Raw genomic sequence first — 220,793 nt, 5'->3', positions numbered from 1 at the left:
GGGCACGCCAACCGTGGCCGCGGAAACGACGCCGGGTGCGGCTGCGACGCCGACGCAGACGCCGACGACGGCGCCGACGCCGACTGTTGCACCGACTGCCACGCCGACGCCGTTCGTCCCGACGCCGACGCCCACGCCGCTGCCGCCGCGGCCGAGCACGTTGAGCGCGTGCAATCTGAACCTCGAACTGGGGAAGTGCGGGCCTTCGCCGGCGCGGGTGATTTGCTTCCCGCCGTTCCCGGCGGACCTCGGTGTTGGCTCGAACTCGAACTGGTTCGTGGACGTGAGCGGGACGTATCCGCTGCAGCCGGGATGGCGCGAGGTGTACGTGGAGTACACGGTGAGCGTCGGGCCGCTCATCGCCGCCGGGCAGCGGGGCTGCCAGTGAACGGGCGGTAGCACTCAGCAACCCGGGAGCAACTCAGGAGCCTTAGGGGAATTTCCCGAGGGGACACCCGGTGACGGCGCCCCCAAGCCGTTACCGGGGTGACCTCTCCGTGTCCATGCGGGCCGCGGAGGGCGCCGTCGAACCCCCAACTGAGACCCGGCGGGCAACCGCCAGAGACATGGGTCGGCGGCGGGGTTCAGATGGCAGGGTTCGAGCTTGCGCGCCCGGGAACGTTCGGCGGCTGGCTGCGCGAGTGGCGGCCAGGGCGGTTTCTGCCGCTCTATGCGGCGGCGCTGCTGGCCGGCGCGGGACTGGGGATCGGCTTCTCGGTGTTCGCGGCGGATGCGGAGCGGGTGGCGCCGCGGGGCATCGTGGAGGGACAGGCGGCTTCCGTCCCGTTGCGGCCCGTCGCGCCGTCCCCGGAGGAAATCGCACCGGCGCAGCTCCCGGAGCCGGCGGTTGAGGATGGCATGGCCTTCGACCCGGGCCCCGGGGCGCTGCCGATGGAGTTCGCGCGGGCGCTGGGGGCATTCGGGCCGTGGAGCGAGGCGGCGCCGGCGACGGAGGAGTCAGCGCCCCAGCCGGCTGCACCTGCTGCGCCGGTCCGGCCCGCTGCTGCCGCACCTGCGCCGAAGCCGGCAGCCGGGAACCCGCCTGCTGCGCCCGCGGCCGCGCCGGCTGCGCCGGCCGCCCCAGCGGCGCCGCCCGCAAAGCCGAACTTTTACGTACCGCAGGTTTCGGGCGGGCCGGCGACGGCGCTGGAACTGCAGCTGTTCGAGCTGATCAATGCGGAGCGGGTGAAGGCCGGGCTGGCGCCGTATGTGCTCGATGCAGGCCTGACGCGGATTGCGCGGACCCGCTCGCAGCAGCTGATCGACCAGGGGTACTTCGGGCACGTGGACCCGTACGGGTATTCGATGTACGTGGAGCTGCTGGCGTACTTCGGCTACACGAGCTACGCGTGGGCAGGAGAGAACCTGGCGATGAACAACTACCCGGCCGGGCAGGCGGCAGCGGTGGCGCTGGAGGGGCTGATGAACAGCCCGACGCACCGGGCGAATCTGCTCGCGGGGGATTTCACGCGGGTGGGCATTGGTGAGATCACGGACGCGCAGGGGCGCCACTACTTCACGATGATCTTCCTCGGCTAGCGGGTCGGCCGGCCCGGCCGGGACGCGAGATTACTCGAGGGCGTCGGGCGGGCCGAAGTCGTCACCGTCGGCGGCGGACTGGCGGTTTCGGGCGAGCATCCAGCCGGCGCCGCCGCCCACCGCAGCGATAGCCCCGAGAACGAGGACGATGACGCCCCAGATTGGGAAGCCGCTCTCATCGCCGCCGGCGGCATTCTGCTGGCCGGGCGTGGCGCTGGTGACGCCCCCGCCAGTGACGGGTGAGCCGGCGCCGGGGGAGCCGGCGGGGATGGTCGCAACGGAGCCGCCCTGGCCGCCGTCGGAGCCGCCCTGGCCGCCGCTGCCGGGAGTGGGCTGGCCTGGCGCCGGGGTGCCGGTCGCCGCTGGCACGGGCGTCCGGGTTGGGGTGGGGGTGAAGGTGGGGATAGGAGCGGGGGTGGCGTTGCCGAAGGTGATATCGAGCTGGACGGGGCCGGGCTGCCAGCGGGCAGTTTGCGGGGCGAACCGGTCGCCGATTTTGATGCGGACCTCGGCGCCGGAGCGGCCGCAGCCTTTGATTTGCGAATCGGCGACGACGTCGATGGCGTAGACGGTGACGCGGGCACTGCCCTCGCCGGTGTATTCGGTCCTGCCGTCTTTGCCGCAGAGGGTATCGCCGATGTAGGCCTCGACGGGGAGCCCTTCGGGCACGGGACCGGCGGAATCGGTGACCGAGCCGAACACGGTGGACGGGGGGTCGAACTGCGCGCTCGCGGGGGCGGCGGTGAGGAGGGCGACGGTGCCGGCGGCGGCTGCCGCTGCAGCCACGAGGGCGCCACGGAAGTGGGTCATGGTCTCATCCTGGATGCGGGACTTGACGGCCATCCCCAAGGTACGGCAGGTGTGCGACAGGGTCATCAGCGCGGGAGCACGAGGGTAAACGGCTCGTTGACGTAGACCCAGACGGCGCGGCCGCCGCCGAGTTCGGTGAGCGTGTTAACGGCATCGGGCGCGCCCGGGATGTAGCGGAGCCATTCCTGCTTCTCGGCGTCCCAGGCGTAGATGACGGCGACCTTTGCGGCGTTATCGCCGAGGGCGCTGCCGACCGCGATGGTACTCTGGCCGGTGGGGACGAGGTTCCAGCCGGCGGTGAGGGGCACCTCGACCTCGTCGCCGAAGGGAACGATGACGTCGAGGACGAGTTCGCCTTCGGGGTCGAGCGGGAGGACGGGCGGGATGAACGGTTCGACGACCTGGCCGGTGCTGCAGAAGGCGGTGGCGAGGACGACGTCGTTCCAGGTGAGGGCGACGTAATCGCCGGGGCCGAGGATGCGGTCGCCGGTGTTGCCGATCCAGCCGCGGGCGGCGGCGCCGGGGCCGCCGAAGAAGGTGGCGCTCTGGCCGGGCTGGAGGAGGCCGGACAGGTCGAGGTGCTCGGCGATGCCGACCTGTCCGCCGGGGCTCTGGAGGCCGAAGCCGGCGAGGTTAACGGGCGCGGTGCCGCGGTTGGTGATGGTGATGGACTCCTGACCGGTGCAGGTGAAGGCAGAGATGGTGACGTTGCCCGGGATGGGGGCCGGGAGCGCCGGGAAGGTGACGATGACGTTGGCGGGCTTCATGAGGCTGTTGCTGATGCGGATCCAGGCCTGGCATTCGTCGTCCTGGATGACGGGCTTCGCGATCGCGACGTTGATTGGGTTGCCGAGCGGGTCGACGGTGTCGAAGGTGGTGGCGGTGGCGAAGCGGCGGGTGCCGTTGATGGTCACGGGCTGGTCGGCGGCATCGAGGATGACGCCGGAGCCGGCATCGATTTCGAAGCGGATGGGGATGCCGAGGACGTTGTTGTAGTTGGCGGCGTCGCAGAAGCCGTCGCGGTCTTTGAGGTGGGCGACGACGTACTTGAACTGGGGCGATTCGCCGTTGACGACGGTGACGCGCTTGTAGCCGGCCCAGCGCCAGACGGTCTCGGCGATGGTGGAGGCAACCGCCGGGTGCTTGCCGCGGGTGGTCGGTTCGGGGTACTCGGCGACGGCGATATACCGCCCGCGGCCGACGATCTGCTCCGGCTCGCAGTGGGGGTTGCCGGTGATGCGGTTGGCCGGGCACTCCTCGAAGGTGAGGTTGAAGTCGCCGTAGGTGCTGATTGTGGCCTGGCCCTGGCCGTCGGAGGGCTGGGAGTACATGCGCGGTTTGGCGGCGGAGCCGAGGACCGTGGGCGCCTTCGTGTGCGGGTTAACGTTGGGGGAGAAGTCGGTCGGGTCGTCGGGGACGAAGAAGCCGGAGGAGCCGCTGGTGACGAGCGGTTTGTAGCTGTTGCGGACGGGCTCGTTCTGCATCATGAAGGTGACGATGGCGGCGGGCATTTCGGGCGGGTCGGAGCGGAAGTTCGGATCGCCGCGGAGTTTCGCCCAGTCATCGGGGAGGACCCAGCGGTCGGCGGGGACGGTGCGGCCATCGGGCTTGGTTTCTGCCGGCCGGCCGGAGGGGTTCGAGCCGACGAAGTAGCCGCGGACATTTGCTGTAACGCCGCCGAGGGTGGAGACGAACTGGTCGGGAGTGGCGTCGATCGTGATGTCCTCGAAGACGAGGTAGTAGATGAGGAAGGCTATCTTGGTCCAGGGGCGGCCCTCGATGAAGACTTCGATATCGACTTCACCGGGGGATTCGCTTTCGTAGCGGACGGTGACGGAGCAGTTCGCGCCGAAGTCGGCGGATGCGGCGCCGGGGCCGTCGAGGGTCACGCCGGCGGCGGGCAGGAAGGCGCCCGGGCCGGAGGCGCGACTGAAGCGGACGGTTTGCCCGGCGCAGGAGACGTTGGAGGCGAAGGCGTAGGTGAGGGTGACGATTTGCCCGGCCCAGGCGACGCGGATGTCCTTCTGACCGGGGAAGAAGACGTAGCGGATGGTGACGAATTCGGTGGTCCCCGCGGGCGTGGTTTGCCCGGGATAGAAGACATCGATTTCGAGGCGGGTGACGGCGGAGGGACCGCAGTTTGTGGCGTTGGTGGTCGAGATGCGGATGTCGTCGGGGTTGGCGTCGGTATCGCCGAAGTCGGGTGCGAAGGGGTCCTGGGAGCCGTCGTTCAGTTCGAAGCGGCCGCCGACGGAGATGCCGGTGACGGTGGTGGGCTTGAGGGCGGTGTTGGGGACCTGGAAGTAGCCGCAGCCGATGATGCGCATTTCGAGGCGGGCGCCATCGACGAGGAGGTTCGTGGTTTGGGGGCTGCCGGAGTTGAAGGAGCCGATGACCCACTCGCTGAGGTTGGCGCTGGCGAGGAAGGTGCCATCGGCGACGTTGAAGCGGAGGGGGATTTCGATGGTGCCGAAGGTGACGCGGCCCGCGGTTGGGGAGCCGCCGGTGGTAATCTCGGTGCGGTCGATACGGACCCAGCGGGTGATGAGGGGGCTGGCGGGGCCGGGGTCGACGATGCCGTTGCCGTCGCCGTCGGTATCGAAGAAGGCTGCGGTGAGGGCACCGCCGGCTGCGGAGTTGTTGAAGTAGGCGGCGATGGTGTGCTGTCCGGGCGCGTTCGAGGTGTAGGAGAAGCAGAGCGTGCCGTTGGGCACCTGGGAACCGATGCGGGGCTCATTGGCAGCGGACTTGTGGAAGACGGTGACGGCGCTGGCGCCCGGGACATCGGGGCCGCCAATGGGGCTGAAGACGATGTTGCTGGCGAGGAGCGAGTCGGCGGCGACGGTGCCGATGAGGCAGACGTAGTGGGTGAAACCGAGGGCGAGCGGGCCGGAGAGCGGCCGCGGCGGGGTGCGGCCGTCGACGGTGACGTGGCGCAGCTCGACAACCTGCGTGATGTTGACGAGGCGGTTGGCCGGCAGCTGGAGCGAGGCAGGCTGGTCATCGCCGTCCTTATCGATAGCGACGGTGGGGCTGCCGATATCGACGCGGTTGTAGATGGCGTGGAAGTTGAACTGGACCTGGATGTCCGAAGAGTTGCCGGAGGCATCGATGCCGGCGCACCACTCGGGGCCGACCTGGCGGACGTAGGCGACGGTGGGATTGGCGCCGCTGAAGCTCACGATGGTGAAGTCGGAGGTGGAGACGGCGTTGACGGGGTCGGGCAGGTCGGTGAGGCCGTTGGGGATAGCGGGGCTATTTACGCCGGAGACCGGGTTGGAGGCTGCGCCGGTGAGGAAGGTGCTGTCCCAGCCGGTGGTGCAGACCTCGGCAGGGCCGCCGACGATGCCATCGCCGATCTTGTCGAGGGTGACGGTGACGATGGAGATATCGGGAAGGACGATGGGGTTCGGAACCGAAGCGGTGCCCTCCCAGTGCCAGGCGATGGAGAGGGTGCGGTAGCCGGGCGGGGCGTAGGCGACGACGCAGTAGACGTCGTCGGCGGTGTTGGCCGGGGTGCCGCCGTCGGAGAAGTCGGCGCCGGCCGCCGGGCCGACGGGGCCGTAGGCGTAGGTGCCGGAGGCCGGCACGGGCACGTTGATGGTGGGCGGGCTGGAGGGGTCGATGGGATCTTTGGCGGTGATGACGAAGCCGAGCGTGCCGATGCCGGCGGCGGTGACGCCGGGGACGTTCACGTCGAGGCAGTAGCCGTTGCGGGCGGCAGCGTTCGCGGGGAGGGCGTGGGAGTTGGTGCCAGCGAGGAGCTTCGGCGGCTGGAAGACGGGGCCGGGGTCGCTGGAGGTATCGAAGGTCGAGAGCGGGTCCCAGGCGGGGCCGGAGGGGTCGTAGGCAGCGCGGGCGGGCGTTTCGCCGAAGCGGAGCTGGCCGACGGAGACAACGGCCGCGAGAATCGCGAGGGCGGTAAACAGCAGAAGCCGCCGTGAGGAACGCACCATGAAGTCCCCCTGGGACTCGTGGGCGCACCCCGCCGGCGCCGTGGGATTGTGGCGGGCGCGTCCGCCGGCGTCTCGACCCACCGGCGGCTGCCCGGAATGCTGTTGCAGTTATTGCCGAAGGCCGGGCATAGCGTCAAGCCTTCGTTCGTAAAATCTGAACGCCTGTTCGTGGAAATAGTTACCCCGGGTGCGCCGGCCAACTGGCGCACCCGGGGTGCCTCCTGACCGAAGGCTCACACCAGGGGACGGGACCGGAGGCGGCCGAGGAGGAGCACACCGCCGCCGGAGAGGAGGAGCAGGACGCCGGCGATGAGGAGCGGGGCAGGACCCGCCGGCCGGGGTGCGGGGCTGTTGCCGGCGGCCGGGGGGAGAACGCCGGGGCCGGGCTGGCGGGCGCCGGCGACCTCGCTGAAGGGCGGCTCAGCCGGGGCGGCGACGGGTTCGCCGACGATGCCCGGGCCAGCGCCGGGGATGATGGTGTCGACCGGGATGATGACTTCGAGCCCTTCCGGGAGGTCCGGGCAGGGGATGATGGTGAAGCTGACGACGGCCGGGGCCGCGCCGAGGGTGACCGTCGCGACGGCGCCGGCGGGGCTGGCGACGGCGTAGAAGACGCCGGGCGCGCAGGCGAGGGCGGTATCGCTGCCGAGCACCTGGCGGACGGCGTAGGCGCCGGGCGGGAGAGTGACCTGGGCGGCGCCGGTGGGTGCATCGCCGCTGGTGGACGTCTGGAGTTCGGCGACGACGGTGCCGGCGGCATCCAGGACCTGGTAGCGCCAGGTGCGGGCCGCGGCATCGGGCCCGGCATCGAGGGTGGTCTGGACGCGGAGGGTGCCGTCCGGGGCTGCAAAGCGGATATCGGCGGCGGCGAGGGTCTGCCCGGCGAAGCTGACGGTGAGGCGGGCGGCGCCGGGGGTTTCGCGGCGGACGAACACGGTGCCTTCGGCGATACCTGCGGCGACCGGGGTCGGGGCGAGAACGCCGACGAGGGTGCCGCCTTCAACGTCGTAGCCGAAGCTCGGGAGCGCGGCGACCTGCCCTTCGACGCGGATGGTGACGGCGGCCTGGGCGCCGGGCTGGACGGGTGCCGGCGAGATGGCGGTGACGGTGTAGGGGACCTGGGCGGCTGCCGGGAGGGCAGCGAGTGCAATGAACGCAGCCACGGCGGCGGCGAGGAGCGCAGCGATGCGGGGGGGCATCATCTGAACCTTCCCTGCGGGCCGGCTGCGCGGTCCGGGTTCTCTCCCCAGCGAACCCGGGTGTCCCGTGCGGCCACCCGCTCGAACCGTGCTGTCCACCGCTCGACCACTTCAGTGAACGCACCGTGAAGATACCGCAGGGTGTCAAGGGGCAGCCATAAGAGGGCTGTTAGAAGTGCACCCGGGGTTCACCTGACGGGACCCTGCCGGCCACCGGAGGTGGCGGGAAATTGTCGCTATCGGCCGGCCGGGGGCGTGGTAGAGTTGGGCGTCGATGCTGGAGATTCGAGCGGAGGAGAATCGCCTGCTCGCAGCGCCGTCGCTGGCGAGCGAGCGGGTGATGCTGCGGTATTTCCCCGGGGCCCGGTGGGTGCCGGCGCGGGGGGCGTTTTCGCTGCCGCGGCAGACAGGCGTGTACCGGCTGCTCGACGAGCTGTTCGGGCCGGAAAACTGGCGTGCGCCATCGGACCTCGGCGAGGAGGTGCAGGAGGCGCGGAAGCCGGCGGGCGCGCCTACGGCGGATGCCGTGCTGGAAGACGCGGAGTCGGAGTTCTCGGTGCACTGCGCGTTCGCCGACAAGGAGCTGGTGAAGCGGGTCCCGGGATACCGGTGGGTGCCGCCGGAGCGGCGGTGGCGGCTGCCGCGGGTGCCGCTGACAGTGCGGGTGCTGCAGCAGGTGTTCGGGGAGCGGCTGGTGATCGCTGACGGGGAGCGGGTGCTGGCATGGTGCGCCGCGGAGGAGCAGCGGATTGATGCGGACCGGCAGGCGGCAGAGCGGGAGGATGCGGCAGCGGCGGAGGGCGCGCCCGGGGCTGTCGGCCAGGCAGCTGTGCCGGCGCCGGAGGCTGGGGACGAACCCGCGGGCCCGGCGGTGGTATTTGCGCGCGAAGCGAGTGCGGCCGCGCCCATCGACGGAGCGGGGCTGCTCGAGCGGCTGGACCGGCTGACGGCGGCGCTGGAGCGGCTGGTGGAGGCGCTGGAATCCGGGCAGGCGACGGCGGGCGCGGGGACGTTCGGAGGCGGAGAGGAGACCGTCGGCAACGCGGAGCCGGAAGCGGAGAGCGTGCCCCCGGGCGGGGCGTTCGACTGGCGGGCGGAGCTCGAGCGGCTGCGGGGCGAGCATGACGAGGCTGCGCGGCTCGCGCTGGCGGGCCGGCTTGAGAATGCGGAGGCGGATGAGCGGGCGACGCTGATGGCACTGCTGGGGGTGTGGCACTTCTACAACCAGCAGCACGACGAGGCGCTGCGGATGCTGCGCCGGGCGTTTGCCGCAGAACGTGACGGCCGGATGGACCCCGACCTCGAGGCGGAAGCGGGGAGGGTCTTCCAGAAGTGCGGCTGGCGGGTGCTGAACCGCGCGCTCGGGCAGGACGGGGAGCGATTCGCCGAGGCCTATGCGGCGCTGTTGAGCGAGGTGCAGCGTGCAGGGAGCGGCGTGCCGGAGGCGAGGTTCCGGGAGGGGCTCGGGGCGGTGACGGAGCTGGTGGAGGATACCCAGGCGGCCCGGCGGGAGCCGAACCTCCACGGGCTGGCGCGGCTCGCACAGTTCGTCGGCAAGCAGCGGAGCGGTGACCACGTGGGCGAAGAGCGGCTCGGCGAATTTGTGCGGGATGGGCAGGTGGCTGCGGACATCCGTGCTCTTGGGCTGGTCCTGCTCGCCAATGTGCTGTACCGCGCCGGCGACATGTCCGAATGGCAGATGCAGTGGCCGGTTGACCCGAGGATTGCAGGGGATTTTGCGTGGGCGGCGGAGACGGCGTTGGAGCTCATTCCCGAGGCGGCGCGCACGCACCAGGAGGTCGCCTCGGCGGCGGCAGTCGCGGCGCTGGCGATCATCGCGCGCGGGCCGCGGGAGTGGGCGACGCGGGACCAGCGGCGGCGGCTGCTGCGGCAGATCGAGACCGACAACCAGCTGCGGGGGTACGCGGAGTTCCTGGCGGCCTTCCGGCTGGCGGCCGACGGGGACGGGAGGGGGCTGGAAAAGGAATTCAAGGGGTACTTCGACTACCTGGCGCAGGTCCCACTGGACGACAGCTGGGAGCACCTTTCGGAGGTGCTGGCGAACGATAGCGGGCACGTGACCGACAAGGTCATTGACGAGGTGCTGCCATGTGCGCTGGAAGCGCGGGGAATCCGGGATTTGGGGGCGCTCAGTGAGGCGGTGGAGTTCGCGGCGGCGACGCAGCGGGGCGACAATACGCTGAACCGGATTGCGGACGGGATCGAGGAGGGAACGATCCCGGGTGCGGACGCCCTGGATGGCGAGCAGCGGCTGAAGATTTTTCGGAAAGCGCTCGAAGTGGCGGAGAAGAAGAAGCACGATAAGGACGCCGACCAGGCATTTCAGCGGCTGGTGCGGGAGTACCTGCGGCAGGGGCGCGAGGGCGAGATTCCGAACCTGTGCGAGACGTGCTTCGATTCGTTCCCGTACCTGCGGGAGCGGGCGGTGCTGGCCGCGCTCGAGTGGGCCGTGGAGCGGGAGGAGCCGTTCGAGGAGCTGCTGGAGCGGGCGATTGCGGTGTTCCGGCAGCGGAAGAGTTCGCCGCTCCTCGACGATTTCAGGGCGCTGTCGATTTACCTGCCGCCGATTCGCGAGGCGGGCGGGGAGAAGCTGCATGAGCTGCTGGGCACACCGGTTGCGAAGGAGGCGGCCGCCGGAGCACTGAAGGGGAAGTCGGTGCTGGTGGTGGGCGGGCACCCGAGCCTGCAGGCAAAGGCCGTGCCGAGGCTCGAGGAGCTGGGGCTGAAGGTGGACTGGCTGGACGCCGATGCGGCGAAACAGGGCGACAGGGCGGTGGACCGTGCGCGCGGGTCGGTGGACCTGGTGGTGGTGAACACGGGATACATCAGCCACGCGGCTTCGGGCAGGGTGACCAAAGCGGCAGATTCGGCGGACAACCGGGTCGTTGCGCGGGCGTTCGCGGGGCCGCAGGTGCTGGTCGCGGTGGTGCAGGCGGCGCTGCTTGCGGAACGTGAGAAGTCGACAAAGGCCCCGAGGCCGCCGCTCCGGCGGTAGGGCGCGGCGGCCGGAAGGCGGGCTCCTGTTACACTGGGGAGTACATTCCGCAACGACATCCGCGCGGCAGGACAGACTGTGAGCACTCCGAACACGATCATCCAGAAGATCTGGGACCAGCACGTCGTGGCGAGCGAGCCGGGGAAGCCCGACCTGCTGTTCATCGACCTCCACCTTGTGCACGAGGTGACCTCTCCGCAGGCGTTCGAGGGGCTGCGGCTGGCGGGCCGGCGGGTCCGGCACCCGGAGCTGACGCTGGCGACGGTGGACCACAATGTGCCGACGATCGACCGGGACAAGCCGTGGACGGACCCGCTTTCGGTGCAGCAGGTGGAGGCGCTGCGGCGGAACTGCGAAGAGTTTGGCATTCCGCTGTTCGGGGTTGGCGACATCCGGCAGGGGATTGTGCACGTCATCGGGCCGGAGCAGGGGCTGACACAGCCGGGCATGACGATTGTCTGCGGCGACAGCCACACCTCGACGCACGGCGCGTTCGGGGCGCTGGCGTTCGGCATCGGGACGAGCGAGGTGGAGCACGTGCTGGCGACGCAGACGCTGCCGCAGGCGAAGCCGAAGACGATGTCCGTCGAGGTGAACGGCGAGCTGCACCCGGGTGTGACGGCGAAGGACGTGATTCTCGGGATCATCGCGAAGATCGGCGTCTCGGGCGGCGTGGGGCATGTCATTGAGTACCGGGGCGAGGTGATCCGGAAGCTCTCGATGGAGGGCCGGATGACCATCTGCAACATGTCGATCGAAGGCGGGGCGCGCGCCGGGCTGATTGCGCCGGACGACACGACTTTCGCGTATATGGAGGGGCGCCGGTTCGCGCCGAAGGGGGCGGACTGGGAGAAGGCGCTGGACTACTGGCGTTCGCTGCCGACGGACGAGGGCGCCGAGTTCGACACGTACGTGACGCTGGATGCGTCCGAGATCGAGCCGACGGTGACATGGGGGACGACGCCGGCGCAGAGCGTGCCGGTGACCGGCCGGGTGCCGGACCCGTCGGAGGCGCCGACGCCGCAGGCGCGGGAGCTGGCCGAGCGGGCGCTTCACTACATGGGGCTGGAGCCGGGGACGCCGATCCAGGAGATCCGGCTGGACCGGGTGTTCATCGGTTCGTGCACGAACAGCCGGATTGAGGACCTGCGGGCGGCGGCGGAAATTGTCCGGGGCCGAAAGGTGGCGCCGCATGTGCGGGCGATGGTGGTTCCCGGGTCGGGGCTGGTGAAGCACCAGGCCGAGGAAGAGGGGCTGGACAGGATTTTCAAGGAGGCCGGGTTCGAGTGGCGCGATGCGGGCTGCTCGATGTGCCTCGGGATGAACCCGGACATCCTGCTGCCGGGGGAGCGGTGCGCGAGCACGTCGAACCGGAACTTCGAGGGGCGGCAGGGCCGCGGCGGGCGGACGCACCTGGTGAGCCCGCAGATGGCGGCGGCGGCGGCGATCGCCGGGCATTTCGTTGACATCCGGGAGTGGAAGTAGCGATGAAGAAGTTCGAGACCGTGCGCGGGCGGGTGATCCCGCTGAACCGGGCGGATGTGGATACGGACCAGATCATTTCGAAGGAGTTCCTGAAGCGGATCGAGCGGACCGGGTTCGGGCCGTTTGCGTTCGACGAGTGGCGGAAGGACCCGGATTTCGTGCTGAACCGGCCGGTGTACAAGGGCGCGCCGATCATGGTGACGGGGCCGAATTTCGGGTGCGGGTCCTCGCGGGAGCACGCGGTGTGGGCGCTGGACGATATGGGACTGCGGGTGATCATCGCGCCGTCGTTTGCGGACATCTTCCGGAACAACTCCTCGAAGGTGGGGCTGCTGACGGTGACGCTCCCGCAGGAGGACTGCGACTGGCTGATCGCGCGGGCGGAGGAGCTGCCGGAGGCGGAGCTGGTGGTCGACCTCGAGTCGCAGACGGTGGCGACAGCGGACGGGACGTGGCAGCGGCGGTTCGAGATCGACCCGTTCGTGAAGTACTGCCTGCTGAACGGGCTGGATGACATTGGGCTGACGCTGCAACTGGAGGACCGGATCGCGGCGTACGAGCAGCGCCGGCCGGAGTGGCTGCCGAAGACGGAGGCGCTGCTGGCGGGGTAGCCCGGGCGGTAGACCATGGCCGCGCCCGCGCGCAGGATTGCGGCATGGAGGAGGGCGACCTCGTCGAACGGCTGCGGGCGTGGGCGCGCGGCCGGTACTGGGAGCTCGTGGGCATCGAGACGGTAGCCGCCGAGCCGGGCCGGGTGGTGAACCGGGTGCGGCTGCGCGAAGACCACCTGAACTACAACGACGTGGTCCACGGGGGCGTGATTTCGAGCCTGATTGATTCGGTCGCGGGCGGTGCGGTGCGGACCCTGCGGGAGGAGAGCGAGATCCGGCAGCGGCCGCATGCGACGAGCGACCTGCACGTTTCGTACCTTGCGCCGGCGCGGGGGACGGAGCTGGTGGCTGAGGCGAAGGTGGTGAAGATGGGGAGGACGGCGGCGTTCACGCAGGTGGAGGTACGGGACGATAGCGGGCGGGTGGTTGCGCTGGGGCTGGTGACCTTCGTCATTGGCGGACGGCGGGAGGGCGGCTGATGGAGCCGGCCCCGGGGCGGCCATACCCGGTGCCTGCGGAGGCCCCGGTGCGGGATTCGCGGGGACGGCCGTGCCCGGTTGCGATTGACGTGTTCACGGCCGGGCCGCCGCAGCCGGCCGGGCCGGCGCGGTATCGATTCCCGGGTCGGGAGCAGCCGCGGCCGGGCCACAGCGCGTATGTGCTGGGCGGAGACCTTGCGCCGGCGACGGTGCTGGCGGCGTACGCTGCGGGGTTTTTCCCGTGGCCGAGGAGCCCCGAGGAGGAGGTGGTCTGGTGTTCGCCGGCCCCGCGGGCGGTGCTGCCGGTCGATACGTTCACGGTGCCGCGGCGGCTGGGGCGTACCCTCCGGCAGGGGAGGTTCCGGGTGACGGTGGATGCGGCGTTCGATGCGGTGATCCGGGCGTGCGCGGAGCGGCAGGAGGGGACGTGGATCACCCCGCAGGTGGTCGAGGGGTACTGCACGCTGCACCGGCTGGGGTGGGCGCACAGCTTCGAGGTGTGGCACGAGGGGGAGCTGGCCGGCGGGCTGTACGGCGTGGCGTTCGGTGCGATGTTCGGCGCGGAGTCGATGTTTTCGCGGGTGCGGGATGCCTCGAAGGTGGCGGTGGCGGCGATGGTGCAGCACTGCCGGGCGCTGGGCGTGGAGCTGGTCGATATCCAGGTGCTGAACGACCACACAGCGCGGTTGGGCGGCATTGAGATTCCCCGGGAGGAGTACCTGGAGCGGTTCCGGCAGGCGGCGGTGCGATCGGTGGACTGGCACCGGGCCGGCGCGGCGGAGGGCCTTGCGGGCTGCGGGTAACGACCGAAGGGCCCGCGACGGCGGCGGCGATTCGGAGCACACTAGGGGGAACCTGCACCTGCGGAGGGAGAGGGATGACCTCGACGCGGCCGACCCCGGTTGGGCTCTACCACCTGCTGACGGACTTCGAATGCCCGGCGGCGAGCGTCCGGGTATTCCGGATGAGCGGAGAGGGCGATGCGGTGGGTTCGCACGTGCACCGGCGTTCGATGCAGATGTACCTGGCGATCGAAGGGAGCGTGGTGGTTGAGGTCGACGGCGTGGAGACGGTGCTGAAGCCGTACGAGGTGCTGGCGGTGTGGCCGGGGAGCGTGCACCGTGCGAGCCCGCTGGACGGCGAGGCGGTGGTGGCGAACATCTCGATTCCGCCGCTGGGCGCAGACGACCAGGTGCCGATGGCAACCGTCCCGGAGCCGGCGGACCGGGAGCTGCCGCGGGGCAGCGACGCCGACGTGGAGGACTAGCAGCAGGGGCAGAGGTCGCGGTCGACGGTGACCGGCGTGGCCGGGAGAATACGGGGCCATGGCAACGTTTCGCATCCTGGTGACGCCGGGCGACGGGATCGGCCCGGAGGTGATGGAAGAGGCGCTCAAAGTGCTGGGGCGGGTGCAGCAGCGCTTCGGGCACGAGTTTGTCTACGACGAGGAGACGATCGGCGGGGCGGCGATCGACCGGTACGGCGTGGCGCTGCGGCCCGAGACCATTGCGAAGGCGAAGGCATCGGATGCGGTGCTGTTCGGCGCGGTTGGCGGACCGAAGTGGGATGACCCGCGGGCGAGCGTGCGCCCGGAGGACGCCATCCTTGGGATGCGGAAGCAGCTGGGGCTGTTCGCGAACCTGCGGCCGGTGCGGGTTGCGCCGGAGCTTATCGGCGAGAGCACGCTGAAGCCCGAGGTGCTCCAGGGCGTGGACATGGTCGTCATCCGGGAGCTGACCGGCGGGCTGTACTTCGGGAAGCCGAAGCGGCGGTGGGAGAACGCGGAAGGGCGGCAGGCGGTCGACACGCTTCGGTACAGCGAGCGGGAGGTCGCTCGGGTATGCCACGTGGCGTTCCAGCTGGCGCGGCAGCGCCGGAAGAAGGTGACCAGCGTCGACAAGGCGAATGTGCTGCGGACCGGGCAGCTGTGGCGGGAGGTAGCGACGGAGGTTGGGAAGCAGTACCCCGACGTGGAGCTGGAGCACATCCTGGTGGATGCGTGCGCGATGTACCTGGTGCGCCGGCCGGCGAGCTTCGACGTGATTGTGACGGAGAACATGTTCGGGGACATCCTGACGGACGAGGCGGCGATGCTGGCCGGTTCGATGGGGATGATGCCTTCGGCGAGCCTGGGGCGGCGGCGAAAGGACGGCACGGGCATCGGGCTGTACGAGCCGATCCACGGGAGCGCGCCGGACATTGCGGGGCAGGGGAAAGCGAACCCGCTGGCGATGATCCTGAGCGCGGCGATGATGCTGCGGCTCTCGCTGGGGCTGGACCGGGAGGCGAAGGCTGTCGAGGACGCGGTGGACGCGGTCATCCGCGAGGGGCTGCGTACGCCGGATATTGCGGGGCCGGGCGCGAAGGTGGTGGACACCCGGACGATGGGCAGCGCGGTGGCCGAACGGATCTGAGGAGGCGCCGGCAGCGGCTTCGCGCGGGACGCGGACGCGCCGGGGACGAAGGAGGAGCAGGAGATGCCGGTTTCGAACACGTGCGTGAAGACGGGCGAGGGCCAGGTCGCGATGCTGCAGATCCCGTACCCGGACGAGCCGGGGCCGGGGCAGGCGCTTATCCGGACGCGGCTTTCGACCATTTGCGGGAGCGATATCCACGTGGTGGACCACCTGCCGGTGCCGGCGGGCGTGCCGATGGGGCATGAGGCGGTGGGGACGGTGGAGGCGGTGGGCGCGGGGGTCACAGCGTTCCGGCCGGGCGACCGGGTGGTCGTGAGCTGCCTGCTCTGCTGCGGGACGTGCCGGCGGTGCATGGAGGGCGACCAGCAGGTGTGCGAGACGTTCAACGCGCCGGCGAACCTGCTTTTTGGGGCACAGGGGGAGTTCTTCCTGGTCAACGGGGCGCAGACGTCGATGGCGAAGGTCCCGGACGGCCTGGAGGACGAGCAGGTGCTGTTCGTGACCGACATTATGTCGACGGGATTTGCGGCGATTGAGCGGGCGGAGCTGAAGCCGGGGGATACGCTGGCGATTTTTGCGCAGGGGCCGGTGGGACTGTGCGCGACGGCGGGGGCGCGGACGTACGGCGCGGGGCTGATCATCGCGGTGGAAGGGATTCCGGAGCGGGCGGCGATGGCGAAGCGGCTGGGCGCCGACGTGGTGGTGGACCCGGCGAACGCGGTGGCAGAGATCCTGCGGCTGACCGGCAACCGGGGCGTGGACGTGGCGGTGGAAGCGCTGGGCCACGAGGTGACGTTCCAGAACGCGTGCGCGGTGGTGCGGAACGGGGGCACGGTGAGCTCGGTCGGTGTGTACGGCGGCTACACGGAGCTGCGGCTGCCGACCGGAGGGTCGTTCATGCACCGGAAGATTGTGACGACGCTCTGCCCGGTGGGGACGGCGCGGATGGAGCGGCTGATGGCGCTGATCCAGGGCGGCAGGGTGGACCTGCGGCCGCTGCTAACGCATTCGATGAAACTGAGCGAGACCCCGGCCGGGTACGAGCTGTTCCGGAAGCGGGAGGGCGGGGTGCTCAAGATCGCGCTGCGGCCGTGAGCGGCGGGGAGGGCGTGCGCCGGCTGGTCTTCGTGTGCCGGCCGCCGAACGAGTTCGTGGCGTGGGAGCTGCCGGCGTGGGCCGCGGCGGAGGCGGGCGACCTCGCGGGTGTCATTGAGGTGGAGGTGCGCCACCCGGACCCGGAGATGGATGGGTCGTGCCGGTGGTGCGGCGCGCGCCGCGGCGAGGTGGTGCGGCTGGTCGACGGGAAGCTCGCGTAGCCGGCGCGGGCTGTGGTTGAATGCGCGGCGATGTTTGAGGCGGTGCTGGTTGCGAACCGGGGCGAAATCGCCGTGCGCATCGTGCGGACACTGCGGCGGCTGGGCGTGCGGGCGGTGGTGGCGGCCTCGCCGGCGGACAGGGATTCGCTGGCGGCGCGGGAGGCGGATGCGGTAGCGCTGCTGCGGGGTTCGGCACCGGCGGAGAGCTACCTCGACGGGGAGCAGTTGCTCGCGGCGGCGCACTCGCACGGGTGCGGGGCGATTCACCCCGGGTACGGGTTCCTTGCGGAATCGGCGGCGTTCGCGCGGGCGTGCGCGGCGGCGGGAATCGTGTTCATCGGCCCGCCGCCGGAGGCAATGGAGGCGCTGGGCGACAAGGCGCGGGCGCGGCAGTTCGCGGCGAGGCTTGGCATCCCGGTGGTACCCGGGTTCGACGGCGACGGGGATGACGCGGCGCTGCTGGCGGCGGCGGAAGCGGTGGGGTTCCCGCTGCTGATCAAGGCGCGGGCCGGCGGCGGCGGTCGGGGGATGCGGCTGGCGCGGACGCCGAGGGAGCTGGCGGGGCTGCTGGCGGAGGCGCGGCGCGAGGCGGAGGCAGCCTTCGGTGATGGGGGACTGCTGCTGGAGCGGCTGGTCGAGCGGCCGCGGCACATCGAGGTGCAGGTGCTGTCGGACCGGCACGGGACGGTGCTCCACCTCTGGGAGCGGGAGTGCTCGGTGCAGCGTCGGCGGCAGAAGCTGGTGGAGGAGGCGCCGAGCCCGGCGGTCGACCCGGGGCTGCGGGCAGAGCTGACGGAGGCGGCGGTCCGGCTGGCCCGGGAAGCGGGGTACGTGAACGCGGGGACGGTGGAGTTCCTTGTGGGGGAACCGGGGCCGGAGGGACGGCGGCCGTGGTACTTCCTTGAGGTGAACCCGCGGCTGCAGGTGGAGCACCCGGTGACCGAGGCGATCACCGGGCTGGACCTCGTGGAGCTGCAGGTGCGGATTGCCGCCGGGGAGCGGCTGCCGTTCGGGCAGGAGGAGGTGGAGCTGCGGGGCCACGCCATCGAATTCCGCATCAACGCGGAGGACCCGCGGGAAGGGTTCCGGCCGACGGGCGGTGAGGTGCGCTGGTGGCCGGGGGCGGCGACAGCGGGGTGGCGGATCGACGCCGGTTACGCCGACGGTGACCGGGTGCCGGGGTTTTACGACTCGCTGGCGGCGAAGGTGGTGGTGCACGGGCGCGACCGCGAGGAAGCGCTGCGGCTCGCCCGGGGGGTCCCGCCGGGGCTCATCGAAACGCCGCGGACGACGGCGCCGCTGGTGCAGGTGCTGGCGGGCGACCCGGAGTTCGTGCGCGGGCAGGTTCACGTGGAGTGGCTGGAGGAGCGGCTGCCTGAACTGCTGGAGCGGGCGGGGGCGCCGGAGGGTGCGTGGGCGGCAGCCGCAGGGGCCGCGGCCGGGCTGGCACCACGGGCGGGAGCGTTCGCCGGGCCGGCATGGATCGGCGCGGGGCGGGCGGCGCTCTGGCTGACTGACGGCTGGTCGGTCCGGGACGCGCTGGCGGTTGCGGTCGACACGCACGGGTTCCGGGCGCAGGTAACAGGCGGGGGTATCGCCGTGGAAGGGCCGGGCGGCGAGCGGTGGACCTTCTGCCCGGCCTGGCCGGCGCCCCCGGCGCGGCGGGCGGACGGGGAGGGCGGGCCGGCGGGGACGGTGGCGGTCGCGCCGCTGGCCGGGACTGTTGCGGCGGTGCTGGTGGAGAAGGGGCAGGAGGTCGCGGCGGGGCAGGTGCTGGCGGTGATCCACGCGATGAAGATGGAGCACCCGGTGCGCGCGGATGCGGACGGGCGCGTCGCCGAGGTATGCGCCGGCCCTGGGGCGACCGTCGCGGCGGGGGAGGTGCTCGTTCGGCTCGACCTCTGGTAGACCCGGGATGGCCGGAAAGCACGCGGGGCTCCCCATCCGGGAGCCCTGCGCAGGCCTGGCGCGACAGGCGGTCAGTTCACCTTCTCGGGGCCGCCCGGGGCCGGCCGGGGCGGGACGACGCCGCCGCCAGGCTGCTCCTCGAGCTTCGAAATATCGAGGGAAGGGTCGAGGCTTTTCGCGACAGCGACGAGGTCGTCGCGGGAGATGGCGGGGCTGACTCCTTTCGAGTAGCCGCTCACGTTGAAGCTCGTTCCGTCGGCGGTCATCCAGCTGATGTTGGATTCACTGATCCAGCCGGAGAAGGCGCCGGGCTTCGGGGAATCGGGCGCGGCGTAGACGGAGATATCGATAACGTCGGCGCCCTTTTCGAGCGTCCAGAACAGCGCGTAGCTCGCGAAAAAGTCTTTCGGGCGCGGACAGCCAGGGGCGATATCAGAGACCGTGAGATTCTTGGTGACGATGGTGTAGCCGGCAGGCGGGACGGGTGCGCGGAGGCCGAGCTTTGCGAGGTCAGCCTCGGAGAGGGTCCGCTGCTGGATGAAGCAGGCGTCGGTGAAGGAGGGGTCGAGCGCGCGGGCGATGGACCGGATAAGGTCTGCGTTGCCGCGCCCGTCCTTGCTGCCGTACCAGATGGAGAACTGGAGGCCGCGTGCGGTCCAGTTGGCGCCGAACTGGTCGAGGTAGCCGGGGTAATCGACCGTGGTGCCGGCGGGGAGGCCGGTGACAGAGATGCCGAGGCTGTCGCCGCCGGGCGCGTTCCACTGGGCGTAGAGGCCCAGGCCCTCGGTTGGGCGGGTAGAGGTGTCGCAGGGAGGCTGGGGAGCACGGAAGGTCGTGATGTGGACCTCCGCGAGCTTGAAGTTGCCCGGGACGGCGGGGCGCGGGTCGCCGATGCCGTAGTCGGCGAGGCTGGCCCAGTCGCCATCGGCGGCGACCCAGAAGCACTGCTGGTCGAAACCGGGCGCGACCTGGCTGATGACCTCGCGCAGGACCTCCGCCGCGCGGGGGTCGGGCTTTGCGGGGTAGGTGGTGGTGCCGGTATCCATCGGCATGACGGGGTAGGCGTTGACGTAGACGGTGAAGAGGTAGCCGAGGGCCGAGAAGGTGGCGCTATCGGGCCGGAGGACGGGCGCGGCCGGCTCGCTGCTGGCAGTTTGGGTGATGTAGACGTCGAGGCCGGTGGCGGTGTGGCGCCACGATGTGGAGAGCGACGGCCGGGGGCTGCCGGTGGGCGCGCCGTCGGGGGTGCAGTCGGCGACGGCGGAGAGGTAGAGGCTGGTCAGCTCGAAGCCGGAGCGCGGGACGCGGGGCGTGACGCCGGCGGCGGCGAGGTCGACCAAGGACGTGCCGAGCGCATCAACGGGCAGGGGGGCGAGGCAGCCGTAGGGGCCGCCGTACCCGCCTTTCGGGGCGGCGACGTCTTCGCCGCCGCGGCCGGGAGCGCTCGATACCGGCACGCCGGGGCGCGCCGTCCCGGCAGGAGCGCCCTGGACGGGCGGCCGGGTGGCAACCGGGGCGCCGGCGGCCGGGGGCGCTTCGGCGTCGTCATCGAAGAGGGCGCGGGCGGTCAGCACGCCGGCCCCGAAGAGGGCAGCTGCGGCGACGCCAGCAATGGCCCAGCCAAGCGGGCCGGAGAGACGGACTGGTGGGTTCGAAGGCATGGTTCCTCCTGGGTGAGCGGGTATCCCTCCGACCGGGGAAACGATGCGCAGCGGATGCGATGTTCCCGTTTGTTTGCGTGCGTCTTACTGGTTCCTTTCGGCGGCGATGAAAAGAAGCGGGAGGGCGGCCTACATACGGAAGGTGCCGAAGCGAGTGGGTTCGAGCGGCGCGCAGGCGGCGGCCTGGAGCCCGATTGCGAGCACCCGGCGGGTGTCGCGGGGGTCGATGACGCCGTCGTCCCAGAGGCGGGCGGTGGAGAAGTAGGGAGACCCTTCGGCTTCGTAGCGGGCGATGGTCGGGGCTTTGAAGGCTTCCTGTTCCTCGGCGGAGAGGGTTTCGCCGCGGTCGAGGCGGACCTGGAGGAGGACGGAGGCGGCCTGTTCGCCGCCCATGACGGAGATGCGGGCGTTGGGCCACATCCAGAGCTGGCGCGGGCCGTAGGCGCGGCCGCACATGGCGTAGTTCCCGGCGCCGAAGCTGCCGCCGATGATGACGGTGAACTTTGGGACGGCGGCGCAGGCGACGGCGGTGACCATTTTGGCGCCGTCTTTGGCGATGCCGGCGTTTTCGTACTGGCGGCCGACCATGAAGCCAGTGATGTTCTGGAGGAAGACGAGGGGGATGCCGCGGGAGGCACAGAGTTCGATGAAGTGGGCACCTTTGAGGGCGGATTCGGAGAAGAGGATGCCGTTGTTGGCGACGATGCCGACGGGGTGGCCTTCGATGCGGGCGAAGCCGCAGACGAGGGTGGTGCCGTAGCGGGCCTTGAACTCGTGGAAGCGGGAGCCATCGACAATGCGGGCGATGACTTCGCGGACGTCGAAGGCGTGGCGGAGGTCGGCGGGGATGATGCCGAGGAGGTCGTCGGCAGGGCAGGCGGGCGGTTCGGCGGGGGCGACGGGCCAGGGTGGGGGCGGCGGGGCGGGAGGGTGCTGACGATATCGCGGACGATGCGGAGGGCGTGGTGGTCGTCCTCGGCGAGGTGGTCGGCGACGCCGGAGACGCGGGTATGGACGTCGGCCCCGCCGAGTTCTTCGGGGGTGGTGATTTCGCCGGTGGCGGCGCGAACGAGGGGCGGGCCGCCGAGGAAAATGGTGCCGGTGCCGCGGACGATGACCGTTTCGTCGCTCATGGCGGGGACGTAGGCGCCGCCGGCGGTGCAGGAGCCCATGACGGCAGCAATTTGGGGGATGCCCCGGGCGCTCATGCGGGCCTGGTTGTAGAAGATGCGGCCGAAGTGGTGCTTATCGGGGAAGACGTCGTGCTGGAGCGGGAGGAAGGCGCCGCCGGAATCGACGAGGTAGATGCAGGGGAGGCGGTTCTCTTCGGCGACTTCCTGGGCGCGGAGGTGCTTCTTGACGGTGAGGGGGTAGTAGGTGCCGCCCTTGACGGTGGCGTCGTTGGCGATGATGACGCAGGGGCGGCCGGCGACCATGCCGATGCCGGTGACGATGCCGGCGGAGGGGACGTCGTCGTCGTAGACGCCGTCGGCGGCGAGGGGGCTGAACTCGAGGAAGGCGGTCGCAGGGTCGACGAGGAGCTGGATGCGTTCGCGGGCGAGGAGCTTGCCGCGGGCGCGGTGGCGTTCGATCGCGGCCGGGTCGGCGCCGCGGGCGACGCGTTCGAGCCGGGCGCGGAGGTCGTCGACGAGGGCGAGGTTGTGCGCGGCGTTGGCGCGGAAGGCATCGGAGGCGGGATCGACGCGGGAGGTGAGACGGGGGAGGGGGTGGGCGAAGGGATCCATGTGGGGAACCTGGCGGGAGGGGTCTGGCGGGAGATTATCGCGCAGGCAGCGGCGCGGGCGGGCAGCACGAGCCCGGAAGGCGCAGGAGCCCTAGACTTGGGCAGAATCCGCCGGGGGTAGCCGGGATGGTCCTGAGTGACCGCACGATCCGCCGCGAGCTTGCGGCCGGGAATATCGAGATCGAGCCGCTGGGGGAGGACGCAATCCAGCCGGCGAGCGTGGACCTTCGGCTGGGGCACCAGTTCCGGGTGTTCCGGAATTCGCGGGTGCCGTTCATCGACGTGAAGCAGGAGTACCCGGACCTGACGGAGCTGGTGACGGCGACGGACGAGCAGCCGTTCATCCTGCACCCGGGGGAGTTTGCGCTGGCGGTGACGCTGGAGCGGGTGCGGCTGCCCGATTTCATCGTGGGGCGGCTGGAGGGGAAATCGTCGCTCGGGCGGCTGGGGCTGCTGGTGCACTCGACGGCGGGGTACGTGGACCCGGGCTGGAACGGGGCGCTGACGCTGGAGCTTTCGAACGTGGCGAACCTGCCGATTGCGCTGTATCCGGGGATGAAGGTTTCGCAGATTTCGTTCCTGCGGCTGACGGAGCCGGCGGAGCACCCGTACGGTTCGCGGGAGGCGGGGAGCAAGTACCAGGGGCAGGAGGGGCCGACGCCGAGCCGGTACTACCTGAACTTCCGGAAAGAGCAGTAGCGGCCGGGCCGTTCAGGCGAGGGCGAGAGACTGGCCAAGCGCGGGGACGACGAGGTCGGACAGCACGCGGGCGCGGAGGGCGGCAGCGAGCGACTCGGCGGCGGGCGGTTCGCCGTGGACGAGGACGATGCGTTTCGGGGGCTCGTGGGCGGATTCGACCCAGCGGATCAGTTCATCGCGGTCGGCGTGGGCGGAAAGGCCGTGGATGCAGGTGACGCGGGCGCGGACGTCGACGTCGATGCCGAAGACGCGGACGGTGGGCGCTCCTTCGAGGAGGGCGCGGCCGCGGGTTCCGGCGGCCTGGTAGCCGACCAGGCAGATGAGGTTGCGCGGGTCGGGGGCGAGCCGCTGGAGGTGGTGGAGGACGCGGCCGCCGGTGAGCATGCCGCTGGCGGCGATGATGATGCGGGGGCCGGGGAGGTTGTTGAGCTTCTTCGAATCCTCGATGGTGCGGTGGAAACGGACGTTGCGGGGGAAGAGGGCGCCGGGGGCAGTGTGAGGGATGTCGCGGTCGAGGTATTCGCTTTCGAGGTAGCGGTTGTAGAGGCCGGTGACGTCGTTGGCCATGGGGGAGTCGATGTGGATGGGGACATCGGGGAAGCGGCCGGTTTCGATGGCGATGCGGAGGTGGTGGGTGACGAGCTGGGCGCGGGCGACAGCGAAGGCGGGCACCAGGACGGTCCCGCCGCGCTCGAGGGTGGGGAGGAGTTCGTCGCGGAGCTGCGTGATGACGGACTGGTGGCCGTGGGAGCGGTCGCCGTAGGTGGATTCGAGGACGAGGGTGTCGCAGGGCGGGAGGGGGGCGGGGTCGGTGTGGATGGGCTGGTGGTAGCGCCCGAGGTCGCCGCTGAAGACGATGCGGTGGGCGCGGTCTTCGCCCATGGGAACTTCGAGCTGTACGAAGGCGGAGCCGAGGATATGGCCGGCGTTGCGGAAGGTGACGCGGAAGGTGCCGGCGTCGAAGCGTTCGCCATAGGGCCGGGTGCGGATGTACTGGAGGGCCCGAAGGGCGTCTTTGACGGTGTAGAGGGGGAGGGCGGGGTGGTGTTTGCTGAAGCCTTTCCGGTTAGCGAAGGCGGCATCTTCCTCCTGGATTTCGGCCGCATCGAGGAGGAGGATGCGGGTCATTTCGGCGGTGGCGGGCGTTGTGTAGATGGGGCCGCGGTAGCCGAGCTGGACGAGCCGGGGGAGGTAGCCGGTGTGGTCGATGTGGGCGTGGGTAAGGATTATGGCGCGGGGGGCCTGGGGGTCGAAGCCGGGGCCCTGCCAGTTGCGCAGGCGGAGCTCTTTCAGGCCCTGGAAGAGGCCGCAATCGACGAGGATGGCGTCGTCGCGGGTGGAAACGAGGAAGCGGGAGCCGGTGACGGTGCCGGCGCCGCCATGGAATTCGATACGAGCCGTCACCGGGTTACTGCCGGAGCCAGCTTGCGGCGGGGTCCTGGCCGCGGCGGAGCCATTCGAGGACGAAGGGGTTGTGCTGCTTTTCGAAGCCGATCGTGGTTTCCTGCATGTGGCCGGGGAGGACGATGGTCTCATCCGGGAGCACGAGCAGCCGCTCGCAGATGGAACGCATCTCCTGCTCGAAGTTCCCGCCCGGGAGGTCGGTGCGGCCGATCGAGCCGCGGAAGAGGGTATCGCCGCTGAAGAGGAGGCCCTCTTCGGCGTAGTAGGAGACGGAGCCGGGGGTGTGGCCGGGGGTGGCGATGGTGTGGAGGCGGAGGCCGGCGACTTCGACGATGTCGCCGTGAGTGACGAAGGCGTCGGGGTCGGGCGGGCCCTTTTCGATGGAGATGCCGAAGCGGGCGGCGATCGCCTTCCAGCCGTGGCGGAGGAGGTCGAGGTCGGCCTGGTGGAGGAGGAACTTCGCCCCGGTGGCGGCGTGGACGCCGGCGACGCCCATGACGTGGTCGACGTGGGCGTGGGAGTTGGCGATGTACTTAATGGTGACGCCCATGTCGCGGGCGAGGGCGAGGATCTCCTCGGGCTCGTCGCCGGGGTCGATGCAGATGGCTTCGCCGGTGCGGCGGTTCCCGATGACCCAGCAGTTTTCCTGGAACACGCCGACGACGATGCCGCGGACCATGAGTTCGTTGGCAACTTCCATATGTGTAGGGTAGCGCGGCGGCGGGGTGTGCGTTGGTCGGAGCGCGGGGGCGTGCGATAAGGAGGCGTGGACTGGCAGACGGGCCTGGCGGTGACGGGGCTTGCGGCGGCGGCCTCGCTGATCCAGGCGCTTTCGGGCTTCGGGTTCTCGCTGTTCATCGTGCCGTTCCTGGCGATGGTGATTGGGCCGAAGGAGACGGTGGCGCTGGCGAACCTGCTCGGGACGGCGGTGAACCTGACGCAGCTGCGGGCGGTGGGGCGGGCAGCGGAGCGGCGGACGACCGCGGGGATGGTGGCTGGGTGTTACCTGGGGATGCCGTTCGGGCTGGCGGTGCTGCTGTTCCTGGAGCCGCGGGCGCTGCAGGCCGGCATGGCGATCTGTGTGCTGGTGTTCACGGCGGTGCTGGCACGCGGCTGGCAGCTGCGCGGTACGGGGCCCGGGTGGGACCTGGGGACGGGGTTCGTGAGCGGGCTGCTGAATACGTCAACGAGCATGTCGGGGCCGCCGGTCGTGCTGTATCTGCAGGGGCGGCGGCTGGCGCCGCTGGCGTTCCGGGGGACGACGACGGTGTACTTTCTGGCGACGTCGGGCGGGGCAGCGGCGATGCTGGCGGCTTCGGGGACGCTGACCTGGCACACCGCCGGGCTGGCGCTGCTGGCGTTTCCGGCGAGCCAGGCGGGGCGGCTGGCGGGCAACCGGCTGTTCCACCGGCTGGACGAGCGGCGCTTCCGGCTGCTGGTGTTCGTGATTCTTGCGGCAAGCGCGTGCTCGGCGCTGGCGAACGCGGTGCGGTAGGGCCGGGTCGCGGCTGGCGGAGGCGCCGGTAGAATCCGTGGGCGACGCTTTTCGGTTCGGAACGGAGGGAAGGAGATGGCTGGACCGCTGGAAGGCATCCGGGTGGTCGAGATGGGCGTCTGGGTCGCGGGGCCCTCGTGCGCCGCGATCCTGGCCGACTGGGGCGCGGAGGTCGTAAAGCTGGAGCCGCCAGAGGGGGACCCGTTCCGGGGGCTGGGCGCGGCGTTCGGCATGGCGATGAACCCGCCGTTCGAGCTGGACAACCGCGGCAAGCGGAGCGTGGCGGTGAACCTGGAGACGCCGGAGGGCCGGGCGATCGCCGGGGCGCTGATTGACCGGGCGGATGTGTTCGTGACGAATATGCGGCCGCGGGCCCTGGAGCGGCTGGGGATGACCTACGAGGAGCTTTCGGCGCGGAACCCGGGACTGATCTACTGCCAGGTGACGGGGTACGGGCCGGATTCGCCGGAGGCGAACCGGGCGGCGTACGACGTTGGGGCGTTCTGGTCGCGGGCAGGGGTTGTTGCAGGACTGACGCCGGAAGGGGCGGAGCCGCCGCTGCAGCGGGGCGGCATGGGCGACCACATGACCGGTTCGAGCGCGGCCGGGGCGGTGGCTGCGGCGCTGTTCGCGCGGACGCGGACCGGGCGGGGGCAGCGGGTGGCGGTCTCGCTGGCGCGGATCGGCGTGTACATGATGGGGTGGGACACGAACACGCAGCTCCGGCTGCAGCCGCCGCCGACGCCGCCGCACGACCGGCGGCATGCGCCGAACCCGCTGATCAACCCGTACCGTGATGCGGAGGGACGGTGGTTTTACCTTTTGCTCCTGCAGGGCGACCGGCACTGGCCGGACCTGCTGCGGGCGCTGGGGAATCCGCCGGAGCTGGCCGAGGACCCGCGCTTCGCGGATATCCCGGGGCGGCGGGACAACGCCCCGGCGCTGGTGGCGGCCCTCGACCGGATCTTCGCGACGAAGCCGCTGGCGGAGTGGGGGCCGATTTTCGATGCGCACGACGTGTGGTGGGCGCCGATCCTGAACGTGGCCGAGGTGGTGAAGGACCCGGTGGTGCGGGCCGCGGGGGCGTTTGTGGAGCTGGAGTCGCCGGACGGGGTGGTGGAGCAGGTGAACACGCCGGCCGACTTCTACGGGACGCCGGCGCGGCCGCACGGGTGGGCGCCGGAGCTGGGGCAGCACACGGAGGAGGTGCTGCTGGAGCTGGGGTACGACTGGGAGCAGATTGCGGCGCTGAAGGACGCGGGCGCGATTCTCTGAGCCGGGTCAGGCGCCGGGGGCCGGCCCGGCAGCCGGGCGGTGACGGCGGAGCGGTTCGGGGACGAGGAAGGTGAGGACGGCTGCGCCGGCCAGCCCGATGCCGCCTGTGGCGACGGCAGCGGCGCCGAGGGAGCTGACGCCGATGATGGCGCTGACGAGGAGGGGACCGCCGGCGGTGCCGAGGTCGGTGACGAGGCGCCATGCGCCGAGGAACTCTCCGCGGCCGACGGCGGGGGAGAAGTCGGAGCCGAGGGTCATGTTGATGCCGCTGCCGAGGCCGTTCCCGAAGGAGATCAGAAGGCTGGCGAGCAGGAGGGCGAGGTAGGAATCGCTGAGGGGGACGAAGAGCATGCCGGCGCTCATGAAGAGGAGGCAGGGGACGCCGGCGAACTTCCGGCCCCAGCGGTCCATGACGATGCCGACAGGGTAGAAGAGGGTCATATCGAGGGCGGAGGAGAGGCCGAAGATGATGGAGACCTGGGCGGCATCGAGGCCGATGCGGTCGCCCCAGAGGGGGATGACGGCCTGGCGGCTGGAGCGGAGGACCTGGATGGCAAGGGAAGCGAGCCCGGCTGTGGCGAAGACGGCGGCGTGTTCGCGGAGAACGCCAAGTACGGGGTGGCCGCCGGCGGCGGCGCCGTGGTCGGGGGGTGTTTCGCGGACGACGGCGAAGATCGTGATGGCGGCGGCGAGGGCGAGCAGGGCCTGGAGGTAGAAGGCGGCATCGGTGCCGATGAGCGTCGCGCCGGCAGCGCCGATGAAGGGGCCGGCGAAGTTGCCGATGCGGTTGGAGCCGCCGATGAGGGAGAGGACGCGGCCGCGCTGGTCGAGCGGGGAGACGTCGGTGGCGTAGGAGAGGCGGGCGAGCATCCAGACGGCCCAGGTGCAGCCCATGAGGAAGGCGAGCGGTGCGAGGAGGAGCGTGGCCGGGGCGAGGGCGAAGCCGACGGCGATGAAGAAGAGGACGGCGGTGGCGGCGAGCATGGCCCAGCGTTCGCCGAGGCGGGAGACCATGATGCCGGCGGGGATATCGAAGGCCATGGTGCCGATGCCGCGGAGGGCAACGAGGAAGCCGGCGAAGGCGGGGGAGGCGCCGATCTCGATGGCGTAGAGGGGCATGACGGGGATGACCGCGCCCTGCCCGACCGCAAAGAGGAAGGTGGGGAGGTAGACCGGGACGGTAAGGGAGCGGATGCGGAAGGACGCCGGGCTGACGTTTCCGTTCACGTGAGCATCGTAGGGGCGGTGCTGTTCGCGGGCGAGCCGACTGCACGGCGAAGCGGCAGGGCGTACCCTGCAGTTATGGGCCAGGCAACGCTGCTGGATGTGCTGGCCGACGGCCGGGCCGGGGAACGGCTGCGGGCGTTCGACGCGGCCGGCGGGCTTACGGCGCTGATCCCCGAGCTGGAGGCGGGGCGCGGATTTGCGCAGCCGGAGCTGCACGCCTACGACGTGCTCGGGCACAGTCTCGCGGCGGTGGAGGCGGTGGACGCGGTCTTTGGCGACGGAGTCCCCGGGCGGGAGTTCCGGGAGGCGATCGGGTGGGTGGATTTCGACCGGTGGCTGGAGCGGGAGGTTGGCGGGGTGCCGCTCCCGGCGCTGGTTCGGCTGGGGGCGCTGCTGCACGACGTGGCGAAGCCGGCGACAGCGACGTTCGAGGACGGGCGGCTGCGGTTTCCGCGGCACGGGCCGGCAGGTGCGGATATGATGGCGCCGCGGCTGGCGGCCCTCGGGCTCGAGGCCGAGGCGGCTGCGCTGGTGGGGCGGCTCATCCGCTACCACCTGCGGCCGGCAGAGCTGGTCCGGAACTGGCCGGCGACTGACCGGGCGGTGCGGCGGTTCGTTCGCGACCTCGACGGCGAGGTGCTGGCGCTTATGGTGGTGAACCTGGCCGACGGATGGGCGACGCAGGGGCCGCGGTACACGCGGGAGCACTTCCGGCGGCACTGTGGGTTCGTGAACTATGTGCTGGCGCGGGCGTGGGGCGCGACCGAAGGCGACGGGCCGGAGCCGCTGGTGACCGGTGATGACCTCATCGCGGAGCTGGGGCTTTCCGGTGGACGCTTGCTGGGGGCTGTCCTAACATCGGTTCGCCACGCCCAGCTCGAGGGGCAGATTCGGACGAGGGATGAGGCCCTCGCACTGGCACGCGACGTGCTGACGCGCCCCGGGTTCGCGGAGTAGACCGGCCGGGTAAAGGGCCGGCGAGGAGATTCCAGCATGGCCGCAATGTGGAGCGTGATTTTCTATACGGGGCTGGCGGTTGCCGCCTTTTACTTCATCCTGCTGCAGCCGGTGCTGAAGGAGAAGAAGGAGCAGCGGAAGGCGGTCCAGCAGCTGAAGATCGGCGACGAGGTGATTACGACGGGCGGGCTGATCGGCGAGGTGAAGGATGTGGTGGTGCCTGCGGAGGGCCCGACGCAGATCATCCTCGAGATTGCGCCGGGGGTGCGGGTCCGGGCGGTGACCGATGCGATCGCGCGGCGGCTGAGCACGCTGGAGCCGGCGGGAGGCGCCGCGCAGGCGACGGAGGGGACGACGGGCGAGGTGACACGCTCGGGTGCGTAGTACCACGACGGTCCTGCTGTTTCTGTTCGTTGTCGCGCTGACGACCTTCAGCATCATCGTCGTCTGGCCGAGCACGCCCGAGCGGTACCTGCCGGGCGACTTCTGGCCCTCGGGGCGCGGGATCAAGATTGGCGACTTCGAGCGGGAGACGATGCGGCTCGGGCTCGACCTGCGGGGCGGGGTGCGGCTGGTACTCGAGGCCGACCCGCCGCCGGACTACCAGGGCGACCTCGACCAGGCGCTGGAGAGCGCGAAGCAGGTGGTGGAGCGGCGCGTGAATGCGTTCGGCGTGAGCGAGGCGGAGATTGCGCGCGCGAGCGGGAACCGGCTGAGCGTGCAGGTCCCGGGGATTTCGCTGACGGAGGCGCAGAACCTCATCGGGAAGACGGCGTCGCTGGAGTTCATGGTGTACGACGACCAGTACAACCTCGTCCCGGCGACCGGGGTGGTGAACGGGCAGACGCTGCAGATGACGGGCGCCTACCTGAAGAACAACACGTACCCGTCGCGGCTGGGGACGACGTTTGCGGTGAACTTCGAGACGACGGGCGTCGGCGCCGAGCTGATGGAGCAGATAACGACCCGGGCGCTGCAGTATCCGCCGGGAGACCCGCGGCGGCTGCTGGTGGTGATGCTCGACGGCGAGGTGCTGAGCGAGGCGGAGGTGCAGGCCGTCATCCGGGACCGGGGGCAGATTACAGGGCAGCCGACGTTCAGCGAGGCGAATACGCTCTCGAAGCAGCTGAACGCCGGCGCGCTGCCGATTCCGCTGCGGACGGTGCAGGCGAGCGAGGTGAGCGCGACGCTCGGCGAGGACTCGGTGCTCGCCTCGGTAAAGGCCGGCCTCGTCGGCCTGGCGTCGGTGATGCTGTTCATGGTGCTGTACTACCGGCTCCCGGGCCTGCTGGCTTCGGCGGCGCTGGTGGTATACACGTCGGTGACGCTAATGATTTTCAAGCTGGTGCCGGTGACGCTGACGCTCTCGGGCATTGCGGCGTTCGTGCTCTCGGTGGGTATGGCGGTCGACGCGAACATCCTGATTTTCGAGCGGCTGAAAGAGGAGCTGCGGCGCGGGCGGACGCTGAACGCGGCGATCGACATCGGGTTCCGGCGAGCGTGGTCGTCGATTCGCGACTCGAACGTCTCGACGCTAATTACGTGCGTCATCCTGTACTGGTTCGGAGACCAGTTCGGGGCGGCGCTGGTGAAAGGTTTCGCGCTGACGCTGGCGATCGGTGTGCTGGTGAGCATGTTCTCGGCGATCACCGTGACGCGGACCTTCCTGAAGATGCTGCTGGGGACGCCGCTGGCGAAGAGCGGGTTCCTGTTCAATGCGTCGGAAGTGCCGGCGCAAGAGCGGCGCCGGCGGCTGGCCGAGGCCGCGGGGGAGTAGGCGAATGCTGGACTTTGCAGGCAAGCGCTGGTGGTACCTCGGGTTTTCGGGCGTGTTTTTCCTGGCGGCACTGGCTGCGCTGGCGATCTTTGGGCTCAAGCCGGGCATCGAGTTCACGTCGGGGTCGACGTTTACGATTGAGTTCAAGGAGCGGACGGTTACGCAGGCGGAGCTGCGGCAGGCGATGCGCGACCTGGGCCATCCGGAGGCGCGGGTACAGCAATCGGGCACCAACACGTTCATCGTGCGGACGAACGAACTGGAGAACGCGCCAAGCCTGACGGGCGGAGCCGGGCCGGTTCCGCCGGGGGAGATCGACGACATCGAGCGGGCGCTGCAGGAGCGGTTCGGGGCGCTGGAGCGGAAGGACTTTGCGACGGTGTCAGGGTCGGTATCTGCGGAGATTGCGCGGTATGCGACGCTGGCGGTGATTGCGGCGGCGGTCGCGATCCTGGTCTACATCTGGCTGGCGTTCCGGCAGCTGCCGAAGGCGTGGCGGTACGGTGCGTGCGCGGTGATCGCGCTGGTGCACGATGCGGTGATTGTGATGGGGCTGTTCGCGGTGCTCGGGGAGTTCAGGGGCGTGGAGGTGGATACGGCGTTTATCACGGCAATCCTGACGGTCATCGGCTTCTCGGTGCACGACACGATTGTGGTGTTCGACCGGGTGCGCGAGGTGGTCTCGCAGGACCCCTATGTGCCGTTCGAGGAGGCGGTGAACGCGAGCCTGACCGAGACGCTGGCGCGGTCGATCAATACGTCGGTGACGGTGCTGCTGACGATCGTGGCGATGCTGCTGATCGGCGGCGAAACGATCCGGAACTTCCTGCTGGTGCTGCTGGTGGGCATCGTGGCGGGGACGTATTCGAGCATCGGGGTGGCCTCGCAGGTGCTGGTGGCGTGGGAGAACGGCGACCTGGCGAAGCTGTGGCGGAAGGTGCGGGGGCAGCAGAAGCTGGCGGCCGAGGCGGCCTGAGCGGTTCCGGAGGCATCTCCCCTTCTTGCCGGGAGGTACGGGGATTTAGCGGGCCGCAGGGGCTGCGCGCGGGAGGGTGCGGTCGAGGTGGGCGAGGAGGCGGGCGGCGAGTTCGCCGTGGAGGAGGCGCCCGCGGCGTGTGAGGCGGACGCGGGGGGAACGTTCGAGCAGGCCGGCTGCTTCGGCGTCGGCGAGGACCGGGCCGGCGGCGGCCTCGAGGGAGAGCGACCAGCGGGCTTCGAACTCCCGGGGTGAGAACCCTTCGAGGAGGCGGAGGCGGAGGGCGAGCCAATCGGCGACGTGCGCGGGGTGGGGCGGCGTCGTGACGGCGGCGAGCGCCGGGCGCGGCCCGCGGGGGGCGTTGCAGGCGACGGCATCGATGTAGGCGCGGGGGTGGTCGATATTGGCGTAGCGCTCGCCGGCGAGGTAGCCGTGCGCGCCGGCGCCGAGGGCGAGGTAGTCGGCATCGGTCCAGTAGGCGCGGTTGTGGCGGGACTGGTGGCCCGGGCGGGCCCAGTTCGAGAGTTCGTACTGTTCGAACCCGGCGGTTTCGAGGAGGTCGGAGGCGGCCTCGTACATGTCGGCGGTAAGGTCAGGGTCGGCGGGGGTCACTTCGCCCCGCTCGACGCGGCGCGCCAGGGGGGTGCCGGGCTCGATAGTAAGCGCGTAGAGGGAGAGGTGGTCGGGCTGGAGGGCGAGGGCCGCCCGGACGGTGGCGAGCCAGCGTTCGAGCGGCTGGCCGGGAAGGCCGTACATGAGGTCGAGGCTGACAGAGGTGAAGCCGGCAGCGCGGGCTGCGGCGACGGTGGCGGCCGTGGCTTCGGGGGAGTGGATGCGGTCGAGGAAGGCGAGCTCGGCCGGGTCGAAGGACTGGGCGCCGATGGAGAGGCGGGTGACGCCGGCGGCGCGGAGGGCATTGAGGTGCGCCGGGCTGGAGGTGCCGGGGTTGACTTCGAGGGTGACTTCGGCACCGGGCGCGAAGGGCGCGGTGTTGCGGAGGGCATCGAGGACGGTGGCGATGTGGGCGGCGGGGAGTTCGCCGGGGGTGCCGCCGCCGAAGCCGACCGAAGCGATGGTGCGGCCTTCGAGGAGGGGGGCGTTGGCGCGGATTTCCGCGAGGAGTGCTTCGAGGTAGGCGGGCTTGAGGGCATCCATGCCGGCGTAGGCGTTGAAATCGCAGTAGCCGCATTTCACGGTGCAGAACGGGATGTGGACGTAGACGGCGATCGGGCGGCTCATGGGCTGGCGCGGAAGGCGTCGCGGAATTCGGCGACGCGGTGGGTGGTGATGCCGTCGACGCCCCAGTCGGCGAGTTCGCGGGCGCGGTCGAGGTCGTCGACGGTCCAGGCGACGACGGCGAGGCCGGCGGCGCGGAGCTGTTCGACGACAGGGCGGGCCAGGAGGGTGTGGCGGCAGGAGATGCCGCGGGGAAGGGGGTCGCGTTCGGCGACGGCGAGGAAGAGATCGAGCTTGGCGCGGACGTCGATGGAATAGAGAAGGGGGAGGCCGGGGATGGCCTGGTGGAGGGCGCGGAGGATATTCCACGATTGGGAGGAGGCGACGACAGGCGGGCGCGGCTCGGAAGCAGCGAGGAGGTCGCGCAGCGCTGGGGCTGCATCGCGGCCGCCGTCTTTGAGGTCGAGCAGGACGGCGGCGCCGGAAGCGGCGGCGAGGTCGAGGAGCTGTTCGAGGCCGAAGTGGGAGGAGGGAAGCCGCTTGAGGTACCAGGTTTCGACGAGGAAGGGGAGGAAGCGGATGCGGCGCTCGTGGCGGGCTTCGAAGCGGCCGCGGTGGAGCCAGAGGTCGACCTCGAGGAGGTCGGCGCCGGCGGCGAGGGCGGCGGCAGCAGCTGAGGGGCTGTTGCCGCCGCCGTGGGCGATGAGGAGGGGACGGGGGCCGTCCGGGGCGAGCGGGTCCGTGTGTGCCGGGCTCACCCTGCCATGGTACTGGCCGGTGTGTTCACAGGATGCCGGGGGGAGACGGGGACCTCGCCGGCGGCGATGTCATCGAGGAGGTCTTCGTCGAGGATGCGGTAGCCGTCGGGGATGGGTGCGATGGCGCCGAGGGTGGTGAAGCGGGAGAGGAGGGCGGTGACGGTCTCGCGGCTGGTGCCGATGGTTTGTGCGAGCTCCTGGTGAGTGAGGCCGAGGCGGATGATGCCATCTTCGGCGCGGGAGAGGAGGGTATCGGCGAGGCGGGCCGAGACGGGCTTGGAGACGATGTTCATGAAGGTGCGCTGCATGCCGGCGAGGCGGCGGGCCATGAGCTCCATCATCGCCATGCCGAGGCGGGGCGACTGCTGGAGGAGGTGGGAGAAGTCTTCCCATGAGATGGAGACGGCGATGGTTTCGTCGATGGCCTGGGCGGTGGCGGTGCGCTCGCCGTCTTCGACGATGGCCATATCGCCGACGACGTCACCCTTGCCGGCGACATCGAGGATGATCTCCTTGCCGTTATCGGCGACCTGGTAGATCTTGACGCGCCCTTTGAGGATGAGGTAAACGCGTTCGGCGGGGTCGCCGGTGGCGAAGATGACCTGGCGCGGCTTGAAGCGGCGTTCGGTGAGGTGGGGGACGAGCCGTTCGAGCTCTTCGTCGGTGAGGACGTTGAGCACGCGGGAGAGCTGGCGGAGGTACCAGGCGATGGAGCGCTGGAGAGCCTGGCGTCCGCGGGGCTGGCTGTGGCGAGCAGGCGTTTCGATGGTCATCGCGATTCCCCCATGTTGCGGTAGCGGATTCGGAGCTGGTCGAGGAGGCGGATGGCGCCCGGGCTGGCGCCGGTTTCGCTGGCGGTGACGTAGGTCTCGAGGTCGGGGAGCGCCTCCTCGAGGCGGCCGAGGCGGTAACGGAGCATGCCGCGCTCGCCGATAAGGCTGACGTTCCAGGGCGCGAGGCGGAGTTGGAGTTCGATCGTATCGTGCCAGCGCTGGATGTCGCGGCGGTTACGGAACGCGACGTGGAGGTTGTTGAGCATGCGCTGGAGCACCTGGCGGCGGGTGACGGCGGCGAGAAAGGTTTCGGGACGGGCGCCGCCGAGGTCGAGGCCGCGGAGCATGGCGAGGAGTTCTTGTTCGTCGAGGCGGACGCCCTGCTGGAAGGGGTCGAGGTAGGTGTACGCGCCGGGTTCACCGTAGCGGACGATGAAGTGACCGGGGAAGCCAACGCCATCGGCGGGGAGGCCGACGCGCTGGGCGATTTCGAGGTAGACGAGGGAGAGGGTGATGGGGATGCCGCGGCGGCGCTCGATGACGCGGTCAAGGTAGGAGTTTTCGGGATTGTCGTAGTCATCGAAGCTGCCGTGGAAGCCTTCGACGGTGAAGAGCTGGTGGTCGATGGCGTGGGCGAGAGCGTCGCGGGAGGGGGATTCGCCGGCTTCGGCGAGGACGTTCTCAGCGATGAGGTCGAGGGTGCGGGCGGCGCGGTGGGGGTCGACCTCATGGCCGCCGAGGCGGGCGATCACCATGGCAGCGGTGAACAGGTCCACCTCGTGGTCGGCGCCGCGGATGGCGGCTTCGAAGGCGGCGAAGTCGGCGGTGTTCACTCCATTTCAGTATACGTGCGGGCGGGTCATTCCCGTCACTGGAGCGCGGGGGTTCAGGGCATTTCGAGCCCGTGGGCTTCGAGGAGGGGGGCGTCGGTGAGGAGGCGGTCCGTTGGGCCGTCGGCGACGATGCGGCCCTCGTCGAGGATGACGGTGCGGGGGAAGACTTCGGCGACGAGGCGCATGTCGTGGGTGCTCACGAGGAGGGTCTGTTCGAGGCCGCGGAGCAGGGTGATGAGTTCGCGGCGGCCGCGGGGGTCGAGACCGGCGGAGGGCTCATCGAGGACGAGGAGCGAGGGGGACATGGAAAGAACGGTGGCGAGGGCGGCGCGCTTTCGCTGGCCGATGGAGAGGTGGAAGGGCTGGCGGCGTTCGAAGCCGGCGAGGCCGACGGCAACGAGGGCGCGTGCGACGCGGGCGTCGACCTCTTCTTTTGAGAGGCCCATGTGGATGGGGCCGAAGGCGACATCGTCGTAGACGGTCGGGCTGAAGAGCTGGTCGTCGGGGTCCTGGAAGACGAGGCCGACCATGGCGCGGATGCGGCCGAGGTGTTCGCGGCAGACGGGGAGGCCGTTGACGACGACGCGGCCTTCAGAGGGGAGGTGGATGCCGTTAAGGTGGAGCATGAGGGTGCTCTTGCCGGCGCCGTTGGGGCCGATGAGGGCGATTTTTTCGCCGGGGTCGATGCGGAGGTCGATGCCGTGGAGGGCCTGGTGGCCGTTGGGGTAGCGGAAGACGAGCCCTTCGACGAGGACGAGGGGCGCCGCGGCCGGCGACTGGGGCGAGGCAGGCGCTTCGAGCGTCATGCGCGCGGAACCCAGGTATGGGCGCTAAGTTCGAAGGCCACGAGAAGGGCGACGACGGCCGCGAGGAGGGCGAGCTGGGGCCTGGGGAAGGGGCGGTCGTGGAGGTGGCGGAGGTGGCCGGCGTAGCCGCGCGACTGCATGGCGACGTAGACGCGTTCGCTCCGTTCGTAGGCGCGGATGAAGAGGGCGCCGACCATGTTGCCGACGACGCGGGCCTGCCAGCGCCAGCCGGGTGCACTGGCGCCGGGCGGCACGGCGGCGCGGGAGGCGCGGGCGCGGAGCATGCGGGAGGCCTCTCCGGTAAGCACAGCGAGGTAACGGTACATGAGGGAGATGATGGCGACCATAAGGCGGGGAAGGCGGAGCCGCTCGAGACCTTCGAGGAGGTCGTGAAACTGGGTGGTGAAGACGAGGAGTGCGGCCGACTGCACGGAGACCCAGCTTTTGAGCAGGATGGTGGCGAAGGCGACGAGGCCTTCGCCGCTGATGGTGAGGCTGAAGAGGCCGAGGTCGATGGTACCGAGGGGGTTGCCGGGCCGGGTGAAGATTAGAGGCACTGCGGCGAAGGCGAAGGGGAGGGCGATGAAGGCGCCGCGGACCATGGGCCGGGGGCCGATGCGGGCGACGAGCGAGACGGCGCAGAGGAGGGCCCAGGCTGCAGCGAGCGCGAGGAAGGCGCCCTCGGGGAGGAGGCTCACCGAAAGGATGAAGGCGATGACGAGCAGGAACTTGAGCCGGGCGTCGGCGCGGTGGAGCGGGCTCTCGCGCGGGACGTAGCGGTCGAGGTTCAGGCGGAGCTCCCCCTGTTCTTCTTCGCAGCGCGGACTGCTGCGCCGAGACCGACGGTGACGACAAAGACGATGCCGACGCCGATGAGGCCGGCGAGGACGACGCTGGCCCACTCATTGTTGACGCCGGGGATGGAGTAGTCGGTAAGCCATTCGTAGGGCGGGTCTTTGGCCTTGTCGACGAACTCCTTGTCCTCGGCGACGCGGTCGAGGCCGTCGGGGTCGGAGGAGGCGGTAGGGGCGAGGAAGATGACCACGAGGGCGGCGATGACGAGGCCGGCGATGGCCCAGCCCCAGCGGCGGAGGAACGAACGTTCGAAGGGTGCTGCAGCGGTCATTGCGGGTGCTCCCTGTCAGGCGGGGGATGCTTCGCGGAGGGTGAGGAGGTCGGCGCGCGCGACCCGGATGAAGCCGAGGGCGCCGACGGTGATGATGGCCTCGCCGATGCCGATGAGGACGTGCCAGCCGACCATGGCGACGAGGGCGGCGCCGAGGGAGGTGGTGTCGGAGAGGGCGAGCTGGAAGGATGCGACGACGGCGGCGGTGACGACCGAGAGCCAGGCGGCGACGGCGGCAGCCGGGAGGCGGCCCTTCTCTTCTCCGCCGAGGGCGCCGGCGATGGCGCGGTAGACCCAGTAGCCGCCCATGGTGCCGATGATGCCCATGTTGAAGATGTTGGCGCCGAGGACGACGAGCCCGCCGTCCTGGAAAACGATTGCCTGGACGGCGATCACGCAGGCCATGACGACGGTGCCGGCGTAGGGGCCGAGGAGGATACCGGCGAGGACTCCGCCGAGGAGGTGGCCGGACGTGCCACCGGGAATCTGGAAGTTGAACATCTGCCCGGCGAAGATGAAGGCGGCCATGACGCCCATGAGCGGGATGGCGCGCTCGTCGAGGCGTTCGCCGGCGCGCTTGAGGGAGATGGCGAGCGCGGCGACGGTGATGGCCCAGAAGACGAGGCTGACCGGGACGGAGAAGAATCCGTCGGCGGCGTGGAGCAAAAAGAGCGGCATGGTCTCCCCCTGTTCCCTGCTTACTTCCCGTAGTTTAGCTGCAACGGTTTGCAGCTGCGAGGTGCTGGCAGACGTGGTGTGCAAAAGGGTGGCGGTTGCGCGGTCCGGGCGGGTATCGTTCGGAGCATGGAGCAGCCGGTCCGCTACCGCGTGGGCAATCTCGATATTGCCGTGATTTGCGACGGCTACATCAAGCTGGACGCAGGGGCGGTGATGGGGCTGGTGCCGCGGGTTATGTGGGAGCCGATCATCGGGCCGGAGAACATCGACCGGGAGCACCGGATGAAGCTCTCGCTGAACTGCATTGTGGTGCGGAGCGGGGACGAGGTGCTGCTGGTCGATACCGGGATGGGGGACAAGGTGCAGGGCACGCCCCGGGAGCGCGGGTTCCCGGGAGAGTACGGGCGGCTGCTCGAGGGGCTGCGGGCGCTCGGGCTGGGGCCGGAGGACATCACGGTGGTGGCGAACACGCACCTGCACGCCGACCACTGCGGGTGGAACACGCGGCGGGCCGAGGACGGGCGGCTGGTGCCGACATTTCGGCGGGCGCGGTACATCATCCAGGCGGGGGAGTTCGAGGCGGCGATGCACCCGAACGAGCGGACGCGCGGGACGTACTTCGAGGAGAACTTCGCGCCGCTGGCGGAGTCGGGGCAGCTGGAGCTGGTGGAGGGGGAAACGGAGCTCATCCCGGGGGTGACGTACTGGCCGACGCCGGGCCACACGGCGGACCACGCGTCAATTGTCCTCAGCTCGGCGGGGGAGACGGCGATCTACACCGGAGACCTGGTGCACCACGCGGTGCAGATCGAGCGGCCGGCGTGGATCGCGGCATTCGACATCCTGCCGCTGATGTCGCTCGAATCGAAGAAGAAGCTGGCCGAACGGGCGCTGCGGGAGAACGCGCTGCTCATCTGCGTGCACAACCCCTTCCCCGGGACGGGGCGGCTGATTGAGCGGGACGGCCGTCGGACGTTCGTGCCGGCATGAGCGGCGGAGTGATGCGGCTGGCGCTGCGGGAGACGCACGTTGCCTTCGGGGCGAGGCTGGGGGTGCGGCGGGGCTGGGAGGTGCCGCTGGCGTACGGCGACCCGGAGGGAGAGTACCGGGCGCTGCGGGAGTCGGCGGCGGCGTTCGACCGGAGCGCGCGGAGCCGCTTCCTCGTATCGGGCCCGGATGCGCTGGATGTGCTGAAGGGGGCGCTCGCCGGGCCGGTGGAGGAGCTGGAAGAGGGGCGGGCAGGGCGGTTCGCCGTGCTCGACGGCGAGGGGAACATCGCGGACCTCGTGCTGGCGGCGCGGACGGGCGGCGCGGCGTATCTCGTGAGCGGCGAGCCGGAACGGCGGGGCGTCCTCGGCGAGAAGCTGCGGGGGGCGATCGGCGACGGCTTTGAGGTGCGGGTGGACGACCGGACGGAGACGACCTGCACGATCGGGGTGGCCGGGCCGGCGGCGGGGCAGTGCATGGCCCGGTTCGTGGCGGAGGCGCTGCCGGGGCGGCTCGGCCCGCTGCACTGCGCGGCATTCGAGTTCCACGGCTTCCGGGCGCTGGCGGTGCGGACGAGCGATACGGGGGAGGGCGGCTTCGAGCTGGTGGTGGCGCCGGCGGTGGGCAGCCACCTGCTGGGGACGCTGCGCTCGGCGGGGGTGGCGCTGGCGGGTGCGGAGGCGCTGGAGGTCGCGCGGGTGGAGGCATGCATCCCTGCCTGGACGCCGGACCTTGAGCCGGGGCTTTCGCCGGCGGAGGCGGACCTCGACGTGCTGCTCGGCATCCCTGGCGGGCGAGAGGGACGGATCCTCGCGGCGTTCCTGCTGGAAGGGCCGCCGGCGGTGCCCGGGACGGCGGTGACAGACGAAGCGGGGCGGAGGGTCGGCGAGGTGCGGTCGTGCCTCCAGGCGTGGGGATTGAAGGGGGCGGCGGGGCTGGCGATCATTGAGGCGGCGGCAGCCTACCCCGGGGCAGCGCTCGCAGCGGGCGGTGCGCGGCTGCTGGTGGCGGCGAAGCCGCTGTATCGACGACGAACGGAGGGGAGTGCGCAGCGATGGTGAACCTTGCGGCACTGGCCGCGTACGAACCCCGGTGGCCGGGGGTTGTCGAGCTGAACCTGCAGGACCAGTGGCGGGCGCGGTGGGTTAATGAGCAGGTGCTGCCGCCGAATGCACCGGTGAACTACGCGTACGCGATGGTGGTGGCGGGAGAGAAGGGGTACGTGCTGCGGCGGCCGGGCGAGCCGGCCTGGGGGATTGTGGAGGGGCCGACCGGCGAGCGGCACGCCCAGCAGTTTGTGGAGGATGAAGTGCGGGGGCGGATGGGCATCGAGCCCGGGCTGGTGGAGCTCGTGGGATTTTTCGAATGCAAGGCGACGCGGCACAACCGGGAGTACCCGCAGGGAACGCTCACGGTCCGGCCGCTGTACCTGGTGGTGGCGAAGGAGGTTGGGGACACGCCGAGCGGTTGGGAGCGGCGCCGGCTGCCGATGAACGAGTTCATGGTCGCGCTGCGCTCGCGGTACCCGGAGCTGGACGAGTACCTTGGGAAGGCGGCGCTGCGGTACGCCGTGCTGCGCAAAGAGGGGAAGGCGTAGGGCGGCTACTCGCCGTAGATGCGGGCGAGGAGCGCGTAGAGGTCGGGGTCGTAGCTGCGGAGCCAGTCGCGGTCGCGGCGGCCGCGGAGGTCGCTGTGGAGGAAGTAGGCCTGGGTGCCTTCGGCGAAGTACTCCTCGGCGTTGGTGGCGGCGTAGTCGCCGCGGTACTTGCCGGCGGCCATCGCGCTGGCATAGAGCTGGCGGATATCGAAGTAGTCGGCGGGCGGGATGGCCCAGCCCATCACGAGGTGGCCGAGTTCGTGGTAGAGGATGTTGAGTCCGCCGCAGGGGCCTGAGCGGCGGCCGAGGAGGTCGTCTTCGTTGACGGTGACGACCGGGTAGTCGGCGCGGTCGGCGACGCCGCAGACGTGGTCGAAGAAGTCGCGGGACCCGGTTTCGGCCAGGCAGCGGAACTCAGGGAGGTCGAGGACGCCCTGGCCTGAGGCAGCGATGATAACGTAGGCGCCATCGGCGGCGAGGGCCTGTTCGAGGTCGTTGCTGGCGAAGAAGCGTTCGACGGTGCGCTTCGCGGCTTCGACGGCGCGGGGGGAGACGTCGCGGTTGGCCACGATGGTGATGCCGGCTGCTTCGGTGATGGTGGTGTATTCGGGCGAGAAGCGGCGCGGCTGGCCGGGGTCGGGCATTTTCGCGACGCCCTGGCAGACGTCGCCGGCGGCGGGGATGGTCGGCGAGGTGCGGGGTTCGACGGGCGAGGCTGGCTGCGTGCGGGGAGCATCGGTGCCGGCATCGGAGGCGGAGCGCAGGACGAGGACGGCCGCGCCTGCGAGGAGGAGGATGGCGGCGACGGGCGCGAGGATGGCGGCCAGGAGGGGCTTCACAGGAACAGGGTGGCGGCCCACCGGATGGGCTGTAAAGCGGCGGGCTTGACCGGGGATTTCCGGGCGGGCGGCGGGCTACTGTGCGACGGCGAAGCGGACGGAGACGGTGACGGTGACGGTGGATTCGCCGGGCTCGATGGGGGTGGCGGTGTCGGCGGTGGAGCGGGCGGCGGGGAGGCCGAGGGGAATTGGGCCGCTGGCGGCGGTCTCGGTGATGGCAAGGACAGCGCCGACGCGGACGCCGGCGGCAGCGGCAAAGGTCTCGGCGCGCTTGCGGGCGTCGGCGACGGCGTTTTTGCGGGCAGTTTCGAGGAGGTCGTCCTGCTTGCTGAAGCCGAGCTGGAGGCTGTTGAGCCGGGCGGCATCGCCGGCGGCGGCGAGTGCGTCGTCGATGACTTTGCCGAGGCGGTCGAGGTCGCGCACGCGGACCGCCAGGAGGTTCTGGACGGTGTAGCCGGTGATGACCGGCGGGCCGGAGCGGGAGTAGTCGTACTGGGGCTGGACGGCGATGGCGCGGGTCTGGATGTCGCGGTCGGCGACGCCGTTGCCTTTCACCGAGGCGATGAGGCGGCTGGCGGCCTGGGCCGCGCGCTCACGGGCGTCGGCGACGGAGGCGGCGGTTACTTCAACGCCGAGGTCGAGCATGGCCATGTCGGGGGCGGCGGCGGCTTCGCCGGTGCCGGTGACGGTGATGCCGAGGTCCGTGGTTGATTCTCCTGCGACGATGGTGGTGTCGCCGCTGCAGGCAGCCGCGAGCACGGCGACGAGAGGCAGCGCGGCCAGGAAGGCGGCCAGTCGCGTGGGGGTCATGGGGTGCGCCTCCTGCGGCGGAGTTCGACGGCGGCGAGGGCGACAAGGGCGAGGACGGCGAGGGCGCCGGAGGCGTACAGCGGCCAGCGGGCCTCCGTCGTTTCGGAACGGGATGCGGAGGCGGGGCCGAGCGCATCGCCGGCAGCTTTTGGCGCGGTCGTATCGGCGGCGCGCTCGCCGGGGGCGGGGCTGGCGGATGCGTCATGCGGCGGGGCTTCGCCGGCGGCGGCCGGCTGCGGCGCGGGGGTGACGCCGACGGGGGCGGTCGCGCCAGCACCGCTGACGCCGCCATTCGGTGGAGGCCCGACGCCGGCAGTTAACGCCGCCTCGGGCGAGGGAGCGGCAAGCGGAGCAACAGGCGCATCATCGGCCGCTTCGGTGCTCATGAGACCGACCCCGGCAGGGCCGTCGGCGGGCGCGGTAGAGACGCTGCCGCGGTCCGGGGTATCGGCCAGCGTGAGCACGGCGACGGCGGCGAAGAGGGCGACGGCGGCAGCGGCGGCGACCCGGGTTATGAGGACAACCGGGGAGCGGCCCGGCGGCCGGGCCGGGGGGTTGGAAGCCTCGACCATGGCCGGGGAGAGCCGGAGCGACCGCGAGGGCTCGAGGAGGGGGAGCCCGCGGAGGGCGGCGCGAATGGCCTGCTGCCCTTCGAAGCGGGTGCGGCAGGCATCGCAGGCGGCGAGGTGGCGATCGAAGGCGTCGCGTTCGCCAGGGGCTGCGCGGCCGCTGACGACGTCCGTCAAGAGGTCGTGCCAGCGGCGATGCCTGCGAAAGAGCCAGTCGATCATTGTTCCCCTCGGTCGTGGAGACGTCCTGAGCGCGTGAAAAGTTCCGGGCGGCGCTGGAGGGCGCGGCGGAGGCGTTCGCGGGCACGGAAGAGACGGGATTTGACGGTGCCCATGGTGACGCCGGTGATAGCGACGATCTCTTCGTACTGGAGGCCGTGGACGTCGGCGAGGAGGACGACCTCGCGCTGGTCGGGCGGGAGGCTGCGGAGGGCGGCTTCGAGCGCGGGGCCGAGGGTACGGTCGTCGAGGGCGAGAGCGGGGTCAGCGCCGGGGGCGGGCGGGTCGATGGCGAGGTCGTCGTCCGTCTCGGCGGCGAGGGAGCGGGCAGGGATGCGGCGCATGCGGCGGCGGAGTTCATCGCGGGCGCAATTTGTGGCGATGCGGAGGAGCCAGCCGCGGAAGCTGCCGCCGCTGAACTGGTGAAGGGCGCGAAAGGCGGAGAGGAAGGTTTCCTGGGCAGCGTCTTCGGCGGCGGTTCGTTCGCCGATGAGGCGGTAGCAAAGGCTGAAGACGATGGACTGGTAGCGGTCGACGAGGCTGTTGAAGGCGGCAAGATTGCCGTCTTTTGACAAAGAGACCAGGTGCTCGTCCGGGGGTTCGAGCATGTCGGCCATGTGCGCCGAGGGTAGGTCAATCGGCTGTAAAGGGCGAAGCCGGAGCGCCGCCCGGGCCAGCGGGGAGGCTATGGTACGCTGATGACGATGAACGATGGCGAGGGGCGGCCCCTCGACGAGCTTGCATCAGGAGAGCAGGACCCGCAGGGGTGGTACTTCGACCTCCCGAGCGATGCATGGAAGCGGCAGGAGGAGAAGAACCGCCTGCTGCGGGAGCGGTTGCGGCAGGGTTCGGCTGAGCCGGCCGAGCCGGAGCGGGGGGACCCGTTTGTGCTGCGGCGCCCGGAGCCGGAGCCGCCGAAGAAGCGCGGGCTGTTCAGGCTTGGCCGGAAGAAACGGGAGAACGAAGCGGAGCGCCCGGCGGGTCGGCGGGAGGAGCCGAGGGCCGGGCGGCCGGGCTGGCTGACGGCCGATGATGGAGACGCGGACGAGTGGTCGACGGAGCGGGTTCCGTTCGACGCGCCGGCGGAGGAGGCGGCGCTGCGGCTGCGCCCGCGCATGCGGGCTGAGGAGGCAGGAGAGCACGGGGGACTGGGGAGCGCGGAGCAGCGGCCGGCCGTTCCGCCGGTCGAGCCGCCGCCGCTGCGGCTGCGGTCGCGGACGGAGCGGCAGGAGGGGTCGCGGCTGAACTGGGACTTCGGACCCGGCGCCTGGCCGGAGACGCCGGCGAATGGCGCGGCAGAACCCCCGGTCGACAGCCCGGAGAACGAGGAGAGCATCTTTGCGCGGATGCAGACGTGGGCGGAGCGGGGGCGCGAGGAGCAGCACCGGCGGCCGGGGCTGGGACATCGCGACGACGACGAGCCTGGCGGGCACCTGGACCGGGATGCGGCTGACACCGCGGCCAGCATGGAGCCGGTGCGCGAACGGGCAGCGGCCAGCGCTGCCGAGCCAGCGACGCCGGCGCCCGGCGGTGACCAGGGCGGACTCGAAGCGCGGTCCGCGGGGCCGGTCCACGGGCCGGAGCTGCCGCCGCTCAGGCTCCGGCGCGCATCCGACGTCCCGGCGAGCGACGCCCCGGGGGCCGGCGAGCGGAAGAGCAGCAGGTGGGACGAGTTCTTCGGGCTGAACCGGGAGAAAGGCGAGGAGGACGGGCCGGGGCTCTCGGAAGGGCTCGCCGCGATGCGGGAGTGGGCGAAGAAGAAGCCCCTCGGGGACGATATCCGGGAGATCCCGGAGGAGTTCCTGAAGCCGTTCGACTGGGAGCTCGAAGAGCAGGGCCAGGCGGGCGGCGACGTGCACCAGGATGAGCCGTTCGCGGCCTTCCGCGTTGGCCGGGAGCCGGAGCCGGGGGCCGACCGGGAGGCGGGGGCGCCGGCGTGGTTCGATTCCGCAGCGGGCGGTGACGTGCACCAGGATGACCCATTCGCGGCCTTCCGCGCGGGCGGAGAGCCGGAGCCGGGGGCCGACCGGGAGGCCGGCGCGCCGGCGTGGATGGCCCCCGCAGCGGGCGGCGACGTGCACCAGGGTGACCCGTTCGCGGCGTTCCGCGCGGGCGGAGAGCCGGAGGGCGCAGGCCCGGCCGGCGGCGACGAAGAGGACCCGCTTGCCGGGATCTTCGCGCGGCGGGACGCTGCGCCGACCCCGCCGCCGGCAAAGGAGAAGCGCGGCCTGTTCGGACGGTTTTTCGGGCGGAGCCGGGGTGAGGCGCCACCACCCGAACCTTCGGTGGCACCTGGAGCAGGCTGGCTGATCGAAACGGAGGAGGACGCGCCGCCCGTCAGCGCTGCGCCCTCCGATTCGGCGCCCGCAGAGGGATGGGACGCAAACGCCAGCACGTCCACAACGGCAGGCCGGGCCACCGGTGAGGAGTTTATGGTGGAGGTTCGCGCGCAGGGTGCGCCGGTGACCGCGGGGACGTCCGGGTCCGCTCGAGCGGAGGAACGCCTGGCAGTGGAGGACGCAGGGGTTCCCTTCGACCGGGCGGAGGAACTGGCGGAGGACGAGGAGTGGGCGCCGGAGCCGGTGCCAATGGTCCGGGAGCCGGTGGAACCTGCCGCTGCGCGCGGCGGGGTGCCCGAGCAGCCGGAGGAGGACGAGTGGGCACCTGAGCCGGTACCGGTATTCGGGGCACCGGCGGAGTCAGCCGCTGCGCGGGGTACGGCACAGGACCAGCGGGGGGACAACGAAGCGCGGGCTCCGGAGCCCGTTGAGCTGAGCCCGTCGGCGTTTGGCGCTGCGGTCCAGGCGGCATTCTGGAGCATGCCGGCAGATGAACCGGACCCGGCGGCGGAGCGGCCGTGGTGGGAGGCGCCGGAGGCGGAGGAGACGACCGAGGAGGCCGTTGCCAGCGCGGAGCCGGCGGTCGAGGGCCAGCCGGAGGCGCCGGCGGCGGAGCGGCCGTGGTGGGAGGCGCCCGAGGCGGAGGAGAGCGTCGAGGAGGCGGTCGCAAGCGCGGAGCCGGCAGTCGAGAGCCAGCCGGAGGTGACGCAGGCGGCGGAGCGGCCGTGGTGGGAGGCGCCGGAGGCTGCGGAGACCGTCGAGGAGGCCGTTGCCAGCCCGGAGCCGGCGGTCGAGAGCCAGCCGGAGGTGACGCCCGCGGCGGAGCGGCCGTGGTGGGAGACGCCGGAGGCGGAGGAGAGCGTCGAGGAGGCGGTCGCCAGCGCGGAACCGGCGGTCGAGAGCCAGCCGGAGGCGCCGGCGGCGGCGGAGCGGCCGTGGTGGGAGACGCCGGAGGCCGAGGAGAGCGTCGAGGAGGCGGTCGCCAGCGCGGAGCCGGCGGTCGAGAGCCAGCCGGGGGCGGCGGCTGCGGCGGAGCGGCCGTGGTGGGAGGCGCCCGAGGCGGAGGAGAGCGTCGAGGAGGCGGTCGCAAGCTCGGAGCCGGCGGTCGAGAGCCAGCCGGGGCGCCGGCTGCGGCGGAGCGGCCGTGGTGGGAGACGCCGGAGGCTGAGGAGATTCTCGAGGAGGCCGTTGCCAGCGCGGAGCCGGCGGCCGAGAGCCAGCCGGGGGTGACGCGAGCGGCGGAGCGGCCGTGGTGGGAGGCACCCGAGGCCGAGGAGATTGTTGAGGAGGCGGTCGCCAGCGCGGAGCCGGCAGTCGAGAGCCAGCCGGAGGTGACGCAGGCGGCGGAGCGGCCGTGGTGGGAGGCGCCGGAGGCGGAGGAGACGACCGAGGAGGCCGTTGCCAGCGCGGAGCCGGCGGTCGAGGGCCAGCCGGAGGCGCCGGCGGCGGAGCGGCCGTGGTGGGAGACGCCGGAGGCGGAGGAGAGCGTCGAGGAGGCGGTCGCAAGCTCGGAGCCGGCCGTCGCGAACGAGCCGGAGGCGCCGGCGGCGGAGCGGCCGTGGTGGGAGACGCCGGAGGCGGAGGAGACGGCGCAGGAGGCCGTCGCCGGCGCGGAGCCGGCGGTCGAGAGCCAGCCGGAGGCGCCGGCGGCGGCGGAGCGGCCGTGGTGGGAGCGCCCGGCGGTGTTCGAACCACCCGCAGCATGGACGCACGCGCAGCCAGCGGCCTCGCCGGGCGAGGACCGGGGTGGCGGCAACGAGGATATGTGGGGCGATATCGCGGAGACCGCCGAGGCGGCCGCGACCGGCAAGGAGGATGACCTCGACCTGGCCGCGAGCCTCGAAGCGCAGCTTGGTGCAACGCTCGAAGAGCCGGCGTGGCCGCAGCCGTCACCGGCGGAAGACGAGAACGACGCGTTCCGGTCGACCGAGGACGAGGGCGACGTGATCCTGAAGGCGTTCGAGGCGCACGCTTCGACCCCGGACCCGGAGGAGGATGCGGCGGAGGCCGCGGCCCTCGAAGCCGAGACGGCGGCAGCGCTCTCGGCGCTCTTCGGCGAGAACGCGACGGAGATCGTGGCGGAGGCCGGGGACGAGCCGCAGGAGCGGCCGTTCATCCGCCTGGGCGCGTGGGCGCCGCAGCGGAGCCTGCCGGCCGACGACGGGTGGGCCCCCGAGGAGGAGGTCCGGCAGGAGCTGGAGGCCCGGGCGAACCCGCTCGGGTTCGCGGTCGAGCCGGTCGCAGGGACGCCGCCGTGGCTGGCGGAGGCCGAGACCGGGGAGGACGAGCGGCCAGGGCAAGCCGGGAGCGACGGGAAGCTCAAGGCGTGGATCCGGGAGGTGGTCGAGACCGTGATGCTGGCCGCGCTCGTGTTCCTCTCGGTACGGGCGAGCTTCGGCAACTTCAAGGTCGACGGGAACTCGATGTATCCGACGCTGGAGAACGGCGAGTTCCTGATCGTGAACAAGCTGGTGTACTCGGAGGTCGACCTTGAGAAGCTGTCGAACTTCCTGCCGTTTATCGACCCGGGGGACGACCCGACGCGCTACGTGTTTCACGGGCCGCAGCGGGGGGACATCATCGTGCTGCGCGACCCGCGCGACCCGAGCACGGACCTGATCAAGCGGGTCATCGGTCTGCCGGGCGAGACGATCGAGATCGTGAACGGGAAGGTGTATATCAACGACCGGCTGCTCGAGGAGCCGTACATCACGACGCCGTGGAACGACACGCTGCCGAAGATCCTGATCCCGCCGGACGAGTACTTCGTCATGGGGGACAACCGGAACAACAGCCTGGACAGCCGGAGCGCGCAGGTTGGGCTGGTCTCGAAGGACCTGATCATCGGGAAGGCGACGCTGACGTACCTGCCGCTGGACCGGTTTGGGCTGGCGCCGAATCAGAAGGGCGTGCTGACCGAGCAGAAGCCGGTGCTGACAACGAAGCGGATCGGCGAGGAGTAGCTCGGGCGCGACCGGAAGGGCGGGAACGGGTACGCTCGGGGCCGTGACGGAGAGGCACCTGACGCGGGACGAGGCGTGGGCGCTGCTGGAATCGCGGGGAGCGCTGCTGCGCGGGCACTTCCAGTACGCGAGCGGGCGCCACGGCGAACTGTACATCGAGAAGTTCCGGATTCTGCAGTGGCCGGATGTGACGGAGCCGCTCTGCCGGCAGATTGCGGAGCGGTTTCGCGGGCTGCCGACAGTGGTCGCGGGGCCGACGACGGGCGGGGTGATCCTGGCGTACGAGACCGCGCGGCAGCTGGGCCTCCGGGCGATCATCGCGGAACGGAAGGACGACCACGGAGAGGAGCGGGAGTTCCGCCGGGGGTTCGAGCTGGGCCCGGGCGACCGTGCGCTCGTGGTTGATGATGTGCTCACGACCGGGGGCAGCATCCGCGAGGTGCTGAAGGCGGTGACGGCGCGGGGAGCGGAGGTTGCGGGCGTCGGGGTGCTGGTCGACCGGACGGGCGGGACGGTGGACTTCGGGGTGCCGTTTTTCGCGTGCCTCGACGTGCCGGCGGCGTCGTGGGAGGCGAGCGCCTGTCCGTTGTGCCGGGACGGGGTGCCGCTGGTCGTGACCTGAGCCGGCTGCTTACGACGCGGGGCGACCGCGGGGGCTAGAATGCAGGCGTGCGTTATGTGCCGGCCACTGCGGGGAGCGACCCGTCATTTTTGCTGAAGGCGCTCGGCGAGGCGGGCGGCGAGCTGGCGCGGGCGTTTGCCGGTGTGCGGGAGCGCGACCTCTTGCGGCCGGCGCCGTGGCCGGACGAGGGGTGGTGCCTGCTGGCGGTGCCGTATCACCTGGTGCAGGTCGAGCGGGGGCTGCAGGAGCAGGTCGCGACGATCGCGATGAGCCGCGGCGAACCGGAGATCCTGCACGTGGACCTGGACGACATCCCGTTCGAGGCGGACTACGCGGAGTGCGAGCTGGAGGACCTGCTGGACGAGCTGCACTACCTGCGGCGGCGAACGACCTACCTCCTTTGGGACCTTTCGGACCGGGACTGGCGGCGGACGGGCCGTCACCCGTACCGGGGGCCGGTGTCGATCCTCGAGCTGGCCCGCGAGGCGTACGAGCACGACCTCGAGCACCTGTGGCAGGTGCGGCGGATGGTTGAGGCGCTTGCCGGGGGCACGCGGTGAGGCCGTCGCTGCGGGTGGTGCCGCCGGGGTTCGGAATGGCGGCCGCGGAGCCGGAGGCGCCGTACGCGGTCCATTTCGCGGGCGACCGCGAGCGGCTGCAGCTGGCGACGAGCGCGCTCGGGCTGGGCATCGACCTGCGCGAGCCGGACATGGCGACGGTCTGGGGGCCGCGCCCGGTGCTGGAGGGGCTGGCGGCGAAGCTCGCGGAGCTGGGCTCGCCGCACGCGGAGCGGCTGCGGGCCTTCCTTGCGCCTGTGACGGCGTGGCGGCTGCGGACGCGGGAGCTGCCGCTCGATCGGCCGATCGTGATGGGAATCCTCAACCTGACCGATGACTCGTTTTCGGGCGACGGCGTGGGACGGGACACCGGGGCGGCGTGCGCAGCGGCGGAGCGGCTGCGGGCGTCGGGCGCCGACATCATCGACGTGGGGGCGGAGAGCGCGCGGGCAGACCGGCCGGTGCTGGAGGCGGAGGCCGAGGCAGAGATTGTGGCGGGGGCGGTCGAGGCGCTGGTGCGCGAGGGGCACGTGGTTTCGAGCGATACGTACAAGCCGGCTGTGGCGCGGGCGGCGCTGGCAGCAGGCGCGGAGCTGGTGAATGACATCAGCGGGCTGACGCTGGGCACGGGCGCGGCCGTGGAAGCGGCGGCGGCAGGCGCGGGCTACGTGCTGAACTACAGCTACACGGTGCCGAAGCGGAGGCCGGACGCTCCGCCGGTCTACGCCGATGTGGTGACCGAGACGGTGGGGTGGATGGAGGCGCGGCTGGGGGAGCTGCGGGCGTGCGGGCTCGAGCGGGCGCAGGTGGCGGTGGACCCGGGCATCGCCTTCGGGAAGAGCCACGACGAGGACCTGCAGATGCTGCGGCGGATCGGCGAGCTGGGGACATTCGGGCTGCCGGTGCTGCTGGCGCACTCGCGGAAGAACTTTATCGGGAGCGTGGGCGGGCTTCCGCCGGCCGAGCGGGACCTCGAGACGCACGTGGTGAGCGCGCTGGCGTTCGCGCAGGGGGTGCGGATCTTCCGGGTGCACGATGTGGCGGGAGCGCGCCGGGCGCTGGGGATGGCGGAGGCGATCGCGGCGCGCGGTCCGGGCGCCTATGCGCCGGGGGAGGGGAGCTGGCCGTGGCGAGCAGGGGCTTCGGCGGCGCACATGACGCGGGCGGAGCCGGCGGTGCCGCCGCCGCCGGGGCAGCGCTGGTAGGCGGTCAGTCGGGCGGCGGGGGCCAGGCGCCGACGCCGGGGATGCGCCAGGCGACAGCTGAGCCGCCGGAATCCCTGGCGAGCGTGCCGCGGGTGGAGCCGTCGCGGGAGACGAGCCAGAGCTCCGGAGCCCTGCCGCGGGGCGGGTAGTAGATGACCGCGAGCCACTGGCTATCGGGCGACCAGCCGGCGAGCTGGGGGCCCCAGTCGAGACCGTCAAACTTCAATTCGGCGACGACCTGGCCGTCTTTGATGAGCTGGATGCGGCCATCGTCGCGCTGGAAGGCCTGGGTGCCGTCGGGCGCGGTCTGGAGCAGGAAGGACCGGTCGCCTTTGTAGGGGGTACGCCCGAGTTCGCGGCCGGTTTCGAGGTCGATGGTGACCAGGGTTTCGAGCGAAGGGACGGCATCGACATAGGCGATGCGCGATGCATCGAGGAAGAAGAGGAGACGCGGGGAGATGCCGGTGCAGGCGACCTGCCGGCGGGACTCACCGGAGGCTCGGGCGAGGATGATGCAGCTTTCGCGGTCGACGTAGAGGATGTCGCCGGGGATGGCGGGATTGGGGCTGTCCTGGAGGTCGGGCGGGGAGACGTCCTTTCGGCCCCAGCCAAGGGCGACGACGGCGGTGATGATCACGGCGAGGACGCCGCCGAGCAGGGCGACGACGAACCAGCGGTCGGAGCGGGTCACGTTGCGACACCGCGGCGGAGCTGGGGCGCGAGGCGGGCGAGGAGGAGAACGGCGCCGATGAGGAGGACGCCGGAGATGATGAGGGCGACGGGTGCGCCGAGCTGGTCGGAGAAGTTCTGGAAGATGGCCCGGACAAGGGCGATGAAGAGGAGGAGGACGCCCCAGAGGACGTACTGGAAGGAGGAGCGCCAGACGCCCAGGACGAGGAGTCCGGCGGCGGCGAGGAACGCGGGGATCTCCCAGGGGGTGCCGCCGGAGCTGAAGCCGGGCTGGTAGGCGCCGACGGCGAGGAGGAGTCCGAAGATGGTGCGGGCGGGGGTGCGGGGGACGAGGCGGCCGGTCTCGGTGAGGGCGATGGCTGCGAGGGCTGCGGCGGCGAGGGTCCCCCCGGCGAGCGGCAAGGAGAACTCATCCGGCCACTGGCCAATCGCCTGGGCGAGGAAGAAGAGACTGGCGCCAAGGGCGAGGAGCTGGAGGGTCGACGGGGTGATGGCCCAGAGGAGGAGGGCGAGGGCGGTGGCGGCAGCGGTGACGACGAGGAAGGGCGTCGTATCTTCGTCGCGGGCGAGGCCGAAGGGCTCGTACTCCCAGATGTAGACGCCGAGGGCGAGCGCAGAGAGGCCGACGGCAGCCGCCCAGGCAAGCTGGCCTGCGCGGCGCATCCCGGGCTCTTCGCGACCGCGGAGGAGCGCGCCGAGGAGGAGGGTGAAGGCGGCAGGGACGGCGGTGACGGCAACGCGGGCGGGCGAGGCGAGGTCGCTCCAGTTCTGGGCGGCGAGTGCGAACACGCCCACGGCGAGGACGGCGATGCCGAGGTAGAGGAGGACTTCGATCACGCCGGGGCGCTCGGCGGACGCGCGGGCGGGCACGGGCGCGGCGCGGGCCGCTTCGAAGGCGCGGATCCGCTCCGCGACCTGCGGGTCGAGGATGCCGGCTTCGACCCAGCGGCGGAGGTCCGCGTCGAGGTCGCTCATCGGAGGGGAAGGTACGATCCCGGGGGTGAAAAGACAATGCGGGGGCGGCTCTCAGGCGAAGAGGCCGGCGAGGTATGGGGAGAGGAAGCGGCCGGCGGGGTCGAACTCGCGCCGCAGCGCGCAGAACGCTTCGAAGCGGGGATAGGCGGCAGCGAGGTCGGCGCGCGTGCTGGTGTGGAATTTTCCCCAGTGGGGGCGGCCGCCGAAGTCGCGGAAGATGGGTTCGAGGTCGGTGAAGAATTCGCGATAGGGGCGGGCGGCGTCCTGGTGGACGGAGATGGTGACGGTTGCGCGGGCGAAGGCGGGGCTGAGCCAGGCGTCGTCGGCGGCAAGCGTCCGGTATTCGACGGGCCACCCGACCTTCGGGTGGCGCTCCTTCATGCGCTGGCGGACAGCGCGGAAGCAGGCGGGGCCGGCTTCGGCGGGGACGGCGTACTCCATTTCGTTGAAGCGGAGCTTGCGCACGGAGGGGTAGATGCGGTGGGCCCAGCCGACCCGTTCGCCGGGGCCATCGAGGGGCGGAGGGTCTTCGGTTTCGGGTTCGGCGTCGACCGGGTCGAGGGCCTTCGATTCAGCGATGTCGGAGCGGGGGAACCAGAAGAACTCGTAGTGGTCGTGGGATGCGATGGTGTGCTCGAGCTGCTCGAGGCACTCGTCGATGGGGTGCTGCCAGACGCGCTCGCGGAGGGCGTAGCGGGGCACGCAGGCGAGGGTGACGCGGGTCATGATGCCGAGGAGGCCGAGGGAGACGCGCAGGGCGGGGAGGAGGTCGGCGGAATCGAGGTCGAGGAGGTCGCCGGAGGCGGTGACGAGGCGGACGCCGACGAGGCGGGTGGAGATGGAGCCGTAGGCGGGGCCGGTGCCGTGGGTGCCGGTGGCGATGGCGCCGGCGAGGGCCTGGGTATCGACGTCGCCCTGGTTGGGGAGGGCGAGGCCGTGCTCCCAGAGGAGGTGGGTGGCATCGTGCAGCTTCGTGCCGGCGTAGAGGGTGGCGGTGCAGGCAGCGGGGTCAGAATCGAGGAGGCCGGTGAGGCGGTCGAGGCTGAGGATGGCGCCCGCGGCGGGGACGACGGGGACGAAGGAGTGGCCGGAGCCGGCGACGCGGACGGTTGTGCCGGCGGCGGCAGCTTCGCGGACGAGGGTAGCGACAGCGGCCTCGTCGGCGGGCGCTTCGAGGCGGGCGGTTTCAGCGACGACGGAGCCGGACCAGTTGGACCACGATGGCATGGCGCCTCCCCCGGGCGGAGCTACGGAGAAGGCTAGCGGATGAGAAGGGGGCAGGGCACGTCAGGCGGCGCGCCGGCCGGAGGTGCGTTCGCGGAGGGCGAGCAGCTCGGCGCGGATGCGGAGGAGTATGGGAGTGCTCAGGCTGCCGGACCCGGGGCCCCGGAGGGCGTCGATCAGCCGGATGGCGTCATCGATGCCGGCTTCGTAGCCGGCCTGCCAGGCGGACCAGTCGTGGGTGGTCATCATGGTCGGCTCCTCGGGATTCATACCGGGATTTTCGGCAGCGGGAGACGGTGCTGGAGGTTTCGAGCAGCGGTTCCCCAACATTCACTCAATCGTCGCGCAGGATTCGCCGAACACCATGGGTGAAGACCATCGAGGTTGCATCCATGCGCGCAACGGGTGACAGGCCGGGGGACCCAGAGGCGAAGGTTTCGGTCATCGAGGGGGGGCCAGCGCCCGACCCGCTGCTGGTGCAGCGGGCAGTGGCGGCGGGCCTGCGGTACCGGCTGGCGATTGATTCGTTTTTCGGGGCGTCGCACGCGATTCGGCCGAACGGCGAGAAGCACACGCATTCGTACCGGGTGCAGGCGGTCTTCGTGACGGAGCGGGTGGACGACGAGGGGATGGTGGCCGGTTTCCGGGAGGTGAAGAACCTGCTGGAAGCGGAAGCGAAGCGGTACGCGAACCGGTTCCTGAACGAGATGCACCCGTTCACGGTGGTGCAGCCGACGGGGGAGAACCTGGCGGCAGTGATTTTCCGCAATGTGGAGACGCGGCTGCTGGAGGAGATGCCGGGCGGGCCGCGGCTGGTGAGCGTGACGCTCTGGGAGAACCCGACGATTTCGGTGACCGTCGAGGCCGGGGGTGATGCCGCATGAAGCGGGCGATGCTGCTGCTGGTTATGTTTGCCGGAGTTGCAGGCGGAATGGGCCTGACCGCGGGCCGGGCGCAGGTGCCGGCGACTGCCTCGCTGACGTTCCTTGCGGCAAGCTGCCCGGGCGACAGCGCGATCTACCAGGCGCGGCTGAGCGGGAAGGACCCGAAGGCGAGCGATAACGGGACGCCGCAGGCGGTACCGGCGGATATTGCCGCGTACGGGTGCGTGCCGGGGACGGCGAAGGGGCTGTTCCTGCTGGGCGGCTCGACGGCGAATTCGGTGTTCCTGGACCCGGCGCTGACGACGCCGGTCACGATGTCGACGTCGGGGACGGGGTACGCCGGTGGAGCGACGGTGATCGCACCCGGGCAAACGGTGTACCTGCCGGCGGGGAAGGCGCAGACGCGGCGGTTCTCAGTAGTGGACTACCCGACGACGATTGTGACGGCGGCGCCGCTGCCGTTCATCGACCTGCAGTGCTACCAGGACGGCGTGAACAACGACAACGGCGACGGCATCGGGTGGGGGTCGCTGTCGGTGCCGGCCGGGACGCAGGCGTACTGCATCCTGTACCAGTGGGACGGGACCGAGCCGACGCCAACACCGACCGCGACGCCGACGAAGCCTGCGCCGAGCCCGACGGCGCCGACGGGGACTGCATCGCCCAGCCCCACGGCGCCGCCGACATCTACACCGACGCCGGCGGCGACCGCCACCGCGGGGGGCGGCGGCGGTGGCGGCGGGAAGGCGAAGGGGTTCATCCAGGTGAAGAAGTTCGTGCTGGATGAGAAGGGGAAGTGGCAGCCGGCGGCACCGCCCGGGGAGTGGGTCTTCCTGCTGGCCGACGCGAACAACACGGCGATCCGGAAGTTCGTGGACGGCGAGCTGGTGGAGATTGCGCCGGGCGATTACCTGGTGACGGAGCTGGACCCGGACACCGGGCTGCCGAACCCGCTGCTGTTCGACCTGGTGGAGTCGCCGAAGGGGGCCTCGGCCTGCCCGAAGGAGCCGAAGGGAGGCAACCTGGCGGCGAAGATTTCGCTCTCGGGGAACGAGAAGCAGAACGGCAAGACGTTCCACCTCTGTGCGTACAACAAGAAGCCGGACGGGCCGCCGAAGGTGACGGTGAAGAAGAGCTTTGTGGCGGAGAAGGACGGCGTGGTGGTGTGGCGGGTCGAGCCGAGCGTGGCAGCTGACCTGCTGGTCTGGGACGACGCGGCCTCGTGGTGCGAGGAGTACAACGGGGCCGCGTGCGGCGGGATCGGCAGCGGCGACTACGGGAAGTTCTACGCGACGGCGCCGGGCCAGTACTTCCTCATCTACCAGAAGTTCGACGGAACGGCCGACACGTGCGAAGTGAAGAACACGGTCGAGTGGGGGACGGACCCGAACGGGCCGCGGGAGTCGCTGACCGTGACGTACACGTGCTCTGGTGCGCCGACGATGGGCTGGCTGCTGGTCGGGCTGTTCGGGACCTTCGCGGTTGGGGTCGCCTGGTATGTGAACCGGAAGGCCGAATGGACACGCTGACGTGGTTCGTGCCGGTGTGCATCGCCTGGGCTGCGGCGGTCGCGTTCTTCTGGAAGGCCAGGGCCTGGATCCTGTACTTCGTGCTCGGCGCGGCGGGGTTTGCGGTGCTGGCGGTGGTGGCGATGCGGGAGCTCATGCCGGGCGAGCTGGCGGTACGGGTTGCGACGGCGCACGCGGTGCACGCGATGTCGTGGCTGCTGGGGGTGCGGACGGCGCTGTTCGATGACCGGGCGGGCGACCTGCTGGTCATCGGGGTTCCGCACCACCAGGAGTGGACGAAGCTGACCATCGGGATCGAGTGCTCGGGGGTGCTGGAGACGGCTGCGCTGATGGGCCTGGGGCTGTTCTACCCGGCGCTGCCGCTGGCGAAGCGTTTTGGGGTGCTGGCGGCGGCGCTGGTGCTGACCTTCGCGGCGAATGTGGTGCGGATGCTGGTCATCGTCGGGGCGGTGGCCTATGGCGGCCAGGACACGCTGGACATTGCCCACGTGGTCTTCGGGCGGGCCGTGTTTTTCGTGCTGGCGATCGGCATCTACTGGTATGCGATTACGCGCCCGACGCTGCGGGTGGTGTACGCGCGGCTGCGGGAAGGCTGAGGGAGCAGGGCGATGGTGACCGACTGGTGGCTCGCGGCGATGGGGTTCTGGGGGGTGTGGCTGTTCATCCCGATCATGATTGACGGGTACCAGGCGTTCCGGTACCTGCTGGCGACGCTCATCGGGCGGGCGAAGCGGCTGCCAATCCGGCCGGTGACGGAGGCGCCGCAGGGGAAGTGGCCGTTCGTGACGGTGATTGTGCCGGTGTACAACAGCGCGGGGAGCCTCCGGGCGTGTATCGAGTCGATCCGGCGGCAGAGCTACCCGGCGGAGCTGCTGGAGGTGCTGGCGATCGATAACGGGAGCCGGGACGCCTCGTTCGAGGTGTTCGCGGAGCTGCAGAAGGAGCCATGGGAAGGGGCGCTGCACTGGCTCTCGACGTTTCACCAGGGGAAGCCGTGGGCGCTGAACGTCGGGATTCACCACGCGCGCGGGCAGTACATCATCAACCTCGACTCGGACGTGACGCTGCACGAGGACGCGATCGCGAACATGGTGGCGGCGTTCGAGCACGACCCGGACCTGGTGGCGGCGACCGGTGCAGTGGAGATCCGGCCGGAGGCCGGGAGCAAGGGCTGGCTGCGGCTGCTGCACGAGTGCGAGTTCCAGGAGTACTACTTCGCGTTCAACGTGGGCCGGCGGTTCGAGACGATGGCGAACCGGCTGTTCACGCTGGCAGGGGCGTTCAGCGCGTTCCGGCGGGAGGCGCTGCTGGCTTCGCACCTGTACGACACGAGTACGGTGGGCGAAGACACGTTCATGACGTTCGAGATGCAGGAGCGGTTCCCGGGGAAGCGGGTGGGGGTGGTGACGAGCGCGGTGTGTTACACGGACCCGATCCCGTCGCTGCGGGCGCTGTATGCGCAGCGGGTGCGGTGGCAGCGGGGGGAGATCGAGGTGATCGCGGCGCACCCGAAGCTGGCGAAGCGGGGGCTCTTCTACAAGGGGTTCGCGCCGGTGCGGACGCTGGTGGTGGACCATACGCTGGCCTTCCCGCGGGTGGCGTGGACGTTCCTGATGCCGGGGCTGGTGTTTTTCGGGTATTCGTGGAGCACGGTGCTGCTGGCCGGTGTGGCGCTGTACGGGGCGTACTTTGTGATTGAAGCGGCGACATGGACGACGAGTGCGCTGCTGGTGGTGCACCCGAGCGCACGGCGGCTGTGGCGGGGCTGGTGGGTGGTGCCGTTCATGCCGGCGTACCGGTACCTGGTGTTCTGGATGCGGTTCGCGGGGACGCTGACGGTGATCACCGAAGCGCACCAGTGGCGGACAAAGGACCCGGTAACGGCGACGCGGGAGTACGCGCTGACGCTGGTGAAGGCGTTACCCAAGCCGGGAGAGGCGAAGAAGGCGGCCTGAGCCGGGGGCGGACATTCGACGGGGAGCCCCTCCGCGGGGAGAATCGGGGGACGATGGAACCGCGACGGGAAGGCGCCGGGGGCATGGGGCGGCCGCTGGAAGGGGTCCGGGTGCTGGACCTGACCTGGGTGCTGGCCGGGCCGTTCGGCTCGATGATCCTGGCGGACCTCGGCGCGGACGTGATCAAGGTGGAGCGGCCGCCGTACGGGGACATTTCGCGGACGACGGGGCCGTACCAGAACGGGTGGAGCGGGTATTTCTTCTCGGTGAACCGGGGGAAGCGGAGCCTGGCGATCGACCTGAAGCACCCGGAGGGGCGCGAGCTGTTCCTGCGGCTGGTTGAGCACGCGGACGTGGTGATCGAGAACTTTACGCCGGGGACGCTGGAGAAGCTGGGACTGGGGTACGAGGTGCTTTCGGCGCGGAACCCGCGGGTGATCCTGGCGAGCATCAGCGGGTTCGGGCAGACGGGGCCGTACCGGGACAGGCCGGCGCTCGACATCGTGGTGCAGGCGATGGGCGGGGTGCTGTCGATTACGGGGGAGCCCGGCGGGCCGCCGATCCGGCCGGGGGTTTCGTACGGGGACGTGGTGGCGGGGATGTTTGCCGTGATCGGCATCCTGGCGGCGCTGCGGGAGCGTGACCGGAGCGGGCTCGGGCAGGCGATCGACATCAGCATGCTCGATTGCCAGGTGACGGTGATGGAGAACGCGATCATGCGGTACTTCGTGACGGGCGAGGTGCCGGGGCCGCTGGGGACGCGCCACCCGAGCGCGACGCCGTTCCAGGCGTTCCCGACGGCGGACGGGTGGATCGTGATTGCGCTGGGGTTCGGCGAGGAGAACCAGTGGAACCTGCTCTGCGCGATCCTGGGGGTGCCGGAGCTGATCGATGACGAGCGGTTCCTGACGGGGCCGCGGCGGACGCAGCACCACGCGGAGCTGGAGCCGCTGCTCGCTGCGGCCTTCCGGCGGCGGACGACGGCGGAATGGCTGGAGGAGCTACTGGCGGCGGGCATCCCGGCGGGGCCGGTGAATACGGTGCGCGAAGTGGTGGCCGACCCGCAGGTGCGGGCGCGGGGGATGATCCGCGAGGTGACCCATCCGGTGGCCGGGACGATCCCGATTGCGAACACGCCGGTGCGGATGTCGCGGAGCGAGACGGGTATCACGGGGCCGCCGCCGGACCTCGGAGGCGACACGGCCGATGTGCTCGGAGAGCTGCTGGGGCTCGGCGAGGAGGAGGTCCGGGCGCTGGCGGAGCGCGGCGTGCTCGCGCTGGAGAGCCGGCTGGATATTTCGGAGATTACCTAGGGCTGGCCGGCGCGGTAGTAGGGGCGCTCGGCGAGGATGGCGCGGACGGCAGGCGGGACGAGGTCGGGGAGGATGCCGGCTGCGGCGAGCTCGCGGGCCCGGGTGGAGGAGATGGCGGCGGCCTCGGGCTCGAGTTCGACGAGGATGACCCGGTCCGCGTAGTCGCGGGCGTTGGTGCGGAGCCATTCGGCGACGGCCTCGAGAGCGTGGGGGCCGCGGTTGGCGGCGATGACGCGGCGGCGCTCGAAGAAGCGGTCGAGCTCGGCAGTGATGCTGGTGTAGTAGCGGGGGTCGAAGAGGCGCACGAGGGTATCGAAGCCGACGACGGGGGTCGGGTCGGCGGCGGGGAAAGCAGACTCGAGGGCGGCGACCTGGTCGATGATGCGGGCGGCGTTGGCGGCGAGGACGGCGTGGCGGTAGCCGTCGCGGCGGGCGGCGAGGAGCATTTCGAGGCGCGCCGGGAGGGGTGCGCCGGTGACGCCCTTGTCGACGTTGCGGGTGGTGAGGAGCGCGGCGGGAGTGGCGGAAACGGTTTCGGCGGCGCGTTCGAGGAGGCGGAGGTGTGCGATGGTCGGGGGGTTGAAGGCGGCCGGGAGGAAGGCGACGGGGCCGGCGAGCGGCTCGGGCGCGTCGAAGCGGGCAGCGGCGGGCGCGGGCGTGCTCTCGAGGCGCGCGATGGCGTCGGCGAGCGGGCCGTCGTCCATGCGCTTATGGTAGGGCGCTCAGGCCGAGAAGGTGTGCCGCTCGATGCGCCAGTCGACCTTCCAGAGTTCGTCCGGGCTCATCCATTCGCTCATGATGCGGCGGCAGTGGTGGACGCCTGCGTGGAGGTTGTGGGTGACGAGCGTCCAGCCCGGTTCGGGGTGGCCGGTGACGGCATGGAGGCGGCGAGTGCGTGGGTCGTAGAAGATGCCTGCCATGGTGGTATCCCTCGTACCAACAGTATCGGCTATGCATCGATAGCCTGAATAGATGGAAACCCCACATTCCGGGGGAATTTTTTCCCGGGGCTTGCCGGGGCGAGCGGGACGATTGCGAGGGCCGGGCAAACCGGCGAAGCTGGAAGCGGCCACCCGCGGGGCGGAGCGCCCGGGCGGGAGCGGCGCAGGCGCGGGCACAGGGAATGGAGACAGGACCCACGGGTGCAGCGATGCGGACGGGCCGGCTGGCCCGCACGGTGGTGCCGGCGCGGCTCGCTGCGGCAGCGGGGCTGCGGTGGCTGGATACGCTCCGGTACCGGGGCGAACGGCGGCGCGAGAAGCGGCGGGAGGCGGTGCTGCGGACCGCGGAGGATGTGACCCGGGCGATGGGGGAGATGAAGGGCGCCGCGATGAAGGTTGGGCAGGTGCTCTCGCTGATGGGCGGTGTGGTGCCCCCGGAAATGGCGGAGGGGCTGGCGACGCTCCAGTCGAATGCGCCGCCGATGGCGTACGGGCTGGTGCAGGAGGTGCTGGAGGCGGCGTATGGGCGGCCGCCGGGGAGCGTGTTCCGGAAGTTCGAGCGGGAGCCGTTTGCGGCGGCGTCGATCGGGCAGGTGCACCGGGCGGAGCTGCGGGACGGGACGAAGGTGGCCGTGAAGGTGCAGTACCCGGGCGTGCGGGAGGCGATCGAGCGGGACCTGGCGAACGTCGCCGTGCTGCTGGGCATCGGGGGGCTGGTGGCGAAGGGGCTGGATGTGGGGACGCTGGTTCGCGACCTCGGCGAGGGGGTCCGTGGCGAGCTGGATTACCGGCGGGAGGCGGCGTGGCAGCAGCGGTTTTTCGATGCGTTTGAGGGCCACGGGTTCGTGCGGGTGCCGCGGGTGTACCACGAGCTGACGACCGATACTGTGCTGGTGCAGGAGTGGCTGCCGGGACGGCCGTTCCGGGAGGCGGCGCGGCTGCCGCAGGAGGAGCGGAACCGCCTGGGGGAGATGCTGTACCGGTTCTGCTTTGGGAGCCTGTACCGGCTGCGGCTGTTCAACGGGGACCCGCACCCGGGCAACTACCTGCTGCTGGAAGACGGGCGGGTGGGGTTCGTGGACTACGGGTGCGTGGCCGAGTTCGATACGGCAGTGGTCGAGGGATTCAAGCGGTTGATCCGGGCGCTGGACCGGGGGGACCGGGAGGGGTGGCGAGCGGCGACCGAGGCGATCGGCATCCTGCGGCCGAATGCGCCGTTCACGACCGACGAGCTGTATGAGCACATGCACTGGTACTGGGCGCCGATCCTGGAGGACAAGGTGGAGTACACGCCGGAGCTGGCGGCGGAGATGGTGCGCCGGAACACGATGACGACGGGACTGGGCGGGCAGATCAATCGGTACTGCAACGTGCCGGAGGGGATGGTGTTCCTGACGCGGATCAATTTCGGGCTGGCGGGGGTGTTCGCGAGCCTGCGGGCGCGCGGGCCGTGGCGGGCGATCGTTCGGGAGTATGTGGAGGATGCGCCGCCGAGCACGGAGCTCGGGCGGCTTTCGGCGGGGACGACGCGGAGCGGGCGACCGATTTAGCGGAGGTCAGGAAGGTTCGCGGCCGAGCAGCCGTGCGCGCCCGGCGCGGAGGGCGTAGGAGATTGCGTGGAGACCGAAGCGGAGGGCGATGCCGGCAGCGGTAATAACGTGGAGGAGCGGGTTGCCGCGGAAGTGCTTGCGGTAGTAGCGCCACATGCCGCGGTGGTGCCCGGCCATGGCCCGGTAGACGGCGCGGCGGGAGCTGCCGCCGACGCGGTGGCGGACGGAGGCGCCGGGGAAGTAGCGGACATCGAGGCCGGCGTTGTGGACGCGGCGGCAGAAGTCGACGTCTTCGATGCTGAAGAAGTAGGCGGGGTCGAAGATGCCGACGGCAGCGAGGGCGCGGCGGTGGATGAGCATGAAGGCGCCTGAGACCCAGTCGACGGAGCGGATGTCGTTGTGGTCCCAGTCGGAGAGGAGGTACCGGCGGGACCAGGGGTTGCGGGGGAAGAGCCTGGTCAGGAGCGAGTGGCGGTTGAAGAGCGCGTTCCGGTGGGATGGGAAGGCGCGGGCGCTGGGCTGGATGGAGCCGTCGGGGTTGAGGATGCGGCCGCCGAGGACGCCGACCTCCGGGTTGGCTGCCAGGTAGTCGGCAGCGGCGAAGATGCCGTCATCGAGGAGTTCGGCGTCAGGGTTGAGGAGGCAGATGACGTCGGCGGCGGGGAGGGCTTCGAGGCCGCGGTTGACGGCGGCGGCGAAGCCGAGGTTGCGGCGGTGTTCGATGACGGTGACGGCGGGGAAGGCGGCGCGGATCGCGTCGACGGTGCCGTCGAAGGAGGCGTTATCGACGACGACGGTGGTTGCGAGGAGACCTGGGACGTGGGCCTCGATGGAGCGGAGGGCGGCGAGGGCGAGGTCGCGGCAGCGGAAGGTGACGATGACGATGCCGATGGTCACGGGACGAGCTCCCGGTAGACGGCTTCGGTGAGCTCGGCGGTGCGGGCCCAGGAGAAGCCGGCGGCGTGCTGGAGGCTGCGATGGGCGAGCTCGGCGCGCCAGGCGGGGTCTTCGAGGAGGCGGAGGGCCTCGGCGGCGATCGTTTCGGGGGAGCGGAGCGGGACGAGGCGGGCGGCGCCATCGAGCACCTCGGACATCGCGGGGGCGTCAGCGGCGATGACGGGCGTTCCGCAGGCCATGGCTTCGAGCGGGGGCAGGCCGAACCCTTCGAAGAGGGAGGGGAAGACGAGGGCTTCGGCGCCGGTGAGCAGGGCCGGGAGGTCGGCATCGGGGACGTAGCCGAGGAAGCGGACGGCATCGGCGACGCCGAGGCGGGCGGCTTCGCGGCGGAGCGGGCCGAGGAGGGGGCCGGGGTTGCCGGCAAGGGCGAGAAGGACACCGGGCCGGCGGGCGCGGATACGCGGCAGGGCGCGGACGGCATCGACGGCGCGTTTCCCGGGCTCGGCGGTGCCGAGGCAGAGGAGATAGGGTGCGTCGAGGCCATGGGAGGCGCGGAAGGCGGCGACGCGGGCGGGCTCAGCGGCACGGAGGCCGGCGCGGTGCGCCTCGGGGATGACGCGGATCCGCTCGGCCGGGAGGGAGAGGTAGCGGACGGCATCGGCGGCGACGGCGGAGGAGGGGACGATGACGCGCTCGGCGAAGCGGGCGGTGTGGGCGATGGCCCGGTAGTACCAGCGGCGGGCAGGGCTGTAGCGGCGGGGGATCCGGAAGAAGGTGAGGTCGTGGATGGTGGCGACGCGCGGGACGGGGAGACGCCGGGGGGTGTAGAAGTGGAGGCCGTGAAGGAGGCTGGCGCGGGCCGCGACGGTGGCCTGGCCGAGGGTGCGGAGCTGCCAGCCGAAGCGGCGGGCGGGGGAGCCGCCCGGTACGGGGAGATGCCGGCAGCCCGGCAGCGGGCGGGGTGCGAAGGCGAGGACGTCGAGGCCGGGCCTGGCTGCGAGGGCCGCGGCCAGCTCGCGCATGTAGACGCCGGCTCCTGCGGGGCTCGGGGGGAGGGCGGAGGCATCGAGGGCCACGCGAATCACGCTCGGCACCGGGCGATTGTAGGGTGGGTGCGGCCTATAATCCGCGGGAATGAAGGGAATCGTACTGGCGGGCGGGAAAGGGAGCCGGTTGCGGCCGTTTACCTATTCGGGCGCGAAGCAGCTGGTGCCGATTGCGAACACGCCGGTGCTCCACTTCCCGGTGCGGCAGCTGGTGGAGGCGGGCATCCGGGAGATTGCGCTGGTGGTGGGAGAGACAGAAGGGCAGGTTCGGGAGGCGATGGGCGACGGCTCGGCGTTCGGGGCGCGGTTCACCTACGTGCGGCAGGAGGCACCGCTGGGGATTGCGCACGGGGCGCTGGTGTGCCGGGAGTTCGTGGGTGATGACGCGTTTGTCCTGTACCTCGGCGACAACGTGCTGATGGGCGGCATCGCGGGGTTCGTGGAACGGTTCGCACGGTCGAGGGCAGACGGTGCGCTGATTCTGCGGGAGGTGGAGGACCCGCGGGCGTTCGGTGTGGCGCGGATGCAGGGAGAGCGGCTGGTGGAGGTGGTGGAGAAGCCGGAGCGGCCGCCTTCGAATCTCGCGGTGATCGGTGTCTATGCCTTCCGGCCGGTGGTGTTCGAGGTGATTGCGGGGCAGCGGCCGAGCGCGCGGGGCGAGCTGGAGATTGCGGATGCCATCAACGGGCTGCTGGCGCGGGGCTGCCGGGTGGAGGTGGAGGTGACGCCGCGGGAGTGGATCGACACGGGGAAGATGGAGGACATCCTCGCGGCGAACCGGCTGCTGCTGGGCACGGTGGAGCGGCGGATCGCGCCGGGCGCGCTGGTGCGGGGGAGCCGGCTCGAGGGCGCGGTGGTGATCGAGGACGGGGCGCGTGTGGAGGAGAGCGAGGTGATCGGCCCGGCGACGATCGGGGCGGGCGCGCACATTGTGGAGAGCGTCATTGGGCCAAACGCGGCGATTGGGGAGGGGTGCCGGGTGGTGCGGAGCCGGGTGGAGGACGCGATTGTGATGAGCAGCAGCGAGGTGGTGGACTGCCCGGGGGTGGCGCATTCGATGCTGGGGCGGTTCACGCGGGTGGTGGGTGCGCCGGCCGGGGCGCGGCTGACGCTCGGCGACCACTCGCGGGTGGAGGCGGCCGGGTGAGGGCGCTGGTTACCGGGGGCTGCGGGTTCATCGGAAGCCACGTGGTGCGGGGTCTGCTTGCGGACGGGTGGGAGGTGACGAACCTCGACCGGATGACCTATGCGGCGAACCCGGCGAACGTGGCGGAGGCAGCGGGCCACCCGCGGTACCGGTTTGTGCAGGGGGACATCTGCGATGGGCAGCTGGTGCGCGAGCTGGTGGCCGGGGCCGACCTCGTGCTGAACTTCGCCGCCGAGACGCACGTCGACCGGTCGCTGCTGGAGCCGGGCGTGTTCGTGCGGACGGACGTCGAGGGGGTGGTGACGCTGCTGGAGGCGGTGCGGGAGCGGCCGAGGACGGCGCTGGTGCACATGTCGACGGATGAGGTGTTCGGCAGCATCCCGGCGCCGGGGGAGGCCGCGGAGGATGCGCCGTTCGCGCCGAGTTCGCCATATGCGGCGAGCAAGGCTGCGGCGGAGCTGATGGTGCGGGCGTACGCGGAGACGTACGGGATGGCGGTGACGGTACTGCGCTGCTGCAATGTGTACGGGCCGAACCAGCACCTGGAGAAGTTCATCCCGCTCTTCACGATGCGGGCGCTGGCGGGCGAGCCGATGCCGCTCTACGGCGACGGGCTGCAGGAGCGGGAGTGGCTGTTTGTCGAGGATTTCGTGGATGCGCTGCGGCTGGTGCTGGGGGAGCTCCCGGCACGGCCGGGGGTGCATGCGGTGCACATCGGGAGCGGCGAGCGGGTGGCGAACCGGCGGGTGGCGGAGCTGATCTGCGAGCTACTCGAGCGGCCGGCGGAGCTGATCACGCCGGTGGCGGACCGGCCGGGGCACGACCGGCGGTACGCGCTGGACAGTTCGCGGCTGCGGGCGCGCGGGTGGGCGCCGCGGCGGCGGTTCGCTGAGGGGCTGGCGGAGACGGTGGCGTGGTACCGGGAGCACGGCGAGGCGTGGGCCCGGACGGCGAACGGGGATTTCGCGCGGTATTTCGAGCGGCAGTACGGGGAGCGGCTGGCGCGGCGATAGCCGCTACGGGGCGTGCTCCCAGTCGAGCATGATGCACTCGATTTCGTCGCCGGGATTGGCGGCGGGGACGTCTTCGGGGATGACGGCGAGGGCGTTGGCAGCGCTCATGGAGGTGAGCATGCCGGAGCCCTGCGGGCCGGTGAGGTCGGCATACCAGCGGCCGTCATCACCGCGGGTGACGATGCAGCGGGCGTAGAAGCGGCGGCCATCGGGGTTTCTGACGTAGTCACGGGAGATAGCGCGGACGGTGGGGCGCTCCCAGTCGGAGCGGCCGAGCATGGTGAAGATGGCCGGCCGGCCGAAGAGTTCGAAGGAGACCATGGAGCTGACGGGGTTGCCGGGCAGGCCGAGGTGGGGGACCTTGCGGCCGCCGGGCGCGGTGAAAGCGCCGAAGGCGAGGGGTTTGCCGGGGCGCATGCGGACGGTCCAGAAGTCGATGTTGCCTTCGCGGGCGAGGACGTCTTTGACGACGTCGAAGTCGCCGCGGGAGACGCCGGCGGAGGTGACGAGCATGTCGGCATCGAGGCCCTCGCGGATCTTGGCGGTGAGGTCTTCGACGGTATCGCGGGCGATGCCGAGGATGCGGGGAATGCCGCCGTATTTGCGGACGAGGGCGGCGACGCTGTAGGCGTTGGCATCGTAGATGCGGCCGGGGAGGAGGGGTTCGCCGGGCGGGGTGATTTCGTCGCCGGTGGAGAGGATGGCGACGACGGGCCGGCGAATGACGGTGACGTGGGTGAGGCCGATGGAGGCGAGGACGCCGATTTCGGAGGGGCGGAGGACGCGGCCGGCGGGGATGACGGTGGAGCCGGCCTGGACGTCTTCGCCGCGGCGGCGGATGTTGGCGCCGGGATTGGCGGCCTTGAGGACGCGGACGGAGCCGGCCTTGCGGGCGGCCTCGTTGATGCCGCGGAGGGCTTCGTCGGTCTCTTCGAAGGGGACGATGGCGTCGGCGCCGGGCGGGACCGGGGCGCCGGTCATGATGCGGACGGCTTCGCCGGGGCCGACGGGTGTTTCGAGGACGTAGCCGGCGGCGAGGTCGGCGATGACGCGGAGCTGGACGGGGGCGGCTTCGCTGGCGCCGGCGGTATCGGCCGCGCGGACGGCGTAGCCATCCATGGCGGTGTTATCGAGCGGGGGGATATCGAAGGGAGCGACGACGTCCTCGGCGAGGACCTGGCCGAGGGCATCGAGGAGGGGCTTGCGCTCGGGTTCGAGGCGGCCGAAGTACGCGAGGATGCGCTCGCGCGCCTCTTCGACGGGGATCATGCTGGTGACGGGGAGCATGGTCCTCAGTGTAGCGGAGCGGGGAAGGGGGAGCGGGTCAGGCGAGGCGGACAGCGAGGCAGGTGGTGGTGCGCTGGACGCCGTTGACCTTCTGGATGGCCTCGGTGATGGCGTTGCCGAGGGAGTCGAGGTCGTCGGCTTCGACCTGGGCGATGACATCGAAGGGGCCGGTGACGGTATCGACATTGATGAGGCGGGCGCCGGGGTAGCTGAAGTTCTGGATGGCGGCGCTGACGGACTTGGCTTTGCCGACTTCGGTTTCGATGAGGATGTAGCCGCGGACGGCCATGCGTGGTCCCCTCCAGGAGTGATGCGGGGATGATACGCGAAGGTCAGCGCTCGGGCAGGCCGAGCTGGAGGCGGGGTTCGGCGACGGGCGCGCCGGGGACGACCTCGATGGGGACGCGGTAGGCCACCCGGGCGACGAAACAGAGCGCCTCCTGGCCCTCGCGGCAGTAGTAGGCGGAGACGGTAGCCGTGAGGACCGCGCTGCCGGGAGCGAGAATGACCGGGACGGGGAAGCTGACGGACGGGTCGTCGGTGCGCCATTCGAGCCGGTGTTCGCCGGGCTCGATGACGGCAGGGTTACTGGAGGCGAGCTCGAGGGCGGATGGAGCGAGGGCGTTGAGGTGGTAGCCGGGCGGGGCGGCGACTTCGATGCGCAGGTTGGCGGCGCCGGGCGCGACGGTTTGGGCCGGGAGGTCGCGCGTTTCGAGGGGGCCGGCGGCCGGCGGGCGGAGGAGTTCGATGTTCGAGAGGGCGAGGGTGCTGACGGTGCCGGCCGCCGGGTCGAAGGTGCGGACGAGGTGGTTGGCTGAGTCGGCGATGTAGAGGAGGCGGCCATCCCAGGCGAGGCCGGCGGGCTCGGCGAAGCGGGCCTGGCCGGCGGCGCCGTCGGACCAGCCGCGGTCGGAGCCGGCGGCGGTGCCGAGCTGGCGGGTGGCCGGGTCGAGCACGCGGATGCGGTGGTTGTAGGTGTCGGCGATGTAGAGGACGCCGTCGGCAAAGGCGATGCCCTGGGGGTGCTGGAGCTGGCCCTGGCGGCCGGTGCCGTCGCGGTCGCCGTAGTCGAAAAGGCCGGTCCCGACGAGGGTGCGGACCTCGCCGTCGCCATCGATGGGGACGGTACGGACGGCAGAGGCTTCGGGGTCGACCCAGTACAGCCGGGCGCTATCGGCGGTGATACCGGAGGGCTGTGCGAGGGTGGCCATCTCCCGGCGGGGGCCGTCGTCGAGGCCTTCGCGGGAGGTGCCGGCGAAGACGTCGATGGTGCCGGCGGCGAGGTCGAGCACCCAGACCTGGTGGACACCGGCCATGGTGATGAAGAGCCGGCTTCCGACCTGGACGAGGCCCCAGGGGGAGGCAAGGTCCACCTCGCGGGCGGGCTCGGGGCCGCGGGGAAGGCGGGTGAGCTGGCGGCCGGTGCCGGCGATGGTGCGGGTTTCGCCGGAGGCGAGGTCGATGGCGCGGACGGCGTGGTTGCGGGTATCGGCCACGTAGAGTGTGCGGCCATCGGCGGAGAGGGCGAGCCCCTGGGGGTCGCGGAAGGCAGCCTCGGCAGGGGCGCCGTCGGCGAAGCCGGGCTGGCCGGTGCCGAAGACGCGGAGGACCTCACCGGAGCTGGCGGCTTCGATGATTCGATGGTTGCCAGCGTCGGCGATGTAGAGGCGGTCGGCGGCGGCGGAGACCGCGACGGCGGAGGGGTAGCCGAGGGTGGCCGTGGCCGGCGGTGCACCGGGGACGAGCGGGAGCGGCCCGGTGCGGAGGAGGCCGCGCCCGGCGAATTCGGCCACGAGCGAGGCGAGGATGGGCTGGAAGAGCGGGTAAACGCCTTCGCCTTCGTGGTAGCCGACGAGGTTGCCGGCCGGGTCGATGAGCACAAGGGTAGGCCAGGCGCGAGCGCCGTAGGTGGTCCAGACGCGGAAGTCGGCGTCGTTGATGACGGGGTGGGCGATGCCGAGGCGGCGGATCGCTTCGCGGATGGTGTCGTCCTCGTGCTCCTCGGCGTACTTGCCGGAGTGGACGCCAATGACGACGAGGCGGTCGCCGAACTCGGCTTCGAGCCGTTTGAGGTCGGGGACGATGTGCTGGCAGTTGATGCAGCCGGCGGTCCAGAAGTCGAGGAGGACAATGCGGCCGCGGAGGTCTTCGAGGGAGAGTGGGCGCTGGACGTTGAACCAGGTGAGGCCGGGCGGGAAGGGGGGAGCCGGTTCGGTGCCGGCCCAGGATTTGCGCTCGGGCTGGGAGGACACGTCAGCGTATCCTGCGGGGGCAGAGCGTTCGGACCCGCGTGAGCAGGCGACGGCGATGATGGCGGCGAGCGCCGCGGCGAGTGCGAGGCATATGGTGATGATACGGGTTGGGCGGGCGGGCCGTTGCACCCTGCGAGTGTAGGCGGGGTGAGGGGCCACGGACGGTAAGGACGGGTGCGCCTATACTTGGAAGCCCATGACGACCGAGACCGGGAATCTTTCGCGCCTCGAAGAGGAGGCGCTGGCGGGCCTTGCGGCGGCCGGAGACGAGGCGTCGCTGGAGCGCTGGCGGGCGGCGTGGCTGGGGCGGCAGGACGGACGGGTGACAGTGCTGCTGCGCGGCATCCGGGAGGTGCCGCAGGAGGAGCGGGCGGCCTACGGGGCGGCGGTGAACGCGCTGAAGGGGCGGCTGGAGGCGGCGCTGGAGGAGCGGCGGGCGGCGCTCAAGCGTGCGGAGCTGGAACGGCTGGCGCGGGAAGGGGCGCTGGATGTGACGCTGCCGGGACGGCCGCAGCCGCTGGGGAGGCTCCACCCAATTACGCGGACGCTGCGGGACTGCCTCGAAGCGTTCAAGGCGATGGGGTTCCGGGTGGCGGAGGGGCCGGAGGTGGAGTGGGACCGGTACAACTTCGATGCCGCGCGCATCCCGGAGGACCACCCGGCGCGGGACATGTGGGACACGATCTGGGTGAATACGCTCATCGATGGGAAGCGGCGGATGCTGCTGCGGACGCACACGACGCCGAACCAGATCCGGGTGATGGAGCGGACGCCGCAGCCGCCGGTGCGGGTGGTGGTGCCGGGGAAGTGCTACCGGCAGGAGGCGACCGACGCGACCCACGAATGGATGCTGACGCAGATCGAAGGGCTGGCGGTGGACGAAGGGGTGCGGATGAGCGACCTGAAGGGCGTGCTGTATGAGTGGGCGCGGGCGATGTTCGGCTCGGACCGGCGGATTATCTTCCACCACTCGTACTTCCCGTTCGTTGAGCCGGGCGTGGAGATGGCGATCGACTGCTTCATCTGCCGGGGCGACGGGCGGCAGTGCCACACCTGCCACGGGACGGGGTGGATCGAAATCCTCGGGGCAGGGATGGTGCACCCGGAGATCATCGACAACGCCGGCTATGACTCATCGAGGGTGACGGGCTTTGCGTTCGGCATCGGCGTGGAGCGGGTGGCGATGCTGCGCTGGGGGATCGAGGATATCCGCCACTTTTACAGCAATGACCTGCGGTTCCTGAGCCAGTTCTGAGCGAGGAGAGGACGAGATGAAGGTTTCGCTGAGCTGGCTGCGGGAGTACGTGGACGTCCGCCTGCCGATCGAGGAGCTGGCGCGACGGATTACGGACGCGGTGGCGGAGGTGGAGGGGTGGAGGGTCATCGGCGAGACGTGGGACCCGGCGCTGGTGCGGGTGGCGAAGGTGGTGGCGGTGGAGCCGCACCCGAACGCGGACCGGCTGCGGCTGGCGACGGTGGATACGGGGCAGGAGACGGTGCAGGTGGTATGCGGGGCGCCAAACCTTGCAGTGGGCCAGACGGTGGCGTTCGCGAGCGAAGGGGCGCGGCTGATTGACGGGCACACCGGCGAGCCCACGACGCTCAAGCTGCGGCCGATCCGCGGGGTGGAATCGGCGGGCATGGTGCTGAGCGAGAAGGAGCTGGGGCTGAGCGACGAGCACGAGGGGATTCTCGTGCTGCCGGAAGGGACGCCGGTCGGGGTTCCGCTGGCGGATGTGCTGGGCGACGTGATCCTGGAGGTTTCGACGTGGGCGAACCGGGCAGACCTGCTGGGGATGGTGGGGTTCGCGCGGGAGGTGGCGGCCCTGACGGGCGGCGTGCTGGGGGAGCCGGACCGGCGGTACAGCGAGAGCGGCCCGGACGTCAGCGAGCTGGTATCGGTGGCGATTGAGGCGCCGGACCTGTGCCGGCGGTTCACGGCATCGGTGATCGAGGGTATCGAGATCGGGCCGTCGCCGGCGTGGATGCAGGAGCGGCTGCGGAAGGCCGGGATGCGGCCAATCAACAACGTGGTCGATATCACGAATTATGTCATGCTGGAGACGGGGCAGCCGCTCCATGCGTTCGACTACGACCTCGTGCGGGGGAAGCGGATTGTGGCGCGGCGGGCACGGCCGGGCGAGCGGCTGGTGACGCTCGACGGGGTGGAGCGGGAGTTCGACAGTGAGATGCTGCTGATTTGCGACGGCGAGGGCCCGGTGGGCGTGGCGGGGGTGATGGGCGGGGGCAACAGCGAGGTGAACGAGGGGACGACGCGGGTGCTGCTGGAGGTCGCGAACTTCCGGGCGGGGTCGATCCGGCGGACGTCGACGCTGCTGAAGCTCCGAACGGAGGCCTCGCTGCGGTTCGAGAAGGGGCTCGGGCCGGAGATGGCGATGTACGCCCAGCAGCGGGCGCTGCACCTGTTCGAGACGGTGTGCGGTGGCAGGATTGCGCGGGGAATCGTGGACGTGTACCCGAGCAAGGAGCCGCCGCGGACGATCCTGCTGGAGGCGGCGCGGATAGCGCAGGTGCTGGGGATTGAGGTGCCGGTGGAGGACGTGCGGCGGATCCTGGGCGACCTCGGGTTCCTGGTCCACCACGTGCCGCCGGCGAAGTACAGCGTGCAGGTTCCGCCGTGGCGGCCGGACGTGGAGATCCCGGACGACCTGGTGGAGGAGGTCGGCCGGATTTACGGGTACGACCGGCTGCCGACGACGATGCTGCGGGGGACGCTGCCGCCGCCGGAGGAGAACCCGGTGATGGCGCTGCGGGAGCGGCTGCGGGACCTTGCGGTGGCGCTGGGATACCAGGAGGTCATCAATTACACCCTGACGACGCGGGAGAAGCTGGCGCTGGTGACCGACCCCATGGACACGGTGCGGCGGAACCCGCTGGGGGTGGTGAACCCGGTGGCGGCGCAGCATGCCTACCTCCGCACGAGCCTGCGGAGCTCGGTGCTGGAATCGTTTGCGGCGAACCGGCGGCAGGCGGAGGGCCCGCTGCGGCTGTTCGAGATTGGCTTCGAGTACCTGCCGGTGGAGGGCGACCTGCCGATTGAGCGGCCGGTGCTGTGCGCGGTGCTGGGCGGGCCGCGGGAAGGGCGCTGGCGCGTGGGCGGCGGCGAGGCGCTGGACTTTTTCGATGCGAAGGGTGCGGTGGAAGCGATGCTCGGTGCGCTCGGCGTGCGGGGCACGTTCGTCCCCGCGGAGGAGCACGGGCTGCTGCCGGGGCACACGGCGAAGTTCGGGGTCGGGAGCGAGATGGCAGGCATCGTGGGGCAGGTGCACCCGGAGACAGCGGCGGCGTTCGATATCGACGAGGCGGTGTACCTGTTCGAGGTGTGGGTGGAGGACCTGGTCCGGCACCTGCCGGAGCGCCCGCCCTACCAGGCGCTTTCGCGGTACCCGGCGGTGAGGCTTGACCTTGCGGTGGTGGTCGATGCCGCGGTGCCGGCGGGCGCGGTGCTGGAGCTGGTCCGGTCGCACCGGAGCCAGGGGGTGCAGGTGCGGGCGGAGCTGTTCGACGAGTACCGCGGGCCCGGGGTGCCGGAGGGGAAGAAGTCGCTGGCGCTGCGGCTCTGGCTGCGGGCCGATGACCGGACGCTGACGGACGACGAGGCGCTCAAGGTGGGCCAGGGGCTGCTGGCGCGGCTGGGCCGGGAGTTCGGCGCCACGCTGCGCGGCTAAGGCCAGGGCGAAACGCCCCGACAGGAGAGAGGGATGGGCGAACGGATTGTGGGGAACTTCCACCGGATTTTCGAGCCGGATTCGGCGTGGGCGATCGGGTCGTTCCTGCTGCCGGATGGTTCGCGGTGGGAGTACCGGGAGCCGAACGCGGTGGTGCTGGTGCGGAACGGGTGGCTGCAGGTTGCGGCGGTGCCGTACACGCGGAAGCACGACCGGGTGCAGATCCTGGACAACGCCAAGCACATGTACTTTTCGAAGGAGCGGTTCGCCGTGCCGGAGGGCGGGCGGATTACCTTCGAAATCCAGGTGGCGGCGCGGACGGTGGGCACCCGGCCGGGTGACCTGTACGACGGGTACGTCTCGTGGAACCTGCTCGACCTGGAGACGGGGTGGGCGTTCGACTTTTTCACCGGGGGCGACACGGTGGCGACGGTGTACGGGCGGCTGCCGTTCCCGGGTGCGCGGCTGCCGGAAACGGGGGAGGCGCGGGCGTTCTGTATCTTCCACGAGCTGCACGACCTGCCGACGGCGCAGGGGCAGGTGCACGCCTACCGGATCACCTACGACCAGGGGGCGAACACGGTCGAATTCGAGGCCGACGGCAGGGTGGTCGACCGGTACGAGCACGTGCCGGACCGGATTACGGGGTTTACGGCTGCGCTCGGGCTGATGTCGGAGATCGACATCGAGGATGGGCGGTCGGTGAGCTGCCACGGGCAGGGGGTCATCGGGCGATGGAGCCCGATGCGGGTGGTGACGGAGCCGTAATGGGGGCCGGTTAGCTGCCGGAGAGGGCCTTGAGCCAGGTGTTCATGTCGAAGTAGTCGCGCCAGGCGCAGATCCGCTCGCCGCGCACTTCGAAGGCGCCGGCGACGGGGAGTTCGATGAGACGGTCGCCGGCGGCGAAGCGGTCGATGCGCTCGTTCATCACGAAGTTGCCATCGGCGACCTGGCGGAGGACTTCCCAGCCGCGGGATTCGACCTGTGCGAGGAAGCCCTGGAACACGGCGGCGATCGCCTCCGGGCCTTTCACTGGCTGGGCGGGGATGTTGTGGTAGACGGCGTCTTCAGTGAAGTAGGAGGCGAGGCGGGCAGGGTCGGGGCGGGGCTGCTGCCACTCGGCGATGAAGGCGTTGACGACCTCGGCAGGCGAACGCATGGCAGGGGCTTCCTCCGGTTACGGGGTGCTGTCGCGCTAGAGGATATCGTGTTCTTCGCGGCCGCCGGGAAGGGGTGCGCCGGCGAGGGCAGGCGGGAGCCACTCGGCGAGGAGGCGGTCGATGGCATCGCGGGCCTGGATGAGCGAATGGCCGGCTTCGGCGAAGAGGGCGATGCGCTTCGGTTCGCGGGCGCGGCGGTAGATGTCTTCGCTGGCCTCGTGGCTGAGGACGGTATCGGACATGCCGTGGATGAGGAGAAGCGGCCGGCCGAGGGTTTCGACATCGGCGGTGCCGTAGAGCTGGGGGGACATGGCGACGACGCCCCGGACGGCGGGGTGGAGTTCGGCGGCCTTGATGACGACGGCGCCGCCGAAGCTGTGGCCGACGAGGGCGAGTTCTTCGGCGCCGATGCCGCGGAGGAAGGAGCAGCCGGCGAGGACGTCGAGGACGCATTCTTCGAAGACGTTGGGCTGGCGGTAGTCGACGCGGAAAACGGTGACGCGGGCATCGGCGAGGAGGACAGGGAGGCGGGCGTACAGGCCGTCCGCGGGGCCATCGACGCCGCCCATGGCGCCGCCGACACAGATGACTGCGGAGGTGCCGCCTTCGACGGGGTGGAGGATGCCCTCGATGGGGCCGCGGGTGGTTTCGAGGCGGATGCGGAGGGCGCCGGGTGCGGATTCGACGGGGAGGGCGCCGACGCGGAGGATGCGGAGGTCGAGGTCCCCGGGCTCTTCAGCGTCGTCCCACATGTTGCCGGGCATCGGACGGAGTATACGTCACGCGCGGGCGGGATGGTTTTCTTTCCGCTGGCGAAAACTTCCCTGAGAGGTGCCGGCTGCTAGTATGCGGGCAGATTGCTGCCGCCGGGAGCGGGCGACGGCGCGGTGGAGGCCTGACGCGCATGTGCGGGATAGCCGGCATTCTTTCCCTCGGCGCCGGGGAGGTGCCGCGGGAGGACGTGCTCGCCATGGCGCGGCGGCTGCGGCATCGCGGCCCGGACGGGGAGGGGAGCTACTTTGGGCAGGGGATCGGGTTTGGGCACACGCGGCTGGCGATCATCGACCTGAGCCACGCCTCGGACCAGCCGTTTGCGGACGAGGCGGCGGGGCTGGTGCTGGTGTTCAACGGCGAGATTTACAATTACGTGGAGCTGCGGAGGGAGCTGGAGGGGCTGGGCCACCGGTTCCGCTCGCAGGGGGACACGGAGGTGCTGCTGCGGGCGTTTGCGCAGTGGAGGACGGGGGCGTTCGCGCGGCTGAACGGGATGTTTGCCTGCGCCATCTGGGACGAGCGGCGGCGGGAGCTGGTGCTGGCGCGCGACCGGTTCGGCGAGAAGCCGCTCTACCTGGCGCGGACGGGGCGGGAGGTGCTGTTTGCGAGCGAGATGAAGGCGATCCTTGCGGTGCGGCCGGAGCTTCGGGAGCCGAACCTGCGGGCGGTGTACCGCTACATCGCCCGCGGCGACCTCGACCAGGACGCGGAGAGTTTTTTCGCGGGGATTGCGAGTCTGCCGGCCGGGCACTACCTGGTGCTGGACCGGGAGGGGCGAGGGACGCCGCGGCGGTACTGGCTGCCGCGGGCGGCGGAGACGCCGCGGCGGCATGCGGAGGCGGTGGAGGCGTTCCGGTCGCTGTTCTTCGATGCGGTGCGGATCCGGCTGCGGAGCGATGTGCCGGTCGGGAGTTCGCTGAGCGGGGGCATCGATTCGTCGAGCATTGTGTGCACGATTCACGCGATGAAGGAGGCGCTGGGACTCGGCGAGCAGCACACCTTCAGCGCGCGGTTCGCATCGGCGGCACACGATGAGGGCCGGTTCATCGACCTGGTGGCACAGCGGTGCGGGGTGCACCGGCACGACACCTGGGTGGAGCCGGAGGCGTTCGAGGCGGCGTTCGCGGCGCTGCAGTACCACCAGGAGGAGCCAATCGCGAGCACCAGCCCGTTTGCGCAGTGGATGGTGATGCGGCTGGCGCGGGAGCACGGGACGACCGTGCTGCTGGACGGGCAGGGCGCGGATGAGCTGCTGGGCGGTTATACCCAGGCGCTGGGGATGTTCTTCGCGCACTGGCTGCGAACCGGGAGGCTGGACCGGGCGGCGGGGCTCCTGTGGGGGTCGTGGCGGCGGTACGGATCGCTGCGGGCGCCGGCGCTGTTCGGGGCGTACTACCTGCTGCCGGCCAGGGTGCGCGACCGGCTGGCGGAGCGGTACTTTGGGTCGGGGGCGCTGGTGGCGCCGGAGGTGCATGACCGGTACGCGCCGGCGCACGCGGCGACGATTGCGCCGTTCCGCGACCGGCTGCGGAACGAGCTGGTGCGCTGGCAACAGACGACGCAGCTGCCGGAGTTCCTGCGCTATGCGGACCGGAACAGCATGGCGTTCAGCCGGGAGGTGCGGCTGCCCTTTCTCGACCACCGGCTGGTGGAGTTCTGCTTCGGGCTGCCGCCCCAGTGGCTGCTGGAAGGTGCGACGACCAAAGCGATTCTCCGGCGGGCGATGGAGGGCATTGTGCCGGACGGCGTGCTGAAGCGGCGGGACAAGCTGGCGTATGCGCCGCCGCAGCGGAGCTGGGCGCAGGGCCCGCTGAAGGGGTGGATCGTCCGGCACCTCGAGGGGGCGGCGCGGCGGCAGGACGTCTTCGACGCGTCGGCGGTGCAGGCGGTGCGGGAGGGGTTCCTCCGCGGCGGGGGCGACGTGCTGGCGTGGCGGGTGGCGAGCACGGAGGCGTGGTTCGCGCAGATGGTCGACCGGGCGCCGGGGCTGCCGGCCGGGTGCGAATGAGCGAATGCTGGTAACCTGCCGGGTTGGAACGGGCGGGGGCCGCCCCTGCTGACTGCCCCGGCGCCCGGAAACTTCGCATGGACTGAGAGGATTCGATGGCGATTTCGTTTGAAGGACAGGTGGCGGTGGTGACCGGCGCGGGCGCCGGGCTGGGCCGGGCGTACGCGCTGGACCTGGCGCGGCGCGGGGCGAAGGTCGTGGTGAACGACCTTGGCGGCGACCCGCACGGCCAGGGTGCGGACGCGGCGCCGGCGCGCAAGGTGTGCGATGAGATCATCGCGGCCGGCGGGACGGCGGTGCCGAACTTCGACAGCGTGGCGACGTACGAAGGCGGCTACAACATCGTCAAGACGGCGCTGGATAACTTTGGCCGGCTGGACATCGTGATCTGCAACGCGGGCATCCTGCGGGATGTGGCGTTCCACAACATGAGCGAGGAGGACTGGGACAAGGTCTTCGCGGTGCATGTGAAGGGGACGTTCTCGGTGCTGCGGCACGCGTGGCCGGTGTTCCGGCAGCAGGCGTACGGCCGGGTGGTGCTGACGACCTCGTCGTCGGGCATCTACGGGCAGTTCGGCCAGGCGAACTACGGCGCGGCGAAGACGGCGATGCTGGGCCTGATGAACGTGCTGAAGCAGGAAGGCGCGAAGTACAACGTGATGGTGAACACGATTGCGCCGGTGGCCGGGACGCGGCTGACGCAGACGGTGATGCCGCCGGAAATGGTGGAGCGGCTGAAGCCGGAGTACGTGGTGCCGGCGGTGGTCTACATGGTCTCGAAAGAGTGCCAGGACAGCGGCCTGATCATCGAAGCGGGCGCGGGGAACTTTAACCGGGCCGCGATCGTGAAGGGGCCGGGGATTCAGCCGGGCCTGGGCGAGCTGAAGGACGCCGAGTGGGTCCAGGCGAACTGGGAGAAGATCTGCAGCCTGGAAGGCGCGGAGCCGATGTGGCGGACGGGCCAGACGCTGAAGGCGTACCTGGCGGAGAAGGCCGCGCAGAAGCAGGGCTAGCCGCGACTCTTCGCTGCAGCGCGGGCGAGGCGGGGGAGCCGAATCGGCTCCCCCGCGGTTGTTCGCGGACCTGTGGGGGGCGGCGGTCAGCCGGCGTGGCGGCTGCGGGAGCGGGCTTCGCGGTAGGCGTCGGCGAACTCTTTGACTTCGCCCTCAGGGTAGTAGTCGCGGACGAGCTGCTGGCGGATGGCGCGCGGGTCGTGGGCGAGGGCGGAGCGGCGGGAGCGCGGCGGGCGGACGGACTCGAGGAGGAGGTCGCCGCCGGCCTGGGAGAGGAATTCGAGGGGGCCGCGGAAGCGGGCGGCATCGTACTCGAGGACGGTGACTTCGACGCCGACGTAGAGGGGGACCTGGAGGCGGGCGCTGGAGCGGACCGGGCGGTTGGAGGTTGCGAGGGTGACGCGGTCGGCGTAGGCGACAGCCTGGGTGCCGGTGCACTGGAGGAGGATGACGGCGAAGCGGGTCTCATCGAGCCGGGCGAGGAAATCGCTGGCGCGGGTGATGCGGGTGAGGGTTTCGGCGACATGGAGGACGGCCTGGGCGGCGGTGCCGGCGCCCCAGGCGGTGCGGATCTCGTCGTACTGGGCGATGCGGACGATGGCGAGGGTGATGGGATGGCGGTAGCGCTCGGCGCGGGCGATGTCGCGGGCGAGGGTATCGATGAGCTGCTGGCGGTTGGGGAGGTGGGTTTCGGGGTCGACGAGGTGCCGGTGGGCGTCGGGGTCTTCAGCCTGGACGGAGGCGGTTGCGAGGGCCTGGAGGCCGCGGTAGGCGAAGGCGGCCAGCCCCGCGGTTGAGGCGATGAGGATAGCGCCAGCGGTGCCGGAGAAGCGGAATGCGACGACGAACTCGGTGACGAGGAGGAGCAGCGCGAGGGCGACCGCTGCCCTGCGCGTGGCGGTGACGCGGAGGGGTTCGCCGGGCGGTGCGGCGAGCCGGGGGCGGATCCAGTGGCGCCAGGCGTGTTTCACGGGGGCCTTTCGCGCGCCATGACGGCGGGTAGTTGTCGGTTGGATTATCGACGGTGGACAGCCCGGCGGGGGTCGACGGGGGGTAACGACGGGGAACGAACAGGTGACGGATCGGGGACTCCGCTGTGAGCGGGGCGGTTGCGGGGCTCCGGTGAAGCGGCTAGTCTTGAAATGACAACTGAACAGCGCTGTTCGTGTTCGCTGGGGGTGCCCGGTCGCGGGCTGAGATCACACCCCTTGAACCTGACCACGTTCGGACGTGCGTAGGGAAAGCGAACGGAGACCGGGCGTAGGCGCCATGGCGCAGATGCACGGAGTCCGGCTTTCCCGGGCTCCGTTTCTTTTTGGCCGAGGGCCAGGGGCCGGAGCCCGGGGGCGGGCACCCTTTCGGACCGGGCAGCGGAAAGGAGCCGCTGCATGATTGTCGAAATCGAGTGCCTGCCCCGGCCGTACGGGGAGCCAGGCGCGCCGTATTCGTTCGTCGAGGCTGCGATCCGGGTGATCCAGGAGTCGGGCCTGAAGTACGAGGTCTCGGCGCTGGGGACGACGTTCGAGGGCGAGCCGGACGAGGTCTGGCGGGTGGCGCGCGAGGCACACGAGGCGTGCCTCGCCGCGGGCGCCGAGAGCGTGCTGACGATCGTGAAGTTTTCGCAGAGCCGGATGCCGAATCCGCCGACGATGGAATCGCTGACGGCGAAGTTCCGGGACGGCGGGTCGTCGTGAACGCTGCGCGGGCGGGGCGGCGGCTGGCCGCGGCCTACGGGCCATCGGCGGTGCTGCTGGCGCTGCTGGTGGCGGCGTGGGAGGCGTGGGTGCGGGTCTTCGATACCCGGACCTACATCCTGCCGGCGCCGTCGCGGATTTGGGACGGCTTCTGGGGAACGAAGGAGCTGCTGCCGGAGCACATCCGCACGACGCTGGCGGAGGCGGTGCTGGGGCTGGCGTTCGGGGCCGGGGCTGGCGTGGCGATCGCGGTGCTGGTGGCCGGGGTCCCGCTGGTGCGGCGGGTGCTGATGCCGCTGCTGGTGGTCTCGCAGACGATTCCGATGGTGGTGCTGGCGCCGCTACTGATCGTGTGGTTCGGGTTCGGGATGACGCCGAAGGTGGTGGTGGTGGCGCTGTGGGGGTTCTTCCCGGTGGCGGTGGCGACGGCCGACGGGCTGATGCACGCGGACCGGGAGATGGTGGGGCTGGTCCGCTCGATGGGGGCGAACCGGCTGCAGGTGCTGCGGCACATTGCGGTGCCGGCGGCGCTGCCGGCGTTCTTTTCGGGGCTGAAGATCGCGGCCGCCTACGCGGTTGGCGGGGCGGTGGTCGGTGAGTGGATCGGGGCGAGCTCCGGGCTGGGGCTCTACATCACCCGGGCGCAGACATCGTTCCGGGTGGACCGGGTGTTCGTCGCGGTGGTGCTGATTGCGCTGCTGAGCATGCTGCTGTTCGCGGCGGTGCATGTGCTGGCGCGGCTGGCGACACCGTGGATGTACGTCAAAACAGAGGAGGAGACGACATGAAACGCTGGTTCCTGGGGGCAGCGGCGCTGGCCGCTGCGCTGCTGGCCGGGGCGGTGCTGACCGCCTGCGGCGGGGACGACGATGACGGGGACGGAAAGCTCACGCCCGTCACGTTCATGCTGAACTGGACGCCGAACACTTACCACAGCGGGGTGTACATCGCGCTAGACCGGGGCTGGTACCGGGACGCGGGGCTCGACGTGAAGATCATCGAGCCGGCCGCCGGCGGGACGGCGCAGGTGCTGGCCGCGGGGAAGGCCGACTTCGGCGTGATGGCGCAGGAGGAGATCATCCCGGCGCGGGCGGAAGGGGTGCCGGTGGTGGCGCTGGCTGCGCTTATCCAGCACAACGACTCGTCGCTGTACTTCCTGAAGAGCGAGGGGATTACGCGGCCGCGCGACCTTGAAGGTAAGACGTACGGCGGGTTTGGCGGGGTGCTGGAGCGCCAGCTGATTTCGGAGCTGGTGAAGTGCGACGGCGGCGACCCCTCGAAGGTGAAGTTCGTCGAAGTGGGGAACGTGGACTACCTTGCGGGGATGGAGTCGAACCGGTTCGACTTTGTCTGGGTGTTCGAGTTCTGGGATGTGCTGCGGGCACGGGAAGTCGAGAAGAAGGACGTCGGCAGCCTGAAGTTCATCGACTACACGCACTGCATCCCGGACTGGTACACGCCGCTGATTGTGACGAGCGAGCGAATGATTAAGGAGAAGCCGGACGTGGTGCGGAAGTTTATGGAGGCATCGGTGCGCGGCTACGAGGTGGCGATGAAGGACCCGAAGGCCGCGGCGGACGCCATCATGAAGGGTGCGCCGGAGTCGGACCGGAGGCTGCTGGAGGTGAGCGCGGAGTATCTCTCGACGCGGTATGTGGACCCGGGCCGGCCGTGGGGTCTCCAGGACCGCGAGGTGTGGGTGACGTTTACTGAGTACCTGCGGCGCGCAGGGCTCATCGATAAAGAGATTGACGTGGACGCTGCGTTCACGAACGAGTTCCTGCCGAAGCGATAATCGGGCGATGGGAAGGCCGGCGATCCGGGTCGAGGGGCTGACGCACACGTTCCGGCAGAAGGGGAGGGACGTGCAGGCGATCGACCGCCTCGACCTGGAGGTCGGCGAGGGAGAGTTTGTTGCGCTGGTGGGGCCGAGCGGCTGCGGCAAGAGCACGCTGCTGCGGGTGCTGGCCGGGCTGCTCGCGCCCACCGGCGGCATCGCCGAGGTTGGGGGCGCCTCAGCGATCGGGCGGCCGGGGCTGGTGGCGTTCATGCCGCAGAAGGACCTGCTGCTGCCCTGGCGGCGCGCGCTGGGGAACGCTGCGCTCGGGCTGGAGATCCGGGGGGTGCCCCGGAAGGAGGCCCGGGCGCGGGCGCGGGCGCTGTTCGGGGTGTTCGGGCTGGAGGGGTTTGAGCAGGCGTGGCCGGTGCAGATGAGCGGCGGCATGCGGCAGCGGCTGGCGCTGCTGCGGACCTTCCTCGTGCCGTCGCCGGTGCTGCTGCTGGATGAGCCGTTCGGGGCGCTGGATGCGATCACGCGGCGGGGGATGCACGCGTGGCTGCAGGGGGTGCTGGCGATTGAGCCGCGGACGGTGCTGCTGGTGACGCACGACGTGGAGGAGGCGCTGGTGCTGGCCGACCGGGTGGTGGTGATGTCGCCGCGGCCGGGCCGGGTGCTGGCCGAGGTGCCGGCACCGTTCTCGCGGCCGCGGGAGCCGGGGATCGTGACGGAGCCGGCGTTCACGGCGGCGAAGGCGGAGGTGCTGGCCGCGCTGGGCGACGGGCGTGAGCTGCTGGGCCTGCAGGGGGAGGAACGGACGGCGCACGGGGCGTAGGATGTGGCTATGCCTGTCCGCACCGAACGCCGCGACCGCACGTTCCTGATCACGCTCGACCGGCCGGAGGCGATGAACAGCATCGACCCGGAGATGTACCGCCAGCTCGGCGAGGCGTGGGACCGGTTCGAGCAGGACGATGAGCTGCTGGTGGCGGTGGTGACGGGTGCGGGGGAGCAGGCGTTCTGCGCGGGACGCGACCTCGTGAAGAGCGTCGAGGACGAGGCGAACGACTGGAGCCAGCAGCGGGGCGGGGGCCGGCTGACGCCGGAGGGCATCTGGAAGCCGGTGATTGCGGCGATCAACGGACACTGCCTTGCGGCGGGGCTGGCGCTGGCGCTGGGGTGCGACGTGCGGGTGGCCAGCCCGAATGCGACCTTCGGGACGATGGCCGCGAAGCGGGGGATTGTGGCCGGGGGCGGCCAGACGCAGCGGCTGGCGCGGTACATCCCGTTCGGCATTGCGATGGAGATGATCCTGTTTGCGGAGCGGATCAGCGCGGAGGATGCGCTGCGGTATGGGCTGGTGAACCGGGTGGTGCCGCAGGGCGAGCTGCTGCCGTTCGCCATGGACTGGGCGGCAAAGCTGTGCCAGAACGCGCCGCTGGCGGTGCAGGCGATGAAGCGGGCGGCCTACGAGGGAGCGTGGGAGCTGCCGTTCCGGGAGGGGATGCGGCTTGAGGCGCGGCTCTACGCGGAGATCATGCAGACGCGGGATGCGGCCGAAGGCGCCAGGGCGTTTGCCGAGAAGCGGCCGCCGCGGTTCGAGGGGCGATAGCGATGCGGGGGCCGCTCGAGGGCATCCGGGTGCTGGACTTTACGTGGGCGCTTGCGGGGCCGTTCGCGACGATGCAGCTGGCGGACCTCGGCGCGGAAGTGGTGAAGGTGGAGCACCCGGGCACGCACGAGAAGGAGCGGGGGTTCGGGCCGTACTACCACGGGATTTCGACGTTCTTCTTCAGCCCGAACCGGGGGAAGAAGGGGATTGCCATCGACCTGAAGACGGAGGAGGGGAAGGAGCTGGTCCGGCGGCTTGCGGCGGAGGCCGACGTGCTCACGGAGAACTTCCGGCCGGGGACGATGGACCGGCTGGGGCTGGGGTACGAGGCGCTGCGGGAGGTGAACCCGCGGCTGATCTACGCGGCGCTGAGCGGGTTCGGGCAGACGGGTCCGTACAGCTCGATGGCGGCGGTGGATGCGGTGGCGCAGGCGATGGGCGGGACGATGAGCCTGAACGGCTATCGCGACGGGCCGCCGCTGCGGGTGGGGGTGAGCATCGGCGACATGGTCGGCGGGCTGTACCTCGCCCTCGGTATTCTGGCGGCCCTGCGGGCGCGGGAGATTACGGGGGAAGGGCAGCTGCTGGATGTGGCGCTGATGGAGGCGCAGATGGCGCTCTGCGAGAACGCGATCGTGCGGCACTCGGCGTTCGGCGAGCACCCGACGCGGCAGGGGAGCCGGCACCCGCTGCTGGCGCCGTTCGGGCCGTTCGAGACGAAGGACGGCTGGATCGTCATCGCGAACGTGAAGGAGTGGGAGCTGTTCTGCGCGATCATCGGGCGGGACGATATGGCGCTGGACGAGCGGTTCCTGACGAACCGGGCGCGGCTGGAGAACGTGGATGCGCTGGAGGCGGAGCTGACGCGGACGCTGAAGGAGAAGACGACGGACGAGTGGTTCGCGATCATCGAGCCGGCGAACGTGTGCGCAGTGGGGAAGGTGAACACGATTGCTGACCTGTTCGATGACCCGCACGTGGCGGCGCGCGGGATGCTGGTGGATATCCCGCTGCCGTACGGCCTGCCGGGGACGCTGAAGCTGCCGAATTCGCCGATTCATCTTTCGAAGACGCCGCCGGTGGTGGGCAGGCCGATGCCGGAGCACGGGGGCGACACCGATGATGTGCTGGGGCGGTGGCTGGGGCTCACGGAGGGAGAGATCGCGGCGCTGCGGGAAGCGGGCGTCGTGAAGTAGGGAGGAGCCGGAGGTACACTGGGGGAGCGTCCCGGGCCCAACGGCCCGGTTCGGGAGTCGCGGGGCGCAACGGCAGGGCGGCAAGGGCACATCGGCAGCGAGGCGTGCCCATGCCTGGGGACTGGAACCCGGACCAGTACGAACGATTCCGGAACGAGCGGAGCCAGCCGTTCTTCGACCTGCTGGAGCTGGTGCGGCCGGCGCCCGGCGGCCGGGCGGTCGACCTCGGGTGCGGCACGGGTGAGCTGACGCGGGTTCTGCACGAGCGGCTCGGGGCGGCGGAGACGCTGGGCATCGACAGCTCGCCGGCGATGCTGGAGCGGGCCGCGCAGTTCGCCGGCGGGGGACTCCGGTTCGAGCTGGCAGACATCGCGACGTTCACGGCGGAGCGGCCGTTCGACGTGGTGTTCTCGAACGCGGCGCTGCAGTGGCTGCCGGACCACGAACGGCTAATCCCGCGGGTGGCCAGGCTGGTTGCGCCGGGCGGGCAGCTTGCGTTCCAGGTGCCGGCGAACGCGGACCACCCCTCCCATACGATTGCGCATGCCGTGGCGCGGGAGGAGCCGTTCGCGACGGCACTGGGCGGGTACGTGCGCGACTTGCCGGTGCTGCCGCCGGAGCGGTACGCGGAGCTGCTGGACGGGCTGGGGTTCGCGGACGTCCATGTGCGGCTGCAGGTGTACGTGCACCGGCTGGTGTCGAGCGACGAGGTGGTGGAGTGGGTCCGCGGTACGCTGCTGACGGACTACGAGCGGCGGCTGGGGCCGGAGCTGTACGCGCAGTACCTGGCGCGGTACCGGGAGCGGCTGCTGGCGGAGATCGGCGAGCGGGCGCCATACGTGTACACGTTCAAGCGGGTGCTGGCGGCAGGGCGGCGGCCGGGATGAGGCGCCGGGCCGGCGGTTAGAAGAACCGCCGGAGGCGGAGGTGGGGTGCGATGAGCAGGAGGGCGAGGTCGAGGACGACCTGCCATGCGGGGACGGGCGAACCGTCGGGGGCGTCGGCACTGGCGGTCGAGTCGGACACGAGGGGGACCATGCCGTAGACGGCGGCGAGCTCGCCGGTATCGAACCAGGTCGAGCGGCAGGCGGGGCAGCGGTCGAGGACCGCGCCGGCGGCAGGGATGTGCTCCATCGGGCTGCTGCAGGCGGGGCAGGGGCGGGCCGGTTGGGCTGCGGGTGCGGAGCCGCCGTGGGCGGGACCGGCAGCGGCGACCGCCGGCGGGACGGCATCGGGCGGGATGCCGGCAGCGACAATCGCATCCGGCACCCAGGCGCCCCAGCAGGTTTCGCAGACGTGGACGGGGAGCGGCGAGCCGCCGGGCCGGCGGTAGGGGGCGAGCGGCGGCGGCGCCGGGCAGGCCGGGCAGCGAATGGCGCCTGGAGGCGCGGCGGCGCGGGGCGCATCGGCGAGCGCGGCCAGGACCTCGCCCGGTTCGCGCTCCCAGCTCCCGGCGGCGGCGCGCTGGCGGGCGGCGCGGAGCCAGGCGGCATCGAGCTCTTCGAGGGAGGGCATGGTTCGATGTTCGGCAGGCGTGCGGCGGTTCGGCAGGCGCATCGGGGCCGGCGGACGTAGACTTCGTTCGTGAGCTGCGACAGCGAGATTGCGGAGACACTCCGGCGGGCGGGCTTCCGGCTGACGCCCCAGCGGCTGGTCATTGTGCGGGCGCTGCGCCACGGCGGGCGGCACATGAGCGCGGCCGAGATTGCGGAGGAGGTGCACCGGGAGCACCCCTTCGTGGACCTGAGCACGGTGTACCGGACGCTGGATGCACTGAAGCGGATGCGGCTGGTGACGTCGACGGACATGGGGTCGGGCGATGTGCTGTTCGAGTGGTCGCCGGAGGCGCCGCACCACCACCTGATCTGCTCGGCGTGCGGTCGCGTGGACGAGATTGGGCCCGAGTATTTCCGGGAGCTGGAGGAGCGGCTGCTGCAGGAGCTGGGCTTCGCGGCGGACATGCACCACTTTGCGGTGTTCGGGCTGTGCCGGGAGTGCCGGGCCTCGGCCGAGGCGAGCGATGACGACGAGGCGTGAGCTGCTGGCGGCGCTCCGGCGCGCGGTGGGCGAGGGCGCGGTGGTCTGGCGGCCGGAGGAGCTGGCGACCTACGAATTCGACGGGACGGTCGAGCGGTCGGTGCCGCATGCGGTGGTCCTGCCGGAGTCGGCTGACGAGGTGCAGGCGGTGGTGCGCGCGTGCACGGAGCTGGGCGTGCCGGTGACGCCGCGGGGCGCGGGGACGGGCCTGAGCGGGGGCTCGGTGCCGGCGAAGCGCGGGGTGGTGGTCTCGACGGCGCGGATGCGGCGCATCCTGGAGATTGACCCGGTTGACCGGGTGGCGGTAGTTGAGCCGGGGGTCGCGAACCTGGAGCTTTCGCGGCAGGCGGCGAAGTACGGGCTGTTTTACGCGCCGGACCCGAGTTCGCAGGCGGCGTGCACGATTGGCGGGAATGTGGCGGAGAACGCGGGCGGGCCGCACTGCCTCGCGCTGGGCGTGACGCAGAACTTCGTGCTGGGGCTGGAGGTGGTGACGGCGGCGGGGGAGCTGCGCTGGCTGGGCGGCCGGGCGCCGGACCCGTTCGGGTTCGACCTGCGGGGAGCGTTCATCGGGAGCGAGGGGACGCTCGGGATCGCGACGAAGGTGATTGTGCGGCTGCTGCCGGTTCCGCCGGCTGTGGTGACGCTGCTGGCGGCGTTCCCGACGGTGGGGCAGGCGTGCGAGGCGGTCTCGAGCATCATCGCGCGGGGGATTATCCCGGCGGCGATGGAGATGATGGACCGGCTGTGCATCGAGGCGGTGGAGGCGAGGTTCCGGGTCGGGTACCCCCCGGGGGCCGGCGCGGTGCTGCTGGTGGAGCTGGACGGGCTGGAGGGGCAGGTGGAGGCGGAGGCGGGCAGGGTGCGCGCGGAGTGCCTCGAGCACGGGGCTTCAGAGGTGCGGACGGCGCAGGGCGAGGAGGAGCGGGCGCTCCTCTGGCGGGGGCGGAAGGGGGCGATCCCGGCGCTGGGGCAGCTGGCGCCGAACTACTACATTGTCGACGGGGTGGTGCCGCGCTCGCGGCTGGCGGCGGTGATGGAGCGGGTTGGGGAGATCTCGGCGCGGTCGGGGCTGCGGATTGCGAACGTGTTCCACGCGGGCGACGGGAACCTGCACCCGCTGATCCTGTTCGACGAGCGGGAGCCGGGGGCAGCAGCGCGGGTGCTGGAGACGGCAGCGGCGATCATGCGGGTGTGCGTGGAGGAAGGCGGCACGCTGAGCGGCGAGCACGGCATCGGGGCGGAGAAGCGGGAGTTCATGCCGTGGCTGTTCAGCGAGGCGGACCTCGAGAACATGGCGCGGCTGCGGCAGGTGTTCGGGGCCGACGCCGGGCTGTTCAACCCGTGCAAGGTGTTCCCGGGCGGGACGGGCTGCGGCGAGATGGCGCGGCACGCGGGGGCGGTCCGGGCCGCGGGGCCGGATGCGTATGTCTGAAGCGATGGTGCTCGTGGCGGGCGCGGCGCCCTCCGGCATCGAGCGGCCGGCGAGCCTTGCGGAGCTGGCGGCGCTGGTGCGGGGTGCGCGGGAGACGCTGGTGCCGGTCGGGGGCGGGACGCTGCTGGAGGTCGGGTATCCGCCGGCAGAGCCGTTTCGGGTGGTGGAGCTGGGGGAAGCGCTGCGGGGTGAGGTGCGGCACGCGCCGGACGACCTGACGGCGGTGGTGCCGGCCGGGATGACCATTGCGGAGGTGAACAATGTACTCCGCGCCCGGGGACAGGAGCTGAAGCTGGACCCGCCGCTGCCCGGGCGGGCGACGGTGGGCGGGACGCTGGCTGCGGCGATGGCCGGCCCGCAACGGAGCGGGTACGGCGCGCCGCGGGACCAGGTGCTGGGGATGACGGTGCTGCGCGGCGACGGCGAGCTGGTGCGTGCAGGCGGGCGGGTGGTGAAGAACGTGGCGGGGTACGACCTGGTGCGGCTGTGGTGCGGGTCGTTCGGCTGCCTGGGCGTGATAACGGAGGCGGCGCTGCGGACGTGGCCTGCCCGGGAGACGATTGAGGCGGAGTGGGAGGTGGGGTCGCTCGCGACAGGGCTGGAGCTGGTGCGGCGGGTGACGGCAGCTGGTGCACGGCCGGAGGTGGCGGACGTGGTGGAGGAGGCCGGCCGGGCGGTTTTGGCGCTGCGCCTGGCGCCGGAGGCAATGCCGGCGGTGCTGGGCGTGCTCGGCGGGCGGGAGGCGCGGCCGTGGGCGCCGGGCAGGGCCGAGCAGCTGCGGGATGCAGGCTTCCGGGAGGAGGACGTGGTCAGCGTGCGGGCGGCGACGCCGTGGTCGCTGCTCGAGGCGACGGCGGACGGGCTGCGGCGCGGCCGGCCGGGGCTGCTGATCGTGCGGCCGCTGGCGGGGATGGTCCGGGCGGTGGCGGGGCGTCGCGAGGGCGCGGCCTCGCGGGAGCTGCGCGGCGTGGTCGAGACGGTGCGCCGGCTGCTGGCGCCGGCGGGGGGGCACGTGGTCGTCGAGCGGATGCCTCCGCGCTACCGGGAGGACGTCGAGCCGTGGGGCGACGCGCCGGGGAGCTTTGACCTGTTTGCGCGGGCGAAGCGGGCGTTCGACCCGGACGGCAGATGGAACCGGGGGAGGTTCATCGGTGGGCTCTGATGGAGGGGTAACGACGGGACGGAGCGGCCGCTGGCCGAACCCGGCCGAGGCGCCGGCAGCGGAGGACCTGGCGCGCTGTGTGCACTGCGGGCTCTGCCTGACTGCCTGCCCAACCTACCTGGTGACCGGGCTGGAGGCGGAGTCGCCGCGGGGGCGGATCCAGCTCGCGCGGCTGGTGGAGGAGGGACGGGCGGAGCTGACTGCGGCGGTGCAGGGGCACTGGTCGCGCTGCCTGCAGTGCCGGGCGTGCGAGGCGGCCTGCCCGAGCGGGGTGTCGTACGGACGGATCCAGGAGCACGCGCGGGCGCAGGTCCAGGCGGCGCCGCCGTCGGGGCGGACGTGGCTGTGGGTGCGGCGGTTCGTGCTGCGGCAGGTAGTGGCGCGGCCCCGGGTGCTGGCGGCAGCGGCGGCGCCGGCGCGGCGGTTCGCGGGCTGGCGGTTCCGGGGGGCGGCGGAGCGGGTGCTGCCGGGGCGGCTCGGGGCGCTGGCGCGCCAGCTGCCGGCGAACCAGGGCGCGCCGTTCCATGGGCTGCGGGGGCGCAGCGGAGCGGCAGCGGGGGAGCCGGTGCAGCTGTTCACCGGGTGTGTGATGCGGGAGCTGTTCGGCGAGGTGCACCGGGCCACGGTGCGGGTGCTGGAACGGGCGGGCGCGCGGGTCGAGGCGACGGATGCCCAGCGGTGCTGCGGGGCGCTCCATGCCCACGAAGGGGACCTGGAGTTTGCGCGGCGGCTGGCGAAGGCGAACATCACAGCCTTCGAGCGGACGGAGGGCGCGGTCGTCGTGAATTCGGCGGGCTGCGGCGCGGCTCTGAAGGAGTATCCCCAGCTGCTGGCCGGCGAACCGGGGTGGCAGGAGCGGGCGGCGGCGTTCGCGGCGCGTGTAAAGGACCTCTCGGAGTGGCTGGCCGGGCGAGGAATGTTGCCGGCGGGCAGGCTGGCGGCACGGGTGGCGTACCAGGACGCCTGCCACCTTGCACATGTGCAGGGTATCCGGAAGGAGCCGCGGGCGCTGCTCCGGGCGCTCGACGGGTGCGAGCTGGTGGAGACGGAGGGCGCGGACACGTGCTGCGGGGCAGCGGGGCTGTACGGGGTGGTGGAGCCGGGGATGTCGGCGGAGCTGCGGCGGCGGAAGGCGGCGGCGTTCGCGGCTGCGCGGCCGGATGCCGTGGTGACGGCGAATCCCGGGTGCCACCTGCAATACCTCGGGGCGGTGCGCGAGGCGGGGCTGCGGGCGGAGGTGCTGCACCTTGCGGAGGCGCTGGACCGGGCGTGGGCCGGGGGCGACGGCCGCTGAGGCGATCCGGGATTATCGGTTCAGATTTGGGCTGGCTGGAGGGGGTGTTCCCGGGCCGTCACACAACGGCTACTCACCCGCGGGGACGGGTCGGCCGAACTAGCGGGTAGAAGGTGAAACGGGAGAAGCATCGCTCCGGCAGGTCCGAACGAGCGCTCCCCGGGGTGCCCGCTGAGGAGCGGGCGCGACAGGATCTCCATGTGATGGCGCTGCAGGGCACCATCGCGGCGTTCTCTGTCGCCGGGGAGCTGCTGGGTTGGTTCGGCGACCACTCGGCGGCAAGCCGGGCGGCGGTGGCGTGGATTGCGGTGTACCACATCTTCCGGGTGGCGTACGTGGTGCGGCGGCGTGCGACGCACCGCCCGGTGCGGGCGATTGAGGCGCTCATTCCGCTGCTGGATGTGAGCTGCATCTCATCGGGCTGGATTGTGCTGGGCAACCCGCTGTCGCCGTTCTGGGCGGCCTACCTGTACGCGCTGGTGGGCTACGCGCGCCGAATGCACGGCTGGGAGTTCGCGCGGACGGCGGCGTTCATCCTGGTCAACCTCGCGGTGGCGCAGGGAGTCACCGCGTGGCGGGCCGGCGGCGCACCGGTGAACGCGGACCAGGCGACGATGCTCGTGATCGCGGCGACGATGGCGTCGCTGGCGCACAAGGTTGGGGCCGGATGGCGGGAGGCGGAGCGGCAGGCGCGGGCGCTGGCAGAGACGGACCCGCTGACGGGGCTGCCAAACCGGCGGCACTTCCTGAGCCAGCTCGAACTGCGCGCGGACGCGGACTTCGGCTACGCCGTGCTGATGATGGACATCGACGACTTCAAGCGGCTGAACGACGAGCACGGGCACCTGCACGGCGACGCCGTCCTTGAACGGGTGGCGGGGGTATTGCGGGCGAACATCCGCGAGGGGGATCTGCTGGCGCGGTACGGCGGCGAGGAGTTCGTGGTGGCGATGCCGGGCGCGGACCTGGCGCAGGCGCTCCAGGTGGCCGAGCGGCTGCGGGCGGCGGTGGAGCGGGACACGCCCTCGTCGATTTCGGTGGGGTGCGCGGTGCGGGCGCCGGGCGAAACGCTGGACGACGTGCTGCGGCGGGCGGACGACCTGCTGCTGTTCGCGAAGCGCACGGGAAAGAACGTGGTGCGCTGGGAGCCGACGCGGCGGTCGGCGTGAGGCCGGGAAGGCGTGGCTCAGGCGGCGAGGGGGCCGAGGCGGGATTCGACGGCCTCGCGGGCCCAGGGGTGAACCTCGGCGAAGGCGCGGAGGAGGCCGAAGCAGCCGCCGATCATCATGTCGCCGAACGGTGCGGCGAAGAGCGGGCGGAGGCTGGAGCCGGCGAGCCGGCCGCGCTGGGGCCCGGTGACCGCGACGACCTGCGGGAGCCCGGGCCGGACGATGGTGCGGTCGACATGAAGGGCGCCGTGGCCTTTGGTGGTGAAGACCTCGTCGTTGGTCAGATCGCCGGATGCGAGGCGGCGGGTGAACGCTTCGACCTGTTGGTCGGTGACTTCGCCGGTGTGGTGTTCGAAGAGGCTGGCGATGGTGCGCCCGCGGAGGTGGAAGCCGAGGAGGTGCATGTTGCCGAGGTTGAGGACGAGGCACTCGCCGGCAGCGGCAACCCGCTCATCGTGGAGGGCGCCGAGCGCGGCGGCGGGACCGGTATCCATGAAGGCGGCGGGTGCCTCGCGTGCGGCAGCATCGACTGTGGCCCGGGCGCGGGTGAGGTAGGGCGGCAGGGCATCCGGTGCGGTTGCGAAGGCGAGGAGGTCGTTGCGGGCGCGGACGGTGCGGGCAAGGTGGTCGAAGCGGAAGATACGGTCGGAGGTGCCTGGCGGCGCCTCGCCGTGATCGAGGCAGCCGACGGCGATCCCGTCGAAGTCGCCGGGGACTTCGAAGGCGGCAAGCGCGGTGCGTATGGCGTCGAGGTCGAGGTCGCGGAGAGTGACGCGCTCGGCGTCGAGGCGGGCGGCCTCGTCGTCGCTGACAATGGTGACGCCGAGCTGGCGGACGCGGTCGAGGTCATCGTCGAAGGTGCGGGCGGCGTCGGGTGTGGCGAAGGCGGGGAGGCCGGCGCGGAGGTGGTCTTCGAGGGCCCAGGCGCAGGGGCCGCCGCCGGCAATCGTGCCGGTGATGAGGAGCGGGCGGCGGTCCCGGGTGGCGCGGCGGATGCGGGCGGCGGCGATGGCGGTCGGGGAGGGCAGGACCATCTTGGGCGAGTTTTCGATGGGGCCGCTGCTGTCGAAGAGGAGGATGTCCTGGGTGCCGGTGCCGACATCGACGGCGAGGATGCGCATACGGAGAGTGTAGAGCGGCGGGGGAACCTTTGGGTGGCCCGGAGCGTTGTCGATTGCAGCGATGCATACGCGTGCTCGACTTGCGGCCGTGCTCGGGGGCATTCCATTTCGGCGGCGGGCAGAAGGCGACGGCGCAATGGCGGCAGAGGAGGCTGCCGGGGAGGCGGCTGCCGCCGCGCCCGGGGAAGCGGCCCCGCGCCGCTGGCTGACGTGGAAGCGGGCGGTTGCGGGGCTGGCGCTGCTGACGCTCGGGGCGGGAGCCATGGCGTACCTGCAGAGGGACCGGATTGCGCCGGAGGTGGCGGACGGACTGCGGGCGACGATCGGCGACGAGCGGACGGCGCGGGTGGAGGGCTGGTTTTTCGCCATTGAGGACCGGGTGCAGAAGGCGCGGTACCGGCTGCTCGGTTCAGAGACGAACCCGTTCGCGACCGAGGAGGTGCGGGTTTCGTATGTGGCGCGGACGCCGCCCCGGACGGTGGTGGTATGGGCCGGGACGCGGGGGGTCGACCGGGGAGCGAACCCGGACGCCTTTTTGCCGGTGCCGATGACGTTCCCGAAGACGAGACAGCTGCGGGCGAACCCGGAGCCGGGCGAGGGGACCTGGTCGACTGCGGGGCTGCCGCGGACGACGCCTTCGGACCCGCTGATGGCGAAGACGTTCTTCCGGCCGGACCCGTCGCGGCCGTACGCGCTCGTTGGCGTGCTGCTCGTAGATGTGCGGCGGGTGCGGCTGCACCTGGTGGCGGGGACGGTGGACCCGGGCGGGAGCCGGGGGGTGAAGGGACCGGGGACGATCCCGGCGGAGGACGTACCGCGGCTGGTGGCGGCGTGGAACGGGGGGTTCAAGGGCGACCACGGGAACTTTGGGATGGTGGCGCACGGGAAGGAGTTCCAGCGGCTGCGGAACGGGCTGGCCACGGTGTGCACGAAGAAGGACGGGACGTTCGTGATGGGCGAGTACGGGCGCGACCTGGCGTGGGACCCGGAGCGGATGGAGGCGTGCCGGCAGAACGCGGTGCTGCTGGTCGACCGGGGCGAGGTGAGCAGGCGGACGGCCGAGGGGAACGACACCTGGGGGTACGTCCAGGTGAACTCGTCAGAGTTCATTACGTGGCGGTCGGCGATTGGGGTGACGAAGGACGGGAACCTGCTAGTGGCGGCGGGGAATTCGCTGAGCGCGGAGACGCTGGCGAAGGCGCTCTGGGCGGCAGGGGCGGAGTACGCGATGCAGCTCGACATCAACAGCCCGTACGTGCTGACATCGCTCTTTTTCCCCCAGCCGGACGGCTCGGTGAAGCCGGAGCGGTTCATGGAGGCGATGCCCGATGCGCCGGGCCGTTTCCTGCGGACGCAGGAGCGGGACTTCATGTACCTGGTGCTGGACGAATCGCGGTACCGCTAGGGTGCAGGGAATTCAGCAGCGCAGGGGCCAGAGGCGAGGAGCCAAACGGGGGCTTCGGGCGGGAAGCGGGCGAGGGTGCGCAGCGGGGCGGGGAGTTCCGGGGCCCAGCGGAGCCAGGCGGCGCCATCAAAGGCGTAGGCCACGGCCAGGCAGGGGAGGCGGGCGGCGAGCTCGGCGGGCGGGACCGGCGGCGCGACGAGGAGGTTCCAGCCGGGTTCGAGCGCGAGACGGCGGGCGGCGACGGGCGGCGGTTGGGCCGGATAGAGGGCGCGGATGCCGGCGCGGTCGTCGGGGGCGAGGACGCGGTTGATGCCGGTGTACTGGAAGTACATGACGGCGGCGACTTCGTCCGGGGTGCAGGGGCCCCAGGGGGCGGGGCAGGAGTGGTCGAGACCGGCCATGTGGCCGAGTTCGTGGAGGATGATGGTGCGCCAGTCGAGAACGGTATCGAGGCCGAGTTCGGTGAGGGCGTTGGGGTTGCTGTTAAGGAGGATATCAACTTCGTGGACCTCCTCCTTGCTGGTGAGCCCGAGGACGCAGCCGCGATGGCAGGGGAGGTGGACCCAGGAGATGACGTTTTCGCCGTCGGGGCCGGCGTCGAGGATGGAGGCGGTGCGGTCGGTGATGCCGGCGTAGCGGAAGGCGAAGCGTGAGCCTTCGACGGAGGACCAGGCCTGGAGCCCGGCGATGACGGCCTGGGGGCCGACCACGGGCGGCGCACCGGCGGGGTTGTAGGCGACGGGCACGGGCAGCTCATCATCGGACCAGGCCCAGCCCCAGGGGCGCCAGGCGGCGGAGGCCCCGGGAGGAACGGGGGCGACCGGGAGGGCGCGGAGGGCGGCCGCGACGGCGCGTTCGGCGTCGGTGGGGGTGCGGGCAGCGACAAGGAATTCGAGCCGGGCGCGGGCGCCGCCGGGGCGTTCGACGACGAGCGTCCAGGAGACGGCGGCCGGAGTTTCGGCGCCTGCAGAGCCGGGCTGGCCGCGCCCGCCTGCCGGGAGGAGGGCGGCGAGGGCGAGCGCGGCCAGTGCGAGGCGGGCGGGGCGGGTCACGCGAGGCTCCGCGGGGGTCGGCTACGGTTCGACGGTGATGGTGGCCGGCGCGGTGGCGAGGAACCAGTAGACGCGGCCCTTCTGGAGGAGGGGGATGGTGTTCAGGTAGTCTGGTGCGCCGGCGACGTAGCGCTTCCACTGGCCGGTGAAGGGGTCGTACTCGTAGACGGCGCGGATGGCGGGGAGGCCAGCGAGGGCGACGGCGGGCGGTGCATCGTTGCCTGGCCAGGTGAAGAGGTTGGCGCCGGGCCGGACGGGGAGCGAGGGCCGCCCGGTGGGCGAGGCAGGCGGACCCGGCGGGGTGCGGGTGGGCGTGGCGGTGGGCGTACGGGTCGGGGTGGCGGTCGGCCAGGACGGCGGAGTCGGTGTTGCGGTCGGCGGCATGGTGGGCGTGGGGGTCGGGGTGAAGCCGCCGCCGGGGAGCGTTGGGGTGGGTGTTGGGGTTCGGGTCGGCGTTGGGGTGTTCGTCGGGGTCCGGGTTGGCGTGGCGGTCGCGGACGGGGTACCCGTCGGCGTGGGGCTCGGCGACGGTGAGGGCGACGGGCTGGCCGACGGGGTCGCGGTCGGGGTCGGCGAAGGCGTCGACGTGGGGGTGGGCGTGGGGGTGGAGCCGCCGCCCTGCTGGCCGTAGATGGCGTAGAGGCCGTCGCGGTCGTCCTGGGTGAGGGTGCGCTTGATGGCGCCAGAGGGGTAGCTGGCGTACATGACGGCGGAGTAATCGGAGGAGTGGTTGAGGCCGAGGGCGTGGCCGAATTCGTGGAGGGCGACGCTTTCAAGGTCGACGGTGGCGGGGATGCCGGTGGTCCAGTTCCATTCGGGGTCGAACTGCATGTCGAATTCGATGGCGGCGCGGTAGGGGCTGCCGGTGCTGGAGTACCAGGAGCAGGCGACGGCGAGGACGGAGCCGCTCTGGGGGGCCCAGCCGACGGTGTTCTGGCCATCGAGGCCGCCGCCGGAGCCGCCGCAGGCGCCGGTGCCGGCGGTGGTGGTTCCGCCGCCGGTGAAGGCGAAGTTTGCGCCGGCGTTGGACCAGGTGGCGGCGGCGGCCTGCATGACGGACTGGGCCTGGGCGGCGACGCCGGCGTGGGCGCCTTCGCCGTTGTAGGCCCAGGAGGCGGTGCCGGACATCCATTTGAAACCGGACGTCACGTAGGCAGCGGAGGCGGAGCCGGGAGGAACTTCGTAGGCGCCGGGGAAGCGGGCGACCATCTCGCGGCGGGCGGCATCGGCGGCTTCGGCGAAGTTGCCTGAGCCGTCGTCGTACATGAAGAAGGCGATTTTGACGATGTACCAGTCGCCGTTGTGGGGCACGAGGAAGACGGTTTCGACATCCCGGAAGCGGGGGGCGGATTCGGCGACGGCGCCAGTGGAGCCGAGGACGACCGCGAGGGCCATGCCCCAGGCGCAGGCTGCGAGGGCGAGCAGGCCGACGATGGCCCGCCATGCGGTATGCGAGCGGAGACGGTGAGGGGCGTGCACGGGATGCCTCCGGCGCCAAGGGGGTTCGCCATGGGCATCGGCACGGACGGCCGGTCTGCGGAGTAGCAAGGGGGTTGGGGAAACCCTGAATTCGGCGTGACGGGTACGTGACGTGGCAGGATATGGGCGCTGGAGGTGACCGGATGCGCGTTGGAACGGTTCGCGAACGGAAGGACGGCGAGCTGCGGGTGGGCCTGACGCCGGAGGGTGCGCATGCGCTGGTGCTGCAGGGGCAGGAGGTGCTGGTCGAGAGCGGCGCCGGGGCGGGCTCGGGGCACAGCGACGCGGCGTACATCGCCTCGGGGGCGCGGGTGGTGCCGACGGCGGAGGAGGTGTGGGGCACGTGCGACCTGGTTGTGAAGGTGAAAGAGCCGGTGCCGGAGGAGTATCGCTTCCTGCGGCCGGGGCTGACGCTCTTCACGTACCTGCACCTGGCGGCGGACCGGGCGCTGACGGAGCGGCTGGCAGCATCGGGCGCGACGGCGATTGCGTACGAGCTGGTGCGGAAGGCGGACGGGAGCCTGCCGCTGCTGGCACCGATGTCGCAGGTGGCGGGGCGGATGGCGGCGGAGATCGGGGCGCACCTGCTGAAGCACCCCGGCCCCGGCCGGGGCAAGCTGCTGGGCGGCGTCGCGGGGGTGCCGCCGGGGCGGGTGGTGATCGTGGGGTCGGGGCAGGTGGCGACGGCGGCGGCGCGGGTGATGATGGGGCTCGATGCGCGGGTGATGGTGATGTCGCGCGACCTCTCGCGGCTGGCGTACCTGCAGGAGAACTTCGGCGGGCGGATTGGGACGCGGGTGTCATCGCCGCAGGCGGTGGCGGAGGAGCTGGCCGGGGCCGACCTGGCGATCCTCGCGGTGCTGGTGCCGGGACACGCGGCGCCGAAGGTGGTGACGCGGCCGATGGTGCGGTCGATGGGGGAGGGCGCCGTGCTGGTGGACGTGTCGATCGACCAGGGCGGGGCCTCGGAGACGAGCCGGCCGACCTCGCACAGTGCGCCGACCTACGTGGAGGAGGGGGTGGTGCACTACTGCGTGACGAACATGCCGGGGGCGGTGCCGCAGACGAGCACGCAGGCGCTGACGAGCGCGACGCTGCCGTACGTGGAGGCGCTGGCGAACTACGGCGTGGAGGGTGCGCTTGCGCGGGACCGAGCGCTGGCGGAGGCGCTGAGCACCTACCGGGGGGCGCTGATCGCGGGGCCGGTGGCAGAGGACTTTGGGATGGAGGCGGTGCCGAATCCGTTCCTCGGGGAGCGGTAGCTAGCGGCCGCCGGCGGCCTCAGCGGCGCGGCGCTGGTAATCGGCGAGGAAGGCGGCCATGGTGCGCTGGGCGTCTTCGGCGCAGGTGCGGCTGGCCTGGTAGGCGAGCCAGGTGCCGAAGGCCATGACGACGGTGGTGGCGGAGAGCATGGCCCAGCGGAGGGCCTCGCCTTCGGCCATGCCGGCAGAGGACTGGAGCAGTTCGGAGATGAGACCGACGATGAGCGGTGCGGCGGCCGCACCAAAGACAGCGAGGGCGAGGCCGAAGGCCGAGAAGGCCTGTGAGCGGATGCGCGGCGGGGAGACTGCGGCCACGATGGAGATCAGGCCGGGGGTGCCGAGAGAGGCGATGAAGGCGCCAAGGGCGAGGAAGAGGAGACAGAGCGCCGCGTTCGGCATAAGGAAGGCGACAGTCCAGGTGAGGGTGAGGACGATGGTGGCGACGACGCCGATGCGGCCGAGGTAGCGGAAGCCGCGGGCGACGTTCCGGTCGGCGAAGGGGCCGCCGTACCAGGTGCCGACGAAGGCTGCGAGGGCGAGGGCGGCGAGGGCGCCGCCGGCGGCGGTGGTGGAGAAGCCGAATTCGCGCTCGAAGAGGGCGGGGATCCAGAAGACGACACCGAAGAGGGAGAAGCCGAAGGCGGCGTTGGTGAAGATGAGGAGGCGGAGGGAGCGGATGCGGAAGATGGTGCCGAGGCTCTGGCGGAAGCCGAGCTTATCGGGAGGGTCCTGGAGGAAGGCGGCGAAGAGGGGATCCTGTTTGGCGGCGACCAGGAGGTCGGCCTCGCCGCGGCGGGGTTCGCGGAGGCGGAGGGCGTAGATGCCGAGGAGGAGGCCGGGAACGGCGGCGGCAGCGAAGCCCCAGCGCCAGCCGAGGGCTGCGACGATGGCGCCGCCGAGGATCGCCCCGAGCACCTGGCCCAGGGGGTTAGCCGAGCGGTGGTAGCCGAGGGCGCGGCCGCGGACGCTGACGGGGTAGTAGTCGGAGAGGAGGCTGGCGTGGGTGGGGACGATGGTGCCCTGGCCGAAACCGAGGAGGGCGCGGGTCAGGAAGAGCTGGACGAAGTTCTGGGAGACAGAGGCGAGGAGGCCGGCGCCGCCCCAGACGATGGCGCCGCCGGAGAGGATGCTGACGCGGCGCCAGCGGTCGGCCCAGTTGCCGGCGGGGAGGGAGATGACGCCGGTGATGAAGACGACGGCGAGGGGGAGGAGGCCGACGGCCCAGTCGGCGAGGGCGAAGTCGCGACGGATGTCCTCCATGGCGACGGCGAGGACGGCGCGGTCGAGCTCATCGACGGCATTGAGGACGAAGAGGACGATGAGCGGGGCGAGGCCGAAGTCGCGCAGGCGAGGGCGGGCGCCCATCGGCGGGTCTGCGGGGGGCGTGGTGACGGGTGAGCTCGCTGCCACGGCGTGCCTCGGAGCGGTAGTAGGGGCGGGAGCGGGTGAACGTGATTCGTGAATTTTGCGGCATTCGTGATCTTGGAGCGAACCTCGACGTTCAGATAAGGTAGAAATGGAAGGATGGCAGCGGAGGCGGGTGCCCGAGACGCCTCCGCGAGGCCCGACGGAGCGAGCCGCGCTCCCGTATCCGCGCCCCGGCACCGGGCGACGGCTGGCAGGACGTTCGACGGCCGGCGAGGAATCGCCGGCCGCTCAGTTCGCTTCGGGGGATGGCCAGTGGGCCTCGCACTCGCGCTTGCCGGGGTGTTCGGGACGGTGCCCGTTGCCGCAGCGCTGCCGGGGCGGTGGTGGCGGGGTGCGGCGCTGGCGCTGGTGCCGGCTGCCGTCTTCGTCTACCTGCTGACGCTGCTGGAGCGGGCGAGGGACGGTGATCCCCTTGCCTGGAGCATCGAGTGGGTGCCGGCGCTGGGGATTTCGCTGGCGTTCCGGGCGGACGGGCTGGCACTGCTGTTCGGACTGCTGATCGCAGGCATCGGGGCGCTGGTGCTGGTGTACGCCGAGGCGTACATGGCGGGCAAGGCGGGAGCGGGCCGGCTCGAGGCGACGCTGCTCGCCTTCATGGGCGCGATGCTCGGGGTGGTGTTCGCGGACGATGTGGTGACGCTGTTCGTGGCGTGGGAGCTGACGAGCATCACGTCCTTTCTCCTGATTTCGTTCGAACAGGAGAAGCTGAAGGCGCGGAAAGCAGCGGTGCAGGCGCTTTTGGTGACGGGCGCGGGCGGGCTGGCGTTGCTGGCGGGGCTGGTAATGCTGGGTCAGGCAGCGGGGACGTACCGGATTTCGGAGATGCAGCCGGAGGCGGTGGCGGCGAGTTCGCTGGCGACGGGGGCGATGGTGCTGGTGCTGCTAGGGGCGTTTACGAAGTCGGCGCAGGTGCCGTTCCACTTCTGGCTGCCGGGGGCGATGGCGGCGCCGACGCCGGTGAGCGCCTACCTCCACTCGGCGACGATGGTGAAGGCGGGGGTCTACCTGCTGGCGCGCCTGAACCCGGTGCTGGGAGAGGTGGACGGCTGGCGGCCGGCGGTGACGGCTGCGGGGGCGGTGACGCTGGCCGTGGGGGCGTTCGTCGCGCTGCACGAGGAGGACCTGAAGCGGATCCTTGCCTATACGACGGTGGGGGCTCTCGGCCTGCTGACGATGCTCATCGGGCTAGGGACGGAGCTGGCGCTCAAGGCGGCGATGGTGTTCCTGCTGGGGCACGCGCTGTACAAGGGTGCGCTGTTCATGGCGGCCGGGACGATCGACCACGGCACGGGGACGCGGATGGTCGGTGCGCTGGGCGGGCTGCGGCGGGCGATGCCGTGGACCTTCGCGGCCTCGGCGGCCGGGGTGGTCGGCCTGGCGGGGTTCGGGCCGGTGCTCTCGTTCATCGGGAAGGAGGCGGCACTGGAGGCCGGGCTGGAGGAGGGGGGCGCGGCGGGGATTTGGGCGGTGGCTGCGCTGGTGTTTTCGGGGGCGCTGTTCACGGCTGCGGGGGTGGTGGTGCTGCGGCCGTTCTTCGGGGCGGAACGGGCGCCGCACGCGCCGCACGAGGGGAGCGCGGGGCTGCTCGCGGGGCCGCTGGTGCTCGGCGCGCTGTCGATTGGGCTGGCGCTGGCGCCGGGCGCCATCGAAGGGCGGCTGATCGCGCCGGCCGCAGCGGCGGCGGCCGGGGAGCCGGTCAAGGTTTCGCTAAAGCTGTGGCACGGGTTCAACACCGCCCTTGGGCTGAGCGCGGTATCGGTGGCGACGGGCGTCGGGGCGGGGCTCGCTGCGCGGCGGCTGACGGGGCCGACGGCGCCGCTCCTGGGCGCGCCGTGGTTCCCCTCGGGGCCGAAGGTGTACGACTGGCTGTACTACGGGATGCAGCGGGCCGCGCGGTTCCATACAGTCTGGATGCAGCGGGGGTATCTGCGGGGCTACATCGGGGCGGTGCTGCTGGCGTCGGTGGCGCTGGTGGCGGCGGCTCTGGTGCGGTGGGGGGGACCGCTGGAGCGGAAGTGGACCGAGCCGGCGTTCTATGAGGCGGTGGCAGCGGCAACGGTGATTGCGGGTGCGACGGCGGCGATTGTGCATATGTCGCGGCTGGCGGCGGTGACGGCGCTGGGGGCGGTCGGATTCGGGGTGGCGATCGTCTATGCGCTCTTCGGCGGGCCGGACCTGGCCTTGACGCAGATCGTGATGGAGACCCTGTCGGTGATGCTGTTCGTGCTCGTGTTCTACCGGCTGCCGAAGCTGGTCGAGCGCGGACCGCTGCCGCGGCGGCTGCGGGACGGGGCGATTGCGCTGGCGGTTGGCGTCACGATGAGCGTGCTGGTGCTTGCTTCGCTTGGCCACCGCGAGGGCGAGCCAATTTCGCGGTACTTCGGGGAGACGAGTTACGTCGAAGCGTTCGGGCGGAATGTGGTGAACGTCATCCTCGTGGACTTCCGGGCGCTGGATACCCTGGGGGAGATTGTGGTGCTGGGGACAGCGGCGCTGGGCGTGTATGCGCTGCTGCGGGTACGGAGGGGCCAGGGATGAACTCGAGCATCCTGCGGACGATGGCGCGGCTGCTGGCGTCGCTGCTGCTGATGGCGAGCCTCTACCTGCTCTGGCGGGGACACAATGCCCCGGGCGGCGGGTTTGCCGGTGGGATTATGGCGGCGGCGGCGTTCGTGCTGATGTCGGTCGCGTTTGAGCCAATGGCGGGCTGGCGGGCGACGCGGGTGTCGCCGCTGGTGCTGATCCCGCTGGGGCTGGCGATTGCGCTGGCGAGCGCGTTCGCAGGGGTAGCCGCCGGCGACGGGTTCATGGCGGGACAGTGGGTGACGGTCGACGTGGGCGGCGAAGTGAAGCTCGGGACGCCGCTGCTGTTCGACGCCGGCGTGTACCTGGTGGTGATCGGGGTTGCGCTCGCAGTAATCATCCCGCTGATGGGGGAGGAGGAGTAGGGGGTGGAGCTGCTGCTGGCGGTGACGGTGGGCTGGCTGTACGCGTGCGGGCTGTACCTGCTGCTGCGGAGGACGCTGGCGCAGGTGGTGATCGGGCTGGCGCTGCTGACGAACGGGACGAACCTGCTCATCTTCACGGCGGCGGGGCTGGTGCGGGGCGAGCCGCCGCTGATCAGCGGGGGCGATACGGTGCTGCCGGCCGGAACGGCAGACCCGCTGCCGCAGGCGATGATCCTCACGGCCATCGTCATCGGGTTTGCCATCCAGGCGTTCGCGATGGTGCTGGCGTACCGGGTCTACCGGTCGGTGGGGAGCGATGACATCGACGCGCTGACGACGACGGAGCCGCCGCCACCGCCGGTGGCCGTGCCCGCGGAGGAGGAGCGATGAGCCTGCTCGTGGCACTCCCGGTCGTGCTTCCGCTGTGCGCCGCGATCGCCGGGATGCTGACGCTCGGGCGGCCGCGGTGGCAGGCGCCGATCGGGCTGGCGGGCAGTGCGGGGCTGCTGGCTGCGGCGATTGGGCTGCTGGCGTGGACATGGCGGGAGGGCATCCACGTGCTGGAGGTGGGCGGCTGGCCGGCGCCGTTCGGGATCGTGCTGGTGGCGGACATGCTCGCGGCGGTGATGGTGGTGGTGACCGGTGCTGTCGGACTGGCGGCGACGGTGTACTCGTTCCGGGTGGTGGACCAGGGGCGGCTGCGGGCGGGGTACTACGCGTTCATCCAGGTGCTGCTGATGGGGGTGAGCGGGGCGTTCCTGGCGGGGGACATCTTCAACCTGTACGTCTGGTTCGAAGTGATGCTGATGGCGTCGTTCGTGCTGCTGGTGATCGGCGGCGAGCGGCCGCAGTTCGAGGCGGGGATGAAGTACGTGGCGCTGAACCTCGTGGGGTCGGTGATGTTCCTCTCGGGCATCGGCCTGCTGTACGGGGCGGCGGGAACGCTGAATCTTGCGGACCTGGCGTTGCGGATTGCGGCGGACAGCGACGAGGCCCGGTACTACACGGTGGTGGCGATGCTGTTCCTGGTGGCGTTCGGGCTGAAGGCGGCGGTGTTTCCGCTCTACTTCTGGCTGCCGGCGTCGTACCACGTGGCGCCGGCGCCGGTGGCCGCGCTGTTCGCGGGGCTGCTGACGAAGGTGGGCGTGTATGCGCTGCTGCGGGTGTTCACGCTGGTGTTCACGCAGGACACCGGGTACACGCGGGAGCTGCTGTTCTGGATATCGGCGGCGACGATGGTGAGCGGGGTGCTGGGGGCGGCCGCGCACCAGGATATGAAGCGGATTCTCTCGTTCCACATCATCAGCCAGATCGGCTACATGACGATGGGGCTGGCGCTGGCGACGCCGCTGGCGCTGGGCGGGGCGCTGTTCTACATGGTGCACAACATCATTGCGAAGACGAACCTCTTCTTCATTGCAGGGGTGGTGCGGCGGCTGCGGGGAAGCTATGAGCTGAAGGACCTGGGCGGGCTGGCGCGGGCGCACCCGTGGCTGGCGGCGACGTTCTTCATCTCCGCGATGAGCCTGGCCGGGGTGCCGCCGCTCTCGGGCTTCTTTGCGAAGTTCATCATGGTGCGGGCGGCGATCGAGACGCGGGAGTACGCGGCGGCCGGGGTGATGCTCGGGGTGGGGCTGCTGACGCTCTTCTCGATGGTGAAGATCTGGACGGAGGCGTTCCTGAAGCCGGGGCCGGCGGGGGCGGTCAGCGAGGGGACGGTCGGGGCAGCCTCGTGGGTGCCGGTGCTGGCGTTTGCGGCGCTGGCCGTGGCTATGGGGGTGGGGGCGGAGTGGTGGTGGCGGCCGATGGCGATGGCCGGCGAGCAGCTGTTCGACCGCCAGGGGTACATCGACGCCGTGCTGGGAGGCGCAGAATGAAAGGTCTGCTCTGGATTTTGCTGCTGGGCGGCGCGTGGGCGGCGCTGAGCGGGGTGGTCTCCGGGACGCAGCTTGCCGTCGGGATGGCGATCGGGCTCGGGGTGCTCGTCTTCCTCGGCGGGGCCGGGACGGACTACCTGCGGAAAGCGCGGCAGGTCGCGGCGTTTGCGGTGTTCTTCCTGGTCGAGCTCGTTAAGGCGAACCTGCGGGTGACACGGGATGTGCTGTCGCCGAAGCCGCCGATCGCGCCGGGTGTGGTGGGCATCCCGCTCGACCTGGAGGGCGACGGCCCGATCGCGCTGTTCGCGGTGGTGATGACGCTGACGCCGGGGACGCTGGCGCTCGATGTTTCGGAGGACCGGAAGACGCTCTACGTGCACGGGATGTGGGTGCGCGACGCGGAGGCGTTCCGGCGGGAGCAGAAGGAAGGGTTCGAACGGCGGGTGAAGGAGCTGGTGGAATGACCGGGGTGCTCGATGGCAGCCTCGCGGAGGTGATTGCGGTGGCGCTGCTGTGCGGCGGCGCGGCGATGGCGGGCTACCGGCTGGTGCGGGGGCCTAGCCTGCCGGACCGGGTGGTGGCGCTGGACCTGCTGACCATCCAGGGGCTCGGACTGCTGACGGTGTATGCGATTGCGACGGGCAGGACCGCGTACCTCGATGTTGGGATTGTGCTGACGCTGGTGACGTTCCTGGCGACGACGGCGTTTGCGTACTACATCGAGAAGGGGAGCCACCCGGAGGAGCGGCGCGATGGCTGACGCGGTGGTGGCGGTGCTGCTGGTGGCCGGTTCGGGGCTGATGTTCGTGGCGGCGCTGGGGATTCTGCGGATGCCGGACCTGTTCACGCGAATGCAGGCGACGACGAAGGCGGCGACGCTGGGGGTTGGGCTGCTGCTGGCGGCGGCAGCGGTGGAGTTCGGCGAGCTGGCGGTGACGACGCGGGTGATTGCGGCGGCGGTTTTCATTGCGATGACGGCACCGGTCGCGGCGCACCTGCTGGGGCGGGCGGCGTACTTCCTGGGGGTGCCGCTGTGGGAGGGGTCGGTGCGGGATGAGCTGCGGGGGCGGTACAACGAGCGTGCGCACGCGCTGGCGTCGATGCAGGAGCTTTTGGGGGAGGAGCGGCTGGCGCCGGGGCGCGCGACGCGGCGGGGGGCGGATGCCCCGATTGCCGACCAGGGAACGCCGCCAGCCACCTGAGGGGCCGATTGGGGCTGCACGAGCCTCAGATCGGGGATTGCCCGATTTGTTTTCCAAGAAAACTTCCCAATAACATGATCAACCAGCGATAGGGAAGTTCTATCGGATTCATGGAGGGAAGAAATGTCCTGGTTCTCGAACCTGCGGGTACAGGTGAAGCTGCTGCTGGCGTTCGGCGTGGTGCTGGCGCTCAATGCGGCCGTGGCAGGTATCGGCATAGTACAGGTCCAGGCTGCCGGACAGCGGACGGAGGACCTGTACCGGGAGGATCTGCTGAGCGTCAAGTACTCGCTCGTCACCAACGAGTACATGATTAAAAGCGCCCGCGATATGCTCCGCGCGTTTCTTGAGGAAGATCCGGTGAAGCGCCAGACGCTGATCGACGCTTCTCGCGAGGCTATGAGAGCGGCAAAAAAGGCATCTAGCGACTATCACCAGACATTTATCGATTCTGGAGACGAAGCCCGCTGGAAGGCTGTTGAGGCTAAGGTCGACGAGGTAATCGCCAAGCGCACGCAGGTGCTCGACCTCTTGGCTGCCGGAAAGGTAGCCGAGGCGAGGCAACAGAACTCCACAATGATGGATCTCGTCAGCCAGATGAACCAAGAGCTCGACTTAGTCGCTGACGAAAAGGTCGCGCACGCGACGGAATCACTGGACGCGGCCAAGTCGGCAACGGCAACGGCACGGACGCTGCTCATCGGGCTGACGGTTGGGGCGGCTGCGGCCGGACTGGCGCTGGCGATCTGGCTGGCGCGGTCGATGGCGCGGACGGCGCGCGAGGTGCGGGACGCGGCGCGGTCGATCGCGCGGGGGAATGTCCAGGTGGAAGTCGCGGTCCGCTCGAAGGATGAGCTCGGCGAGGCGGCACAGGCATTCGGTGACATGACCGTCTACCTGAAAGAGATGGTGGGCGTGGCGGAGCAGGTTGCGGACGGCGACCTGCGGGCCGAGGTGCGGCCGCGCGGCCACGACGACGCGCTCGGCAACGCCCTGCACCGGATGGTCGGGAACCTGCGCGGGCTGGTGGGCCAGGTGAAGCAGAACGCGGAGGCGATCCTCGGTGCGGCCGGCCAGCTCAGTGAGGCGAGCGACCAGATGGCGGCGGCCACTGGGCAGATCGCGACCGCGATCAACGAGGTGACGCGCTCGACGGTCTCCCTCTCCTCCCTCTCGCAGGAGAGCGCGCGGCAGGTGGAGCGGGTGGCGAGCGGCTCGCAGCAGGTGGCGGCGGGTGCGCAGGAGTCGGCGGCGGCCGCGGGGCAGTCGCGCGACGAAGCGGCGGAGATGGGCGAGCGGATCCAGCTCGTTGCGAAGGCCTCGGGCGAGGTTGCGGAGGCCGCGGAGGAGTCGCGCCGGGCCGCCGAGCAGGGCCAGGCTGCGGTCCGGCAGGCCGTGGCAGCGATGGCGTCGATTGCCGCGGCGGTGGAGCGCGCCTCGAAGACGGTGGACCAGCTCGGCGAGTACGGGCAGCAGATCGGCGACATCGTGAAAACGATCGACGAGATTGCATCCCAGACGAACCTGCTGGCGCTGAATGCGGCGATCGAGGCCGCGCGGGCCGGCGAGCAGGGGCGCGGCTTCGCGGTGGTGGCCGAGAACGTGCGGTCGCTGGCAGAGCGGTCGAGCGCCTCGACCAAAGAGATCGCGGACCTGATCGCGAAGGTGCAGCAAGGCACCCGCGAGGCCGTCGAGGCGATGGCCGCCGGCGTGCGGGATGTGCAGGAGGGCCAGCGGATTACGGGCGAGGCCGGGCAGGCGCTCCAGGCGATTATTGGGACGGTGGAGCAATCGGCCGCGCGGATGCAGCAGATTGCGCGGGACGTGCAGGGGCTGGCAGCCGGCGCGGGGCGGATCGTGAGCTCGGCGCAGCAGATTGCGGAGCTGGCGCGCGATTCGGCGCAGGGCGCGGGCGAGATGGCCGCGGGCACCTCGAAGGTGACGGAGGCGATCCTCCAGATTTCGGCGGCGGGCGAAGAGACCAGCGCGTCGGCGGAAGAGGTTTCGGCTTCGACGGAGGAGCTCTCGGCGCAGGCGCAGGAGCTGGCCGCAACGGCGAGCCAGATGCGGGAGCTGGCGAACGCGCTGGCGGCCGCGGCAGGAAAGTTCCGCCTGGCCTAAGGAGTTGCTTCGGCCGGGCCCGGGTGGCCCCCCTGGCCCGGGCCCGGCAGGCAGAGCGCCGGGGCGCTGCGCAGCGCCCCGGCGCTGGTTTGCGGGCGCTTCAGCGCTGGCGGGCAAGCGGGTAGGCTCGCGGAGAAGGAATCGTTCGCAACGAGGTGGACGCGGTGAAGACGTCGTTCTATGAGGCCGACCCGTTCAGCGGGAGCAAGGGCGAGCACTACTGCACAATCGACTCGGATTACCGGTGGGAGAAGGGCGATGAGGTGTGGGTCGAGACGGGCAAGCGGAAGGTGAAGCTGCGGATCACGTGGGTGCACGTTACGGTGCACGCGGACGGGACGGTGACGCGGGAGCTGCTCGGGCTGAAGCTGTGAGGCGGCGTCAGGCCTCGGCGGGCGGGGGAACATCGGCGCGGTTGAGTTCGCGGACGCCGGCGCGGTGGAGCGCGGTAAGCATGGCGTAGCGCTCGGGGCCGGTGCGGACCCATTCCTCGGCGGGGGTGCCGGCGAGGGGGCGTTTCACCTCGGCGGGGACGCCGACAGCGAGCATGCCCGGGGGGATGACGGTGCCGGGCGCAACGACCGCGCCGGCGGCAACGAGGGCGCCTTCGCCGACGGTTGCGCCATCGAGCACGATGGCGCCGTTCGCGATGAGCGCGCGGGCGCCGATAGTGGCGCCGTGGACGACGCAGCCGTGGGCGATGGAGACTTCTTCGCCGACCAGGGCGGGATTGCCGGCGCGGCTGTGGACGACGGCGCCGTCCTGCACGTTGGCGCCGCGTTCGATGACGACATACGAGGTATCGCCGCGGACGACGGCGCCGTACCAGATGGAGGCGCCGGCGTGGATGGTGACATCGCCGACGACGGTGGCGGTCGGGGCGATGAAGGCGGTGGGGTGGATGCGCGGGACCTTGTCGCCGACAGCGTAGATGGGCACGGGAGGATTCTCGGGCAGGGCGCGGGGAGTGTCGATGTCGCGCAGGCGAACGGGTGGCCTACAATGCCGTGGCGTGCGCCGGCGGAGACCGGCAGGAGGGATGCATGGAGATTGACGGGAAGGTTGCGGTCGTGACGGGCGGCGGGTCCGGCATCGGGCGGGCGACGGTGCTGGAGCTGGCCCGGCGGGGCGCGAGGGTGATTGTGGCGGACATCGACGAGGCAGGGGCGCGGGAGACCGCGGACCTTGCAGCGAAGGCGGGGGGCATGGCGATTGCCCGGCGGTGCGACGTGACCCTGACCGAGGACCTTGCGGGAGCGATGGCGTGCGCCTACGAGCACTGGGGCGCGCTGGACATCGTGTTCAACAACGCGGGAATCGCCGGGGAAGACCTGTTTGCTGATGACCCGGGGCCGTGGCAGCGGATCATCGAAATCAACCTGATTGCGGTCATCGACGGCACGCGGATCGCGGTGCGGGAGATGCGGCGAAGCGGGCGGGGCGGCGTGATCATCAATACGGCGTCGATGGGCGGGCTGCTGCCGATGCCGGATTCGCCGGTGTATGCGGCGTCGAAGGCGGGGGTGGTGAACTTCACGCGGTCGCTGGCGTACCTCGCGGAGCAGGACCGGATCCGGGTGAACGCCATCTGCCCGACGTTCACGGATACGCCGCTGGTGCGCCGGGCCGGGGATGCGCGGGTGGAGGAGGTGGCGAAGCTGGTGGGCGGCATCCTCCAGCCGGAGGACGTGGCGGCGGGGGTGATCGAACTGATCGAGGACGACTCGCGGGCAGGGGCGATTATGCGGGTGACGGTGCGCGGGGGGCGGGATTACGCGCGCGAGGTGCGGCCGTACTGATGGGTGCGGAGGGGTTCGAGACCATCACACTGGAGCGGGACGGAGAGCTGCCGGGGCTGGCGACCATCACGCTGAACCGGCCGGAGAAGCTGAACGCGATCAGCGGGCGGATGCACCGGGAGCTGCAGGAGGCCTGCCGGGAGCTGGCCGACGATGCGGAGACGCGGGTGGTGATCGTGACCGGCGCAGGGCGGGCGTTTTCAGCGGGTGCCGACCTCGGAGGGAGCACGTCGGACCCGAACCGGCCGCCGCTGGCAGCGCTGGGGGCGGAGCGGTCGCCGCTGCGGGAGCGGCTGCGTGCGATGCAGGGGAACCGTACGGCGGCGGCGCTCGAAGGGCTGCCGCAGGTGACGATCGGTGCGGTGAACGGGCTGGCGATCGGCGGAGCTGTGGTGCTGCTGGCGTGCCTCGACCTGCGGATTGCGGCGGTTTCGGCGTGGTTTTCGATCCCGGAGGTGGACCTCGAGATTCCGCTGACGTGGAACGCGCTGCCGCGGCTGATGCGGGAGCTGGGCCCGGCGCGGACGCGGGAACTGGTGATGACGTGCGACCGGTTCACCGCGGAGCAGGCTGCGGCGTGGGGGTTCGTGAACCGGGTGGTGCCGGATGGGGGCGCAGTGACGGCGGCGCGGGAGCTGGCGCGGCAGCTGCTGGCGAAGGACCCGGTCGCGCTGGCGGTGACGAAGAGCACGTGTGCGGCCCTGACTGAGGCGATGGTGCCTGTCCACGTGACGCACAGCGACCCGGACTACCTCGTGCTGGCGCGGCTGCTCGCGCAGGAGCGGGGCGGGCGGTAGGTTCGACAGGGAACGGACCTGCGGGGAGAATGCGGAGGGTGCAGCACGACCCCTACGGCGCAGATGCGGCCTTCTACGACGCGATCCACGAGGGCTTCCGCGACGACATCGACCTCTGGCTGGCGTACGCGGGGCGGACCGACCGGCCGGTGCTGGAGGTTGGGTGCGGGACTGGTCGGATCGCGGTGGAGCTGGCCGCCCATGGGCACGAGGTGACCGGCATCGACCCGTCGCCGGCGATGCTGGCGCGGGCGCGGCGGAAGGCGGAGGAGCGGGGGCTGGACGTGCGGTTCATTGAAGGCCGGGTGCTGGACCTCGCGCTGGAGCCGGGGCGGTACGGGCTGATTGTGCTGCCGCTCGATGTGTTCCTCTACTGCAGGGATGGGGACGAGCAGCGGTGGACGCTGAGCGCGCTGGCCGAGGCGCTGAGCTTCGACGGCGTGCTGGCGATCGACGTGCCGGGCCCGGGGGCGTGGTTGGACCCTTCGACGAACGGGCAGCCGGTGCTGGCGTTTGCGGGGGAGACGGAGGACGGTATCAGGTTCGAATGCTGGCACGTGCACGAGGACGACCTGGCGGTGCAGGTGCGGACGCTGCGGGTTGCGTACGAGACGGTGGACGACGACGGGACGGTGCGGCGCCGGACGTCGGTGCACCGGCTTCGGTACGTGGGACGGTGGGAGATGGAGTACCTGCTGGAGGCGGCAGGGCTGGACCTTGCCGACCTGTTCGGCGATTACGACCTTTCGCCGCTGACGGGCGGGAGCGAACGAATGCTGGTGATAGCGCGGAGGAGGCCGGCATGACGAGGCCGCGGATTGTGCTGGATGCGATGGGGGGCGACAACGCGCCGGGGGAGCCGGTCGCGGGTGCGCTGATGGCGGCGGGCGTGCTGGGGGCGGAGATCATCCTCGTTGGGCGGAAGGACGCGGTTGAGCCGGAGCTGCGGGGCACGGGAACCATCCGGGATGTGCGGGTGGTGGAGGCGCCGGACGTCATCGAGATGGACGAGCATGCGACGGAGGCAGTGCGCGCGAAGCCCCTGAGCTCGATCAACGTCGGGCTGCAAATGGTGAAGCGTGGCGAAGCAGACGCGTTCGTGACGGCCGGGAACACGGGGGCGACGATGGCGGCGGCGCTGCTGACGCTCGGCCGGGTGAAGGGCATCGGGCGGCCGGCGCTGGCGACGATCTTCCCGGCGGCGGAGGGGAGGCTGACGATGCTGCTCGACGTGGGGGCGAACGCGGACTGCCGGCCGATCCACCTGGTGCAGTTCGCGCACATGGGCTCCGCGTACATGGAGCGGATGTTCGGGCTGCAGCGGCCGCGGGTGGCGCTGCTCTCCATTGGGGAGGAGGAGACGAAGGGGAACCAGCTGACGCTGGAGGTGCATCAGCTGCTGCGCGGCAGCCGGCTGAACTTCATCGGGAATGTGGAGGGGAAGGACCTGCCGCGGGGGCTGGCCGACGTGGTGGTGATGGACGGCTTCACGGGGAACGTGGTGCTGAAGACGGCGGAAGGGATTGCGGAGCTGCTGTTCACGGAGCTGCGGAAGGCGGTGGAGCTGACGCCGTGGAACAAGGCGGCGGGGCTGATCCTGATGTCGGAGCTGCGGAAGGTGAAGCGGCGGCTGGATTATGCGGAATACGGCGGGGCGCAGCTGATTGGGGTAGACGGGATTGTGGTGATCGGGCACGGGCGTTCGAATGCGCGGGCGATTTACAACGCGCTGAAGGCGGCACGGGACGCGGTGCAGAACGGGGTGCTGGAGACAATGCGGGCGGTGGGGAAGGAGGTGCCGGCGCGGGGGCAACCGGGGGGCGAGGCGGCGGCGGGGGACACCAGCGGGGAGGACTGAGCAAGAACGAGACCGGCAGCCGGCGGATGCTGCTCCGCGCGGCTGCCGGCGGCGAAACGGGCTGCCCCCGGGCGGGGGGCGCCGCTACGGGGTCACGCTGGGGCGCGGGGTCGGGGAGACAGGCACGCTGCAGGCGCGGGGATGGGTGGGCACGGGGACGACGCAGGGGCGCGGGGTGCGCGGCACGGCGCACTGCCGCAGGTGAGTCGGAACGGGGACGGCGCACGGGCGCCAGCTGGTGTCGCCGGACTGGTCGGCGACGGTTGCCGATGCGGGGGACGTGCCGACCGAAGGCAGGGACTGGGCGCTGGCCGCGGCGCCGACGGTGGCGACGGCGATACCTGCGGCGGCGACGACGGTGAAGAGGGACTTGAGGGGCTTCATGGTGTTGACCTCCGTTTGGTGGATTCACGGAGGACATCGGGGAAGGAGCGGGAGAGGAGTCACGCTCCTGTGAGATTTTTACGAAGGCCAGGCCGGGGTCGAAGCGGGTGTGCCGTCGGCGGCGAGGGCGAGGGCGGCGATGCCGCGGCTGGCGGCGAGGTCGAGACCCTCGTGCCCGCCGACCAGCACGGCCTTGGCCCAGGTCTCGGCCTCGCGGCAGGTCGGGGCGATGACGGAGACCTGGACGAAGGGCGAGGCTGCGGGAAGCCCGGTGCGGGGGTCGATGAGGTGGTGCGCGGTGCGGCCGTCGGCGGTGGTCCAGCGGCGGCGGAGGGTGGTAGAGGTGGCGAGGGCGCCGGCGACGATGCCGGACCAGGCGGTTTCGCCGGAGGGGCCCTCGACGGCGAGTTCCCAGCCGCCGCGGCCGGGGACGTCCTCGCCGATGCAGCGGATATCGCCGCCGGCGTTGACCATGGCCGGCGCCGCGGCGGCAGCGGCGAGGTGCTCGGCGGCAAGGTCGGCGGTCCAGCCTTTAACGATGCCGCCGAGGTCGAGCTGGCCTTCGCGGAGGCGCCAGCCGCTGGCCGTGCGTTCAATGGCCGCGGGCGGGCCGGGGGCCGGGAGGGGCACCGGTGCGCCGCCCGCGACGGCGCTGAAGGTGCGGTCGTAGCCGGCGGCGGCGAGTGCGGGGAGGACGAGCGGGTTGAAGAGGCCGTCCGTTGCCTCCCATGCGGCGACGGCGAGCGGGAGGATGGCGTCGAGCCAGGGGTCGGCGACGGTTTCGCCGCGGTTGAGGCGGGAGACGAGGGAGGATGGACGGAAGCGGGAGAAGCGCTCCTCCTGCTGGTCGAAGAGGAGGCGGGCTTCGAGGAAGGGGAGCATGGGGCGCTCGCCGCCGATGACGATGAGGTCGATGCCGGTGTCCATGGCGCGAAAGGATTCGATGTGCTCCACGGCTTTGCCCCTGCGGGGTGAGCATAGGAGGATCGGGGCATGGAGACGACTGACCGTCCGCCGACCGATCGACCGTACTTCATCGTTGACCCGGCCTCCGGCGGGGGCCGGACCAGAAGCCGGGTGGGGACGCTGATCGATGCGATTGAGCGGGCAGGGCTGGAGGCCGACTGCGCCTTCACGACGCGCCCGGGCGAGGGGATCGACCTTGCGCGGGAGGCCGTCGCGGCCGGGCGGACGTTCCTGGTGGCGTGCGGCGGCGACGGGACGGTGAACGAGGTGGTGAACGGGGTCATGGCGGAGGGCGCGGCCGAACGGGTGAAGGTGGGGACCATCGGCATGGGCACGGGGAAGGACATCGCGAAGTGCCTGGGCATCGGGCGGGGGGCGCGGGCGCTGCGGGCGATCGCGGAGGGGGCGGAACGCCGGGTCGACCTCGGGAAGGTGACTGCCATCGGCGAGGATGGGAGGGAGCAGGTGCGCTACTTCCTGCTGGAGGCGTCGGCCGGGTGGGTGCCGGAGATTTCGCAGTCGACGCCGCGCTGGCTGAAGCGACTGGGGGATACGGCGCCGTACGTGATGATGACGCTGGTGAAGATGCTGGGGCCGATGGGGCGTAGCTTCACGCTGCGGATCGACGGGCAGGAGTACGACGGGCGGTACAACACGGTGAGCGTGCACAACATGGAGCTCTGGGGCGGCGACCTGGTGGCAGCGCCGGGCGCGGCGCCGGACGATGGGCTGTTCGACGTGATCCGCTGGGGGGACCTTGGACGGGGGGAGGTTTTGCGGGCGGTTGCGGGGCAGCGGGCCGGCGGCACGCACCTGGAGATGGAGGGGGTTGACCGGCACCCGGCGAAGGTGGTGGAGCTTTCGTCGCCGGCACCGACGCGGCTCGACCTGGACGGGGAGCTCGGGGGCTACCTGCCGGCGCGGATTGAGGTCGTGCCCGGGGCGATCCGGTTTGCCGCGCCGCCGGGGGAGCCGGGTGTGAGGTAGCACGGGCGCGGGAGGCGGCCGTACACTGCAGGGGACAGTTCGTTCGAACGAAAGGACCCCTCAATGCGTGAAGTTGTGATTGTCGATGCAGTGCGGACTCCGCTTGGCCGGCGCGGCGGCGTGCTGAGCAAGAACCACCCGGTTGAGACCTCGGCGCTGCTGCTCCAGGCGCTGGCGAAGCGGAACAACATGGACCCGGAGATCGTGGATGACGTGATCTATGGGTGCGTCTCGGAGGTTGGGGCGCAGTCGACCAACCTGGCGCGGAACATCGTACTGACGGCGCGGTGGCCGTACACGATCCCGGGCGTGACGCTGGACCGGCAGTGCAGCTCGAGCCAGCAGGCGGTGCACTTCGCGGCGAACCAGATCGCCTCGGGCGTGCACGATGTGGTGGTGGCCGGCGGGACGGAATGGATGTCGCAGATTCCGCTGGGGGCGAACATCGGGCAGGGGCTGGGCTTCCCGTTCACGGATGCGATGCGGGAGCAGTATGACCTGAGCAGCCAGGGCATCGCGGCGGAGCGGATCGCGGAAAAGTGGGGCATTACCCGCGAGGAGGCGGACGAGTTCGCGGCCGAGAGCCAGGCGAAGGCGGCCCGGGCGCAGGCGGAAGGCCGCTTCAAGAACGAGATGATCCCGGTGCCGGGGAAGAAGAAGATCAAGAAGGAGGACGGCACCGAGGAGTGGGAAGACGCCATCATCGACTTCGATGAGGGGATCCGGCCCGGCACGACGGTGGAGGTGCTGGCGCAGCTGAAGCCGAGCTTCAAGGAGGACGGTATCCACCACGCCGGGAACTCCAGCCAGATCACGGACGGCTCGGCGGCTGTGCTGCTGACGCACCCGGAGAAGGCGAAGGAGATGGGGTGGAAGCCGCGGGCGCGGATCGTTTCGCAGGCGGTGGTGGGTTCGGACCCGGAGCTGATGCTGACGGGGCCGATTTCCGCGACGCCGCTGGCGCTGCAGCGGGCGGGGCTGACGATGCGGGACATCGACCTGTTCGAGATCAATGAGGCGTTCGCGAGCGTCGTGCTGGCGTGGAAGCGGGAGCTGAACCCGGACATGTCGAAGGTGAACGTGAACGGCGGTGCGATCGCGCTCGGCCATCCGACCGGGTGCACCGGGGCCCGGCTGTTCGCGACGCTGATCAATGAGCTGGAGCGGACGGGCGGCCGCTACGGGCTGATCACGATGTGCGTCGGCGGCGGCATCGGCACGGCGACGGTGATCGAGCGGCTGGACTGAGCCAGCTGGCGATGACGCGATGATGGCGGGGCGCTCCGGGATCCGGGGCGCCCCGCCTGTTTCGGTACGAGGAGATGCGGCGGCTCAGCGAGAGAGGGCAGCGGGCTCGGGCTGGAGGATGAACCCTTCGTAGCCGTTGGCGGCGACCTCGGCGCACTTCTGGGCGTAGGCCCCGACGCCGCCGACGTACGGCATGAAGACGCGCGGCTTGCCGGGGACGTTGGCGCCGATGTACCAGGAGTTGGCGCGGGGGTAGAGGGTGAGGTTCGCGACCTCGTTGACGTGGTTGACCCAGGCGTCTTCGGCCGCGGGGGAGGCTTCGATGGTGGCGAGGTCGCGCTCGCGGAGGTACTCGAGGCAGTCGGTGACCCAATCGACGTGCTGTTCGATGGAGACGATCATGTTGCTGAGGACGGAGGGGCTGCCGGGGCCGGTGATGGTGAACATGTTGGGGAAGCCGGCGACCTGGATGCCGAGGTAGGTGCGGGGGCCGTGCTCCCACTTTTCGCGGAGGGTGAGGCCGTCGCGGCCGCGGATGTCGATGCGGAGGAGGGCGCCGGTCATGGCGTCGAAGCCGGTGGCGTAGACGATGGCGTCGAACTCGTATTCGTCGCCGTTTTCGAGGCGGACGCCCTTCGGGGTGATGGCAGCGATGGGGTTGTCGCGGATGGAGACGAGTTTGACGTTGGGGCGGTTGAAGGTTTCGTAGTAGGCGATATCGACGCAGAGGCGCTTGGTGCCGAAGGGGTAGTCGCGCGGGCAGAGGGCCTCGGCGGTTTCGGGGTCCTGGACGATTTCGCGGATTTTCTGGCGGACGAACTCGGCGGCAGTTTCGTTGGCGTCGGGGTTGATGGCGATGTCGTTGAAGGCGCCGCCGATGGCGAAGCCGCCCATGGCCCAGCGGCGTTCGTATTCGCGGCGGCGCTCTTCTTCGCTGACGGCGAGGGCGGAGACATCGTTGAGCGGGAGGCCGGTGATGCCGGCGGACGTGGTTCGGGCTTCGGCGCGGAGCTCGGCGATCCGCTCGGCGGCGGCGCGCCACTGCTCTTCATCGAGGAAGTAGTTGTGGGCGGGTACGGAGAAGTTGGGCGTCCGCTGGAAGACGGTGAGGTGGGCGGCCTGGCGGGCGATGATGGGGATGGACTGGATGGCTGATGAGCCGGTGCCGATGACGGCGACGCGCTTGCCGGTGAAGTCGACGCCTTCGTGGGGCCAGGCGCCGGTATGGTAGGACTCGCCTTCGAAGGTTTCGATGCCGGGCACTTCGGGCGTCTTCGGCACGGAGAGGCAGCCGGTGGCCATGACGAGGTAGCGGCAGGAGTAGAGGTCGCCGCGGTCGGTGTGGACGGTCCAGCGGGCGGCGGCTTCGTCGTAGTGGGCGGCGGTGACTCGGGTGGAGAACTGGATATCGCGGCGGAGGTCGTAGCGGTCGGCGACGAATTCGATGTAGCGGAGGATTTCGGGCTGGGTGGCGTAGCGCTCGGTCCAGCGCCATTCTTTGGCGAGTCCGGGGTCGAAGGCGTACTGGTACTGGAGCGATTCGATGTCGCAGCGGGCGCCGGGGTAGCGGTTCCAGTACCAGGTGCCGCCGACGTTGTCGCCGGCCTCGATGACGCGGGCGGAGAAGCCGGCGCGACGGAGGCGGATGAGCTGGTAGAGGCCGGCAAATCCGGCGCCGACGATGATGCTGTCGAAGGACTGCGGGGCGTTCGAGGTCACGGTGCGGCCTCCTGTGAGGGGTGCGAGGATTCTGGCACCGGGTGAGGAGCGTGTCCACGGGTGCGGCAGGCCGGGAGGTTTGCGAGGATTTCGGCGATGGGCACGAAACCGGCGGGGCAGGTGACGCGGGGGAAGACGGCGCCGAACCGGCTGCGGCTGGCGGATACCTACCTGCTGGTGGCGGAGGGGGAGCGGCTGCGGGCGCTGCGGGGGCCGGCCGTTGACCTCGGGTTCGGCGATGTGCCGGTGACGACGGTGGAGCTGTTCGAGCGGCTGCGGCGGGTGAACCCGCGGGCGGAGGTGGTTGGGGTGGAGATCGACGGGGAACGGGCGGAGCGGGCGCAGGCGTTCGCGCGGGAGGGGCTCCGGTTCGTGCGCGGGGGGTTCAACCTGCCGCTGGCCGAGGGGGAGCTGGCCGGGCTGGTGCGGGCATTCAACGTGCTGCGGCAGTACGACGAGGGGGAGGTCCGGGCGGCGCTGGAGACGCTGGCACTGCGAATGGCGCCGGGGGCGCTGCTCATTGAGGGGACGAGCGACCCGTTCGGGCGGCTGGCGTGCTGGTGGATGTGGGAGCGGACGGCGGCGCAGCCGGTCCCGCCGGGTCGGTGGCTGGAGCCGCCTTTGCGGAGGGTTCGGCTGGTGTTCGGGCAGCGGCTGCGGTTCTTCAGCGAGGGGCCGCGGGCGTTTCAGCCGTACCTGCCGAAGGAGCTGATCCACCACGCGGAGCCGGGCGGCGTGCTCGACCGGTTTTTCGCGGCGTGGGAGCGGGCGTGGCTGGCGGGGGCGGGGCGGCCGGCGCGGGAGCGGTGGCGGGCATCGGTGCTGGCGATGGCGGAGCTGGCGCCGGTGGACCGGCGGCGGCGCGTGGTGGACCGGGGGCTGGCGGCGTTCGGGTGCGAGGCGGGGCCGATTGCGGAGGCGCTGGCAGCGCTCAGTTGACCCCGCCGGGGTCGCCGGGGCGGAGCGGACTGGTGAACTGGCGGCCGATATCGGTGAGGTCGCCGGAAAGGTCGTCGCCGGCGGGGCGGACGCCCTCGCGGACCCAGCGGACGAGGTCGGAGAAGGCGGTGGTGAGCTCCTGCTGCGAGAACTGGCAATGGCCGCCGGCACGGATGGCGCGCTGGACGAGGAGGTCCTGCCGGCCGGCGGCGCGGACCTTCTGGAGGTAGGACTGCTCGAGGGAGATGGGGACGAAAAGGTCGCCGGTGTTGTGGAGGGTGAGGAGCGGCGCGGTGATGCGCCCGGTGGTCGGGACGGCGTCGGGGTGGGCGTCGGCGTTGCGGGCGGCGGGGTCGGGGGCGAAGCGGCGGACGCCGGCATTCAGCTGGTCGGCGGTGATGCCGAGGCCGGGGTCGATGGCGTAGACGTGGTCCTGGTTGGTAGCGGCGCGGGTGACGAGGAGCCGGCGCCCGGGGTCGACCATGGCGAGGCCGAAGTTGACGAGGTACTGCTCGGCGAACCCCTCGGCGAAGAATGGGCGGGGGCCGCCGGTGAGGTACTTGATGGCGGAGGCGAACTGGCGGCCGGCCTGGGTGGGCGCCTGGGGCGTGCCGAGGCGGGCGGGCAGCCGGGTGAGGAAGATGGAGGTGAGGTCGGCGCCGGGTTCGCCGATTGGGAAGGTGAGGCCGGAGAGGTATTCGGCGAGGGCGACCCAGGAGACGAAGTAGTCGATCTGTTCGATGCCGCCGAGGGCGCCGCAGAGGGCGAGGGCGCCATCGTATTCGCCGGCGTGGTGTTCGAGGGCGAGGGCGACGACGTTGCCGCCCATGGAGGCGCCGACGAGGTAGGTGCGGTCCGGGCGGCCGAACTCGGCTTCGAAGTGGCGTTTGAGGGCGAGGGTATCGTCGGCGCCGATGCCGGGGACGTAGCCGTTTTCGCTGTAGCTGCTGGCCGCCCAGGCGAATCCGCTGGCGATGAGGAATTCGCGGAGTGCGCGCGGCGGGTTCTGGACGGCGACCTCGGTGCCGAAGCCGGCGAAGCCGTGGGCGAAGAGGACGAGTTCGCCGTTCCAGTTCTCGGGGACTTCGATGCGGTAGGCGGCGCGGCCGAGGATGCCGTAGCTGGCGCGGGCGCCGGGGACGGGGTCGAAGCGGGGGTCGGCGATGGTGGTGGCGACGCCGGCGCTGGTGCCGAGGGGGCGGTAGCCGGCGGCCGGGGAGGGGGAGGGTGCAGGCGACGGCGGCGCGGGGGATGGTTCGGCCTTCGCTGCGGGCGACGCTGCGGCCGGGGTATCGGCGGGCGGGGCGCTCTCGCCGGAGCAGGCAGCGATAGCGGCGAGGAGCAGGAGGAAGGGGAGGAGGCGAAGCGCGCGGGACATGGGGGAAAGATACCGCCGGCGTCAGCTGGGCCGGGTCAAGCCGTGAGCGCGCGACTCAGGCGGAGCGGTAGTGGAAGGCGGGCTTTTCGAGGTACTGGCGGAGGCTCATGCCGTTCTGGTCGCGCTGGGAGAGGACGGGGTTCTTGATGGGCCAGTCGACGCCGATGTCGGGGTCGTTCCAGGCGACGGTGCCTTCGGAGGGAGGGCTGTAGAGGCCGGTGCACTTGTACTGGACCTCTGCGGCATCGGTGAGGACCTGGAAGGCGTGGCCGAAGCCCTCGGGCACCCAAAGCTGGCGCATGTTCTCGGCGGTCAGTTCGATGGCGAAGTATTTGCCGAACGTCGGGGAGCCGACGCGGAGGTCGACGGCGACATCGAGGATGGCGCCGGCGGTGCAGCGGACGAGTTTGCCCATGGGGGCGGTCATGTCCTGGTAGTGGAAGCCGCGGAGGACGGCTTTGCCGGAGCGGGAGTGGTTATCCTGGACGAAGTTCGTGGGGAGGCCGTGCTCGCGGAAGCGCTGCTCGTGGTAGACCTCGATGAAGAAGCCGCGCTCATCGCGGAAGTAGTCGGTATCGATGACCAGAACGCCTTCGAGCGGCGTTGTGGAGACGTGGATGTCCACGGGCTTACTCCTCCTCGAACGGTTCGAAGATGCGGTTGGAGGCCTGGTAGGCGGGGCGGACCTGTTCGAGCAGCTGCATCCAGGCGATGTTGTAGTACTTCGGGTGGCCGAGCTGCTCGACGGGGACGTTGCGGAATGCTTCGATGAGCTCGGCGACGGCGTCGGCGGCGGTGGTCGGGAGCTGGATGCCGAGGCGCTGCTTCAGCTTTTCGCCGGAGCAGCGGTAGTTGCGGACGAGGTTGGGGAGGGGGCCATCGACGAGGGCAACGGGCTGACCAAGGCGGACGAGGGCGGCAGCGACGACTTCGGCGAGCTGGCGGATCTGGTAGTTATCGCCGACGACGTTGAAGATTTCGCCGGCGACGAGCTCGGAGGGGGCTTCGAGGACGGCGATGTGGGCGTCGGCGAGGTCCTGGACGGAGACGAGGGGGCGCCACATGCGGCCGCCGCCGTGGAGGATGAGGCGCTGGCGGACGAGGGCATCTTTGACGAAGGTGTTGAGGACGAGGTCGAAGCGCATGCGCGGGCTGAGGCCGAAGACGGTGGCCTGGCGGAGGATGACGGGCTCGAAATCGGGACCGGCGTGGGCGAGGAGGGCCTGTTCGGAGTAGCGCTTGGAGGTGGCGTAGGCGCCGCGCGGGGCGAGGGGGGCGTTTTCATCGAGGAGGGTTTCGGCGTCCGGTGCGCCGTCGTAGAGGGAGCAGGAGGAGCCGAAGACAAGGCGGCGGACGCCGGCGGCGATGCACTGGCGGGCGATGGTATCGGTGGCGGCGGCGTTCATTTGCCAGTTGGCTTCGGGGCTGAATTCGGCGGTTGGGTCGTTGGAGAAGCCGGCGAGGTGGTCGACGGCATCGATGCCGTCGAAAACGCCCTCGGGAAGGCGGCGGATATCGGCGTTGACGAGTTCGACGCCGGGTTCATCGGCGTAGTGGGGGAGGCCCCAGAACATGCGGTCGACGACCCGGACCTGGTGGCCGCGGGCGAGGAGCTTCGGGACGAGGACGCTGCCGATGTACCCGGCGCCGCCGGTGACGAGGATGCGCATGGGGCCTCCGACCGGGCCATGCGTGGCCCGCATGGTGGTGGATGGTACGGAAGGTGGCGAATTCAGGACAGGCCGCCGTGCTTTTCGCGGAGGTAGCGTTCGAGGCCGAGGCGCCAGTGGCGCAGGCGGGGGACCCGTTCGGAGCCGAGGACGCTGTAGAGCGGCCGGCGGACGGGACCGCCGAATTCGGCGGTGGTGGTCGGCTGGCAGTCGGGCGCGATGCCGCGGAGTTCGAAGATGGCGCGGGCGAAGTCGTACCAGCTGGTTTCGCCGTCGGCGGCGAGGTGGACGGTGCCGCGGAGCCCATCGCGCAGGAGCGGGAGGAGGGCCTCGGCGATCTCGGCGGTGTTGGTGGGCGCAGTGATCTGGTCGGCGACGACGCGGATGGGCTGGCCTTCGCGGGCGAGGCGGAGCATGGTTTCGACGAAGTTGCCGCCTTTGCCGGCGGAGCCGGCGAGCCCGTAGAGGCCGGAGACGCGGACGACGAGGTGGTCGGGGTTGGCGATGCGGACGGCGTCTTCGGTGGCGATTTTGGCGGCGCCGTAGATGTTGAGGGCGCGGCGGGCATCGGATTCGAGGTAGGGAGTGCGCTTCTCGCCGTCGAAGACGTAGTCGGTGGAGAACTGGACGACGGCGGCGCCGGCTTCGCGGGCGGCAGTCGCAACGTTCCAGCCGCCGACGACGTTGACGGTCATGGCCGTGGCCGGGTCCTGCTCGCAGCGGGGGAGGTTGTGGAAGGCGGTGGTGTTGATGACGAGGGCCGGGCGGGCCTGTTCGACCAGGGCGCGGACTGCGGCGAGGTCGGTAACGTCGGCGTCGGCGCGGGTGGCGGGGAGGAGGTCGATGCCGGGCTGGCCGCGCCAGCAGCGGACGATATCGGAGCCGAGCTGGCCGTTGGCGCCGAGGAGGAGGATGCGCATGGCTCCCGATGCTAGCGGGCGCGGGCACCGGGAGCCAGCGGGGCGGCTGCGTCAGCCGCTGACCTGGACGTTCTCAGGCTGGATGCGGAAGATGACGCGCTGTTCGCCGGGCTGGCGGAAGGGGTAGCGGTCCTGGCCGAGGTATTTCTTCGCGAGCTTATCGATGTGGGCGTCGGCGCCGTCGTGGGTGCGGGCAATAACGCGGCCGCGGACCTGGATGTAGCGGTAGGGATTCTGCTGGTCGGCGACGGAGATCGCGACACGGCCGTCGCGGGCGAGGTTCCGGGCTTTGACGCGGCCCTCGGCGGTGTTGACGAGGATGGTGTCACCGTCGATATCGACCCAGACCGGGGTGACCTGGGGCGAGCCGTCGGGCATGAGGGTGGCGAGGTGGCCGAAGTTCGGTTTTTCGAAGAGGTCGCGGTGAGACGCGGGGATGGATGCAGGCATGTGCGGGGCTCCTTACAGACGATGTGGACGTTACCGGTTCGACGGTAGCAGCGGGTCGGTTGCGGGTACAACCATGCGGGGCTCGCGCGGTTGCCCGCCGGCGGGTTGAATGGAGGCATGCGGGCGCTGGTGATTGCCCACGGGGAGCCGCCTTCGGCGGGGCTGCTGCAGGAGCTCGCGGCGGCGGCGGACCTGGTGGTGGCAGCGGACGGCGGGGCGCTGGTCGCGCTCGATGCGGGCATCACGCCGGACGCGGTGGTGGGCGACCTGGACACCATGGACCAGTTTCCGGAGGCGCCGGTGCCGCGGGAGCGGTTCGTTCGGGACCCGGACCCGATGACGACGGACCTGGAGAAGGCGGTGCGGTTCGCCCTGAAGCGGGGGGCGGAGCGGGTGGATGTGGCGGCGGCCGGCGGGGGGCGGGCAGACCATGCGCTGGCCAACCTTTCGGTGCTGGTGGTGTTCCGGGACCACGAGGTGGTGCTGCACGACGACCTGTTCGAGGTGTGGCTCGTACGCGGCCGGACGGAGGTGCGGGGCGAGCCGGGGACCGTGGTGTCGCTGATTGCGCCGGGCGGCTGCCGTGGGGTGACGACGCGGGGCCTGCGCTGGGAGCTGGAGGATGCCGACCTGCCGTTCAGCCCGCGGGGCGTGCACAACGAACTGGTGGGGGAGCGGGCGGAGGTAGAGGTCCGGGAAGGTGTCCTGCTGGTCTTCCGGGGGCGGTGGGTGGAGCGCCACCGATAGGCCGGGTAAAGGTCTCCTCACCGCGAGCGCGACACCCCGTCACCCCCGGGGAGGCTGGCGCCATGGTACAGGTGAGCGGCGGACGAACCGCCGCAATCCTCTCTGGATAAGGAGCAGACGAGATGAAGTTTTCGATTCGGGACAGCCGGCTGGTATCGGTCGGTGTCGCCAGCGTGATCGCGGTCGGGGTGATCGGCTTCGGGAGCGCCGCCTTTGCGCAGGAGGGCGGGACGCCGACGCCGGCGCCATCGACGCAGGACGGCGGCAGCGGTGCGCTGGAGGGCTGCGAGCGCGGGCTCGGGCTGGGGCTGGCGATTGGCCACCTGCTGAAGGGCGTCGGGCTGACGCCGCAGGAGATTGCCGACGGCAAGGCCGCCGGGCTGACCTGGGGGCAGATCCTCGACCAGTACGGCGACGTGACCGCCGCAGAGGCGAAGCAGAAGGCGCTGGATGCGCTGAAGTCGAAGCTCGACCAGGCCGTGGCCAACGGGCGGCTGACGCAGGAGCAGGCCGACCAGCGGCTGGCTGACGCGGGCGCGAAGATCGACGAGCTGCTGAACTCGAAGCCCGGCGACCACCTCCCGGGGAAGGGGAAGGGGTTCGGCATTCCGCGGGGCGGGGCGAGCCTCGAGACGATCGCCGGCGTGCTCGGGACGGACGTCGAGACGCTCCGGAGCCAGCTGGCCGAGGGGAAGACGATCGCCGAGATCGCCGGGGACAAGACGCAGGCGGTGATCGACGCGCTCGTAGCCGAGGCGAATGCAAGGATTGACGAGGCAGTCGCGAACGGGCGGCTGACGCAGGAGCAGGCGGACCAGCTGAAGACGAAGACCGCTGAGATGATCACGAAGTTCGTGAACGAGGGCGGGCCGCTCAAGAAGTTCGGGAAGGGCTTCGGGCGCGGCCGCCACTGGGGCGGGATGACCGCGCCCTCGGGCTCGAGCCAGCCGACGCAGTAGCGCGCAGCAGGTTCCCCCTGGAGCGCCCGGGCGGGCGCAGCGAGGCCCCGGCAGAATTGCCGGGGCCTTGCCGTGCGCCGGGGGACGCGGGCTCAGTTGGGGATGGTGACGCCGGGGTCGGGGTAGGTTTTCTGGTCGGCGTTGCCGGGGAAGGCGACGGTGGGCATGGTGGGCGCGATGTACTGGTCGAGGCAGACGTTCCGGTAGGTGACGCCGTAGCGGGTGGTGGTGCCGGAGCACCGTGGGTCGTTGTGGCCGGAGACGATTTCGCCGAACTGGGTTGCGACGAAGGCGCCTCGGATGGGGTTGCGGAAGGCGTACCAGGCGGCTTCGAGGCGGCGGGTGTTGCCGGTTTCGCCGGTGGGAATCCAGGTGGAGATGTCGTAGGCGGTCGCGTTCTCGCCGGGGGTGTAGAGGGTGGTGGCGCCGCAGATGGTCCAGCCGAAGTCCCAGGACCAGTCGGGCTCACCGGGGGCGGAGTACCACTGTTCGCAGCCGATGCCCTGGGCGATAGAGGTGGCATCGCAGACGGCGACGATGGGGCGCTGGTCTTCCTCGGGGAGGGCGATGATGCGGCGCGGGACGCGGGAGCCGCCTTCGGATGCGGGGCGGGGGTCACCGGAGTTGTACCAGCCCTGCCAGAAGGAGACGTTTCCGGAGGGGTCGCGGGCCCAGACCTGGTAGGAGTGGTAGCGGGCCATGCGGTCGAGCGGGTTGGAGGCGGCGTGGACGCGGAAGTAGATATCGACGCCGTTGAGGCGGGTGCTGAAGCCCTTCATGGCGGCGTGTTTTTCGGCGTTTTCGGCGGGGGAGGTGTTGAATGGGCCGGAGAAGGAGACGGTGTAGCCGGCGGCGGCGATCCAGGCGGGCGGCTCGTCGCCGTGCTCATGGCCGGTGTAGCAGGGTTTGCCATCGGGGCCGGTGACGACGGGCGGGTGCCAGCGGTCCATGGGTTCGCCGCAGCGGCCGACGGCGCCGGAGGACGGGGGCGGGGTGGCGGAGCGGGTGGGCGTCGGCGTAGGGGTACGCGTCGGAGTCCGGGTGGGCGTCGCGGTGGCGCTCCGGGTGGGGGTCGGGGTGGCGGCCTGCCCTTTGCAGTTGAGGCGGACCTCCCGGGTGTTGACGCGGGAGACGGTGAGGCGGGTGCCGCCTTCGCAGCGGACAGTGAGGGATTCGCCGGGGGCGAGGGTCGCGGTGCTGGAGCCGGCCGCGGCGAAGGAGAGCCCGAGGGCGGCGACGACGAGGGCGGCAGCGAGGACGGCGACCCGCCAGCCGGCCCGGAACGGTGCGGTGATGCGTGCCATAAGGAACCTCCGTAGGGGCGCATCTGCAGATTCGGCCGGGGAAGGTTGCCGTTCGACCGCCGGGCGGTAAATTCACCGTGAAATGCGGGGAATGGCCGGGGGCAGGGCCGGCTTGCGGCCGCCGGGTAGAATGGGTGGACCCCCTGCGGAGATGGTGCGATGGCTGAACTGGGACGTTTGCTGACGGCGATGGTGACGCCCTACACGGACGACGGTGCGGTGAACCTGCCGATGGCGCGGAAGCTCGCGCGGATGCTTGTCGAGAATGGGAACGACGGCGTGGTGGTGACCGGGACGACGGGCGAGGCGCCGCTGCTGAGCGACGACGAGAAGTACGCACTCTGGTCGGAGGTGAAGCAGGAGCTGGGCGGGGCGACGGTGGTGGCGGGGGCCGGGACGAACGACACGCGGCACTCGATTCGCCTTGCGAAGCTGGCCGAGCGGGCGGGAGCCGATGCGATCCTCGCGGTGGTGCCGTACTACCTGAAGCCGTCGCAGGAGGGGATCTACCAGCACTTCCGGGCGATTGCGGAGAGCACGAGCCTGCCGGTGATCCTGTACAACGTGCCGGGTCGCGTCGGGGTTGGGATGACGGTGGAGACCATCCTGCGGTGCGCCGAGCTGCCGAACGTGGTGGGGAATAAGGAGGCGAACGGCGACCTGCGTCACACGGCGGCAGTGATGGAGGCTGCGCCGGGCTTCAAAATCTGGAGCGGGAACGACAACGACAACTTCCACCTGTGGTGCATGGGGGCGTGGGGCGCGATCAGCGTGACGGCGCACATCGTGGCGCGGCAGCAGAAGGCGATGCTGGAGGCGGTGCTGGCGGGGCGGCTCCCGGAGGCTGCGGCGATCCACATGGCGCTCTGCCGGGTGACGGACGCCTGCTTCCTGAACGGGAGCCCGAGCACCATCCGGTACGTGCTGCGTCAGCTGGGCTTCGCCATTGGGGCGCCGCGGCTGCCGGTGGTTGAGCCGGACGAGGCGGTGGGGGCGAAGGTGATGGCGGAGCTGCGGCGGCACCGGCTGGATGTGCCGGTGCCGGCCTGACGGGCGCGCCATGCCGGCGGACCGGTGGGAGGTGGTGTGGCGGGGTGCGACGGAGGTTGATGCGGAGCTGACGGCGGGCCAGCTGCGGGCGGCGGGCATCCCGGCGCTGGTTGAGGGTTCGGCGACGCCGTACCGGGCTGCGGCATTTCCGCTGGGCGGCACGTGGCTGATCCGCGTGCCGGCAGAGGCCATCGAGCCGGCGCGGGCGCTGCTGGAGGAGGTGGGGGAGGGGCCGAACCTCGAGGCGGGGGAGGGCGGGGACTTGCTCGACGCGAACCAGCGGGCCACGCTGAAGGCTGCAGGATTCGGGCTGGCGGTGCTGGGCATCGTCACCCTGCTGCTGCTGATTCGGGAGGCTGCGGGATGAGCAAGCTGGACTGGCGGGAGTACATCGAGGTGGATGCTGCCGTGCTGGGCGGCCGGCCGGTGGTCCGCGGGACGCGGATTGCGGTCCAGGAGGTGCTGGATGCGGTGGACCGGGGCGAGGAGATTGCGACGATTCTCGGGACCTTTCCGCAGCTGACGCGGGAGGCGGTGCTGGCGGTGATCCAGTTCCGGCTGGCGCACCAGTACGTGCAGGAGCGGAAGCACGCGGAGCGGCGCCGGCCTCCGTTCGCGCCGGGCCCGGGCTGAGGGCGGGTCAGTTGCGGGTGAGGCGGGAGAGGTCGGTCACGAAGAAGACGGTCGGGCCTTCGCGGACGGGTGAGCCGCCGGCGCGTTCGATGGTGACGACGGCGGTGTCGTAGCTGGTGATGCCTTCGGGGACGCGAGTTTCGTAGCGGGCGAAGCCGGCCTCATCGGGGGCGAAGGTGCCGAGGGAGTAGTAGCGGCCGCCAGAGTTGACCCAGAGCTGGTAGGTTTCGCCGGGCGGCAGCTGGCGGAGCTGGCTGGCGACGAACCAGACGCGCTTTTGGTCTTCGTCCCAGACGAGGCGGCCGATGGAGCCGCGCTCAGGGGAGACGGAGACGACAGCGGCGACCTGGCTGTTGGGCGAGATCAGGGCGATGAAGAGCTCGGAGTCGGACTTGAGCGTTTCGCGAAGTTCGGCAGCGACGGCTTCCTGGTCTTCGAGCTTCTGGGTGAGAGCTGCGAGGGCGACCTTCTGGGAGAGGGCTTCGTCGATCTGGCGCTGGAGGTCGGCGTTCTGGGAGCGGAGGGCATTGACCTGGGTGCGGAGCCCGAGCATGCCGGAGAACGCGCCGACGGCGATGATGATGGCGGCCAGCCCTGCGGCGGCGCGGCCGATGGTGAGGGCGCGCCAGGCGGGGCCGGGTTTGCGGATGCCGGCAGCGGTGAAGACTCGATTGCGGAGGCGGGGCGAGGCCCGGCGGAGCGGCTGGCTGGCGGCGAGGAGGGCGGCGATGCGCTCGGCTTCGCGGACCATCTCGCGGCAGCCGGTGCATTCGGCGAGATGGATGGCGATGGCGCGCGCGAGTTCGGGTTCGAGCGCACCGATGGCGTACTCGTCGGCCTGTTCCTGGGTGATGTGCGGGGCGTCCATGGGAGGGTGCGGGCTACCGGGAGCGTTCAAGGCAGCGGCGGAGTTTCTGCATGCCGAGGCGGATGCGGGTTTTGATGGTACCGAGCGGCTCGTGGAGGACGGCGGCGATCTGCTGCTGGGTGAGGCCGCCGAAGTAGGCGAGTTCGAGCGCGCGGCGCTGGTCTGGCGGGAGCTCGTTGAGGGCGCGGCGAACGGCGGCGCGGGCTTCGTTCAGCTCGGCGGTAGTGCCTGGGTCGAGGTCGGCGACGTTGAAGACGGGCTCGGCGGATTCGGCCGGGTCGCCGAGGGGGCTGCCCTCGCGCTTCCAGCGGCGGCCCCGGGCGCGGACTTCGTCGAGGGCGCGGTTGCGGGTGACGCTCATGAGCCAGCTGATGAAGCGGCCGCGCTCGGCGATGAAGGTTTCGGGGCGGCGCCAGAGGCGGACGAAGACGTCCTGGGTGGTGTCTTCGGCGAGGCCGGGGTCGCCGAGGATGCGGTAGGCGGCGGAGTAGACGAGGTCGACGTAGCGGTCGTAGAGGACGGCGAAGGCGTGCTGGTCGCGTTCGAGGATGGCGAGCATGAGGGTTTCGTCCGGCCAATCGGTGCGGTCGGCGAGCGCGGCATCGGCAGGGCGCGCGAATTCGACCGTTCGATCGATGTTACGTATACCGGCGGGTGTCGGATTGCCATCCATCGCGCGGGGTGTTCCTTTCTGCAGGGGGATAATACACCGCGGCGTGATGGGCGCGAACGGCTTCACCGGTGGTGTGAAGGCGCCTTTTGCCTTTACCTTCTGCACGGCGGCCAGCTGTGAGACTGGGGGGAGAATGTGAGGGGTGCGAGAGATGAACCTGAGGATGGTGCTGGCGGCGGGGCTTGCGACGCTGGTGCTGGCCGGCGGCGCGGCCTGCTCGGAGAATGACCACGGCGGGCCGGCGGCGAATGGGGGGATTACGGGGGCTCCGGCGACGGCCACGCCGACCGTGGCCCGGTCGCAGCCGACGTCGCTGCCGGCGGGGCAGATGACCGTTGCGGAGCTGGTGCAGTTCGCCGAGCCGGCGATCGTGCGGATTCAGACGAACACCGGTGTGGGCTCCGGGTTCATCGTGGCGAGCGACGGGTACATCGTGACGAACGCGCACGTGGTGAGCGGGACGGCAGGACGGGTAGCGAGCGCGATTACGGTGACCCTGAGCGATGGTTCGCAGTACCAGGCGCGTGTGGTGGGCGTGGACACGCGGGCGGACATCGCGCTCCTGAAAATTGAGGCGACGGGGCTGAAGGCGCTGGAGTTCGCGAACCTGAAAGAGGTGGCAGTGGGGCAGGATGTGGTGGCGATGGGGTATGCGCTGGATCTGCAGGGCGGCGAGGGCGGCGCGTTCAGCGTGACGAAGGGGATCATCAGCCAGAAGAACCGGGCGATTAATGAGGGGACGAGCGCGGCGATCTTCGGGTCGGTGCAGACGGATGCGGCGATCAACCACGGGAACAGCGGGGGGCCACTGCTCGACCTGACGGGGAAGGTGGTGGGCGTGAATACGGCGATTGCGCCGGACCCGACGACGGGTGAGCGGGCGCCGGGCATCGGGTTTGCGGTCGGCTCGGACATCGTGAAGGCGCTTGTGGAGCAGCTGAAAGAGCAGGGCCGGGTGAACCGCGGTTTCCTCGGGATCCAGGGGTTCGAGGCGCTGCGGCCGGCGGTTGCTCGGCAGCTCGGGGTCCCGGAGGGCGAGGGCGGGATTGTGGTGCGGAACGTGGTGCCCGGCGGCCCGGTGGCGCAGGCCGGGCTCCAGGCGAACGATGTGATTGTGAAGGTGGGCGCCGTGGAGGTGGATAACGAGGCGGACCTGGCGGTTGCGCTCATCAAGAACCAGGCCGGTCAGAAGGTGAAGGTGGAGTACTACCGGGACGGGAAGCGGCAGAGCGCGGAGGTGACGCTCGGTTCGCCGCCGTCGAACTGACCGGGAGGGCGTCTGCGCAGGCGCGGTGCCGTCCGGTGAGCGGGCTTCGTCTCGCGGGGGTGCAGAAGGGCGATAATGACGGCTATGCGGGTTGTGAGCCTGGTGCCGAGTTTGACGGAGCTCGTCTGGGAGCTTGCGCCGGAAACGCTGGCAGGGCGGACGAAGTTCTGCACGGAGCCGCCGGAGATGGCTTCGGCGGTGCCGGCGTTCGGGGGGACGAAGGACCCCGACGTTGCGGCGATTGCAGCGCTGCAGCCGGACCTGGTGATTGCGAACCGGGAGGAGAACCGACGGGAGGATGTGGCAGCGCTGGAGGACGCGGGGCTGCGGGTGCTGGTGACGGTGATCGACTCGGTCGGGGAGGCGCTGGCGGCGATCCGGGCGATCGGCGCGGAGGTGGGCAACACGGCCGGGGCGGACGCGCTCGCAGCGGAGGTAGAGGCTGCGCTGGAGGAGGCCAGGCCCGGCGAAGGGCCGCGGGTGTTCGTGCCGATCTGGCGGCGGCCGCTGCTGGGGCTCGGGGGCGGGACATACGGGAGCTCGCTGCTGGAGGCGTGCGGTGCGGTGAACGTGCAGCGGGAGCGTGAGCGGTACCCGGAGGTGACGCTGGAGGAGGTCCGGGAGCTGCGGCCGGAGCTGGTGCTGCTGCCGGATGAGCCGTACCACTTCCGGGAGGAGCACTGCGTCGAGTTTGCCGGGGTGGCGCCGGCGCGGCTGGTGGATGGCAAGCTGCTCTGGTGGTATGGGCCGCGGATGCCGCGGAGCATCCGTGCGCTGCGGGAGCTGCTGGCGGAGGCGGCGGCATGGCGGTGAGGCGTGCCGCGGGGGTGGCGGCGCTCCTGGGTGCGGCCGGCGCGGGGGCGGCTGCGGGGCTGGCCGCGGCCGACCGCCGGCGGTGGCGCCCGCCGCAGCCTGCCGGGCTGGTGCGGGAGGTGGCGGGGGCACGGCTCCACTACCTCGACGAGGGCGCCGGGCCGGCGCTGGTGCTGGTGCACGGGTTTGCGGGGAGCACGTTCAGCTGGCGGGCGGTGGTGCCGGAACTGGCGAAGGAGTTCCGGGTGATTGCGGTGGACCTGCCGGGTTTCGGGCTGAGCGACCGGCGGCCGGGGATCGGCTACGGGCATGAGCGGCACGTGGACCGGCTGCTGGCGCTGCTCGACCTGCTGGGCATCGAGCGGGCGGCGTTTGCGGGACACTCGATGGGCGGGGCGGTGGTGCAGCGGCTGGCGGCGCGGGCGCCGGGGCGGGCGGAGCGGCTCGTGCTGGTCGGGTCGGTGAGCGCGGGGGCGAACCTGGATATCGGCCGCCGGCGGCGGGCGAGGGGGCTGATGTTCGGGGCTATCCGGCTGGCGGCGATTTCGCCGACGGTGATGTACGCGGCCGGGCGCCGGGGGCTGCGGCAGATGGTGGCCGACCCGGCGTTTGTGACGCCGGAGGTGGTGCGCGGGTACATCGACCCGCTGCTCATCCCGGGGACGGTGCGCGCCGTGGCGGAGATGGCCCGTGAGCATGCTGAGGAGCCGGATGTGGACCTGGGGACCGTGCGGGCCCCGGCGCTGGTGGTGACGGGGGAGGCAGATGTGGTGGTGCCGCCACGGCGGGCGGAGGAGCTGGCGGCGGCACTGCCGGGGGCCGGCGAGGCGGTGGTCATCGACCGGGCGGGGCACCTGCTGGCGGAGGAGCGGCCCGACGCGTTCCTGCGGGCGACGCTGCCGTTCCTGCGGGCGGGGGCTCAGGCGCGGCGGTAGGCGATGACGCCGCGGCAGATGGTGGCGGCGACGCGGAGGTCGCGGTCGAGCAGGACGATGTCGGCATCAAAGCCGGGTTCGAGCTGGCCCTTGCGGTCGGCGGCGCCGGCGACGCGGGCGGGGTTGGTGCTGGCGAGGCGGAAGGCGGTTGGCAGGTCGAGACCGAAGTACTCAACGGCGTTGCGGACGTGGACGTCGAAGGTGGCGACGCTGCCGACGAGGGTGCCATCGGCCTTGCGGGCAGCGGCTCCGGAGACGGTGACGGATTCGCCGGCGAATGCTGCGCGGCCGGGTTCTGCACCGGCGAGGTGGAGGTTATCGGTGACGATGACGGCCCGGAGGGGGCCGAGGAGGCGGTAGGCGATCCGGAGGACGGCGGGCTCGACGTGGGCGCCGTCGCAGATGAGTTCGCAGGTGATGTCGGGGTTGTCGAGGGCGGCGACGACGGGGCCGCCTTCGCGCTGGTGGATGGGGCGCATGGCGTTGAAAAGGTGGGTGACGTGGGCGATGCCAGCCTCGAAGCCCTGGCGGCATTCAGGGACGGTGGCGTCGGTATGGCCGAGGGCGGGTACGGCGCCGAGGCGGGCGACGGTGTGGATGAGGGGCAGGGCGCCGGGCAGCTCGGGGGCGACGGTGACCTGGCGGATCAGGCCTTCGGCGGCCTCATGGAAGGCCTCGTACTCGGCGATGGCGGGCTCCCGGAGGTAGTCGGCCGGGAAGGCGCCGCGGCGGACGGGGTTGAGGAAGGGGCCTTCGAGGTGGAAGCCGAGCGGCTCGGCGCAACCGGGGACAGGCTGGATGGCGGGACGCAGGGCAGCCAGGCGGGCGGCGGTGGCTGCGGCATCGGGGCCGACGGTAGAGACGAGGAACGCGGTGACGCCGCGGGAGGGCGCCCAGGCGGCGTAGGCGGCGACTTCGGCGGGGTCGTCGGAGAAGAAGGAGTGGCCGCCGCCGCCGTGGACGTGGACATCGATGAAGCCGGGGCCGGCGGTCAGCCCTTCGCCGTCGAGGATTTCGGCGCCGGGCGCTTCGAGGTCGCGGCCGACGGCGACGATGCGGGGCCCCTGGACGAGGATATCGGCGCGGTGGGGGCCGGATGGGCTGGCGACAACTGCATTACGGATGAGGAGGGACATGAGGGCTTTACCCCCTGAGCTTGACTGAGCGGGAGACGGCGGAGAAGGTGAGGGGCAACCTCCCTGGAGGCTGGCGGGGTAGTGAGCACCGGAGTGACGCGGCGGCGGGCCGCCGCTGCAGGGATTGTGGTCGGCTTCCTTGCCGCGGTCTACGTCGCACTGGTCGTGCTTGGACGGGTCGATCAGTACCTGTTCCCGGCGAACGAGGTGGCGGTGCCGGCGGTGCCGGCGTACGTGCCGGGGACGGACATTGGGGTGAATGTGTCGCTGCCGGGGGTTTCGGAGCCGGGGCCGAAGCCGTGGACCCCGGAGGCGCGGCTGAACATCCTGGTGCTGGGGATTGATAAGCGGCCGGGGCAGCCGGAGGACGGGAGCTACCGGAGCGACACGATGTTCATCGCGAGCATCGACACGCACGCGGGGCGGCTGCAGCTGCTGGCGATTCCGCGGGACTTCTGGGCAGAGATCCCGTACGGGAATACGCCCGGGGTGTGGGCGGAGAACAAGATCAACGCGGCGTACTCGTACGGGCAGTTTTACAAGTACCCGGGAGGCGGGGCGGGCGCGGCGGTGGCGGCGGTGCAGCACAACCTGAACATCACGATCCGGCACTACGTGGTGATCGACTGGGAGGGGTTTGTGCGGCTGATCGATGCGCTGGGGGGCATCGACATCGATGTCCCGGAGACAATTTCGGACTTCGGGACGGACGTGCTGGAGGTGTTCCCGAACAATACGGTGCAGGCCGGCCGCCAGCACATGGACGGCAAGCAGGCGCTGGGGTATTCGCGGGTGCGGGTGGACGGCGACCTGAAGCGGATCGAGCGGCAGCAGCTGGTCATCCGGGCAGTGGCGGAGAAGGCGGTGAGCCTGGGGTATGTCGCACGGATCCCGGAGCTGTGGAGCGCCTACCGTGACGCGTTCAAGACCGATATCGACAACGGGCTGATCCCGGGGTATGCGCTGATGGCGCGGGGGATCGACCTCTCGCGCATCGAGACGTTCTCGCTCGGGAAGGCGATGTACGGCGGGGTTGCGGAGGACGGGCAGCTGATCCTGCTGCCGAACCGGGAGCAGATGTACGCGATTATCGACGAGTTCCTGGCAGACCCGCAGGCGCGGGACGAGGCGCCGAAGGTGGCGGTGGTGACGCCGCCGGGCGGCGAGGCCGCGGGGAAGGCCGCGCTTGCGCACCTGGAGGCGTACGGCATTGCGCCGGCGTGGGTGACGGTGATCGCTGGTGACGGGTCGGGGCAGCCCGGGATTGTTGATGTGACGGGGAAGCCGTACACGGCGGGGAAGCTGACGGGGCTGTTGGACCTGCGCATGCGAAACCCCGACGGCACGGAGCCGCCGGGGTTCGACCTGGTGATTCAGCTGGGGGATGGGACGGCGCTGAAGACGCCGAAGGCCGGGAACTAGCTTTCCGTGACGGTGATCGTGGCCTTCATCTGCGGGTGGTAGTCGCAGGTGATTTTGTAGGAGCCGGGCTGCTGGAAGACCCAGGTGAAGACGTCGTTCTTCTTCATGTTGCCGGAGACATTCTTGCCGTCGATGTTGACGGTGTGGAGGGCGGTTTCACTGTTCTTGAAGTAGACGGTTTCGCCGACCTTGACGCTGAGTTCTTTGGGGATGAACTGGAGTTTGTCCTGGTCGATGAACGGGGCGCCGGCGGGGATGCGGCTGTCGGAGCCGTCGGCGACGCCGGCGCTGGAGGAGCTGCTGCTGCCGCCACACGCGGCGAGGGCCGCGGCTGCGGCCAGGGCCAGGGCGGCGAGGAGCGCGAGGCGGGTCAAGCGGTGCATGGTGTCGTTATCCTCCTTCCCGCGGGCTGTGCCGCGGGCCTGTCGATTTCAGTGTGCCCGAGGGCCGGCCGCTGTGGTGTGCGGGAGCTGCATCGGTCGACAGGTTCGATGGTGCCATCGACGGCGGCTATGGTGGCGGGCGAATGGCGTCCACAGGACGGTCGTTCGCCCGTACCTGGAGGGGGTGTATCCCGGGAAACGGTGCGAGGCCCCGTTCACGGCGGGGCCTCGCGGTGCGGGAGGCGGGGTGCGCGACCCGTCGACGGTGTGTGTCGACTGGTGAAAGGGTGCGGGGAATTGTTCAAACGTTCAAGCGGGTATGCCGAAGAGCTGGCATGTACCGGGTGGTTGTGGTGAGATGGCGGGGTGAGCCAGGGGAGCATCCCGGTGCAGGTGTGCCCGCGGTGCGGGTCGGCGATGGCGAACATCAAGGGTTCGCGGCTGGCCGTGTGCCGGCGGTGCGGGTACAAGGACGACTGCTGCTGACGGGCCGGACTGGTCAGGCGGCGCGGCCTCGCTTGCGCCGCGGCGCATCGAAGGCGGCGAGCTGCTGGCGGAGGCGCTGGATGCGGCGAAGGCGGTAGGAGCTGGCCACCGGCGTTGCATCATCGAGGTAGACGGGGCCCTGGCAGCGGCCGCAGCGGACGGGTGCGGCGGGGTCGGTGCCGGGCGGGAGGGGCCGGAGCCCGGCGAAGGTGAGCGGCGCACCCTTGGGGCCGACCCAGCGGGCGGTGATGTGGCCGCAGTGCAGGCATTTGAGGTCGCCGGTGACGAGCATGATTGGCCTCCCGGTTGTGGTGGGAGGAGTATTCGTCACCGTGTGCGGTTTCCGGATTGGGGAAAACCCGGGGTTCGGGCGCAGAAATCCCGCGAAGCGGGGCTGCGGGACCCGGTTCCGATGCCGGGAGGTCAGGGGTTGTGGATGATGGCGTCGATGCGGTAGCGCATGGTGCCCTGCGGGGCTTCAACTTCGACCTCTTCGCCGACGCGGCGGCCGAGGAGGACGCGGCCTACAGGGGATTCGACGCTGATTTTCTTTTCCGCGGGGTTGGCTTCGCGCGGGCCGACGAGCTGGTAGGTGACCTGGATGTTGCGCTCGAGGAAGGTGACGGTGACGCCGGAGCCGATGGCGGCGACGTCGTGGTCGAGTTCGGAGCGGTCGGCGACGACGGCACGCTTGAGGGATTCTTCAAGCTGGCGCCGGCGGTTCTCGGCGAGGGCGAGGGCTTCACGGGCGGCGTGGTAGGGGGCGTTCTCGCGGAGGTCGCCGTCGGAGCGGGCGGTTTCGACGGCCCGGATGAGGTCGGGGATGCGGCGCTCGAGGTCGGCGAGTTCGCGCTTGAGGGCTTCGATGCCCTCAGCGGTCATTTCGATGGGGGTTTCGACGACGCGGGGGCTGGCGCTGGTGGTGCGGGGGCCGTTGGATTTCGGCAGGCGGAGGCCGGTGCCGAGGTTGCGTTCGGTGTAGCCTTTCGTTTTGAGGAACCTGAACCAGGCCTTAAGGGCGTCGAGGCGGCGCTGGCCGTTGGGGTCGGTGGGCCGGAGGTTGCGTTCGCCGTACTGCTCGACGATGGCGGGGGTAAGGTCGGCGGCGATTCGGTCGAGGCCGACGTCGTTGCAGAACTTTTCGACGTAGGCGGCGTATTCGCGTTCGGCGGGTTTGAGGGAAGCGGTGAATTGACGGAGGGCTTCGCGGAGGGTGACCGGAGTAGTCGTGGCTCCTGCGGGCGTTTGTGTCATGGGACTACTGTACCATTCGGGCGGGGGTTTGTGCTTCACGCAATGGAGAAGCTGGCGGATTGGGATGACCTGGCGAGGTTGTTCGCGGCGGAGGCGGCCGAGGGGACCATCGACCGGCTTCGGCGGCACTGGAGCCTGGTTGAGGCGGGGGAGCAGGCTGGCCGGCTGACAGCGGTGGAGGCGGTGGAGGCGGTGCGGCGGCAGTACGGGGAATCGCTGGAGCTGCTGCGGATTGCGGAGGGGGCGGTCGGCGGCGAGCCCGGCTTCCGGTATGCCGACATCGGTACGGGCGGGGGCTGGCCGGGCCTGGTGGTGGCGTGCGCGCGGCCCGGGTGGGAGGTGCACCTGGTGGAGCCGCTGCAGAAGCGGGCGCGGTTCCTGGAGGCGGCAGCGAGGGAGCTGGGGTGCACGAACGTGACGGTGCACGCGCTGCGGGCGGAGGAGGCAGGGCGGGGCCCGCTGCGCGAGGCCTGCGGGCTGGTGACGGCGCGGGCGGTGGCAGAGCTGCGGGTGGTGCTGGAGTATGCTGCGCCGCTGGCCGCGGTGGGCGGGGTGATTGCGTTGCCGAAGGGAAGCCGGCTGGAGGAGGAGCTCGCGGCTGCGGAAGCGGCGGTGGCGGAGCTTGGATGCGAGCTGGATGCGATCCTGCCGATGCGGCCGGAGGTGAGCGAGACGGTGCGCGTGGCACTGTTCCGGAAGCGCGCGGCGTGCCCTGCGCGGTATCCGCGGCGGGCGGGGGTGCCCGAGCGGCGGCCGATCGGGGGGCCGGTGCGCCGCGCAGGCGTCATTGGAGCAGATTGCTGATCATTTCATTCGCGTGTTGGCATCTGCGTGCTATAGTGCCGCGCAACTGGCGGGAGACCAGTGGATTGCCGCCAGTGATACGGAAGGCATGCAGGAGGCAGCATGGACCCGAACGTCATTGTCAATCACGTGATGCGGCTGGTGCGGTTCGACACCAGCGTCTTCGACGAGGTCCGCGACGATGCGAACGAGCTGATCCCGGCGCTGGTGGTTGCGGCGGTTGCATCGCTGCTGGCCGGGCTGGGGGCGACGCTGTTCTGGGAGTTCAACTTCGATTTCGGCCCCGAGGATCCGTGGCTGAACACGTTCATCCTGGGCGGCATCTTCATGGCGGCGCTGTATGCGGTCTGGGTGCTGGTGGTGTATGTGATGCTGGCGCAGGTGTACAAGGCGTCGGGGGATGTGCAATCGCTGTTCCGGACGATGGGGTATGCGGCGTGGCCGCTGGCGCTGAGCGTGCTGATGTTCATCCCGGTGCTGTACCCGGTGTTCGCGCTGGGGTCGATTGTGCTGCTGTTCGTGATGAGCATTTATGCGGCACAGTCGGTGACGAATGCGGATTCGACGCAGGTGGTGATGGCGAACCTGGCCGGGATGGCGGTGTTCACGCTGGTGCTGAGCATCATCGCGTTCTCGAGCGACACGACGATCATCGGCGCGGGCATCTTCGCGATCCTGCAGCAGATTCCGTAGCGCCCGGGCGGACGGAAGGGAGGCTGACCGGGGGCCGCGGGCGGGGCCTGCGGCCTCCCGGTGCGCTGTGCGCATGCGGGGATGTAGCGGCGGGGTATGGGAAGATGGGCGGCAATGTCACCGGATCGTATTGCCGGACGTAATACGCGGCTCTACTACGCGTTCGTCTTTTTCAACGACTTCGGGCTGTGGTTCGGCATCTGGATCAAGTACCTGGTGGTCGAGCGCGGGCTGGAGCTGAAGTACATCCTGCTGATGGACCTGCCGTTCTGGTTCGCGGTGGCGGCGCTGGAGGCGCCGTTCGGCGCGCTGGCGGACCGGATAGGGCACAGCCGGGTGCTGGCGCTGGGTGCGGGGGTTTACGCACTGACGATCCTGGGGTTCGGGCTGACGACCAATTACTGGATGCTGTTCGCGGACTACATGCTCTGGGCGGTGGCGCAGGCGTGCCGGAGCGGGGCTGACCAGGCGATCGTGTTCGATTCGCTGAAGGCGGCCGGGCGGGAGGAGCAGTTCTCGCGGATTGCGGGGCGGGGGTTCGCGCTGACGATGACGGGCGGGCTCGGGGGAATCGTTCTCGGCGGGTTCGCGGCCGCAACCTGGGGGATGACGTTCACGGTGCAGGTGAGCGCGGTGACGCCGCTTGTCGCGATGGGGGCGGCGCTGCTGATGGTGGAGCCGCGGGTGGCGCATGTGCGGCGGTCGTACGCGGAGCAGCTGCGGAGCGGATTCGCGTACGCGTGGTCGCACCCGCCGGTGCGGACGACGATGCTGCTGCTGACGGGGCTGCTGATGGTGACGTTTGCGCCGGTGGTGCTGATGCAGCCGTTTTTGATTGTGCATGAAGTGCCGACGGCGTGGTTCGGGGTCTTCCAGGCGCCGGTGCGGCTGGCCGGGGTGGCGGCGGCGCTGGTTGCGTGGCGGGTTGCGGCGCGGGCCGGGCGGGACCGGGTGGTGGGGGCGGCGTGCCTGGGGGTGGTAGCGGCCTTCGCCGGCCTGGCGCTCTGGGATTCGGCGGCGGCGTTTTCGTTCTTCGCGGTGCCTGCCGTGGTGCAGGGCCTGGTGCGGCCGACGCTCGACGCGTACATCAACGAGCAGACGCCGAGCGACCGGCGGGCGACGGTGCTGAGCGTGGTATCGCTGGCGTTCAGCGTGCAGGTCGGGTTCCTGGAGGCGACGCTGGGCTTCATCACCGACGACATCGGCATCCGGGCGGCGTTTGCGTTCACGGCGGCGCTGTTCGCGGTGCTCTTGCCGCCGCTGTACCTGGCGTGGCGGCGGGTGTATCGACAGACGACAACAGCCGGCACGGTGACCGTGCCGGCTGCAGGCGGTTGAGGGAGCGGCTCAGGCAAGGGCGGTGCGGAGGGCTTCGCAGGCCTCGGCCATGCCCTTCTTCGCGCCGTCGAGCATGGCGGTGAGCTGCAGAAAGATGTGGGGCTGGTCCTGGTAGATGCTGAGCTTCGCCGGGACGCCGGCTTTCTGGAGGGCCTCGGCGTAGAGCTTCGAGTCATCGAGCAGGGGGTCGAGGGTGCCGACGATGAGGTGGGCAGGCGGAAGGCCGCGGAGGTCGCCGTGGATGGGGAAGATGTACGGGTCGTTCGGGTCGGCGCCGCCGGAGAGGTAGTGGCGATAGAACCAGTCCATCATCTGGCGGGTGAGGATTTTGCCCTCGGCGTTTTCGATGACGGAGGGGAGGTCGTTGTTGCCGGTGAGGGCGGCGTAGAGGAGGAGCTGGAGGCGGGCCTGCGGACCGCCTTCGTCGCGGAGGCGGAGGGCAGCGCAGGCGGCGAGGTTGCCGCCGGCGCTGTCGCCGGCGAGGGCGAAGCGTGAGCCGTCGGCGTTCAGCTCGGCGGCGTGGTCGACGGCCCAGCGGACGGCGGCGACGCAGTCATCGAGCTGGGCGGGCGGGGTATGCTCCGGGGCGAGGCGGTAATGGACGCTGACGACGACGGCGCCGGCACCTTCGGCGAGTTCGGCGCAGAGTTTGGTATGGGTCGCGGGTGAACCGATGACCCAGCCGCCGCCGTGGAAGTAGACGACGAGGGGGAAGGGACCCTGGCCGGCGGGAGTGAAAATTTTGGCAGGGATTTCGCCGGCGGGGCCGGGGATGGTGCGGTCGGTAATGGTGACGGACGCCGGCAGGGGCTGGTTGAAGGCCTGGAAGGAGAGCTCGGCGTTGGCGCGGGCGGTTGCGGGGTCGAGTTCCCACAGGGGCGGGACGCCTGCGGCCTGGGCCTGGGCGGCCATCATCTGGAGCAGGGCTTCGACCTGGGGGTCCATGGGCTGGGTCCTCCTCGGGAGAGCTGTCTGGCGGACTCTACGGGGAGGCGGGGGAGGGGGGCAAGGGGATGGGGAGGAGGGAGCCCCGCCTGCACCCGCTCCGCCGCCCCGAGGGAGGAGGGAGGAGGGAGCCCCGCCCGCACCCGCTCCGCTGCCCCAAGGAGGAGGGAGGAGGGAGCCCCGCCTGCACCTGCTCCGCTGCCCAGGGAGGAGGGAGAAGGGAGCCCCGCCTGCACCCGCTCCGCCGCCCCGAGGGAGGAGGGAGGAGGGAGCCCCGCCTGCACCTGCTCCGCTGCCCAGGGAGGAGGGAGAAGGGAGCCCCGCCTGCACCCGCTCCGCCGCCCCGAGGGAGGAGGGAGGAGGGAGCCCCGCACGGCCGCTCCGCCGCCCCGAGGGAGGAGCTGGGAGCTTGGAGCTGGGAGTTTGGAGCGGGGAGCGGGGAGCGGGGTCAGGTGGGGCGGCCGGTGAGGAACATGAGCCCTTTGGCGAGGACTTCGCCGACGAAGACGGCGCCCATGGCGATGTAGAGAAGGCCGGTGGCGCTCTGCATGGCGCGGATGCGGGTGGTCCGGTAGGCGAGGTAGGCGAGGATGATGGGGAAAACGAGACCGACGCCGATGCGGAGGTAGAGGACCGGGTTGGCGAACAGGCCGACATCGACGGGGTTGGCGGGCAGCGGGACTTCGCGGACGGGCACGGCGAGGTTGACGGCGAGGACGACGGCCTGGAGCGCATGGGCGCCGAGGAGGATGAGGCAGAGGTCACGCAGGGGCCAGGCGGGAAGGGCGCCCTCGGTGAGGTACCAGTGGCCCCAGGTCATGGCGACGGAGACGGCGCCGAGGGCGAGGGTGCCGGCGAAGAGGCCGAGGAAGATGGCGGGGTAGCCCCAGGTGGGCGGGGCGAACATGATAGAGAGGAGGACGATGGCGGCGAGCCCGGCGAGGGACCCGAGGATGCCGGCGATGCGGCCGACGGGGTCCCAGCCCATGAAGACGGCGAACATGTAGATGCCGCTGGCGACGGTGACAAGAAGGAGCGCCTGGCGGAAGCGGGGGAAGGGGTCGGGGTCGATGCTGTAGCCGTCGACGTCGGGGCCGAGGGAGAGGGAGCTTGCGGTCCAGAGGGCGAGGATGCCGGCGATGGCGATGCAGAGCGCCATGGTGAGGACGAACCCGCGGGTGACGCCGCCGCGGAGGTCGCTGGCGAGGGTGACCCAGAGGCTGCCGATGGTGAGTTCGGCGAGGATGATGAGCAGGGTGTAGGGCAGGGCCTCGACGTTCACCAGTTCGAGTGTAGGGGCGGGCCTGCCAAGGGTCAGGTGCGCGCGCGAGCGAACTGGCGGCGGGCGGCTTCGACGGCGCCGGGGAGGAGCTGGAGGACGGCGTCGATCTCGGCCGGTGTCGTGGTTTCGCCGAGGGAGAAGCGGATGCTGCCGACGGCGCGGCGGATGGGGACGCCCATCGCCATGAGGACGTGGGAGGGCTCCCAGGTGGAGCTGCTGCAGGCGCTGCCGGAGCTGACGGCGACGCCGCGTTCATCGAGGGCTGCGACGAGGGCGTCGCTTTCGAGGCCGCCGAAGGCGACGTTGAGGATGTTCGGGAGGCAGTTGACCTGGCAGCCGTTGACCTGGACGTCGGGGATGGCGGCGAGGATGCCGTCGCGGAGGCGGTTGCGGAGCTCGAGGACGCGGGCGGAGCGCCCGGCGGTGCCGGCAGCGGCAGCCTGGAGGGCGGCGGAGGTGCCGACGATGCCGGCGACGTTTTCGGTGCCGGCTCGCTTGTGCATCTCCTGGCCGCCGCCAAGGAGGAGGGGATGGAAGGGGGTGGCGCGGCGAAGGTAGAGGATGCCGGTGCCCTTGGGACCGCCGAACTTGTGGGCGGAGAGGCTGAGGGCATCGACGCCGAGCGCTTCGACGTCGATGGGGAGCCAGGCGGGCGCCTGGACGGCGTCGGTGTGGAGGACGATGCGATGGCCGCCGGGCGCGGTCCGTTCGCGGAGGAGCGCGGCGAGCTCAGGGATCGGCTGGATGGTGCCGACCTCGTTATTGGCGAGCATGACGTTAACGAGGATGGTGCCGGGCCGGATGGCGCGGTCGATCTCGGCGAGGGAGACGCTGCCGGAGGCGTCGCAGCCGACGGTGGTGACGTCGAAGCCGAGCTCTTCGAGGAAGGCGGCGGCGTGGATGCCGGCGTGGTGTTCGATGGCGCTGGTGATGACGTGGTTCCCGGCGCCGGCGCGGCGGAGGGCGTAGCTGATGCCGAAGAGGGCGGTATTGATGCTCTCGGTGGCGCCGCTGGTGAAGATGATTTCGGAGGGGCGGGCGCCGAGGCAGGCGGCCACGGCGGCGCGGGCTTCGTCGAGCGCTTCCTGGGCGTCGCGGCCGATGGCGTAGAGGCCGCTGGGGTTGCCGAAGCGGACATCGAGGAATGGCGCCATCGCCTCGCGCGCGGCGGGCCGGAGGGGGCTGGTGGCGGCATGGTCGAGGTAGATCATCTGCCGGGTTCAGCGTAGCAGAGGCAGCCGCGGTTGACGGCTGCGGGGCGGCGCGTGCAGGCTTTCGGCCATGCCGGAGGCTTCGCTGCTGACGGATGAGGTGCGCGCACTGGTAGGCCGCGAGACGCGGCTCGGGCGGGTGCAGGTGACGCCGCGGGCGTACCGGCGGGCGTACGAGGTGTACGTCGGCGGCGCGCCGGCGCGGGTGCCGGCCGAAGGCGAGCCGGTGCCGGGGTACGTGATTACCGGGCTGGAATCGGAGTCGGAGGCGCCGCCCTTCCCGGAGCTGCTGCCGAACTCGCTCCTGATTGCGAACGAGTGGGCGTTCGAGCGGCCGCTGCGGATGGGCGAGTGGCTGGAGATGGTGCACCGGGTGACGGATGTGCGGGAGCGGTTCGGCGGGAGGTTCGGCTACAGCATCGACGTGCTCTCGGAGACGGCGTTTTTCGATGCCGAGGGGCGGCTCGTGGCGCGGAGCGGGCGGACGATGACGCAGTATTCGGCGGCGGAATCGGGCGCAGGGGGCGAGGAGTGAGCGGGACGCCGGGGTCTGTCCGCGAAGGCGACGAGCTGGGCCCGTTCGAGCTCCGGCCGGAGCTGGGGCAGGTGATCCGGTACTGCGCGCTGCAGTGGGCGTTTCCGCCGTTCTTTTATGACGAGTCGGCGGCGCGGGCGCAGGGGATGCCGGGGACGATCGTGCCGGGGCCGCTGAAGGTGGGGCTGCTCTACCGGGCGGTGGAGGAGTGGCTGGGGGGCCGCGGCTGGGTCCGGCAGGTGCGGGCGGCGCACCGGAGGCCGGACCTGGTCGGGCGGCCGATCACCATCGTGGGGCGGGTGGCGCAGGTGTACGCGGAGGATGGTGCGACGCGGGCCGACCTCGAGCTGGCGATCATCAACGAAGAGGGCCTGCCGAGCGTGCGGGGGTTTGCGGTGGTGGAGCTGGCGGGCGCCAGTGACTGACAGGGACCGTGCGGCGGAGGAGGGGCTGGCGGGCATTCGCGCCGTGCTGGCAGGGTTCGAGGATGTCGAGGAGCGGCTGAGCCATGGCGAGGCGGCGTGGTTCGTGCGCGGGGGCCGGCAGGTCGCCATGTTCGCCGACCGCCACCACGATGACCGGGTGGCGGTGTGGATTGCGGCGCCGCCCGGGGTGCAGGCGGCGCTGGTCGCGGCCCGGCCGGACCGGTATTTCCGGCCGCCGTACGTTGGCCGCCGGGGGTGGGTCGGCGCGTGGCTGGATACGGACTTCGACCGGGACGAGGTTGGCGGCCTGCTGCTGATGGCTGTTGAGCTGGCGCGCGGGGGACGCCATGGGCGCCAGCGATAGCTGCGGGCGGACGTCATGTTTGGTTCGTTGGCGATGAGATGGCGATAATTCCCGCGAAGTTCACCCCGGGAGGCGCGCATGCACCGGGAAGACGCCTGGCAGATTTTGCTCGACTACACGCAGGAGGAGCGGACGCGGAAGCACGGGATCGCGGTTGAAGCGGTGATGCAGGCCTACGCCCGGCTGCTGCACGAGGACGAGGAGAAGTGGGGGATCGTCGGGTTGCTGCACGATTTCGACTGGGAGATCCACCCGACGGAGGAGCTGCACCCGATGGAGGGTTCGAAGCTGCTGGCGGCGAGGGGCGTGCCGGAGGATATCCGCTATGCGATTCTCTGCCACGCGCCATTCCTGGGGCTGGAGTACCGTTCGACGATGGACCGGGCCATTTATGCGTGCGATGAGCTGAGCGGGTTTGTGATCGCGTGCGCGCTGGTGAAGCCGGACCGGTCGCTGTCGTCGGTGGAACCGGCGACGGTTCGAAAGAAGATGAAGGACAAGGCGTTTGCGCGGGGCGTGCGGCGGGAGGACCTGGTCAACGGGGCCCGGGACCTCGGGGTGGACCTTGACGAGCACATCCGGTTTGTGACGGACGCGCTGAAACCGGTAGCACACTTGCTGGGGGTGAATCCATGAGGGCTGAACAGATCCCGGACCGCAACATTGGGATGGAGATGGTGCGCGTAACGGAGGCGGCGGCGCTGGCGGCGGCGCGGTGGATGGGCCGCGGCGACAAGAACGGCGCTGACAAGGCGGCGGTGGATGCGATGCGGCTGATGCTGGACACGGTAGCGATGGACGGCGTGATCGTGATCGGCGAGGGGGAGAAGGACCAGGCGCCGATGCTCTACAACGGGGAGCGGGTCGGGAACGGCAAGGGCCCGCAGATGGACGTTGCGGTTGACCCGCTGGAAGGGACGCGGCTGACGGCGATGGGCCGGCCGGGGGCGGTGAGCGTGATTGCGTGTGCGCCGCGGGGGACGCTCTACAGCCCGAAGGACATGTTCTACATGGAGAAGATTGCGGTTGGGCCGGAGGCGAAGGGGTGCATCGACCTTTCGGCGCCGGTGAAGTGGAACCTGGAGCAGGTGGCGAAGGCGAAGGGGATGCCGGTGGAGGAGCTGACGGTGATCATCCTCGACCGGGACCGGAACACGGAGATTGCGGACCAGGTGCGGGCGGCGGGCGCGCGGATCAAGTTCATCACCGACGGCGATGCGCCGGCGGCGATTTCGGCGGGCATCGCGGGCTCGGGCGTGGATGTGATGCTGGGGATCGGCGGGTCGCCCGAGGGGGTGATAGCCGCAGCGGCGCTGAAGTGCCTGGAGGGGGACTTCCAGGGGCGGCTCTGGGCGCGCGACGAGAACGACCGGCGGATGGCCGCGGAGCTTGGCCTCGACCTGGAGCGGGTACTGACGATCGACGACCTGGTGCAGAGCGACGACGTTTTTTTTGCGGCAACGGGCGTGACGGGCGGTGAACTGCTGGCCGGTGTGGAGTTTACGCCGCGGGGCGCGGTAAGCGAGTCGCTGGTGATGCGGTCTCGGTCGGGGACGATCCGGCGGATCCGGGCGGAGCATCACTGGCGGAAGCTGCAGGGGATGGGCAACAGCCGCTGACGGGCGCGGCGCGAGGTTCGACTGCGGAGACGTCAGGAGGTGACGCGGCGCCGGTGCAGACTCTCCGACGCCCGGGGCGCTGGACGCTGGCGGGCGGAAGGAGGTACAGCAGGCTGCCCGGCCGACGGGGCGTGGCTGCGGAAGAACTGTTCAGGCAGGTTACTGAATGCGTTCCCACGCGGCGGCGTTTCGTGCGACACTGTGGGCCGTGAACGGGACGAGGCTGGTGCTGCTGATGGTCGGCGGGGCTGCGGCTATCGTGCTCGTGTTCCAGGCGCTGAACCAGTGGGGGTAGGGCGCCGGGAACGGGCCGGCAAAAGTTACAGACCGTTTACACGACCCCGGGGAGAAGGGCGACAGAATTCGTTGACCCTATTTCTGCGCGATTCCTACACTGCCGGGAGATGAGGAGATGCACTATGGAGCGTAGATTGATTCGACGCATTGCGCTCGGGCTGGCGCTCGGGGCGCTGACGATGATCCCGGCGGTCTCGGCTTCGGCCGGAAGCATGCCGGGCCGGGAGCTGGAGGCCGTCCGGGGCCGCGGGTTCGACCACGTGGCGGTGCTGCCGGCGCTGCTGCCGAACAGCAAGGAGAACACCAGCACGATCGCGCAGAACAACGGTACGGCGCCGGCGACGATCGTGATGGACATCTACACGCCGGCGGGCGTGCTGATCCCGTCGGCGACGGTGGCGTACAGCAATGTGCCGCCGGGAGCGACGCGGGTGTTCGCGCAGGCGCTCAACACCGGTCTGACGCCGGGCTTCCGTGGCGTTGGGGTCATTTCGAGCGACCAGCCGATCAATGCGCTGCTGGTGCGGGACATTGAATCGAACGTGAACTTCGCCAAGTCGTACTCGATTCACAACGCGTATGCGACGGGCGGGACGAAGGTGACGCTGCCGTACGTGGCGAACGCGCTGAACGGCCTGTACAACACCCGGTTTGCGGTGGCGAACACCGGCACGACGGAGGCGTGCGTGACCATTACGTACGTCTTCCCGGGCGCGGGCCGGCCGCCGGTCGTGGACGCAGGTTCGGGCGGGCTGGCGTGCTCGGGCGGCGGCTACCGGATCCCGGTGGGCGGCCAGATTGCCTTTGCGCCGAACAGCGTGGACGGAGCGATTCCGATGCCGGCGTCGACATCGAACTCGCTGATGGCGGCGACGCTCGAGACGTCGAGCTCGACGATCACAGTGGCGGTTGACGCATACCTGAGCGGCGGGCCGCGGAAGCTTGCCTCGTATGACGGGTTCATCGTAGAGCCGGCGAGCGCAAGCGACCTGGGGACGCAGATTTCGATGCCGCTGGCGATCAAGCTGGACGGGTTCTACACGCAGTACCTGCTCTCGAACCCGAATCCGACGGCAGCGACGGCGACGATCACCTACACGGGCAACACCGGGACGTACACGGTGAACCTGAACATCCCGGCGAACGGCACGGCCAGCCACAGCGTGTACGAGGCGGCCGGCGGCATCCCGGAGGGGTTCGTGGGGGCCGCGACGATCACCTCGAGCCAGCCGATTGCGGCGGTGCTGTTCCGCTCGAAGATGACGGCGCCGGGCAGCTTCGTGGACGAGGACCTCTACACGGCCGTGAACGGCATCCCGGTGAACAAGGCGACCACGACGGCGAAGCTGCCGCTGATCTTCCGGCGGGCGTACCAGACTGGGAGCTTCAGCGGCTACAACACGTGGGTGAGCGTGAGCGTGGCCGACGGCGGCACGGCGAACGTGACCATCACGGCGATCAACGACACGTCGAACACGGCGCCGGGCTGCAATGCCCCGGGCACGTACACGACGACGAAGACGATCACGGGGTCGTTCATCTTCTACCAGAACGCGAATACCGATACGGGGCTTGGGGCCTCGCCGCCGAGCTGCTTCTGGGGCGGGATGACGATTACGTCGGACCGGCCGATCGTGGTCATCGCGAACGCGACGAACGACCTGAACCTGGGCGATAACGACGGCCTGTACAACGCCTTCAGCAACTAGCAGGCCGGCGCAGCGACGCCGCCACCACGGCGCCCGCAGTGATGCGGGCGCCGTTTCGCTTTGCCGGGGAGCGGCGGTTCGCCGGTTGGGCGGGCGGCCCTACCATGGGGGCGATGTCGATCGCGTTCGGGGGCATTGTTGCCCTGTTCTTCCGGGGGCTGAACCTGGTCGTCGCGCTCGGCCTGGTGGGGCTGTGTTCGTACGAGCTGGAGAAGGGCGACTACGGGCGGTTCGTGCTGGGCCTGACGTTCGTGGGGATTGTGAACGCGGCGACGGGCGGCCTGACGGCGGCAACGGCGTACCAGGTGGCGAACCGGCGCCGGCCGCCGGGGGTTGCGCTCGCGAACGGCGGGGTGCTGGGGGCGGCCTGGGGGCGGCTGCGGTCGCCGGGGGGCTGCTGGCGGGCTGGTGGTTCGCGGGGGAGGCGCGGCAGGAGGCGCTGGCGGTGGGGGCGGCGTGCGCAGCGGTCGTGGTGAACGGTGTGGTGGCCGGGGTGTTCCTCGGGCGGGAGGCGTTCGTCCGGTACAACCTGGCGCTGGTGTGCCCGCCGCTGTTCGCGCTGGCGGGGATTGCAGCGACGTTCTTCGTCCTGGGCCAGCGGACGCCGGGCGCGGCGCTTTGGGCGTACGCGGCAGGCTGGTGGGCGGCGGTAGCGCTGCTGCTTGCCTCAGGCGGGGGGGCAGGTGCGCGGGCAGCGCGGCTGGAAGGGGCGATGCTGGCCGCCATCGGGCGGTTTTCGCTGCTTGCAGGCGTCGCAAGCGGGATTTCGTACCTGAACTACCGGGCCGATCTGTTCGTGGTGCGGCACTTCGAGGGCGAAGAGGGAGTGGCGGTCTACTCGCTGGCGGTCTATCTCGCCGAGTCGGTGTGGCAGGTGAGCGGTTCGCTGGCGCTGGCGACGTACGCGCGGGTGGGGTCGCTCTCGCGGCCGGAGGCGGCAGCGCTGACGGCGCGGGTGATGCGGCACACGGTGGTGCTGCTCGGGGTAATCTGCGCGGGGCTGTTCGCGGCGTCGTGGGCGATTGAGGCGGTGGTGTTCCCGAAGTACGACGGCATGGGGTCGGCGCTGCGGTTCATCCTTCCGGGGGTGCTGCTGTACGGGCTGGCGCAGTCGTTTTCGGGCTTCTACACGTACCAGCGGGGGATGCCGTGGGTGTCGGCGGTGGTTGCCGGGGCGGGGCTTGCGCTCGACATGGCCTTCGCGTTCACGCTGGTGCCGCGGATGGGGGTCGATGGCGCAGCGCTGGCGAGCGCGCTGGCGTACAGCCTGGCGATTCTCGGGGGGCTGACGGTCTTCATGCGGCAGGAGCGGATCGGACCGGCGGGGATCTTCCGGTTCGGGCGGGCGGAGCTGGAGGACTACCGGGCGCTGGTCAGCCGGCTGCGGGCCGGGCTGGCGCGGGCGCAGGGGTAGGCGCGGCAGGGCAAAGGGCGGGGTCGGGCCGGGGGATGGGGATGGGGAGGCCGGTATCGGGGTCGGCCAGGACGAGCATTGGGACGCCGAAGACGCGCTCAAGGGCTTCGGGCTGGAGGACGGCCGACGGCGGGCCATCGAAGGCGAGGCGGCCATCGCGGAGCGCGATGACGCGGGAGGTGAAGCGGCCGGCGAGGGCGAGGTCGTGGAGGACGGCGACGATGGTGATGCCGCGGGCGTTGAGGCGGCGGAGGAGGTGCATCACGTCCACCTGGTGGGCGACGTCGAGGAAGGTGGTGGGCTCATCGAGCAGGAGGATGCGGGGCTCCTGGGCGAGGGCCATGGCGATCCAGGCGCGCTGGCGCTCGCCGCCGGAGAGGGCAGCAAGGGGGCGGTCGGCAAGGTGGAGGACATCGGTGGATTCGAGGGCCCACTCGACGGCGTCGATATCGCGGCGGGTGACGCGCTGGAGGAGGCCCTGGTGGGGGTAGCGGCCGCGGAACGCGAGTTCGCGGACGGTGAGGTCGAGGCCGCCGGCCGGGGCCTGGGGGAGGATGGCGAGGACGCGGGCGACGTGACGGGAGTTCATACCGCGGATGTCGCGGCCATCGAGGAGGACGCGGCCGGCGCGGGGCGGGTGGAGACGGGCCATGCCGCGGAGAAGGGTGCTCTTGCCGGAACCGTTCGGGCCGACGATGGCGACCATTTCTCCGGCTTCGACGGTGAAGGAGACATCGTGGACGACGACGCGGTGACCGTGGGCGAGGGTGAGGTGTTCGACGGCGAGGTTCATCGGAAGCGGACCAGGTAGAGGAGGAAGGGGGCGCCGATTGCGGCGGTGATGATGCCCATGGGGACCTCGGCGGGCTGGATAATGAGGCGGGCTCCGAGGTCGGCGAGGACGACGAGGATGGCGCCGTAGAGGGCGCTGAAGGGGATGACGAGGCGGTTATCGCTGCCGACGGTGTAGCGGGCGATATGGGGACAGACGAGGCCGACGAAGCTGACCAGGCCGGCGATCGAGACCGCTGCGGCGGTGAGCATGCCGACGACCGCGAGGACCATGAGGCGGGTGCGGTCGGTGAGGAGGCCGAGGCCGGCAGCGACGTCGTCGCCGAGGGCGAGGATGTTCAGGCGGCCGGCGAGGAGGAGGGCGACGGCCATGGCGGCAGCGAACCAGGGCAGGGCGGCCCAGAGGTCGCGCCATTCGGAGCCGTAGAGGCCGCCGGCGAGGAAGCCGAGGCTGGTCTGGAGGAAGGTCCGGGAGGAGGCGAGGAGCCCGACGATGGCGGCGCCGAAGAAGGCGGAGAGGGCGACGCCGGCGAGGGTGAGGCGGAGGGGGGAGACGGCGCCGCGCCAGGCGATGACGTAGAGGACACCTGCGCCGACGAGTCCGCCGACGACGCAGGCGGCAGCGATCGCCCACTGGGGGGACTGGGGGTCGTAGACGATGAGGCTGGCGCTGGCGAGCCCGCAGGCGGCGGTAACGCCGAGGATGGTGGGGTCGGCGAGGGGGTTGCGGGTGACGCCCTGGAGGAGGGCGCCGGCGACGGCGAGGCCGGCGCCGACGATCATGGCATCGAGGAGGCGGGGGTAGCGGATCTGCCAGACGACGTTGCGGGCGAAGGCGTCGTCGGAGGACGTGAGCCCGGACCAGACTTCGCCGGGGGAGAGCCGGACGGCGCCGAACATGAGACTGGCGTAACCGGCAGCGGCGAGGATGGCCAGGCCGACGAGGAGGACGAGCAGCGGCCGCCAGCTGCCGCGCGCGAGCGCCCGGGGCGGGGCGCTCGCGGCTGGTGCGGCAGTTTCGGCGGCCATCTTCGCCATAGTACGTCCCGGCGGCTGAGCCGCCAGCGGATGTGGGGTTACTGCCCGCCGACGGCCTTCGCGACGGCGTCGAGGGCCAGCTTGACGCGCGGGCCGGGCGCCTGCACGAAGAGCTCGACGTCGGAGTCGATGACGTGGTTATTGGTGACGGCCTTGAGGCCGCGGAAGGGCGGGATGGTCGGGATCAGGTTTGCGAGGCGGGGTGCCGGCGGGGGCGCCGGGGTGATGGCGAAGATATAGTCGGGGTTGAACTCGACGAGTTTTTCGGGCGCGATGGTGGCGTAGCCGGGGAATGGGCCGGCATCGGGCAGGGCATCGGCGGGGTTCTTGATGCCGAGCTCTTTGAGGATGTCGCCGGTGTAGCTGGTGCTCTTGGCGGCGTAGAGGGTCTGGTCGCGGTCGGAGAGGACGGCGATCGCAGTGATGTTCTTACCGGCGACGGCCTTCTTGGCGTTGGCGAGCGACTGTTCGATATCGGCGATGACCTTATCAGTGGTGGCGGTGGCGTTGAGGGCCTTGCCGACGAGGCGGAGGGCATCGAGGACCTGCTGGTAGCTGTTGGCGCCGGCGAAGATGACCGGGACGGGAAGCCCTTCGAGCGGCTGGCGGAGTGCGGGCTGGGCGTGGATGACGGAGTCAGCGATGACGAGGTCGGGTTTGAGAGCGAGGATGGCCTCGAGGTTGGGCTGGTAAGCGGTGCCGACGGCCTGGGCCGACTGGGCCTCGGGCGGGTAGTTCGCCGTGGAGGGCCGGCCGGCGACGGTCTTCCCGGCGGCGTAGACCAGCTCGACGGCGGTGGGGCTGACGGCGACGATGGTCTTCGGTTCGGCCTTGATTTCGACATTGCGGCCGAGCATGTCGGTCACGGTGACGGGGTAGGCGGCGGCCGGCGAGGGGGAGGCGGGCGCCGCGGTGGCGGTTTGGGCTGCGGTTTCGGTAGGCGCGGGCGTGGCGTCGTCGTCGTCATCGCCGCCGCAGGCAGCGGCAACGAGGGCGGAGGCGGCAACCGTTGCGGCTGCGCCAAGCAGGAGGAGGCGGCGGAGTGAAGCTTTCATTTCTGCTGAGACCTTCCTGATTCGATGCTTCGCGGTGAACTTTGAACCAGTATACCGAGCCTTGGTCTTTGGTCACGTGTGCGAAAAGACAGGGCGGCGGCTCACTGCGCGATGGAGGCGGGTATGTCAGGATGGTAGGGACTTCACTTGCGGAGCTGCGACCGTGTCCCATCCCCAGTTGCCCTCGCTGCCGGGTTCGCCGAAGGAGCTTTCCGGCGTGGAGAAGGCGCTCCTGGCGCTTTCGTACGGCGTGCACGTCATCGGTTCGCGCGCTGCGGACGGGACGCTGAATGCGATGCTTGCGGACTGGGTGATGCAGGTGTCGTTCAAGCCGAGGCTGCTGGCGGTTTCGATTGAGAACGATGCGCGTACGCTGCGGTTCATCCGGGAGACGCGGGTGTTCACGGTGAATCTGCTGCACGAGAAGGACGGCATCACCATTGCGCGGAAGGTGGTGATGCCGTCGGAGGCGAAGAAGGTGCGGGGACGGTCGGAGGAGATGGCGGCGCAGGTGATCGACAAGCTGGCGGACATCCCGTACGGCCTGCATGAGAACGGCTGCCCGGTGCTGGACCAGGCGCTGGGGTGGATTGCGTGCAATGCGGTGCAGTTCGTGGAGGTGGGGGACCACACGCTCGTCATCGGGGAGTGCGTGGACGGGGAGCGGCTGCGGCCCGGGGAGATGCTGATCGAGCGGGACCTGGGCTGGGAGTACGGCGGGTAGGAGAGGCCGGGTCGGTCAGTCGTCGAAGAGGGCGGCGAGGGGGAGTTCGAAGCCGGGTACGGGAAAGGCGGCGTCTTCGCTCGTGAGGGTGTCGCGTTCGGTGTAGGTGTGGGCATCGCCGCCGGGCCGGTGGACGGTGATGGTGCGGTTGCGCGGCCGGACAATCCAGACGCGGCTGGCGCCGGCATCGAGGTAGAGCTGGATCTTGCGGGCGACGTCGGCCTCGCGGTCTTCCGGGGACATGATTTCGACGGCGAGGGTGGGCGCGCCGTCAACGTAGCGGTCCTGGGCTGCATCGCGCAGGCGGTCGCGGTCCAGGAATGCGACATCAGGTGCGACGACGGTATCGGGGGCGCGGGCGAGCCGGTACCCCACCTCGGTGTGGACCTCGCCGAGCGCATGCCGGGCGACAAAGGCATGGAGCTCCGCGACGATGCGGGCGGCGACCCTGCCGTGGCGGCGTCCGACGGGCATATGCTCGATGACCCTCCCTTCGACCAGTTCGAGCCGGCCGCCGTGGGGCGGGTCAGGAAGCTGCCAGAATTCGTCGGCCGTGAGCAGGTCCGGCGCCGGGCCGGGCTGGGCGCTCATGCCGCCATGATAGCAGCGGGCACGGGGGCCGGGCCGGTCAGTCGCTGAAAAGGGCGGCGAGGGGGAGTTCGAAGCCGGGTACGGGAAAGGCGGCGTCGTCGCTCGTGAGGGTGTCGCGCTCGGTGTACGTGTGGGCATCGCCGCCGGGCCGGTGGACGGTGATGGTGCGGTTGCGCGGCCGGACAATCCAGACGCGGCTGGCGCCGGCATCAAGGTAGAGCTGGATCTTGCGGGCGACGTCGGCCTCGCGGTCTTCGGGCGACATGATTTCGACGGCGAGGGTGGGCGCGCCGTCGACGTAGCGGTCCGACGGAGGGCCCTGGATGCGGTCGGCAGCGCGGAAGGCGAGGTCCGGGGCGAGGACGGTGTCGGGGTTTCGCGCGACGCGGTAGCCGGTCTCGAGGTCGAGCCTGCCGAGGCGATAGCGCTTGACGAACGAACCGAGCGCGAGGGCGAGCTCCGCAGCGACGGCGCCGTGGCGTTCTCCGACGGGCATATGCTCGATGACCCTCCCTTCGACCAGTTCGAGCCGGCCGCCGTGGGGCGGGTCAGGAAGCTGCCAGAATTCGTCGGCCGTGAGCAGGGCCGGCGCCGGGCCGGGCTGGGCGCTCATGCCGCCATGATAGCAGCGGGCACGGGGGCCGGGCCGGTCAGTCGCGCGGGAGGCCGAGGCCGCGCTGGGCGATGATGTTGCGCTGGATTTCGCTCGAGCCGCTGTAGATGGTCGGCGCGACGTTGACGAGGTGCCCTTTTTCGAAGATGCCGTTGGCGACGGCGTACTTCGAGTCGGGCTCGAGGGCGCCGGCAGGCCCGAAGAGGTTGACACCGAAGTTCGTAATCCGCTGGGCGAGCTCCGTGGCGAAGACCTTGATGACGGAGGCTTCGTAGTTCGGGATGCGGCCGGCCTCCTGCATCCAGGCGATGCGGTAGGCGAGCATGCGGCCGACTTCGTTCGCGACCCAAAGGTCGGCGATGCGGTGGCGGAGGATGTCGCGGTAGGCTTCGCCGGAGCGGCGTTCGCGCCAGAGCTGCATGAGGAGTTCGAGCTGGCGCTGGTTGGCAGCGATGGAGGCGACGTTGGAGCGCTCGAAGTCGAGCAGGGTCATGGCGACGTACCAGCCGCGGTTCTCCTCGCCGACGCGGTTGCGGACCGGTACGCGGACGTCTTCGAAGAAGACCTCGTTGAATTCGTGGTAGCCGGCCATGTTGATGAGGGGGCGGACGGTGATGCCCGGCGTCTTCATGTCGACGAGGAGGAAGGAGATGCCCTTGTGCTTCGGCGCGTCGGGGTCGGTGCGGACGAGCAGGAAGCACCAGTCGGCGTGGTGGGCGCCGGTGGTCCAGATCTTTTGGCCGTTGACGATGTAGTCGTCACCGTCGCGGACGGCGCGGGTCTGGAGGGAGGCGAGGTCGGAGCCGGCGCCGGGTTCGGAGTAGCCCTGGCACCAGGTGACTTCGGCGTTGGTGATACGGGGGAGGTGCTCGGCCTTCTGCTCGGGGGTGCCGTGGACGATGAGGGTGGGGCCGATCATGCCGACGTTGAAGACGCGGCCGCCATCGGGGGCGCCGGCGTAGGAGAGCTCCTCGCTGAAGATCATCTGGTTGATGTGGCTCCAGCCGAGGCCGCCGTACTCCTTCGGCCAGGCGGGGGCGATCCAGCCCTTCTTCGCGAGCTTTTTGTTGAAGGCGAGCTGCTCTTCCCAGTTCTCCTGGGAGGTGGGCCGGACCGGGCCGACCCCGCGGTTGGGGAGGGCTTCTGCGAGGAAGTCGCGCACCTCCTTGCGGAGGGCTTCGTGTTCAGCGGTGAACTTGAATTCCATGGGGTGCGAACCTCCTCGGGAGCTGTTCGTGCTTGACAAGCTTACCGCACGGTAGCGGCTGGCGCCCGTGAGCGAATCGGGTAGGATGCGCAGTCGAAGCGATTTCGGGGGAGAGGCGCGTGGGCGAACCGGCGCGGCGGCTGAACGTGTTCTTCGACGTGGACAACACGATTATCACGTGGGACGTGAAGCTCCGGCCGGGCGTGCGGGAGGTATTCGAGGAGCTGCGGGCGGACGGGCATACGGTGTACCTGTGGAGCGGTATGGGGCCGCGCTGGGAGGTGGTGAGGCGGTATTCGCTGCACGAGCATGTGGCGGACTGCTTCTGGAAGCCGCTGACTGACCACCACAACCGGCTGCGGGAGCTCGGGATCCCGGTGTGGCCGGATTTTGTCATCGACGACCACCGGGAGGTGGTGGAGGCGTTTACGGGGGTGCTGGTGCCGGAGCCGGTGCTGCCGCTGGAGCGGGACCGGGAGATGTGGCGGGTGCTGGAGGCGGTCCGGGCGTTTGCGGCGGGGCGGTAGGGGCACGGCCCATGCGGAACGATGGCATACTGGTAGCACGATGGCGAACGTCACCATCCGCAACGTACCTGAAGAGCTCCACGCAGCGCTGAAGGAACGCGCACGGCGAAACCGGAGGAGCCTCAACGAGGAGGTGCTGGCGCTGCTGGAATCCGCCTGCCAGGCACCTCCCGGTCCTGCCGACGAGCTCGCGGGCGCTATCGACGCCGCCCGTGAACGCTGGCGTGACAGCGCCCGGGAGCAGGAGCTGCCGACATCTGATGAAGTGGCGGGCTGGATTCGCAGCGGGCGGGCGTGAGGAGTGATTGTCGCCGACGCCTCCCTTATCGCGTGCCTCCTGCTCCCGGTGGCAGACCGAACCGCAAATGAGCTCGCCGTCCGCGTGCGTGCGCTCGACGCCAGCTGGGTGGCTGCTCCCATCTGGCGGCTGGAGTTTTTGAACGCCGCTGCGGGGTACCTGCGGCGCGGGCTGATCAGCGCCGAGAGCCTCATGGATGCCTACAACCTCGCGGCACGCGCCGTCGCGTCGTTTCGTCCCTCCTACGGCGCGGTAGCGGAGCTGCTCGCCCAGAGCACCTGCACCGCCTATGACCTCGCGTACGTGCAGGTTGCCCGGGAGACCGGAGCACCGCTCGTCACGTTCGACCGGGAGATCCTGAACGAGTTCCCAGGCACGGCGACCCACCCCGAGGTCCTCCTTGCGGGGCAGGTCTGAGGCGCGGGACCGCTGGCGGAGCGGCGCGTAGAATGCGCCCACACCCCGTTGCGGAGATGTGTCCATGGAGTACGAGGCGATCCTGTATGACGTCGAGGACGGCGTTGCGACGATTACGCTGAACAAGCCGGAGCGGCTGAACGCGTTTGATGACCAGATGCTGGCGGAGTGGGCGGATGCGATCCGGCGTGCGGACCAGGACCGCGGGGTTGGGGCGATCATCATTACCGGAGCCGGACGCGGGTTCTGCAGCGGGATGAATGTGGCGGCGGAGGCGGGCGGTCACGGCGTGCTTCGAACGCAGGCGACGGTGGCGGACCGGCGGCACAGCCTGCGCGACCGGGTGCACCCGATTCCGCGGGCGCTCATCCAGCTGGAGAAGCCGTACATCGCGGCGATCAACGGTGCGGCGGCCGGCGCGGGGATGGACATGGCAACGATGGCCGATATCCGGTTTGCGGCAACGACGGCGCGGATGGGGATGACCTATGTGCGGATGGGGCTCATCCCGGGGGACGGGGGTGCGTACACGCTTCCGCGGGTGATTGGGGTGCAGCGGGCGCTGGATTTGATCTGGACGGGGCGGATGATCACGGCGCAGGAAGCGCTGGAGATGGGGTATGTGCTGGCGGTGTACGAGCCGGAGGAGCTGCTGCCGCGGGTGAAGGAGTACGCGCGCCAGATTGCGAAGGGGCCGGGGGTGGCGGTGCAGCTTTCGAAGAAGCTGGTGTATCGGTCGGCGAACATTTCGTTCGACGAGCACCTGGACATGGCGCAGATGGCGATGTTCATCGCGCAATCGACGGAGGACGCGCGGGAGGGTCCGCGGGCGTTTGTGGAGAAGCGGGAGCCGCAGTTCAAGGGGTACTAGGGATTCCTTGACGTTCTGGCCACAGCTGTATTCGTAGCTTAACGTAATTCTTAGACACTCGGGGCCATTGGTACATATCTGGTACGTATTCGCCCGTCCTATCACCACATCGCATAACCATGATGCGACACGCGCGCGTATCTAGGTGTGCTGTTTTTTGCCCCGACAAGCCCGACGCCCCCGACAAGTCGTAGCCGCCGGTGTTCGCGCACGCTCGGCGGTGTCCGTTCAAGGTCGCGGAGGAACCTGCCAAACAACTGACACCGATGGCGGAGTTGTCGGGACTTAGCCGCGGAGGGCGGCGTCGATGGCCTGTGCCGCGGCCTCGGCGGCGCCGGGGAGCGCGTGGCCGTAGGTGTCGAGGGTCATCTTGGCCGAGACGTGGCCGAGCAGGGCGCCGGTGGTGCGGACGTCGACGCCGCTGGCGATGGCCAGCGTGGCCGCCGTGTGCCGGAGGTCGTGGAAGCGGACCTTGCGGAGCCCCGCACGCGCAAGCGTTCTCTCGAGCCAGTCCAGGGGCGCCTTGGGGTTGAGGTAGTAGCCGTCCTCGCGGCAGAAGACAAGGTCGAGGTCATGCCATGCCGGCCCCGCCCGCGGCCGCTCCTCCAGCTGGCGCTGGCGGTGGGCGCGGAGGGCCGAACGAGCAAGTTCGCCGAGCGCCACCGCGCGCCGGCTGCTGGCCGTCTTCGGCTCCTGGATGCGGTATTCGCCGGCAACCCAGGCAAGGGAACCGGTGACGCGGATGGTGCCGCCCTCGAGGTCGACGTCGCGCCAGCGGAGCGCGAGGAGTTCTCCCTGCCGCATGCCGGTGGTGAGGGCGAGGACGGCGAGGGCCTCGAGCCGGTCGCCCCGGGCGGCCTCGAGCAGGCGACGGGCCTCCTCGGGGCCCAGGACGGTGCCGGCCGTTGCCTGCACTACCCGCGGCGGAGCGGCACGGTCAGCAGGATTGGCCGCGAGGTAGCCCAGCCGGACGGCATCGGCCAGCGCTTTGTGCACGATTTTGTGGGTGATGCGTACGGTGCTGGGCGCCAGCCCCGCGTCGAGCAGGCGCCGGTATAGCCGTTCGAGCTCGAGCGGCTGGAGTGCGGTCAGGCGCCGGTCTCCCAGGTGGGGCAGCACATGCAAGGCGATGCGGTCGCGGTCGGTGCGGGCCGTTTGCGGCGCGGCCCCAGCCCGGCGACCCTGCCAAGCATGCGCCGCTCGGCGGCTCAAGTCCCGGTGTTCGCCACGCTCAGCGGCCGGACCGCCGCCACGGCTCAAGGATGTCGTCGAGCTCGACCGCGGCCGGGGGCTCCGGTAGCTCGGCCGGCGTCCCGCGCTCGACGTCGGCGAGCAGCCGGCCCCGGAGGCTCGGCTGCTGCTCACCGCTGGGGAGCACCTTCAGCTGCAGGCGGAACCGGGAAAGCGGCGTGAGCGCCAGGTGCTCGCGCAGCTTCTGCAGCTGGCGCTCCGCCTGGGCCATGCGGGCGACCACCGGCGCCGTCCGCTCCCCCGCTGCCATGCACGTCCGCAGCCGCTCCCGTTCATCGACCAGCAGCACGTACTCCCGCAGGGCGGCGCCGTCGGCGTGGCGGTCGAGTACTGCCCGGACGGGCGAGCTCCAGAGCTCCCGCCACGCCTGCCGGGCCACCGCCCCCACACGGCCGCAGCCGCGCGGCAGAGGCGGTACGGTCCGGTCGCCGTCGTCGTACACTACAAGAGCCCTGTCACGTCCGCCGCGATGGAACTGGAGCAGTTCGACGGCCTTCTGGCGTTGTCCTGCCATCACTCGACCGCTCATGTCGCCCCTGCAAGCCCTTTGCGGCGGGCGACCGAACTGATTGTGGACGCTCGATTTCGGGGAGGGCTCCCCTCCCGCCGGCCTGGTGGCGACCTTTCAAGCCGGCCCTACACGGAATGTCACAAAGCGACGGCTCCATGCTGGGGCTGCCCTGCCCGGCTACCGGCGTGTGGTCGCCGACACACCGTCGATGCTGGGGGCCGCCGCGGCTTCATCCGGAAAACGGGAAGGCCGTCAGTACGAGGGCTGACGGACGTGCCGCATCGTGGAATAGGTGCTGCACTGCCACCTGCGCTTCCCGGTCAGTGGCGCACGGCCGTCCCGTATTCAGGTTGCGATCAAACCGGGGGAAATTGCTCGAGGAGACCTCCAGTCGGACCCTGTGACCCGGTTGAAAGACGTGCGCCGCGTACCAGAGGTCAATCTCAATCTCATAGACGTGGCCAGGCTGGGCAAGCTCCTCCCGGTCAGCTCCATGCCGATATCGGAGGCGGAGGATACCGTCACATATATTGATTGCCCGTCCATCCGGATACACATCGACAAGCTTCGCGGTGAAGTCCGTATCTGGAGCCGACGTAGCCACGAACAGTTTGGCTTTCACGGCCCCGATCACCTCTAAAGCGCTTGCCAACGGCTCCGAAGTGAAGACCAGAACGTCCGGCCGATCTTCGATGTCGCGCTGATCGAATGCCCCGCCCGGCAGGTAGATATCGCTGCAACAAAGTCCTCCACCTCGAGTGGGAACCGGATTCATCGGATCGTAGACGAAGCGATCAGCCGGTTCGTCACCAGGTTCGGACAGTGAAAGGCGACCATCACCCGTCCGCCCGTTCGCCCCACCTCCCGAGTGCAGGAAGAATCGCAGTTCTTTTGCGCCGGGAGGCGGAAAATCTGTTGCTTCGAGCCAGCTGTTCCGTCCCGTCACAAAGAGACGTACAGGGGCCTCTCGGTCAAGCCCGTTATCGGTTCCCTTGAGCCAGTAGTCGAACCAGCGCAGTTGCACACCCATCAGGTCCAGGGCCTGGGACGATGCCTGAATCCCGAAATTCACATCTCCAACGAGGTTGCCCATCCAGAGAAGGGATCTGGTGATATGCGCCCATGGCCCGACGAGGAGCCGGCTGCTGCGGGCCGCATCTGACCCGCCTTGCGACCGGAGTCCCAGGAAGTTACGGACAGTTCCGTAAAGGAAAATATCGTACCACCCACCTATGTTAAGCGCTGCCGCCTTAATGTTCTGGTAATGCGATTCAATGTTGCATCGACTCCAGTAATCATCGTAGGACGCATGTTCGAGCCATTCTTGGAAGTAATCGATATGTTTAATCGGTTCGATTTCTTTGAGGGGCAGTTGGCGGAACACTTTATCCAGTTCATCTGCTGCCTGGATGATTGCGCCAATCTGTTCTGGCTGTTGCTTAAGCAGTGTATTGATGGCGAGAAAATTGACCACCCATGACGTGGTGAAGCCCAATTCGAATGCGCCGCCCTGGTAAAACCAACCTTCGTGATAATTGGAGGCAGTAATGTTCGGCGCGATAGCGACCAAATGTGGCGGCGAAGCTATTGCGGCCAGCAATTGCGTGGCGCCAACGTACGATGCCCCGGCCATGCCTACTTTGCCTGTGGACCACGGCTGCCGTGCACACCATTCGACGGCATCGTATCCGTCGTCGATCTCTTGATGGATCGGATGGAATTTGCCTTCAGATGAGTAGCGACCACGGCAGTCCTGCACGCACACGACGTAGCCGGCCGAAGCGGCTCGAACCGGATCGAACATCACGACGTTGGTGAGAAAAGGATCGTTCTTGTTGTAGGGTGTTCGCACTAAGATGACAGGGAACTGTCCCTCTGCGTCGGGGCGATAGACGTCGGTCGCAAGTGCGACTCCGTCTCGCATGGTTACAGCGACGTCTTTTTCTACCAAGATGGCCACGCAAGCTCTCCCGGTTGCAGAAATCGACGGGAGGCTAGCAACGGCGTCGAGGGCTGTCAATCTGCCGTTCGTAACCCGGTCGACCGATGCAGCTGCGCGGGGAAGGGCCGCTTTCTCGCAAGCGCAGCCGACCCGTTCGAACCGGTCGGCTGCGTCGCCATTTCGGGCAGTGTCCGGTGCCGGAGTGGGACCTTCGAGGCTGTCCAGGCTCTCCAGGCCCGGCATTACACATCAAACACCTACCGCTATCAGCGCAGTCTGCTGCCGCGTGGGAGGGACCGGACCCGCCAGATACAGCCCGCCGGATAAAAAAGGAAGGCTCCGGACCCTCCCGGGAACCTACTATCCTGTGAGCGGCCACAGACCTTTCCGATTGGCAGCCCGTCACGCCATGCCCTTCTTGTTTCCGGGCGTTCGAACTGGAGTTCCAGGGTCTCTCAGGTCCGCGGACGGTGTTCCGGGGACCACCGGTGCCCGCTAGCCCTCCTCCAGGCTGTCCGCGTCACGGGTCACCTGTGTTTCCTCACAGGTGTCACAAACTAAGACGGTCCTCTGCGGTGCGGCTTTGCTAGGCTCCCGCCATCCCGTCGCGGAACCCACGTGAAGGGCGACGGCATCGGCTATTAATGGAGGGACGCATCATGCAATCCACGGCACCGCAGTTGGACGCACTCATCGTCGGCGCAGGCTTCTCAGGCATGTATATGCTGCATGAGTTCCTGAAGCGCGACTTCAAAGTTCGGCTGATCGACGACGGCGAGGGGCCCGGCGGGACCTGGGACAAGAACCGGTACCCGGGAGCGAGGGTAGACTCCTGCATCTGGGTCTACCAGTTCACCGACCCAGACCTCTGGATGAACTACTACTTCACGGAAAAGTATCCCGGCTGGAAGGAGCTCCAGGGATATTTCCGGTACGTGGCGGACCGGTGGAACCTTTGGCCGCATATGTCATTCGGCCAGCGGATGACGCGTGCGACATTTGACGAGCACGGCCAGCAATGGCGCGTGGAAACGAGCACCGGCGACACGGTCACCTGCCGGTTCCTGATTATGGCCACCGGGTCGACGACGACGCCAATCGACCCGGCGAAGTTTTTCTCCGGGACGAGCAAGTACCGCGGGGAGCTGTACCACAGCGCCAGGTGGCCGCGCGACAAGGAGGTTGATGACCTCAAGGGCAAGCGCGTGGCAGTGATTGGCACGGGAGCGAGTGGCGTCCAGATTATCCAAGAAGTCGGCCTCGTTGCCGATGAGCTGGTAGTCTTCCAGCGTACGCCGAACCTCGCACTGCCTATGAAGCAGGAACGGTATACGCGCCGCGAGTACGACGCGCTTAAGCCACTCTTCCCGGGCGCGATGGAGCGCACGAAGCAGACGTTCGCCGGGTTCGACTACGACTTTATCTATAAGCCGTGGGCGGATATGTCCCAGGAGGAGCGGGACCGCATCATGCGGTTCAACTGGGAGATGGGCGGGTTCTGGTTCTGGCTTGCCGCTCCCGTCGATCTCGTCTTCGACGAAGACTGCAACCGTGCCCATTACGACTTCTGGCGGCGGGAGACGGTCAAGCGAATCAAGAAACCGGAGCTGGTCGAGCTGCTTGCCCCGTCCACTCCACCGCATCCGTTCGGGGTCAAGCGACCGTGCCTGGAGCAGTGGTACTGGGAGATTTACAACCAGGACAACGTTCGCCTCGTCGACGTGAACAGCCAGCCGATCCATGAGTTTACGGAGACGGGCATCCGAGCGGGAGAAGAGGAGTTCGAACTCGATGTTGTCATCTGCGCAATCGGATTCGACAACAATACCGGCACAATGACCGCAGTCGACATCGTTAACTCTGAAGGTCGGACCGTCAGGGACGTTTGGAACGAGGAGTACATCGACTACCTCGGCAAGATGGTTCCAGGGTTCCCGAACCTCTTTTACACGTACGGTCTCCATTCGCCCGCGGCCTTCCTCAATGGGCCTACTGCAGGCGAGCTTGAAGGCGACTGGGTCGTCCACGTCATCAGCGATATCACGCGGCGCGGCATTACGCGCATCGAGCCGCGGCTCGACGTGAGCAAGCAGTGGCACCAAGAGATCCTGGACGCCGCCGCCAAGACACTGTTCCCGAAGGCGAAGTCCTGGTACATGGGAGCAAACATCCCGGGCAAGCGGCCAGAGATGCTTCAGTACCCCTCGGGTGCGCCGATGTACCGGCAGAAACTGTGGGACGAGGTGGAACGCGGCCTCAGCGGGTTCATCCTTGGCCAGCCGGAGGCTGCCTCAGTCCGGTAGGCAGGTTCTCACGGAGAGCCTTTCCCCTCGTGAGGGCGGGGCCACGAGCTCAATCGTGGCCCCGCCCTTCTGTTTTGCGGCCGACTGCCGGCACCCAGAAAGGAGTCAGCGTCCGTTGCCAGGCGCTGTTCTCGTGGTGGTTCCCCGGACCGTCACTGCCGCGGGGAAGACACCTGTCCAAACGTTCATTCTCTCCGTGGCTTTGCTCGAAGCTGCGTGGGCCTGGTAGACCAAAGGGGGCACCGCCCAGGCCCTCCCTTTGCCGAGTCCTGCGAGCGTGCCGGGGAGAAGAGCGGCTTACGGGGCGGGCGCCGCGCCGAGGTCTTCCCCGAAGTGCTCGAGCCAGCGATAGAGCGTTGCGCGGGATATGCCAAGGACCCGTGCAGCGGCTGAGCGATTGCCGCCGGTCATGGCCAGCGCGTCTCGCACGGCCCGGACAGAAAGTTCTTCCATCATTCCCCGGCGCGTCGGTACTTTGCCGCCGACCACCGCGATAATGTCGTCACGTGTGACACGGAAGCCTCGCGCCTTCTCTGCCGCGGCTTCCAGGACCGAGAAGAGTGACCGCACGTTCTCTTCGTAGTTCATGCGCTGCAGGAGAGCAAGCGCATCCTGGTCGATGGTGAGACGCCGCTGACGATTAAGCAGGTACCATTGCGCCAGCCTCGGAATGTCGTCCGTGCGCTCCTCGAGGCGGGGGAGGCAAATCACGGCGGATGTCGCTTTGCGGAGCGACGGCAGGACGCGAGAGGCTGAGCTGGTCGTGGCGATAACCAGGCCTTGTTTCTGCAACGCCCTTTGTACGGCCGGGCACGATACGACGTCCTCTTCCCGAACGTTTTCCAGGTGCAGGATTACCGTGACCGAGTCCTGGAGACGGGATGACGATGCACCATTTTGGTGGCCGGACGGTGCAGCCGAGTACGTTTGAGTGATACCAGTAATTGCATCGACGACTGTCATTGTGCGCGCTGCCTGCGCGCCCACGGTGATTGCGAGGGTCGCCTTCCCGGTCCCCGGTTCGCCCGCGATGAGAAGCAGTCCCGGCTCGCTTGCGGACCGGCGCGCCTTTGCCACCGCAGCGACAAACGCCGGCGACCGGCCGATCAGCTCTGGCAGAGGCGGTGTAGCGGATGCGGGTGTGGCTGTTGTGCTCTTTCCGAGTTTTAATTGGGGCTCCAGGGTTGCAACGACACCTCGTTTTCCATATTCATCAACTACTCGCTGAATGCGAACGATTAGTTTTAGCGCACCACGGGTCTCAAGCTCGACAATTTCGCCGGCATTCGGCTGGCTTCCTTCAGCAAAAAGACGATTGAGGACGACGTCACGATCCGTCCCTTGGAGTAGATTAATCGCTCTACGATTTGCAACAAGCGTCTCGCCATTAGTTGCGAATACCGCTAGGTCACCTTGTGTTGTTATGGTGAGGTAGTGCTGAATGAGGCTCATCTGATCGGCGATAAGCAGCGCATGAAGGGATTCTTCTATTTTCGTGGCTGCCGTGCGCACGTATTCGTATATGTCTGGCCGGTGATCGATGGCCCGGACGGTGACGTCAAGCGATGCGCACACTTCCCCGGTAAACGGGTCTCGAACCGGGAAGCATGTGCAGGAGAACAACTGGAACGCTTCGACAAAATGCTCGGCTCCGACGACCTGGATGCCGCAGCCAGCGCTCAGCGCGGTGCCGATCCCGTTTGTCCCTGCAGCGTCTTCGGCCAGCAGGTGGCCCGGTGCGGCACCCGCCCGATCGAGTGCTCGGAGCACTGATTTGTCGCCGAGGCTTTCGAGGATCGCCCCTGACGGGTCGGTGAAGATGACGGCGGCGTGGTTATCTGCAACCTCGTCGGCGAGTTTTCGGAGGATTGGCGCTGCGGCAGCCATGACCCTCCGGTCGACAGTGGGCGTTCTTTGTACATCCACTCTTCGCAGTGTCGGCGCGACGCCGGCGGCGGACGCTCGCTTCCAGGAGTCCTCGATAACCTTCCGAAACGGTACGGCCTCGTTCGACGCGGGTGGCGACGATGCTTTGAGGAGCCTGCATTCACGGAGACGATGCAGCTCGCGCAGAACGTCGATGTCTCCCTTGAGCGGGAACACGAACTCACCAGGGGCCTGCTGTGCGCTCATGGCGTCAGTCTCCCTCGCGCTGGCGGGAGAGCCACCCGGGTGGGCCGAACGCTCCTGCTTCGTCGAGCTCCCGGATACGGCTTGCGTCGTAGCCGAGGACCGACGTCAGGAGTTCTGCCGTGTGCTCCCCGAGCAACGGCGCCCGTCCACGTGCCCGGACATCAGACTTGCTAAACACCCAAGGCGCACCGACGTGCCGGCGTCGGCCTACTTCGGGGTGATCGAACTCGGTGAAGGCGCCACGAGCGTTCAGTTGCGGGTCCTCTGCTACGCCGCGGTTACTGAGGGGGATATACGCAGGAACGCCGGCAGCCTGTAGCGTTGTGACGACGTCTTCTGGAGTTCGGGCTGCGGTCCAATCGGCGACTGCTTGCTCGAGCTCGAGTTCATGCGCCTTGCGGCCCTCGCGAGTGCGCAGGTCGGCACGACCGACGAGATCCTCACGGCCCATTGCGCGGGCAAGCGCTTCCCAATGAGCGTCCGACCAGCACGCAATGGCTACCCAGCGGTCGTCGCCGAGACAGCGAAATACGCCCTGGGGGGCCTCGGCCAAGTCACGATTGCCCATCCGGTCGGGCTGGTTTTTGTTGAAAACCCAATCCAGTAGCCCTTCTGCTACCAGACCGATTGCCGCCTCCCACTGGGAGAGGTCGATGAATTGTCCCTCACCGGTGCGCCTCCGGTGCCAGAGCGCGGCGAGCACGGCAAACGCTGCGTGCATACCCGCGTTCGGGTCTCCGTACGAGAGTCCCACCTCGCTCGGCCCGCGGCCGGGGTAACCGCTAAGGGCGGCGAGCCCGATCATGGGCACCTGAACCGGACCGTACGCGATATAGTTGCGCCTCGGGCCCGTTTGTCCGTAGCCTGCCATCGAGATCGCGATGATGTCCGGACGAATCTTCTTAAGGTCTTCATACCCAAGGCCAAGCCGGTCCATTACTTCGGCTGCAAAATTATCCGCAACGACATCCGCTATGCGCACGATATCTCGGGCAACTTCAAGACCTTTTTCATTCTTTAGATTAAGAACAACTGATTTCTTACCTTGACTATACTGGTTAAAGTATCCGGCACGATTAGGGCCGACAATATTATCCGCATAAGGCGGCAGCCGCCTGGTTGTATCGACCCGGTCAACTGACTCGATTTTGATGACTTCCGCGCCAAGATGCGCAAGCTGCAGCGTTGCGCTCGGTCCAGCCCACACCCATGTAAAGTCAGCGACCCTCACACCAGCCAGCGGAGCTTTTTCTGAAACTGGCATATCCCTCTACCTCGTGAATTCGCGCCGTTTCTTCAAGATCATAGACCTAGTCCATGCCCCAGAGCTCGAATGACGACCAGCTCGAGTGCTCGCCGAGTCTCGGAGCTCTTGTACTCTGCTTCCATGGGGTGTTGCTCATCTTGAACGGCGCGCCCGGGAAAGTCGCTGCGCCGAAGATTTCGTCTTCAACGGTGACAAAGAACTCTCGCTCCTGGAGATGATCGGACGTTAGCAACATCTCCATAGTATTCACAGGAGTACAGGCGATGCGATGATTCTGGAGCTGTTCGAAGGCATCTTGGCAGGTGAGGTGGTTCAATCCAGCTTCAATGAGCGGCATTAGTGCATCGTTATGCTGGGCACGAAGAAGACGGTCTCCAAACATTTCCCACTCAGCCCAGTCTGGATTACCCAAAAACTGAACGAGTCGCTGCCATTGGTCTTCTTCGATGCACGTGAGGAAGAACGGTCCGTCGGCCAGTTCAATTATCCCCCAGGGACCGATGGCGCGGGTTCCGAGACGGGATGTTTCGCGGCCAGCATACGTCCAGTGCATGAAATTCATCTCTAAATTGGAGGCGATGCATGCCTGGACGCTGACATCGACGTGTTCTCCCTCGCCTCCCCGTTGCTCACGAGCAAACAGCGCCGCGACAGCGGCAATTGCACCGTGCACCCCGCCCTGGAATTCGCATTGCTGGCCAAAGGCCTTGAGGGGAGGGAGGTTTGGGTCGTCGAGGGCACCCGGGCTGATTCCCAGCCACCCTCCAGCTGCGGACATGATGAGCTCTGTGGCCGACCAATCCGCCCGGGGGCCTGTCCATCCAAAAGGGGTGATGGTTACGACGATGAGGCTTGGGTACGAAGCAAGCAGCTGGTCAGGGTCGAAGCCTCGCTGGAGGATGCGGCGCCTGTCACCGCTTATAACAAGTACGTCTGCGTCGCGCAGGAGCGAGCCGAGAGTGCTCTCGCCTCCTGGATCCGCTTCTCTCACGACCGACCGCTTGCACTGGTCGAGGAAGAGCTGCAACGCCGAAGCCCGGTAACCGCCGCGCTCGACGAAAGGCGGACGCTCCCGCAGAGGGTCGCCTCCAGGGTCCTCCAATTTGACTACCGAGGCGCCAAGGTGAGCCAGAAGCCGGGTTGCATACGCAGCGGCCACCAACTCGCCCGCGTCAAGTACCCGTACACCATTAAACGGAAGCCCGGCCATCGCTGTCTTCCCCAGAGTTGCTCCAGATAGGGCTTAAGGGGAGCGGCCCACGCAGCCGCTCCCCATCTGTGCCTCCTGCTGCGACCGCAGACTATAGCAGATGCAGCCTACTCGTATACGTAATCAGGCCTGACGTTCAGAGGCGTGAAGACCGAGCTCCCATCGCGGTGCTGCTTTATCCCGGTCTCATCGTGGCCAGGGAAGATGGTCGCCTCGTGCTCAATGGCGATGCGGCGTATCTTCTCGACCGACGATGCCCACTTCCCGGGGTCCCACACGATTGGGGAGCCGACAGGCGGTGGCCCGTAGCTTTCGTGGAGGTACATTGCATCGGAGGTGAAGAGCACCCAACCGGTGTGGTTGAGGCGCACCAGCATCCCCATGGTTCCGGCCGTGTGCCCGGGGAGACTGATGAGCTTGACCCCGTCCAGGATCTCCTGGTCGCCGTAGACGAGCGTCGGGCGTTTGCGGGCAAGGATCGCGAAATCCTCCCGCACGAAGAACTGGTCCGCCTTCTCGATGTTCTGGAAGACGTACTTGTATTCGTCTTCGTGGACGATGATTTCCGCTCCGGCGTCCTCGAAGAGCCGGAGACCGCCCGCGTGATCGCAGTGGAGGTGGCCCTGAATGACGTACTTGAAGTCTTCCGGCGCAAGCCCCATCTGCTTCAGCCGAGCCTCGAGGCAGACTTCCGGCGTAATCTCGGAGACATCAATCAGCCACTGCCAGCCCGGGAGCCATTCTTCGCGAACCTTGGTGGAGATGCCGGTCTCCCAGAGGATGAGACCGTCGGGATGCTCAATGATGTAGGCGAGCGCTGGACAGTTTACCCACAGCTTTTGACCCGACGTCCGGTCGACGTTGAGCGCGTAGTTGGGGTGCGGGAAGACGAGAAGCTCTTTGTCAAGCTTCATGTATCCCAGATTCGTTCCGCGGATTTTGATACCCATGCTCCCTCCTTCTTCTTTGTCCGCGGGGAGCCAGAGGCCCCCCGCGGGAGGGTGTCCCTCCAACGTTGTCAGCCCCGAACAGGCGGCCGCTCAACGCATGCCTCCGCTTGCCGGGCGCCGGCCAAGTATAGGAATGGCCTGCAAGTTGGGGCTGTTCCAATTTGAGACATCGAGAAAACTGATAGGCCGACTTGGCCCTCGGCCGGTTGGCGCAGACGGAGACCTCGATTCCATCGTTGATGGATGCACCCGCGGGCCAGTCGGGGAGAACTCGTGGTACCAGACAGTGCCGGGGTCGCGGGGCAGGAGGAGCCTCCAGAGGCTGATCAGCGGAGGAAGTTGAGGAGGGAAAGGTTGGCCGTGCGGCCGATGGCGCCGAGGGCGGCTTCGAGGGCGTTCTGGGCGGCAGTGAAACGGACGATGGTCTCGGCGATGTCGACGTCTTCGACGCCGGCGCGGAGTTCCTGGAGGTTGGTGTCCGTGTCGAGGGAGCGGGAGGTCGTGGCCTCGAAGCGGTTGAGGCGGGCCCCGACTTCGGCGCGGGCGTTGAGGACGCGCTCGAGGCCGCTGTCGATGTCGGCGATGTAGGGGCGGACCTGTGCGCCCGGGGCGCCGGACTGGAGGGCGTCGCGGAGCTGGATGAGCCGGTCGAAGAGGTTGCCGAAGACCTGGTTGCCGATGATGTTGACCGGGACGACGTCGCGGGTGGAGACCCGGCGGAGGCGTTCGCCGTTATCGCCCTGCCAGGTGATCGCGACGGGCGGGGCGCCGCCGACGGCGTAGGCGGGGGTGGTTGTTTTGTGGCCGCTGAAGATGTAGACGCCCCCGAAGCTCGTATTGGCGATTTGTGCGAGCTGTTCGATGAGCTGGTTGACCTCGGCGGCGAGACTCTGGCGTTCGTTCACGCCGAGGGTATCGTTGGCGGCCTGGACAGTGAGTTCGCGGGCGCGCTGGAGGAGGTCGGTGGCGCCGGCGAGGGCGGCCTCGGTGACATTGAGAAACGCGGTGCCGTTCTCGAGGTTGCGGCGCATCTGGGCTTCGAAGGCGATGGATTTCCGGTACTGCATGGCGAGGGCGGCGCCGGAGGGGTCGTCGCTGGCGCGGTCGATGCGGCGGTTGGTGGCGAGCTGGCGCTGGACGCGGTCCATGCGCTCGGCGGCATCGGCGAGGTAGGAGACCTGGCGGTGGACGCGGGCCTGTTCGCTGAGTCGCATGGGGGCTACCTCGTGACGCCGGTGCGGTTGATGAGGGTATCGAGCATGTCGTCGATGACGGTGATGACGCGGGCGGCGGCGTTGTAGGCGTGCTGAGCGGCCTGGAGGTTCGTGACCTCTTCGTCGATGTTGACGCCGTGGGCCGCCTGGCGCATTGCGTCGAGATGGTCGACGAGGAGGCCGGCGGACTGTTCCATGCCGAGGGCGCGGTTGACATCGGCGCCGAGGACGGCAACGAGGTTGCCGTAGAAGTCGCCGGGGGCGACCTCGACGCGGATGGCGCTGTTGCCGGCGGCGGTGAGGTCGGCGACCTGCTGGGCATCGGTGTAGGTGCCGGTGACGGCGACGTAAAGGGTCGCGACGACGTTGGAGCCGTTCGTGAACTGGATGGTGCCGCCGGGTGCGGAGATGTCGTCGCTGTTGTAGGTGCCGATGGGATTGCCGTCGTAGTGGAGCTCGAGGATGCCGGAGGCGGGCGGGTTTTCGACGATGGTGTAGGTGCCGGGCTGGAGGCCCTGGGCGACCTGGAGGCCGACGAGGGTGACGCCGGGGCTGAGGGTTTCGCCGGTGACGAGGTGGGTAGCGGGGGCGCCGGCGACCATGTTCGGGCGGAGTTCGAGGCTGGCGATCTGGAGGGCGATGGCGGCATCGCCGGGGGAGTTCGGGGCGGCGGCGGTGGCGATGCGGTGGGGGTTGGCGGCGAGCACCGGGTTGAGTCGGATGTCTGAGGCGCCGGTGCCCTGGAGGAAGTCGAGGCCGGTGGAGTTGTCGAGGCCGTAGCCCTGGCGGTGGAGGGTGTTGACGCCGTTGATGAGGCCGACGGCGAAGGCGTCGAGCTTGCGCTGGAGGTCGGGGAGGGCCTGGTCGCGCGCGTCGAGGATGCCCTTCAGTTTGCCGCCGCTGGCGACGACGTCGAAACCGTCGTTCTGCCAGGTGAGCTTCGTCATGGTCGGGTCGCCGGGGTCGGGGCCGGCGACGATAGTGCGGGCGGTTGCCCCGAAGACGAGTTCGTGGGAGCCGAGGTAGATGGAGACCTCGCCGGTTTGGGATTCGGCGTACTGGACGCTCGCGAGTTCAGAGAGCTTATCGAGGAGGAGGTCGCGGCGGTCGCGGAGGTCGTTGGCGCGGTCGCCGTTGAGTTCGACCTGTTTGATCTGGAGGTTGAGGGCGGCGATTTCGCGGGCGTAGGCGTTGATTTCATCGGCGACGGCGGCGACCTGCTGATTGAGGTTGCGGCGCTGGAGGTCGAGTTCGTTGTGGGCGGCCTGGACGCGGAGGGTGAAGGTCTGGGCGGCGTGGACGAGGGCGGTGCGTGCGGCGGAGGATTCGGGTTCGTTGACGACGTCGTGCCAGGCGGCCCAGAAGCGGGCGAGGAGGGCGGAGATGCCGTCGTCGGAGGGGTCGTTGAAGACGGATTCGGCGTTGCGCAGGGGTGTTGCGAAGGCGGAGTGCTGGCCGCGGGAGGAGAGGGCCTGGCGGGCCTGGTAATCCATGAAGGCGTCGCGGATGCGGTGGACGTCGCGGGCGTCGACGCCGAAGCCGGGCTTGCCGAGGAGGCTATCGCGGGCGGACCAGGCGGAGCCTTCGAGGCCGATGGGGCGGAGGAGGACGCGCTGGCGGGAGAAGCCGGGGGTCTGGGCGTTGGCGATGTTGTGGGCGGCGACGTCGACGGCGAGCTGATGTGCGCGGAGGGCTTTGACGGCGGTATCGAGGCCGATGGAGAGGGCCATGGGCGTACCTCTAGGCGCTTCGCGAGACGAAGCCGCTCCCTTCCTGGAGGGTGGTTTGGCCGGCTGGCCCGTAGGTTGGCGAGAGGTGGCCGGCGAGGATGGCGGCCCAGCGGTCGCGGAGGCGGAGTGCGGCGAGCACGAGGCGGGCGTTGGCTTCCTGGGCCTCGCGGAGTTCGCGGGCGCGCTCGAGGAGGCGGTCGCGGGTTTCGCCGAAGCCGGTCACACCAAGGTTGTCGGCAAGGGCGGCGAGGTCATCGAGGGTTTCGCACCCCGGCGCGATGGCTCTGACGAGATTCACACGCTCGGCTTCGCGGGCTTCGATCGCGTGCACCGTCTCGAGCATGCGCTGGCTGACGACTTCGATGCGGGGGTAGTCGGAGGCGATGAGCGCGCGCTGCTCTTCGAGGGCGAGCGTAACGAGTGTACCGAGCAGGCGCTCCTCTTCGGCGAGGAGGTCGAGGATGCGCCCGAGTTCGGCTGCGTTCACGGGAGGTCACCGGCGATGCCGTCGGCGAGGAGCCGGGCGGCGATTTCGCGGGCGTTGGAGGAGTAGGTGCCGCTGGCGATGGCGGCCTTGAGGGCGGCGACTTTTTCGGCGCGGACGTCGCGGGCTTCGGCGACGGCGCGGGCGGCCTCGGCGACGATGCGGCCGCGGGGGGAGAGGGTCAGGATGTCGTGGACAGCGCGCGCGCCGCCTGCGCCCTGGGCGCCGCCGGCCTGGCCGGTTTGCCCGGCGGAGCCGGGGCCGCCGGCGGGGTTGAGGTGGGTTCCGCCGAGGTTGAGACCGTCGATGCGTGCCATGGGGTGCCTCCTGGCGGGCTGGGCTAGCGGGTGATGCGGGTGGCGAGCTCGAGCATGGCATCGCCGATGGCGAAGGTCTTTGCGCAGGCGCTATAGGCGCGCTGGGCGATGATCATGCTGACGAACTCCTGGGCCACATCCACATTGGAGCTTTCGAGCGTGCCGGGCCGCAATGGGGCAAAACCCTCATCCCCGGGTGAGGCGACCTGCGGTTCGCCGCTGTTGGCGGTTGGCTGGTAGAGGCCGTCGCCGAGCAGTTCGAGGGCCTGGGGGTTGGCGAAGCGGGCGACGCGGATGCGGCCAAGCTCCTGGCGTTCGCCGTTTTCGTCGAGGGCGGAGAGGACGCCGCTGCTGTCGATGGCGGCGGCGGACCAGCCTTCGGGGAGGCGGATCGGGTCGCCGTTTTCGCCGGGGACGATGCGGCCGGCGAAATCGACGAGGGTGCCTTCGCCGTCGAGGAGGAAGCCGCCATAGCGGGTGTAGACGGGTTCGCCGGTATCGCCGCGGATGACGAAGAAGGCGTCGTCCTGGAGGGCCGCGTGAAGCGGCGAGTCGCTGGCGATGACGGCGGCGGGGGTGAGGAGGAGGTCGCGGGTGGTGACGGCGACGCCGAGGCGGCCGCTCTCGGCGGTGGCGGCGGCATCGGGCAGACCCTGGTGGAGGGCGCGGGAGGCCTTGAAGCCGCTGGTGTTGGCGTTGGCGAGGTTGTGGGCGACGGTATCGAGGATGTCCTGGTTGTGGAGGAGGCCGCTGGCGGCTGCGGCGAGGATGGTGGGCATGGCGGGCGACTCCCTTCGGGCGGGTTAGAGGCGGCCGAGCTCGCCGGAGGCCTGGTCGAGGGTGGTATCGAGGCGGGCGAGGACGGCCTGGCTGGCCTGGTAGACGCGCTGGACGGCGAGGAGCGAGGTCAGCTCTTCGACGAGGTTGGCGTTCGAGGATTCGAGGTAGCCCTGGCGGAGGCCGGGGTCGGCGGCGGGGATGCCCTCGGCGCCGTCGAGGGCGCGGAAGTACGCTTCGCCGGCGCGGGCGAGCTGGAGGGGGGCGAAGTCGCGGATGCGCAGGCGGGCGACTTCGTTCCCGTTGTCATCGCGGATGGCGCCGTCGGGGCCGACCGTGACCGGGGTGGGAGGGAGGGTGATGGGGTTGCCGTCTTCGCCGAGGACGTAGTAGCCGGCGGAGGTGACGAGGGAGCCTGCGGCATCGCGCTGGAAGCGGCCGTCGCGGGTGTAGAAGACGTTGCCGACCTCGTCGCGGATGGTGAAGAAGCCGGCGGCGAGGGCGAGGTCGAGTTCGAGGCCGGTCTGGCGGAGCATGCCCTGCTGGAAATCGGTGACGAACTCGGCGACGAACTTGCCGGTGCCGACCTGGCCTACGACGGCCTGGATGCGGGCGGTAAGCGGCGCGGGGACCGGGGCCTGCTGGGAGATCGGCACATCGCCGAGGGGTGCGAGGGAGGCGATTTCGCGCTTGAAGCCGACGGTACTGGCGTTGGCGATGTTGTTGGCGAGGACGTCCTGGTAGCGCCAGGCGGCTTCCATGGCGGTGAAGGCGGAGTAGAGGCCTTTGATCATGCGGAGTTCCTCCTGGCGAAGGTGATGCGCAGGGCCACGAAGGCGATGCCGCCGACGGCGAGCATGGTGAAGAGGGCGCGTGCGGCGCGCTCGATGGTGGTGGGGCCGGGCGCCTCGCCCGTGTCAGGGAGGGTGCCGGGGCGGACGTCGCCGGGGGAGGAGCCGTCATCGCTGATGACAGTAAAGCGGCCGGCGATCGAGATGGTTGCGGGGAGCTGGTCCTCGGGGGCGCCGGCGGGCCGGGCGGCGACGACGAAGAGGCGGTAGTCGTAGGAGGTGAGGCCCTGGAGGCGGGTATCGAGGACGCCGATGCCGTCGGCGCCGGTGCGAATCGTCCCGACGCGGAAGGGGGCCGCCGTGCCGCCGGTGAGCCAGCCTTCGTAGACGTAACCCTCGACGGGCGGGAGGTTTTTGACGTCGACGCGGGCGTAGGCCTCGGAGAAGGAGAATTCGAGGACGCCCTCGGCGTTGCGGGGGCCGAAGTTGGAGATGCCTTCGAGGTAGGTGAGCTTGACGAGCTGGGGCACGCCGTTGGCGCCGGCTCCCGGGAGGGGGATGAGCGCGGCGACGAGGGCGGCGAGGATGCCCGCGGCGAGGACGGCCGCGCGGCGGGTCATGACGCGATCCCCTGGCGGCGGAGGAGGAGGCGGACTTCCTCTTCGCTGCGGTGCATGCGGCGGGCGAGCTCGGCGACGTCGACGGGGCCGCCGGCGCGGAGCCGGTCGATGGCGGGACGGGGCGGGGCAGCGCAGGCGCGGGCCGCGCGGGCCGCGCCGGGGCCGCGGACGGGGATGCCTGGCGCGGGAGCGGTTTCGGCCGCGGGCGGCGAGCGGTGGCGGATGGCGCGGGCGCCGGCGCGGAGCTGCTGGACCTGGAGGTAGAGGTAGAAGAGGGCGCCGAGGGTGACGAGCTGGGAGATGGCGAGCAGGGCGATGACGTCGGTCATGGCAGCCTCCGGGTGCTAGGGGTTGCGCTCGCGGGCGAGGCGGGCGCGCAGGCGGCCGAGGGCGCGGCCGTGGAGCTGGCAGACGCGCGACTCGGAGATGTCGAGGATCTGGGCGATCTCCTTCATGGTCATTTCGTCGCGGTAGTAGAGGCTGATGATGAGCCACTCGCGCTCGGGGAGGGTCTTGATGGCGGCGGTGAGGGCATCGAGGAGCTGGCGCTTTTCGAGGCGCTCGGTGAAGTCCTCCTCGTTCGGGTCAGCGGGGAGCTCGGTCGGCGCGGTGCCGTCTTCGTTGTTGTCGCGGTCGAGGAGGCCATCGAGGGAGACGGTGACCCAGCTGGCGTCGATGAGGGCCTGGTTGTACTGCTCGAGGGTGAGGCCCATGAGCGCTGCGGCTTCCTCGTCGGTGGGTTCGCGGCCGTGCTCGCGCTCGAACTCGGTGTGAATCTGCTCGAGCCTGCGGGCTTTCTGGCGGACGGAGCGGGGAAGCCGGTCGAGGGAGCGGAGGGCATCGATGATGGCGCCGCGGATGCGGGAGATGGCGTAGGTTTCGAACTTGACGCCCTTGGAGCCGTCGAAGCGGTCGAGGGCCTCGATGAGGCCGATGGTGCCGTAGGAGAGGATGTCTTCGTAATCGAGGATGGCGGGGAGGCCGATGGCGAGGCGGCCGACGACGTACTTCACGAGCGGCGCGTACTGGCGGATAGCGGCTTCGCGGTCTTCGAAGAGGGGTGCGCTGGAAGCTCGTGCGGTGGCCATGGATGCGGCTCCTCAGGGGTCAGGCGTCGGGCGCCGGGTGTTCGGGGGTTTCGCCGCCGGAATCGGCGGAATCGGCGGGGGGTTGCGGCGGCGGCGCCTTCGGGGGGCTGGTGAGGATGACGGCCTCGGCGCCGAAGGCGACGGCGGTGACGAGGACGAAGGTGAAGATGGCGCGCATGAGGGCCTGGTCGAAGGGGTAGCCGGCGCGGGTGCCGAGCCAGGCTGCCGCGACGGCCATGGCCAGGGCGGCGTAGACGCCGTAGCGGGCGATCGTGAAGGGCGGGATGGGGTTCACAGCTGGCCCCTCCGGCGCATTTCAAGCTGGCGGCGCATGAGGTAGCGGGCGATGAGGTCGCGCTGGCCGCGGGGCATATCGAGGAACTCGCAGTGGATGCGGCGCATGCGGTAGCCGCGCTCGGGTTCGCGGACGAAGACGATGCGGGCGCGGACGGCGATGTCGCCCGCCTCGGGGAGGTGCGCCTCGAGGCCGAGGCGCTCGCCGGGCATGGCGAAGGCTTTGGAGGCGATGCAGCAGCCGCTCTCGGAGAGGTCGACGATGGTGCCATCGATTTCGACTTCGGTTTCGGTCTCTTCTTCGGCGGGGACGGCGATGCGGTAGATGCGGGAGGGTTTGATGGCGACCTGGAGGCGGTAGTTGCGGCGCCGCTCGTGGCAATCGATGAAGGCGGGGAGGCGGAGGTACTCGCAGGCTCCGTCTTCGCTGTGGCCGGCGACCTCGGTGACGAACCGCCAGCGCTTGTTGCGGAAGATGTAGGCGGCGCGGACGAGGGTGCCGACGGGGAGAGGGCGGGGCTTCAGGCCGCGCATGGGGACGAGGATGGCGACGCGTTCATCATCGACGTCCTCGATGCGGGTGGCGTAGCTTTCGTCGCCGTCGCGGGCGGAGACCTCGATGCGGAGGGCGGTGCCTGGGAGGAGACCCTGGGCCATAAATGGATTCTTAGGCCGCGGGGCTGGGGCGCCCATTCGACTTCTCCCGTGATGGTGTGATGGAGAGCCCTGATGCGCGTGTGAAGCGGGGCGAAGCGTTCGTCATGGCTCTCGTGCACGTTTGAAGATAGGTCCGGAGCACGGGCGGCCGGGGTTTCCGGCAGTGACGGCCACGTAGCAATCCGGGCAGGTTTATGGTCGCGAGGAGGGGGACACGGGGTGGATCGGCGAGTTCCCGCGGCGGGCCGGGGCACTTCCCTGATCGCGGGCGGCTGCGGCCCGGAGCCGCTCAGGCGATGGCGGCGAACCCGGCCGGCGCGGGGAAGAGGCCGGCGGCGAGATTCGCGGGCTCGGCGACGACGATGCCGGCGGCGATATCGCGCCCGGCGGAGAGGAAGGCGAGGCCGAGGCCGGTTTCGGCGAGCAGTTGGAGCGCGCCGGCGAGGGAGGGAGCGAGGTCCGTGCCGGTGAGCACGGCGCCGGCGAAGCGTGGGAGGGGAAGCATCTCGATGGCGGGCCGGACGGCGGCGGGCTGCCAGTGAGCCGGGATGGCTAGATAGGCGAAGTGGGCGGCGCCGGGGATGGGCGGCGGGGTCCACGCGCCGGCGGGGCAATCGACGAAGAGGCAGGCGCCGCGCGGGGCCCGGCTGACCGCGCGGACGAGGTCGCCGGGGGCGAAGACCTCGCTGCAGGGGAGGCCGAGGGCATCGGCGCAGGCGCGGATGGCGTCGTGGGCGCCGGCGCGGGCGGAATCGGCGGCGACAAGGACGGCGGGGCGGCCGGCATCGGCGCAGTCGAGCGCCATCTTGAGGAGGGCGGTGGTCCGGCCCGCGCCTTCGGGGCCCTGGATGGAGATGAGGGCGGTGGCGCCCTCGGGCGGGTAGGAGGCGGGGGCGGCGGCGAGCCAGGCTTCGACGGCTTCGGCCGGGGAGCGGGCACCAGGCGCGGCTTCGAGGACGCGGCGGGCAGCCGCGGTGTCCCAGCCGATGCCTTCGAAGGCGGCGAGGAGCGACTCCTCGCGGGCGGGGAGCGGCGCCGGGGCGGCGGGGCGGAAGCGGGGGTCGGGGGCCGGGGGCGGGGGCTCGGCGGCGGCGAGGGCTTCGAGGTCGGCGACGGTGACGCCGGGGGCGGTTTCGACGCGGCGGAGGGTCTCTTCGAGGACAACCTGCTGGAGGTGGAGGGGGAGGGCTTCGGCGGCGGGCCCGGGCGGGGCGGCGATGATCTCGACGAGCGGCGGTGCGCCCTCGCGGTGGAGGGAGCGGGTGGAGAGGATGACGGCATCGGGCCCGAGTTCGCGGCGGATCCGGGCGAAGAGGCGCGTGGTGTCGTTACCGATGAAGCGCTTCGTTTCCAACGTTCACCTCGATATTGCCGATGGCTTCGACCTGGGTTTGGGGCGTGATTTCGGCGAAGGAGAGGACCGCGACATTCGGCAGGCGGCGCTCGAGGAGGCGCCGGAGGGCGAGCCGGATGCGCGAGGAGCAGAGGATGATCGGTTCGCGGCCGGAGGCGGCGACACGCTCGACCTCGGCGGCGACGACGCCGATAAGGCGCTGGACCTGCCAGGGGGGCATGGCGACCTGGCTGCCGCGGTCGGTCTGCTGGATGCTGGCGGCGATCTCCTCTTCGGTGCGGGGGCCGACGGTGATGACGCGGATGGTGCCGGATTCATCGGCGTACTGGCGGCTGATCTGGCGGGCGAGCGCGGCGCGGGCGTACTCGGTGAGAAGGTCGATATCGCGGGTGACGCGGGCGTGGGTGGCGAGGGTTTCGCAGATGGTGACGAGGTCGCGGATGGAGACGCGCTCGGCGAGGAGGTTCTGGAGGACTTCCTGGACTTCGCCGACGGTGAGGGTGGAGGGGATGAGGTCGTCGACGAGGGCCGGGTACTCCTTGCGGAGGTTTTCGAGGAGGTCCTGGACGTCCTGGCGGCTGAGGAGGTCGGGGGCGAAGCGGCGGACGAGCTCGGTGAGGTGGGTGGCGAGGACGGATTCGGCGTCGACGACGGTGTAGCCGAGGAGCTCGGCGCGTTCGCGGTAGGCGGGGGTGATCCAGCGGGCAGGGAGGCCGAAAGCGGGCTCGACGGTTTCGATGCCGGGGATGTCGCCTTCGGCGGTGCCGGGGTCCATGGCGAGGTAGTGGCCGGGCTGGAGGGAGCCGCGGGCGATTTCGACGCCGCGGAGCTTGACGACGTAGGCGTTGGGGGCAAGGCCGAGGTTGTCGCGGACGCGGACGGTGGGGAGGACGATGCCGAGTTCGAGGGCGAGCTGGCGGCGGATCTGGGTAATGCGGCGGAGGAGGGTGCCGCCGGCCTGTTCGTCGACGATGGGGATGAGGCCGTAGCCGACTTCGATTTCGAGGGGGTCGACGGTCATCATCTGGATGACCTGCTGGGGGCCGAGCTGCTCGGGCTCGGGGAGCGGCTCGGGGCGGGCGGCGAGGGCCGCCAGCTCGGCCTGGCGCTTCGAGCGGTCGATGAGGTAGCCGCCGGCGCCGATGGCGGCAGCCACCATGAGGAAGGGGAGGCGGGGGAGGCCGGGCATGGCGGCGAAGAGGGCGAGCATGGCGGCGGCGACGTACATCGGCCGCGACTGCATGGTGACCTGGGAGAAGACCTGGGATCCGAGGTTGGTTTCGCCGGCGGCGCGGGTGACGATGATGCCGGTAGCGGTGGAGATGAGGAGGGCGGGGAGCTGGGAGACGAGGCCATCGCCGACGGTGAGCTTTGCGTAGAGGTTGAGGGCTTCGGCGGGGCCGACGCCCTGCTGGAGGATGCCGATGGAGAGGCCGCCGATGATGTTGACGAGGATGATGACGATGCCGGCGATGGCATCGCCTTTGACGAACTTGGAGGCGCCGTCCATGGCGCCGTAGAAGTCGGCTTCCTGGCCGATGGCTTTGCGGCGCTCACGGGCTTCGGCTTCGTTGATGAGGCCGGCGTTGAGGTCGGCGTCGATGGCCATCTGCTTGCCGGGCATGGCATCGAGGGTGAAGCGGGCGGCGACTTCTGCGACGCGGCCGGCGCCGTTGGTGATGACGACGAACTGGATGACCACGAGGATGAGGAAGACGACGAGGCCGACGACGAGGTTGCCGCCGACGACGAAGCTGCCGAAGGAGTGGACGACTTCGCCGGCGTCGCCCTGGAGGAGGATGAGGCGGGAGGTGGAGACGTTGAGGGCGAGACGGTAGAGGGTGGTGATGAGGAGGAGGGAGGGGAAGACGGAGAACTTGAGCGGCTCTTCGGTATAGATGGCGACGAGGAGGATGACGACGGAGACTGCCAGGTTGATGGTCAGGAGGACATCGATGAGGGTCGGCGGCAGCGGGATGATCATCATCCCGACGATGGTGATGAGGCCGACGGCGAGGAGGATGTCGGTCTGGCCGAGGAGGCGGCCGAGGCTGGCGCTGGCGGGGCGTGGCTGGGCCTGGACGGTCACCGGGCGGCTCCTTGAGCGGGATTGGTGCGGCGGCCGGCGCGGGCGCGGAGGGCGTAGACCCACGCGAGCACTTCGGCGACGGCGTGGAAGAGGCTGGCCGGGATGTACTGGCCGACCTGGACGCTGGCGTGGAGGGCGCGGGCGAGGGGCGGCTCTTCGAGGACGGGGACGCCGGCCTCGCGGGCGACGTCGCGGATGCGGAGGGCAAGGTAGTCCTGGCCCTTGGCGACGACCATGGGGGCGGGCATGGAGACGGCGTCGTACTTGAGGGCGACGGCGTAGTGGGTGGGGTTGGTGACGACGACGTCGGCGGTTTTGACGGCCGCGATCATGCGGTTGAGGAGCTGCTGGCGCCGGCGTCGGATGGCGGCTTTGATTTGCGGGTCGCCATCGGTTTCCTTCAGCTCCTGTTTGAGCTCGTGGCGGGTCATGCGGAGGCGTTTGAGGTGCTGGCGTCGCTGCCAGGCGTAATCGGCGAGGGCGAGGAGGAAGAGGACGCCGGCGGCGCGGAAGGCGATATCGAAGCCGAGGGCGGCGAGTTTCGCGGTGGCGGCGCCGATGCTGAGCGCGCCGAGGCCGGCAAGGTCGCCGAACTGGCCGCGAAGGGTTAGGCCGACAACGACGGCGATGATGGCGAATTTGAGGAGGGATTTGACCAGGCGGAAGGCGCCATCCCAGGAGACGATGCGCTTGAGGCCGGCGCCGGGGTTGACGCGGCTGAGCTGGGGCCTGATGCGGGCGCCGGCGAGGAGCGGCCCGGTCTGGACGATGTTGAGGGCGATGGCGGCGACCGCGAGGAGGGCAAGGAGGGGGAGGAGCGCCTGGATCATGCGCCAGGCGGACTCGCGGGCGAGTTGCTGGGCGGATTCGGGGGTGAGCTCGGGGACGGGGTGGCCGAGGTCCTGGGCGAGGATGGCAGCCATGTCGTTCCAGAGCTGGGGCCCGAGGAAGCGAAGGGCGAGGACGGCAAGGAGGAGGACGCCGATGGAGACGACCTCATCGCTGTGGGCGACGTCGCCCTTCTGGCGGGCATCGCGCAGGCGTTTTGGGGTTGGCGCTTCGGTGCGTTCGCCGGCCATTTAAGACGCACCTCCGAGGAGAACGCGGCTCGAGCCGGCGAGGGAAGCGCCGAAGACGCCGTTCATGAGCTGCATGGTCACCGGGAGGGCGGCCGCGAGGACGAGGACGCCGACGCCGATCTTGACCGGCGCGCCGACGATGAGGATTTGGACCTGGGGCACGGTGCGGGCGACGATGCCCATGCCGACGTCGGTGAGGAGGAGGGCGGCCATCACGGGCATGGCGATCCGGATGGCGGTGACGGTGAGGCCGGCGACGAGAGAGGTGATGCCGGACGGGGAGAGGCTGAAGGGGTCGAAGGTGCCGGGCGGCACGGCCTGGAGGGTCTCAGCGAGGGACTGAATAACGAGGTGGTGGCCGTTGATGGAGAAGAAGACGAGGGTGACGAGGAGGGAATAGAACTGGTCGAAGACGCCGAATTCGGTGCCGGTGATGGGGTCGAAGACGGCGCCGAGGCCGAAGCCGACCTGGAGGCCGATGATGCGGGAGGCCATCTGGAGGCCGATGACGACGATGTTCATGGAGAGGCCGAGGCCGAGGCCGAAGAGGGCTTCGCGCAGGACGTCGTCGATGAGGCGGGCGAAGGAGTCGGGGGCCTGGCCGCCGGGGAGCTTCGTGATCGGCGCCAGGACGAGGGCGGTGAAGACGGCGAAGCCGATCTTCGCCTGGGCCGGGATGCCGCGGTGGGAGAGGAGCGGCGACGAGACGAGCATGCTCGAGGCGCGGACCAGGATGAGGAGGAAGGTGTAGGTGGCCTCGGGGGAGAGGTCGAGCTGCATGGTCAGCGACCGTAGGCGGCCATGTTGGCGAAGATGCCGGCTGAGAAGTCGAGGAGGGTGGCCATCATCCAGGGGCCGAAGAGGAGCATGGCGACGAAGACGGCGACGAGCTTGGGGACGAAGGTGAGGGTGGCTTCGTTGACCTGGGTGGCGGCCTGGATGATGGAGACGACCATGCCGACGACGAGGGTGGTGGCGAGGATGGGGGCGCCGACGAGCATGCCGACGGTGAGGGCTTCGCGCATGAGTCCGAGGATGACGCCTTCGTTCACGGATGCCTCCTAGGCGAAGCTCCCGACGAGGGAGCCGACGATGAGATACCAGCCATCGACGAGGACGAAGAGGAGGATTTTGAAGGGGAGGGAGACGATGACGGGCGGGAGCATCATCATGCCCATGCTGAGGAGGGCGGAGGAGATGACGAGGTCGATGATGAGGAAGGGGATGAACATGACGAAGCCCATCTGGAAGGCTGTCTTCAGCTCGCTGATGGTGAAGGCGGGCACGAGGACGTAGGTGGGGACGTCAGCGGGGGAGCTGGGTTTGGGGCTGCCGGAGAGCTTGAGGAAAAGGGCGAGGTCCTGCTCGCGGGTTTGCTTGAGCATGAATGCGCGGAGGGGCTGTTCGCCGCGTTCGAAGGCTTCCTGCTGGGAGATGGAGCCGGCGAGGTAGGGCTGGATGGCTTCGTCGTTGATGGTTTTGATGGTGGGGGCCATGACGAAGGCGGTGAGGAAGAGGGCGAGGCCGATGAGGACCTGGTTGGGCGGGAGCTGGGGGATGCCGATGGCGTTCCGGACGAGGGAGAGGACGACGATGATGCGGGTGAAGGAGGTGACCATGACGAGGATGGCCGGGGCGAGGGAGAGGACGGTGATGAGGACGAGGAGCTGGAGGGCGGCGGAGACGGTGGCGGGGTCCTGGGCGGCGAGCGCCGGGTTCTGCGGGGGGGCGGGCTGGCCGGGGGCGGCGGTCTGCTGGACGCAGCCGGTGAGCAGGAGAAGTGCGAGCCCGGCGAGGGCGAGGGGGAGGAGGATGCGCCGGCGGCGGCGGGATGCTGGGCGGTTCGCCACGCTGGCCCCCAGGCAAGGAAGGTGAGGCCAGCGTATCGGCGGGGGCGGCAGGGCCAGTATCCGGAGACTCCCGCTGGAGGGCCGGGAGAACCCTCACGCTGCGGCGGCGGAGAACCCTGATTCAGCGGCGGCGGAGCGCGGATGCCGGGTCCGGTTCGGCGCCGATGACGGGCTCGGCGGCGGCGCGGCTCTCGCGGCGGCGGAGGGATTCGAGGAGCTGTGCAGCGAAGTCGCCGATGGGGAGGGGGTCGCGCCGGGCATCGGCGGCGGCGAGGACGCTGGCGGCTTCTTCGGGGGTGAGCGCCTCGAGCATGGTGATCTGCTGGGCGGTGGCCCCGATGGCGATGACGCGGTCGCCGAGGGCGAGGAGGTGGATGGTGCGCCCGTTGGCGATGGGGAGGGTATCGACGACGCGGAGGAAGCCGGTGGTGCTGCGCGGGGCGGCCATGCGGCGGGCCCACCAGCGGAGGCCGACGATCGAGCCGCCGATGACCGCTGCAACGAGGGCGAGCCGCCAGCCGAGGGAGAGGAGGTCGCCGGGACCGAGCGAGAAACCCGTGCCGTCCGGGGTGCCTTCGACCCGGGAGGGCGAGGCGTCCTCGGCGGCAGGGACGAGGGTGGGGCCGGCGGCTTCCCGGGGCGCGGGCGCAGCGAAGGAGATGAAGAGGACGGCGATGAGCAGCGCGCCGCCGATAGCGACCAGCCAGGTGAGGCGCCGGCGGGACGCGGGGTCGTTCATGCGACGGCTTCCGGCTCTTCGACCTCGTGCTCGTGGCCGCGGCGGACGACCTCGACGACGCGGACGCCGAAGTTTTCGTCGACCACGACGACTTCGCCGCGTGCGACGAGGCGGTCGTTGACGAGGATGTCGACGGGTTCGCCAGCGATGCGGTCAAGTTCGATGACGGAGCCTGGGCCGAGGCCGAGGACTTCGGCGACGGTGAGCCGGGTGCGGCCGAGCTCGACGGTGACGTTCATCTCGAGCCCGGCGAGGAGCTCGATCCCAGAGGAGTAGTCGACCTGGCCGGGCTCGGGGAGCGGCGCGAAGCGGGCGCGCTGGGCGGTGACCTGCGGCTCCTGCTTCGGCGGGGGGCCGGCCGCGGGTTCGGAGCGGGGGGCGGGCCGGCGGCCGGGCGCGCGGCGGCGGGCGGGGGCTGGTCGAAGCGGTTCAGTTCCACATCAAGAAGCTCGGCAGCCTCGAGGTCTTCCTGAGTGATCAACGGGGTGTCAGCGGTATCGGCGGCGGCCGGCGCGGGCTGGTCGAAGGCGCCGGCCATCGAGCCGGCGACGATATCGAGGAAGGTGCCCGGCAGGACGAGGGTGAGCGGGAGCTCGCGGGCCAGGGCGATGGTTGCGGTGAGGTAGAGGCAGGCGTCGTCGAGCCCGGCGAGGGTCCCGGCCATGGTGTTGGCGGTGACATCGTCGAAGGAGAGGATGAGGCCGTTGGAGGACTTGCTGAAGACCTCCTGGTTGAGGGCCTGGAGGACCTGGCCGAGGAAGGTGAAGGCGACGACGAGGGTCTGCTGCTCCTGGTCTTCGGGGTTGTCGGCTTCGGTCTGGAGGTAGGCGGCGGCGGGTGCGGTGGGGAGGACGAGGTAGGCCGTGGCGGACTGGTCGTTATCGGTGGAGAGCTCGATGGGGACGGCAAGGTGGGGTTCGCCGAACTCGCCGGCGATCTCGTCGGGCATGACGAGCCGGGCATCGCGGATGGCGGCGGAGGGTTCGGCGCCCTGGATGACCTGGAGGGCGCGGGCGGCAGCCTGCCAGGCGCGACGCCCGACGGCATCGAGGGTGGCGGCCTGCTGCGGGGAGAGGAGCTGGGCGAGGACGTCGACGGGGTCCGCCATTGATGGGCCCTCCTACTGGACGATGAAGGTTTCGAAGTAGATTTTTTCTACTTTTTCGCCGTGAAGGTGATGGTTGATTGCTTCTTTGAGCTCTTCTTTGAGCTTTTCTTTGCCTTCGACGGTGGAGACTTCCTCGGCGGTATGGGAACCGATGACGTAGGCGATGGCGTCGAGGATCTTGTGCATCTCGGGCTCGAGGTGGTGGGCGAATTCGGCGTTCTTGGCCGCGACCTTGTCCGCGCTCAGCCCGACCCATGGCGGCGTGGCGGGGCCGAACTCGAGGGCCATGATGACTTTGACGTAGCGCTGGGTGGTGCCGGTGGGCTTGAGGTTGAGGACGATGCCTTCGGGGGCGTTGGAGGGTTTGCCGCCGTGGCCGCCGCCGGCGTTGGGTTTGCCGATGAAGACGGTGGGCCGCGGCGCGGCAGCGATCTGCTCGGCGGTGTAGACGGGCACGGGCTTGGGGTCCATGTAGTTGGGCTTGATGTAAAACCAGAAGGCGGCTGCGAAGAGGACGGCGCCGCCGGCGAGGATCTTTTTGTCTTTGAACATGGGCTACCTCCGCTGGCTCCCGGAGAGGGCTTTCTGCAGGTCTTCGATGGTGGGATAGAGGATGACGATGTCGGCCCGGCGGTTGAGGGCGCGGCCTTCGGGGGTGCTGTTATCGGCGAGGGGGCGGGTCTCAGCGTAGCCGGCGGCGTAGAGCTTTGCCGGATCGAGGCCGCCCTGTTCGACGAGGACGCGGAGGACGCGGGTGGCGCGGGCGGTGGAGAGCTCCCAGTTGGTGGGGAAGTCACGGCTGTTGGGGGGAATGTTGTCGGTGTGGCCTTCGATGCGGAGGGTGTTGGGCAGGCCGCGGAGGGCATCGGCGACCTGGAGGAGGACATCGACGCTGCCGGGCCGGAGGTCGGCGCTGCCGGAATCGAAGAGCAGGTTATCGGCGAGGGAGATGGTGATGGAGGTGGAATCGGAGCGGAGCTGGATTTTGCCTTCGAGGCCGTTGGCGGCGGCGAATTCGGTCAGCGTCTTGTTGAGGCCTTCGAAGGTGTTGGAGCGGATTTCGTTGAGGGAAGGGGTGAGGCCGCCGCCCTGGTTGAGCACGGCGGAGGAGCCGTTGGAGCCCTGGAGGACGCCGATGGAGAAGGCCTGCTCGATGGAGACGCGGACGGACTGGAGCTTCTGGGGGTTGGCGTCGCTGGTGGCGTAGAGGACGACAAAGAGGGCGAAGAGGAGCGTCACCATGTCGGCATAGGAGACGATCCATCGTTCGTGGTTTTCGGGCTTTTCGGCCTCGGGGGCTTTGCGGCTCATGCGGCCTCCCGCCGGGCCGCGCCGGCCTCATCCTTCTTGCCGCGCAGGGAGGGCTGGAGGAAGCCTTCGAGCTTTTCGCGGACGATGCGGGGGTTATCGCCGGCCTGGATGGACATGAGGCCTTCGATGACGACGTCGAGGGCGTGGAGTTCGTGCTTGGAGTTGCTCTTGAGCTTGGCCGCGAGGGGGAGCCAGAGGACGTTGGCGGTGAAGACGCCGTAGAAGGTGGCGACGAAGGCGGTGGCGATGCCGGGGCCGATGTGGTCGGGCTCGTCGAGGTGGGACATGACGGTCATGAGGCCCATGACGGCGCCGAGGACGCCGATGGTGGGGGCGATGCCGCCCATGAACTCGAGGGCGGCGAAGTTGCTTTCGTGGCGGTGCTTCATGGACTCCCGCTCGATCTCCATGATTTCGCGGAGGAGCTCGGGGTCGGTGCCGTCGATCATGAGCTGGACGCCCTTGCGGGTGAACGGGTCGTGGATCTTCTCGATGTCGGCCTCGAGGGCGAGGAGGCCTTCGCGGCGGGCCTTATCGGCCATCTGGACGAAGAGTTCGACGGTCTCGGCGGAGTTGTGGCTGGAGCCGGCAAAAAAGGCTTTCATGATGGTTTTGGGAAGCCCCACCATGACGGAGAGCGGCTGCGAGATCATGACGGCGCCGAGTGACCCGAGGATGACGATGAAGAAGCCCGGGAGGTTGATGAGCTTCATGGGATTGCCGCCCTCGAGGATGTTGCCTCCGATGATGCCGACGAGGGCGACGACGAGGCCGATGACGGTGGCCAGGTCCATCAGGCGCTCCTCCGGATGGCGCCGATCGCTTTGCGGCGGAACTCGGCGATGCGTTCGATGATGGTTTCGGGCGATTCCTGGCAGACGTAGCGGTGGCCGTTGGTGAGGGTGATGTGGGTGTCGTGGGAGGCTTCCATGACCTCGAAGAGGTCAGGGTTGAGGTAGAACTCGGTGCCGTCGATGCGGGTGAGCCTGATCATGCGGATGCTCCCACGCGTGGGTGCCTCCAGCGTAGGGGGTGCGGGCGTGCGGCCGGGATTGGGGGAAGACCCTGACGGCTGGGGAGAGGGCGCTGAGGTTGGGCGGGGAGAACCCTGATGAGGTGGGAGGTTGGAGGTTGGAGGTTGGAGCGGTGGTTAGGGGAAGTCGCTGCCGGGGATGCTTTCGGGGTCGCGGACGAGTTCTTCCCAGCGGCGGCGGATGACGTCGAGGGGGGCGGGCGGGGGCGTCCAGGGGAGGCCGCGAACGATGACGCCGCGGTTGGGGGCGTGTTCGACGAGGCCTTCGCTTTCGAGGCGGCGGAAGGCTTCGCGCACGGGGGTCTGGCTCACGCCCCAGCGGGCGGCAATCTCCTCCTGGCGGAGGTGCTCACCCTCTTTGAGGTTGCCGGAGAGGATCGCGGCCTGGAGCGCTTCGTAGACGAGGTCGGCTTTGGTTTTGCGCGGGTTCCGCATCGCCATGGTTCAAGGATACTGCAGCGGGGCCGGGAGGAACCGTGCCGGCGATGGGCAGCGGCCGGCGCTCAGCGGTCGCCGGTGCCGCGGAGGAAGTCCTCGACGTCCTTGAGGATGTCGTCGGCGGACGGGAGCTCGCTGTCGCCGGGCTCTTCGAAGTCGACGGCGCCTTCGTCGTCCTCGTCGTCCTCTTCGTACTGGTCTTCGAGCGTGCGGACGTAGGTGCCGACCTGGTCGTCACCGCGGGAGGCTTCGTTGACGCGTTCGATGAAGGCGAGGGCGCGCTCGGGGAGGTCGCCTTCGGGAACGCGGAAGCCCAGGATCGGTTCGAGGGCGCGGACGAGTGCGAGGGTGGCCGGGGGGTTCTCGTCGATGCTGAGGTAGTGGGGCACGCCGGCGGCGAGGCTGATGAGGTCGAGCCGGTAGCCGCGGAGGACATCGTGGATGACGCCGAGGATGCCGGTGGGGCCCTGGTAGAGCGAGCGGCCGAGCCCGTAGCGGGCGGCGAGGCGGGGGTCGGCGCTGGAGCCGGTGACGGGAACGGGCCGGGTGTGGGGCGTGGCCGCGGGGCGGGCGACGAGGGTGCAGACGAGAAATGGCTGGAGCGGGACGATCGCTTCTGCGAGGCGGGTGGCGAAGGTGCGCCAGCGGAGGTTGGGTTCGACGCCGCGGATGACGACCAGGTCGTGCTCGCCGGTGCCGGTGCGAACGATATCGCCGCGGTTCTCGGGCCAGTGGAGGCGGCGGACGCCGGATTCGTCGATGGAGACGGTGGGACGGACGTCGGTGAAGACGTAGTAGTCCTCGGGGTCGACCTCGAGGAAGCGGGTGCCGCCGTAGGTCTGGACGAGGTGGGCGGCGGTGTCGGTGGTGACGGTGCCGGTGTCGCTCCAGCCGGTGAAGGCGAGGATGACGATGGGGGCGCGGAGGGGCTGGTCGACGGGGGTGATGGAGAAACCGTCCACGCTGCCATTGTACCGGCACGGCGGCTACGGGCTTTCGGCGAGGCGGGCGGCGCCGGCGCCGACGTGGACGACGGCGGTTCGCCCATCCGGGCCGGCCAAGACGATGACCCAGCCGTTGACGACGGCCTGGGCGCAGACCCCTCCCGGCGGCGGGAGGCCCAGGCAGGCTGACGGCCAGGTGGCCGGCCGGGCGGCGAGAAGAGCGGCGGGGGCGAGCGCGGGGACGGCGGCCTGCGCGAGGGCGAGGGCCTCGGGCGGCGGCAGGGGATCGCCCCCGACGGCCTCGGCGCCGGACGGGAGGGCCGCGGGCGGCGACGCGGCTGGAGCAGGAGGGGGATCGAGGATGCCCGGGCCGGGTGATTCCGCCCGGAGTCCTGCCGCCGCATGGGCGAGCAGGGTGCAAACGATGAGCCAGCCAGCCCAGCGCACCGACCCGGGCATCCTGCTGAGGAGAACGGCGGCAGGCGGGCGAAATGTTCCCGCGCGGGAGGCCGGGGCGACGGTGCGGCGGCGAACAGGTACGCTGGCAGCTCCCGCCGGGGGATGAGAGGAGGCCGTGATGGCATTCGACGTGCGAATTCCGGAGCCGGGCGAACTCGACGAGCTGTTTGCGGTGAATTCGTTCTCGTTCGGGATGCCGCCAAGCGCGGAGCGGGTGGAGCTTTCGCTGAAGCTGGCCGACCGGGAGCGGCTGCTCGGGGCGTGGGTCGATGGGCGGTGCGTCGGCTCGGCGGGCGCGTTCACGTTCGAACTCTCGGTGCCGGGGGCGTCGCTGGCGTGCGGCGGGGTGACGTGGGTGGGGGTGGCGCCGACGCACCGGCGGCGGGGCATCCTGACGGCGCTGATGACGACGCAGCTGGCGCAGATCCGGGAGCGGGGCGAGGCGATTGCGGCGCTCTGGGCGTCGGAGGCGCCGATCTACGGGCGGTTCGGCTACGGACTGGCGATGCAGCAGTACGAGGAGGTGCGGCTGGCGCGGGTGCACGCGCAGCTCCGGGGCCACCCCGGCGCGCGGGGCAGGGCGCGGCTGGTGGACCGGGCGGAGGCGCTGGCAACATGGCCGGCCGCCTGGGAGGCGGCGCGGGCGCAGCGCGCGGGGCTGCACTCACGCACGGCGGCGTGGTGGGAGGTCCGCGTGCTGCCCGAGCAGGACCGGCCGGAAGCGGGCTGGAGCCCGGCGTTCCTCGTCAGCCTCGAAGACGGCGGGGAGACGATCGGGTACGTTCGCTACCGGGTGAAGCGGGGCTGGCGGCACGGGCTGGCGGCCGGCGAGCTGGAGGTGCTCGAACTTGTCGGCGTGGACGGCGGGGCGGAGGCGGCGCTCTGGGAGTACGTGTTCGGGGTCGACCTGATCGAGACGGTGGCGGCGCACAACCGGCCGTTCGATGAGCCGCTCTTCGGGCTGCTCGAGGACCCGCGGCGGCTCGAGCGGTATCCGGTGGATGCGCTGTTCTGCCGGGTGCTGGACCCGGCGGCCGCGCTGGAGGGCCGGCGGTACGGGCGGGAGGGGCGGCTGGTGTTCGAGGTCGTCGACGACTTCGGCGGGTACGCCGGCGGGCGGTTCGTGCTCGAGGGCGGACCGGACGGGGCCCGCTGCCGGCCGACCGGGGAGACGGCGATGCTCACCCTGCCGGCCGAGGAACTGGGGGCGCTCTACCTGGGGCAGGCGAGCGCGCTGGCCCTCTGGCGGGCGGGGCGGGTCGAAGGGAGCGAGGCTGCGGCGCGGGCGGCGGAGCTGCTGTTCCGCTGGCACCCGGAGCCGTGGGCGCCGGAGATTTGGTAGCGGCTCAGCCGAGCGCGGCTTCGATTTCGGCCTCGTCGAGGTCGGGCCCGACGACGGCGGCGTGGAGCTTCGCGCGGTCGAAGATGCGGGCGGCGACGCGCTGGATGTCGTCGGGGGTGACGGCTTCGATAGCAGCGACCACTTCGTCGATGGTTTCGACGCGGCCTTTGGTGAGCAGGAGTTCGCCGTTGCGCTGGCCGATGGCGAAGGCGGTTTCGAGGGAGAGGCGGAAGCGGCCGATATTGTGGTCCTTGGCTTTGCGGAGCTCCTCGGGCGGGACGGGTTCGCGGACGAGGCGGTCGGCCTCGGCGAGGCAGACCTGAATGGTTTCGCAGAGGCGGTCGCGGTTGACGCCGGCGGAGATGGTGAAGACGCCGGCATCGGAGAGGTAGCCGTAGCCGGAGGAGACGGAATAGGCGAGGCCGCGGCGCTCGCGGACTTCGAGGAAGAGACGGGAGGACATACCGGCGCCGAGGACGTCGTTGAGGATGCGAAGGATGTAGCGGTCGGGGTCGTCGCGGCCGAAGATGGGGAGGCCGAGGTAGAGGGTGCACTGGTCGATGGGGCGGCTTTCGGTGACGACGCGGGGGCCGGTGATGGCGGGGTCGTAGGGCTGGACGGGCGGGATGGGGCCGGGCTCCATGCCGCCGAGGAGGGGAATGGTGTACTCGAGCACCTGCTGGTGGGTGACGTTGCCGGCGACGGAGAGGACGATGTTGCCGGGTTTGTACCACTCGCGGATGTGGCTGAGGAAGTCCTCGCGCTTCCAGGTGGCGACGAGTTCGACGGTGCCGCCGACGTCCCAGCCGGCGGGCTGCGGGCCGTAGACGGCCTGGCCGATGAGGCGGGCGGCCCAGGCGGCGGGGTTATCGTGGTTGCGCTTCAGCTCCTGCTGGACGACGGGGCATTCGCGTTCGATTTCCTGCTGCTCGAGTTTCGAGTTGAGGAGCATATCGGCGGCGACGTCGATGGCCGTGGGGAAGCGGTCGAAGGGGACGATGTTCCAGTAGCAGGTGAACTCTTTGTTGGTGTAGGCGTTGAGGGTGCCGCCGGCGCCTTCGATCTCCTGGGCGATCTGGATGGCCGAGGGGCGCTTTTCGGTGCCCTTGAAGACCATGTGCTCGAGGAAGTGGGTGATGCCGTTGAGGTGCTGCGGCTCGGAGCGGGAGCCGACCCCCACAAAGATGTTGACGGAGGCGGCCTGGGTGGACGGCATGGTGGCCGTGATGACGCGGAGTCCGTTCGGGAGCGTTGTGATTTCGTAGTCGGACATAGGCCCTCCACGCGGGTGAAGCCGCATCGTACGGATCGGCGGGGAAGGCGCAAGGGGGCAGCCGACCGGGCGGGAGCGGCGGCAGGCTAGACTGGAAAGCGATGGGAAGGATCCCGGGGATTGAGCTGGCGCCGAACTGGACGAGCGCGGCGGCGGCGCTGGAGGGAATCCTGCGGCACGCGGGGATCGACCTGCCGCGGCATGCGGTGATGGGGCTGACGGGGCATGCGTTCCACTTCTGCCTCGGCACGCGGGAGGGTGTCGTGGCGCTGCCGAGCGGGCCGTCCAGCTTCGACCGGGCGGCGATGGTGGCGCGCTACGCGCGGACGGGGCTGCGGTTCGAGCGGTTTGCCGGTCCGGCGGATGCGGCGACGAAGGAGCGGGCGATCGCGTGGGCGGCGGAGCGGCTGGATGCGGGGGTGCCGCTCATCGGATGGGACCTCCACCTGCACGAGTTCGGCATCATCGACGGCTACGACCGGGCACGGGGCGGCTTCTTTGTGCAGGACGTCATCACGGAACAGGTGGGGCCGTTCGTGGCATGGGAGGCGTGGGCGCCGCTCGGGGAGATTGAGCTCTGGGCGCCGGTAGAGCCGGTGGAAGCCGGGCCGGAGGTCGTGGTTGAGGCTTTGCGCACAGCAGCGGCACTGCTGGGCGGGGAGGAGGGCCCGGCCGACGGCCAGCCCCGGGGGGCCGGCGGCATCGAGGCGTGGGCCGAGGCGCTCGAAGGGACGGCGGAGGTGGACCGTGCCGGGAACGCGTACACGCTGGCGGTGCTTGCGGCGGCGCGGACCGACGGGGCAGCCTTCCTGCGCGACCTGGCGGGGGCCCTGCCGGGGGCGGCGGAGCCGCTTGCGGCGGCGGCGCGGGCGCTGGAAGAGGAGACGAAGGCGCTTGCGCCGCTGATTACGCTCTTCCCGTTCCCAAGCGGAGGGCACGGGAATGTCCAGGTGCCGGGCCTGCGGCGGGCGGCGGCAATGGCGCTGCGGCGGGCCGCGCGGTACGAGCGGGAGTGCCGCGGTGCAATCGAGGGGGCAATCCCGCTCGTGGAGGCGGAGACCGGGTAAAGGGCGGGGCAATGCTGCCTGACCGCGGCTAGGAAACGGGGTAGGATTTGTGAAACGGGGAACGAACGTTGGCTGAGCTCGCGCTGTACCTGTACTGGACCTCGGTGGTGACCGCGCCGATCGCGGCGGTGCTCTACTGGGGCTACTTCGGGAGCGCGGCGCTGGCGGTGCGGCGGGTGGCGGCGCAGACGAGCGCGGGCACGATGAGCGTGAGCCTGCCGGCCGGGGGCCCGAACGCGGGGATTGGCCGCCTCGCGACGACGTTTACGGGGCTGACGACGCTGTTCCTGGCAGGGTGGTTTGCGGCGCGGTGGGCGGCACGCGGCTATGCGCCGCTTTCGAACCTGTACGAGTTCACGACGGCCTTCGCGTTCGGGATCTGCGCGGCGTACCTCGTGTTCGAGCGGACCTCGCGGAACCGGCGGTACGGTGCGCTGGTGCTGCCGATCGCGTCGGCGATGCTGGGGATTGCGGCGGCCTTCCCGAAGGAGATTGTGCCGCTCATCCCGGCGCTGCAGAACGGTCCGCTGCTGACGATCCATGTCTCGGTGATGATGCTGTCGTACGCGGTGCTGACGGTGGCCTTCTGCGCCGCGGTGGTGTACCTGGTGCAGGGCGGCGAGGGGAAGCGGCGGTTCGCTGCGCTGCCTTCGGCCGAGGCGGCTGGGGACCTGGCACACCGGGCGGTGCTGGTCGGCTTTCCGCTGCTGGGACTGGGGATTGCGCTCGGCGCGTGGTGGGCGAACAGCGCTTGGGGGCGGTACTGGGGCTGGGACCCGAAGGAGACGAGCGCGCTGGTGACGTGGCTGAGCCTTGTGGCCTACTTCCATGCCCGGGCGGGGAGCGGCTCGGTGGCGGGCGCCCCGGGGATCCGGCGACTGGTTCCGGCGCGGCTGCGGCGCGGCTGGCGGCCGGACCCGATGTGGTGGCTGGTGGTGATGTGGGGGCTGGTGATGTTCACCTACTTTGGGGTGAACCTCTGGATCAGCGGGCTGCATAGCTACGCCGGGGTGTAGCGCCGGAAAGCGCCGGCCCCGGGTTCAGCTGCGGCGGCGCTGGGCGAGCCCGGCGACGGTGGCGGCGCCGATCGGCCCGGTTTCGTCGTAGAGGCGGCACTGGCCCATGCAGATGCCGTCGCTGGCGCCGTGGTCGGTGGATTCGAAGCCGATCCACTCCCCGGCGGGGTAGCGGTGGAGGTAGAGGGTGATATCGACGTTGATGTAGGCGAGGCCGGCGCTGCCGGAGTTGGCGAGCGGGCTGGCGAAATCGCAGGCGAGGGCGACGCGCTGGAAGGGGGTGAGTTCGCGGCCGGCGACAAGAGGGCGGAGTTCGCGCATCCAGGTGCGCTTCTGGCCGACGGTCCCAAACGTGCGGCCCTGCGAGCGGCTCTCCCACATGGGCTGCCAGCCTTCGTTGGCGATGGGAGGGCGCGGATCGGGCTGGAGGGCGGAGGGCGGCGGGAAGTCCCACGGCGGGGGCGCCCAGACCTCGCCGGGGGGCTGTTCGCCTTCGCGGAGGAGGACGCAGCTGGCGCGGCCGATGGACTGGCCGCCGGCGAAGGCCTCGGCATCGACGACGCGGATGCGGCTGCCCTCGCGGCGGACGGCGGTCTCGACGGTGATGGGGATGAAGGTGGGGAGCCGCCAGAGGTCGACGGTCATCCGGGCGACGCGGAGGTGCGGTTCGGCGTGGCGGCGTTCGATTTCGGCGCCGAGCAGGCCGGCGACGACGCGGCCGTGGAGGGAGTTCGGGTCCCACGGGCCGCGGCAGACGGGCTGGGGCACGAAGGCCTCGCCCTCGGGGAGGAAGAAGGCATCGGTGGGCATGGTTCGCCGATCATGAACGGGCCGCACGGAAGAAGCCAGCGGCTCAGCGGGGGGAGGTCAGGATCTCGGGGCCCTGCGGGCGGTCGCCGGCGGCGCCGTCCGGCTCGAGGGTGACGAACATGCGGGTCATCTCGCGCGGGAGGGAGGGCAGGCGAACGATGAGTTCGCCGTTGGGGGCGCCTTCGAAGTCAGCGGCGGAGCGGGCGCCGTAGGGGCCTTCGCTCCAGACCTGGTAGTGGTGGCCTTCGGGCGCGGGGGGCAGGCCGACGACGCGGAGGACGGCGAAGGAGAAGTCGGAGGCGACGAAGACGGCGCCGCGGGCGCCATCGCCGGAGAGGGGGATTTCGATGGCGCGGGCAGCGAGCTGCGCGCGGAGGTCATCGGCTTCGCTGCGGGCGTCGAGGTAGGCGATGACGGCGGCGGCAAGGCCGACGGTGAGGACGAGGACCGCCGCGGCGGAGGCGAGGGCAACGAGGCGCCAGGGGGCGCCGGCGCGGGCCGGCCGGCGGAGGGGGAGAGGCTGGGGCGGCTGCAGGCGTGCGCGGACGCCGGCGGCGATGCGGTCGGCGGCGCCGGGCGGGAGGGGCTGCTCCTCGTAGCCGTGGGCGAGGGCTTCGGCGGCCTGGAGGAGGGGCTGGAGGGCGGCGCGCAGCCCGGCATCGGCGGCGAGGAGCCGCTCGAGGGCTTCGGCCTCCTCCGGCTCAAGGAGGCCGAGGGCGTACTCGGGGAGCAGGTCGAGGGCCTGGTCGCGGTTCATGGTTCGAGGGCCTCGCGGACTGGCGCGAGGGAATCGCGCAGTTTGGTGAGGGCGAGCCGGAGGCGGCTCCGGATGGTGCCTTCGGGGAGCCCGAGCTCCCGGGCGATATCGACGGGGCGCTGGCCCTGGTAGTAGGCGCGCACGATGACGTCCTGCTGTTCGGCTGGCAGCTCCTCCAGTGCCTGCCGCACGCGATCCCCGGTGAGGCTGGCGAGCACGAGCTGCCAGGTATCGTCGGGGTCTCGCAGTGCATATACGGAAGGGGCGTCGTCTATCGATCGCTCGAAGGCGCGGGCACGCTTACGGAGGAGGTCGATTGCGGCGTTGCGGGCGATGGCGAGGATCCAGGAGCGTTCGTTGCCGCGTGCGGGGTCGAACTGGCGGCCCCGCTGCCAGATGCGGACGAAGGCATCCTGGACGGCTTCTTCGGCGAGGGAGGGATCGCGCAGGACCTGGACGGCTGCGGCGAAGGCGGGCCCGGTGTACTCGGCGACGAGGGCATCGAAGGCAGCGGTGTCGCCGGCGCGGAACCGTTCGAAGTGGCTTGTCACGCGGGGCGCTCCGCGAAGTTTCGGCGGTGTGTGATCGAAGTGTTGTCAAGGGTGCGTACATGGGGTGTACGCGACTGGCCGGCCGGCAGTTGCAGACGCACCACTACGGAGGAACGAAGGATGAACCTGGCACGGGCATTCATGACCCGGTCGAAGCTCCTCGTGGCCGCGGCGCTGGTGGCAGCGCTGGCTGCGGGGGTGGTGATGGCGCCGCAGGGCGCGGATGCGCAGCAGGCGACGGGCCGCGTTCGCATCATGCACGCGAGCCCGGACACGCCGCCGGTAGACATTTTTGTCGATGGGCAGAAAGCTGTCACGGCGCTGGCGTTCCCGAACACTACGGGGTACGTGGCGTTGCCTGCGGGCGGGCACGATGTGAAGGTGTTCGTTTCGCCCTCGGACGGGACGGGCACGCCGGCCCTGCAGGCGACGCTGGAGGTTGTGGCCGGCAAGGACGTGACGGTCCTGGCGACGGGGCGGGTTGGCGACGGCTCGCTGGCGCTGACGATTTTCGAGGATGACAACGGGACGCCGAGCGGGAATAACGCGCACATCCGCCTGATCCACGCGTCGCCGGATGCGCCGCCGGTGAACGTGGCGGTGGCGGGCACCGATACGAACGTCTTCACCGGCGTGGCCTTCCGGAACGTGAGCCCGTACGTGCCGGTCCCGGCGGGCACGTACAGCCTCGACGTGAAGGTGAATGCGACCGGGGAGACGGTGCTGACCATCCCGAACCTGAAGCTGGATGCCCGGACGGTGTACACGGCGGTTGCGGTGGGCCTCGCGGGCAACGGGACGCTGCGGGTGGTGCCGCTCGTGGATGCCCCGGCGCCGGCCGCCCCGGCGCCGCCGCGGACAGGCGACTCGATGACCGCGGGCAGCGGGACGCTCGCGCCGTGGATGCTGGCTGCCGGCCTGGCGCTGGCGGCGGCCTCGGGCGGCCTGGCCTTCGCTGCCCGGCGCTCCCGGTAACCGGAGCAGCGCCCGCAACAGCGGGCAAGGGTGAGGGGCGGCTCCTTTGAGGAGCCGCCCTTCGTGCTGTCGGCGAAACGGGCCCGGCTGGCGGCTATTCGCCTTCGAAGCGGGTGATGGTGCCGGCGTTGACGACGAAGCGGCCTGAGGCGCGGGTGTAGATGTCGCGCAGGCGGTCGGGGTCGGCAGTGGTGACGAGGGTCTGCTGGAAGGTGTCGATGTATTCGAGGAGTGCGCGGCGGCGGCGGGCGTCGAGTTCGCTGAGGACGTCATCGAGGAGGACGACGGGGTCGTCGCCGAGTGCCCGGCGGAGGTAGCTGGCCTCGGCGAGGCGCATGGCGAGTGCGGCGGTGCGCTGCTGGGCGCGGGATGCGAAGGCGTCGGCGGGCATGCCGTCGATGAGGATTTCGACGTCGTCGCGGTGGGGCCCGACGAGGGTGGCGCCGGCGGCGATCTCCCTGGGGCGGGCGGCCTGGAGGGCTCTGATCATGCGGCCGGTCCACTCGGCGTCGTCGATGGGGGCATCGTACTGGTCGAGCCCGCCGATGGAGGGGCGGTAGATGAGGGTGAGCGATTCGAGGCCATCGGAGAGGCGCTCCATCTGCTGTTCGGCCTGGAGGGCGAGGTGGCCGAGGGCATCGGCGCGGGCCCAGTAGATGGTGCCGCCGGCGTGGGCGAGCTCCTGGTCCCAGAAGGTGAGTTCGTGGGCCTGGGCTTCGCGGGCCTGGATGCGCTTGAGGAGGCTGTTGCGCTGCTGGATGACGCGGGCGTATTTCTGCATGGCGCGGAGGTAGCCGCGGTCGACCTGGGAGATCATCATGTCGAGGTAGCGGCGGCGCATGAGCGGGGGGCCGGCGACGATGTCGATATCGAGGGTGGTGAAGAGGACGGCGCAGAGCTGGCCGACGGCCTCGGAGGCCTTGCGGGGGACGCCGTTGACGCGGACGCGCTTGCCGGCGCGGTGGGCCGGGTCGATGGTGCGGCCGATGATGGCGAGTTCGAGGGCGAGGTTGCCGGCTGCGCGTTCGACCTGGCAGGCGAGGCGGGCGACGGGGAAGTCGGATTCGAGGATGTCGCGGCGGACGAGGTCGGAGTCCTGGCTGGCGCGGCTGGAGCGAAGGGTGGAGAGGAGGTAGATGGCCTCGAGCAGGTTGCTTTTGCCCTGGGCGTTATCGCCAACGAAGAGGTTGAGGCCGCGGTCGAGGCGGATGTGTGCGCGGACGTAGTTGCGGAAGTTGACGAGCTCGAGGTCAAAGATAAACACGGTGGATGAGTATTATAGCCCGGGTTCGTTAGCTTTGGGCTTATTTTTTCCGGGGCTTGACCGGGCGGCGGGCGGCTCGCGCCGCTTCACCGAGGGGAGTGGGGCGGGCATACTTGGGGGAGTGTCCGGCCGGCGGCCTGCGGCCGTGGCGGCCTGCCGCATCAATTACTCCACCTGATTGGACCACGCCATGCCACGTCACCCGAACGAGGTTCTTTTCGAGGGCGAAAAGCCGTTCCCCATCATCCCGACCTGCGAGCACTTCGCCGGCACGGAGGAGCGCATCGCGAAGGCGCTCGAGCTGCAAAACAGGATGGGGGGCGTCTTCGATATTACGATGGACTGCGAGGATGGCGCGCCGACGGGCCGCGAGCGGGAGCACGCGGAGATGGTGGTGCGGATGCAGAACAGCCCGCTGAACCAGCACAACATGGCGGGCGTGCGCATCCACGACTACACGCACGAGCACTGGAAGGCGGACGTCGACATCATCGTGCCGGCGGCGGGCGAGCGGATCGCCTACATCACGATTCCGAAGACGGTGCGGGCGCGGGAGCTCGCCGAGATGATCGAGTACATCCGGAACACGGCAGCTCGGGCGGGGATCCGGAGGGAGATCCCGATCCATGCGCTGATTGAGACGCACGGGGCGCTGCGGGAGGTGTGGGAGATCGCAACGCTGCCGAATGTGCAGGTGCTCGACTTCGGGCTGATGGACTTTGTGAGCGCGCACCACGGGGCGATCCCGTCGTATGCGATGCGGTCGCCGCACCAGTTCGACCACGCGCTGCTGCGGCGCGCGAAGGCGGAGATGGTGGCGGCCGCGCTGGCGAACGGCGTGGTGCCGGCGCACAACGTGACGCTGGAGCTGAAGGACACGGAGTTCATCTACAACGACGCACGGCGGGCGCGGATGGAGTTCGGCTTCCTGCGGATGTGGAGTATTTACCCGGCGCAGATTGAGCCGATTACGCGGGCGATGGCGCCGTCGCACGACGAGGTGGAGGAGGCGCAGGCGATCCTGCTGAAGGCGTATGCGGCTGACTGGGGGCCGATCCAGCACGAGGGGAACCTTCACGACCGCGCGACCTACCGGTACTACTGGGAGACGCTGCAGCGGGCGCGCATCCAGAATGTGCCGCTGAGCGACGAGGTGATGCGGGCGTTCTTCCCGGACGCGGTCGCGGCCCAGAACTGAGCCGGCGCGGCGACAGACAGACGACGGCCCGGGCTGATGCCCCGGGCCGTTTGCTGTGGCGGGGAGCGGGGAACGGGGAACGGGGAGCGGGGAACGGGGAACGGGGGCTACTGGCCGGGCTTCCAGACCATCAGGAAGAGGATACCGAGGGCAGACGCCCCGAGGATGGCGCCGACGACCCTGATGCGCGGGGCGTGGGCGAGGTAGCCTGCGGGGAGGGGTGCATCGTCGGGCGTACCGTCGAGGAGCTGGGGGGCCCGGGAGAGGTTCCGGCGCTGGACGACGCTGGAGAGGGTGAAGGCCGCGAGGAACCAGGCGATGGCGACGCCGAGCCAGAGCGGGAAGTCGTCGCGGTAGCCGGTGTGGTCGTCGAAGATGAGGCCAACCCCCATGAGCAAGAGGGGGACGACGGCGGGTTTTACGATGAGCGTTTCGAGCCGTCCAGTGGTGCGGATGGCGAATCGGGTGACTCCGGTGCCCTGGGCCTCGCCGGCAGCCTGCAGGATGGGGAAGGCAAAGGTTGTGCCGAGCCCGACGAAGACGGGCGCGATATGGGGTAGAAGAGGATGCGGTGGGCGTTCGGGGTGCAGCCCCCCGGGAAAATCGGGGGATGTTGCGCTCATTTCGTTGGATCGTCAAGGGTTCGATCAGTTGCAGTGAACGAACCGGGTTCGAGGCGGGCTTCAGAGGGGCAAGCGGGCTGCCGAATGCACGGATGTCATGCACTATTCACCAATCATCCGCCGCCGGTTCCCCGGGCGGGGAGCGGGGAGCCGGTAAATGCGGTTTCGATCGGGAGGCGGCTGGCGGGTGCCACTCGGCTGGCTGTGGGCCAGCCTCTTTGGAGCGGCGGCCCTCGGCGGGCCGGCCATCCATGCGGCGTTCTTTGCCCCGGGGCGGCTTGAACTCGCTGCTGAGGCCGGGGCCGCAGTGGCGAGCGCGGGGCTGGCAGCCGCGGCTGCGGACCGGGCTATTCGGCGGCCGCTGCTCAGGATCCGTTCGGCAGTGCTCCAGGTGCAGGCGGGCGACCTTAACCTCGAAGCGCCGCTCTCACCGGTGCGCGAGATCGACGAACTAAGTGCCGACCTCCGTCGGTCGCTGGCCTCGCTGCAGGCGTCGACGGACTCGCTCATCTACCGGGCATTCCACGACCCGCTGACGGAGCTGCCGAACCGCGCGATGTTCCTTGCGGCCTTTGCGCGGGCATTGAGCGAGGAGCGGCGGCCGAACCGGGTCGCAATCCTGTTCATGGACGTCGACCGGTTCAAGTACCTAAACGATACGCTCGGCCACGGGGTGGGCGACCAGCTGCTCTCGGTGTTCGCGCAGCGGCTGGTCGGCGCGGCTGAGGGCCACATGGTGGCCCGCCTGGGCGGGGATGAATTCACGGTGCTGGTGCGCGGCGAAGGCGCGGCATCAGAGGCGGTGCGGGTGGCCCGCCGGGTGTTGCAGGCGCTGCGGCGCCCGTTCTCAGTGGCCGGGCAGGAGATGTTCGTCAGCTCGAGCATTGGGATTGCGGTGAACGGCCCGGAGGACCGGACAACGACGGAGCTGCTGCGGAAGGCAGACGTTGCGCTCTACCGGGCGAAGTCGGAAGGGCGTGCACGATTCGTTGTCTATTCCGCCGAGCTGGACGCGGACCCGGCGGAGCGGTTCGACCTGGACAACGGGCTGCGACGGGCGGTGGAGCGGAAGGAGCTCCAGCTTCTCTACCAGCCGATTGTGGACCTGGAAACCGGCGCGCTGGTGGGGATGGAGGCGCTGCTCCGGTGGAATCACCCGCACCGGGGCGTGCTTTCGCCGGCGACGTTCATCGCGGTCGCTGAGGAGACTGGCGAGATTGTGCGGATTGGCAACTGGGTGCTGGAGGAAGCCTGCAGGGAAACGGCGCGTGTTCAGCAGCTCCGGCCGGGTCTGCCGCTGACCGTGAGCGTCAATATCTCGGCCGCTGAGTTCCGGCAGGCTGACCTCCCGGGGCGCGTCCAGCGGGTCCTGGAGTCGACGGGGCTGGAGCCGCATGCGCTGACGCTCGAACTCACCGAGAGTGTCCTGCTGCACGATACCGCCGCCGCAATGGCGAGCCTCGACGAGCTGGGGAGGCTTGGCGTCGGGCTGGCGCTGGACGATTTCGGGACGGGGTACTCCTCGCTGAGCTATCTGCAGCGGCTGCCGGTCGACACGCTCAAGGTCGACCAGTCGTTCGTGGGCCGCCTGGGCGCGGACCCGACATCGGGGCCGCTCACCCGGGCGATCGTGGAGATGGGGCACGCATTGGGGATGCGGGTCGTCGCGGAGGGAGTCGAGACGGAGTGGCAGCTCGCGTATCTGCGGGAGATCGGGTGCCAGCTTGGGCAGGGACGGCTGTTTGCGGGCCCGCTCGCCTCCGGGCAGTTCCGCCGGCTGGCGGCTTCGCTGCGGCCGGCGGCTGCGTGGGGGCCGCTGCTGAGGGCGGGGTGAGCGGGAGGAGGGAGCCCCCGCACCGGCTCCATCACCGCACCAAGGGGGCGGGAAGCCCCCGCACCGGCTCCGTCACCTCACCAAGGGGGGCGGGAGCCAGGGAGCGGGGAGGAGGCCGGGCGGGAGGGTGACGCGCGCGCCGACGCCGAGGCCGTTGGCCGCGAACCAGCCCCGGTTGACTTCGAGGACGTAGCGGTAGGGGCCGGAGGGCGTGAGGATGGTGTCGTCGAGGGGCGTGCCCTGGCGGATGTCGATGACGACCAGGTCGGCGCTGATGTAGGCGATGTCAAGCGGGATGTAGGTGTTGCGCATCCAGAAGCCGGTCCGGCTGTCGGCGGGGAAGATGAAGAGCATGCCGGCATCGGGGTCGAGGGCGCGGCGGTACATCAGCCCCTGCGCGCGCTGCTGGGGGGTGACGGCGAGTTCGACGGTCACCGAGGCGCGGGCGTCGCCCTGTTCGACGGTGACGACGGGGCGCGGGGGGCCTTCGGCGTCACGGGCGCAGGCAACGATGAAGAGCACGAAGACGAACGGAAGGGCGATGCTTCGCAGGCGTTCGGCTCCGGGGGCAGGCGGCGGGTTCACAGGACGACGAGGACGATACCAGCGACGCAGAGCAAGGTTCCAGCAAGGATGCGGCGGGTGAGGCGCTCGCCGAGGAAGGCGACGGAAAGCGGCAGGGCGAGGAGGGGGGAGGTCGAGGAGAGGATAGCGGTGCGGGCCGCCCCGGCCGTGACGACAGCGTAGACGTAGAGCAGGCTGCCGATGGTGGTGCCGACCAGCCCGGCGAGGGCGATGGCGCCGACGTGGCGGGGGTTGCGGAGCGGTGCCGCCAGGGCGGGCCGCTGGAAGGCGAGGGCGAAGCCGAGGAGGGCGACGGCGCCGGCCGGGGTGCGGATGGTGCCGGCGGCGATGGCGCCGAGGTCGCCGCTGGCGGCGGCAAGCCAGAGGGTTGCGGCTGCCCAGGTGATGCCGACGCCGCCGAGGAGGGCGTAGCCGGCGGGGCCGGGCGCGGCGTAGAGGGGTGCGGGCTGGACCAGGACGGGCGCCGGTTCGGGCTGCGCCAGCGCCGGCGGCGGGGGCGGTGCGTCCGCAGCCGCCGGGATGACGATGAGCCAGATGCCGACACCGATGAGCAGCGCGCCGGCGGGCAGGCCCCAGGAGAACGGTTCATTGAGGAGGAGCACGCCGAAGACGACGGTGAGCCCAATGTAGAGCGCCATGGAGACGGGGAAGGTGCGCTGCATGCCGAGGCGGTTGAGGGCGAGGATGTAGAGGGTATCGCCGAGGCCGTAGCCGAGGGCGCCGGAGGCCACGACCTGGGCGATCGTCGAAAGCGGGGCATCGGCGATGGTGGAGGATTCACCGCTGGCCCAGAGGACGATCGGCATGACGAGGGCGCCGAAGCCGAGACGGAGGCCGGAGAGGACGACGGGCGAGGTGCGGGCGGAGAGGGAGGTCAGGGCGACGCTGGTGGCGGACCAGGTGAGGGCGGCGAGGAGGGCGGCGAGTTCACCCATCGGCGGGCATGGTACGGGGCAGCGCGGCTACTGGCTGCCGGGAGACGGAACGGGCCCCCGCTGGTGCGGGGGCCCCGGCAATGAATGGATGAAGGACGCTGGGAGGGCTAGTTGCAGGTCTCGCCGGACGCGTCGAGGAGTGTGACCTGCTGGGTTGGTGCGCCGGGGCGCATCACGAGGACGACGCCGGAGAAGCCGGGGATGGTGGAGATGCCGCCGACGGAGGTGTTGTTGAGGTAGGAGGGGTAGTTGCCGGGATTGCCGGGGTTGGTGTTGAAGTAGTGGAGCCACTTCTGGTTGGGGCCGTCCCAGATGTAGATGCCGATCCAGTCGCCGACGGGCAGGCACCGGGTGAAGGTGGCGGGGCTGACGGGCTGCGGCTTGATGGTGCCGACGTAATGGATGTTGCAGCCGGGGCTGCCGTTGGCGCAGACACCGCCGACGGTGCTGGTGTGCTTCGCGAGGGCGATACCGAGGCCTGCCCCGAGGATGGTGGCAACGCCGGCGCCGATGGCGACGACGGCGAGGGCTTTTTTCTGCATCCAGCTCATAGAACCTCCAGCGGCGCCGGGAGGGCGCTCTCCAGCCTGTACCGTAGCAACACGGGAAGGTACACGCACCGGAGAAAACGCGTGCCAGGTGCAGAGAGTTGCCAGCAGGCTGTAAAACGTTCGTAAAACCCGCGGGGCGCCAGGCGGGAGACTATTTCTAACAAAATTCTTGCTGTTCCCCGGGGGGCAGCTGCCGATACGGGCTGGTAGGATGCCGGGCGGAGGCGTCTGTCATGTTGCCGCTTGGTTTCAGCTGGGGAGCATTCCTCGTCTACGTCTTTGCGCTGATGTTCATGACGCTCGGGGGGATCTGGGGGCTGGTGGAGAGCCGGCACCCGGCGTTCCTCATCCCGATCCTGATGGGCCTGTTCTACTTCTACCTGTGCTGGGAGGCGGTCGTGGAGGGGGACGACGAGCAGGGGCCGCCCCCGCCGCCGTCGCGCAGCCAGGGCTGAGCCGCTGACCGCGGCATGACCGGAAACGGCGTAGGGTAGGTACATGCGGTTGCGCTCGATCCGGCTGGGGGCGCTGTTCGGCATTCCGCTGCTCTTGAACCCGAGCTGGTTTCTGCTTGCGGGGCTGACGACCTGGTTCCTGGCGACGCAGTTCTACCCGGCGGCGTTCGAAGGGGCGTCGCGCTGGACGCATCTCTTGATGGCCGGGGCGAGCGTGGCGGCGTTCTTTGCGTCGATCGTGCTGCACGAGCTGGCCCACAGCGTGGTGGCGCGGTGGTTCCGCATCCCGGTGAAGAGCATCACGCTGTTCGTGTTCGGAGGCGTGGCCCAGATCACGCGGGAGGCGGCGCGGCCGCTGCAGGAGCTGCTGATGGCGCTCGCGGGGCCGCTGATGAGCCTGGCGCTGGGGGCGGCGTTTGCGGGGTGCTGGTGGCTGCTGGGGGCGCGGGCGGACCGCGCAGTCGATTACGTGCTCGTGTGGCTGGCGATCATGAACGCGGCGCTGGGGCTGTTCAACCTGCTGCCAGCCTTCCCGATGGACGGCGGGCGGGTGTTCCGGGCGGCGCTCTGGCTGGTGACGCGGAACCACGCGCTTGCGACCGGCATCGCGGCCTGGACGGGGCGCGGCTTCGCGTGGACGATGGCCGGGCTGGGGGTGCTGGCGGTGCTCGGGCGCGATGTGGTCGTGGCGGATTCGCTGGCAGGCGGAGCGTGGCTGGTGCTGATCGGTCTGTTCCTCGAGAACGCGGCGCGGCAGTCGCTGCTGCAAAACCGGTTCGTCCGCGAGCTGGCGCGCTACCGGGCCGAGGACGTGATGGTGGCCGATGCGCCGGTGGTGGATGCGCGGCAGCCGGTGGGGCCGCTGGCGCGCGGGGTGCTTGAGCTCAACCCGCGGGCGGTGTACCTGGTGAGCGACGGTGACCGGCTGGCGGGGGTGCTTTCTGGGTATGAGCTGCAGGGGGTGCCGGAGCCGCTGTGGGACAGCACGCCGGCGGGAGCGGTGATGGTCCCGAAGGATGCGCTGCGGGCGACGGCGCGGGACCGGCTGGTCTCGGATGTGCTGCTGGAGATGGAGATGGAGGAGCTGCTCCACATGCCGGTGGTGGAGAACGGGCGGGTGATCGGCATCGTTGCGCGGGACCGGATTGTGGGGCTGCTGCGGCAGGCGGGGCTGCTCGGCACGGCGCGGGCGTAGGGCGCTTTCGCACCGGGCGGCACGGCCGCAAGATGGGGGCATGGCACCGGTTCGGACGATGGGGGCCGTCGCGGCCGCGAAGCTGACCGGGGCGGCGACGCGGGCCCTGCGGCGGGGAAGCGGGACGGCGCTCCCGGGGCTCGTCGCCACGCGGATCGACCCCGGGGTGGTGGCGCAGCTGGGGCGGCAGCTCGGCGGCGGCCGGGTGCTGGTGACGGGCACAAACGGGAAGACGACGACGGCGCGGCTGCTGGCGGCGATGCTGGAGGCGGCGGGCCGGGGGTACGTGCACAACCGCGAGGGGAGCAACCTGGTCCGCGGGTTCGCGAGCACGCTGGCCGCGCGGGCGGACTGGCGGGGCAAGATCCCGGGCGCGGCTCAGCTGACCGGGGTGTTCGAGACCGATGAGGCGACCTTCCCGGCGGCGGTCCGGGCGCTCGACCCGACGGTCATGGTTGTGACGAACCTGTTCCGCGACCAGCTCGACCGGTACGGCGAGGTGGATACGGTGGCTGGCATACTGCGCGAAGGGCTGGCCGCGGCAGGGCCGGGCACGACGCTGGTGCTGAACACGGACGACCCATCGGTGGCGGGGCTGGCCGAGGGCTGGCCGGGACGGGTCCACTGGTTCGGGCTGGATGCGCCCGAGCTGCACCGCGAGGCTGCCGGGGCGACGGATGCGCGGTGGTGCGGCTGCGGCGGCGATTTCACCTATGAGCGGCGGTACTTTGCGCATGTGGGCTGGTGGCGGTGCACGCAGTGCGGCCGGGCCCGACCGGCGCCGGAGACGGAGGGGCGGAGGGTGGAGCTCGGGCTCGACCGAACGCGCTGGGAGGTGCCCGGGCTGGGCATCGCGGCGATGCGCCTCGCCGGGCTGTACAACGTGTACAACGCGCTGGCGGCGATTGCGGCCGGGCGTGCGCTCGGGCTGCCTGCGGCGGCGATCCGGGCCGGGCTGGGCGATGCGCGGGCGGCGTTCGGCCGGCAGGAGGTGGTGGCGCTGGAGGGGCGCGAACTCTGGCTGCTGCTGACGAAGAACCCGGCGGGTGCCAACCAGGTGCTGCTGCTGCTCGAGCAGGCCGGCGGGCCGGACCTGGCAGTGGCGGTGCTGTTGAACGACCGTTTCGCGGATGGGCAGGATGTGAGCTGGATTTGGGACGTCGACTACGAGCTGCTGGCGGGGCGGGTCGCGCGGTGCTGGGCCGGCGGCGACCGGGCGGAGGACCTCGCGCTGCGGTTCGATTACGCCGGCTGGCCGGCGCCGCTGGCGGTGGTGCGGGGGCCGGGGGCGCTGCTCGATGCGATCCTTGCGGGGACGTCGCCGGGGGAGCGGGTGTTCGTCATCCCGACGTACACGGCGATGCTCGACCTGCGGGCGGAGCTGGTGCGCAGAGGGGCCGTCAGGAGCGCGCTGGAGTAGCGCTCCGCCGGGCGCGGTAGTACATCGGGGCGCCGGTTCCGCCCCGGCGGAGGAGGATGACCTCGGCGACGATGCTGACGGCGATCTCTTCGGGCGTTTCGGCGCCGATATCGAGCCCGATGGGGGTGCGGACGCGGTCGAGTTCGGTCTCGGGGAAGCCTTCGGCGCGGAGGTGGTCGAGGACGGCGGTGGTGCGCCTGCGGGAGCCGATCATGCCGAGGTAGGCGGCGCCGCGGCCGAGGCATTTGCGCAGGGAGAGTTCGTCCTGTTTGTGGCCACGGGTGACGAGGACGATGGTGGTCGAGGGGCCGATGGGGAAGCGTTCGAGGGCGGCCTCGAAATCGTCGCAGATGACCTCGTCGGCCTCGGGGATGAGGGCGGGGTCGGCGAAATCGGGACGGTCGTCGATGACGGCAACGCGGTAGCCGAGGAAGTTCGCGAGGCGGGCGAGGGCGCGGCCGATGTGGCCGGCGCCGACGACGAGGAAGGTGGGCCGGGCTTCGACGACTTCGACGTAGATGGCGGGGGCGCCTTCGGTGTGGCGCTCAGCGAGGGTTTCGCCGGCGGCGTAGAGGGTGCGGGCGCCGTGGCGGGAGAAGAGGCCGGGGGCGGCGCGGGCGACGGCGGCATCGAGGGCGGGGTCGCCGAGGGTGCCGAGGGTGCGGCCGTCGGGCTCGACGAGGAGGCGTGCGCCGGGTGGGAGCTGGAGGGGGCCGGGGTCGACGAGCACGGCGAGGAGGACGGGGGCGCCTCCTTCGGCGGCGTCGATGAGCCGTTGTGTCAGTTCGAGCATAGCGAGAGTGTAGGGGAAGGGAGGAGGGAGGAGGGAGCCCTGCCACCACCACCGCCACCTCCCCGAGGGAGGAGGGAGCCCTGCCCCGCCAGCACGCCCCGCCCCGGGGGAGGAGGGAGGAGGGAGCCCTGCCCCGCCAGCACGCCCCGCCCCGGGGGAGGAGGGAGGAGGGAGCCCTGCCCCGCCAGCACGCCCCGCCCCGAGGGAGGAGGGAGGAGGGAGGAGGGAGGAGGGAGCCCTGCCCCGCCAGCACACCCCGCCCCGAGGGAGGAGGGAGGAGGGAGGAGGGAGGAGGGAGCCCTGCCACCACCACCGCCACCTCCCCGAGGGAGGAGGGAGCCCTGCCCCGCCACCACGCCCCGCCCCGAGGGAGGAGGGAGGAGGGAGGAGGGAGCGGGGAGCGGGGGTGCCCGGGAGATTCCGCGGGGGTCGATGAGCGGCTATGCTGGCGCGCGTGGAACGACGGGTGACGCGGCTGCTGCTGACGCGGCACGGGCAGACGGTGGCGAACGTTGAGGGGCGGTTCTGCGGGCACAGCGAGACGGAGCTGACGCCGCTGGGCCGGGAGCAGGCGCGGGCGCTGGGGCGGCGGCTGGCCGGGACGCGGATCGATGCCTGTTACACTTCGGACCTTGGGCGGGCGATTGCGACGGCGAGGCTGGCGCTGGGCGAACGCGGCATTGCGCCGGTGCCGCGGGCGGAGCTGCGCGAGCGGCACTACGGTGCGTGGGAGCTGGAGCGGGAAGAGGATGTGCGGCGCCGCGACCCGCAGCGGTTCGCGCAGATGGAGGCTGAGGACCCGGCATGGCAGCCGCCCGGCGGGGAGACGACGACGATGGTGCGGGTGCGGACCTTCGCGGCGCTGCGGGAGATTGCCGCGGCGCACCCGGGCGGCACCGTGCTGGTTGTGGGGCACGGCACGATGCTGAACTGCCTCGTTTCGATGGTGCTGGGGATGCCGGAGACGCACGTGTTCCGCTTCGACGTCCGGCATTGCGCGCTGTTCGAGGTCGAGGAGCGGAACGGGCGGCTGGCGGTGGTGCGGATGAACGACGCGGCGCACCTGGACGGGCTCGGGTGATCCCGGTCGGCGACAGCACGCGGCGGCATGCAACGCCGTGGGTGACCTACGCGATCATCCTGGCGAACTTCGCCGTGTTCATCGCCATGCTGGGGATGGACGCGACGGTGCCGCGGCCAACGCCGGGGGCGACGCAGCGGTTCGTGGAGCAGACGACCGGCCCATGCTACGGCTTCCGGGCGCCGCCGAACGACCTGAACGAGTTCATCTGCCGGTGGGGGTTCCAGCCGAAGGAGTTTTTCGACACCATCAGGGGCACCTCGGGACTGAGCGGGAGCTCCGCGCGCGAGGCGCTGCTGGCGATCGTGACGGCGGTGTTCATCCACGGCGGGTGGCTGCACATCCTGGGGAACATGCTGTTCCTGTGGGTATTCGCCGACAACATCGAGGACCGACTGGGGAAGCTCGGGTTCCTGTTGTTCTACCTGGCCTCGGGGGTGGTTGCGTCGCTCGTGCAGGGACTGATGGACCCGACGAGCGTGGTGCCGGTGGTGGGGGCAAGCGGGGCGGTGGCGGGGGTGCTGGGTGCGTACCTGGTGTGGTTTCCGCGGTCGACGGTGCACGTGGTGATCCCGTTCTTCATTCTGCTGTTCATTCCGCTGCCGGTGCCGGCGTTCCTGATGATCGGGCTGTGGTTCCTGCAGAACCTGTTTGCGGGGTACGCGACGATCGTGGACACGGCGTCGACCGGGGGCGGGGTGGCGTGGTTCGCGCACATCGGAGGGTTCCTGTTCGGGGCGCTGGTGGCGATGACGGGGGTGGGGCGGCGGCGACGGTAGGGGGTGCGCTATTTGCGGAAAGGGCGGAAACTGCGAATAGCGGGCGGCGGTATTTGCAGTTTGGGAACAGGGAGGCGCGCCGCTGGAACGCGAAACCGGACGGCTCGAGCTGATCTCATGGGGCGGGACGACCTTCTACGGGTTCGTTCCGTTTCCGCTGCCGCCTGAGCCGCCGCTCGACCTGGGCGGTGAGCTGCAGTCGCTGCTCGAACGTGCGCTCGTGGCCATCGGCAGGCTGGATGCCATTTCGGCCCTGCTGCCAAATCCCACACTCTTCCTCTACGGGTACGTTCGGCGGGAGGCAGTGCTTTCGAGCCAGATCGAGGGGACGCAATCGTCGCTCTCGGACTTGCTGCTGTTCGAACTCGACCAGGCGCCCGGGGTCCCGCTCGACGACGTGAGGGAGGTGTCGAACTACGTGTCGGCGCTGAACCACGGGCTGGAGCTGTTGCGCAGCGGGCTGCCCCTCTCCAACCGTTTGATCCGCGAGGTGCATCGCCGCCTGCTTGCATCGGGGCGCGGGTCGTCGCGGAGGCCTGGCGAGTTCCGGCGCGAGCCAGTCTGGATCGGAGGGGCGAACCCGGCAACCGCCGAGTTCGTGCCTCCGCCGCCGGAGCAGGTGGAACCGTGTATGGCTCAGCTGGAGCGGTTTCTCAACGCACCTGCACCGGGGGGAGCGCTGACCAGGGCAGGCCTCGCGCACGTGCAGTTCGAGACTATCCACCCGTTCCTCGATGGAAACGGGCGGGTCGGCCGGCTGCTGATCGCGCTCGTGCTGGTCGAGGCGGGCCTGCTGACGCAACCGCTGCTGTACCTGTCCCTTTACTTCAAACAGCATCGGCGGGAGTATTACCGGCTCCTCAACCTGGTACGGGAGCGAGGCGACTGGGAACAGTGGCTGGCGTTCTTCTTCACCGGTGTCGAGCAGACAGCGAACGGGGCTGTGGGGACCGCGCACCGGCTCGTGGAGCTGTTCGAGCGGGACGCCGAGCGGGTGCGGGGGAGCGGGCGGGCAGCCGGCAGCATGCTGCGCGTGCTGGAAGTGCTCCGGAACAGGGTTCTCTCGACGGCCACGCGGATCGCTGAGGATGCGCAACTGAGCTTTTCGACGGTGGAACGGAGCCTGAGCCGCCTGGCGGAACTCGGAGTTGTCCGCGAGGTGACGGGACGGCAGCGCGATCGGGTATACGTCTACCGCGAGTACCTCGACATCCTTACCGAGGGAACAGAGCCACCAGGGTGAGCTGATGCGTTATTTGCGGAAAGGGCGGAAACTGCGAATAGCGGGCGGCGGTATTTGCAGTTTGGGAACAGCTGCTGCGGGGCGATGTCGGGCGTAAATTGTTGGTAAATCGTAAGAGGCGTGCCCCGGCCGGGGTTTTTCGTTCGCACGTCGGCGGCCAAGATGGAGGCGACACCAGCGTGACGCCGGCTTCCCCGCCGGCCGGGGGTGACGATGCGACGGATTGCCTGGGCGATGGCGGGTTCCCTGCTGCTGGCGGCGGCAGCGGGGAGCTGGGCGTGGGGCGGGGGTTCGCAGCCGGCGCACGCGCTGACGAACTGTTCGACCAATTCGCAGGCGCTGGATGCGGCGGAGCAGGAGCTGCTGCGGCTGGTGAACGAGTTCCGCGTTGCGAACGGGGTAGCGCCGCTCAAGGCGTCGCCGAACCTCTCGCGGGCGGCGGCGTGGATGTCGGAGGACATGGCGGCGAAGGGGTACTTCAGCCACACCGACAGCCTGGGGCGTTCGCCCTTCCAGCGGGTGAAGGATTGCGGCTACGCGACAATGGGCGCGGGGGAGAACCTGGCGATTGCGGGGAGCGCGCAGCAGGCGTTCACCCTGTGGGTGAATTCGACGAGGGGGCACCGGGAGAACATGCTGCGCTCGATGTGGGTGGTTGCGGGCGTGGGGCGGGCTGGCGGCTACTGGACGCTCGATTTCGGGACGTATGACGACTCGAACGAGCCGTGGGATTCCCCGCAGCCGCCGACGCCAACGGCCACGGCGACCTTCCCGGCGGCGACGCCCACTGCCACGCCGACGCAGCCGGGGAGTCAGCCGACGCCTCCCGGCGGCCAGCCGACCCCTCCGGCGACGCCGACACTGCCGCCGACTGCGACGCCGACGCCGGGCGGGGCGTCGTTGCCGTCATCGAACCCGAACCTGTCGCGGCGGGCGCTGGTGCCGAACATCGTGGCGGAGCGGTAGGAGGGAGGAGACCCGCCCGGCCGCCGCACTACCCCAAGGGAGAAGGGAGGAGGGAGCCCTGCCCCGCCAGCACGCCCCGCCCCGGGGGAGGAGGGAGGAGGGAGCCCTGCCCCGGACGCCCGACCGCGCCGCCAAGGGAGGAGGGAGCCCTGCCCCGCCAGCACGCCCCGCCCCGGGGGAGGAGGGAGCCCTGCCCCGGCCACACGACCGCCCCGGGGGAGGAGGGAGGAGGGAGCCCTGCCCCACCATCCCCGCGCCGCCAGGGGAGGAGGGAGGAGGGAGCCCCGACCCACCATCCCCGCGCCGCCAAGGGACGAGGGAGGAGGGAGCCCCGACCCACCATCCCCGCGCCGCCAAGGGAGGAGGGAGGAGGGAGGAGGGAGCCCCGACCCACCATCCCCGCGCCGCCAGGGGAGGAAGGAGGAGGGAGCCCCGACCCACCATCCCCGCGCCGCCAGGGGAGGAGGGAGGAGGGAGCCCCGACCCACCATCCCCGCACCGCCAGGGGAGGAAGGAGGAGGGAGCCCCGACCCACCATCCCCGCGCCGCCAGGGGAGGAGGGAGGAGGGAGCCCCGACCCACCATCCCCGCGCCGCCAGGGGAGGAGGGAGGAGGGAGGAGACCCGCCCGGCCGCCACGCCGCCCGGAGGGAGGAGGGAGCGGGGAGCTGTCAGCGGAGGGTGATTCCGCCGTCGACGGCGATGGCCTGGCCGGTGATGTTGCGGGCGGCGGGACTGGCGAGGAAGGCGGCGAGTTCGCCGATGTCCTCCGGGGTTTGCTCGCGGCCGAGGGGGACGCCGGTTTTGACCACTTCGAGGAAGATGTCGCGCGGGGAGAGGCCGGCGAAGCGGGGCACGGTGCGCTGCATCATGGCGGCCATGCCCTCCCAGGCGCGGGTCCAGAGGAAACCGGGGCAGATGGCGTTGACGCGGATATCGAACGGCGCGTATTCGAGCGCGCAGCTTTTGGTGAGGGAGATGACGCCAGCCTTGGCGGCGGCGTAGGCGGGAAGGGTTGGGGCGGCCTGGAGGGCTGCGATGCTGGCGATATTGATGATGGCACCGCCGCGCTGCTTGAGGTAGGGAAGGGCGTACTTCGTGCCGAGGAAGGTGGAGCGGAGGTTCTGGGCGAGCTGTTCGTCCCAGGCGGCGGGGGCCATGTCTTCGACGCGGCCGCCGCCCGCCGCGGCTGCGGGGAGCGCAGAGAGGTCGACGGGGCCGCGGCCGGCGCCGGCGTTGTTGACCATGATGTCGAGACCGCCGAGGGCATCAACGGCGGCGCGGACGGCCTCGCGGAGCTGGTCTTCGACGATGACGTCGCAGGCGAGGCCGAGCCCGGGGGTGGGGAGGGTGGCGGCGGTGGCTGCGGCCTGCTCGCCATCGAGGTCGAGGATGGCGACGCGGGCGCCCTGGCGGGCCATGACGGCGGCGATGCCGGCGCCGATGCCGCGGGCGCCGCCGGTAATGATGGCGGTTTTGCCTTCGAGGGGGAGCACGGCTGCGGTTCTCCTCAGGGGGTGCCCGCGGACTGTACCAGATGCCGGGCGGGGGTTCACGGGGGCGTACGACGCAGGTGACCACGGACCAAACCGCCGCGGGGCGGGCAGCCAGCCGCGTGTGGTAGCATGCCGGCCTCTGCCCGGCCGCGGCCGTGCGGGCGTCCGCTGCGACGGCCGTCCGCGGAGCGGGGACGGTGGACTCGCGGGGGTTTCGGCGATGCGCGTTCTGACGATCGGCTTCACGAAAAAATCAGCACGCCAGTTCTTCGAGATGATTGGCCGGGCGGGGGCGAGTCGGCTCGTTGATGTGCGGCTGAACAACTCTTCCCAGCTCGCCGGTTTCACCAGGCGGGACGACCTGGAGCACTTCCTGGATGCGATTCTCGGCATCGGCTATGTGCACGAACCGCAGCTCGCGCCGACGCCGGAGCTGCTCGCCGGGGTTCAGAAGGAGCGGCGGCCGTGGAGCTGGTACGAGGAGGAGTTTCTGCGGCTGATGCGCGAGCGGAGGATCGAAGAGCGGGTCCCGCGCGAGCTCATTGACGGAGCCGTGCTCCTGTGCAGCGAGGCGACGCCGGACCAGTGCCACCGGCGGCTGGTGGCGGAGTACCTGGCCGACCGCTGGGGCGGCATGGAGATTGTGCACCTGCAGTGAGGGGGCCGGCTCAGCGGCCGATGAAGCGGGGTTCGCGCTTTTCGAGGAAGGCGGCGACGGCTTCGCGGGAGTCGGCGGAGAAGCCGGCGATGCGCATGTGGAGCGCCTCCTGGTCGAGGAGCTGCTCGAGGGTGGCGGTTTCGGCGACGTTCAGGTTTTCCTTCATGCGGGCGTAGGCGCCGGTCGGGCCTTCGGCGAGGCGGCGGCAGAAGTCGAGGCCCTGCGCGAGGAGCTCGTCGTGGGGGATGACGCGGTTGACGATGCGGAGCTCGAGGGCGCGGGCGGCGTCGATGATTTCGGCGGTGAAGTAGAGTTCGCGGGCGATGCCGGCGCCGCAGAGGCGCTGGAGGAAGTAGGAGCCGCCGAAATCGCCGGGGAGGCCGACGTTGCGGAAGGCAGCGCCGAAGCGGGCGCGGTCGGAGGCGAGGCGGATGTCGCAGGCGAGGGCGATGCTGAAGCCGGCGCCGACGGCCGGGCCGTTCACGAGGGCGACGACGGGCTTCGGCATCGTGTGGAGGCGGAGGGAGATCTCGCGGTGGCGCTGGCGGAGTTCGGCGACGAGACGGTCGAATTCGGCGATGACGGCGCCGGGGCCTTCGCTGGCGGCTGCGGCGGCGATGCGGTCGTTCCGCTCCTGCATGGCGCGGATATCGCCGCCGGCGCAGAAGGCGCGGCCGGCGCCGGTGATGGCGACGCAGCGGACGGCGGGGTCGGCTTCGACGTCGGCGAGGGTCTCGGCGAGCCGGGGCACGAGGTCGCCGCCCATGGCGTTCAGGGTTTCGGGGCGGTTGAGGGTGATGAGCGCGACGCCGTCGCGGCGCTCGAGGAGGACATCGGACACAGCGGGCCTCCGGGCGATGGGGTGCGGCGATCGTGGGGCAGGGCAGCGCGGGGCGCAACGCTTGCATTCATGCGTAGATGGTTATAGAGTTACCGACATGAACGACCTGCCTGACGACCTCGTGGAGCTTGTCGCGGAGCGGTTCCGGCTGCTGGGCGACGGGACGCGGCTGCGGATCATCCGCTTCCTGCTTGCGCGCGGGGAGGCCCCCGTGGGCGAAATTGCGGCGGCGACGGGCTGTTCGCAGGCGAACGTGAGCAAGCACCTCCGCCTGCTGCACGATGCCCGTGTGGTGCGCCGGCGGGCGGAGGGGACGATGGCGTTCTACCGCGTCGTTGACCCGAGCGTGGAAGAGCTGTGCGACATCGTCTGCGGGGGGATCCGGCGGCAGGTCGCGGAAGAGGCAGCACTGGTGGGACTCACCCCGGGAGGGCAGCAATGAAGACGATCCAGTTCGTGGCTGAGGCGCTGGGCGATGCGTCGTACCTCGTCGTGCAGGGCGAGGAGGCAGCGGTCATCGACCCGCAGCGGGACATTCGGCCGTTCGTGCAGGCGGCGCGGGAGCACGGCGCGACGATCCGGTATGTGGTGGAGACGCATGTCCACAACGACTACGTGTCGGGCGGGCGGGAGCTGGCGGCGCTGGGCGCGGAGGTGATCGCGCCGGCGGCGGGGAAGCTGGAGTTCCCGCACCGGCCGGTGGAGGACGGCGACGTTATCGACCTCGGCGGGGCGAAGCTGCTCGTGACGGCCGCGCCGGGGCACACGTACGAGCACGTGGCGTACCTCGGCGTGACGCCTTCGGGGGAAGTGCGCAGGGCGTTCACGGGCGGTGCGCTGCTGATGGCCGCCGCCGGGCGGACGGACCTGCTGGGGCCGGACCACACGGAGACGCTGACGCGGCTGCAGTGGGAGACGGCGCAGAAGCTGCGGAAGCTGGTGCCGGCGACGGCCGATGTGCTGCCGACGCACGGGGCGGGGTCGTTCTGCAGCGCGACCGGGACGGACCTGGGCCGGTGCGGGCCGATGGCGGCGGAGCTGCTGCGCAACCCGGCGCTCATCGCGAAGACGTACGAGGAGTTCCGGGCGATGCACCTCGCGAGCGAGATGCCGATCCCGGGGTACTACCGGTACATGGCGCCGATCAACCGGAAGGGGCCGAAGGTGTACGGCGAACCGCCGCGCCCCCGGCGGCTGAGCGCCGGCGAGCTGCTCGGGCTGGGGAGCGAGACGTGGGTGGTGGACGTGCGGACGCGGGCGGACTACGCCGCGGGGCACCTGCCGGGTTCGCTCGAGATCGAGGAGAGCACCTCGATGCTGGCGTACGTTGGGTGGCTGATCCCGTTCAATGCGCCGATTGCGCTCGTGACGTACGACGCACGGCAGGCAGAGCGGGTGACGGTCGACCTGTTCAGGATCGGGTACGAGCACGTGGTCGGCTATGCGCCGGCCGGGGAGCTGCCGCTCACGGCGCGGACGGAGACCGTAAGCGCGGAGGAGATTGCCGAGGCGCTGCGGAGCGGGCGGGTGCCGGTGCTCGATGTGCGGTACGCGCAGGAGCTGCGCGACGAGCCGGTGCCCGGGGCGCGGCCGCTGCCGTTCGACCGAATGCCGGAGTGGGCGCCGGAGGTGGAGGGCCCGGTGCTGGTGTCGTGCGCGAGCGGACAGCGGGCGGCGATGGCGGCGAGCTACCTGGAGCGGCGCGGCGTGGCGGCGCGGCCGTTCATCGCGGGCGGCGCGGCGGAGGTGCGCCGCGCGCTGGCGGCCGCAGTGGGATGAGGGGCTCCGCCGGTCCGTTCGGCCCCAGCGTGAGACCCGAACGTCGCAACCTGGTGAACCGCCGGTGGACAGGGGGTTGACACCGCAATATGGGGGAATACCCTACAACCGAGGGGAGTCGAGCCCCGAAATTTTGGCGGGGGAAGCAGACATGTCATCCACATTTTGGCGCCGAACTGTCGCGTTCGGCATCGTTGCGCTGCTGCTGGCGGCGCTGCCGGCGGCGGCCGTCCAGGGGCAGGGCAAGCCCGATGACCCAGGGGGAGGCGGAGGCGGCGGCGGAGGGGGCGGAGGCCAGGCCGGGACGACGCTGAGCGCTTACAAGACCGCCGAGGGCTTCTGGGAGATTACGTACGACTGGACGGTCGAGAAGACGGCCAGCCCGGCCGCGGTGCTGCTGTCGACCGGGAATTCGCAGGACGTGACCTTCACCATCACCGCGACGCGGACGAAGGTGAGCGAGCGCATCGGCGTGCGCGGGGAGATCTGCGTCACGAACGACGGGGGCGTCCCGACCGAAGGGCTGGCGATCGCCGACACCGTCCTGTATCAGGACGGCGGCGGGCCCTATCAGCCGCTCGCCGGCGCGACGAATGTTCCGGTCGATGTGAGCGCGAACCCGGTGCTCGATCCGGGCGAGAGCCACTGCTACCCCTACGAAATCGAGTTCACTCCGGTCCCAGGCGCGAGCTACAAGAACAGCGCGCAGGTGACCATCACGAACCATTCGGGCTCGCTCGGAACGCCAAAGGGCCCGTCGCCGGATGCGGGCTTCTCGCTGCCGTCGAGCCCGACCGAGATTGACGAGACGGCCAGCCTCTCGGACGCGCTGGGGAGCTGCCCGGCGGGGTTCACCTGCACGCTGCTGGGCGACTGGGGCCCCTGGTCGCTGACGGACAGCGATACCAGAACGCTGACGCTGACGATCACCAACAATACGGCCTGCGACACCGAAACCACGCTGGTGAACACCGCAACGCTCACCGAGGGCGATTCGGGGCAGGTGCGGACATCCTCGGCGACGGTGACGGTGCGGGCGCCGGCGTGCCAGGTGCTCGAGCAGTGCACCTACACGCAAGGGTACTGGAAGACCCACGGCGAAGCCTGGCCGACCGGCTACCCGACGACGGCGATCTTCTACAGCAGCGGGAAGAGCTGGATGACGGTGCTCTGGACGCCGCCGGCGAAGGGGAACGCGTACTACATCCTGGCGCACCAGTACATCGCGGCGAAGCTGAACGTGGCGAACGGCGCCGTGCCGCCCGCGGCGGTGGCGCAGGCGCTGACCGATGCGGATACCTGGTTCATGGGCCGCACGAACGACGCCGCGCCGTCCGGCACGGCGCGGACGCAGGCGCTGACGCTGGCGGGCATCCTCGCCGCCTTCAACGAAGGGACGACGGGCCCGGGTCACTGCGGCAGCACGCCGACCACGAACTAGCGCTCGCCTGGAGAGGCGCGCCCCGGGGGCCGGTCATGTGACCGGCCCCCGGTTGCTGTGCTCCCGACCTGCCCAGCAGACCTCACGCCCGGGGTCTGCTGCAGGGTGCGCGGCTACGCGGGCTCGGGGACGCGGTAGCGGAGGATGGCGCCGACGCCGCCGAGGGCGCGCAGGCCGTGGTGCTCGCGGACCACTTCGACCCGGGCGCCGGTCGCCGCGGCGAGGCGGGCGAGCTCGTCCTTCCGCTCGGCGGGCTCGTAGGCGTCGTCGATGACGACGACATCGGCAGCGCCGAGTTCGAGCGCGGCTTTCGTGCGTTCGTAGCCGGCGACGCCGAGGTCGCCCTCTTCGACCTCGCCGACGAGGATGTCGGCGGTGTGCTGCGACTGGTCGTCTTCGGTCTGGAGGAGGAAGTGCTCGACGGTGCGGCGGACGTGTTCGAGGCCGGCGCGGATATCGATGTGGAATTCGCCTTCGGTGACGCGGCGGGTCAGCGATTCGGGCAGGGCTTCGCGGAGGTGGTGGAGGGCGATTTCGTCGCCGGCGATGACCAGTCGGGTTGCGCGCTCGTGCTCGCAGAGCTGTTCGATGAGCTTCGCGGCTTCTTCGGCGAATTCGCGGCGGTGGTTTTCGACGTGGCGGCGGAAGCGGTGCTCGTTCATGCCGCTGGTGGAGCGCATCTGGTAGTTGTATGGGTCTTCGTCTTTGCCGGGCATTTCGGCGATGCGTTCGCCGCGGACGACGAAGAGGCGGAGGGTGTTGGTATCGGCGACGGCGACGACGGCGGTTTCGTACTCGTCGAGGAGCCTGGCGAGCTGGTAGAGGCGGGGGTAGCGGTCGTAGACGACCTGGTTCTCGAAGGGCGCTGGGGCTTCGATGGATTCAAAGAGGCCGGCGGCGGAGCAGGAGAAGATGGCGAGCCCTTCGGCGGCGGGGTTGGCTGCGGCGACGGCAGCGTGGACGCGTTCAGCGTCGCCGCGGAAGGATTCGAGGGCCGGGCCGCGGACGCCGAGGCTGTGCTCGATCTGGCGGAGGCGGTCTTTGAGGACGGTGTCGCCAGGGCGGTGTTCGGGGCGTTCGCCGGTGGCCTGGGGCCGGCGGTCGAGGTAGACGGAGAGGATGCCGACGCCTTCCGGGGCCTGCCAGCGGGCGACGCGGCGGAGGAGTTCGGAGAGTTCGGTTTCGAACGATGGTGTTTCGCTGGTCATGGGCACCAGTGTACGCGGCGGCGGTGCGTCGGGGGACGGGCAGGGGGACCGGGCGGGGGCGGCCGAAGGGCGGAATCGGGGCTGAGCGGGGAAGCCGGGGTGGTACACTTGCGCGCATGACATCGACGGTTTCACTGTTGCGGGAACGGGCCATGGCTGCGCGGAAGGCGTCGCGGGTGCTCGCGCGCCTCTCGACGGCGGAGAAGAACGCTGCGCTGGGGCGGATCGCGGCGCTGCTCGAGCAGGAACAGGAGGCGGTGCTGGAGGCGAACGCGAAGGACCTCGCCGCTGCGAAGGAGGCGGGGCTGGAAGACGCGTTCGTGGAGCGGCTGACGCTGACGCCGGAGCGGCTGCGCGGCATTGCGAACGACACGCGGAGTGTGATGCAGCTGCCTGACCCGGTGGGCGAGGTGTTCGATTCGCGGACGCTGCCGAACGGGCTGTGGATCGGGCGGCGGCGGGTGCCGCTGGGGGTCGTGGCCTGCATCTACGAATCGCGGCCGAACGTGACGATCGACATTGCGGCGCTGGCGCTGAAGAGCGGCAATGCGGCGATCCTGCGGGGCGGCAAGGAGGCGCGGAACAGCAATGCGGCGCTCGGCGAGCTGGTGCAGCGCGCGCTGGCGGGGACGGCGGTGCCGGCCGATGCGGTGCAGGTGATCAGCGACCCGGACCGGGCGCATGTGGATGAGCTGCTGGAGATGAACGACCTGGTGGATGTGGTGGTGCCGCGGGGCGGGGCGCAGCTCATCGACTATGTGCGGCGGAAGGCGACAATGCCGGTGATCGCGCACGGGGATGCGGTCGTCCAGATTTATGTCGATGAATTTGCCGACCTGGACCTTGCGGAGAAGGTGGTGGACAACGCCAAGACGCGGCGATACAGCATCTGCAATGCGGTGGACACGCTGCTGGTGCACCGTGCGATTGCGGAGCCGTTCCTGCGGCGGATGGCCGCGCGGTGGAACGGGAAGGTGACGTTCATCGCGGATGAGCGGGCGTACCCGGTGCTGGCGGCGGCCGGGGCGCCGGTGGAGCGGGCGACGGAGGCGACGTGGCGGACGGAGCACCTGGCGCTGCGGGTGGGCGTGCGGGTGGTGGACGCGATGGAGGAGGCGACGGAGCACATCGAGCGGTACGGGAGCCACCACTCGGATGCGATTTTGACGGAGAACTACAGCCGGGCGCTGGAGTTCCTGGACGTGGTGGATTCGGCGGCGGTGTACGTGAACGCCAGTACGCAGTTCACGGACGGCGCGCAGTTCGGGCTGGGGGCCGAGGTCGGGATTTCGACGCAGAAGATGCACGCGCGGGGTCCGATGGGCCTGCGCGAGCTGACGAGCTACAAGTGGACCATTATCGGCAGAGGGCAGGTGCGACCGCTGTGATTACGTTCGAACGGGAATGCCGGACTCCGCACTCGGAGTCGTACACGATTTTCGAAGACGGGAGCATTGTGGGGCGGGTGGACCTTC

226 protein-coding genes, 1 pseudogene and 1 riboswitch (2 of these 228 only partly in view) are annotated in these 220,793 nt (G+C 70.3%); of the genes and pseudogenes, 116 read left to right on the top strand and 111 right to left on the bottom strand.

Annotated features, from left to right (window positions below; all coding sequences use genetic code 11):
* Both A9A59_RS05920 and A9A59_RS05915 read left to right on the top strand, forming a co-directional pair.
* Positions 1-388, top strand: the final stretch of a protein-coding gene (locus A9A59_RS05920; protein WP_098503403.1) for a helix-turn-helix domain-containing protein. The gene continues 824 nt to the left of window position 1, outside the view; only the last 388 of its 1,212 coding nucleotides appear in the window; its start codon lies off the left edge, out of view; the stop codon is at positions 386-388.
* 200 nt (positions 389-588) lie between these two features.
* Positions 589-1,539: a CAP domain-containing protein gene (locus tag A9A59_RS05915; RefSeq protein ID WP_098503402.1), complete on the top strand. Its 951-nt coding sequence runs from the start codon at positions 589-591 to the stop codon at positions 1,537-1,539.
* A gap of 30 nt (positions 1,540-1,569) precedes the next feature.
* On the opposite strand, the gene A9A59_RS05910 is transcribed toward A9A59_RS05915, so the two are convergent.
* The 3 genes from A9A59_RS05910 to A9A59_RS05900 form a co-directional block, all read right to left on the bottom strand.
* Positions 1,570-2,382: a hypothetical protein gene (locus A9A59_RS05910; protein WP_098503401.1), complete on the bottom strand. Its 813-nt coding sequence runs from the start codon at positions 2,380-2,382 to the stop codon at positions 1,570-1,572.
* 32 nt (positions 2,383-2,414) lie between these two features.
* Positions 2,415-6,305 (bottom strand): lamin tail domain-containing protein, encoded by a 3,891-nt coding sequence (locus A9A59_RS05905; protein ID WP_098503400.1) that lies wholly within the window; start codon positions 6,303-6,305, stop codon positions 2,415-2,417.
* A 233-nt stretch (positions 6,306-6,538) separates the two neighbouring features.
* Positions 6,539-7,507 carry a hypothetical protein gene (locus A9A59_RS05900; protein ID WP_098503399.1) on the bottom strand — a complete coding sequence of 323 codons (969 nt, stop codon included), beginning with the start codon at positions 7,505-7,507 and terminating at the stop codon, positions 6,539-6,541.
* Positions 7,508-7,778: 271 nt separating this feature from the next.
* Here A9A59_RS05900 and A9A59_RS05895 point away from each other — a divergent pair, with 271 nt between their 5' ends.
* The 10 genes from A9A59_RS05895 (at position 7,779) to A9A59_RS05850 (ending at position 18,736) form a co-directional block, all read left to right on the top strand.
* Complete coding sequence (locus A9A59_RS05895) at positions 7,779-10,520, top strand: DUF2325 domain-containing protein (RefSeq protein WP_098503398.1); 2,742 nt, start codon at positions 7,779-7,781, stop codon at positions 10,518-10,520.
* 78 nt (positions 10,521-10,598) lie between these two features.
* Positions 10,599-12,005 (top strand): 3-isopropylmalate dehydratase large subunit, encoded by a 1,407-nt coding sequence (gene leuC, locus A9A59_RS05890; RefSeq protein ID WP_098503397.1) that lies wholly within the window; start codon positions 10,599-10,601, stop codon positions 12,003-12,005.
* 2 nt (positions 12,006-12,007) lie between these two features.
* Positions 12,008-12,616, top strand: coding sequence for a 3-isopropylmalate dehydratase small subunit (leuD, locus tag A9A59_RS05885; RefSeq protein ID WP_098503396.1), 609 nt, complete (start codon positions 12,008-12,010; stop codon positions 12,614-12,616).
* 44 nt (positions 12,617-12,660) lie between these two features.
* On the top strand, positions 12,661-13,095 hold the full coding sequence (locus A9A59_RS05880; protein WP_098503395.1) for a PaaI family thioesterase: 435 nt from the start codon (positions 12,661-12,663) through the stop codon (positions 13,093-13,095).
* Positions 13,095-13,898, top strand: a complete 804-nt coding sequence (gene aat / locus A9A59_RS05875) for a leucyl/phenylalanyl-tRNA--protein transferase (protein WP_098503394.1) — start codon at positions 13,095-13,097, stop codon at positions 13,896-13,898. The genes A9A59_RS05880 and aat overlap by 1 nt, the downstream gene beginning before the upstream one ends.
* A gap of 74 nt (positions 13,899-13,972) precedes the next feature.
* Positions 13,973-14,362 carry a cupin domain-containing protein gene (locus tag A9A59_RS05870; protein ID WP_098503393.1) on the top strand — a complete coding sequence of 130 codons (390 nt, stop codon included), beginning with the start codon at positions 13,973-13,975 and terminating at the stop codon, positions 14,360-14,362.
* 58 nt (positions 14,363-14,420) lie between these two features.
* On the top strand, positions 14,421-15,509 hold the full coding sequence (gene leuB, locus A9A59_RS05865; protein ID WP_098503392.1) for a 3-isopropylmalate dehydrogenase: 1,089 nt from the start codon (positions 14,421-14,423) through the stop codon (positions 15,507-15,509).
* A 63-nt stretch (positions 15,510-15,572) separates the two neighbouring features.
* On the top strand, positions 15,573-16,607 hold the full coding sequence (locus tag A9A59_RS05860; RefSeq protein ID WP_098503391.1) for a zinc-binding dehydrogenase: 1,035 nt from the start codon (positions 15,573-15,575) through the stop codon (positions 16,605-16,607).
* 14 nt (positions 16,608-16,621) lie between these two features.
* Entirely contained in the window at positions 16,622-16,828 is a 207-nt protein-coding gene (locus A9A59_RS05855; RefSeq protein ID WP_133117527.1) for a hypothetical protein, read from the top strand.
* A gap of 30 nt (positions 16,829-16,858) precedes the next feature.
* On the top strand, positions 16,859-18,736 hold the full coding sequence (locus tag A9A59_RS05850) for an acetyl/propionyl/methylcrotonyl-CoA carboxylase subunit alpha (RefSeq protein ID WP_098503389.1): 1,878 nt from the start codon (positions 16,859-16,861) through the stop codon (positions 18,734-18,736).
* Between the two features lie 71 nt (positions 18,737-18,807).
* Here A9A59_RS05850 and A9A59_RS05845 read toward each other — a convergent pair whose 3' ends face one another.
* Positions 18,808-20,397 carry a hypothetical protein gene (locus A9A59_RS05845; RefSeq protein ID WP_098503388.1) on the bottom strand — a complete coding sequence of 530 codons (1,590 nt, stop codon included), beginning with the start codon at positions 20,395-20,397 and terminating at the stop codon, positions 18,808-18,810.
* Between the two features lie 129 nt (positions 20,398-20,526).
* Positions 20,527-22,142 (bottom strand): annotated as a pseudogene (locus A9A59_RS05840) (carboxyl transferase domain-containing protein).
* Positions 22,143-22,267: 125 nt separating this feature from the next.
* Here A9A59_RS05840 and dcd point away from each other — a divergent pair.
* Complete coding sequence (dcd, locus tag A9A59_RS05835) at positions 22,268-22,840, top strand: dCTP deaminase (protein ID WP_098503387.1); 573 nt, start codon at positions 22,268-22,270, stop codon at positions 22,838-22,840.
* A gap of 12 nt (positions 22,841-22,852) precedes the next feature.
* Here dcd and A9A59_RS05830 read toward each other — a convergent pair whose 3' ends face one another.
* The gene (locus A9A59_RS05830; RefSeq protein WP_165772380.1) at positions 22,853-24,244 is read right to left on the bottom strand and encodes an MBL fold metallo-hydrolase RNA specificity domain-containing protein; all 1,392 of its coding nucleotides are present in this window, start codon (positions 24,242-24,244) and stop codon (positions 22,853-22,855) included.
* A gap of 4 nt (positions 24,245-24,248) precedes the next feature.
* Positions 24,249-24,944, bottom strand: coding sequence for an MBL fold metallo-hydrolase (locus A9A59_RS05825; protein ID WP_278286809.1), 696 nt, complete (start codon positions 24,942-24,944; stop codon positions 24,249-24,251).
* Between the two features lie 66 nt (positions 24,945-25,010).
* Between A9A59_RS05825 and A9A59_RS05820 the strand changes: the two genes are divergently transcribed.
* Both A9A59_RS05820 and A9A59_RS05815 read left to right on the top strand, forming a co-directional pair.
* Positions 25,011-25,739 (top strand): sulfite exporter TauE/SafE family protein, encoded by a 729-nt coding sequence (locus A9A59_RS05820; protein WP_098503385.1) that lies wholly within the window; start codon positions 25,011-25,013, stop codon positions 25,737-25,739.
* 75 nt (positions 25,740-25,814) lie between these two features.
* On the top strand, positions 25,815-27,014 hold the full coding sequence (locus A9A59_RS05815) for a CaiB/BaiF CoA transferase family protein (protein WP_098503384.1): 1,200 nt from the start codon (positions 25,815-25,817) through the stop codon (positions 27,012-27,014).
* Positions 27,015-27,020: 6 nt separating this feature from the next.
* On the opposite strand, the gene A9A59_RS05810 is transcribed toward A9A59_RS05815, so the two are convergent.
* Positions 27,021-28,241, bottom strand: a complete 1,221-nt coding sequence (locus tag A9A59_RS05810) for an MFS transporter (RefSeq protein WP_098503383.1) — start codon at positions 28,239-28,241, stop codon at positions 27,021-27,023.
* 75 nt (positions 28,242-28,316) lie between these two features.
* Between A9A59_RS05810 and A9A59_RS05805 the strand changes: the two genes are divergently transcribed.
* Genes A9A59_RS05805 through secF form a run of 4 tightly spaced genes read left to right on the top strand, consistent with a single transcriptional unit; the run spans position 28,317 to position 31,951 of the window.
* A complete protein-coding gene (locus A9A59_RS05805) occupies positions 28,317-29,198 on the top strand; it encodes an HD domain-containing protein (protein ID WP_098503382.1) in 882 nt (293 codons plus the stop codon).
* Between the two features lie 36 nt (positions 29,199-29,234).
* Entirely contained in the window at positions 29,235-29,582 is a 348-nt protein-coding gene (yajC, locus tag A9A59_RS05800; RefSeq protein WP_098503381.1) for a preprotein translocase subunit YajC, read from the top strand.
* Positions 29,575-30,975, top strand: a complete 1,401-nt coding sequence (gene secD, locus A9A59_RS05795; RefSeq protein ID WP_098503380.1) for a protein translocase subunit SecD — start codon at positions 29,575-29,577, stop codon at positions 30,973-30,975. Before yajC ends, secD begins: the two co-directional genes overlap by 8 nt.
* Before the next feature lie 4 nt (positions 30,976-30,979).
* A complete protein-coding gene (gene secF / locus A9A59_RS05790; protein ID WP_165772536.1) occupies positions 30,980-31,951 on the top strand; it encodes a protein translocase subunit SecF in 972 nt (323 codons plus the stop codon).
* Positions 31,952-31,996: 45 nt separating this feature from the next.
* Here secF and hemW read toward each other — a convergent pair whose 3' ends face one another.
* The 8 genes from hemW to A9A59_RS05750 are packed head-to-tail and all read right to left on the bottom strand — an operon-like array spanning position 31,997 to position 38,101.
* Complete coding sequence (gene hemW / locus A9A59_RS05785) at positions 31,997-33,190, bottom strand: radical SAM family heme chaperone HemW (RefSeq protein ID WP_098503378.1); 1,194 nt, start codon at positions 33,188-33,190, stop codon at positions 31,997-31,999.
* Entirely contained in the window at positions 33,187-33,885 is a 699-nt protein-coding gene (locus tag A9A59_RS05780; RefSeq protein WP_098503377.1) for a glycerophosphodiester phosphodiesterase, read from the bottom strand. The genes hemW and A9A59_RS05780 overlap by 4 nt, the downstream gene beginning before the upstream one ends.
* Positions 33,882-34,658: a Crp/Fnr family transcriptional regulator gene (locus A9A59_RS05775; RefSeq protein WP_098503376.1), complete on the bottom strand. Its 777-nt coding sequence runs from the start codon at positions 34,656-34,658 to the stop codon at positions 33,882-33,884. Before A9A59_RS05775 ends, A9A59_RS05780 begins: the two co-directional genes overlap by 4 nt.
* The gene (locus tag A9A59_RS05770; RefSeq protein WP_098503375.1) at positions 34,655-35,491 is read right to left on the bottom strand and encodes a SirB1 family protein; all 837 of its coding nucleotides are present in this window, start codon (positions 35,489-35,491) and stop codon (positions 34,655-34,657) included. The genes A9A59_RS05775 and A9A59_RS05770 overlap by 4 nt, the downstream gene beginning before the upstream one ends.
* Before the next feature lie 53 nt (positions 35,492-35,544).
* On the bottom strand, positions 35,545-36,297 hold the full coding sequence (locus tag A9A59_RS05765; RefSeq protein WP_098503374.1) for an energy-coupling factor ABC transporter ATP-binding protein: 753 nt from the start codon (positions 36,295-36,297) through the stop codon (positions 35,545-35,547).
* Positions 36,294-37,199, bottom strand: a complete 906-nt coding sequence (cbiQ, locus tag A9A59_RS05760) for a cobalt ECF transporter T component CbiQ (protein ID WP_098503373.1) — start codon at positions 37,197-37,199, stop codon at positions 36,294-36,296. The genes A9A59_RS05765 and cbiQ overlap by 4 nt, the downstream gene beginning before the upstream one ends.
* On the bottom strand, positions 37,085-37,423 hold the full coding sequence (locus A9A59_RS05755) for a PDGLE domain-containing protein (protein WP_098503372.1): 339 nt from the start codon (positions 37,421-37,423) through the stop codon (positions 37,085-37,087). The genes cbiQ and A9A59_RS05755 overlap by 115 nt, the downstream gene beginning before the upstream one ends.
* Before the next feature lie 15 nt (positions 37,424-37,438).
* Positions 37,439-38,101, bottom strand: coding sequence for an energy-coupling factor ABC transporter permease (locus A9A59_RS05750; RefSeq protein ID WP_098503371.1), 663 nt, complete (start codon positions 38,099-38,101; stop codon positions 37,439-37,441).
* A 126-nt stretch (positions 38,102-38,227) separates the two neighbouring features.
* Here A9A59_RS05750 and A9A59_RS05745 point away from each other — a divergent pair, with 126 nt between their 5' ends.
* The 3 genes from A9A59_RS05745 to A9A59_RS05735 are packed head-to-tail and all read left to right on the top strand — an operon-like array spanning position 38,228 to position 40,685.
* Positions 38,228-39,091, top strand: a complete 864-nt coding sequence (locus A9A59_RS05745) for an MBL fold metallo-hydrolase (protein WP_098503370.1) — start codon at positions 38,228-38,230, stop codon at positions 39,089-39,091.
* Positions 39,088-40,149, top strand: coding sequence for a hypothetical protein (locus A9A59_RS05740; protein ID WP_098503369.1), 1,062 nt, complete (start codon positions 39,088-39,090; stop codon positions 40,147-40,149). Before A9A59_RS05745 ends, A9A59_RS05740 begins: the two co-directional genes overlap by 4 nt.
* Positions 40,143-40,685 (top strand): hypothetical protein, encoded by a 543-nt coding sequence (locus A9A59_RS05735; RefSeq protein WP_098503368.1) that lies wholly within the window; start codon positions 40,143-40,145, stop codon positions 40,683-40,685. Before A9A59_RS05740 ends, A9A59_RS05735 begins: the two co-directional genes overlap by 7 nt.
* A 5-nt stretch (positions 40,686-40,690) precedes the next feature.
* Here the strand turns inward: A9A59_RS05735 and A9A59_RS05730 are convergent, their stop codons facing one another.
* The 4 genes from A9A59_RS05730 to A9A59_RS05715 form a co-directional block, all read right to left on the bottom strand.
* Positions 40,691-41,524, bottom strand: a complete 834-nt coding sequence (locus A9A59_RS05730; protein WP_098503367.1) for a hypothetical protein — start codon at positions 41,522-41,524, stop codon at positions 40,691-40,693.
* Between the two features lie 75 nt (positions 41,525-41,599).
* Positions 41,600-42,334, bottom strand: coding sequence for an SIMPL domain-containing protein (locus A9A59_RS05725; RefSeq protein WP_098503366.1), 735 nt, complete (start codon positions 42,332-42,334; stop codon positions 41,600-41,602).
* The gene (locus tag A9A59_RS05720; RefSeq protein ID WP_098503365.1) at positions 42,331-43,125 is read right to left on the bottom strand and encodes an anti-sigma factor family protein; all 795 of its coding nucleotides are present in this window, start codon (positions 43,123-43,125) and stop codon (positions 42,331-42,333) included. The genes A9A59_RS05725 and A9A59_RS05720 overlap by 4 nt, the downstream gene beginning before the upstream one ends.
* Positions 43,122-43,739: an RNA polymerase sigma factor gene (locus A9A59_RS05715; protein ID WP_098503364.1), complete on the bottom strand. Its 618-nt coding sequence runs from the start codon at positions 43,737-43,739 to the stop codon at positions 43,122-43,124. Before A9A59_RS05715 ends, A9A59_RS05720 begins: the two co-directional genes overlap by 4 nt.
* An 81-nt stretch (positions 43,740-43,820) precedes the next feature.
* Here A9A59_RS05715 and A9A59_RS05710 point away from each other — a divergent pair, with 81 nt between their 5' ends.
* From A9A59_RS05710 to folP, 5 genes are read left to right on the top strand one after another with little or no spacing between them, the layout of a single operon-like run.
* Positions 43,821-46,691 carry a hypothetical protein gene (locus A9A59_RS05710; RefSeq protein WP_133117526.1) on the top strand — a complete coding sequence of 957 codons (2,871 nt, stop codon included), beginning with the start codon at positions 43,821-43,823 and terminating at the stop codon, positions 46,689-46,691.
* Positions 46,688-48,424 (top strand): signal peptidase I, encoded by a 1,737-nt coding sequence (gene lepB / locus A9A59_RS14315; protein ID WP_278286808.1) that lies wholly within the window; start codon positions 46,688-46,690, stop codon positions 48,422-48,424. The genes A9A59_RS05710 and lepB overlap by 4 nt, the downstream gene beginning before the upstream one ends.
* Before the next feature lie 43 nt (positions 48,425-48,467).
* Entirely contained in the window at positions 48,468-49,046 is a 579-nt protein-coding gene (locus tag A9A59_RS05700; protein WP_098503362.1) for an orotate phosphoribosyltransferase, read from the top strand.
* 47 nt (positions 49,047-49,093) lie between these two features.
* Positions 49,094-49,606 carry a DinB family protein gene (locus tag A9A59_RS05695; RefSeq protein ID WP_098503361.1) on the top strand — a complete coding sequence of 171 codons (513 nt, stop codon included), beginning with the start codon at positions 49,094-49,096 and terminating at the stop codon, positions 49,604-49,606.
* The gene (folP, locus tag A9A59_RS05690) at positions 49,603-50,808 is read left to right on the top strand and encodes a dihydropteroate synthase (protein WP_133117525.1); all 1,206 of its coding nucleotides are present in this window, start codon (positions 49,603-49,605) and stop codon (positions 50,806-50,808) included. Before A9A59_RS05695 ends, folP begins: the two co-directional genes overlap by 4 nt.
* A 4-nt stretch (positions 50,809-50,812) precedes the next feature.
* Here folP and A9A59_RS05685 read toward each other — a convergent pair whose 3' ends face one another.
* From A9A59_RS05685 to A9A59_RS14035, 4 genes are read right to left on the bottom strand one after another with little or no spacing between them, the layout of a single operon-like run.
* Positions 50,813-51,499 carry a hypothetical protein gene (locus A9A59_RS05685; RefSeq protein ID WP_098503359.1) on the bottom strand — a complete coding sequence of 229 codons (687 nt, stop codon included), beginning with the start codon at positions 51,497-51,499 and terminating at the stop codon, positions 50,813-50,815.
* Positions 51,496-52,473, bottom strand: a complete 978-nt coding sequence (locus tag A9A59_RS05680; RefSeq protein WP_098503358.1) for a DUF2157 domain-containing protein — start codon at positions 52,471-52,473, stop codon at positions 51,496-51,498. The genes A9A59_RS05685 and A9A59_RS05680 overlap by 4 nt, the downstream gene beginning before the upstream one ends.
* 51 nt (positions 52,474-52,524) lie before the next feature.
* Positions 52,525-53,700: a D-arabinono-1,4-lactone oxidase gene (locus tag A9A59_RS05675; RefSeq protein WP_098503357.1), complete on the bottom strand. Its 1,176-nt coding sequence runs from the start codon at positions 53,698-53,700 to the stop codon at positions 52,525-52,527.
* Between the two features lie 60 nt (positions 53,701-53,760).
* Positions 53,761-53,967, bottom strand: coding sequence for a hypothetical protein (locus A9A59_RS14035; RefSeq protein WP_165772535.1), 207 nt, complete (start codon positions 53,965-53,967; stop codon positions 53,761-53,763).
* Between the two features lie 122 nt (positions 53,968-54,089).
* Here A9A59_RS14035 and A9A59_RS14030 point away from each other — a divergent pair, with 122 nt between their 5' ends.
* Genes A9A59_RS14030 through A9A59_RS05650 form a run of 5 tightly spaced genes read left to right on the top strand, consistent with a single transcriptional unit; the run spans position 54,090 to position 59,378 of the window.
* Complete coding sequence (locus A9A59_RS14030; protein WP_165772534.1) at positions 54,090-54,581, top strand: 6-pyruvoyl trahydropterin synthase family protein; 492 nt, start codon at positions 54,090-54,092, stop codon at positions 54,579-54,581.
* A gap of 47 nt (positions 54,582-54,628) precedes the next feature.
* Positions 54,629-56,110: a hypothetical protein gene (locus tag A9A59_RS14245; protein WP_181950228.1), complete on the top strand. Its 1,482-nt coding sequence runs from the start codon at positions 54,629-54,631 to the stop codon at positions 56,108-56,110.
* Positions 56,098-56,706, top strand: coding sequence for an archaeosortase/exosortase family protein (locus A9A59_RS05660; protein ID WP_098503355.1), 609 nt, complete (start codon positions 56,098-56,100; stop codon positions 56,704-56,706). The genes A9A59_RS14245 and A9A59_RS05660 overlap by 13 nt, the downstream gene beginning before the upstream one ends.
* A 12-nt stretch (positions 56,707-56,718) precedes the next feature.
* Complete coding sequence (locus A9A59_RS05655) at positions 56,719-58,065, top strand: TIGR03111 family XrtG-associated glycosyltransferase (RefSeq protein WP_098503354.1); 1,347 nt, start codon at positions 56,719-56,721, stop codon at positions 58,063-58,065.
* Positions 58,066-58,118: 53 nt separating this feature from the next.
* Entirely contained in the window at positions 58,119-59,378 is a 1,260-nt protein-coding gene (locus A9A59_RS05650) for a CaiB/BaiF CoA transferase family protein (RefSeq protein ID WP_278286807.1), read from the top strand.
* Here the strand turns inward: A9A59_RS05650 and A9A59_RS05645 are convergent.
* Complete coding sequence (locus A9A59_RS05645; protein WP_098503353.1) at positions 59,375-60,082, bottom strand: nucleotidyl transferase family protein; 708 nt, start codon at positions 60,080-60,082, stop codon at positions 59,375-59,377. The two genes, A9A59_RS05650 and A9A59_RS05645, sit on opposite strands and share 4 nt — an antisense overlap.
* Positions 60,083-60,100: 18 nt before the next feature.
* Positions 60,101-60,298 (bottom strand): hypothetical protein, encoded by a 198-nt coding sequence (locus tag A9A59_RS05640; protein WP_098503352.1) that lies wholly within the window; start codon positions 60,296-60,298, stop codon positions 60,101-60,103.
* 203 nt (positions 60,299-60,501) lie between these two features.
* Between A9A59_RS05640 and A9A59_RS05635 the strand changes: the two genes are divergently transcribed.
* Positions 60,502-61,869 carry an ABC1 kinase family protein gene (locus A9A59_RS05635; protein WP_098503351.1) on the top strand — a complete coding sequence of 456 codons (1,368 nt, stop codon included), beginning with the start codon at positions 60,502-60,504 and terminating at the stop codon, positions 61,867-61,869.
* A gap of 6 nt (positions 61,870-61,875) precedes the next feature.
* On the opposite strand, the gene A9A59_RS05630 is transcribed toward A9A59_RS05635, so the two are convergent.
* Both A9A59_RS05630 and A9A59_RS05625 read right to left on the bottom strand, forming a co-directional pair.
* Positions 61,876-62,766, bottom strand: a complete 891-nt coding sequence (locus A9A59_RS05630; protein WP_165772533.1) for a glycosyltransferase family 2 protein — start codon at positions 62,764-62,766, stop codon at positions 61,876-61,878.
* Positions 62,763-63,860, bottom strand: coding sequence for a glycosyltransferase family 4 protein (locus A9A59_RS05625; protein ID WP_098503349.1), 1,098 nt, complete (start codon positions 63,858-63,860; stop codon positions 62,763-62,765). Before A9A59_RS05625 ends, A9A59_RS05630 begins: the two co-directional genes overlap by 4 nt.
* Positions 63,861-63,900: 40 nt before the next feature.
* On the opposite strand from A9A59_RS05625, the gene A9A59_RS05620 reads away from it, so the two are divergent.
* Positions 63,901-64,959, top strand: a complete 1,059-nt coding sequence (locus A9A59_RS05620; RefSeq protein ID WP_098503348.1) for a glucose-1-phosphate thymidylyltransferase — start codon at positions 63,901-63,903, stop codon at positions 64,957-64,959.
* Complete coding sequence (locus A9A59_RS05615) at positions 64,956-65,972, top strand: dTDP-glucose 4,6-dehydratase (protein ID WP_098503347.1); 1,017 nt, start codon at positions 64,956-64,958, stop codon at positions 65,970-65,972. The genes A9A59_RS05620 and A9A59_RS05615 overlap by 4 nt, the downstream gene beginning before the upstream one ends.
* Positions 65,973-65,975: 3 nt before the next feature.
* Here the strand turns inward: A9A59_RS05615 and A9A59_RS05610 are convergent, their stop codons facing one another.
* Genes A9A59_RS05610 through A9A59_RS05600 form a run of 3 tightly spaced genes read right to left on the bottom strand, consistent with a single transcriptional unit; the run spans position 65,976 to position 69,640 of the window.
* Entirely contained in the window at positions 65,976-67,259 is a 1,284-nt protein-coding gene (locus A9A59_RS05610) for a molybdopterin molybdotransferase MoeA (RefSeq protein ID WP_278286806.1), read from the bottom strand.
* 37 nt (positions 67,260-67,296) lie between these two features.
* Positions 67,297-67,548 (bottom strand): Lrp/AsnC ligand binding domain-containing protein, encoded by a 252-nt coding sequence (locus tag A9A59_RS14025; RefSeq protein ID WP_165772532.1) that lies wholly within the window; start codon positions 67,546-67,548, stop codon positions 67,297-67,299.
* Between the two features lie 43 nt (positions 67,549-67,591).
* Entirely contained in the window at positions 67,592-69,640 is a 2,049-nt protein-coding gene (locus A9A59_RS05600) for a thioredoxin-like domain-containing protein (RefSeq protein WP_278286805.1), read from the bottom strand.
* A 67-nt stretch (positions 69,641-69,707) separates the two neighbouring features.
* Between A9A59_RS05600 and pheS the strand changes: the two genes are divergently transcribed.
* Genes pheS through A9A59_RS05585 form a run of 3 tightly spaced genes read left to right on the top strand, consistent with a single transcriptional unit; the run spans position 69,708 to position 73,968 of the window.
* Entirely contained in the window at positions 69,708-70,766 is a 1,059-nt protein-coding gene (pheS, locus tag A9A59_RS05595) for a phenylalanine--tRNA ligase subunit alpha (RefSeq protein WP_098503346.1), read from the top strand.
* A gap of 16 nt (positions 70,767-70,782) precedes the next feature.
* Positions 70,783-73,200 (top strand): phenylalanine--tRNA ligase subunit beta, encoded by a 2,418-nt coding sequence (gene pheT / locus A9A59_RS05590; RefSeq protein WP_098503345.1) that lies wholly within the window; start codon positions 70,783-70,785, stop codon positions 73,198-73,200.
* Between the two features lie 33 nt (positions 73,201-73,233).
* Entirely contained in the window at positions 73,234-73,968 is a 735-nt protein-coding gene (locus A9A59_RS05585) for a DUF6081 family protein (RefSeq protein ID WP_098503344.1), read from the top strand.
* A 10-nt stretch (positions 73,969-73,978) separates the two neighbouring features.
* Here A9A59_RS05585 and A9A59_RS05580 read toward each other — a convergent pair whose 3' ends face one another.
* On the bottom strand, positions 73,979-74,359 hold the full coding sequence (locus tag A9A59_RS05580; protein WP_098503343.1) for a limonene-1,2-epoxide hydrolase family protein: 381 nt from the start codon (positions 74,357-74,359) through the stop codon (positions 73,979-73,981).
* Positions 74,360-74,395: 36 nt separating this feature from the next.
* Positions 74,396-75,124, bottom strand: coding sequence for a dienelactone hydrolase family protein (locus A9A59_RS05575; RefSeq protein WP_098503342.1), 729 nt, complete (start codon positions 75,122-75,124; stop codon positions 74,396-74,398).
* A 140-nt stretch (positions 75,125-75,264) separates the two neighbouring features.
* Here A9A59_RS05575 and asnB point away from each other — a divergent pair, with 140 nt between their 5' ends.
* Positions 75,265-77,142 (top strand): asparagine synthase (glutamine-hydrolyzing), encoded by a 1,878-nt coding sequence (asnB, locus tag A9A59_RS05570; protein ID WP_098503341.1) that lies wholly within the window; start codon positions 75,265-75,267, stop codon positions 77,140-77,142.
* A 95-nt stretch (positions 77,143-77,237) separates the two neighbouring features.
* Entirely contained in the window at positions 77,238-78,155 is a 918-nt protein-coding gene (locus A9A59_RS05565) for an SDR family oxidoreductase (protein WP_098503340.1), read from the top strand.
* A gap of 86 nt (positions 78,156-78,241) precedes the next feature.
* Here the strand turns inward: A9A59_RS05565 and A9A59_RS05560 are convergent, their stop codons facing one another.
* On the bottom strand, positions 78,242-79,126 hold the full coding sequence (locus tag A9A59_RS05560; RefSeq protein WP_165772531.1) for a diguanylate cyclase domain-containing protein: 885 nt from the start codon (positions 79,124-79,126) through the stop codon (positions 78,242-78,244).
* 193 nt (positions 79,127-79,319) lie between these two features.
* Positions 79,320-79,414, top strand: a riboswitch (TPP riboswitch).
* A 129-nt stretch (positions 79,415-79,543) separates the two neighbouring features.
* Here A9A59_RS05560 and A9A59_RS05555 point away from each other — a divergent pair.
* The 7 genes from A9A59_RS05555 to A9A59_RS05525 all read left to right on the top strand — a co-directional run bounded on the left by A9A59_RS05555 (position 79,544) and on the right by A9A59_RS05525 (position 85,321).
* The gene (locus A9A59_RS05555; RefSeq protein ID WP_098503339.1) at positions 79,544-79,849 is read left to right on the top strand and encodes a thiamine-binding protein; all 306 of its coding nucleotides are present in this window, start codon (positions 79,544-79,546) and stop codon (positions 79,847-79,849) included.
* Positions 79,846-80,637 (top strand): ABC transporter permease, encoded by a 792-nt coding sequence (locus A9A59_RS05550; protein ID WP_098503338.1) that lies wholly within the window; start codon positions 79,846-79,848, stop codon positions 80,635-80,637. The genes A9A59_RS05555 and A9A59_RS05550 overlap by 4 nt, the downstream gene beginning before the upstream one ends.
* Positions 80,634-81,644, top strand: a complete 1,011-nt coding sequence (locus A9A59_RS05545) for an ABC transporter substrate-binding protein (protein ID WP_098503337.1) — start codon at positions 80,634-80,636, stop codon at positions 81,642-81,644. Before A9A59_RS05550 ends, A9A59_RS05545 begins: the two co-directional genes overlap by 4 nt.
* A gap of 7 nt (positions 81,645-81,651) precedes the next feature.
* Positions 81,652-82,461: an ABC transporter ATP-binding protein gene (locus A9A59_RS05540; RefSeq protein ID WP_098503336.1), complete on the top strand. Its 810-nt coding sequence runs from the start codon at positions 81,652-81,654 to the stop codon at positions 82,459-82,461.
* 9 nt (positions 82,462-82,470) lie between these two features.
* On the top strand, positions 82,471-83,238 hold the full coding sequence (locus tag A9A59_RS05535; RefSeq protein ID WP_098503335.1) for an enoyl-CoA hydratase/isomerase family protein: 768 nt from the start codon (positions 82,471-82,473) through the stop codon (positions 83,236-83,238).
* Positions 83,239-83,240: 2 nt separating this feature from the next.
* On the top strand, positions 83,241-84,434 hold the full coding sequence (locus A9A59_RS05530) for a CaiB/BaiF CoA transferase family protein (RefSeq protein WP_098503334.1): 1,194 nt from the start codon (positions 83,241-83,243) through the stop codon (positions 84,432-84,434).
* Between the two features lie 110 nt (positions 84,435-84,544).
* On the top strand, positions 84,545-85,321 hold the full coding sequence (locus A9A59_RS05525) for a methyltransferase domain-containing protein (RefSeq protein WP_098503333.1): 777 nt from the start codon (positions 84,545-84,547) through the stop codon (positions 85,319-85,321).
* Between the two features lie 16 nt (positions 85,322-85,337).
* Here the strand turns inward: A9A59_RS05525 and A9A59_RS05520 are convergent, their stop codons facing one another.
* Positions 85,338-85,949: a TFIIB-type zinc ribbon-containing protein gene (locus A9A59_RS05520; RefSeq protein WP_098503332.1), complete on the bottom strand. Its 612-nt coding sequence runs from the start codon at positions 85,947-85,949 to the stop codon at positions 85,338-85,340.
* Between the two features lie 69 nt (positions 85,950-86,018).
* Between A9A59_RS05520 and A9A59_RS05515 the strand changes: the two genes are divergently transcribed.
* The 5 genes from A9A59_RS05515 to A9A59_RS05495 all read left to right on the top strand — a co-directional run bounded on the left by A9A59_RS05515 (position 86,019) and on the right by A9A59_RS05495 (position 91,531).
* The gene (locus tag A9A59_RS05515) at positions 86,019-86,471 is read left to right on the top strand and encodes a Fur family transcriptional regulator (RefSeq protein WP_098503331.1); all 453 of its coding nucleotides are present in this window, start codon (positions 86,019-86,021) and stop codon (positions 86,469-86,471) included.
* The gene (locus A9A59_RS05510) at positions 86,455-87,906 is read left to right on the top strand and encodes an FAD-binding oxidoreductase (RefSeq protein WP_098503330.1); all 1,452 of its coding nucleotides are present in this window, start codon (positions 86,455-86,457) and stop codon (positions 87,904-87,906) included. Before A9A59_RS05515 ends, A9A59_RS05510 begins: the two co-directional genes overlap by 17 nt.
* Positions 87,899-89,068, top strand: a complete 1,170-nt coding sequence (locus A9A59_RS05505; protein ID WP_165772530.1) for an FAD-binding oxidoreductase — start codon at positions 87,899-87,901, stop codon at positions 89,066-89,068. Before A9A59_RS05510 ends, A9A59_RS05505 begins: the two co-directional genes overlap by 8 nt.
* Complete coding sequence (locus A9A59_RS05500; RefSeq protein ID WP_165772529.1) at positions 89,058-90,362, top strand: (Fe-S)-binding protein; 1,305 nt, start codon at positions 89,058-89,060, stop codon at positions 90,360-90,362. The genes A9A59_RS05505 and A9A59_RS05500 overlap by 11 nt, the downstream gene beginning before the upstream one ends.
* A 203-nt stretch (positions 90,363-90,565) precedes the next feature.
* Positions 90,566-91,531: a GGDEF domain-containing protein gene (locus A9A59_RS05495; protein WP_278286927.1), complete on the top strand. Its 966-nt coding sequence runs from the start codon at positions 90,566-90,568 to the stop codon at positions 91,529-91,531.
* A 17-nt stretch (positions 91,532-91,548) separates the two neighbouring features.
* Here A9A59_RS05495 and A9A59_RS13695 read toward each other — a convergent pair whose 3' ends face one another.
* Complete coding sequence (locus tag A9A59_RS13695; RefSeq protein WP_165772528.1) at positions 91,549-92,652, bottom strand: DUF1786 family protein; 1,104 nt, start codon at positions 92,650-92,652, stop codon at positions 91,549-91,551.
* Positions 92,653-92,788: 136 nt separating this feature from the next.
* On the opposite strand from A9A59_RS13695, the gene A9A59_RS13690 reads away from it, so the two are divergent.
* The gene (locus tag A9A59_RS13690; protein WP_165772527.1) at positions 92,789-94,057 is read left to right on the top strand and encodes a phosphodiester glycosidase family protein; all 1,269 of its coding nucleotides are present in this window, start codon (positions 92,789-92,791) and stop codon (positions 94,055-94,057) included.
* On the opposite strand, the gene A9A59_RS05485 is transcribed toward A9A59_RS13690, so the two are convergent.
* Positions 94,054-95,109 carry a matrixin family metalloprotease gene (locus A9A59_RS05485; RefSeq protein ID WP_098503325.1) on the bottom strand — a complete coding sequence of 352 codons (1,056 nt, stop codon included), beginning with the start codon at positions 95,107-95,109 and terminating at the stop codon, positions 94,054-94,056. The genes A9A59_RS13690 and A9A59_RS05485 overlap by 4 nt on opposite strands.
* A 21-nt stretch (positions 95,110-95,130) precedes the next feature.
* Positions 95,131-96,588, bottom strand: a complete 1,458-nt coding sequence (locus tag A9A59_RS05480) for a matrixin family metalloprotease (protein WP_133117522.1) — start codon at positions 96,586-96,588, stop codon at positions 95,131-95,133.
* A 143-nt stretch (positions 96,589-96,731) separates the two neighbouring features.
* Here A9A59_RS05480 and ald point away from each other — a divergent pair, with 143 nt between their 5' ends.
* Entirely contained in the window at positions 96,732-97,850 is a 1,119-nt protein-coding gene (gene ald / locus A9A59_RS05475; protein WP_098503323.1) for an alanine dehydrogenase, read from the top strand.
* Here ald and A9A59_RS05470 read toward each other — a convergent pair whose 3' ends face one another.
* Positions 97,851-99,260 (bottom strand): MFS transporter, encoded by a 1,410-nt coding sequence (locus A9A59_RS05470; protein ID WP_133117521.1) that lies wholly within the window; start codon positions 99,258-99,260, stop codon positions 97,851-97,853.
* Between the two features lie 270 nt (positions 99,261-99,530).
* Between A9A59_RS05470 and mbhE the strand changes: the two genes are divergently transcribed.
* From mbhE to A9A59_RS05425, 9 genes are all read left to right on the top strand, one after another.
* Positions 99,531-101,816, top strand: a complete 2,286-nt coding sequence (mbhE, locus tag A9A59_RS05465) for a hydrogen gas-evolving membrane-bound hydrogenase subunit E (RefSeq protein ID WP_165772526.1) — start codon at positions 99,531-99,533, stop codon at positions 101,814-101,816.
* A complete protein-coding gene (locus A9A59_RS05460) occupies positions 101,813-102,226 on the top strand; it encodes an MnhB domain-containing protein (RefSeq protein ID WP_098503320.1) in 414 nt (137 codons plus the stop codon). Before mbhE ends, A9A59_RS05460 begins: the two co-directional genes overlap by 4 nt.
* A 3-nt stretch (positions 102,227-102,229) precedes the next feature.
* The gene (locus A9A59_RS05455) at positions 102,230-102,616 is read left to right on the top strand and encodes a Na+/H+ antiporter subunit C (RefSeq protein ID WP_098503319.1); all 387 of its coding nucleotides are present in this window, start codon (positions 102,230-102,232) and stop codon (positions 102,614-102,616) included.
* On the top strand, positions 102,613-104,103 hold the full coding sequence (locus tag A9A59_RS05450) for a proton-conducting transporter transmembrane domain-containing protein (protein WP_098503318.1): 1,491 nt from the start codon (positions 102,613-102,615) through the stop codon (positions 104,101-104,103). The genes A9A59_RS05455 and A9A59_RS05450 overlap by 4 nt, the downstream gene beginning before the upstream one ends.
* Complete coding sequence (locus A9A59_RS05445) at positions 104,100-104,567, top strand: Na+/H+ antiporter subunit E (protein ID WP_098503317.1); 468 nt, start codon at positions 104,100-104,102, stop codon at positions 104,565-104,567. The genes A9A59_RS05450 and A9A59_RS05445 overlap by 4 nt, the downstream gene beginning before the upstream one ends.
* Positions 104,564-104,863 carry an MrpF/PhaF family protein gene (locus A9A59_RS05440; protein ID WP_098503316.1) on the top strand — a complete coding sequence of 100 codons (300 nt, stop codon included), beginning with the start codon at positions 104,564-104,566 and terminating at the stop codon, positions 104,861-104,863. Before A9A59_RS05445 ends, A9A59_RS05440 begins: the two co-directional genes overlap by 4 nt.
* Positions 104,856-105,305, top strand: coding sequence for a monovalent cation/H(+) antiporter subunit G (gene mnhG / locus A9A59_RS05435; protein ID WP_098503315.1), 450 nt, complete (start codon positions 104,856-104,858; stop codon positions 105,303-105,305). The genes A9A59_RS05440 and mnhG overlap by 8 nt, the downstream gene beginning before the upstream one ends.
* A 123-nt stretch (positions 105,306-105,428) precedes the next feature.
* The gene (locus A9A59_RS05430) at positions 105,429-107,426 is read left to right on the top strand and encodes a methyl-accepting chemotaxis protein (protein WP_098503314.1); all 1,998 of its coding nucleotides are present in this window, start codon (positions 105,429-105,431) and stop codon (positions 107,424-107,426) included.
* 164 nt (positions 107,427-107,590) lie between these two features.
* Positions 107,591-107,800, top strand: coding sequence for a hypothetical protein (locus tag A9A59_RS05425; RefSeq protein ID WP_133117520.1), 210 nt, complete (start codon positions 107,591-107,593; stop codon positions 107,798-107,800).
* 7 nt (positions 107,801-107,807) lie between these two features.
* On the opposite strand, the gene A9A59_RS05420 is transcribed toward A9A59_RS05425, so the two are convergent.
* Positions 107,808-108,365 (bottom strand): gamma carbonic anhydrase family protein, encoded by a 558-nt coding sequence (locus tag A9A59_RS05420; RefSeq protein WP_098503312.1) that lies wholly within the window; start codon positions 108,363-108,365, stop codon positions 107,808-107,810.
* A 104-nt stretch (positions 108,366-108,469) separates the two neighbouring features.
* Here A9A59_RS05420 and A9A59_RS05415 point away from each other — a divergent pair, with 104 nt between their 5' ends.
* The 4 genes from A9A59_RS05415 to plsX are packed head-to-tail and all read left to right on the top strand — an operon-like array spanning position 108,470 to position 111,880.
* Positions 108,470-109,225, top strand: coding sequence for an SDR family oxidoreductase (locus tag A9A59_RS05415; RefSeq protein WP_133117519.1), 756 nt, complete (start codon positions 108,470-108,472; stop codon positions 109,223-109,225).
* On the top strand, positions 109,225-110,022 hold the full coding sequence (locus A9A59_RS05410) for an enoyl-CoA hydratase/isomerase family protein (RefSeq protein WP_098503310.1): 798 nt from the start codon (positions 109,225-109,227) through the stop codon (positions 110,020-110,022). The genes A9A59_RS05415 and A9A59_RS05410 overlap by 1 nt, the downstream gene beginning before the upstream one ends.
* A 38-nt stretch (positions 110,023-110,060) precedes the next feature.
* The gene (locus tag A9A59_RS05405; RefSeq protein WP_165772525.1) at positions 110,061-110,828 is read left to right on the top strand and encodes a class I SAM-dependent methyltransferase; all 768 of its coding nucleotides are present in this window, start codon (positions 110,061-110,063) and stop codon (positions 110,826-110,828) included.
* A complete protein-coding gene (gene plsX, locus A9A59_RS05400; protein WP_098503308.1) occupies positions 110,825-111,880 on the top strand; it encodes a phosphate acyltransferase PlsX in 1,056 nt (351 codons plus the stop codon). Before A9A59_RS05405 ends, plsX begins: the two co-directional genes overlap by 4 nt.
* Positions 111,881-111,964: 84 nt before the next feature.
* On the opposite strand, the gene A9A59_RS05395 is transcribed toward plsX, so the two are convergent.
* Positions 111,965-112,264, bottom strand: coding sequence for a hypothetical protein (locus A9A59_RS05395; protein ID WP_098503307.1), 300 nt, complete (start codon positions 112,262-112,264; stop codon positions 111,965-111,967).
* Positions 112,265-112,342: 78 nt separating this feature from the next.
* The gene (locus A9A59_RS05390) at positions 112,343-113,218 is read right to left on the bottom strand and encodes an FAD:protein FMN transferase (RefSeq protein ID WP_098503306.1); all 876 of its coding nucleotides are present in this window, start codon (positions 113,216-113,218) and stop codon (positions 112,343-112,345) included.
* Positions 113,219-113,257: 39 nt separating this feature from the next.
* Between A9A59_RS05390 and A9A59_RS05385 the strand changes: the two genes are divergently transcribed.
* Together A9A59_RS05385 and A9A59_RS05380 are read left to right on the top strand one after the other, a co-directional pair.
* Positions 113,258-114,217, top strand: coding sequence for a diacylglycerol/lipid kinase family protein (locus A9A59_RS05385; protein ID WP_098503305.1), 960 nt, complete (start codon positions 113,258-113,260; stop codon positions 114,215-114,217).
* A 63-nt stretch (positions 114,218-114,280) separates the two neighbouring features.
* On the top strand, positions 114,281-115,465 hold the full coding sequence (locus A9A59_RS05380; protein WP_098503304.1) for a thiolase family protein: 1,185 nt from the start codon (positions 114,281-114,283) through the stop codon (positions 115,463-115,465).
* 84 nt (positions 115,466-115,549) lie between these two features.
* On the opposite strand, the gene A9A59_RS05375 is transcribed toward A9A59_RS05380, so the two are convergent.
* The gene (locus tag A9A59_RS05375; RefSeq protein ID WP_098503303.1) at positions 115,550-117,184 is read right to left on the bottom strand and encodes a flavin-containing monooxygenase; all 1,635 of its coding nucleotides are present in this window, start codon (positions 117,182-117,184) and stop codon (positions 115,550-115,552) included.
* Positions 117,185-117,280: 96 nt separating this feature from the next.
* Between A9A59_RS05375 and A9A59_RS14240 the strand changes: the two genes are divergently transcribed.
* Positions 117,281-118,123, top strand: a complete 843-nt coding sequence (locus tag A9A59_RS14240) for a class I SAM-dependent methyltransferase (protein WP_181950227.1) — start codon at positions 117,281-117,283, stop codon at positions 118,121-118,123.
* On the opposite strand, the gene A9A59_RS05360 is transcribed toward A9A59_RS14240, so the two are convergent.
* From A9A59_RS05360 to A9A59_RS05340, 5 genes are all read right to left on the bottom strand, one after another.
* Complete coding sequence (locus A9A59_RS05360) at positions 118,116-119,501, bottom strand: alpha/beta hydrolase (protein ID WP_098503301.1); 1,386 nt, start codon at positions 119,499-119,501, stop codon at positions 118,116-118,118. The genes A9A59_RS14240 and A9A59_RS05360 overlap by 8 nt on opposite strands.
* A gap of 55 nt (positions 119,502-119,556) precedes the next feature.
* Entirely contained in the window at positions 119,557-120,120 is a 564-nt protein-coding gene (gene rfbC / locus A9A59_RS05355; protein WP_098504807.1) for a dTDP-4-dehydrorhamnose 3,5-epimerase, read from the bottom strand.
* Between the two features lie 10 nt (positions 120,121-120,130).
* Positions 120,131-121,171 (bottom strand): NAD-dependent epimerase/dehydratase family protein, encoded by a 1,041-nt coding sequence (locus A9A59_RS05350; RefSeq protein ID WP_165772524.1) that lies wholly within the window; start codon positions 121,169-121,171, stop codon positions 120,131-120,133.
* 62 nt (positions 121,172-121,233) lie between these two features.
* A complete protein-coding gene (rfbD, locus tag A9A59_RS05345; RefSeq protein ID WP_098503299.1) occupies positions 121,234-122,091 on the bottom strand; it encodes a dTDP-4-dehydrorhamnose reductase in 858 nt (285 codons plus the stop codon).
* Positions 122,092-122,142: 51 nt separating this feature from the next.
* Positions 122,143-122,541: a PPOX class F420-dependent oxidoreductase gene (locus A9A59_RS05340; RefSeq protein ID WP_098503298.1), complete on the bottom strand. Its 399-nt coding sequence runs from the start codon at positions 122,539-122,541 to the stop codon at positions 122,143-122,145.
* A 117-nt stretch (positions 122,542-122,658) separates the two neighbouring features.
* Here A9A59_RS05340 and A9A59_RS05335 point away from each other — a divergent pair, with 117 nt between their 5' ends.
* Both A9A59_RS05335 and A9A59_RS05330 read left to right on the top strand, forming a co-directional pair.
* A complete protein-coding gene (locus A9A59_RS05335; protein WP_098503297.1) occupies positions 122,659-123,288 on the top strand; it encodes a thiamine diphosphokinase in 630 nt (209 codons plus the stop codon).
* A gap of 122 nt (positions 123,289-123,410) precedes the next feature.
* Entirely contained in the window at positions 123,411-124,247 is an 837-nt protein-coding gene (locus A9A59_RS05330) for a hypothetical protein (RefSeq protein WP_098503296.1), read from the top strand.
* 92 nt (positions 124,248-124,339) lie between these two features.
* Here the strand turns inward: A9A59_RS05330 and A9A59_RS05325 are convergent, their stop codons facing one another.
* Positions 124,340-125,551 (bottom strand): YfiM family lipoprotein, encoded by a 1,212-nt coding sequence (locus tag A9A59_RS05325; RefSeq protein ID WP_098503295.1) that lies wholly within the window; start codon positions 125,549-125,551, stop codon positions 124,340-124,342.
* A gap of 159 nt (positions 125,552-125,710) precedes the next feature.
* Between A9A59_RS05325 and dapA the strand changes: the two genes are divergently transcribed.
* The 3 genes from dapA to A9A59_RS05310 are packed head-to-tail and all read left to right on the top strand — an operon-like array spanning position 125,711 to position 127,234.
* Positions 125,711-126,601 (top strand): 4-hydroxy-tetrahydrodipicolinate synthase, encoded by an 891-nt coding sequence (gene dapA, locus A9A59_RS05320; protein ID WP_098503294.1) that lies wholly within the window; start codon positions 125,711-125,713, stop codon positions 126,599-126,601.
* Positions 126,602-126,611: 10 nt separating this feature from the next.
* Positions 126,612-126,968 (top strand): DUF2007 domain-containing protein, encoded by a 357-nt coding sequence (locus tag A9A59_RS05315; protein WP_098503293.1) that lies wholly within the window; start codon positions 126,612-126,614, stop codon positions 126,966-126,968.
* Entirely contained in the window at positions 126,965-127,234 is a 270-nt protein-coding gene (locus tag A9A59_RS05310; RefSeq protein WP_098503292.1) for a DUF433 domain-containing protein, read from the top strand. The genes A9A59_RS05315 and A9A59_RS05310 overlap by 4 nt, the downstream gene beginning before the upstream one ends.
* 7 nt (positions 127,235-127,241) lie before the next feature.
* Here A9A59_RS05310 and A9A59_RS05305 read toward each other — a convergent pair whose 3' ends face one another.
* The gene (locus A9A59_RS05305) at positions 127,242-128,102 is read right to left on the bottom strand and encodes an anti-sigma factor domain-containing protein (RefSeq protein WP_098503291.1); all 861 of its coding nucleotides are present in this window, start codon (positions 128,100-128,102) and stop codon (positions 127,242-127,244) included.
* 13 nt (positions 128,103-128,115) lie between these two features.
* On the bottom strand, positions 128,116-128,880 hold the full coding sequence (locus A9A59_RS05300; protein WP_133117518.1) for a sigma-70 family RNA polymerase sigma factor: 765 nt from the start codon (positions 128,878-128,880) through the stop codon (positions 128,116-128,118).
* A gap of 46 nt (positions 128,881-128,926) precedes the next feature.
* On the opposite strand from A9A59_RS05300, the gene A9A59_RS05295 reads away from it, so the two are divergent.
* The 3 genes from A9A59_RS05295 (at position 128,927) to A9A59_RS05285 (ending at position 131,790) form a co-directional block, all read left to right on the top strand.
* Positions 128,927-130,042, top strand: a complete 1,116-nt coding sequence (locus A9A59_RS05295) for a S1C family serine protease (protein WP_098503289.1) — start codon at positions 128,927-128,929, stop codon at positions 130,040-130,042.
* 75 nt (positions 130,043-130,117) lie between these two features.
* Positions 130,118-130,855 (top strand): helical backbone metal receptor, encoded by a 738-nt coding sequence (locus A9A59_RS05290; RefSeq protein ID WP_278286802.1) that lies wholly within the window; start codon positions 130,118-130,120, stop codon positions 130,853-130,855.
* A complete protein-coding gene (locus A9A59_RS05285) occupies positions 130,846-131,790 on the top strand; it encodes an alpha/beta fold hydrolase (RefSeq protein ID WP_098503287.1) in 945 nt (314 codons plus the stop codon). The genes A9A59_RS05290 and A9A59_RS05285 overlap by 10 nt, the downstream gene beginning before the upstream one ends.
* Here A9A59_RS05285 and nagA read toward each other — a convergent pair.
* Complete coding sequence (gene nagA, locus A9A59_RS05280; RefSeq protein ID WP_098503286.1) at positions 131,775-132,926, bottom strand: N-acetylglucosamine-6-phosphate deacetylase; 1,152 nt, start codon at positions 132,924-132,926, stop codon at positions 131,775-131,777. The two genes, A9A59_RS05285 and nagA, sit on opposite strands and share 16 nt — an antisense overlap.
* A gap of 81 nt (positions 132,927-133,007) precedes the next feature.
* On the opposite strand from nagA, the gene A9A59_RS05275 reads away from it, so the two are divergent.
* Positions 133,008-134,348, top strand: a complete 1,341-nt coding sequence (locus A9A59_RS05275; RefSeq protein ID WP_133117517.1) for an LCP family protein — start codon at positions 133,008-133,010, stop codon at positions 134,346-134,348.
* On the opposite strand, the gene A9A59_RS05270 is transcribed toward A9A59_RS05275, so the two are convergent.
* The 3 genes from A9A59_RS05270 to greA form a co-directional block, all read right to left on the bottom strand.
* Entirely contained in the window at positions 134,345-134,731 is a 387-nt protein-coding gene (locus A9A59_RS05270; protein ID WP_098503284.1) for a cupredoxin domain-containing protein, read from the bottom strand. The genes A9A59_RS05275 and A9A59_RS05270 overlap by 4 nt on opposite strands.
* A gap of 499 nt (positions 134,732-135,230) precedes the next feature.
* Positions 135,231-135,509, bottom strand: coding sequence for a hypothetical protein (locus A9A59_RS05265; RefSeq protein WP_098503283.1), 279 nt, complete (start codon positions 135,507-135,509; stop codon positions 135,231-135,233).
* Between the two features lie 131 nt (positions 135,510-135,640).
* Positions 135,641-136,471 carry a transcription elongation factor GreA gene (greA, locus tag A9A59_RS05260; RefSeq protein ID WP_098503282.1) on the bottom strand — a complete coding sequence of 277 codons (831 nt, stop codon included), beginning with the start codon at positions 136,469-136,471 and terminating at the stop codon, positions 135,641-135,643.
* A 42-nt stretch (positions 136,472-136,513) separates the two neighbouring features.
* Here greA and A9A59_RS05255 point away from each other — a divergent pair, with 42 nt between their 5' ends.
* From A9A59_RS05255 to A9A59_RS05245, 3 genes are all read left to right on the top strand, one after another.
* A complete protein-coding gene (locus A9A59_RS05255) occupies positions 136,514-137,275 on the top strand; it encodes a 16S rRNA (guanine(527)-N(7))-methyltransferase RsmG (RefSeq protein ID WP_098503281.1) in 762 nt (253 codons plus the stop codon).
* Between the two features lie 102 nt (positions 137,276-137,377).
* Positions 137,378-137,968 (top strand): YIP1 family protein, encoded by a 591-nt coding sequence (locus A9A59_RS05250; protein WP_098503280.1) that lies wholly within the window; start codon positions 137,378-137,380, stop codon positions 137,966-137,968.
* Between the two features lie 114 nt (positions 137,969-138,082).
* Positions 138,083-139,306 carry an MFS transporter gene (locus A9A59_RS05245; RefSeq protein ID WP_165772523.1) on the top strand — a complete coding sequence of 408 codons (1,224 nt, stop codon included), beginning with the start codon at positions 138,083-138,085 and terminating at the stop codon, positions 139,304-139,306.
* A 9-nt stretch (positions 139,307-139,315) separates the two neighbouring features.
* Here the strand turns inward: A9A59_RS05245 and A9A59_RS05240 are convergent, their stop codons facing one another.
* The 3 genes from A9A59_RS05240 to A9A59_RS05230 form a co-directional block, all read right to left on the bottom strand.
* On the bottom strand, positions 139,316-140,251 hold the full coding sequence (locus A9A59_RS05240; protein ID WP_098503278.1) for an alpha/beta hydrolase: 936 nt from the start codon (positions 140,249-140,251) through the stop codon (positions 139,316-139,318).
* Between the two features lie 448 nt (positions 140,252-140,699).
* Complete coding sequence (locus A9A59_RS05235; RefSeq protein ID WP_098503277.1) at positions 140,700-141,533, bottom strand: hypothetical protein; 834 nt, start codon at positions 141,531-141,533, stop codon at positions 140,700-140,702.
* 32 nt (positions 141,534-141,565) lie between these two features.
* Positions 141,566-142,744 carry a cysteine desulfurase family protein gene (locus tag A9A59_RS05230; protein ID WP_098503276.1) on the bottom strand — a complete coding sequence of 393 codons (1,179 nt, stop codon included), beginning with the start codon at positions 142,742-142,744 and terminating at the stop codon, positions 141,566-141,568.
* A gap of 70 nt (positions 142,745-142,814) precedes the next feature.
* On the opposite strand from A9A59_RS05230, the gene A9A59_RS05225 reads away from it, so the two are divergent.
* The 9 genes from A9A59_RS05225 to A9A59_RS05190 all read left to right on the top strand — a co-directional run bounded on the left by A9A59_RS05225 (position 142,815) and on the right by A9A59_RS05190 (position 149,107).
* Entirely contained in the window at positions 142,815-143,279 is a 465-nt protein-coding gene (locus A9A59_RS05225) for a hypothetical protein (protein WP_098503275.1), read from the top strand.
* Entirely contained in the window at positions 143,276-143,704 is a 429-nt protein-coding gene (locus A9A59_RS05220; protein WP_098503274.1) for a hotdog family protein, read from the top strand. The genes A9A59_RS05225 and A9A59_RS05220 overlap by 4 nt, the downstream gene beginning before the upstream one ends.
* On the top strand, positions 143,697-144,068 hold the full coding sequence (locus tag A9A59_RS05215; protein WP_278286801.1) for an MmcQ/YjbR family DNA-binding protein: 372 nt from the start codon (positions 143,697-143,699) through the stop codon (positions 144,066-144,068). Before A9A59_RS05220 ends, A9A59_RS05215 begins: the two co-directional genes overlap by 8 nt.
* Before the next feature lie 78 nt (positions 144,069-144,146).
* On the top strand, positions 144,147-144,704 hold the full coding sequence (locus A9A59_RS05210) for an HD domain-containing protein (protein ID WP_098503273.1): 558 nt from the start codon (positions 144,147-144,149) through the stop codon (positions 144,702-144,704).
* Positions 144,701-145,687, top strand: coding sequence for a class II fructose-bisphosphatase (gene glpX, locus A9A59_RS05205; protein ID WP_098503272.1), 987 nt, complete (start codon positions 144,701-144,703; stop codon positions 145,685-145,687). The genes A9A59_RS05210 and glpX overlap by 4 nt, the downstream gene beginning before the upstream one ends.
* 166 nt (positions 145,688-145,853) lie before the next feature.
* Positions 145,854-145,982, top strand: coding sequence for a hypothetical protein (locus A9A59_RS14310; protein WP_278286800.1), 129 nt, complete (start codon positions 145,854-145,856; stop codon positions 145,980-145,982).
* A 136-nt stretch (positions 145,983-146,118) separates the two neighbouring features.
* Positions 146,119-147,693, top strand: a complete 1,575-nt coding sequence (locus A9A59_RS14020) for a hypothetical protein (RefSeq protein WP_098503271.1) — start codon at positions 146,119-146,121, stop codon at positions 147,691-147,693.
* 113 nt (positions 147,694-147,806) lie between these two features.
* Positions 147,807-148,169: a hypothetical protein gene (locus tag A9A59_RS05195; protein ID WP_098503270.1), complete on the top strand. Its 363-nt coding sequence runs from the start codon at positions 147,807-147,809 to the stop codon at positions 148,167-148,169.
* The gene (locus A9A59_RS05190) at positions 148,139-149,107 is read left to right on the top strand and encodes a lipopolysaccharide biosynthesis protein (protein WP_098503269.1); all 969 of its coding nucleotides are present in this window, start codon (positions 148,139-148,141) and stop codon (positions 149,105-149,107) included. The genes A9A59_RS05195 and A9A59_RS05190 overlap by 31 nt, the downstream gene beginning before the upstream one ends.
* Here the strand turns inward: A9A59_RS05190 and A9A59_RS05185 are convergent.
* From A9A59_RS05185 to A9A59_RS05175, 3 genes are read right to left on the bottom strand one after another with little or no spacing between them, the layout of a single operon-like run.
* Positions 149,067-149,900 carry an ABC transporter ATP-binding protein gene (locus A9A59_RS05185; protein ID WP_098503268.1) on the bottom strand — a complete coding sequence of 278 codons (834 nt, stop codon included), beginning with the start codon at positions 149,898-149,900 and terminating at the stop codon, positions 149,067-149,069. The two genes, A9A59_RS05190 and A9A59_RS05185, sit on opposite strands and share 41 nt — an antisense overlap.
* A complete protein-coding gene (locus A9A59_RS05180; RefSeq protein WP_165772522.1) occupies positions 149,897-150,928 on the bottom strand; it encodes a FecCD family ABC transporter permease in 1,032 nt (343 codons plus the stop codon). Before A9A59_RS05180 ends, A9A59_RS05185 begins: the two co-directional genes overlap by 4 nt.
* A 47-nt stretch (positions 150,929-150,975) precedes the next feature.
* Positions 150,976-151,992 carry an ABC transporter substrate-binding protein gene (locus tag A9A59_RS05175; RefSeq protein ID WP_165772521.1) on the bottom strand — a complete coding sequence of 339 codons (1,017 nt, stop codon included), beginning with the start codon at positions 151,990-151,992 and terminating at the stop codon, positions 150,976-150,978.
* 217 nt (positions 151,993-152,209) lie between these two features.
* Between A9A59_RS05175 and A9A59_RS14015 the strand changes: the two genes are divergently transcribed.
* On the top strand, positions 152,210-152,716 hold the full coding sequence (locus tag A9A59_RS14015; RefSeq protein ID WP_165772520.1) for a flavin reductase family protein: 507 nt from the start codon (positions 152,210-152,212) through the stop codon (positions 152,714-152,716).
* Between the two features lie 15 nt (positions 152,717-152,731).
* On the opposite strand, the gene A9A59_RS05165 is transcribed toward A9A59_RS14015, so the two are convergent.
* From A9A59_RS05165 to A9A59_RS05155, 3 genes are read right to left on the bottom strand one after another with little or no spacing between them, the layout of a single operon-like run.
* Positions 152,732-153,307: a Uma2 family endonuclease gene (locus A9A59_RS05165; protein WP_165772519.1), complete on the bottom strand. Its 576-nt coding sequence runs from the start codon at positions 153,305-153,307 to the stop codon at positions 152,732-152,734.
* A gap of 37 nt (positions 153,308-153,344) precedes the next feature.
* Complete coding sequence (locus A9A59_RS05160) at positions 153,345-153,920, bottom strand: Uma2 family endonuclease (RefSeq protein ID WP_098503263.1); 576 nt, start codon at positions 153,918-153,920, stop codon at positions 153,345-153,347.
* Positions 153,921-153,957: 37 nt separating this feature from the next.
* Positions 153,958-155,127, bottom strand: coding sequence for an acyl-CoA dehydrogenase (locus A9A59_RS05155; protein ID WP_098503262.1), 1,170 nt, complete (start codon positions 155,125-155,127; stop codon positions 153,958-153,960).
* Positions 155,128-155,246: 119 nt separating this feature from the next.
* Between A9A59_RS05155 and A9A59_RS13685 the strand changes: the two genes are divergently transcribed.
* From A9A59_RS13685 to A9A59_RS05140, 4 genes are all read left to right on the top strand, one after another.
* Positions 155,247-155,654 carry a hypothetical protein gene (locus tag A9A59_RS13685; protein WP_133117514.1) on the top strand — a complete coding sequence of 136 codons (408 nt, stop codon included), beginning with the start codon at positions 155,247-155,249 and terminating at the stop codon, positions 155,652-155,654.
* Positions 155,655-155,694: 40 nt separating this feature from the next.
* Positions 155,695-155,952: a FitA-like ribbon-helix-helix domain-containing protein gene (locus A9A59_RS05150; RefSeq protein ID WP_098503261.1), complete on the top strand. Its 258-nt coding sequence runs from the start codon at positions 155,695-155,697 to the stop codon at positions 155,950-155,952.
* Positions 155,953-156,000: 48 nt separating this feature from the next.
* Positions 156,001-156,369, top strand: a complete 369-nt coding sequence (locus A9A59_RS05145; RefSeq protein ID WP_133117513.1) for a type II toxin-antitoxin system VapC family toxin — start codon at positions 156,001-156,003, stop codon at positions 156,367-156,369.
* 64 nt (positions 156,370-156,433) lie between these two features.
* The gene (locus A9A59_RS05140; protein WP_098503259.1) at positions 156,434-157,240 is read left to right on the top strand and encodes an enoyl-CoA hydratase/isomerase family protein; all 807 of its coding nucleotides are present in this window, start codon (positions 156,434-156,436) and stop codon (positions 157,238-157,240) included.
* Between the two features lie 285 nt (positions 157,241-157,525).
* Here A9A59_RS05140 and A9A59_RS05135 read toward each other — a convergent pair whose 3' ends face one another.
* The 3 genes from A9A59_RS05135 to A9A59_RS05130 all read right to left on the bottom strand — a co-directional run bounded on the left by A9A59_RS05135 (position 157,526) and on the right by A9A59_RS05130 (position 160,962).
* Positions 157,526-158,359 carry a tyrosine-type recombinase/integrase gene (locus tag A9A59_RS05135; protein ID WP_165772518.1) on the bottom strand — a complete coding sequence of 278 codons (834 nt, stop codon included), beginning with the start codon at positions 158,357-158,359 and terminating at the stop codon, positions 157,526-157,528.
* A gap of 112 nt (positions 158,360-158,471) precedes the next feature.
* Entirely contained in the window at positions 158,472-159,005 is a 534-nt protein-coding gene (locus A9A59_RS14010) for a P27 family phage terminase small subunit (RefSeq protein WP_165772517.1), read from the bottom strand.
* Positions 159,006-159,231: 226 nt separating this feature from the next.
* Positions 159,232-160,962, bottom strand: coding sequence for a CocE/NonD family hydrolase (locus A9A59_RS05130; RefSeq protein WP_165772516.1), 1,731 nt, complete (start codon positions 160,960-160,962; stop codon positions 159,232-159,234).
* Positions 160,963-161,588: 626 nt separating this feature from the next.
* Between A9A59_RS05130 and A9A59_RS05125 the strand changes: the two genes are divergently transcribed.
* Positions 161,589-163,247 carry an FAD-dependent oxidoreductase gene (locus A9A59_RS05125; RefSeq protein WP_098503256.1) on the top strand — a complete coding sequence of 553 codons (1,659 nt, stop codon included), beginning with the start codon at positions 161,589-161,591 and terminating at the stop codon, positions 163,245-163,247.
* A 297-nt stretch (positions 163,248-163,544) separates the two neighbouring features.
* On the opposite strand, the gene A9A59_RS05120 is transcribed toward A9A59_RS05125, so the two are convergent.
* The 31 genes from A9A59_RS05120 to A9A59_RS04970 form a co-directional block, all read right to left on the bottom strand.
* Positions 163,545-165,380, bottom strand: a complete 1,836-nt coding sequence (locus A9A59_RS05120) for a sigma-54-dependent Fis family transcriptional regulator (RefSeq protein ID WP_098503255.1) — start codon at positions 165,378-165,380, stop codon at positions 163,545-163,547.
* Between the two features lie 4 nt (positions 165,381-165,384).
* Positions 165,385-166,644 (bottom strand): CaiB/BaiF CoA transferase family protein, encoded by a 1,260-nt coding sequence (locus tag A9A59_RS05115; protein WP_098503254.1) that lies wholly within the window; start codon positions 166,642-166,644, stop codon positions 165,385-165,387.
* A 46-nt stretch (positions 166,645-166,690) separates the two neighbouring features.
* On the bottom strand, positions 166,691-167,857 hold the full coding sequence (locus A9A59_RS05110; protein ID WP_098503253.1) for a CaiB/BaiF CoA transferase family protein: 1,167 nt from the start codon (positions 167,855-167,857) through the stop codon (positions 166,691-166,693).
* Between the two features lie 107 nt (positions 167,858-167,964).
* Positions 167,965-168,771, bottom strand: a complete 807-nt coding sequence (locus A9A59_RS05105; protein WP_165772514.1) for an N-acyl homoserine lactonase family protein — start codon at positions 168,769-168,771, stop codon at positions 167,965-167,967.
* Positions 168,772-169,133: 362 nt separating this feature from the next.
* On the bottom strand, positions 169,134-170,021 hold the full coding sequence (gene flgL / locus A9A59_RS05100; protein ID WP_098503251.1) for a flagellar hook-associated protein FlgL: 888 nt from the start codon (positions 170,019-170,021) through the stop codon (positions 169,134-169,136).
* Between the two features lie 5 nt (positions 170,022-170,026).
* Positions 170,027-171,751 (bottom strand): flagellar hook-associated protein FlgK, encoded by a 1,725-nt coding sequence (flgK, locus tag A9A59_RS05095; protein ID WP_098503250.1) that lies wholly within the window; start codon positions 171,749-171,751, stop codon positions 170,027-170,029.
* Positions 171,752-171,761: 10 nt separating this feature from the next.
* Positions 171,762-172,238, bottom strand: coding sequence for a flagellar protein FlgN (locus A9A59_RS05090; protein WP_098503249.1), 477 nt, complete (start codon positions 172,236-172,238; stop codon positions 171,762-171,764).
* Complete coding sequence (gene flgM / locus A9A59_RS05085) at positions 172,235-172,552, bottom strand: flagellar biosynthesis anti-sigma factor FlgM (protein ID WP_098503248.1); 318 nt, start codon at positions 172,550-172,552, stop codon at positions 172,235-172,237. Before flgM ends, A9A59_RS05090 begins: the two co-directional genes overlap by 4 nt.
* Before the next feature lie 23 nt (positions 172,553-172,575).
* Complete coding sequence (locus tag A9A59_RS05080) at positions 172,576-173,331, bottom strand: flagellar hook-basal body protein (RefSeq protein ID WP_098503247.1); 756 nt, start codon at positions 173,329-173,331, stop codon at positions 172,576-172,578.
* 24 nt (positions 173,332-173,355) lie between these two features.
* Positions 173,356-174,123, bottom strand: coding sequence for a flagellar hook-basal body protein (locus A9A59_RS05075; protein WP_098503246.1), 768 nt, complete (start codon positions 174,121-174,123; stop codon positions 173,356-173,358).
* The gene (locus A9A59_RS05070) at positions 174,120-174,740 is read right to left on the bottom strand and encodes a hypothetical protein (RefSeq protein ID WP_098503245.1); all 621 of its coding nucleotides are present in this window, start codon (positions 174,738-174,740) and stop codon (positions 174,120-174,122) included. Before A9A59_RS05070 ends, A9A59_RS05075 begins: the two co-directional genes overlap by 4 nt.
* A complete protein-coding gene (locus tag A9A59_RS05065) occupies positions 174,737-175,069 on the bottom strand; it encodes a hypothetical protein (RefSeq protein WP_098503244.1) in 333 nt (110 codons plus the stop codon). Before A9A59_RS05065 ends, A9A59_RS05070 begins: the two co-directional genes overlap by 4 nt.
* Before the next feature lie 15 nt (positions 175,070-175,084).
* Entirely contained in the window at positions 175,085-175,828 is a 744-nt protein-coding gene (locus tag A9A59_RS05060) for a FliA/WhiG family RNA polymerase sigma factor (RefSeq protein WP_098503243.1), read from the bottom strand.
* A 19-nt stretch (positions 175,829-175,847) separates the two neighbouring features.
* Positions 175,848-176,123 carry a hypothetical protein gene (locus tag A9A59_RS05055; RefSeq protein WP_098503242.1) on the bottom strand — a complete coding sequence of 92 codons (276 nt, stop codon included), beginning with the start codon at positions 176,121-176,123 and terminating at the stop codon, positions 175,848-175,850.
* Entirely contained in the window at positions 176,120-176,779 is a 660-nt protein-coding gene (locus A9A59_RS05050; RefSeq protein WP_165772513.1) for a flagellar brake protein, read from the bottom strand. Before A9A59_RS05050 ends, A9A59_RS05055 begins: the two co-directional genes overlap by 4 nt.
* 289 nt (positions 176,780-177,068) lie before the next feature.
* Complete coding sequence (locus A9A59_RS05045; RefSeq protein WP_098503240.1) at positions 177,069-178,133, bottom strand: hypothetical protein; 1,065 nt, start codon at positions 178,131-178,133, stop codon at positions 177,069-177,071.
* Positions 178,108-180,222, bottom strand: coding sequence for a flagellar biosynthesis protein FlhA (flhA, locus tag A9A59_RS05040; protein WP_098503239.1), 2,115 nt, complete (start codon positions 180,220-180,222; stop codon positions 178,108-178,110). Before flhA ends, A9A59_RS05045 begins: the two co-directional genes overlap by 26 nt.
* On the bottom strand, positions 180,219-181,301 hold the full coding sequence (gene flhB / locus A9A59_RS05035; RefSeq protein WP_098503238.1) for a flagellar biosynthesis protein FlhB: 1,083 nt from the start codon (positions 181,299-181,301) through the stop codon (positions 180,219-180,221). Before flhB ends, flhA begins: the two co-directional genes overlap by 4 nt.
* Positions 181,302-182,081, bottom strand: a complete 780-nt coding sequence (locus tag A9A59_RS05030) for a flagellar biosynthetic protein FliR (protein ID WP_098503237.1) — start codon at positions 182,079-182,081, stop codon at positions 181,302-181,304.
* Positions 182,082-182,083: 2 nt separating this feature from the next.
* Positions 182,084-182,353, bottom strand: coding sequence for a flagellar biosynthesis protein FliQ (gene fliQ / locus A9A59_RS05025; RefSeq protein WP_098503236.1), 270 nt, complete (start codon positions 182,351-182,353; stop codon positions 182,084-182,086).
* Between the two features lie 9 nt (positions 182,354-182,362).
* A complete protein-coding gene (fliP, locus tag A9A59_RS05020; protein ID WP_278286795.1) occupies positions 182,363-183,151 on the bottom strand; it encodes a flagellar type III secretion system pore protein FliP in 789 nt (262 codons plus the stop codon).
* 121 nt (positions 183,152-183,272) lie between these two features.
* Complete coding sequence (locus A9A59_RS05015) at positions 183,273-183,890, bottom strand: FliO/MopB family protein (protein ID WP_098503235.1); 618 nt, start codon at positions 183,888-183,890, stop codon at positions 183,273-183,275.
* Positions 183,887-184,129, bottom strand: a complete 243-nt coding sequence (gene fliN, locus A9A59_RS05010) for a flagellar motor switch protein FliN (RefSeq protein WP_098503234.1) — start codon at positions 184,127-184,129, stop codon at positions 183,887-183,889. The genes A9A59_RS05015 and fliN overlap by 4 nt, the downstream gene beginning before the upstream one ends.
* Entirely contained in the window at positions 184,126-184,998 is an 873-nt protein-coding gene (locus tag A9A59_RS05005; protein WP_098503233.1) for a hypothetical protein, read from the bottom strand. Before A9A59_RS05005 ends, fliN begins: the two co-directional genes overlap by 4 nt.
* Positions 184,999-185,010: 12 nt before the next feature.
* Positions 185,011-185,550, bottom strand: coding sequence for a flagellar basal body-associated FliL family protein (locus A9A59_RS05000; RefSeq protein ID WP_098503232.1), 540 nt, complete (start codon positions 185,548-185,550; stop codon positions 185,011-185,013).
* A 3-nt stretch (positions 185,551-185,553) separates the two neighbouring features.
* Complete coding sequence (locus A9A59_RS04995) at positions 185,554-186,309, bottom strand: OmpA/MotB family protein (protein WP_098503231.1); 756 nt, start codon at positions 186,307-186,309, stop codon at positions 185,554-185,556.
* Complete coding sequence (locus A9A59_RS04990) at positions 186,306-187,103, bottom strand: flagellar motor protein (protein ID WP_098503230.1); 798 nt, start codon at positions 187,101-187,103, stop codon at positions 186,306-186,308. The genes A9A59_RS04995 and A9A59_RS04990 overlap by 4 nt, the downstream gene beginning before the upstream one ends.
* Positions 187,103-187,303: a flagellar FlbD family protein gene (locus A9A59_RS04985; RefSeq protein WP_098503229.1), complete on the bottom strand. Its 201-nt coding sequence runs from the start codon at positions 187,301-187,303 to the stop codon at positions 187,103-187,105. Before A9A59_RS04985 ends, A9A59_RS04990 begins: the two co-directional genes overlap by 1 nt.
* 156 nt (positions 187,304-187,459) lie before the next feature.
* Positions 187,460-187,783, bottom strand: coding sequence for a GntR family transcriptional regulator (locus A9A59_RS04980; protein WP_225734703.1), 324 nt, complete (start codon positions 187,781-187,783; stop codon positions 187,460-187,462).
* Positions 187,784-187,845: 62 nt separating this feature from the next.
* Positions 187,846-188,742 carry a PAC2 family protein gene (locus A9A59_RS04975; RefSeq protein ID WP_098503228.1) on the bottom strand — a complete coding sequence of 299 codons (897 nt, stop codon included), beginning with the start codon at positions 188,740-188,742 and terminating at the stop codon, positions 187,846-187,848.
* Between the two features lie 24 nt (positions 188,743-188,766).
* Positions 188,767-189,171 carry a hypothetical protein gene (locus A9A59_RS04970; protein ID WP_165772512.1) on the bottom strand — a complete coding sequence of 135 codons (405 nt, stop codon included), beginning with the start codon at positions 189,169-189,171 and terminating at the stop codon, positions 188,767-188,769.
* A gap of 130 nt (positions 189,172-189,301) precedes the next feature.
* Between A9A59_RS04970 and A9A59_RS04965 the strand changes: the two genes are divergently transcribed.
* Complete coding sequence (locus tag A9A59_RS04965) at positions 189,302-190,525, top strand: GNAT family N-acetyltransferase (RefSeq protein ID WP_098503226.1); 1,224 nt, start codon at positions 189,302-189,304, stop codon at positions 190,523-190,525.
* Between the two features lie 4 nt (positions 190,526-190,529).
* Here A9A59_RS04965 and A9A59_RS04960 read toward each other — a convergent pair whose 3' ends face one another.
* Entirely contained in the window at positions 190,530-191,798 is a 1,269-nt protein-coding gene (locus tag A9A59_RS04960; protein WP_165772511.1) for a M16 family metallopeptidase, read from the bottom strand.
* Between the two features lie 101 nt (positions 191,799-191,899).
* On the opposite strand from A9A59_RS04960, the gene A9A59_RS04955 reads away from it, so the two are divergent.
* Both A9A59_RS04955 and ccsA read left to right on the top strand, forming a co-directional pair.
* Positions 191,900-192,865: a hypothetical protein gene (locus tag A9A59_RS04955; protein ID WP_098503224.1), complete on the top strand. Its 966-nt coding sequence runs from the start codon at positions 191,900-191,902 to the stop codon at positions 192,863-192,865.
* A gap of 68 nt (positions 192,866-192,933) precedes the next feature.
* Entirely contained in the window at positions 192,934-193,881 is a 948-nt protein-coding gene (gene ccsA / locus A9A59_RS04950) for a cytochrome c biogenesis protein CcsA (RefSeq protein ID WP_098503223.1), read from the top strand.
* A gap of 24 nt (positions 193,882-193,905) precedes the next feature.
* Here the strand turns inward: ccsA and A9A59_RS04945 are convergent, their stop codons facing one another.
* Genes A9A59_RS04945 through A9A59_RS04935 form a run of 3 tightly spaced genes read right to left on the bottom strand, consistent with a single transcriptional unit; the run spans position 193,906 to position 195,999 of the window.
* Positions 193,906-194,691, bottom strand: a complete 786-nt coding sequence (locus A9A59_RS04945) for a thioesterase family protein (RefSeq protein WP_098503222.1) — start codon at positions 194,689-194,691, stop codon at positions 193,906-193,908.
* Between the two features lie 43 nt (positions 194,692-194,734).
* On the bottom strand, positions 194,735-195,448 hold the full coding sequence (locus A9A59_RS04940; RefSeq protein WP_098503221.1) for an anti-sigma factor: 714 nt from the start codon (positions 195,446-195,448) through the stop codon (positions 194,735-194,737).
* A complete protein-coding gene (locus tag A9A59_RS04935; protein ID WP_098503220.1) occupies positions 195,445-195,999 on the bottom strand; it encodes an RNA polymerase sigma factor in 555 nt (184 codons plus the stop codon). The genes A9A59_RS04940 and A9A59_RS04935 overlap by 4 nt, the downstream gene beginning before the upstream one ends.
* Before the next feature lie 120 nt (positions 196,000-196,119).
* Here A9A59_RS04935 and A9A59_RS04930 point away from each other — a divergent pair, with 120 nt between their 5' ends.
* Complete coding sequence (locus tag A9A59_RS04930; protein ID WP_098503219.1) at positions 196,120-196,974, top strand: DUF4397 domain-containing protein; 855 nt, start codon at positions 196,120-196,122, stop codon at positions 196,972-196,974.
* 94 nt (positions 196,975-197,068) lie between these two features.
* Here A9A59_RS04930 and recF read toward each other — a convergent pair whose 3' ends face one another.
* Positions 197,069-198,238 carry a DNA replication/repair protein RecF gene (gene recF, locus A9A59_RS04925; protein ID WP_098503218.1) on the bottom strand — a complete coding sequence of 390 codons (1,170 nt, stop codon included), beginning with the start codon at positions 198,236-198,238 and terminating at the stop codon, positions 197,069-197,071.
* A 190-nt stretch (positions 198,239-198,428) separates the two neighbouring features.
* Here recF and A9A59_RS04920 point away from each other — a divergent pair, with 190 nt between their 5' ends.
* Positions 198,429-199,436 (top strand): HpcH/HpaI aldolase/citrate lyase family protein, encoded by a 1,008-nt coding sequence (locus tag A9A59_RS04920; RefSeq protein WP_098503217.1) that lies wholly within the window; start codon positions 198,429-198,431, stop codon positions 199,434-199,436.
* A 107-nt stretch (positions 199,437-199,543) separates the two neighbouring features.
* Here A9A59_RS04920 and A9A59_RS04915 read toward each other — a convergent pair whose 3' ends face one another.
* The gene (locus A9A59_RS04915) at positions 199,544-200,059 is read right to left on the bottom strand and encodes a DUF2269 family protein (RefSeq protein ID WP_098503216.1); all 516 of its coding nucleotides are present in this window, start codon (positions 200,057-200,059) and stop codon (positions 199,544-199,546) included.
* A gap of 157 nt (positions 200,060-200,216) precedes the next feature.
* Here A9A59_RS04915 and A9A59_RS04910 point away from each other — a divergent pair, with 157 nt between their 5' ends.
* Positions 200,217-201,893, top strand: coding sequence for a putative bifunctional diguanylate cyclase/phosphodiesterase (locus A9A59_RS04910; protein WP_098503215.1), 1,677 nt, complete (start codon positions 200,217-200,219; stop codon positions 201,891-201,893).
* 72 nt (positions 201,894-201,965) lie between these two features.
* On the opposite strand, the gene A9A59_RS04905 is transcribed toward A9A59_RS04910, so the two are convergent.
* The 3 genes from A9A59_RS04905 to A9A59_RS04895 all read right to left on the bottom strand — a co-directional run bounded on the left by A9A59_RS04905 (position 201,966) and on the right by A9A59_RS04895 (position 203,964).
* Positions 201,966-202,478, bottom strand: a complete 513-nt coding sequence (locus A9A59_RS04905; RefSeq protein ID WP_165772510.1) for a DUF192 domain-containing protein — start codon at positions 202,476-202,478, stop codon at positions 201,966-201,968.
* Positions 202,475-203,413 carry a DMT family transporter gene (locus A9A59_RS04900; protein WP_098503213.1) on the bottom strand — a complete coding sequence of 313 codons (939 nt, stop codon included), beginning with the start codon at positions 203,411-203,413 and terminating at the stop codon, positions 202,475-202,477. The genes A9A59_RS04905 and A9A59_RS04900 overlap by 4 nt, the downstream gene beginning before the upstream one ends.
* Before the next feature lie 107 nt (positions 203,414-203,520).
* Positions 203,521-203,964, bottom strand: a complete 444-nt coding sequence (locus tag A9A59_RS04895; RefSeq protein WP_098503212.1) for a hypothetical protein — start codon at positions 203,962-203,964, stop codon at positions 203,521-203,523.
* A gap of 233 nt (positions 203,965-204,197) precedes the next feature.
* Between A9A59_RS04895 and A9A59_RS04890 the strand changes: the two genes are divergently transcribed.
* Genes A9A59_RS04890 through A9A59_RS04880 form a run of 3 tightly spaced genes read left to right on the top strand, consistent with a single transcriptional unit; the run spans position 204,198 to position 207,034 of the window.
* A complete protein-coding gene (locus A9A59_RS04890; protein WP_098503211.1) occupies positions 204,198-204,419 on the top strand; it encodes a hypothetical protein in 222 nt (73 codons plus the stop codon).
* 43 nt (positions 204,420-204,462) lie between these two features.
* Positions 204,463-205,614, top strand: a complete 1,152-nt coding sequence (locus A9A59_RS04885) for a site-2 protease family protein (protein WP_098503210.1) — start codon at positions 204,463-204,465, stop codon at positions 205,612-205,614.
* A gap of 40 nt (positions 205,615-205,654) precedes the next feature.
* Positions 205,655-207,034: a MurT ligase domain-containing protein gene (locus tag A9A59_RS04880; RefSeq protein ID WP_098503209.1), complete on the top strand. Its 1,380-nt coding sequence runs from the start codon at positions 205,655-205,657 to the stop codon at positions 207,032-207,034.
* On the opposite strand, the gene A9A59_RS04875 is transcribed toward A9A59_RS04880, so the two are convergent.
* Positions 207,015-207,827 (bottom strand): XdhC family protein, encoded by an 813-nt coding sequence (locus A9A59_RS04875; protein WP_098503208.1) that lies wholly within the window; start codon positions 207,825-207,827, stop codon positions 207,015-207,017. The two genes, A9A59_RS04880 and A9A59_RS04875, sit on opposite strands and share 20 nt — an antisense overlap.
* A gap of 454 nt (positions 207,828-208,281) precedes the next feature.
* Between A9A59_RS04875 and A9A59_RS04870 the strand changes: the two genes are divergently transcribed.
* The 4 genes from A9A59_RS04870 (at position 208,282) to A9A59_RS04855 (ending at position 211,896) form a co-directional block, all read left to right on the top strand.
* Positions 208,282-208,908 (top strand): histidine phosphatase family protein, encoded by a 627-nt coding sequence (locus tag A9A59_RS04870; RefSeq protein ID WP_165772509.1) that lies wholly within the window; start codon positions 208,282-208,284, stop codon positions 208,906-208,908.
* Positions 208,905-209,687, top strand: a complete 783-nt coding sequence (locus A9A59_RS04865) for a rhomboid family intramembrane serine protease (protein WP_098503206.1) — start codon at positions 208,905-208,907, stop codon at positions 209,685-209,687. The genes A9A59_RS04870 and A9A59_RS04865 overlap by 4 nt, the downstream gene beginning before the upstream one ends.
* A gap of 82 nt (positions 209,688-209,769) precedes the next feature.
* Complete coding sequence (locus A9A59_RS04860) at positions 209,770-210,930, top strand: Fic family protein (RefSeq protein ID WP_098503205.1); 1,161 nt, start codon at positions 209,770-209,772, stop codon at positions 210,928-210,930.
* Positions 210,931-211,164: 234 nt separating this feature from the next.
* Positions 211,165-211,896 (top strand): CAP domain-containing protein, encoded by a 732-nt coding sequence (locus A9A59_RS04855; protein WP_165772508.1) that lies wholly within the window; start codon positions 211,165-211,167, stop codon positions 211,894-211,896.
* 670 nt (positions 211,897-212,566) lie between these two features.
* On the opposite strand, the gene A9A59_RS04850 is transcribed toward A9A59_RS04855, so the two are convergent.
* Positions 212,567-213,391, bottom strand: coding sequence for an SDR family NAD(P)-dependent oxidoreductase (locus A9A59_RS04850; protein ID WP_165772507.1), 825 nt, complete (start codon positions 213,389-213,391; stop codon positions 212,567-212,569).
* 220 nt (positions 213,392-213,611) lie between these two features.
* On the opposite strand from A9A59_RS04850, the gene A9A59_RS04845 reads away from it, so the two are divergent.
* Positions 213,612-214,049 (top strand): DUF488 domain-containing protein, encoded by a 438-nt coding sequence (locus tag A9A59_RS04845; protein ID WP_098504803.1) that lies wholly within the window; start codon positions 213,612-213,614, stop codon positions 214,047-214,049.
* Positions 214,050-214,059: 10 nt separating this feature from the next.
* Here A9A59_RS04845 and A9A59_RS04840 read toward each other — a convergent pair whose 3' ends face one another.
* Positions 214,060-214,890, bottom strand: a complete 831-nt coding sequence (locus A9A59_RS04840) for an enoyl-CoA hydratase/isomerase family protein (protein ID WP_165772506.1) — start codon at positions 214,888-214,890, stop codon at positions 214,060-214,062.
* Between the two features lie 97 nt (positions 214,891-214,987).
* Between A9A59_RS04840 and A9A59_RS04835 the strand changes: the two genes are divergently transcribed.
* The 3 genes from A9A59_RS04835 to A9A59_RS04825 all read left to right on the top strand — a co-directional run bounded on the left by A9A59_RS04835 (position 214,988) and on the right by A9A59_RS04825 (position 218,110).
* Positions 214,988-215,332 carry an ArsR/SmtB family transcription factor gene (locus A9A59_RS04835; protein WP_098503201.1) on the top strand — a complete coding sequence of 115 codons (345 nt, stop codon included), beginning with the start codon at positions 214,988-214,990 and terminating at the stop codon, positions 215,330-215,332.
* A complete protein-coding gene (locus A9A59_RS04830) occupies positions 215,329-216,669 on the top strand; it encodes an MBL fold metallo-hydrolase (protein ID WP_098503200.1) in 1,341 nt (446 codons plus the stop codon). The genes A9A59_RS04835 and A9A59_RS04830 overlap by 4 nt, the downstream gene beginning before the upstream one ends.
* Positions 216,670-216,820: 151 nt before the next feature.
* Positions 216,821-218,110, top strand: coding sequence for a hypothetical protein (locus A9A59_RS04825; RefSeq protein WP_133117511.1), 1,290 nt, complete (start codon positions 216,821-216,823; stop codon positions 218,108-218,110).
* 113 nt (positions 218,111-218,223) lie between these two features.
* Here A9A59_RS04825 and A9A59_RS04820 read toward each other — a convergent pair whose 3' ends face one another.
* A complete protein-coding gene (locus tag A9A59_RS04820) occupies positions 218,224-219,318 on the bottom strand; it encodes a baeRF10 domain-containing protein (protein WP_098503198.1) in 1,095 nt (364 codons plus the stop codon).
* Between the two features lie 116 nt (positions 219,319-219,434).
* Between A9A59_RS04820 and A9A59_RS04815 the strand changes: the two genes are divergently transcribed.
* Positions 219,435-220,706, top strand: a complete 1,272-nt coding sequence (locus A9A59_RS04815; protein ID WP_098503197.1) for a glutamate-5-semialdehyde dehydrogenase — start codon at positions 219,435-219,437, stop codon at positions 220,704-220,706.
* Positions 220,703-220,793, top strand: partial view of a hypothetical protein gene (locus A9A59_RS04810; RefSeq protein WP_098503196.1) — the beginning only. It continues 227 nt past the right edge of the window; only the first 91 of its 318 coding nucleotides appear in the window; the start codon lies at positions 220,703-220,705; its stop codon lies off the right edge, out of view. Before A9A59_RS04815 ends, A9A59_RS04810 begins: the two co-directional genes overlap by 4 nt.

Origin of the sequence: Tepidiforma thermophila (assembly GCF_002563855.1) — a bacterium.
Taxonomy (GTDB): domain Bacteria; phylum Chloroflexota; class Dehalococcoidia; order Tepidiformales; family Tepidiformaceae; genus Tepidiforma; species Tepidiforma thermophila.
Note: the sequence above shows the minus strand (reverse complement) of the source record. Positions and strands in the feature narration are given on the sequence as shown.

Bases quoted from the DNA above. Each gene is read 5' to 3' on its own strand.
- A9A59_RS05915 (WP_098503402.1), top strand. From the start codon at position 589: ATGGCAGGGTTCGAGCTTGCGCGCCCGGGAACGTTCGGCGGCTGGCTG.
- A9A59_RS05910 (WP_098503401.1), bottom strand. From the start codon at position 2,382: ATGGCCGTCAAGTCCCGCATCCAGGATGAGACCATGACCCACTTCCGT.
- A9A59_RS05905 (WP_098503400.1), bottom strand. From the start codon at position 6,305: ATGGTGCGTTCCTCACGGCGGCTTCTGCTGTTTACCGCCCTCGCGATT.
- A9A59_RS05900 (WP_098503399.1), bottom strand. From the start codon at position 7,507: ATGATGCCCCCCCGCATCGCTGCGCTCCTCGCCGCCGCCGTGGCTGCG.
- A9A59_RS05895 (WP_098503398.1), top strand. From the start codon at position 7,779: ATGCTGGAGATTCGAGCGGAGGAGAATCGCCTGCTCGCAGCGCCGTCG.
- leuD (WP_098503396.1), top strand. From the start codon at position 12,008: ATGAAGAAGTTCGAGACCGTGCGCGGGCGGGTGATCCCGCTGAACCGG.
- A9A59_RS05880 (WP_098503395.1), top strand. From the start codon at position 12,661: ATGGAGGAGGGCGACCTCGTCGAACGGCTGCGGGCGTGGGCGCGCGGC.
- aat (WP_098503394.1), top strand. From the start codon at position 13,095: ATGGAGCCGGCCCCGGGGCGGCCATACCCGGTGCCTGCGGAGGCCCCG.
- A9A59_RS05870 (WP_098503393.1), top strand. From the start codon at position 13,973: ATGACCTCGACGCGGCCGACCCCGGTTGGGCTCTACCACCTGCTGACG.
- leuB (WP_098503392.1), top strand. From the start codon at position 14,421: ATGGCAACGTTTCGCATCCTGGTGACGCCGGGCGACGGGATCGGCCCG.
- A9A59_RS05860 (WP_098503391.1), top strand. From the start codon at position 15,573: ATGCCGGTTTCGAACACGTGCGTGAAGACGGGCGAGGGCCAGGTCGCG.
- A9A59_RS05850 (WP_098503389.1), top strand. From the start codon at position 16,859: ATGTTTGAGGCGGTGCTGGTTGCGAACCGGGGCGAAATCGCCGTGCGC.
- A9A59_RS05845 (WP_098503388.1), bottom strand. From the start codon at position 20,397: ATGCCTTCGAACCCACCAGTCCGTCTCTCCGGCCCGCTTGGCTGGGCC.
- dcd (WP_098503387.1), top strand. From the start codon at position 22,268: ATGGTCCTGAGTGACCGCACGATCCGCCGCGAGCTTGCGGCCGGGAAT.
- A9A59_RS05825 (WP_278286809.1), bottom strand. From the start codon at position 24,944: ATGGAAGTTGCCAACGAACTCATGGTCCGCGGCATCGTCGTCGGCGTG.
- A9A59_RS05815 (WP_098503384.1), top strand. From the start codon at position 25,815: ATGGCTGGACCGCTGGAAGGCATCCGGGTGGTCGAGATGGGCGTCTGG.
- A9A59_RS05805 (WP_098503382.1), top strand. From the start codon at position 28,317: ATGGGCCAGGCAACGCTGCTGGATGTGCTGGCCGACGGCCGGGCCGGG.
- yajC (WP_098503381.1), top strand. From the start codon at position 29,235: ATGGCCGCAATGTGGAGCGTGATTTTCTATACGGGGCTGGCGGTTGCC.
- secF (WP_165772536.1), top strand. From the start codon at position 30,980: ATGCTGGACTTTGCAGGCAAGCGCTGGTGGTACCTCGGGTTTTCGGGC.
- hemW (WP_098503378.1), bottom strand. From the start codon at position 33,190: ATGAGCCGCCCGATCGCCGTCTACGTCCACATCCCGTTCTGCACCGTG.
- A9A59_RS05775 (WP_098503376.1), bottom strand. From the start codon at position 34,658: ATGACCATCGAAACGCCTGCTCGCCACAGCCAGCCCCGCGGACGCCAG.
- A9A59_RS05765 (WP_098503374.1), bottom strand. From the start codon at position 36,297: ATGACGCTCGAAGCGCCTGCCTCGCCCCAGTCGCCGGCCGCGGCGCCC.
- A9A59_RS05755 (WP_098503372.1), bottom strand. From the start codon at position 37,423: ATGACCGCTGCAGCACCCTTCGAACGTTCGTTCCTCCGCCGCTGGGGC.
- A9A59_RS05750 (WP_098503371.1), bottom strand. From the start codon at position 38,101: ATGCCGCTCTTTTTGCTCCACGCCGCCGACGGATTCTTCTCCGTCCCG.
- A9A59_RS05745 (WP_098503370.1), top strand. From the start codon at position 38,228: ATGGAGCAGCCGGTCCGCTACCGCGTGGGCAATCTCGATATTGCCGTG.
- A9A59_RS05740 (WP_098503369.1), top strand. From the start codon at position 39,088: ATGAGCGGCGGAGTGATGCGGCTGGCGCTGCGGGAGACGCACGTTGCC.
- A9A59_RS05735 (WP_098503368.1), top strand. From the start codon at position 40,143: ATGGTGAACCTTGCGGCACTGGCCGCGTACGAACCCCGGTGGCCGGGG.
- A9A59_RS05725 (WP_098503366.1), bottom strand. From the start codon at position 42,334: ATGACCCCCACGCGACTGGCCGCCTTCCTGGCCGCGCTGCCTCTCGTC.
- A9A59_RS05720 (WP_098503365.1), bottom strand. From the start codon at position 43,125: ATGATCGACTGGCTCTTTCGCAGGCATCGCCGCTGGCACGACCTCTTG.
- A9A59_RS05715 (WP_098503364.1), bottom strand. From the start codon at position 43,739: ATGGCCGACATGCTCGAACCCCCGGACGAGCACCTGGTCTCTTTGTCA.
- A9A59_RS05710 (WP_133117526.1), top strand. From the start codon at position 43,821: ATGACGATGAACGATGGCGAGGGGCGGCCCCTCGACGAGCTTGCATCA.
- A9A59_RS05680 (WP_098503358.1), bottom strand. From the start codon at position 52,473: ATGAGCGACCTCGACGCGGACCTCCGCCGCTGGGTCGAAGCCGGCATC.
- A9A59_RS05675 (WP_098503357.1), bottom strand. From the start codon at position 53,700: ATGCCATCGTGGTCCAACTGGTCCGGCTCCGTCGTCGCTGAAACCGCC.
- A9A59_RS14035 (WP_165772535.1), bottom strand. From the start codon at position 53,967: ATGAATCCCGAGGAGCCGACCATGATGACCACCCACGACTGGTCCGCC.
- A9A59_RS14030 (WP_165772534.1), top strand. From the start codon at position 54,090: ATGCGCGCAACGGGTGACAGGCCGGGGGACCCAGAGGCGAAGGTTTCG.
- A9A59_RS14245 (WP_181950228.1), top strand. From the start codon at position 54,629: ATGGGCCTGACCGCGGGCCGGGCGCAGGTGCCGGCGACTGCCTCGCTG.
- A9A59_RS05660 (WP_098503355.1), top strand. From the start codon at position 56,098: ATGGACACGCTGACGTGGTTCGTGCCGGTGTGCATCGCCTGGGCTGCG.
- A9A59_RS05655 (WP_098503354.1), top strand. From the start codon at position 56,719: ATGGTGACCGACTGGTGGCTCGCGGCGATGGGGTTCTGGGGGGTGTGG.
- A9A59_RS05650 (WP_278286807.1), top strand. From the start codon at position 58,119: ATGGAACCGCGACGGGAAGGCGCCGGGGGCATGGGGCGGCCGCTGGAA.
- A9A59_RS05645 (WP_098503353.1), bottom strand. From the start codon at position 60,082: ATGGACGACGGCCCGCTCGCCGACGCCATCGCGCGCCTCGAGAGCACG.
- A9A59_RS05640 (WP_098503352.1), bottom strand. From the start codon at position 60,298: ATGGCAGGCATCTTCTACGACCCACGCACTCGCCGCCTCCATGCCGTC.
- A9A59_RS05635 (WP_098503351.1), top strand. From the start codon at position 60,502: ATGGAGACAGGACCCACGGGTGCAGCGATGCGGACGGGCCGGCTGGCC.
- A9A59_RS05620 (WP_098503348.1), top strand. From the start codon at position 63,901: ATGAAGGGAATCGTACTGGCGGGCGGGAAAGGGAGCCGGTTGCGGCCG.
- A9A59_RS05610 (WP_278286806.1), bottom strand. From the start codon at position 67,259: ATGCTCCCCGTCACCAGCATGATCCCCGTCGAAGAGGCGCGCGAGCGC.
- A9A59_RS14025 (WP_165772532.1), bottom strand. From the start codon at position 67,548: ATGGCCGTCCGCGGCTACATCCTCATCGAAACCGAAGTCGGCAAAGCC.
- pheS (WP_098503346.1), top strand. From the start codon at position 69,708: ATGACGACCGAGACCGGGAATCTTTCGCGCCTCGAAGAGGAGGCGCTG.
- pheT (WP_098503345.1), top strand. From the start codon at position 70,783: ATGAAGGTTTCGCTGAGCTGGCTGCGGGAGTACGTGGACGTCCGCCTG.
- A9A59_RS05585 (WP_098503344.1), top strand. From the start codon at position 73,234: ATGGGCGAACGGATTGTGGGGAACTTCCACCGGATTTTCGAGCCGGAT.
- A9A59_RS05580 (WP_098503343.1), bottom strand. From the start codon at position 74,359: ATGCGTTCGCCTGCCGAGGTCGTCAACGCCTTCATCGCCGAGTGGCAG.
- A9A59_RS05575 (WP_098503342.1), bottom strand. From the start codon at position 75,124: ATGCCCGGCAACATGTGGGACGACGCTGAAGAGCCCGGGGACCTCGAC.
- asnB (WP_098503341.1), top strand. From the start codon at position 75,265: ATGTGCGGGATAGCCGGCATTCTTTCCCTCGGCGCCGGGGAGGTGCCG.
- A9A59_RS05565 (WP_098503340.1), top strand. From the start codon at position 77,238: ATGGCGATTTCGTTTGAAGGACAGGTGGCGGTGGTGACCGGCGCGGGC.
- A9A59_RS05555 (WP_098503339.1), top strand. From the start codon at position 79,544: ATGATTGTCGAAATCGAGTGCCTGCCCCGGCCGTACGGGGAGCCAGGC.
- A9A59_RS05545 (WP_098503337.1), top strand. From the start codon at position 80,634: ATGAAACGCTGGTTCCTGGGGGCAGCGGCGCTGGCCGCTGCGCTGCTG.
- A9A59_RS05540 (WP_098503336.1), top strand. From the start codon at position 81,652: ATGGGAAGGCCGGCGATCCGGGTCGAGGGGCTGACGCACACGTTCCGG.
- A9A59_RS05535 (WP_098503335.1), top strand. From the start codon at position 82,471: ATGCCTGTCCGCACCGAACGCCGCGACCGCACGTTCCTGATCACGCTC.
- A9A59_RS05530 (WP_098503334.1), top strand. From the start codon at position 83,241: ATGCGGGGGCCGCTCGAGGGCATCCGGGTGCTGGACTTTACGTGGGCG.
- A9A59_RS05525 (WP_098503333.1), top strand. From the start codon at position 84,545: ATGCCTGGGGACTGGAACCCGGACCAGTACGAACGATTCCGGAACGAG.
- A9A59_RS05520 (WP_098503332.1), bottom strand. From the start codon at position 85,949: ATGCCCTCCCTCGAAGAGCTCGATGCCGCCTGGCTCCGCGCCGCCCGC.
- A9A59_RS05510 (WP_098503330.1), top strand. From the start codon at position 86,455: ATGACGACGAGGCGTGAGCTGCTGGCGGCGCTCCGGCGCGCGGTGGGC.
- A9A59_RS05505 (WP_165772530.1), top strand. From the start codon at position 87,899: ATGTCTGAAGCGATGGTGCTCGTGGCGGGCGCGGCGCCCTCCGGCATC.
- A9A59_RS05495 (WP_278286927.1), top strand. From the start codon at position 90,566: ATGGCGCTGCAGGGCACCATCGCGGCGTTCTCTGTCGCCGGGGAGCTG.
- A9A59_RS13695 (WP_165772528.1), bottom strand. From the start codon at position 92,652: ATGCGCATCCTCGCCGTCGATGTCGGCACCGGCACCCAGGACATCCTC.
- A9A59_RS13690 (WP_165772527.1), top strand. From the start codon at position 92,789: ATGGCGGCAGAGGAGGCTGCCGGGGAGGCGGCTGCCGCCGCGCCCGGG.
- ald (WP_098503323.1), top strand. From the start codon at position 96,732: ATGCGCGTTGGAACGGTTCGCGAACGGAAGGACGGCGAGCTGCGGGTG.
- A9A59_RS05460 (WP_098503320.1), top strand. From the start codon at position 101,813: ATGAACTCGAGCATCCTGCGGACGATGGCGCGGCTGCTGGCGTCGCTG.
- A9A59_RS05450 (WP_098503318.1), top strand. From the start codon at position 102,613: ATGAGCCTGCTCGTGGCACTCCCGGTCGTGCTTCCGCTGTGCGCCGCG.
- A9A59_RS05445 (WP_098503317.1), top strand. From the start codon at position 104,100: ATGAAAGGTCTGCTCTGGATTTTGCTGCTGGGCGGCGCGTGGGCGGCG.
- A9A59_RS05440 (WP_098503316.1), top strand. From the start codon at position 104,564: ATGACCGGGGTGCTCGATGGCAGCCTCGCGGAGGTGATTGCGGTGGCG.
- mnhG (WP_098503315.1), top strand. From the start codon at position 104,856: ATGGCTGACGCGGTGGTGGCGGTGCTGCTGGTGGCCGGTTCGGGGCTG.
- A9A59_RS05430 (WP_098503314.1), top strand. From the start codon at position 105,429: ATGTCCTGGTTCTCGAACCTGCGGGTACAGGTGAAGCTGCTGCTGGCG.
- A9A59_RS05415 (WP_133117519.1), top strand. From the start codon at position 108,470: ATGGAGATTGACGGGAAGGTTGCGGTCGTGACGGGCGGCGGGTCCGGC.
- A9A59_RS05410 (WP_098503310.1), top strand. From the start codon at position 109,225: ATGGGTGCGGAGGGGTTCGAGACCATCACACTGGAGCGGGACGGAGAG.
- plsX (WP_098503308.1), top strand. From the start codon at position 110,825: ATGACGAGGCCGCGGATTGTGCTGGATGCGATGGGGGGCGACAACGCG.
- A9A59_RS05395 (WP_098503307.1), bottom strand. From the start codon at position 112,264: ATGAAGCCCCTCAAGTCCCTCTTCACCGTCGTCGCCGCCGCAGGTATC.
- A9A59_RS05385 (WP_098503305.1), top strand. From the start codon at position 113,258: ATGGAGACGACTGACCGTCCGCCGACCGATCGACCGTACTTCATCGTT.
- A9A59_RS05380 (WP_098503304.1), top strand. From the start codon at position 114,281: ATGCGTGAAGTTGTGATTGTCGATGCAGTGCGGACTCCGCTTGGCCGG.
- A9A59_RS14240 (WP_181950227.1), top strand. From the start codon at position 117,281: ATGGGCACGAAACCGGCGGGGCAGGTGACGCGGGGGAAGACGGCGCCG.
- A9A59_RS05360 (WP_098503301.1), bottom strand. From the start codon at position 119,501: ATGTCCCGCGCGCTTCGCCTCCTCCCCTTCCTCCTGCTCCTCGCCGCT.
- A9A59_RS05350 (WP_165772524.1), bottom strand. From the start codon at position 121,171: ATGCGCATCCTCGTCACCGGCGGCGCCGGGTACATCGGCAGCGTCCTC.
- rfbD (WP_098503299.1), bottom strand. From the start codon at position 122,091: ATGCGCATCCTCCTCCTCGGCGCCAACGGCCAGCTCGGCTCCGATATC.
- A9A59_RS05340 (WP_098503298.1), bottom strand. From the start codon at position 122,541: ATGCCTGCATCCATCCCCGCGTCTCACCGCGACCTCTTCGAAAAACCG.
- A9A59_RS05335 (WP_098503297.1), top strand. From the start codon at position 122,659: ATGCGGGCGCTGGTGATTGCCCACGGGGAGCCGCCTTCGGCGGGGCTG.
- A9A59_RS05330 (WP_098503296.1), top strand. From the start codon at position 123,411: ATGAAGTTTTCGATTCGGGACAGCCGGCTGGTATCGGTCGGTGTCGCC.
- A9A59_RS05325 (WP_098503295.1), bottom strand. From the start codon at position 125,551: ATGGCACGCATCACCGCACCGTTCCGGGCCGGCTGGCGGGTCGCCGTC.
- dapA (WP_098503294.1), top strand. From the start codon at position 125,711: ATGGCTGAACTGGGACGTTTGCTGACGGCGATGGTGACGCCCTACACG.
- A9A59_RS05315 (WP_098503293.1), top strand. From the start codon at position 126,612: ATGCCGGCGGACCGGTGGGAGGTGGTGTGGCGGGGTGCGACGGAGGTT.
- A9A59_RS05310 (WP_098503292.1), top strand. From the start codon at position 126,965: ATGAGCAAGCTGGACTGGCGGGAGTACATCGAGGTGGATGCTGCCGTG.
- A9A59_RS05305 (WP_098503291.1), bottom strand. From the start codon at position 128,102: ATGGACGCCCCGCACATCACCCAGGAACAGGCCGACGAGTACGCCATC.
- A9A59_RS05295 (WP_098503289.1), top strand. From the start codon at position 128,927: ATGAACCTGAGGATGGTGCTGGCGGCGGGGCTTGCGACGCTGGTGCTG.
- A9A59_RS05290 (WP_278286802.1), top strand. From the start codon at position 130,118: ATGACGGCTATGCGGGTTGTGAGCCTGGTGCCGAGTTTGACGGAGCTC.
- A9A59_RS05285 (WP_098503287.1), top strand. From the start codon at position 130,846: ATGGCGGTGAGGCGTGCCGCGGGGGTGGCGGCGCTCCTGGGTGCGGCC.
- nagA (WP_098503286.1), bottom strand. From the start codon at position 132,926: ATGTCCCTCCTCATCCGTAATGCAGTTGTCGCCAGCCCATCCGGCCCC.
- A9A59_RS05270 (WP_098503284.1), bottom strand. From the start codon at position 134,731: ATGCACCGCTTGACCCGCCTCGCGCTCCTCGCCGCCCTGGCCCTGGCC.
- A9A59_RS05265 (WP_098503283.1), bottom strand. From the start codon at position 135,509: ATGCTCGTCACCGGCGACCTCAAATGCCTGCACTGCGGCCACATCACC.
- greA (WP_098503282.1), bottom strand. From the start codon at position 136,471: ATGACACAAACGCCCGCAGGAGCCACGACTACTCCGGTCACCCTCCGC.
- A9A59_RS05255 (WP_098503281.1), top strand. From the start codon at position 136,514: ATGGAGAAGCTGGCGGATTGGGATGACCTGGCGAGGTTGTTCGCGGCG.
- A9A59_RS05250 (WP_098503280.1), top strand. From the start codon at position 137,378: ATGGACCCGAACGTCATTGTCAATCACGTGATGCGGCTGGTGCGGTTC.
- A9A59_RS05245 (WP_165772523.1), top strand. From the start codon at position 138,083: ATGTCACCGGATCGTATTGCCGGACGTAATACGCGGCTCTACTACGCG.
- A9A59_RS05240 (WP_098503278.1), bottom strand. From the start codon at position 140,251: ATGGACCCCCAGGTCGAAGCCCTGCTCCAGATGATGGCCGCCCAGGCC.
- A9A59_RS05230 (WP_098503276.1), bottom strand. From the start codon at position 142,744: ATGATCTACCTCGACCATGCCGCCACCAGCCCCCTCCGGCCCGCCGCG.
- A9A59_RS05225 (WP_098503275.1), top strand. From the start codon at position 142,815: ATGCCGGAGGCTTCGCTGCTGACGGATGAGGTGCGCGCACTGGTAGGC.
- A9A59_RS05210 (WP_098503273.1), top strand. From the start codon at position 144,147: ATGCACCGGGAAGACGCCTGGCAGATTTTGCTCGACTACACGCAGGAG.
- glpX (WP_098503272.1), top strand. From the start codon at position 144,701: ATGAGGGCTGAACAGATCCCGGACCGCAACATTGGGATGGAGATGGTG.
- A9A59_RS14310 (WP_278286800.1), top strand. From the start codon at position 145,854: ATGCGTTCCCACGCGGCGGCGTTTCGTGCGACACTGTGGGCCGTGAAC.
- A9A59_RS05195 (WP_098503270.1), top strand. From the start codon at position 147,807: ATGTCGATCGCGTTCGGGGGCATTGTTGCCCTGTTCTTCCGGGGGCTG.
- A9A59_RS05185 (WP_098503268.1), bottom strand. From the start codon at position 149,900: ATGAACCTCGCCGTCGAACACCTCACCCTCGCCCACGGTCACCGCGTC.
- A9A59_RS05180 (WP_165772522.1), bottom strand. From the start codon at position 150,928: ATGGCCGCCGAAACTGCCGCACCAGCCGCGAGCGCCCCGCCCCGGGCG.
- A9A59_RS05175 (WP_165772521.1), bottom strand. From the start codon at position 151,992: ATGAAAGCTTCACTCCGCCGCCTCCTCCTGCTTGGCGCAGCCGCAACG.
- A9A59_RS05165 (WP_165772519.1), bottom strand. From the start codon at position 153,307: ATGAGCGCCCAGCCCGGCCCGGCGCCGGACCTGCTCACGGCCGACGAA.
- A9A59_RS05160 (WP_098503263.1), bottom strand. From the start codon at position 153,920: ATGAGCGCCCAGCCCGGCCCGGCGCCGGCCCTGCTCACGGCCGACGAA.
- A9A59_RS05155 (WP_098503262.1), bottom strand. From the start codon at position 155,127: ATGGAATTCAAGTTCACCGCTGAACACGAAGCCCTCCGCAAGGAGGTG.
- A9A59_RS05150 (WP_098503261.1), top strand. From the start codon at position 155,695: ATGGCGAACGTCACCATCCGCAACGTACCTGAAGAGCTCCACGCAGCG.
- A9A59_RS05140 (WP_098503259.1), top strand. From the start codon at position 156,434: ATGGAGTACGAGGCGATCCTGTATGACGTCGAGGACGGCGTTGCGACG.
- A9A59_RS14010 (WP_165772517.1), bottom strand. From the start codon at position 159,005: ATGGCAGGACAACGCCAGAAGGCCGTCGAACTGCTCCAGTTCCATCGC.
- A9A59_RS05125 (WP_098503256.1), top strand. From the start codon at position 161,589: ATGGAGGGACGCATCATGCAATCCACGGCACCGCAGTTGGACGCACTC.
- A9A59_RS05120 (WP_098503255.1), bottom strand. From the start codon at position 165,380: ATGAGCGCACAGCAGGCCCCTGGTGAGTTCGTGTTCCCGCTCAAGGGA.
- A9A59_RS05115 (WP_098503254.1), bottom strand. From the start codon at position 166,644: ATGCCAGTTTCAGAAAAAGCTCCGCTGGCTGGTGTGAGGGTCGCTGAC.
- A9A59_RS05110 (WP_098503253.1), bottom strand. From the start codon at position 167,857: ATGGCCGGGCTTCCGTTTAATGGTGTACGGGTACTTGACGCGGGCGAG.
- A9A59_RS05105 (WP_165772514.1), bottom strand. From the start codon at position 168,771: ATGAAGCTTGACAAAGAGCTTCTCGTCTTCCCGCACCCCAACTACGCG.
- flgL (WP_098503251.1), bottom strand. From the start codon at position 170,021: ATGCGACTCAGCGAACAGGCCCGCGTCCACCGCCAGGTCTCCTACCTC.
- flgK (WP_098503250.1), bottom strand. From the start codon at position 171,751: ATGGCCCTCTCCATCGGCCTCGATACCGCCGTCAAAGCCCTCCGCGCA.
- flgM (WP_098503248.1), bottom strand. From the start codon at position 172,552: ATGGCACGCATCGACGGTCTCAACCTCGGCGGAACCCACCTCAACCCC.
- A9A59_RS05080 (WP_098503247.1), bottom strand. From the start codon at position 173,331: ATGCCCACCATCCTCGCCGCAGCCGCCAGCGGCCTCCTCCACAACCAG.
- A9A59_RS05075 (WP_098503246.1), bottom strand. From the start codon at position 174,123: ATGATCAAAGGCCTCTACTCCGCCTTCACCGCCATGGAAGCCGCCTGG.
- A9A59_RS05070 (WP_098503245.1), bottom strand. From the start codon at position 174,740: ATGACCCGCCGCGCGGCCGTCCTCGCCGCGGGCATCCTCGCCGCCCTC.
- A9A59_RS05065 (WP_098503244.1), bottom strand. From the start codon at position 175,069: ATGACCGACGTCATCGCCCTGCTCGCCATCTCCCAGCTCGTCACCCTC.
- A9A59_RS05060 (WP_098503243.1), bottom strand. From the start codon at position 175,828: ATGGCCACCGCACGAGCTTCCAGCGCACCCCTCTTCGAAGACCGCGAA.
- A9A59_RS05050 (WP_165772513.1), bottom strand. From the start codon at position 176,779: ATGGCCCAGGGTCTCCTCCCAGGCACCGCCCTCCGCATCGAGGTCTCC.
- flhB (WP_098503238.1), bottom strand. From the start codon at position 181,301: ATGGCCGGCGAACGCACCGAAGCGCCAACCCCAAAACGCCTGCGCGAT.
- A9A59_RS05030 (WP_098503237.1), bottom strand. From the start codon at position 182,081: ATGCAGCTCGACCTCTCCCCCGAGGCCACCTACACCTTCCTCCTCATC.
- A9A59_RS05015 (WP_098503235.1), bottom strand. From the start codon at position 183,890: ATGAACGACCCCGCGTCCCGCCGGCGCCTCACCTGGCTGGTCGCTATC.
- fliN (WP_098503234.1), bottom strand. From the start codon at position 184,129: ATGAACGTCACCGTCGAGCTCGGCCGCACCCGGCTCACCGTCGCCGAA.
- A9A59_RS05005 (WP_098503233.1), bottom strand. From the start codon at position 184,998: ATGGCGGACCCCGTCGACGTCCTCGCCCAGCTCCTCTCCCCGCAGCAG.
- A9A59_RS05000 (WP_098503232.1), bottom strand. From the start codon at position 185,550: ATGTTCAAAGACAAAAAGATCCTCGCCGGCGGCGCCGTCCTCTTCGCA.
- A9A59_RS04995 (WP_098503231.1), bottom strand. From the start codon at position 186,309: ATGAGCCGCAAAGCCCCCGAGGCCGAAAAGCCCGAAAACCACGAACGA.
- A9A59_RS04990 (WP_098503230.1), bottom strand. From the start codon at position 187,103: ATGGACCTGGCCACCGTCATCGGCCTCGTCGTCGCCCTCGTCGGCATC.
- A9A59_RS04985 (WP_098503229.1), bottom strand. From the start codon at position 187,303: ATGATCAGGCTCACCCGCATCGACGGCACCGAGTTCTACCTCAACCCT.
- A9A59_RS04980 (WP_225734703.1), bottom strand. From the start codon at position 187,783: ATGGCGATGCGGAACCCGCGCAAAACCAAAGCCGACCTCGTCTACGAA.
- A9A59_RS04965 (WP_098503226.1), top strand. From the start codon at position 189,302: ATGGCATTCGACGTGCGAATTCCGGAGCCGGGCGAACTCGACGAGCTG.
- A9A59_RS04960 (WP_165772511.1), bottom strand. From the start codon at position 191,798: ATGTCCGACTACGAAATCACAACGCTCCCGAACGGACTCCGCGTCATC.
- A9A59_RS04955 (WP_098503224.1), top strand. From the start codon at position 191,900: ATGGGAAGGATCCCGGGGATTGAGCTGGCGCCGAACTGGACGAGCGCG.
- A9A59_RS04945 (WP_098503222.1), bottom strand. From the start codon at position 194,691: ATGCCCACCGATGCCTTCTTCCTCCCCGAGGGCGAGGCCTTCGTGCCC.
- A9A59_RS04940 (WP_098503221.1), bottom strand. From the start codon at position 195,448: ATGAACCGCGACCAGGCCCTCGACCTGCTCCCCGAGTACGCCCTCGGC.
- A9A59_RS04930 (WP_098503219.1), top strand. From the start codon at position 196,120: ATGAACCTGGCACGGGCATTCATGACCCGGTCGAAGCTCCTCGTGGCC.
- A9A59_RS04920 (WP_098503217.1), top strand. From the start codon at position 198,429: ATGCCACGTCACCCGAACGAGGTTCTTTTCGAGGGCGAAAAGCCGTTC.
- A9A59_RS04915 (WP_098503216.1), bottom strand. From the start codon at position 200,059: ATGAGCGCAACATCCCCCGATTTTCCCGGGGGGCTGCACCCCGAACGC.
- A9A59_RS04910 (WP_098503215.1), top strand. From the start codon at position 200,217: ATGCGGTTTCGATCGGGAGGCGGCTGGCGGGTGCCACTCGGCTGGCTG.
- A9A59_RS04900 (WP_098503213.1), bottom strand. From the start codon at position 203,413: ATGGGTGAACTCGCCGCCCTCCTCGCCGCCCTCACCTGGTCCGCCACC.
- A9A59_RS04895 (WP_098503212.1), bottom strand. From the start codon at position 203,964: ATGAGCTGGATGCAGAAAAAAGCCCTCGCCGTCGTCGCCATCGGCGCC.
- A9A59_RS04890 (WP_098503211.1), top strand. From the start codon at position 204,198: ATGTTGCCGCTTGGTTTCAGCTGGGGAGCATTCCTCGTCTACGTCTTT.
- A9A59_RS04885 (WP_098503210.1), top strand. From the start codon at position 204,463: ATGCGGTTGCGCTCGATCCGGCTGGGGGCGCTGTTCGGCATTCCGCTG.
- A9A59_RS04880 (WP_098503209.1), top strand. From the start codon at position 205,655: ATGGCACCGGTTCGGACGATGGGGGCCGTCGCGGCCGCGAAGCTGACC.
- A9A59_RS04875 (WP_098503208.1), bottom strand. From the start codon at position 207,827: ATGCTCGAACTGACACAACGGCTCATCGACGCCGCCGAAGGAGGCGCC.
- A9A59_RS04855 (WP_165772508.1), top strand. From the start codon at position 211,165: ATGGCGGGTTCCCTGCTGCTGGCGGCGGCAGCGGGGAGCTGGGCGTGG.
- A9A59_RS04845 (WP_098504803.1), top strand. From the start codon at position 213,612: ATGCGCGTTCTGACGATCGGCTTCACGAAAAAATCAGCACGCCAGTTC.
- A9A59_RS04835 (WP_098503201.1), top strand. From the start codon at position 214,988: ATGAACGACCTGCCTGACGACCTCGTGGAGCTTGTCGCGGAGCGGTTC.
- A9A59_RS04830 (WP_098503200.1), top strand. From the start codon at position 215,329: ATGAAGACGATCCAGTTCGTGGCTGAGGCGCTGGGCGATGCGTCGTAC.
- A9A59_RS04825 (WP_133117511.1), top strand. From the start codon at position 216,821: ATGTCATCCACATTTTGGCGCCGAACTGTCGCGTTCGGCATCGTTGCG.
- A9A59_RS04820 (WP_098503198.1), bottom strand. From the start codon at position 219,318: ATGACCAGCGAAACACCATCGTTCGAAACCGAACTCTCCGAACTCCTC.
- A9A59_RS04815 (WP_098503197.1), top strand. From the start codon at position 219,435: ATGACATCGACGGTTTCACTGTTGCGGGAACGGGCCATGGCTGCGCGG.